Here is a 168,015-nt window from a genome sequence, read left to right as displayed (position 1 = left end):
AGACCCCCCTTCGGCCTGAACGGCCTCGTCCTCAAACGCCGGACGGGCTGAAGAACCAGCCCCTCCGGCGTTTGAGGAGCGGGGGTCCAGGGGGCGGAGCCCCCTGGCGGGGTCGAAGGGGCGGAGCCCCTTCATGCACGGGAAGGGCAGGGGCGGCGGGGGCGAAGAACACGGGGCCCGCGCCCACACCGCCCGCCCCCATAGAATCGCCGGGTGAACGACCCAGCATCCCCGGCGGACGCCCTGCGCAGCAGCCTCGCCACCCTCCTCGACGGCCTCCCGCCCCGCCAGGCCGCGCAGGCAGTGGAGCGGCTGATCGCCAGCTACCGGGGCGCCACCCCCACCGACGCCCCCATCCTCCGCGACCGCGCCGACGTGGCGGCCTACGCCGCGTACCGGATGCCCGCGACCTTCGAGGCGGTCCACTCGGCGCTGGAGGCGTTCGCACAGGCCGTACCGGACTGGACCCCCGGCAGCCACACCGACGTCGGCGGCGGAACCGGCGCCGCGACCTGGGCCGTCACCGCGACCTGGCCGGGCGAGCGCAGCGTCACCGTGCTGGACTGGGCCGAGCCCGCCCTGCAGACCGGCAGGGAGATCGCCGCCGCCAACCCGGCCTTGAAACAAGCCCGTTGGCAGCGCGCGCGCATCGGCTCGGCCCTGGCCCTCGACCCCACCGACCTCGTCACCGTCTCCTACGTCCTCAACGAGCTCACCGCCCCCGACCGCACCACCCTCGTCGACACCGTGGCGTCCGCCGCCCAGGCCGTCGTGATCGTCGAACCCGGCACCCCCGACGGCTACACCCGTGTCATCGAGGCCCGCGACCGCCTGATCGGCGCCGGGTTCCGCATCGCCGCCCCCTGCCCGCACAGCGCCGCCTGTCCGATCGTCCCCGGCACGGACTGGTGCCACTTCTCGGCAAGGGTCAGCCGCTCCTCCCTGCACCGCCAGATCAAGGGCGGCTCCCTCGCCTACGAGGACGAGAAGTTCAGCTACGTCGCCGCCACCCGCCTCCCGGTCGCCCCGGCCCCGGCTCGTATCGTCCGCAAGCCGCAGATCCGCAAGGGCCAGGTCCTCCTCGACCTGTGCGAGACCGACCCCGCTCTGCGCCGCACCACCGTCACCAAACGCCACGGCGACCTCTACAAGGCCGCCCGCGACGCGGACTGGGGCGACGAGTGGCCGCCGGCGGTCGACTAGGACGTCCGGCCGTCCTCTTCAGACTCCTGGGGCTCCTGGGACCTCTCTGGCCCCTGGGACTCCTGGGACTTCTCGGACCCCTGGGACTCCTGGGACACCTCCGTCCCGTCCTCGTGCTCGGCGTTCCTCTCCTGGAACTTGCGCAGCAACTCCCGTTTCTGCGCATCGGCGTCCACCGCGCCGATCCGACCCCCGCGGGCGCCGCCGCGCAGCGCATTGCGGTCGAGGTTCCGACGTGTGCCGCCGACTCCCAGCATGTTTCCGCCGCCTCGGGCCATGGTGGTGCTCCTCTCATCGCCTGATCACTGACCAGCAAGTTGCGAGACGCATCGTCTCGATTGACTGTCATCCCAGGGTCCGGCGAGACGCTCCGTCTTGTCAACCTGATAAATTTGAGCCATGGCAGCCCAGAAGTCCGCTCAGCCCGTACCCAACAGCACCCGCCGGAGCGAGAAGTCCCGACGGGCCATCTACGACGCAGCCCTCGCCCTCGTCGGGGAGGTCGGCTACCCCAGGACCACCATCGAGGGCATCGCCGCCCGCGCCGGCGTCGGCAAGCAGACGATCTACCGCTGGTGGTCATCGAAGGCGGACGTCCTGCTGGAGGCCTTTCTCGACCTGAGTGAACAGGCGTCCCGCGACGCGGGCCCGGAGTACGAGTTCGCCATCCCGGACACCGGCGACCTCGCCGCCGACCTCAAGGCCGTACTGCGCCTCACCGTCGACCAGCTCAAGGACCCCAGCTTCGAGATCCCGTCCCGCGCCCTGGCCGCCGAGGGCGTGGTCAACGAGGAACTGGGCCGGGTCTTCGTGGCCAAGCTCCTCGCACCCTCGCTCCAGCTGTACGTCGACCGGGTGCGCGCCGCCCAGGAGGCCGGCCAGGTCCGACCGGACGTCGACCCCCGCATCGCCCTCGAGCTCTGGGTCTCCCCGCTCGCCCAGCGCTGGCTCCAGTACACGGGCCCGATCACGTACGAGTACACGGACACCCTGGTCGACTACGCCCTCCACGGCATCGCCCCGCGCACGCGGTAAGGGCGTAATTGCCGCCGATGCAGCGCATTGCTGATGATCCAGGTGCTGTGTACGCCTCGCCCCACCTGGCCCGGTTGTCCGCTACGGCCCCCCGAAGCGCACGATGGTGGGACCATAGGGCATGCTGTTTCGCACGACAGCGAGGCGAGGGGATAGATGAGCGCGGAGTTGGGCCGGACCGGCCTGCAGGGCAAACTCTCCCAGTGGCTGCGCGGACGCCGCCCCAAGGAGGCCGCCGGCGACGGTGGCCGGGAGGCCCTGCTGCTCGCCGCCGCGGCGGCGGGACTGCCGCTCGCGCCCGCCGCGCACCCGGCCGGCTACCGATGTTCCTGTGATCGCGTCGGCTGTCCCACGCCCGCCCGGCACCCGGTGTCCTTCGCCTGGCAGACGCAGTCCACCACCGACCGCGCCCAGATCGAGCGCTGGGCCCGCCACCAGCCGCAGGCCAACTTCATCACCGCCACCGGCATGGTGCACGACGTCATGGACGTCCCGGTCGAAGCCGGGCTGGAGGCCCTGGAGCGGCTCCTCGGCGCCGGCATCGAGGTCGGTCCCGTCGCCGAGAGCGACGACGGCCGCCTGCTGTTCTTCACCCTCACCCGCGGCACCCCCGAGGACGAGGACGAGTGGTGGCCCTGCGAGCTGGACTGCCACCCCGAGACCATGGACGAGCACCCCGGACTGCGCTGGCACTGCCGCGGCTCGTACGTCCTCGTACCGCCCGCGCAGTTGCCCGGTGACCAGAGCGTGCACTGGGTGCGCGGCCTCGAGCACCCGCTGCCCGACCCGCTCAGCCTCCTGGAGATCCTCACCGACGCCTGCGCCCGCTACGTCGGCGAGGAGCCCGACCACGCCTCCGCGGCCTGGCCCCTGCGCCGCCACTGAGTCCCGGCGCCGCGCTACTCGCCCTTCGCCGAGGTCATCCCCTGGATCCGGCCGATGACCTTCACCTTTCCGGAGCCCTTCGGGTCCAGCGCCACGTCGGTGGAGACGAACTCCATCGTCAGCGACTGCTTGATCTCGCCGTTCGTCAGCGCCAGCACGCCCTTGCTCGGCGTGGGGACGGCCGCCCCCGTGTGGGCGGTCTCCTTCTCGTAGTGGCGCGTGGTGAAGAACACCAGCGCCCCGCCGTCCTTCGTGCGCAGCGCCAGCGGCTGGTAGTCGCCGCTCGTCAACGGCTCGTCGATGTACTGCCTGACCAGGCCCGGACGCTCGGCCTTCTGTGACCTCTCGGTACGCCAGGCGCTGGTGTGGCGGCCCTCGGCGAAGGTGTCCCCGCCGTCCTTGAGGTACGTCACGTAGTCCTTGCTCAAGTCCGCGGGCGCCACGGCCAGTTCGGTCGAGTTCGCGGGGACGGCCTCGGCCCAGCCGTCCTTGTCCGTCTTGAACTCCGGTACGTCACCGGGGGCCAGCAGCGTCAGATAGGCCGCCTCCCACGGATCGGCCAGGCTGTCGCGGCTGAACACGAACACCCAGCGGGCGCTGCCGCCCTTGTTGGCGGCAGCGTCGGCCACGAACCAGCGCGGCCAGCCGGCCTTCTTCGGGATCGTGAATTTGGTGTCCGACAGCTCCAGCGGCGCGTGGGCCGCGTTGCCGTCGGGACTGACCGCCTTGCCCGCCTTCAGCCGCGCCTCGTCGATGGCGCCGAAGGCACCGGTGACGTGGTCGGCGTCCAGGGAGCTGTCATAGGCCTTGTCGGCCTTGTTGTACGCGGCTGTGAACTGCTGGAGGGCCTTGGCGGCCTCCGCCTTGGTGGCCGAGGGGAGCACTTCCTTCTCCCCGTGGACCACCACGCATCCGCTTGCCGTCAACGACAAAGCGGTCAGCGATGCCGCTATCAGTGCGCTCCGGTCAAGCCTGCGGAGCCTTCGAGGGCCGCGATCCCTGCTCATCAGGTGCCTTCACCTTCCCCTTCCCGGAGGCGAACCCTACCGGGGCGAGGAACAGCGCGAGTGTCGGGATCAGGTACAGCAGCCACACCGTGACCTGGAGGACGGTCGGGTCCGGCTGGAAGTTGAAGACGCCCTTCAGCAGGGTGCCGTACCAGCTGGACGGATCGACGGTGTCGCTGATGTCGAACGCCTTGTCGCTCAGGCCGGGCACCCAGCGTGCCTCCTGGAGGTCGTGCACACCGTACGCGAGGACGCCCGCCGCCACGACGACCAGCATGCCGCCCGTCCACGTGAAGAACTTGGCGAGGTTGATGCGCACGGCGCCGCGGTAGAACAGCCAGCCCAGGAAGACCGCCGTGACGATGCCGAGGGCGGCGCCGACCAGCGGGCGCGGCGTGCCGTCGCCTGCCGCGCGCACCGACGCCCACACGAACAGGGCCGTCTCCAGGCCCTCCCGGCCGACGGCCAGGAACGCCGTCGCGACCAGCGCGCCCGTGCCCATCTGCAGGGCGGCGTCCAGTTTGCCGTGCAGCTCGGCCTTGAGATGCCGGGCGGTGCGCCGCATCCAGAAGACCATCCACGTCACCAGGCACACCGCGATGATCGACAGGGAGCCGCCGAGCGCCTCCTGTGCCTCGAACGTCAGCTCCTGCGAGCCGAATTCGAGCGCGCAGCCGAAGCCGAGCGCGAGGGCGAGGGCGACACCGATGCCGATCCAGATGGGCTTCAGCGCGTCCCGGCGGTCGGTCTTGACCAGGTACGCGATGAGGATGCAGACGACGAGGCTCGCTTCCAGCCCCTCGCGCAGGCCGATCAGGTAGTTGGAGAACACGGGCTACGCCTCCTTGGAGAACAGCGTGCTGCCCCACCAGTCGTCCTTGTCGCGGACGCCGGGCGGGACCGCGAAGAGCGCCGAACCCACGTGCTGGATGTACTCGTTGAGCGAGTCGGGGGCCAGGTTGCGCTGGATCCGGATGAACCCGGTGCGCGGGTCGCGCTGGTAGGCGAGGAAGAACAGGCCCGCGTCCAGGCGGCCGAGGCCGTCGGTGCCGTCGGTGAAGGAGTAGCCGCGGCGCAGGATCGTCGCCCCGTCGTTGGAGTCGGGGTGCGCGAGCCGGACGTGCGCGTCGGGCAGCATCGCCTTCAGGAACGGCTCGTCGCGCTCCTTCGCCTTGCCGACCGGGGCGCCCTCGCCCTTGTCCCGGCCGATGATGTCCTCCTGCTCCTGGAGTGACGTGCGGTCCCAGGTCTCGATGTGCATACGGATGCGGCGCGCGACGAGGTAGGAGCCGCCACTGAGCCACGCGGGGCCCTCGGAGGGGTCCACCCACACGAACTTCTTCAGTCGGTCCGTCTCCGTCCCCGCGATGTTGCGGGTGCCGTCCTTGAAGCCCATGAGGTTGCGCGGGGTCTGCTCCTCGGGGGTCGTGGACGAGGTCTTCCCGAAGCCCAGCTGGGACCAGCGGATGACGACCTTGCCGAAGCCGATGCGGGCCAGGTTGCGGATGGCGTGCACGGCGACCTGCGGGTCGTCGGCGCAGGCCTGGATGCACAGGTCGCCGCCGCTGCGGTTCCGGTCCAGGTTGTCGCCGGCGAACTTCGGCAGCTCGACGAGCGCTTCGGGGTGGGCGTGCGCGATGCCGAAGCTCTCGCCGTATTTCTCGAAGAGCGACGGACCGAAGCCGATCGTCAGCGTCAGCCGCGACGGCCTCAGCCCCAGCGCCTCACCGGTGTCGTCCGGCGGCGCCTCGGCGAGACCGCCGAACCCGCCCTCGCCGACCGGCAGCCCGGCACTCATCCGGCGCGCGGCTGCCGTCCAGTCCTTCAGCATCTGCACGAACTCGGCCCGGTCGTCGGTCTTCACGTCGAACGCGGCGAAGTGCAGCCGGTCCTGCACCGGCGTGGCGATACCGGCCTGGTGGTCACCGTGGAAGGCGATGGCACCGCCCGCCGCCGCGCCGACCGGCTCCACGTCGCTGCCGGTGCGCGTCATGCCCACGGCACCGCCGGCCGCGACGGCACCGAGCGCGAGCCCGGCACCGCCCCAGCCGATCAGCGCACGCCGGGAGGTAGTGCCTTCGATGGAATCCGACATGACAGGGTCCCTACTTCACGACGACGGCGGCGGCGAGCTTGGACAGCGGCTCGGCGAGCGCGTTGACGCCGTCCGACAGCTCCTTGCGGGCGTCCTTGCCGACCTTGTCGTACGAGGTGAAGTCGTACGACGACTTGTCCGCCCGGTACTTGTCGAGCAGCGTGTCCAGCGCCGTGAACTGCTTGTCGAGCTCGGTGACCAGCGCCGGGTCGTTCTCCTGCGCGACCGGCTTCAGCAGCTCGTACGCCTTCTCGGCGCCTTCGACGTTGGCCTTGAAGTCGACCAGGTCGGTGTGCGAGTAGCGCTCCTCTTCGCCGGTGACCTTGCCGGTCGCGACCTCGTCGAGGAGTTCCTTGGCGCCGTTGGCCATGGAGGTTGGGGTGATCTCGGCCTTGCCGACCCGCTTCTGCCAGTCCTTGAGGTCGGTGATCAGCTGGTCGGCGAGGGCCGTGTCCTCGGCGGTGAGCTTCTTGTCCTGCCAGAGGGACTTCTCCAGGCGGTGCCAGCCCGTCCACTTCTGGCCGTCCTCCAGGCCGTCCTCGCGGACGTCGACCTTCGGGTCGATGTCACCGAAGGACTCCGCGACCGGCTCCGTGCGCTCCCAGCCGATGCGGGAGGGGGCGTAGGCCTTCTTCGCGGCCTCGATGTCGCCGTCCTTGACCGCCTTGGCGAACGCCTCCGCCTTCGGCAGCGTCTCGTCGGCCTGCCCCTGCGCGTACTCGCGGTAGGCGGCGACGGCCTTGTCCAGCCGGGGGTCGCGCTTGGCGGCCGCGCCCTTGCCGGTGGCCTTGACGGTCTGCCGGATGCCGTCGCCCTTCATGCCGGGCTTGCAGGCGATGGTGTAGTCGCCCGCCTTCACCTCGGCGGTCACGGTCTGCTTGGTGCCGGGGCCTATGTTCTCGCGCTCGGTGACGATGCGGTCGTCGGGGAAGAGGATGTAGACCTCGGTGACCTTGGAACCCTTGTTCTCGATGGCGAGTTCGACGTGCCCGGCCGGGAACTCCTTCTTCGACACCTCGCACTTGTCGTCCGTCGCCGTCACGTTGACGACCCGGTCGTCGCCCGCCGAACTGCCTTTCTCGGTGCAGCCCGTGACGGCGGTCAGGGCCGCCACGGTGGCGGCGGCGGTGACGACGGAGAGTCTGGCGGGTCGCATGAGGGCTCCAGAGGGTGGCCGAAAAGAGTGCATGACGGGCCTCACACCAAACAGGAAGGTGAGGCTCACCTAACGCACCTAAGGATCGCTGAATTGGCCAAAAAGGCTCCCATAGGGAAGTCAAAGGAACGTCAAAGGTTGCTCGGCTTCAGCGTCGTGGGGTCACCAGGACCTCTCCCGTCCGCGGATGCGCAAGCACATCCACCGGCTGGTCGTAGACCTCCGACAGCAGCCGCTCGGAGAACACCTCGGCGGGCGGCCCGTCCGCCGCTACCCGCCCGGCGCGCAGGATCGCCACCCGGTGCGCGTAGGCCGCCGCGAGCCCCAGATCGTGCAGCACGACCACCACCGCGTCCCCGGCCCGCGCCCGCTCCCGGCACAACCGCAGCACCAGCTCCTGATGCTTGAGGTCCAGCGCCGCAGTCGGCTCGTCGAGCAGCAGCAACGGGGCACCTTGCGCCAGTACCCGAGCGAGCGCGACACGGGCCCGCTCGCCACCGCTGAGCGCGGAGAAGGGCCGTACGGCGAACTCCGTCACCTCGGTGGCGGCCATGGCCTCGGCGACGGCCGCGTCGTCGTCCGCAAGGCCCAGGGAGGCCCACGGCGCACGGCCCATCCGGACGACCTCCTCGACCGTGAAGGGGAAGGAGAGGGTCGCCGACTGGGGGAGCACGGCGCGGCGCAGGGCGAGTTCGGGCGCCGACCAGTCGCCCGCCGGGCGGCCGTGGATCCGTACGACGCCCTCGGCGGCCGGGAGATCGGCGGCCAGCGCGCTCAACAGGGTGGACTTTCCGGCGCCGTTGGGCCCGACGAGGGCGAGGACCTCGCCGGCCCGCACGGTTACGGAGACCCCGTGCAGGACGGTGCGCGCACCGAGCCGCACGTGAAGGTTCTCGGCTTCCGCGAGGGTGTCGCCGGGTCGGGCGGGGGCCGGAGGGGTTGGACGGTGGCGGAGGAGTCTCATGGAAGGGGTCCTTTGACGGAGGGCGAGTTGCTGTCGCGGGTGGGACGACGCCGCTCAGGGGCGCGGGGCTGTGTCAAGGTGCGGCTCCGCCGCGTGGGCGCGACCAGCCCCCACACACCCGCAGTCGACATACGACCCCTACGCCCACCCCCCTTGTCGCCGCCGAGTCCGACGCAGCAGCCAGAAGAAGAAGGGGCTGCCCAGCAGAGCCGTAAGCACCCCCAACGGCAACTCCGCCGGCGCCGCGACGGTCCGCGCAGCGAGATCTGCCGCGAGCAGCACCACCGCCCCACCCAGCGCACTCCCCGGAATGAGGAACCGGTGCCCCGGCCCCGCGGCCATGCGCAACAGGTGCGGCACGACCAGACCGATGAACCCGATGACCCCGGAGACACTCACCGCGGCAGCCGTGAGCAGCGCGACGACCAGGATCAAGGCAACGCGCATCCGCTCCACGTCCACCCCCAGATGCCGGGCGGGCCGGTCGCCGAGCGCGAGCAGGTCCAGGCGGCGTGCGTACAGCGGTGCCGCCACCAGCCCGACGACCGCGCAGGGCAGCACCGCCGTCACCTTGGGCCAGGTGGACTGGGCGAGGGAGCCGAGCTGCCAGAACGTGATCTGGTTCACCGCGGCGGTGTCCGCGAGGAAGATGAACAGGCCGATGAGCGCCCCGGCGAAGGCGTTGACCGCGATGCCCATGAGGATCAGCGTCACGACCTCCGTACGGCCGGCCGAGCGGGACATCGAGTACACCAGCAGCACGGTGCCGAGCCCGGCGACGAAGGCCATCGCGGGCAGGGTCCAGTTGCCGAGGAAAGTCAGCCCCAGCGAGATGGAGGCCACCGCTCCCACCGCCGCGCCCAGGGAGACACCGATGGTGCTCGGCTCGGCCAGCGGGTTGCCGAACACGCCCTGCATCAGCGCTCCGGCGCAGCCCAGCGAGGCCCCGATGAGCAGCGCGAGCACGATCCGGGGGAAGCGCACGTTCCACAGCACGGCCTCGGCGACCCGGTCCAACTCGCCACCGCCGAGCCCGGCTTTGTGCTGCAGGGAGCCGAGGACGTCCCCGACCGGGATCGGGTAGGCGCCGATCCCGGCGGCGACCGGGACGAGGACGAGGAGGGCGACGCTCATGCCGACCGTCAGCAGCCACGCGGTGGTGTGCCGGCTGCGGGCCGGCAGGGCGGGCGCGGCCCCGGGTGCGGCCTTCTCCAGTACGGTCATGCCGCGTCTCTCTTCTCGTAGAGCTGTTCCACCACCGACCTCAGCACCTGGTCGGTGCGCGGCCCGTAGCTCAGCAGAGCGCCGTCCTCGATGGAGACGACCAGCCGGTTCATTCCCGCCGGGGTCTCGGCGACGCCCGGGATCTTCACCAGCCCGTCGATGCCGCCGACGGACTCAAGTCCCTTGGACATCACGAGAATCGCGTCCGGCGCCGCCTTCACGAGGGCCTCGCTGGTGATGGCGGTGAAGTCCTTCGTCAGTCCCGACTCGGCCCCCGCGTCGAGCGCGCCGGCCGCCTCGATGAGGGACCCGGCACCGGAGCCCTTGCCGCCGATGAGGTAGACGGAGGCGGAGCCGCGCAGATAGAGGAAGGCGACCCGCGGCTTCTCGCTCTGTGAGGGAACTTCCTTGCGCACGGCGGCGATTCGGTCCTGCGACCGCTCGGCCAGCTGCTTGCCCGCCGACGGTACGCCGAGCGCGTCGGCGACGGCCCGGATACGCGGGCCGACGGCGTCCAGGCCCTGGGCCGGGGCGACCACGAGGACGGGGATGCCCGCGGCACGGATCTGGTCCATGGCCTCCTCGGGGCCGGTCGTGGTCTCGGCGAGCACCAGGTCGGGCTTGAGCGACAGCACGCTCTCCGCCGAGACGTCATGGCCCCGCGTGACCACGGGCAGTTTCGCCGCCTGTTCGAACGTGGCGGAGATGTCCCGGGCGACGACGCGGTCACCGAGTCCGAGCGTGAAGACGATCTCGCTGAGGCTGCCGGAGAGGGGGACGAGGCGCCCGGCCTTCTCGACCGTCACCTTCTTGCCGTCGGCCGCGAAGACCGTGGTGGGGAGGCTCGGGGCAGGGGTGTTCCGCAGGGGCTCGACCCGGTTGGCGGCCGTCGTGGTGGCGGCCGGCTTCTTCGCCGGCTCCGCCGCCGGTGAGCCACCGCAGGCCGTCGCCGTGGTGAGGGCGAGCACCGCCAGCAGTGCGCCCGTCAGTCGTGTGCGCAAGGGTCGCACGGTCCGTCCGTTCCTCTCGGTATGCCGTTCGGTATGCCGTTCCAGCTCGGTCACGGCCGTTTCAGCCGGGCAAAGCTTAGGTTAGCCTTACCTTTGCTCGCTACCGGTCGTCGTGTCCGTCGTCTCCGGAGGACCTCCCATGCCTGTCCGCCCACGTGTCCTGGTCATCGCGTTCTGCGCGGTCGTCCTCGGAGCCCTGCTCCCGGTGACCGCCGCGTCCGCCGCGGGCCGCAGCGTGCAGGGCGGGCGGCTCGACTGGGGCGTCAAAGCGTCGTTCCAGAGCTATGTCACCGGGCCCGTCGCGAAGGGGAGTTACTCCCTGACCGGCGGCGCGGCCACGGTGGGCAGCGGCGGCTTCCGCTTCCACTCGGCCACGGGGACGTACGACGGCGACACCGGCGCCTTCACCGCGTCCTTCTCCGGCGGCGTCCGCTTCCTCGGCCACAAGACCAACGGCGGTGCCTACCAGCTCGACCTCAGCATCAGCCGGCCCACCGTCCGTATCTCCGGTTCCAGCGGCACTCTCTTCGTGGACGTCAGCAGCAAGGCGAAGGGCACCGGGGCGGTCACGACGTCCTCGCAGGTGCCCTTCGCCTCCCTCTCCCTCGGCGGGATCGACATGAGGGGCGGCGGCAACACGGTCGCCCTCAACAACCTGCCCGCCACACTCACCGCGCAGGGCGCCAAGTCCTTCGCCGGGTACTACACCGCCGGGACCGCGCTCGACCCGGTGAGCCTGTCGGCGGACGTGCGGGCGGCGGCGGCCAAGAACCCGACGGCCTCGCCCACGCCGAGCGCCACCAAGTCCGCCTCGAAGAAGGAGACTTCGAGCGGCGAGCTCGTGGACGGCGCCGTCGACTGGGGTGTGCGCCGCACCTTCCGGGAGTACGTCACCGGGGACATCGCCAAGGGGGAGTGGACCCTGTCGTCCGGCGCCGAGGACGGCGGTGCGCTGTTCCGCTTCCCCGACGGCGAAGGGACGTTCAAGGACGGTGACCTTCGGGCGGCGTTCAAGGGCGCGGTCCGCTTCACCGGGGCGCAGGGCCTCGACCTGAAGCTGAGCGGCGTCCGCGTGACCGCCGAGGACGGCAAGGGCACGCTCCTCGCCGATGTGGCCGGCGCCGGCTTCACCGGCCACCAGGTCCCCCTGGTCACCTTCACGGCCAAGGGCCTCAAGGCGAAGGACGGTCTGGCGAAGGTCACCGAGGCCCCCGCGAAGCTCACCGCCGAGGGCGCCAAGGCCTTCGGCGGGATGTACAAGGCGGGCACCGAGATGGACCCGGTGTCCCTGGCCGTCGCCACCACCGACGAGGCCGAACTGCCCGACCTGCCCGACCTGGGCAGCACGCCCACGGCGAGCGCTCCGCCGGACAAGTCGTCTGCGTCGCCCGACCCGTCGGCCGAACCCGTCGCGAGCACCTCCGACGGCGGCGGCATCCCCACGGCGCCCATCGGCCTCGCGGCCGGGTTCCTGCTGCTCGCGGGCGCGGCCTTCGCGTTCGTCACCGTGCGCAGGCGCCGTACCCGGCCGGCCGCCGAGGCCGCCCCCACGTCCGACGAGGACTGAACGTCCCAAGAGGACTTCCCCCCAAGCCCTGACCGCCGTGCCCGCGCCGACCCCGGCCGCCACGGCGGACGCCCACCCACCGCAAGGAGACCCCGACCATGTCCGCCACCTCCCGCAGACGCCGTCCCGTCGCCCTCGCCGCCGCTGTCGCCACCGCGGCCACGCTGGGCGCCACCGCACTCGCCACCCTCGGCGCCGGCACCGCCTCGGCGGCCGAAGTCCCGCTCAGCGGCTACGAGTTGACGTGGGGCATCAAGCAGTCGTACCGCACCTACGTGACCGGCATGGCGGCCGGCAGCTTCACGGCCAAGGACGGCGCCTCGCAGGCCACCGGGAACGGCGCGTTCACCTTCACGGACGGCACCGGCACCTACGACTCCACGGCCCACACCGTCGACCTCGGCTTCAAGGGCGGCCTGCAGATCGTCTCCAAGCTGCACGGCTTCGACATCGCCCTGTCCGACGTGCGGTTCGACAGCGCGGCCGCCGAGATCACCGCCGACGTCACCAAGTCCGGTACGACCGCGCAGGACGTGCCGCTCGCCGACGTCACCGTGACCAGGGCCATGACCGACATGGCGACCAAGCTGACGAAGGAGGCCGCGGACGTCTTCGGCAGCGCGAGCTACGAGGGTGCGGCGGGGGACCCGCTCACGGTCGTACAGAAGACGCCGCCCCAGTCGCCGACGCCCACGCCGACCCCCACGGCCACCGCCACGCAGGCCCCGAGCCCGACCCCGACGCCGACCGCGACGGCCACGCAGTCCCCGACCCCGACCGCCACGGCGACCGGGTCCGCCTCGCCGTCCACGAGCGCCGACCCCTCCGAGTCCGCCTCCGAGGCCCCCGCCCAGGGCGAGATTGCGGACGGCACGCTCGACTGGGGCGTCAAGCAGTCCTTCCGTTCGTACGTCGTGGGCACCGTGGCGAAGGGTGAGATCACGACGTCGGACGGCGCCTCGCAGGCCACCGGCAACGGGGCCTTCACCTTCGTCGACGCCACGGGGGAGTACGACACCGACGCCGGCACCCTCTCCGCGAGCTTCGAGGGAGCCGTCAACTTCAAGGGCCACAAGGGCGAGGGCGACAACGGCGGCTACGGCCTCGACCTCACCCTGAACAACCTCCGCGCGAGCCTCGACGAGGGCACCGGCGAACTCACCGCCGATGTCACCAGCCTCGGCGAGAAGACCGAGGACGTGGTCCTGGCCGAGCTGAAGGCGAACGAGTCCGGCCTGACCGCGCGGGACGACGTCATCACGGTCGACGACGTCAAGGCCACCCTCACCGAGGCCGGCGCGAAGGCCTTCGGCGGCTTCTACACCGCCGGCACCGAACTCGACCCGGTCGACCTGGCGGTGGCCCTGACGGAGGACGCGGACCTGCCCGGCGGCGACGGATCGACGGGGGGCTCGGCCGGCGGTGCCACGGGCGGTTCGACCGGCGGCTCCTCCGGCACGGCGGGTTCGACCACCGGCGGCACCGGCTCGACGACGGGCGGTGTGACGGGCGGACTCGCCAACACCGGCTCGGACGTTCCGGTTGCCGCGCTGGGCACGGCCGCCGCCATGACCGCAGCCGCGGGAGCAGCCGTGGTGTTCGCGATGCGCAGGCGGCGTACCGAGGCGTAAGACTGTCCCCATGAACAGGGGGCACAGAGAACTGCTGGGGCCGGGGCGGCTGGTACTGAACGTACGAGACCGCCCCGGCCCGCCGGCGTTGCGTTTCGAGACCGCGGACCGGGGACGGCTGCTGCTGCGGCAGGGTGAACGCCCCCTGCTGCTGGGCCGGTCGGTGGGCGAGGGCTGCTGCCCCGAGCTGTATCTGCACCGCCTCGACGGCTACCGGTCACCGCTTCCGCCGCTGCGCGCATCGGCCATGCGGTCCTCCCTCAACTGGCCGCACCAGTACGCCCGTTGGCTGGAGGAAGCGGAAGGGACCCCGTTGCGGGACGGACGCTGGGAGCTGGCCCGCCGGACCGGTTTCCCGCCGGGCATCTGGACCGAGGACTTCGTACGGGACTGGCCGGGCGGCCGACTGGAGCTGTACTGCGGGGGCGGCTGGCACGGAGTCGTCCCGCTGCGCCGGCCCTCGGCGCCGGATGCCGCGCGGGTGAAGGCGTACCGCAAGCACGCCCGCGACGGCACCCTCGCGCCCGTCCTGCTGTGGTGGGTGACCTTCCTGGACGGCTGGGTGATCCTCGACGGTCACGACCGTGCGGTGGCGGCGCTGGCGGAGGACCGGACACCGGAGTGCGTGGAGCTGGGCCAGGTGCCGGACGAGGCGGACTGGCGCCGCGCCGCCGCGGAGGTGACCGAGGCCCACGAGCACCGGATGCAGGGGCTGGCGGCGCGCGCCGACGACCCGGGCGCGGAGCGCCAACGGGCCACCATGGAAAGGGCGTACGGCGACACCGTCTCCGCACTGCCCTACGGCGTGCCCCCCACCCGTTTCCTGCCCCTGCCCGGCGGAGCCGCAGCCTGGGACCGGCTCGCCGACCGGGTGATGTTTCAATTTCCCCGTGACTGACTTCGACGTCCTGCGCGTCTTCTGCGGACCCGACGGCGGATACGGCAACGAACTCGGCGTCGTCCGCGAGGGCTCCGTCATGCCCGACCGGGCCGACCGGCAGGCCTTCGCCGGCAAGCTCGGCTTCAGCGAGACGGTGTTCGTCGACGACCCCGAGCGCGGAGTCATCGACATCTACACCCCGACCCTGCGCCTGCCCTTCGCCGGTCACCCCTGCGTCGGCACTGCCTGGCTCCTCGACGTGCCCGAACTGATCACCCCCGCCGGCGTCGTCGGGGCACGGCTGGACGGCGAGTTCAGCTGGATCGAGGCACGGGCTCAGTGGGCCCCGCCGCGCACCCTGCGGCAGTACGGGACGGCGGCAGAAGTGGACGACCTCGACATCCCGCCGCCCGGTGTGTGGATCTACGCCTGGGCATGGGAGGACGAGGCGGCCGGACGGGTCCGGGCCCGCGGCTTCCCCGGCCGCGGCGACGGCATCGACGAGGACGAGGCGACCGGCGCGGCGGCCCTGCTGCTCACCGACCGCCTGGGCCGCGCCCTCAACATCACCCAGGGAGCCGGGTCCCAGATCCTCACGGCACCGCAGCCCGAGGGCTGGGTGGAAATCGGAGGGCGGGTCTTCCTGGAGCGCTGAACCCCGGGCGCTCAGGAGCCAAGGCGCGCTCAGGAGTTCAGGCGCTCAGCGGAAACTCCTCGCCCAACGCCCGGAACACGGCCGTGTTCAAGGCGAACGCCTTCTTGCACTCCGCCACGATCCGCTGCTTCTCCAGGTCGTCGGCGCGGACCTGGTCGAGGAGTTCGCGGTAACCCCGCTTGAACGCCGCCGGGTTGGTGATCTCCTCGAAGACGTAGAACCGGACCCCGTCGCCCTTGCGGGCGAAGCCCCAGGTCTTCTCCGCCTTGTCGCGGATGATCTGGCCGCCGGAGAGGTCGCCGAGGTAGCGCGTGTAGTGGTGGGCGATGTAGCCGGCAGGCCAGGCGTCGGCGCACTCCCGCACCCGGTCCGCGTAGGCCCGCGTCGCGGGCAGTGCCGACAGCCCCGTCCGCCACTGCGGACCCCGCAGGTGCGCCAGGTCCCGCTCCAGCGAGGTCAGCCGGAAGAGCTCCGGCTGGATGAAGGGGCCGGTCACCGGGTCCGACGCCAGCCGCTCGGTGCCGGTCTCCAGTGCCTCGTACACGAACCACAGCTGCTCGGTGTAGCGCGCGTACGCGTCCACGCCCAGTCGGCCGCCGAGCAGGTCGCTCATGAACGTCGAGGTCTCCGCCTCCACGTGCTGCTCGTGGGAGGCGGTGCGGATGACTGTCGAGAAGGAGTCCATGGGGATATTTTCTGAGGTTAGGCTTACCTAAGTCAATAGGTTTGCCGACGCTGTGTCGGTAAAAGGGTACCGAGAAAACCCGCCCTCCGCAGGACGAAGGACGGGTTCGGTGACCTGCTCGGTTACGGCAGCGTGAGGATCTCCGCCCCGGTCTCCGTCACCACCAGCGTGTGCTCGAACTGCGCGGTGCGCTTGCGGTCCTTCGTGACGACGGTCCAGCCGTCGTCCCACATGTCGTACTCGTGCGTCCCGATCGTCAGCATCGGCTCGATGGTGAAGGTCATTCCGGGCTGGATGACCGTCGTGGCGTGCGGGCTGTCGTAGTGCGGGATGATCAGGCCCGAGTGGAACGACGAGTTGATGCCGTGGCCGGTGAAGTCGCGGACCACGCCATAGCCGAAGCGCTTCGCGTACGACTCGATGACCCGCCCGATGATGTTGATCTGACGCCCCGGCTTGACCGCCTTGATCGCGCGGCTCAGGGACTCGCGGGTGCGCTCCACCAGCAGCCGGCTCTCCTCGTCGACGTCGCCGACCAGGTACGTGGCGTTGTTGTCGCCGTGCACCCCGCCGATGTACGCCGTCACGTCGAGGTTCACGATGTCGCCGTCGCGCAGCACCGTCGAGTCCGGGATGCCGTGGCAGATCACCTCGTTGACGCTGGTGCACAGGGACTTCGGGAAGCCGCGGTAGCCGAGCGTGGAGGGATAGGCGCCGTGGTCGCACATGTACTCGTGCGCCACCTTGTCCAGCTCGTCCGTCGTGACGCCGGGCGCGATCAGCTTCGCCGCCTCGGCCATCGCCCGAGCGGCGATACGGCCGGCGACACGCATCGCCTCGACGGTCTGCGGAGTCTGCACCTCCGGTCCCGTGTACGGCGTCGGCGCGGACTTGCCGACGTACTCGGGGCGGCGGATGTTTCCGGGCACGGAACGGGTGGGAGAGAGCTCCCCTGGTACGAGCAGCGACTGGCCAGACATGCCAGCGAGTCTAACCAGCGGACATGGGGGAACATGTCGGTGGCGAGAGGAGCCGGACATGGCCTTGTTCAAGAAGCGGACCGTCGGCAAGCCGGGCGAGTGGTACTACTGCCTCGTGCACAAGAAGGTCGAGGAGGGGCCGGAGTGCCCGGCCAAGGACCGCTTCGGGCCGTACGCCACCCCGCAGGAGGCCCAGCAGGCGATGGACCTCGCCCGTGAGCGCAACCTGGAGTGGGAGGGCGACCCGCGGTGGCACGACGCCCCGAGCCGCCCGGCGGACGACGACTGATCAGCCCTGCGCGGGCGCCGACGCGGGTTCCGCCGCCGGCGCCTGCGCGGCCGCCCGCTGCTTCCGCAGCCGCACCGCGTGCTCGCTCGTCCGCGCGTCGTACGTCATCAGCTTCGGCAGGCACAGCGCCAGCAGCCCCACTGCCCCCACGCACAGCAGCCCGCCCGACCAGATCGACGCCCGCACACCCTGCCAGGCCGCGATGCCGCCCACGTAGGTCTGGCCCAGCTGCGGGCCGACCGAGTACGACAGCAGCTCGATCCCGGCGAGCCGGCCGCGCAGCTCGTCCGGGATCGTCTGGTTCCACATCACGCCGCGGAAGATGCCGCTGACCATGTCCGCGGCGCCGCCGAGGGTCAGGAACAGCAGGACCAGCCATACGTTCCCGGCGACACCGGCCGCCGCGATCGCCGTGCCCCACAGCGCCGCCGCCAGGACGACGGCACGCCCGTGCCGGTGCACCCGCGAGGTCCAGCCGCTGGTCAGGCTCACGAGCATCGCGCCGGCCGGGACGGAGGCGTACATCAGGCCGAGCGCCCAGGGGGCGTTCAACTCGTCCGCGAGGAAGGGCAGTACGGCGAGCGGCATCGCGAAGAGCATCGCCGCGATGTCGATGACGTAGGTGCCGAGGAGTTCCTTGCGGCTCCAGGCGTAGCGGGCGCCCTCGGCGATGGCCTTGAGGGACGGCTTCGCGGCCTCGTGGGCGGCGGGGGAGGGGGCGAGCCCGAGTACGAGCAGCACGGAGACGACGAAGGTCAGCAGATCCGCCCCGTACGCCCAGCCGAGCCCCGCGTAGGCCACGACCACGCCGGCCACGGCCGGGCCCGCGACGCCGCCGACCTGCCAGCGCAGCGCGTTGAGCGAGGCGGCGGCCGGGAGGTGGTCGTGGGCCACGATCCGGGGCAGCAGGGCGTCCATGGCCGGGCGCTGGACCGACACCAGGGCCGAGGACAGGGCGGCGACGACATACAGCGGCCAGACGGCGGGGCTCGGCAGCAGCGCGTTGACCAGCAGCACCGCGCTCAGCACCGCCTGCCCGGCCTCCGTCCACACGATCAGCTTCCGCTTGTCGAGCGCGTCGGCGAGTGCACCCCCGTACAGCCCGAACACGATCAGCGGCACCAGCTGGACGGCCCCGATCGCCCCGACCGCCGCGGCGGAACCCGTCAGCTCCTTGATCTGCACGGGCAGCGCGACGAAGGTCAGGAAGCTGCCGAAGTAGGAGATCAGCCCTGCCAGCCACAGCCTCCGGAAGTCGGCGGAGGCCCGCCAAGGTGCGAGGTCGGGCAGCACGCCCCGCAGGCGGGAAGGCGGCGAGGGAGGTGTGGGGGAGCCGTCGGTCACGAGGATTCATGCTCGGGCGGTGCGGTGCCGAGGGCAAACGGTTTTGCGGGCGAGGCAGCCGTCACCAGCCGGTGGGCGGCGGTGCCGTGAGGGAGTCCGCCAGCCGGGACAGGCGGTCCCGGAGGCGCCGGCGCCCCCGCGGGGAGGGCAGCGCGTTCTCGCCGGCGGCCGCGCTCACCAGGTGCTGCACGGTGTCCAGGTCGAGCTCCGCACCGTCCGGCACGGTCAGGGTCTCGTGGGCCATCGACGTCAGTTCACCCTCGCCGGTGCCGAGCGCCAGCACCGTCGCGCCGGCCAGCCGGGCATCGTGCACCCGCTCCAGAAGCGGCGCCCCCGGCCCTTGCGGTGAGACCACCAGCAGTGTCTCGCCGCGCCGCGCCGCCGCCAACCGCCCGAGACCGACGGCCAGATGTGCTGGATCCGAGGCTCGCGCGTGATGCCGTACGAGTGTCGGGGCCAGCTCCGGCGTGCCCGACCACGCGGCCTCGTCGACCAGGTGGGCCGCCAGATGCCACGGCTCGTACCGCGGCGTGCCGACCAGCAGCAGCCCGCCCCCGTGTGCCACCGCCGACGTCCGCAGCGCACCCGCGAACCGCCGGGTGGCTCCCAACCACTCGGTTCCGGCGAGTACTTCGCGCAGCAATGCGACACGTACGGCATCCATGCGACCGCATCCTGCCGCAACCGACCACTCGTGACCCGGAGTTCACCACGAATTCGCCCGACTTGGGCAGATGGACTCGTTATCCCGCACATCCGTCCGTACACCGGCCGCGCGGCACCGGCGACCGAGCCGCGACGACCGGCCATCCGAGGAGCCCCCCATGGCAGAGACCAGCGTCCCCTTCCGCGCCGGCCGCGAGGGCTACGCGAGCTTCCGCATCCCGGCCGTCGTGGCCACCTCCACCGGCACCCTCCTCGCTTTCTGCGAGGGCCGGGTCGGCTCGCACGACGACTTCGGGAACATCGACATCGTGCTGAAGCGCTCCACCGACGGCGGGCGCACCTGGGGCCCGCTCCAGGTCGCCGCCAAGAACGGTGACGACCTCGCCGGCAACCCGGCCCCCGTCGTCCTCGACTCCGGCCGCATCCTGCTCGTCCACGTCCGCAACGCCGCCCTCGCCACGGAGAGCGCCATCCGCCGCGGTGTGGTGAGCGCCGCGGACGGGCGGCGGGTCTGGGTCCAGCACAGCGACGACGAGGGCGCCACCTGGTCCGCGCCGACGGAGATCACCAAGGGCACGAAACGGCCGGAGTGGCGCTGGTACGCCACCACCCCCGGGCACGCCGTCCAGCTGGCCGGCGGCCGGGTCGTCGTGCCCGCCAACCACTCCCTGCCGCCGGCCGGACGGGACAACGGCACGGAGGGCAAGTACAACGGCGGCCACTGCCTGCTCAGCGACGACCTCGGCGCCACCTGGCGCATCGGGTACGTCGACGGCAACACCGACGGCTACATCAACGTCAACGAGACCACGGCCGCCGAACTCCCCGACGGGCGCGTCTACTTCAACACCCGCAACGACTCCACGGCCCCCGGCACCCGCGCCGACGCGTACTCCGAGGACGGGGGAGCGACGCTGGTGAAGCCTTTCCGTCCCCAGGCCGGCCTCGCCGCCCCCGTCTGCGAGGGCAGCGTCCTGCAGCTGCGCGACCCCGACGTGCTGCTCTACTCCGGCCCCGCCGACCCCGGCTTCCGCGCCCTGATGACCGTCCGCGCCTCCGCCGACGGCGGCATCACCTGGCGGTCGGCACACACGGTGGACGGGCTGCCCGCCGCGTACTCGGACCTCGTACGGATCGACGACGAGGCGGTCGGACTCCTCTACGAGACCGGCGACTTCAGCGCGTACGAGACCATCACCTTCCGGCGGGTGCCCGTGACGGAGCTCACCTGAGCCGTGGGCCGGGCGGCGCGGACGTAAAGTCGGCGCATGACCTCTAGCGACAGTGCACAGCAGCCCGCCCAGGCGCCGGCGAAGGCCCCGGCCAAGGACCCCTGGGACCTCCCGGACGTCTCCGGGCTCGTCGTCGGCGTGCTCGGCGGTACCGGGCCGCAGGGCAAGGGCCTCGCCTACCGGCTCGCCCGGGCCGGCCAGAAGGTGATCATCGGTTCGCGGGCCGCCGAGCGTGCCGAGTCCGCCGCCGAGGAGCTCGGGCACGGCGTCGAGGGCGCCGACAACGCCGAGTGCGCGCGGCGCAGCGACATCGTGATCGTCGCCGTGCCGTGGGAGGGCCACGGCAAGACCCTCGAATCCCTGCGCGAGGAACTGGCCGGCAAGCTGGTCGTCGACTGCGTCAACCCGCTCGGCTTCGACAAGCAGGGCGCCTACGCGCTGAAGCCGCAGGAGGGCAGCGCCGCCGAGCAGGCCGCCGCCCTGCTGCCGGACTCCCGGGTGACGGCCGCCTTCCACCATCTGTCGGCGGTCCTGCTGGAGGACCCCGAGATCGACGAGATCGACACCGATGTGATGGTCCTCGGCGAGGTCCGGGCGGACGTCGAGATCGTCCAGGCGCTGGCGGGCCGCATCCCCGGCATGCGCGGCATCTTCGCCGGGCGGCTGCGCAACGCCCACCAGGTCGAGGCGCTGGTCGCGAACCTGATCTCGGTGAACCGGCGCTACAAGGCGCACGCGGGGCTCCGCGTCACGGACGTGTGACGGGATGGGGGACACTGGTCGGCGTAGCAGTGTCCCCCGAAGGAGCCGAGTGAAATGCCCCGCCTTGGTGTCTATGCCCTGATCGTCTGCGTGCTCGCCGTGGCCGCGGCCGTGGTCTCGTTCGCACAGGGCAGCTTGCTGGGGATCGTGTGGGTGCTGCTGGCGGGCCTGTCCAGCAACATGTGTTGGTACTACGTGAAGCGGGGCAGGGACGAGCGGCGGGACTCGGTCACCGGCTGAGCCACGACCGGGTCACGCACTGATCGAGCAGAGCTCGTTCGAATCCCGCCAGAAGCGGAACAGGTCGTAGCCGCAGTAGGTGTCGAAGTCGCTGATGCCGAGGCCGCGCAGGACGGCGTCGATCATGTCGAAGAACACGCCGTTGACCTCGGGCACCCACAGCAGCGCGAACACGAACAGCAGCCCGAACGGCGCGAACGGCTCCACCTGGCCCCTGACCTTCTGCGACAGCCACGGCTCGATCACGCCGTAGCCGTCCAGGCCCGGGACCGGCAGGAAGTTCAGGATCGCCGCAGTGACCTGGAGCAGGGCGAGGAAGGCGAGCGCGAACCGGAAGTCGCGGGGGACGCCGTCCAGGGCGTCGAGCCAGAACGGGGCGGTGCACACGACGGCGAACAGCACGTTGGTCAGCGGCCCGGCCGCCGAGATCAGACTGTGCCGCCAGCGCCCCTGGATCCGCCCGCGCTCGATGAAGACGGCCCCGCCGGGGAGGCCGATGCCGCCCATGATCACGAAGATGACGGGGAGCACGATGCTGAGCAGGGCGTGTGTATAGGCGAGAGGATTGAGGCTCAAGTAGCCCTTTGCTCCCACGGTGACGTCGCCCGAGTGCAGGGCGGTACGAGCGTGTGCGTACTCATGGAGACACAGGGACACCACCCAGGCCGAGGTCACGAAGAGGAACACCGCGAGTCCCGGTGACGCGGCGAACTCTGTCCACACCGCCCACCCGGTGGCTGCCGTCACGGCAGCGATTCCTAGGAAGACTGGGCTGATCCGCTGTTCGCTGGTGCGAGAGGCGGTGGTCATGGGCGGACTCCTCGTACGTGGCGGCCGAACTCGGGGACACCTCGACCGTGACGGTTGATCTGGGAGTACGGACTCCTGTGCCTGGGAGTCTCCCAGAGCCGGGAGGCGCGGGAGGGTGCGGGGCTCGGCAGCCGGCGAGGCTCGTCTAACTCAAGAACTTCGCCAGACGCTCTCGGAAGTCTTCGGGGATGTCCAGGACGTGACTGCCGCTGTCTCGGGGGTGGCATCGAACCGTGATGCCGGCATGGACCAGATCCTCGCCGATCTCGGTGACCCCCATGCTCTGCCACCGCTCTGCAAAGGTGGTACCGAGAGGTTCGAAACTCCAGTGATCCTCGTGGACGTCCTGTGACGGAAGCGAGTCGTCCCCGGCGCGGGCGCGTTCGACATACACGCGGCGAGTGACCGGCTCGTCCCCGACCGCCTGGACCAGCATGTGCAGGACAGGGTCGATGATCTCCTCGCCGGGCCGGAACACGTATCCGGGGCACGCCGGGGAGCCGACTCGCGAAAGGCAGCGAACCTTCTCGGTCACTCGGTATGTCCCGTCCCTGCGCTTCTTCCTGGATGTGTGAAGCTGAAGATTCTTGCCGCACCCGCCGCATTTGAGCACGTGGAGGAGCGGGGTCCTGGGCGTTTTCGAGCGTTGGGCGACCGGGGATGAGGAACGAGCCAGGGTGTCCTGAAGGCGATCGAAGACTTCCTGATCCAGCACCGCCTCGGCTACGCGGATGGGACGGCCCTCGTAGTCGTGCACCAGGACTCGATTCTTGTATTTCTTGCCGGGGACGTCCTCGCTGCGTGTCTTCCAGCCCAGCAGGGTGGGGGACGTGAGGATCCCCTTGAGCGTGCGGGGATACCAGAGAAAGTCCTTGCCGGACTTGTTCCGGAGATACGTGTCCGCAGGTGCAGGCAGCCCGCGGTCTTCGAAGTCCCGGCAGATGGCGTTGACCGGCTCACCGTCGATGACGCGCCGAGCGGCTTCCCGGACGATGGCAGCCGTCTTCGGGTTGATCTCCAGGTGACGGGCACCGTCCTTCGCGTACGTGCGATATCCGAAAGGGGGTGAACCGCCGCCCCATCGCGTGGATGTGAGCAGATGCGCGCGCGACGATGCAACCCGCTCAGCCGCAGTGTTGGCTTCCATCTGGGCGAATGTGGCGATCATGGTGGCTGTCTGCTGTCCCGTCGGACTCGTGAGATCGAACGGTTCCGTAGCGGAAACCAGAGCCTTGCCTCCATGATGCTCGGCCCACTCGATCATCTTGTGCAGGTCGCCGACCCGGCGAACAAACCGATCGAGTCGCCAGAAGACGATGGCGTCGAATTCAGGTGCACGGTCGTCGAGCCATCGGGACAGTTGCGGACGTTGCCACGGCGGCACGGCGGTGGCGGAGACAGAAAGGTCCTCGGCGACGCCGACGACATCCCAGCCGCGCGACACACAGAAGGATCTGCAGCCTTCGAGTTGCCGCTCCGGACTGGTGGTCGAGTCGGTCCGGACCGTGAGCCGGATGGCGATCAATGCCCTGAGAGGTCGTGCCATGGTTCCGACGGTAGCGTGTTTGTACCTAAGAAGCTGAGAGTTACGTAAACGCGCGACACTGAACCCGTGGCATGGATCTTTCCTGGGCAGGGACCGGCGCCTCCCGGCCTGCTTCACCCCGCGGCGCACGGAAGAAACCCCGTGACCATCGCCGAGAGCACCGGAGACAATGGTCCAGTGCGCTATCGCATCCTCGGCACCACGCAGGCATTCCGCCCCGACGGCACGGTCGTCCCGGTCGGCGGCGCGCGCCTGCGTGCGCTGCTGACAGTGCTCGCACTGCATCCCTCTCGCACTGTCCCCGCGGGCCTCCTGGTCGACGAGGTCTGGGTAGGCGACCCGCCCGCCGATGCCCCGGGCGCCCTGCAGGCGCTGGTTGGCCGCTTGCGCCGCGCCCTCGGCGCCGACGCCATCGCCTCGACGGAGGGCGGATACCGGCTCACCACCTTGCCCGACGACATCGACCTGCACCGGTTCGAACGCCTCGTCGGCGAGGGCACGCGCGCTTTGGCCGACGGCGACCCTGGCAAAGCGGCCGGGGTTCTCGACGACGCCATCGCCCTGTGGCGCGGTCCCGCCCTCGCCGACCTCCCCGACCGCACCGCCGAAGCGGCCCGCCAGGAGGCCCGCCGCCTCGACGCCCTGCGCGCCCGCCACACCGCCGCCCTCGCCCTCGGCCACGCTGAACATGCCCTGCCCGAGCTGACCGCCTTGTGTGACACCCACCCACTGGATGAACCCCTCCAGGCCACGCGCCTGCGCGCCTTGCGAGACGCGGGCCGCACGGCGGAGGCGCTGGCCGCGTACGAGGACGTACGACGACTGCTGGCGGACCGTCTTGGTTCCGACCCGGGGCCCGAACTGCGCGCGCTGTACGAGGAGTTGCTCGGGCCGGGGATGGACGCGCGCAGGGGAGAGGACGGTCTGCGTCCGCGTGACGGGGTCCGACCGGTTCACGGTGCGTTCCGGGTCGCCCGAGGCAGCCACGATGCCCGGCCGCACGGCGACGCCGAGGCGGGAGCCCGCCGTCAGGAGTTGGCGGGTGCGGATACTGGTGCGCCTGGCAACGGGCGGGGTGAAACCGTCGACGGGGCGAAGGGCACCGGACAGGCCGGGGGCGGGGCCGGTGGCCGGGCCGGCAACCTCCGCGTCCGGCTCACCTCCTTCGTCGGCCGGGAAGCCGACATCGAGGCCATCCGCGGGGACCTCGGCACCGCCCGGCTGGTGACGCTGCTGGGCCCCGGTGGGGCCGGGAAGACGCGGCTGTCGCAGGAGGCTGCCGATCGTGTGCGGGACGGTGCCCCGGACGGGGTGTGGCTGGCCGAGCTCGCGCCGGTCGACGCCCCCGAGGCCGTGCCGGAGGCCGTACTGACCGCCGTCGGTGCCCGCGAGACCGTGCTGTACGGCGCCGGCGCGGAGGCCATGCGGGCCGGATCCGAACGGCACGACGACCCCGTCGAGCGCCTCGCAGAGCACTGCGGCAAACGCCGGATGCTGCTGATCCTCGACAACTGCGAGCACGTCGTCGAGGCCGCCGCCCGCCTCGTCGCGGAGCTGCTGGAGCGCTGCCCGGAGCTGACGGTGCTGGCCACCAGCCGCGAACCTCTCGGCGTACCGGGGGAGCTGCTGCGGCCCGTCGAACCGCTGCCCGAGCCCGTGGCGCTGCGGCTCCTCGCCGACCGGGGCGCGGCCGCCCGGCCCGGTTTCCGTGTCGACGCCGACGACGAGACCGCGGCGGCCTGCGCCGAGATCTGCCGGCGCCTCGACGGCCTCCCGCTCGCCATCGAACTCGCCGCCGCACGGCTGCGCATGCTCACCCCACGCCAGATCGCCGACCGGCTGGACGACCGCTTCCGCCTGCTCACCTCCGGCAGCCGCACCGTCCGCCCCCGTCAGCAGACCCTGCGGGCGGTCGTCGACTGGTCCTGGGACCTGCTGGACGAGGACGAACGCGACGTGCTGCGGCGGCTGTCCGTGTTCGCGGGCGGCTGCGATCTCACCGCCGCCGAGGCCGTGTGCGGGTCCGCCGCTCTCGGCTCGCTCGCCTCGCTCGTCGACAAGTCCCTCGTGGTGGCCACCCCTTCGGCGGGCGGCGCGATGCGCTACCGGCTCCTGGAGACCGTCGCCGAGTACGCCGGCGAGCGCCTCGACGAGACCGGACGGCGTGCCGAGACCGAGCGTGCGCATCTGACGTACTACCGCGAACTCGCCCGCACCACCGACACGTTGCTGCGCGGCCCCGGCCAGCTCACCGCCGTCGCCCGGCTGGAGCGCGAGTACGAGAACCTGCGCGTCGCCCTGCGCCACGCGATCGCCGGCCGCGACGAGCAGGAGGCGCTGTGCCTGATCCTGTCGCTGGCCTGGTACTGGCAGATGCGCGAACTGCGGATCGAGGCCCGCAACTGGTCCCGCGAGGTCCAGACCCTCGGCCCCGACCCGTTCGCCGAGCCGGTCCGCCCCGCACAGCCGGTGTGGGAGCGCTGCACGGACACCCCGCCCCCGTGGACCGGGGAGGTCCTGGTGGAGGCACGGCGCGGGGCCCACCTCGTCCATCTCGCCTGCATGGACACCGAGTTGGACGCCTGGCAGACCCCCGAGGCGCAGGTGAAGCTGCGTGCCATCGCGTCGACCTATGAGCCCGGCATGCCGCAGACCTGCCGGATGCCCGGCCACCTCTGGATCTTCGCCGTCATGCTCTCCGGGGACATGGAGCGGCTGCGGACCGTCCTCGACGCCGCCGTCCGCACCTCGCGCGAGACGCCCGGGTACGACTGGGAACTCGCCGCGATCCTGCAATGGCGCGCCAATCTGTACGCCAACCGCAGCGACTGGGCGGGCGAGGGCGACGCCATCCGCGATGCCGAGGAGTCGCTGGAGATCTACGAGCGTCTCGGCGACCTGTGGGGCACCGCCGAGGCCCTCGCCGCGCGTGCCGAGGCGTGCGAACGCAAGGGCGAGTGGGACAGGGCCGCCGCCAATTACGAGGCGGCGATCGAGCTGGCCGAACGACTGGGCGCCCACGCCCAGAAGGGCGTACTCAGGGCCCGGCTCGGCAGCGTCATGATCGAGGCGGGCGACGGCGAGCGGGGTGAGCGGCTGCTGCGTACGGTCATCGGCGAGGCGACCAGCGGGAACGACCAGTCGATGCCGTTCGCCCGGCTGATCCTGGCCGGCCGGCTCGGCATGACCGGCCGGATCTCCGAGGCGCGTGAGCAACTGCGCCTGTTGCGTGAGCAGTTCAAGATCGCCCACTTCGTCGTCTTCGACGCCTTCATTCTGGGTGCGGAGGCCTGGCTGGACGCGGCCGACGGCCGCCACGCGCGGTCCCTGGACACGATCAGGCGCGCCCTGGAACGCGCCGAGGAACCACTGTCCGAGGCCATCGCCCCGCAGATGCGCTCGGCGTTCCTGACCACGGCCGCCTTCTCCCTGGCCCGCGCCGACGGCGGCTGCCGCGCCCGCGACGCCGCCCGCTGCCTCGGTGCCGCCGACGGGCTGCTGCCGGCCCGGTACCTCGCCTCGGCACATGAGCGCAAGGTGTACGAAGGGGCGACGGAGCGCACTCGCGCGGTGCTCGGCGACGCGGCTTACGAGGCGGCGTACGAGGAGGGCGGCGGCCTCTCCTTCCGGGAGGCCACCGCCCTGATCTGACATCCGTCGGTTCTCATACGGATCGTCGGCTCCGCGTACTGGACGTCAGTTCTTCGTACGGAACTTGTGGATCGCGATCGGCGCCATGATCGCCGTGAGCCCCACCGACCAGGCGACGGTCACCCACAGGTCGTGCGCGACCGGACCGCCCACCATCAGGCCGCGCGCGGCGTCCGCGAGCGAGGACAGCGGGTTGATGTCGGTGAAGGACTGCAGCCAGCCCGGCATCGACGTGGTCGGCGCGAAGATCGACGAGCCGAACTGGAGCGGCATCAGCACCAGGAAGCCCAGCCCCTGCACGGACTGCGCGCTCTTCAGGATCACGCCGAGGGTGAGGAAGACCCACATCAGCGCCGAGCCGAACAGCGCGGCCAGCGCCACGGCCCCGAGCAGTCCGCCCCAGCTGGTGATGTCGAAACCGACCAGGACGCCGACGACCAGCATGATCGTGGTGGCGATCATCATGCGCAGGAGCTCCACCGCGATCTTGGCGAAGAGCACCGAGCCACGCCCGATCGGCAGGGACCGGAAGCGGTCCATGACGCCGGTGTTGAAGTCCTGGTTGAACCCGGTACCGACCGACATGGCCATGCTCATGCCCATCATGGCCATCATGCCGGGCACGACGTACTGGACGTAGTCGTCCTGGCCGCCGCCGAGCGCCTGCCCGATCGAGCCGCCGAAGACGTACACGAAGAGCAGCGTGAAGACGATCGGCATCAGGATGGCGTCGAACATCGACTCCGGGTCCTGCCGGATCCACAGGAGATTACGGCGCACGAGCGCACCGGTGTGCCGCAGATGCGCCCGCAACGAGATGCGGGCGTCGGCGGTTGCCGCCGTGCCGGCAGGAGTGGTGGCGGTGGTCATACGGCGACCTCCTCGCGGTCGTCGGTGGGCACGGCGTCCTGCGGGGCACTGGCACGGTGGCCGGTGAGGGACAGGAACACCTCGTCCAGGCTGGGCAGTTCGGTGGAGATGGAGGCGAGGGTGATGCCCCGCGCGGTGACGGCGCCGACGATGGCGGTGAGCTGTTCGTCGCTGAGCACCGGGACGAGCAGGGTGCCGGTCTCGGTGTCCACGGTGGTGGTCGCGAGGCCGGTGATGCCGAGATCGTCGAGGTATCCGGCGAGGGGCCGCAGTTGCAGGGCGTCGGTCGGCCGGATCCGCAGGGTGCGCCCGCCCACCTTGGCCTTGAGCTCCTCGATGCCGCCGCCCGCGATGACCTTGCCCCGGTCGACGACCGTCAGCTCGGAGGCGAGCTGCTCGGCCTCCTCCATGTACTGGGTGGTCAGCAGCACGGTCACCCCGTCCCCGACCATGGTCTTGACCTCGGCCCACACCTCGTTGCGGGTCCGCGGGTCGAGCCCCGTGGTGGGTTCGTCGAGGAACAGCACCGTGGGCCGGCCGATCATGGAGGCGGCCAGGTCGAGCCGCCGCCGCATGCCGCCGGAGTAGGTCGCGGCGGGCCGCTTGGCGGCGTCGGTCAGGGAGAACCGCTCCAGCAGCTCGTCGGCACGCGTGCGTGCCTCCTTGCGGGGCAGGTCCAGGAGCCGTCCGATGAGGTACAGGTTCTCCCACCCGGGGAGCTTCTCGTCGACGGAGGCGTACTGACCGGTCAGCCCGATCACCCTCCGCAGCTGCCGGGGCTGCCGCAGGACGTCGTATCCGGCGACGGTGGCCTCTCCGGCGTCCGGCGTCAGCAGCGTGGACAGGATGCGCACGAGGGTGGTCTTGCCGGCCCCGTTCGGCCCGAGCACGCCCATCACGGTGCCCTCGCGCACGTCCAGGTCGACACCGTCCAGAGCCTTGGTCTCGCCGTAGTGCTTGACCAACCCCCGCACGGATACGGCGCTGCTCGCGCCGCCGGGGTTCTTGTCGATTCGTGTCATGGGGACGACGTTGTCAGGCCGCACCGACAAACCGCCGACAGCTCACCGACATGGCCTACGACTCACCGACAAGCGATGTCGGCATGCGATGTCGGCATGCGGTGTCGGCATGCGATGTCGGCTCGTGAGGGGTGCACGCGAGGGTGCACGCGAGCGGTGTACGACGCAGGGGGCGCCCGGTGATCACCGGGCGCCCCCTCCGTCGTAGGACTCGCGGAACTCAGTACTGGACCGTCTCCGCCTGCTGGGGAACATGCGAGGCGACCACGCGCTCCCGCCCGGCCCGCTCGGCGACCCGTCGCCGGTCCACGGCGTACGCGGCACCCGCGACCCCGAGCCCGAGGACGGCCAGTGCGGCGCCCGCCAGTGCCGGGGAGGTGACTCCGAGGCCCGCCGCGAGGGCGAGGCCGCCGATCCAGGCACCGCCCGCGTTGGCGAGGTTGAAGGCCGCCTGGTTGGCCGAGGAGGCCAGGGACGGGGCGCTGGACGCCTTCTCCATCACCATCAGCTGCAGCGGGGAGCCCGTGGCGAAGGCCGCCATGCCCAGCAGGACGACCGCCAGAGCCGCGCTCCACGCCGTCGACATCAGCAGCGGGAAGAGAGCCAGGATCAGCGCCAGCGAGAGCAGACCCCCGAACAGCGTCCGCCGCATCGCGTGGTCCGCAAGGCGCCCGCCCAGCAGGTTGCCCGCCGTCGCGCCGACGCCGAACAGGGCCAGCAGCAGCGTCACGCTGGCATCGGTGTATCCGGCGGCGTCGGTGAGCATCGGCGTGATGTAGCTGTACGCGGCGAAGAGCGCGCCGAAGCCCGCGACCGTCGTGCCGAGCGCCAGCCACACCGGCAGGGAGCGCAGGGCGGCCAGTTCGCCGCGCAGGCCCGCCTGCTCAGTGTGGTGCGCCTCGGCGCGCGGGATGAGCAGCGCGAGCGCGGCCATCGCGGCCAGGCCGATCGTGCTCACCCCGAGGAAGGTGGCCCGCCAGCCCAGGCTCTGGCCCATCAGCGTGGCCACCGGCACGCCCGCGACGTTGGCCATCGTCAGGCCGAGGAACATCAGCGACACGGAGCGGGCCTTGCGCTCCGGCGCGACCATGCTCGTCGCCACGACCGCGCCGACGCCGAAGAAGGCGCCGTGCGGCAGGCCGCTGAGGAGGCGGGCGGCCATCAGCCAGTGGTAGTCGGGAGCGAGGGCGGACAGCGCGTTGCCCGCGACGAACAGGGCCATCAGGCCGATGAGGACCGTGCGGCGGGGCATGCGTGCCGTGACCGCGGCCAGCAGCGGGGCGCCGATGACGACGCCGAGGGCGTACGCCGAGACCAGATGTCCGGCGGTGGGGATCGAGATGTCCAGGTCGTTCGCGACTTCGGGCAGCAGGCCCATCATCACGAACTCGGTCGTACCTATGCCGAAGGCGCCGACGGCCAGGGCGAGCAGGGCCAGGGGCATGAAGTGCCTTTGCCTTTCAGGGTCGAGAGCGGAGCTTCGTACTCCGTGATGTTCGTTCCGTATGTTCAAGTACGGAACAAAGTCTCTCAGGCCCGGTATTCCAGCAGATGACGATCCGGTTGCCGAGACCCGTCCAGGCGGCGCTGACCAGGGGTTTTCAGGACGCGGATGTGTCGACCTTCACACGCGCCGCCACCGGCAGATGGTCGCTCCCCGTCTCCGGCAGCGTCCAGGAGGTCATCGGCTCCAGGCCCTTCACCATGATCTGGTCGATCCGCGCCATCGGGAACGACGCCGGCCAGCTGAAGCCCATCCCGCTGCCCGAGGCGCCCTGCGTGGAGCGCATCTGGGCGGTGACGGCGTTCAGCGCACGGTCGTTCATCGTGCCGTTCAGGTCGCCGAGCAGGACGACCTGCCGGAGGGGCTCGTCGGCGATGGCCTCACCCAGCGCGTCGGCACTCTTGTCGCGCTGCCGGGCGGTGAACCCGGCCTCCACCTTCACCCGCACCGACGGCAGATGGGCGACGTACACCGCGACCTGCCCGGACGGTGTGGTCACCGCGGCCCGCATGGCACGGACCCAGCCCAGCTTGATGTCGACCGGCTCGACGCCGCTGAGCGGGTACTTGCTCCACAGTCCGACGGTGCCCTGCACCGAGTGGTACTTGTACGTCGACGCCAGCGCCTTCTCGTACGTCGGGACCGCCCCGGCCCTCAGCTCCTCCAGGGCCACCACGTCCGCGCCGGACGAGGCCACGTCCCGGGCGGTGCCGGCCGGATCGGCGTTGTCCGCGTTGACGTTGTGCGTGGCCACCGTGAGGTCGCCGCCGACGCCGGTCTTGTCGGTGAGCTGGCCGCCGAACAGGTTCAGCCAGACGACCGCCGGGACCAGTACGGCCATCAGTGCGGTCGCGGACCTGCGGACGAGGGCCAGCAGGAGCAGCACCGGGACGAACAGGCCCAGCCAGGGCAGGAACGTCTCTGTGAGGCTGCCGAGGTTGCCGATCGCGTTCGGGATCTGCGCGTGCAGCAGCATCACCAGGGCGAGGATCACCGCGAGGGCGGCCAGGACGATGCCGCGGCGCCAGACGCGCGGGTCGCCGCGCCAGCCCGCGACCAGGCCCTTCAGGCGGTTTGTCAGGCGCTGAAGCCCGGGTTCCCGGCGCTCGGGACCCGAGCCGCCGTTGTCCGTCTCCGTCACGTACGCCTGCTGCGCCATACCGTCGCCTCACTACCTGCCGTGCAACACCGTCGTCCCCCCGCGCCCAGAGAAACCCTAGGGGATGATCGGCTCCGATCCCGCCGTACTCATGACGGCCGTACGGGGGCGAGGACGTACAAGTCGCCTTCGCGAGTTCCGGATGCGCCCGGGGAAAGCGCGCTCTGTGACGAAACGCGCACATTCGATCTACGGGGTGTGTGAACTGACGGGTCGTAGACCCTCGAGCACGGCGTCGGCCATCTGCTCCGCCAGGCCTTCCGGAAGTTCGGCGTCCGGGCGCATGACGGCACGCACCAGCATCGGTCCGAAGATCATGTCGTTCATCACGTCGACGTCGATGTCCGCGCGCAGTTCACCGTTCTCCTGCCCGCGGCGCAGGATCGCGTGCTGCTTCCGGCGCCGCGGTTCGACGACGGTCGCGTGATAGGCGTCCCAGATCTTCGGGCTGCTCTTCATCTGGGCGATGACGTTGCGCAGAAGCACCGACGAACGGGTCATCAGACCGCGTTGGCGCAACTGCTCGAGCAGCGCCACGACGTCGTCGCGCACCGAGGTGCCGGGCAGTTCGGGATCCGGCGGCTCGGCGGCGCGCACGACGTCGACGAAGAGCTCCTCCTTGCCGCTCCAGCGGCGGTAGATGGTGGCCTTGCCGACCCCCGCGGTACGCGCGATGCGCTCGATGGACAGCTCCGCGAGCGGCACACCGTCCTCGAGCAGCTTGAGGATGCCCTCCATGATGGACCGCTCCACGGCCTCGCTGCGGGGGCGGCCCCGGGTGGGACCGTCCTGCCGGGGCCGGCTGTCGGCGAGGCTCACTTGGCTCGGTCCTTTCCGTGGGTTAAGGTGATTCTCCCTGGTGTACGGCGTCGCCGTGCACGACCTCGTGGGGCACGGTGCGCGCGTCGGCTCGTTCCGCGCCCCGCGCCTCCTACTCCGCGGCAGCCAACTCCCGTTCCTTGTCGCCCTCCTGAGGCGCCGCCGGCCGCCCCGGCAGGAACAGCCCGACGACCACCGCGCCGAGCACCGCCACCCCCGCGCCCCACAGCGCGGTGACGTGCATGGCGTGCAGGAAGGCGTCGTGGGCCGCGCCGACGAGGGCGTCGCCCCGCGGGCCGAGCCGGTCCGCCACGCCGAGCGTGGCCTCGATGGACTCGCCCGCCGTGTGCCGTAGGCCCTCGGGCAGCACCGTGAGCCGGTCCTCGATGTCACCTCGGTACGCGGTCGACAGGACCGAGCCCAGCACGGCGATGCCGAGCGCGCCGCCGACCTGGCGGAAGGTGTTGCTGAGCGCGGAGGCGGAGCCGGCCTTCTCGCGGGGCAGGGCCTGCATGATGACGACGCTGACGGGGGTCATGATGTGCGCCATCGCGGTGCCCATGAGGAAGAAGACCACCTCCAGGATCCAGATCGGCGTGTCCGCCTCGAACGTGGCGAACGCGGCCAGGGTGGCGGCGATCAGGAGCATGGCGCCGGTGGTGGTGGCCCGGTTGCCGAACCGGTCGACGACGAGCCGGGCCCGCGGGGCGAAGATCATCTGGGCGGCGGCGAGCGGCAGCATCAGCAGACCGGTCTCCAACGGCGAGTAGCCGCGCACGCTCTGGGTGTAGAAGACCGAGAAGAAGGTCACGCCCATGAGGGCGAAGAAGACCAGCGCGATCACGCCGATCGCGGCCGAGAAGACCTTGTTGCGGAAGTACGTGACGTCGATGGACGGATGGTCGCTGCGCTTCTCGAACACGACGAACGCGGCGAGGACGGCGAGTCCGGCGCCGATGGTCGCGAGGACCGTCGGGTCCGTGAAGTCGGCCAGCTGGCCGCCCTTGATGATGCCGTAGACGAGCAGGACGAGGCCGACGACGGAGAGCACGACGCCGACGGGGTCGATACGACCGGGTTTCGGGTCACGCGAGTCCGGGACCAGCCACAGCATCAGCGCGAGTGCGAGCAGCACGATCGGCACGTTGATGAGGAAGACGGACCCCCACCAGAAGTGGTCGAGCAGCACCCCGCCCGTGATGGGCCCGATGGCGATGGCGAGCCCGACGCCGCCCGCCCAGATGCCGATGGCCTTGGGCTGCTCCTCGCGCTCGAAGACGTTCATCAGGACGGCGAGGGTGGCCGGCATGACGAAGGCGGCACCGAGGCCCATCACCGCGCGGAAGGTGATGAGCTCGCCGGGCGAGCCGGAGAACGCGGCGAGGGCGGAGCCGATCCCGAACACGGCGAGCCCGCCGAGCAGGACCTTCTTGCGGCCGAGCCGGTCGCCGAGGATGCCCGCGCTGAACAGCAGGCCCGCGAAGACGAGGGTGTAGGCGTTGATCGCCCACTCCAGCTCGCTCTGGGTGGCGCCGAGGCCGGTCGGGGCCGGGGTCGAGATGGTCTTGATGGCGACGTTCAGGATCGAGTTGTCCAGGACGACGATCAGCAGGCTGAGCATCAGCACGGCGAGGATCGCCCAACGGCGCCGGTGCACGGCTTCCGGTATGCGGGGGGCTGTGGCGGCGGGAGAAGTCATGCTCTCGACGCTACCTCCTTTACGATACGGAACCGTCTCGTATCTTAAATTCTTACCGAGTACTTACGCGGGCGGGACACCGGGGCGGAACTCACACAGGGAGGTCTGGCCGTCCCTGGCACGAGGTGCCACCATGGAGGGGAGTCCGGGGACGCCGTAAGGGCGCCTCGAGATGACAGAAGGAGCCGTTGCAATGACGCAGCTTTCGGCTGCCCAGACGCCTCAGGCGAAGACCTCCGACGGCAGCAAGGCGCTGTACGGGGGGAAGGGCACACGCCGCATCACCGTTCGCGACATCGGCCTCGCCAAGGAGCGGGGCGAGAAGTGGCCCATGCTCACCGCCTACGACGCGATGACCGCGTCCGTCTTCGACGAGGCCGGGATCCCGGTCATCCTCGTCGGCGACTCCGCGGGCAACTGCCACCTCGGCTACGACACCACGGTGCCGGTGACGCTCGACGAGATGACCATGCTCTCGGCGGCCGTCGTACGCGGCACCTCCCGCGCCCTGATCGTCGGCGACCTCCCCTTCGGCTCGTACCAGGAGGGCCCGGTGCAGGCGCTGCGCTCGGCGACCCGGCTGGTCAAGGAGGCCGGCGTCGGGGCGGTGAAGCTGGAGGGCGGCGAGCGCTCGCACGAACAGATCCGCCTGCTGGTCGAGTCCGGCATCCCGGTCATGGCTCACATCGGACTGACGCCGCAGTCCGTCAACGCAATGGGCTACCGCGTCCAGGGCCGCGGCGAGGAGGCGGCCGCGCAACTCCTGCGCGACGCGAAGGCGGTCCAGGACGCGGGCGCGTTCGCGGTCGTCCTGGAGCTGGTGCCGGCCGAACTGGCCGCCGAGGTCACCCGCGTCCTGCACATCCCGACCGTCGGCATCGGCGCCGGTGCCGAGACCGACGCCCAGGTCCTGGTCTGGACCGACATGCTGGGCCTGACCGGCGGCCGCGTCCCCAAGTTCGTCAAGCAGTACGCCAACCTCCGCGACGTCATGGGCAACGCGGCGAAGGCGTTCGCGGACGACGTGGTCGGCGGAACGTTCCCGCTGGAGGAGCACTCGGTCCACTGAGCCCTGCCGGGCCCGGCCACCCCTGAACCACTGCGGCACCAAAGCGCCCCGCCGATCTTCCCCCGTCGGCGGGGCGCCTCTTTGTGCCCTGCTTGTGCCGCGTTGCCGCCGCTCAGCGCCGCCGGTACGACTCCACATAACCGCCCGCAGGCGTCCCGACGCCCGTCACGTCGTCGTAGCCCTTCACGGCCCGCAGGGAGCTGTCCTTGCCGAGGCTGCGCACGGACGTGGTCAGGCCGCCGGTCGCGTCGTAGCCGTTGACGTAGTCGACGCGGGCGACCGCGAGGCCGGAGCCCGTCGGGTTGTCCGTGACGTCGTGGTACGCCTTCGAGCCGTACCTGGCGTAGATCGCCGGGTTGGCGAAACCGAGCGGCCGGCCGCCGCGGGCCTCCTGCGCGAGGGCCTGGACGGCCGCGATCACCGGCGCCGCGAGCGAGGTGCCGCCGAGGCGGTACTCGTCGTAGGCCTGCGTCGTGCCGTCCGGCATGGTCTGCGTCTGGCCCACCAGGAACCCGGTGTTCGGGTCGGCGATCGCCGCGATGTCCGGCACGACCCGGTTGCCGCCGGCGCTGTTGGCCCTGGCGAGCGCGTCCGGCACGACGCCCTTCTGGTAGTACGGCTCGGCGACCGTCCGGCTCGTGCCGCCACCCGCGCCCGAGTTGAACGCGCCCGGGAAGCCGGTCCAGCTCCCGCCGTCCGCCGACAGAACCGCCTTCTCGGTGCCCCAGCCGGTCTCCCACAGGTACGTGTCGCCCTTGCCGACCGCCAGCGAGGTACCGCCGACCGCCGTCACCCACGCCGAACTCGCCGGGATGTCGACCTGCTTGGTGCCGCTGCTCGCGACCTCGTCGCCGTCGTCGCCGGAGGAGTAGTAGAAGCCGATGCCCTCGACCGCGCCGAACTGGAAGACCTGGTCGTAGGCGGCCGCGAGGTCCGGCGTCTGGGCATCCTCGGTCTCGCCCCAGGAGTTGGAGACCAGGTCGGCCAGGTGGTTGTCGACGATCTTGCTGAGCGAGTCCAGCAGGTCCTCGTCGTAGCAGGACGCGGCGCCCACGTACGTGACCTGCGCGCCGGGCGCGACCGCGTGCACGGCCTCGACGTCGAGGGTCTCCTCGCCGTACCAGCCGGCCGCCCCGCACTCCTCGGTCCGCGTGTACTCGGCAGGCAGGACCTGGCGCAGCCGGCCGCTCTTCCAGGCGGTGTCCCCGTTGTGCTTGGCGTAGGTGCCCGCGTCGTAGGCGATCGTCGGGGAGGCGTACGCGTCGGTGATGGCGATGCGCACGCCCTTGCCGGTGCGCTTGCCCGCGCCGTACGCGGCGCGCAGCTGCTTGCCGGTGTAGCCCTTGACGGCGTACGGGATCTTCGTGCCGTACGCGTCCGGCAGCGTGGTCGCCACCTTCGAGCCGTGGTACGTCGAGAACGGCCCGGCGTTGCGGAACACCGTCTCCGGCGGCGGGAGCTGATCCTGGTGGCTCGCCAGGTGCGGCGCGTTGTCCAGGCCGGTGACCGTCAGGACGGCGCCCTTCAGGCTGTCCGGCACCGACGCGGTCGCGGTGGGCGCGCGGTAGGTCTTCGCGCCCTTGGTGTAGTTGTGCAGCTGAGTGCCGAACGCCTTCTCCGCGGCGGCCACCTCACCGGTGACGGCCACGTAGTGCTGGGTGACGCCCGTGACCTTCAGACCTGCCGACGTCAACCAGCTCCTGACGGCGGCCACTTGGGCCTTCGTCGCGCCGAAGCGGGCCTGGGCCCGGCCCGCGGTGAGGTACTCGCCGTACGACGCCGAGCTCGGGTCCGACACGGCCTTCGCGTAGGCGGCGAGGCCGGCCGCGTCCCGGCCCGCGAGGTAGACGCGCACGGAGACCCGGGCGCCGTCCGCGGCCGCGCCCCGGTCCGCCCTGGCCGTGGCCCAGGTGGGCTTGGTGCCGGCGAGCGGGTCACGGGCCTGGTCCGCGGCGTGCGCCGCGGGTATGCCGAGCGCCAGCGCGCCGGTGAGGAGAGGCAGTGTCGCCGCCAAGCTCACCGAGGCGCGCAGCGCGGCACGGTTCGATCTCATGGAACCCCCTGTGCGGTTCGTGTGTGCGAGTGGATCACCCGACGGTGGCCACTTAAGCGACGAACCGTTCACGCCAGGGGAATGCCCGGCCCAAGAAGGTCCCAACTAACCTAATGACAAAGCCATTTCGGCAGCTGCGGCGGCGGCAGCTGCGGCAGCTAAGGCGGCAGCTACGGCGACGGCTGGGACGACAGCTGCGGCGACAGTCGCGAGGTCATGACCGCGGCTTCGCGCCCCGCTCCTTGAGCATGTCCGCCATCAGGTCGATCTCCGACTGCTGCCCGTTCACCATGGTCTGCGCCAGCCGCTTCTCCACGCCGACCGCGCACTTGTCGACACAGCCCTCGGCCATGTGGATGCCGCCCTTGTGATGGGCCGTCATCAACTGGAGAAAGAAGATCTCCGCCTGTTTGCCGCTGAGCCCCGCCAGCTTCTTCATCTCCGTGCTGGTCGCCATGCCCGGCATCAGCGCGCCGTCCTCACCGGCGGGCATGTCGCCCATGCCCATCCAGGTCATCGGCGCGTTCGACGACACCTTCGGCAGCTCCCACAGGTCGAGCCAGCCCAGCAGCATGCCGCGCTGGTTGGCCTGGGTCTGCGCGATGTCGTACGCGAGCCGCCGTATCTCCTCGTCCTTAGTACGGTCGCGCACGATGTACGACATCTCCACGGCCTGCTGGTGGTGCACGGCCATGTCGCGCGCGAACCCGGCGTCCGCCGAGTCGGCGCCCGGCGTCCCGCCCGAACCGCCGTCCTCGGCGACCGCGTAGGTGAGCGCGCCGACCGCGACGAGCACGGCCGCCGCGGTCCCCGCAATCCAGCCGGCGTGCTGCCTCACTCCGAGAGACCACCCGTGCACGGTGCGCCCGGCTCGGGCGTCTGCTTGCCCTGGACGTACGTCTCGAAGAACTTGGCGACGTTCGGGTCACTCGCGCTCGTCACCGTGCGCTGGTGCCCCCACGCGCTGAGCATGATCGGGTCCTGCTGCTTCTCGTCCGGGCTCATCAGCGTGTACGGCGTCTGCTTGACCTTGGTGGTCAGCGCCTCGACGTCGGCCTTGGAGGCCTTGGACGTGTACGTCACCCAGACCGCGCCGTGCTCCAGCGAGTGCACGGCGTTCTCCTTGCGGAGTTCCTTGTCGTAGACGTCACCGTTGCAGTTCATCCAGGCCCGGTGGTGGTCGCCGCCGACCGGGGGCTCCATCGGGTACCCGACACTGGTCTCGACGTGGGTGCTCGACAGCTTCGTGTTCCAGGTCCGCACGCCGTCCTTGCCGGTGACGAACTTCCCGGGGACCTTGTCGGACGGCTGCGCCTCGTCCTTGTCGGCGTCGGACTGCGACCGGACGAGGACGACACCGGCCGCCACCAGACCGACGACGACCACCACGCTGGCCGTGATCGTCAGGATGCGGTTACGGCGCTCACGGGCACGCTCGGCACGCCGCATCTCCTCTATTCGCGCCTGACGAGCCGTGTTGCTCTTGTTCTTGGCGGAGCCCATGAGGTGTGGTCCTTCTGGGGAAAGGGACGATCGGGTCCGCTGATCGTAATGGGGAAGGTGTGACATCTCGTAGAGAGGACAACGGAAAGGCCGGATCGGGATGAGCCGGCGGTCGGCCGAAGGCCGCTTCCGGATATTTTGAACCGCGGATGCGCATTATCTACGCTGACGTACATGCGGCTGCTGCGCTCCACCGACCTGGCACTCCGGCTCCTCATGCGGCTCGCCGTCATGGAGGGCGGCACGCCGACGACCCGCGAGGTCGCGGCGGACATGGAGGTGCCGTACACACACGCCGCCAAGGTCGTCGCCGAGTTGCAGCACCTGGGTCTGGTGGACGCCCGCCGGGGCCGCGGAGGCGGGCTGTCACTCAGCGACAGGGGCCGTACCTCCTCCGTCGGCGCGGTCGTGCGCGCCTTCGAGGGCGACGGCGACGTCGTCGAGTGCGAAGGCGACAGCCCCTGCCCGCTGAACTCCGGGTGCCGGCTGCGCGGTGCGCTGCGGCGGGCCCAGGAAGCCTTCTTCGCCTCACTGGACCCGCTCACGCTGGCCGACGTGACCGCGGACCCCACTGGACCGCTGCTGCTCCAGATCGGCCGGACGCCCTGAGGCCGGCCCGGCTTCAGCTCTCCCGCGCGAGCCACAGGTCCGGGCCGAACACCTCGTAGTGGATGTCGGCCGGTGCGACGCCCTTGCCGATCAGCTGCGCCCGCACGGCCCGCATGAAGGGCAGCGGACCGCACAGGTACGCGCGCGTGCCCTGCGGTACGGCGATGCCGGTGAGGTCGACCCGGCCGGTGCGGTGGGCGGCGTCGGTGTCGTCCGGGGCGTCCTCGTACCGGTCGGCGCCTTCCTCGTACCAGAAGTGGACGGACGCGTCCGGCAGCTTCCCGGCGTACGCCTCGTGGTCGGCGCGCAGGGCGTGCTCGGCGGGGGAGCGGTCGCCGTGCACGACGATCACGGGGCCCTGGTGCCCGGTGTCCGCGAGCTGCCCGAGCATGGCGACGATCGGGGTCACGCCGATACCGGCCGAGGCGAGGAGCAGCGGCACTGCCGCGTCGTTCCCGGCCAGGACGAGATCGCCGTACGGTGCCGACATGCGCAGTCGCCCGCCGACGTGCACGCACGCGTGGAGGTGGTTCGAGACCTCGCCGTCGGGGCCCGTGCCGCCGCGCACCCGCTTCACGCTGATCTGGCGCAACGGGGAGCCGGGCGCGGCCGAGAGGCTGTACTGGCGTATCTGCCGCGCCCCGTCCGGCAGCTCGACCTGGACGGAGACGTACTGCCCGGCCCGGAAGTCCGCCGCCGGGCCGCCGTCGGCGGGCCGTAGCCTGAAGGTGGCCACCTCGGCGGTCTCCTCGACGCGTCCGACGACCTCCCAGTCCCGCCATTCGCTGCCGCCGCGCTCGTCGTACAGCCGCTTCTCGATCGCGATCAGCGCGTTCGCCATGAGCCAGTACACCTCGTCCCAGGCGGCCGCGACCTCGGGCGTGACGGCCTCGCCGAGCACGTCGGCGATGGCGGCGAACAGGTGCTCGTGGACGAGCGCGTACTGCTCCGCCGTGACGCCCAGGGAGGCGTGCTTGTGGGCGATGCGGGCCAGCATCGCGTCGGGCCGCTCGTCGGGGTGGTCCACGAGGTACGTCGCGAACGCGGCGATCGACCCCGCGAGGGCCTGGCGCTGGGTGCCGGCCGCCTGGTTGCCGCGGTTGAACAGGTCGCGAAGCAGCTCGGGGCGGGCCGTGAACAGCCCGGCGTAGAAGCGCTCGCTGATCTCGCCGATGGCGCCACCGACGACGGGGAGGGTGGCACGCACGGTGGCGACGGACTGCTCGGACAGCATGGGGTCTCCTCAGGCTCGACCGGGCGGCGCAAGGGTGGCCGCCCACGCCTCATTAAAACTTGCATCCAAGATGCAAATTAAAGCGGGGTGGGTCCTGTGGGGCCCGGCATTACGTATGTCGGTCCGAGCAGGCACTATGGGCGGCAGAGCAGTTCACCCGGCATCACGGCGGGACACCTGCCGTTTGCCGGGCGTTCGATCGGAGGTCGCTGCGGCGATCAAGGTGCGCAACGCGCCTGAAACGGTGTTGTGGTGTGATGCTCAGGTGCCCGACCGCCTCCCGCCGCACCGGAGACAGGCGGCCTGACCAGCAAGGATGGGGAAGCGCAAGATGGACAAGCAGCAGGAGTTCGTGCTCCGGACGTTGGAGGAGCGCGACATCCGGTTCGTACGCCTGTGGTTCACGGACGTGCTGGGTTTCCTCAAGTCAGTGGCCGTGGCCCCCGCCGAGCTGGAGCAGGCCTTCGACGAGGGCATCGGCTTCGACGGCTCCGCCATCGAGGGCTTCGCCCGGGTGTACGAGTCCGACATGATCGCCAAGCCGGACCCGTCGACCTTCCAGATCCTGCCCTGGCGCGCCGAGGCCCCCGGCACCGCCCGCATGTTCTGCGACATCCTGATGCCGGACGGCTCCCCGTCCTTCGCGGACCCGCGCTACGTCCTCAAGCGCGCCCTGGCCCGCACCTCCGACCTGGGGTTCACCTTCTACACGCACCCCGAGATCGAGTTCTTCCTGCTGAAGCACAAGCCCCTGGACGGCTCCCGGCCCACCCCGGCCGACGAGTCCGGCTACTTCGACCACACCCCGCAGAACATCGGCATGGACTTCCGCCGCCAGGCGATCACCATGCTGGAGTCGATGGGCATCTCCGTCGAGTTCTCCCACCACGAGGGCGCCCCGGGCCAGCAGGAGATCGACCTGCGCTACGCCGACGCGCTGTCCACGGCGGACAACATCATGACGTTCCGCCTGGTCATGAAGCAGGTGGCGCTGGAGCAGGGCGTCCAGGCGACCTTCATGCCGAAGCCGTTCTCCGAGCACCCGGGCAGCGGCATGCACACGCACCTGTCCCTGTTCGAGGGCGACCGCAACGCGTTCTACGAGTCCGGCGCCGAGTACCAGCTCTCCAAGGTCGGCCGCTCCTTCATCGCGGGCCTGCTGCGGCACGCCGCGGAGATCTCCGCGGTCACCAACCAGTGGGTGAACTCCTACAAGCGCATCTGGGGCGGCTCCGAGCGCACCGCGGGCGCCGGCGGCGAGGCCCCGTCGTACATCTGCTGGGGCCACAACAACCGCTCGGCCCTGGTCCGCGTCCCGATGTACAAGCCCGGCAAGACGGGCTCGGCGCGGGTCGAGGTCCGCTCCCTCGACTCCGGCGCCAACCCGTACCTGGCATACGCCCTCCTGCTCGCCGCCGGCCTCAAGGGCATCGAGGAGGGCTACGAACTCCCGCCCGGCGCCGAGGACGACGTCTGGGCCCTGTCCAACGCCGAGCGCCGCGCGATGGGCATCGAGCCGCTGCCGCAGAACCTGGGCGAGGCCCTCTCCCTGATGGAGCGCAGCGACCTCGTCGCCGAGACGCTGGGGGAGCACGTCTTCGACTTCTTCCTGCGCAACAAGCGGCAGGAGTGGGAGGAGTACCGGTCCGAGGTGACCGCGTTCGAGCTGCGGAAGAACCTGCCGGTGTTGTAGGGGCAGGCCAGAGCTAGTTTTTCGCCGATTTGACGAGTGGGGCTGACGGTGACTGACCGTCAGCCCCACTGCATTTCGGGATCCCTGGGCCGTCTCTGGGCCGTCAGAGCAATCCGTGCCGCGCTGTACGACCGACCGTGCAGGCTCTTAGCGCTGCCTCGGAGGCTTGTCGGGAAACTGCCCGGCCGGGCCTGCCTGTCTCCGTCCCGCTCCAGCCCGGCCGGCGCCCGTGCCGCGCGCACGGCATTCAGCCACCTGATGCCAGAGAAGGGGTACGTCGTGGCTGGGGCGGTCGGCTTCACGGCTTTACGGAGCCACTCTGACGCGAGCCTCGAAGATCATGGCCCAACGTCGTGCTTTACCGGGACTATCAAGCGTTACGCCTGGCCGGCACTCACGACAGCCATGCCAGAACCGTGCCAGGTCGTGCGGGGAACCACAGGGAACTCCAGGTACTGCTTCACCGATCAGCTGAGGGACAGACCACCCTGGCCGCAGGTCAGCAAGCCTGCCCAGGCCGCGAGACAGGAGCTTCCCAAGCTGATGCTTCGGCCAACGCAGCCAGCACGGTACAGCTGAGTGTTCACGACTGGCGCAGGCCCTGCGGGGAGAGGATCCGTCGGCTTGCTCGGCACGGCCTGAAGCGTACGGAACTCGGGGCCCCGCTTGCTCCCGCTGGCCAGGTCCAAACCACTCGGGTTCTCTCCACGCGCTCGACGTCGTGTACGCCTCCGTGCGCCGGGCGGAGTGCGCCTATGCGCCCTGGACCACTTGCTCGCCGATGGGAACACACCCTCGCGGAGCACGGGAGCGACGTCGCAACCCTGACCGCCAGCCGCGGGCTCGCTCGGCACGAGCTCACAGACCAGGGGCGGGACTGGTGAACACCCCGCCATCGTGGGAGGTCAGGCCGCCCTGACCCGTCTCAGTTTCCGTCCCATTCATCGGCGTTCGGGGGCGTTCAAGCATGTTCCACAGTCAGCGCGGCTCAGGCCGCCGACCGCCTGTGAACGCAGGTGAACCGCCCTGTACGTGAACCTGGGAGACGCCAACACAGTTGGAGAGCGTGTTGCAGTGGCCCTCTCGCAAGTTGGATTCTCATATCCTCCGCAAGCGTCCTGCGCGTGGCATCGAAAAGATCCCAGTTAGCCCGCAGCCTCAGCGCACGGTGCCAGCGGTGCGCTCCCGGTGTCCCTCGTAGTCGGGGGAGCCGCAGTGGCCCGGCTCGCGTTGCGTCTCGCCGAGCCACAGGTGCGGGGCGTACTTCCGGATCGCCTCCACCAGGGGCTCCCGGTGCCTGGCGTACTCGCCTGTGGTCGCGAAGCGATAGCGCAGGCGCGGGAGGCCGGTGCGGATGGGCTCTTCGTTGCGGACCAGGCCCCACAGGACCGGGTCGTCCCGGTCGATCGGGCCGCTCGGGCACAGCTCGATCGAGGACTGCCTGACACTCCGGTCGGTCTCGCTCCAGTAAACAGCTACCGCGGCGAGGGTGTCCCAGCGGATGACGCTTTGCCCAGCGCTGTTGCGCAGCCACAGCCCTGTGTCGTCGATGCTTACGGCCTGCCGGCGGAGCGCGAGGGCCGAGCGGAAGAGCTTGAAGCCCGAGTAGCCGATGGTCGCGAAGAGCAGTGCTACGAGTCCCACCGGCTGGGGGTCGTTGCCGTTGAGCCCTGCGGTGATGACCACCGCCAGGACCACGAAGAGGACACCCATCACCATGAAGATCCCACCGAGCACGAACCCCTGTCGGGCAACTCGCTGGGCGTAGTGAATGACTGTAGCGGTGGGGGCGGGACCATACATGGGGGACGTCGACATGATCCGAGAGTCTAGGCAGGTTCCGGCAGCGCAGGCCTAACGACCGTCTCCTTCAGCTGTGTTCACGGGAGCGAGTGCCTGGGTCGGCGTCCGGAGAGGAGAGCCGCTGTGGGTGTAGGCAAGCCGACCCCGGAGGTCTCGTCGTTGCTGGCTAGCCGCTGTCGGTGTTGTGCTGTACAGCAACGGGATACAGCAACCCCAGCGACCGCGCCCGACCCGAGGTGTCCCTCGGCAGCTTTGATGCGACCGGTATGACCGCCCCCGACCGGCCCGCATAGAGCTACGGATCAGAAGGTGCCCGTGCCCCGGCCGCGCCCGATCGACCGGAACTAGCGGGGACTCACGGACAGCACCGCGAGGACGACCCCTGACCGATTTACCTGGTAGGGGCCGTTCATCTGCGGTGGGTGTGGGATTTGACCCACGGTGACATCGCTGCCACGACGGTTTTCAAGATTGCTTCAGTCGCCGAGGAACCAGAGATAGCGGTGCGGTCCGGTCAAGACGACCTGACACATTTCGCGAGCCTGTGCGACCCAGGCCCCGTCGCAGGCATCCGGAAGGCGGTCGAGTTCGGCGAGCAGCAACGGAACCTGTCGAAAGTTGAACATCGCGTCCCCGTAAGGGATCAAGGCTGAGAGCATCGGGAAGCCAGCCGGGTCAAGATTTGCGATGGCGTCCGTCCATTCCACCCCGGCCCGGGTGCGGGCCACGATGTCCCCCAGGTCGCCGCGTACCTGCATGTTGATCACTCGATGATGCTATCGGCGCATCGAGCCCGTTGCGCGCCCGTTCCGGTGGGACGGAGCCACCGCCACTAGCCTCGGGCGGCCGACCGGCGTGCCCTGCAGACCTCAGCGACCGTCGTGCCCATAGTTCGCATCTAGGAGTCATTCGACCGCATGACCTCCTGCGCCGCTTCCACAAACAGGGCTTGATGCATCGTCCAGCTGTCAGTAAGCGCTGCACTCTCCTCATGTAGGTCCGTGATCGTCCGGGCGTACTCGGGGTCCGGCTCGCCGTCGACACCGGAGTTCATTCGATGCATGGCAATGGCCGCCGTGAGGCGAATCGTGAGAGTGGACGTCACACGGTCCGCCAGCTCTGCGACGTTGGGCGGGCCAAGGATGTCGATACGGGAGCTCCAGCGCGCCATGACGCGTGCAGACTCGGCGGCGGCCGAGAGATGCTCATCGTCATCAAGCGCCGTAAGGCGAACAAGCTCACCGTAGGTGTCTTGGAAGTTCTGGTAGGCCTCTAGCCGCTGCTGTCGTAGCCAGTGGCCATGTTCGGCTGCTGCTTGGTCTTGCACCTGCTGACGAGTCGCCTGCGCAGATCTCTCCGCGCCAACCTTGGCCCCCCAGACGGCCGCAACACCGCCGACCACGGCCCCAACTAGCCCGAATCCGGCCGCGATCAATGCGGCTATACCTTGATCCATGTCCTCACCGTGCCCATAGCGACCGTGGCTGCGTTGCCAGGATGGCGCTGTAGCTTGATTCCCTGGGCCGCCTGTGGGCCGTGCGAGGGCGCTCAACAACGACCAACGCTGACAACCGACGACAGCTAAGCCGCAGGTCACAGTATTGATCGATTACACGGCCGCAGGCCAGAAGTCCAGTGCCTCACTTCTTCGGCTACTGAATGCACCTCAAGACGGCTTGACACCACCCAAGACTCCGCCGACCGCGATCCCTGTCTGTTGACCGTGTTACTCGATGCGAGCGAATTCGGCAAAAAGCCTGGCAGCGCCTACCGTACCTGGGCCCTACCTGGGGTTACCGCTCCGTCTATGTCTGAACGCAACTGCCCTCGCCATCGGTTGTGTTGCACCATGGCTGAGACGAAAAGAAGGCGCCCACCCTGCTGCACAGGCTTCCCGGCGAGGCAGCAGCGGTGGGCGGTGAACCCTTTGGAGGCTCAGTAATGAGTGTGACTCTTCCCCCTCGGGGGCTGTCAAACATCAGCCTGAAACCCTGGGTGATCACGGTGCTGGTAGTCATCGTTATCTCATGGCGTGAGGCCGCAGAGGCCATCAGCGCCTACACAGACCTCTTGGCTCTGACCACCGCAACCTATGCCGGGGTCGCTGTACAGCAGCGGAGTACAGCAACTACCCCGACCGGGATCGACCGTCGGGGATCCTCTCGCCCCCTCTGATCGACCTAGGAGACCCAGCGACTCCTCTGCCCGTAGTTCGCATCGAGGGGCTGTGGCACGGTCCGTGGGCCGTGCCACTCTCGTGCCAGAACGGACGGGACCTCACGGGGAACCTCGGTACGCCACGGCACTCAGCGCCAGACGCACCCGAGACGGCAAAGCCACTGGTCACCCGGGTGCCTGCCCAACCTCGCTCCTAAAGTGGTTGTCCAGCCCGCTCACCGCGTCCACACCCGCAGGAAATCTTCGGCCGGGATGGCCTCCAGCGGATCCTCTTCAGGATCGACCGCTTGGTCTGTGAGGAAGCCGTGCTCGTCCTCCAGGTGCTCCCAGCTGTAGCGGTGGAGTTGGCCGGCCGAAGTCTGCTCGGCTTGCTTGATGACGACCAACTCACCGCGGTCAGGTACGGCCTCGATGTACCACATGCCGCCCTCCTCGTCAGCGTGGCGGAAGTGGTGCCGTCGGGTGGCGGCTTCATCGAGTGCTCGGAAGTACGCCATGGTCTCTGCTTTGATGCGCTCCAGGTCAACCACGGGACCATCGTGTCAGCGAGCGCACGCGGTGGCCCCGTTCTGACATCCACGAGTGACATCAACGGCGCCGGACGCCAGCACTCCCGGGCGGTCTGGCACGGCCAGCGTGGCGAGGCGGCTCCCGGACAGTGCCACGAAGTGATCGAACTCCTAAAGCGGGTGTCCCAGGTTCGAATCCTGCCGGGGGCACCAGCCAAAACGGCCCGGACCGATCATGGTCCGGGCCGTTTTGACGGCATCATTTGACGGCAGTTGCCTTTCAGGCGGCCCGTCGGCGGCGCCGGAGCAGGCGGTCCATGTGGCTGATCGCTTCCCGTTGGGTGTCGTGCACGACGTGCGTGTACACGTCCATCGTGATGCTGATCTGACTGTGTCCGAGGATCTCCATGATGACGCGCGGCGCGACGCCGGCCGCCCCCAGCAGCGTGGCGCAGCCGTGCCTGGCACCGTGCAGTCGGACCACCCGCAGTCCCGCATCAGCGGCCACCCGTGTGAACCTCGGTACACGTTCCGGGGCTCCACCGGCCGACCGTTCCTTGTGGCGAAGACGTAGCCCTTCTCGGACCATGCCTCGCCGGTGCGCGCGAATGGCGCCCGTCACCGCAGGCGGTGCCAGCGAAGCGGTGCGATGCACAGCGCGGGCATCCTGGTGGGTCTGCGCTGGTTGGACGTCGACTTGGACAACCGGGTGTTGCACGTACGCCAGCAGACGCAGCGTCGACGCGGCACGCTCTACGACGACGACCCCAAGAGCCGCCGTCAGCGTGGAGGGTGGGGTGTGGTTCGGATGCTGCGAACGGCTCCGAGGCGATCGGCGATCGCCCGGTCCCGGTCGCTGGTCATGTTCTGATGGATCAGCGCGGCCCGGGAGCTGCTGCGCCCCATCTCATCATCAGCTCCCGCGTGCCAGCTCCGGCCGTGAGGCCAGCGTGTTGCCCGTGTGCCGCAGGTCGTGGAAGTGCAGCTCGGCCGTGACGCCCGTAGCCTTTCGGGCCCTGACCCAGTCGTCCCGGAAGTTGCTCCGCCGCAGTTGCCCGCCCTGCGGCCCGACGAAGACGTGCCGTCGCGGCCGGGAGCGGCGAAGTGCTCCAGGTGGTGCGTGACCGCGTCGAGCAGTTCGGCCGGGAAGGAGACAGAGCGCACCCATGCTGATAGCAACCAACGGCCGTGGCTACGAGCTGAAGCGCAACAGACACTCGCAGGCAACTCCGGCCAGGGACGTACGAGGCGAAGGGCCCGTGCCATTCGCGTGCCAGATGCTGCGGGGAACCACGGGGAACAGCGGGAACACCCCCGGGCGTGACCAGGGCTCCAACACCGCTCCGGGGCAGGCCAGCACAGCAACCGCTACCAAGGAACCCAAGCTTCCCGAGCTGAGAGCGCGAGTTCGCCCAGCCGGACCGCAGAGGAGGGCGGCGCGAGGCCGAGACCGGTCCCCCGTACCGGTCTCGGCCTCGCTGGTGTGGAGGTCGGTCAACGCCGGATCAGCAGCAGCCGCCCGCAGTGACCGGTTCCTTTGAGCCGGTGTCGGCCGAGGCGGAGGTGCAGCAGGTGCTGCCCTTGTGCAGGTGGGGGGCTCAGCAGCCGCCAGCGGATGCCGGGGCGGCGACGCCGATCTGGAGGGTGGTGGGGGTGGCGCAGCATCCGCCGCCGGACTGCTCGGCGTTCTCCGGCTCGTCGAAGAGGCCCGCGCCGCCGCACACGCCCGTTTCCGGGAGGGTGAGTTCGACGCGCTCGGCGGCCTCCTGGTCGCCTGCGATGGCGGCGGTGATGGAGCGGACCTGCTCGTAGCCGGTCATGGCGAGGAACGTCGGGGCGCGGCCGTAGGACTTCATGCCGACCAGGTAGACGCCCTGTTCCGGGTGGGAGAGCTCGTTGACGCCGTGCGGGTAGACCGTGCCGCAGGAGTGGACGTTGGGGTCGATGAGCGGCGCGAGCGCGGTCGGGGCCTGGAGGCGCTCGTCGAGGCCGAGGCGGAGTTCGGAAAGGAAGGACAGGTCGGGGCGGAAGCCGGTGAGGACGATGACCTCGTCGACCGGGTCGAGGCGGCGGCCGTCCTCCGCGACGAGGACAAGCCGGTCGCCGTCGCGTTCCACAGCCTGTGAACGGAAGCCGGTGACGGCGCTCGCGTGGCCGGCTTCGACGGCGGCCTTGGCTCGCAGGCCGAGTGCACCGCGGGCGGGGAGCTGGTCGGCCTCGCCGCCGCCGTAAGTGTTGTCGCTGATTCCGCGGCGCAGAATCCACACCGCGTGCGTGCCGTCGTTCTCCTTCGCGAGGTCGGCGAGGAGGGCGAGGGCGGTGAAGGCGGAGGCGCCGGAGCCGACGACGGCGGTGCGCTTGCCCGTGTACCGGGCGCGAATAGCCGGGTCACTCAGGTTGGGGACGCGGTAGGTGATGCGGTCGGCGGTCTTCTTCTCGCCGAGGGCAGGCAGGCCGTCGGCGCCCATCGGGCTCGGGACGGACCAGGTGCCGGAGGCGTCGATGACGGCGCGTGCGGTGATCCGCTCCTCGGCCCCGTCGGCGGACCGGATGTGCACGGTGAACGGCTGCTCGTCGCGGCCGGAGTCGACGATGCGGTCGCGGCCGGCGCGGGCGACGCCGGTCACTGTGGCGCCGTATCGGACCTTTCCGCCGAGGACGTCGGCGAGCGGCTGGAGATAGCGCTCGGCCCAGTCGCCGCCGGTCGGGTAGGTGGAGGCGTCGGGGCGGACCCAGCCAGTCGGGGCCAGGAGCTTCTCCGCGGCCGGGTCGACGAGCTCGCCCCAGGTCGAGAACAACCGAACGTGCGCCCACTCGCGCACGGCGCTGCCCGCTGTCGAGCCAGTCTCCAGGACCAGGGGTTCGATGCCGCGCTCGACGAGATGTGCAGCGGCAGCCAGGCCGACAGGGCCGGCGCCGATGACCACGACGGGCAGTTGGTCGGTGGTGAGCGCGTTCACGGGATTCCCCTTTGTTTCGACATCCGTCGATCTCCTGCGCTGCCAAGCATTACACCTGTATCGATGAGCGTCAACATAGACAATCATCGAATCTGGAGATCGACATGGAGCGGGCAGCTGTGGCGGTGCCCGGAACGCGCCACCCCTCCAGGGCCTGAGACCGTCCGACCCTCGCATCGCTAGTTCGACATGTGTCAACATAGATGTATGTCGAATACGAAGGTGCTACCGCTGCTGGAACCCGCCCCCGGCGAGGCTGCGGTGCCGTGCTGCCCACCGGTCACCGAGCGCCCTTTCACCGCGGAGGAGGCCGAGATGGCCGCGCGGATGTTCAAGGCGCTCGGCGACCCGGTGAGGCTTCGGCTGTTCTCGGCTGTGGCCTCGCACGAGGGCGGCGAGGCTTGTGTGTGCGACATCTCCGACGTCGGCGTTTCCCAGCCGACCGTCTCCCACCACCTGAAGAAGCTCAAGGAAGCCGGGCTGCTCACGTCCGAGCGGCGCGGCACCTGGGTCTACTACCGAGTCGAGCCGACAGTCCTCGCGGCGATGGGGCAACTGTTGATCAAGGCCGCGCCAGCCGCCTGAGCTGCGGTACTCAGGGGCGATGTCGCAGGCTCAGTCGTGACGGGCCAGTTTGGCCGCGGAGATGAGCAAGATCAGGGCCAGGGCGGGGATGAGGGCCAGGTCCGAGAACACGCCGAGCAGCAGCCCGCCCAGCATCGCGCCGGTGATCGAGCCTGCGGCCATGACCAAGGTGAAGCGAAGGTTGGCGCCCAGCACCGCGAAGCTGCCGTCACGGCTGTAGCGGGCGAAAGCCACCAGCATGGTCGGCAAGGACACCAGCAGTGACAGGCTGCCCGCCGTTTTGATGTCCACCGCGAACAGCAGGACGATCGTCGGGATCAGCAATTCGCCCCCGGCCACGCCCATGATCGCCGCCACCACCCCGATTCCGAAGCCGGTTACGACTCCCAGGGGCACCTGAGCCCACAGCGGCAGCGCGAGTGTCCCCAGGGTGGACAGGTGCGTGGCGAGCAGGGCGGCGGCCATGAGCACCATCAATGCCGCCAGCACGTTGTAGAGGGTGGAACTCCGCATGCGCACCGCCCACGCGGCTCCGGCCCAGGCACCCAGCAGACTCCCGGCCAGCAGGTTGATCGCCACGTGCCAGTGCGAGGCCACCTCTGACGCTGGGACAGCTATCAGGCGGGCGGGCAGGGCGACCAGAACCACGATCAGGCTCATTGCCTTGTTCAGGATGACCGCGGAAAGCGCGGCGAACCCGAACAAGCTGATCAGCAGCGGCAGGCGGAACTCCGCACCGCCCAAGCCGATCATCCCGCCCAGCACACCGATGACCGCTCCCGCGCCGAACACCAGCGGGGCCGCGTGCGTGGAAGGTAGGGGAGCGCGATGCTGGTCGGTCGCCATGCCGGTCATCCTCGCCGGTAGCGATCCCCATCTGCCATGGCGCGTCCACATCTTCAGGACAAAGCACCGGGCGCTGACTCAGAATTCGTCCGGTTCTCCTAGCCGGACGCATCACGCTCAGTCGCTGACTTGCCGGCGGGTGACAAGCCGTAGACGCATGCCTCCCCCGACCGCGCCCCATCACCACGCCCTACGTCGCACGCGTCACTCGGTGGTTGTCCGGCCGGGAAGGAAGATGAGGGCCACGAGCGCCAAGCCGACCACGGCGCCGATGAGTTGCATGCCGATGAAGCCCGCGACCGAGCCCGGGGCGATGCCGGCGAAGGTGTCGGTGAAGGCGCGGCCGATGGTCACCGCCGGGTTGGCGAAGGACGTGGACGAGGTGAACCAGTACGCGGCGCCGATGTAGGAGGCGACCGCGACAGGGGCGAAGCGGAGGCGGTCGGTGCGGGCCAGACCGAAGATCAGCAGGATCAGCCCAGCCGTCGCGACGACCTCTCCCAGGAGCAGGTGTCCGGCCGAGCGGTCATGCGTGGACCACTTCACCAGCGGTTCGCCGAACATCGCGTCGGCCAGGATCGCGCCCGCGATGGCACCGACGATCTGGGTCGGGACGTAGACAGCGGCCTCCCGCAACGTCACACCGGGGCCGCCGCGGCGAGCGGTCCACCACTCGGCGAGGGTGACCGCGGGGTTGAAGTGCGCGCCGGACACCGGGCCGAGCAGCAGGATCAGCACACCCAGGCCGAAGACCGTAGCCGTGGAGTTCGCGAGCAGTTGCAGGCCGACGTCCTTGGTCAGCTCGGTGGCCTGGATGCCGGAGCCGACCACCACCGCCACGAGTGCCGCGGTGCCGACCAGTTCGGCCGCGGCCCTGGCGAGCAGCGGCGGTGCCTGGGGCGGGGTGGCGCCCGGGGCGGGCTGCGGCTCGGCCCCGACCACGTCGGGGGCTATCGGGGATTCCTCGGCTCTGTCGTGCTCGGCAGCCTCGGTGGCGGTCAACTGGACTCCTCGGTGCAGGTCGCCGCAGGGGGCGGGGATCAGGGGCAGGACCGCTTGACGTTGTTCTCGGCGGTGGTGCGCGCGGTCTCCGCCAGGTCGGCGAACTGGCCCGCGAGGGAGGTGATGACGTCGGGCTTGAGCCGGTAGTAGGTGAACCGCCCGCACGGCTCGGTCTCCACGACCCCGGCCTCGCGCAGCACCTTCAGGTGGTTGGAGAGGTTGGTCTGTCTGGCCCCCGTCTCCTCGATCAGGTGCGTGGTGCAGAGCGTCTCCTTGGCGAGCAGGGTGACGATCCGGAGGCGGAGCGGGTCCGCGAGAACCCGCAACAGATCAGTGTCGACTGACGTCAGCATGGGCTGATAATCTCACATCACTCCGGGCTGATACCAGCCTGGGCTGATCTTTGGGACCCTTATCCCCACGCCCGTGGGGACCCATGCCCCGAAGGGGGTTCCCATGACCGCGTCCCCGCCCCCCGTCCTGCCCGACGACCGCCTTGCGTCCGGCATAGCCCGCCTCGCCCTGCACTACCGCGGACGCTTCTCCGCCGAGACGATCCAGCGCCTGGTCATCGACTCCTACGAGCGGCTGGCCGAGCACGCCCGGGTACGTACTCACCTGGTGGTGCCGGCCGAGCACCTGGCAACCGAGCGTCTGGACGCCCTCGCCCACATCGAGGGCGCACCGGGGTGCGGCCTGCCCCGGGTGCTGTTCGTATGCAGCCACAACGCCGGCCGCTCCCAGATGGCCGCCGCCCTCCTCGCCCACCGCGCGGGCGGACACGTGGTCGTCTCCTCCGCGGGCACAGACCCTGCGGCCGAGGTCGAACCGGTCGTCGCCCAGGCGCTCACCGAGGCCGGTGTGGACCTCGCGGACGCGTTCCCCAAGCCGCTGACCGACGAGGTCGTGCAGGCGGCCGACATCGTCATCACGATGGGATGCGGGGACGCCTGCCCCGTACTGCCGGGCCGTCGTTACCTGGACTGGCCGGTCACCGACCCCGAGGGCGCCCCGATCGCCGTCGTCCGCGGCATCCGCGACGAGATCGACGCCCACATCACCGAACTCCTCACCTCCCTGCCGAGCACCTGAACCCGCCCCCTGCACAACCTGCTTGATCCATTCACGAAGGAAGAACCGATGTCCTCCAGCCCGCTCGCCTCCGTGCTGTTCGTCTGCGTCCACAACGCCGGGCGCTCCCAGATGGCCGCCGGATTCCTCAGCCACCTCGCGGGCGACCGGATCGAGGTCCGCTCCGCAGGCTCCCTCCCCGGCGACCAGGTCAACCCGGCCGCCGTCGAGGCCATGAACGAGGTCGGCATCGACATCTCCGCGGCCGAGCCGAAGGTCCTCACCACCGAGGCCGTCCAGGCGTCCGACTACGTCATCACCATGGGCTGCGGCGACGCCTGCCCCATCTTCCCCGGCAAGAAGTACCTGGACTGGGCCCTGGAGGACCCGGCGGGCAAGGGCGTCGAGGCCGTCCGCCCCATCCGCGACGAGATCCACAAGCGCATCGAGGCCCTGATCGCCGAGATCGACGCCACCCGAGAGACCTGAGCCGGACTCGGCCGGACACGGCGTACGCCAGGTCATCATCTGCTCCGGCCCGCCGGACGTCCCGGCCGATGCCCGTCTCAGTTTCTGTCTCGTTCAGCCCCGTTCACGGACGTTCGGCCGGGGCCGGCAGCCCACCCCTTCTCACCGGCCAGCCGCCCATGAACGCAGGTGAACGCCCCCGTACGCGGTCGCTGAGCCCACCGACACAGTTGGCTTCGCGTAGGGCGCGGGGTCGTGTTCACACCCCGCGCCCCTGGGGGCGTTACTGCCCGCGCGCGTTCACCTGTTCCGTCAGGAGCTGGTGCAGCGGCTTCGTGGCCCTCTGGCGGTACTCCTGGATGGACCAGCCGTTGCCGTCGGGGTCCTTGAAGTACATGAAGGTGGCGCCGTCGTCGGGGGTGTACTGGACCGGCTCGGAGATCTCCAGGCCGCGTTCGACCAGTTCCGCGTGGGCGGCCTTGATATCGGCCACGCAGAGCTGAAGGCCCTGGTAGGAGCCGGGCTCGGGTACGGTCTCGCCCTTGGTCATGTCCCAGATGCTGTCGCCGAGGGCGATCGAGCAGCCGGAGCCCGGAGGCGTCAGTTGGACGATGCGCATGCCCGGCATGACCTCCTGGTCGATGTCGACATGGAAGCCGACCTTGTCCCGGTAGAAGTCGCGGGCCCGGTCGATGTCGCTGACGGGCAGCGGGATCACTTCGAGCGTGAAGTCCATGGCTGGTCGGTCCTCCTAGGTAAAGCGCCAACGAGTCTGGCTGAACGGCTCACCCTTACCGAAGCCGAAAACCGTGCTCGGCGCCACCGAGTAGACGTAGGCGTGTCCCGCGCCGTGCCGGAAGCAGCCGTCCGCGACGTCGAAGTGCCAGAAGCTGCCGTACTTCGCCTCCCACGCCGTGGCCAGCTCGCGTAGACGGGCCTCGTCGGTGATCCGTGCCGCCTCGCCCTCGACCACCAGGTCGTAGCCCTTGTCCCAGATGTTCGTGCCGGTCGTCAGCACGAGGTGCGGGTTGGCCGCCAGATTCCGCGCCTTGCGCTCCTCCGGGCCCGTGCAGAAGTGCAGGGCCCCCTGGGACCAGACCGCCGGCAGCGGGGTCACATGCGGCCGCCCGTCCGGCCGTACCGTCGAGATCCAGAACAGCTCGGCCTCGGCCAGCAGCTTCTGCGCCTCGGGCCACGGGACCGCCGTGGCCGTCTCGTCGCTGTAGCGCGCATCCAGCAGGGTCTGCGGTTGCTTGTCGGTCATCGGACGGCCTCCAGATATGTCGCCGGAATGTGTCGCCGGACGTGTCCCTCGACAAGGAAGACCCCACGGACCACCCGAACTCATCGGCGCCACTGCCGGACTCTCCGGCTAGGCTCGAGCGGGTACGACCTTGATCGGGCGCGTACGACCCGATCGGACGGGAGGGCGAGCATGACGGCGCCGGGGCGCAGGAGCAGTACCTTCACGCGGCTGCTGCGGCACGGTTTCACCGACCCGTCGGCCGCCGAGCGCCTCCTGGACAGCGACCAGCTCGCGCCGGTCAGGAACGACCCGGTGCTGCTGGAGGCTCTCGGCGCCACCGCCGACCCCGACCTCGCCCTGCACGGCCTCGTCCGACTGCTCGAGGCACAGCCCGGCCCCGCCGCCCAGCGGGAGCTGGTGGACACGTTGATAGCGGCCAAGCCCCTGCGCGACCGGCTGCTCGGCGTGCTCGGAGCCTCCGCCGCGCTGGCCGACCACCTCGCCAAGCACTCCGGCGACTGGCAGGAACTCGCCATGTACGAGCCGCGGGATCTGCACCCCGGCGTGGAGGAGTTCGAGCGCGGCCTCTCCGGGGCCACCGACCCGGTGTCCCTGCGCGTCGCCTACCGGCGCTGTCTGCTGTCCATCGCCGCCCGTGACGTGTGCGGCACCACCGACCTGGCGCAGACGGCCGCCGAGCTCGCGGACCTGGCCACCGCCACCCTGCGCGCCGCGCTCGCCATCGCCCGCGCCGCCGCACCTGAGGACGCGGAACTGTGCCGGCTCGCGGTGATCGCGATGGGCAAGTGCGGGGGCCATGAGCTGAACTACGTCTCCGACGTCGACGTCATCTTCGTCGGCGAGATCGCCGACGGCGCCGACGAGGCCGGGGCCCTGCGGTCGGCCACCAAGATCGCCTCGCACATGATGCGCATCTGCTCGGAGACCACCGTCGAGGGCTCCATCTGGCCGGTCGACGCCAATCTGCGCCCCGAGGGCAGGAACGGCCCCCTGGTGCGCACGCTCAGCAGCCACCTCGCCTACTACCAACGCTGGGCCAAGACCTGGGAGTTCCAGGCGCTGCTCAAGGCCCGCCCGGTGGCGGGCGACATCGAGCTCGGCGAGGCGTACGTCGCCGCGCTGGAGCCCCTGGTCTGGAAGGTCGCCGAGCGGGAGAACTTCGTCGTCGACGTGCAGAAGATGCGGCGCCGGGTCGTGGAGAACATCCCCGTCGCCGAGCTCGACCGGCAGCTCAAGCTGGGGCCGGGAGGGCTGAGGGACGTCGAATTCGCCGTGCAGCTGCTGCAGTTGGTGCACGGTCGGGACGACGCTTCGCTGCGCAGCGGCACCACGCTCGATGCCTTGCAGGCCCTCGCCGCGGGCGGCTACGTCGGTCGTGCCGACGCCGCACAGCTCGACGCCGCCTACCGCTTCCTGCGCTCCATGGAACACCGCATCCAGCTCTACCGGCTGCGCCGCACGCACCTCGTCCCCGAGGACGACGCCGACCTGCGGCGCATCGGCCGCTCCCTCGGCCTGCGCGCCGACCCGGTCGCCGAGCTGAACCGCGAGTGGAGACGGCACGCGAGCGTCGTACGGCGTCTGCACGAGAAGCTCTTCTACCGGCCGCTGCTCGACGCGGTCGCCCAACTCGCGCCGGGCGAGGCCCGGTTGAGCGCCGGGGCCGCGCGCGAGCGGCTGGTCGCGCTCGGGTACGCCGATCCGGCGTCCGCCCTGCGCCATCTGGAGGCGCTGGCCTCCGGCGTCACCCGCAAGGCGGCGATCCAACGCACCCTGCTGCCCGTCCTGTTGGGCTGGTTCGCCGATTCGGCCGATCCGGACGCGGGGCTGCTGAACTTCCGCAAGGTGTCGGACGCGCTCGGCAAGACCCCTTGGTATCTGCGGCTGTTGCGAGACGAAGGCGCCGCTGCCGAGAACCTCGCCCGGGTGCTGTCGGCCGGCCGGCTCGCCCCCGATCTGCTGCTGCGGGCCCCCGAGGCCGTCGCGCTGCTCGGGAACGGGGACGGCGGCAGCGGGCTGGAGCCCCGCTCGCGCGGGCATCTGGAGCAGGAGATCATCGCCGCGGTGAGGCGTGCCGACGGTGACGCCCAGGCGGTCACGGCGGCCCGTGGGGTGCGCCGGCGGGAGCTGTTCCGTACGGCCGCCGCGGACATCGTCGACTCCTACGGCACCGAGACGAAGCCGGCGGAGGCCGACCAGGGGGCCCTCGTGGACCGGGTCGGGGCGGCGGTGTCGGACCTCACCGCCGCGACCCTGGCGGGGACGCTGCGGGCGGTGGTGCGGGCCGGCTGGGGCGACACCCTTCCCACCCGGTTCGCGATCATCGGGATGGGGCGCTTCGGCGGGCAGGAGCTGGGATACGGCAGCGACGCGGACGTGCTGTTCGTGCACGAGCCGCAGGACGGCGTCGACGAGCACGAGGCCGCGGTGGCCGCGAACCGGGTCGTCGAGGAGATGCGGCGGCTGCTGCAGATCCCCAGTGCGGATCCGCCGCTGCTGATCGACGCCGATCTGCGGCCCGAGGGCAAGTCGGGGCCGCTGGTCCGGACACTGAACTCGTACGGGGCGTACTACCGCCGGTGGTCGCTGGTGTGGGAGTCGCAGGCGCTGCTGCGGGCCGAGGCGGTTGCGGGGGACGCGGACCTGGGGCGCCGGTTCATCGAGATGATCGATCCGCTGCGGTATCCCGCGGGCGGGCTCGGTGAGGACGCCGTGCGGGAGATCCGGCGGCTGAAGGCGCGCATGGAGTCCGAGCGGATGCCTCGCGGTGCCGACCCCAAGCTGCACACCAAGCTCGGGCCGGGTGGGCTCTCCGACGTCGAGTGGACGGTTCAGCTGCTGCAGATGCAGCACGGCTCGGACGTGCCGGGGCTGCGGACGACCCGGACCCGGGAGGCTCTCGCGGCCGCTCGTGCCGCCGAGCTCATCTCGGACGAGGACGCGGCGACCCTGGATGAGGCCTGGGTGCTGGCGACTCGGGTGCGCAATGCCGTGATGCTGGTGCGGGGGCGGGCCGGCGACACGTTTCCGTCGGACGCGCGGGAGCTGGCCGCTGTGGGGCGTTACCTGGGGTACGAGCTCGGTCACGTGGGGGACATGCTCGACGCCTACCGGCGTACGGCCCGGCGGGCTCGGGGTGTGGTGGACGAGCTGTTCTACGGGGGGTGACGGGTGCCTCCGGCGGTTGGGCCGGGGATGCCTGCGGCGGCCTGTGCGGGTTGTGGGGGTGTGGGCTGGTGCCTGCGGCGGCCTGTGCGGGTTGTGGGGGTGTGCGCTGGTGCCTGCGGCGGCCCGTGCCGGTGTGTGGGGGTGCGCGTAGCGCCTAACCGTGCGAGGGGGGTCGGGGCCGTGCCGGGGGGTGTCCGTCCTCGGTCGGGCGGCTCGGTTCCTCGGAAGGCTTCTCGGCGTTGACGCCCGCCGCTGCGGGCGGACACCCCCCGGCACGTCCCCTTCCCGCCGTGGGCGACCGCGGGTCCGTGCGTCGCGGTGCCACTCGCCTCGGCAGCGCGTGCGGCAGCTTTCCGTACCAGAGGCGGGCGACCGTGTAGCCGAACGCCAGGCAGATGAGGCCTCCTACCGCGTCCAGCCAGAAGTGGTTGGCCGTTGCGACGATCACCAGCAGTGTCGCTGCGGGGTAGAGGAGGCCCAGGACGCGGACCCAGGGGACTCTTGCCAGGGCGAAGATGGTCAGGCCGCTCCAGACGGACCAGCCGATGTGCATGGACGGCATGGCGGCGTACTGGTTCGACATGTTCTTCAGGTCGCCCGAGGCCATCGAACCCCAGGTGTCGTGGACCAGCACCGTGTCGATGAAGCCGGTGTTGGTCATCAACCGTGGGGGAGCGAGCGGGTACAGGTAGTAACCGACCAAGGCCACGCCTGTGGTGGCGAACAGGACCAGGCGGGTGGCCGCGTAGCGGCCGGGGTGGCTGCGGTAGAGCCAGATCAGGACGCCGAGGGTGATGATGAAGTGCAGCGTCGCGTAGTAGTAGTTCATACCGACGATGAGCCAAGTCACCGAGTTCACGGCGTGGTTGATCGACTCCTCGACGGCGAGGCCGAGTTGGTGCTCCAGCTTCCAGAGCCAGTCGGCGTTGTGCAGCGCCTCGGCCTTCTGTTCCGGGACCGCGTTGCGGATCAGTGAGTATGTCCAGTAACTCACCGCGATCAGCGCGATCTCGAACCAGAGGCGAGGACGGCGCGGAGTGCGCAGTCGGCGCAGGGGGCCCCGCCCCGTCTCGTCCGCGACGGGGGGCAGAACGGCCGCTTCCCGGCCTTCCAGTGTCGTCACGGTGGTGTCACCCATGGGCACAGAGTCTGCCAGAAAAGACTTCCCCGACCGATCATCCTCCGGTCGGGTTGAGGACGCACGTTCTACGGCGGGCGTACAGCTCCATACTCCTACCAACGCAGGGGAGGGATGGGTCTATTCTCCGCCTCGCGGACGACTTAGGGACGATTCCTGTCACCGGGTGCCGAAGCCGTCGAACCCCGCACCACCAGTTCCGGCATGAACACGAACTCGCTGTGGGGAGCGGGAGTCCCGCCGATCTCTTCGAGGAGCGTGCGTACCGCGGCCTGGCCCATCGCCGGGACCGGCTTGCGGACCGTGGTGAGGGGCGGGTCGGTGAAGGCGATCAGGGGGGAGTCGTCGAAGCCGACGACCGAGACGGCCTTGGGGACGTCGAGGCCGAGTTGCCGGGCCGCCCGTATCGCGCCCAGCGCCATCATGTCGCTGGCGCAGACGATCGCGGTGCAGTCGCGGTCGATCAGGGCCGTGGCGGCGGCCTGGCCGCCCTCCAGGGTGTAGAGGGAGTGCTGGATCAGCTCGGTCTCGATGACGTCCGTCGCCAGGTTCAGCTGGTCCTGCATCGTGCGGACGAAGCCCTCGATCTTGCGCTGCACGGGGACGAAACGCTTGGGGCCCAGGGCCAGGCCGATGCGGGTGTGGCCCAGCGAGGCGAGGTGCGTGACTGCCAGGTTCATCGCCGCGCGGTCGTCGGGCGAGATGAAAGGTGCCTGCACCTTGGGGGAGAAGCCGTCGACCAGGACGAAGGGGACACCCTGCGCGCGCAGGGTTTCGTAGCGCTGCATGTCGGCGGTGGTGTCGGCGTGGAGGCCGGAGACGTAGATGATGCCCGCCACTCCGCGGTCGACGAGCATCTCCGTCAGCTCGTCCTCCGTCGAGCCGCCCGGCGTCTGTGTGGCCAGCACCGGGGTGTAGCCCTGCCTGGTGAGGGCTTGGCCGATGACCTGGGCAAGGGCCGGGAATATCGGGTTCTCCAGCTCCGGGGTGATCAGGCCGACCAGGCCCTCGCTGCGTTGCCGCAGGCGTACGGGGCGTTCGTAGCCGAGCACGTCGAGTGCGGCCAGCACGGACTGGCGGGTGGTCGAGGCGACGCCCGGCTTCCCGTTGAGGACGCGGCTGACGGTCGCTTCGCTGACCCCCGCTTGAGCAGCGATGTCGGCAAGCCGTGTGGTCACGGCACTGGACTGTACCGGCCGTATGTCGCCTTGCACACCAATCGGACGCCGAGGGCGACCTGTTGGTCGTCGCGGCCCGGGCTGCTGCGTCATCGCGCTCCCTCGTGAAAGTGATGGCAAGAGCTTGCAGAGTCTTGCACAACCCGCCTCTGTGCCGCTCCACCGTTGAAAAGAAGCGTCTCATGGTGGTCGCCGAGCGGTCACGCCCGGATAACTTCGACGTTCCCTTGCACTTTTTTTCTGCAAGGTCTTTCGTAAGTCTTTCAGCGCTGTTACGTTCACGTCGCCCGGCCGCCGCAACGGCGCAGTCGGCAAGACAGCAGAGGCAGGCAGACGGGGCCGCCCCTGCACACGGGCTTTCACCCTCAAGGAGAACTCATGCGGCGTGGCATAGCGGCCACCGCGCTGGTGGCGTCCCTCGCCCTCGCGGCGACGGCCTGCGGCGGCGGGGACGACAGCGGCAGCGACTCGAGCGGGCCGGTCACCATCACCTGGTGGGACACCTCCAACGCCACCAACGAGGCGCCGACGTACCAGGCCTTGGTCAAGGAGTTCGAGGCCGCCAACAAGGACATCAAGGTCAAGTACGTCAACGTGCCGTTCGACCAGGCGCAGAACAAGTTCGACACCGCCGCCGGCTCCAAGGGCGCTCCGGACATCCTGCGCTCCGAGGTCGGCTGGACCCCCGCCTTCGCCAAGAAGGGCTTCTTCCTGCCGCTGGACGGCACCGAGGCCCTCGCCGACCAGGCCAAGTTCCAGCCCAGCCTGATCGAGCAGGCCAAGTACGAGGACAAGGTCTACGGCGTTCCGTTCACCACGGACACCCTCGCCTTCGTCTACAACAAGGACCTGTTCAAGAAGGCCGGCGTCGAGGCCCCCAAGACCTGGGACGACCTGAAGAAGGCCGCCGCCAAGATCAAGGACAAGACCGGCGTCGACGGCTACTGGGGCTCCACCCAGGCCTACTACGCCCAGACGTTCCTCTACGGCGAGGGCACCGACACCGTCGACGCCGACGCCAAGAAGATCACCGTCGCCGGCGCCGAGGCCAAGAAGGGCTACGGCACCTGGCTGAGCCTCTTCGACGGCAAGGGCCTGCACAAGGCCGACACCACCGCTGACGCCTACGCCCACATCCAGGAGGCGTTCGTCAACGGCAAGGTCGCCGCGATCATGCAGGGCCCGTGGGAGATCACCAACTTCTACAAGGGTTCCGCGTTCAAGGACAAGGCCAACCTCGGCATCGCCACCGTCCCGGCCGGCTCGTCCGGCAAGGCGGGCGCCCCGACCGGCGGCCACAACCTCTCCGTGTACGCAGGCTCCGACGAGGCGCACCAGAAGGCCGCGCTGAAGTTCGTGAACTTCATGACGTCGCAGAAGGCGCAGGAGACGATCGCGCTCAAGAACTCCACCCTGCCGGTCCGCGACGACGCCTACACCGCCGAGGTCAAGGCCGACCCGGGCATCGCCGGCTACCAGACCGTGCTCGCCTCCGCCCAGCCGCGCCCCGCGCTGCCCGAGTACAGCTCCCTGTGGGGCCCGCTGGACACCGAGCTGCTCAAGGTCGCCGGTGGCAAGGAGTCCCTGGACAAGGGTCTGAGCACCGCCGAGACCTCCATCGCCAAGCTGGTCCCGGACTTCAGCAAGTGACCCCGAGTGGCCGCCGGAACTCCCTGATTATGGGGGGAGAGTTCCGGCGGCCACCGGCCTGTGTGCCGTACACCCCTGATCTGCCGAACTTCGAGAAGGTTGTCGAACCATGACAGTCGCCATCGACCGCGCGACCGGCAAGCGCCGCGGTGACCGCGCGCCGCGGCCCGGACTGCGCCAGCGCCTGAAGCACGGCTACCAGAAGCACTGGTATGCCTACGCGATGATCGCCCCGGTGGTGATCGTCCTCGGCGTTCTCGTGCTGTATCCGCTGGTGTACGGCTTCTACCTCACGCTCACCGACGCCAACAGCCTCAACTCGGCGCGCACGATCGGCGTCAACGAGATCGAGGCCACCTACAAGTTCATCGGCTTCGACAACTACGCCGACATCCTGTGGGGCGAGACGGCCTACGACCGCTTCTGGTCGCACTTCATCTGGACGATCTTCTGGACGGCCGCCTGCGTCACCCTTCACTACACCATCGGCCTGGGTCTCGCGCTGCTGCTCAACCAGAAGCTGCGCGGCCGCACCCTGTACCGGCTGATCCTGATCCTGCCGTGGGCCGTGCCGACCTTCGTCACCGTCTTCGGCTGGCGGTTCATGCTCGCCGACGGCGGCATCATCAACTCGTTCCTGGAGACGCTCCACCTGCCGACGCCGCTGTGGCTGGAGGACACCTTCTGGCAGCGGTTCGCCGCGATCATGGTGAACACCTGGTGCGGCGTGCCGTTCATGATGCTCTCGCTGCTCGGCGGACTGCAGTCCATCGACTCCTCGCTCTACGAGGCCGCCGAGATGGACGGCGCGAGCAGGTGGCAGCAGTTCCGGTACGTCACCGTGCCGGGCCTGCGGTCCGTCAGCTCCACCGTCGTACTGCTCGGCATCATCTGGACCTTCAACCAGTTCGCCATCATCTTCCTGCTGTTCGGCGACACCGCCCCGGACGCGCAGATCCTCGTCACCTGGGCCTACTACCTCGGCTTCGGACAGCAGCCGCGCGACTTCGCGCAGTCGGCCGCCTACGGCATCCTGCTGCTGGCCATCCTGATCGTCTTCACCTCCTTCTACCGCCGCTGGCTGAACCGCAATGATCCGCAGCTCGCGATCTGAGGCAGGAGTCCCCATGAGCACCACGACCGTCAAGACCACTGCCGCGGCGGACCAGCCCCCCAAGTCGCCGGCCGCACCGCGCGGGGTCCGCCGGGGAGAGAACAGCCGCAGGACGTCCGTCGTCTCCCACGGCATCCTGATCGTGGCGAGCCTGATCGCGCTGTTCCCCGTCGCCTGGCTGGTCTTCCTGTCCCTGGGCCCGGACAAGGACGACTACCTCCACCCCGGTGGCATCTGGGGGAAGATGACGCTGGACAACTACACGTTCGTCCTGCAGGAGACCAAGTTCTTCGACTGGCTGACGAGCACCCTGATCGTCACGCTGGGCACCACGCTCATCGGCGTCGTCATCGCCGCGACCACCGGCTACGCGGTCTCGCGGATGCGCTTCCCGGGGTACAAGAAGTTCATGTGGGTGCTGCTCGTGACCCAGATGTTCCCGGTGGCCGTACTGATGGTGCCGATGTATCAGATCCTGTCCGGGCTCCAGCTCGTCGACAGCTACCTCGGCCTCATCCTCGTCTACTGCACGACGACCGTGCCGTACTGTGCCTGGCTGATGAAGGGCTACTTCGACACGATCCCGTTCGAGATCGACGAGGCCGGACGCGTCGACGGGCTGACCCCCTTCGGCACGTTCGCGCGGCTGATCCTTCCGCTCGCCAAGCCGGGTCTGGCGGTCGCCGCGTTCTACAGCTTCCTCACCGCCTTCGGAGAGGTCGCGTTCGCCTCGACGTTCATGCTGTCCGACACGAAGTACACCTTCGCGGTCGGGTTGCAGACCTTCGTCAGTGAGCATGACGCGCAGCGGAACCTCATGGCCGCGACGGCCGTGCTCATTGCCATACCTGTCTCGGCGTTCTTCTACTTCGTGCAGAAGAACCTGGTGACCGGCCTCACCGCGGGCGGCACGAAGGGGTGACGCGCCGCTGTGGCTGGTCGCGCAGTTCCCCGCGCCCCTGAAGGGGGCGCTGCCCCCTTCACCCCCTGGGACCCGAGGCGGTCGCGGTGGCCATCCGACCCCGCTGTCACCGCGACCGCCTCGTCATCACCGTTGTAAGTACACCTGACCCCATGACCCTGTTACGCACCAAGGACGCCATGAGCCAGCAGCACTCCGCCATCGCCCCGGCCCCGAACCCCGCCAAAGCCAAGCGCAGCGACTGGTGGCGGGACGCGGTGATCTACCAGGTCTATCCGCGCAGCTTCGCCGACAGCAATGGCGACGGCATGGGCGACCTGGAAGGCGTACGCTCCCGCCTCCCGTACCTGCGCGACCTCGGCGTGGACGCCGTGTGGCTGAGCCCCTTCTACGCCTCCCCGCAGGCCGACGCCGGCTACGACGTGGCCGACTACCGGGCCGTCGACCCGATGTTCGGCAACCTCCTCGACGCCGACGCGCTGATCCGTGACGCCCATGAGCTGGGTCTGAGGATCATCGTCGACCTCGTCCCCAACCACTCCTCCGACCAGCACGAGTGGTTCAAGCGTGCCCTCGCGGAGGGGCCGGGCTCCCCGCTGCGGGACCGCTACCACTTCCGTCCCGGCAAGGGCGCGGACGGTGCGCTCCCGCCCAACGACTGGGAGTCGATCTTCGGCGGCCCGGCCTGGACCAGGGTCACCGAGCCGGACGGCACGCCCGGCCAGTGGTACCTGCACCTCTTCGCCCCCGAGCAGCCCGACTTCAACTGGGAGCACCCGGCGGTCGGGGACGAGTTCCGCTCGATTCTGCGCTTCTGGCTCGACATGGGCGTCGACGGCTTCCGCATCGACGTGGCCCACGGCCTGGTGAAGGCGGAGGGGCTGCCCGACCTCGGATCCCACGAGCAGCTCAAGCTGCTGGGCAACGATGTCATGCCGTTCTTCGACCAGGACGGCGTACATGCCGTCTACCGCCAGTGGCGCACGATCCTCGACGAGTACGCCGGCGAGCGGATCTTCGTGGCGGAGGCCTGGACCCCGACGGTCGAGCGCACCGCCAACTACGTGCGCCCGGACGAGCTCCACCAGGCCTTCAACTTCCAGTACCTGTCGACGGAGTGGGACGCCAAGGAGCTCCGTGAGGTCGTCGACCGCACCCTGGACGCGATGCGCCCGGTGGGCGCGCCGGCGACATGGGTGCTGTCCAACCACGACGTCACCCGCCACGCCACCCGCTTCGCCAACCCGCCGGGCCTCGGCACCCAGATCCGCACCGCGGGCGACCGCGCACTGGGGCTGCGGCGGGCGCGGGCGGCCACCCTGCTGATGCTCGCGCTGCCCGGTTCGGCGTACGTCTACCAGGGCGAGGAGCTGGGCCTGCCGGACGTCGTCGACCTGCCGGACGAGGTGCGCCAGGACCCGGCGTACTTCCGCGGCGAGGGCCAGGACGGCTTCCGCGACGGCTGCCGGGTGCCGATCCCGTGGACGCGTGCGGGATCGTCGTACGGCTTCGGCACGGGTGGCAGCTGGCTGCCGCAGCCGCAGGGGTGGGGCGAACTGAGCATCGAGGCGCAGACCGGCGACCCCGACTCCACCCTGGAGCTGTACCGCTCGGCGCTGGCCGTGCGCCGCGCGCAGCCCGACCTGGGCGCGGGCGACGCGGTGGAGTGGCTGAAGGCCCCTGAGGGGGTCCTCGCCTTCCGGCGCGGGGAGTTCGTCTGCGTCGCCAACACCGGCGAGGAGTCGGTGACGACCCCGGCGTACGGGCGCGTGCTGCTCGCCAGCGGCGAGATCAGTGAGACGGACGGCGAGGCGAAGGTGCCGGGCGACACGACGGTGTGGTGGACGACGGCCTGACGCGTTGTCACAGGCGCAGGGCCCGCTGCCTTTTCAGGCAGCGGGCCCTGCTGCGCTCATGGCGGGGCCAGGGGCAGGGCTTGAACTACGAGTGAGCGTGAGGGAGTTGAGAAGGGCACGTCAAGGTTGCGGATGAAAGTACTTGCTATGACTTTCAACTCTCTTGCTGTAAACCTTTCGCGGCGGTACGTTCACGCGGGCGCCCGGCAAAGACGCCTGGCCGTCATCGCAAGGAGTTACGCCTGTGATATCGAGATGGTCGGTCACCGCGACCGCGACCGTGCTCGCCGCCACTTCGGCGGCCCTGATGGCCCCCGGGACCCCCGCGTCCGCCTCCCCGCCCGGCACCAAGGACGTCACCGCGGTGATGTTCGAGTGGAACTTCGCCTCGGTCGCCAGGGAGTGCACCAACACCCTCGGCCCCGCCGGCTACGGCTACGTCCAGGTCTCCCCGCCCGCCGAGCACATCCAGGGCTCGCAGTGGTGGACCTCGTACCAGCCCGTCAGCTACAAGATCGCCGGCCGGCTCGGGGACCGGACGGCCTTCCAGAACATGGTGAACACCTGCCACGCCGCAGGGGTGAAGGTCGTCGCCGACACCGTCATCAACCACATGTCCGCGGGCAGCGGCACCGGCACCGGCGGTTCGTCGTACACGAAGTACAACTATCCCGGCCTGTACTCCTCCTTCGACTTCGACGACTGCACCGCGCAGATCACCAACTACGCGGACCGTGCGAACGTCCAGAACTGCGAACTCGTCGGCCTCGCCGATCTCGACACCGGCGAGTCCTACGTCCGCGGTGCCATCGCCGGGTACATGAACGACCTGCTCTCCCTCGGCGTCGACGGCTTCCGCATCGACGCGGCCAAGCACATCCCGGCCGCCGACCTTGCCAACATCAAGTCGCGCCTCAGCAACCCGTCGGTCTACTGGAAGCAGGAGGTCATCTACGGCAGCGGAGAAGCCGTCCAGCCCACCGAGTACACGGGCAACGGCGACGTCCAGGAGTTCCGCTACGCCTACGACCTCAAGCGCGTCTTCAACAACGAGAACCTCGCCTACCTGAAGAACTACGGCGAGGGCTGGGGCTACCTGAGCAGCGGTGTCTCGGGTGTCTTCGTCGACAACCACGACACCGAGCGCAACGGCTCCACCCTCAACTACAAGGACGGCGCCAACTACACGCTGGCCAGTGTCTTCATGCTGGCCTACCCGTACGGCGCCCCGGACATCAACTCCGGCTACGAGTTCACCGACCACGACGCGGGCCCGCCCAACGGCGGTGCGGTCAGCGCCTGCTGGCAGAACGGCTGGAAGTGCCAGCACGCCTGGCCGGAGATCAAGTCGATGGTCGCCTTCCGCAACACCACGCGCGGTGAGTCGGTCACCAACTGGTGGGACAACGGCGGCGACGCCATCGCCTTCGGACGGGGCAGCAAGGGCTACGTCGCGATCAACCACGAGTCGAGCAGTCTGACCCGCACCTACCAGACGTCCCTCGCGGCAGGCACGTACTGCAACGTGCAGAACAACACGAGCGTGACGGTGAACTCCAGCGGGCAGTTCACGGCCACCCTCGGCTCCAACACCGCCCTGGCGATCTACGCCGGCAGGACGAGCTGCTGAGCCGTCATGCCCTTCGCGCGGCCACCCCTGTCACGCCTGTCCGCGTCGGCGCAGGGGTGGGGAGCTGCTGCTGGTTGGCAGTGCTTAAGCGCGTTGGAGCGTGCATGAGTGAGTGTTGCTGCTGCGGCGTGCGGATTCGGGGTGGAACGGGAGTTCTTGCATCGAATGCGTGACCTTGATGGGCAAGGCTCGTTGGGTGCGGTGAGGGTTCTACGGCATCGGGCGGGGGTGGGGGGAATGGGCGGGCTGCGTGAGGTGGCGGTGCCGTTTGTCGCTCTCGGCCCGTCCGGTGTATCGGTCCGTACCCGGCTGGGGGGCCTGACGCCCGAGGATGAGAAGGTTCTGCGCCTGGTGGGTGCGCACCTGGGCTCGCTGGCCTCGAAGGACCTCAAAGCGCGTTGCGCTGACGGCCTGGAGCACTCCGCCGAGACGTGGGCGGCCCGCAAGCGGGACCTGACGGGCGTCTCGTCGTCCAGGTGGGCGGGCAGCATCACCAAGGCCACGCACGATCAGTGGGCACTGGCCCGGCGTGGGCAGCTGGCGCACATCCAGTCCCTCGAAGCGGGCGTCCGGATGCTTCGGCACCGGCTTTCCCTGCCGGTCGGCGAGAAAGGAACCAAGCGTTCCCCGGGCGGCTACCGGTCGGCGCACGAATGGTTCCACAAGACACGCCGCCTGCATGTACTCGAAGACCGGCTGGAGCAGGTTCGCGCAGACCGCGAGGCCGGACGCGTCCGTGTAGCACGCGGCGGCAAACGCCTGCTGGGCACCCGCCACCACCTCGACAAGGCGCAGCTCAGCGAGGCCGAGTGGCGTGAGCGGTGGGAGGCCGGGCGCTGGTTCCTCCAGGCGGACGGGGAGTCGGGGAAAGGTTCGGCAACGAGACGATCCGCATCACGCCCGAGGGCGACGTGTCGATCAAGCTCCCGGCCCCGTTTGCCGGCCTGGCGAACGCCAGGCATGGCCGGTACGTACTCGCCGCGCAGGTGCGGTTCCCTCACCGGGGGCAGGAGTGGGCCGACCGTGTGGAGGCCAACCGGGCCGTGGCCTACCGCATCCACTACGACACAGGGCGCGGGCGCTGGTACATGGACGCCTCCTGGCAGATCCCACCCACCCAGACCATCCCACTCAAAGCCGCCCTCGCCGATGGCGTGATCGGCGTGGACACCAATGCCGACCACCTCGCCGCATGGCGCCTGGACACTCACGGCAACCCGATCGGCCGGCCGCGCCGGTTCTTCTACGACCTGTCCGGCAACGCCCAGCACCGCGACGCCCAGGTACGGCACGCTCTCACGCGGCTGCTGAACTGGGCCAAGAGCTGCGGAGTCAAGGCCATCGCGGTCGAAGACCTCGACTTCCAGGCCGAGAAAACCAGAGAGAAGCACGGGCGCAAGCGCCGATTCCGGCAGTTGATCTCCGGCATGCCGACCGCCAAGCTCCGCGCCCGGCTCACCTCCATGGCCGACGCCACCGGAATCGCGGTCATCGCCGTGGACCCGGCCTACACCAGTAAGTGGGGCGCCCAGCACTGGCAAAAGCCCATGGCCTCGAAGACCCGCAAGACCACCCGGCACGATGCCGCGAGCATCGCGATCGGACGACGCGCCCAAGGACACCCGATCCGGCGACGGACGACACCGCCCCCTGCGCACCAGAGCGATGTGCACGGGCATCGGACCGTCCAGGCCGACCGGCGTGCCCCTGGGCGTGAGGGACCCCGCCCCCACGTTCCCGGACCACGGACACGATCCGTGCCGCCGGACGCGGCGAGAACGCGGGCGACCAGGACACCCAAAACCGTTCGGGATGTCCGCAGTGAGCAGGAGTGGGCACAACACTCACCCCTGCTCACTGAATAGGAACGGTGGCCGTTGGAGTATCTCGATGTACATGATCCGGCCGTTCACGACGTCGAGAATCAGGTCGCCCGACGAGGGCAGCAGCGGCACACACCGATGGCCCGGCCCGTACGGCTGTCCGCCTGGATGATCCGACGTCCGGATGCTCTGGCAGAAGTCGTCCCCGCAGCCGCACTCGCCGACCATGCGGACGTCCCACACGCATAGGGCCAGCTCGCGTTCGCCCTCCTCCTCCAGGAGTTGGACCAGCTCGTCGACGAGCTCCGGGAAGACCTCGCGAACGAGGGGCGGTTCCTGCTCCATGCGGGGGACGGTAGAGGGGAGCTACCGCGCGGGGCGACCGATTATGCGCGATCCGGGCCGGCAGCGACCAGACCTCACCGTCCTCGGGCCGCTGACACAGACCAACTCACCCTGCTGAGCGCCCAGGTGAAAGTTCTTACCGATGCTTTCAAGCCTCTTGCTGTAAGCCTTACGGCGGCGATACGGTCGCGCGGGGTCGGACCCACTGAGCCGTAATCGCAAGGAGCCCATCTGTGATAGCGAGATGGCCGACGCCGTCGAGGCGCCGAACCACCCATGCCGGACGGGTCGCCGCGGTCACCGTGACCGCGTTGGCCGCAGCACTCGTCCAGCCCCTCGCGGCGCGGGCGGACGCCCCGCCGCCGCCCCCGTCCGACGCCAGGCTCGCGGCCGAGCCCGCCCGGCACGAGGTCACCCGCGACCAGTTCTACTTCGTCCTGCCGGACCGGTTCGCCAACGGCGACGCGAGCAACGACAAGGGCGGCCTGACCGGTTCCCGCCTCTCCACCGGCTACGACCCCGCCGACAAGGGCTTCTACCAGGGCGGCGACCTCAAGGGACTGACCAAGCGCCTCGACTACATCAAGGGCCTGGGCACCACCGCCATCTGGATGGCGCCGATCTTCAAGAACCAGCCCGTGCAGGGCACCGGCGCCAACGCCTCGGCCGCGTACCACGGCTACTGGATCACCGACTTCACCCAGGTCGACCCGCACTTCGGCACCAACAAGGACCTTGAGACCCTCATCTCCAAGGCGCACGCCAAGGGCATGAAGGTCTTCTTCGACGTCATCACCAACCACACGGCCGATGTCGTCGACTATGAGGAGAAGTCGTACGACTACCTCTCCAAGGGTGCCTTCCCGTACCTGACGAAGGACGGCAAGCCCTTCGACGACGCCGACTACGCGGACGGGACGTCCGGGTTCCCGGCGGTCAACGCCGGCTCCTTCCCGCGCACGCCGACCGTCGCCGCCGCGAAGAAGAACGTCAAGGTCCCGTCGTGGCTCAACGACCCGACGATGTACCACAACCGTGGCGACTCCACCTTCGCCGGTGAGAGCTCCACCCACGGCGACTTCGGCGGCCTCGACGACCTGTGGACAGAGCGTCCCGAGGTCGTCAGCGGCATGGAGAAGATCTACCAGCGCTGGGTCAGGGACTTCGACATCGACGGCTTCCGGATCGACACCGTGAAGCACGTCAACATGGAGTTCTGGACCCAGTGGGCCACGGCGCTGGACTCCTACGCCGCCAAGCAGGGCCGCGACGACTTCTTCATGTTCGGCGAGGTGTACTCCGCCGACACGAACGTCACCTCGCCCTACGTCACCGAAGGCCGCCTCGACTCCACACTCGACTTCCCCTTCCAGGAGGCCGCCCGGCAGTACGCCTCCCAGGGCGGCAGCGCGCAGAAGCTGGCGTCCGTCTTCGGTGACGACTACAAGTACACGACCGACAAGGCCAACGCGTACGAGCAGGTCACCTTCCTCGGCAACCACGACATGGGCCGCATCGGGTACTTCCTGAACCAGGACAACCCGAAGGCGACCGACGCCGAGCTGCTCAAGAAGGACAAGCTCGCCAACGAGCTGATGTTCCTCAGCCGCGGCAACCCGGTCGTCTACTACGGCGACGAGCAGGGCTTCACCGGCGCCGGCGGCGACAAGGACGCCCGCCAGACCCTGTTCGCCTCGAAGACCGCCGACTACCTCGACGACGACCAGCTCGGCACCGACCGCACACACGCGAGCGACGCCTACGACACGAGCGCACCGCTGTACCGGCAGATCGCCGAGCTCTCCGCGCTCCGCAAGGCCAACCCCGCCCTCGCCGACGGTATCCAGACCGAGCGGTACGCGGCCGACGGCGCCGGTATCTACGCCTTCTCGCGCACCGCCGCCAAGTCGGGCACGGAGTACGTCGTCGCGTTCAACAACGCGGGCGAGGCGAAGACGGCGACCTTCGCGACCGGTTCGGCCGGCATGACGTTCAAGGGCATCCACGGGACGCGTGACTCGCTCAGGAGTGACGCCGACAAGAAGCTCACCGTCACCGTCCCGGCCGGCTCGGCGATCGTCCTCAAGGCGACCGGCAGGCCCGCCGAGCCCGCCACCGCGCCGACCCTGACCCTCAAGGCCCCGGCCGCCGGCGCCACCGGCACGGTGGAGATCGGTGCGGACATCGAGGGCGGACAGCTGGGCCGCGTCGTGTTCGCGGCCCAGGTCGGCAACGGCAAGTGGCGGACCCTCGGCTCCGCCGACCACGCCCCGTACAAGGTCACGCAGGCCATCGGCAAGGACGTACCCGCCGGAACGGCCCTGCGCTACAAGGCTGTCGTCATTGACTCGGCCGGCCGCACCGCCAGTGCCACGGCGGCCTCCACCACCGGCACCCCGCCCGCCCCCGAGATCCCCAGCGCCGCCTCCCGCGACTACGCGGTCGTCCACTACAAGCGCGCCGACGGCGACTACGCGAACTGGGGCCTGTACGCCTGGGGCGACCTGGCCGACGGCGAGTCCACGAACTGGCCGGACAGCCACCCCTTCGTCGGCCGTGACGCGTACGGCGCCTTCGCCTACGTCAAGCTGAAGCCGGGCGCGACGAACGTCGGCTTCCTCGTCATCGACAAGGACGGCAACAAGGACGTCTCCGCCGACCGCACGATCGACCTCACCAAGACGGGCGAGATCTGGATCGAGCAGGGCAAGGAGGCCGTCCGCACCGAGAAGCCCGCGGCCGACTATCCGGCGCCGGACAAGTCCAAGGCCGTCCTGCACTACCACCGCGCCGACGGCGACTACGACGGCTGGGGCCTGCACACCTGGACGGGTGCCGCGAACCCCACCGAGTGGTCGAACCCCCTGAAGCCGGTCAAGACTGATGCCTATGGTGCGGTTTTCGAGGTACCGCTCACCGACGGTGCCACCAGCCTCAGCTACATCCTCCACAAGGGCGACGAGAAGGACCTGCCCGCCGACCAGTCGCTCGACCTCACGGCGAACGGCCATGAGGTGTGGCTGTTGAGCGGCCAGGAGAAGTACCTGCTCCCGCAGCCCACGGGCTCCGCGGCGGCGCTCGACCTGAGCACCTCCAAGGCGGTCTGGATCGACCGGAACACGGTCGCCTGGAAGGGCTCCGAGGCCGCCGCCTCCACCCAGCTGCTCTACAGCCGCGACGGCGGGATCGCGGTCAAGGACGGCACCCTGACCGGTGACGCCAAGTGGCTGCGGCTGTCCAAGAGCTCTTTCACCGACGCCCAGAAGGCGAAGTTCCCGCACCTCAAGGACTACACCGCCTGGTCCGTCGACCCGCGCGACCGCGACCGGGTCCGCGAGGCCCTCGCCGGCCAGGTCGTCGCTTCGCAGCGGGCCGCGACCGGCGCCGTGCTCGCGGCGACCGGCGTCCAGATCGCGGGCGTCCTCGACGACCTGTACTCCGGGGCGACCAAGGCCGACCTGGGGCCGGCCTTCGACAAGGGGCGTCCGACGCTGTCCGTCTGGGCGCCGACTGCACAGTCGGTCAAGCTGGAGATCGGCGACTCGACCGTCGCCATGAGGCGGAACGCCGGCACCGGCGTCTGGTCCGTCACCGGCCCGAAGTCCTGGAAGGGCAAGCCCTACCGGTACGTCGTCAAGGTCTGGGCGCCCAGCGTCCGGAAGGTCGTCACCAACAAGGTCACCGACCCCTACTCGGTCGCCCTGACCACCGACTCCGAGCGCAGCCTCGTCGTCGACCTGGACGACAAGGCCCTGGCGCCGGGCGGCTGGTCCTCCTACACCAAGCCCAAGGCCGTACCGCTGAAGGACGCGCAGATCCAGGAGCTGCACGTCCGGGACTTCTCCGTCGAGGACCGGACGGCGAAGAACCGGGGCACCTACCTCGCCTTCACGGACAAGGACAGCGACGGCTCCAAGCACCTGCGTGAGCTGGCGAAGGCGGGTACGTCGTACGTTCACCTGCTGCCGGCCTTCGACATCGCCACGATCCCCGAACGCCGCGAGGACCAGGCGACCGTCGGATGCGACCTCGCCTCCTTCCCGGCCGACTCCGACAAGCAGCAGGAGTGCGTGTCGAAGATCGCCGCGAAGGACGCCTACAACTGGGGCTACGACCCGTACCACTACACGGTCCCCGAAGGCTCGTACGCCACGGACCCGGACGGCACCGGCCGCACGGTCGAGTTCCGCAGGATGGTCAAGGCACTGAACGAGGACGGTCTGCGGGTCGTCATGGACGTCGTCTACAACCACACCGCGGCCAGCGGTCAGGCGGACACCTCCGTACTCGACCGGATCGTCCCCGGCTACTACCAGCGCCTGCTCGCCGACGGCTCGGTCGCCAACAGCACCTGCTGCGCCAACACGGCCACCGAGAACGCCATGATGGGCAAGCTGGTCGTCGACTCGATCGTCACCTGGGCCAAGGAGTACAAGGTCGACGGCTTCCGCTTCGACCTGATGGGCCACCACCCGAAGGCCAACATCCTCGCGGTCCGCAAGGCCCTCGACGAGCTGACGCCCGCCAAGGACGGCGTCGACGGCAAGAAGATCATCCTGTACGGCGAGGGCTGGAACTTCGGCGAGGTCGCCGACGACGCCCGCTTCACGCAGGCCACCCAGAAGAACATGGCCGGCACCGGCATCGCGACCTTCTCCGACCGGGCGCGGGACGCCGTACGCGGCGGCGGGCCCTTCGACGAGGACCCCGGCGTCCAGGGCTTCGCGTCCGGGCTGTTCACCGACCCCAACTCCTCCAAGAGCAACGGCACTTCCGAGGAGCAGAAGGCCCGGCTGCTGCACTACCAGGACCTGATCAAGGTCGGCCTGTCCGGCAACCTCGCCGGGTACCGGTTCACCGACACCGCCGGCAAGGAGGTCACCGGCGCCGAGGTCGACTACAACGGCCAGCCCGCCGGGTACGCGGACGTCCCCGGCGACGCCCTCGCCTACGCGGACGCGCACGACAACGAGTCGCTGTTCGACGCGCTCGCCTTCAAGCTGCCGAAGGACACGTCGGCCGCCGACCGGGCCCGTATGCAGGTCCTCGCCATGGCCTCGGCCACCCTGTCGCAGGGGCCGGCCCTCTCCCAGGCCGGCACCGACCTGCTGCGCTCCAAGTCGCTGGACCGCAACTCCTACGACAGCGGCGACTGGTTCAACGCCATCCACTGGAACTGCGCCGACGGCAACGGCTTCGGGCGTGGGCTGCCGCCGGCGGCCGACAACCAGTCCAAGTGGCCCTACGCCAAGCCCCTGCTGAGCACCGTGAAGGTGGGATGCGAGCAGATCGAGGGGGCCTCGGCGGCGTACCGGGACCTGTTGAGCATCCGTTCGACGGAGAGTGTCTTCTCCCTCGGTACGGCCGGTCAGGTGCAGTCGAAGCTGTCCTTCCCGCTGTCCGGGAGGGACGAGACGCCCGGCGTGATCACCATGCGGCTCGGTGACCTCGTCGTCGTCTTCAACGCCACGCCCCAGAAGCAGGAGCAGCGGATCGCCTCGCTGGCCGGCGAGGACCACCGACTGCATGCGGTGCAGGCCTCGGGCGCGGACCCTATCGTCAAATCCTCGTCCTACGAGCGGGAATCCGGCACGTTCGCCGTTCCGGGTCGTACTGTCGCCGTCTTCACACGGGCCCTTTGATACGGCACTAGGTTGAGTGGGGCGGACCCGGTCACGGGCCCGCCCCACTCGTGCGTATCCAAGGGCTCCCGACGATGGACGGTTTCGGCAAGCAGTCGGGCACGACCGTGATGGTCGTCGACGACGTCTCGACCAACCGCTTCGCCATGGGCGCCGTGCTGCGCCGCGCGGGCCATGACGTCGTTCCGGTCGCGAGCGCGGGGGAGGCGCTGAGCGAGCTGGACATACGGCTGCGTGCGGGAGCCCTGCCCGACCTGGCCCTCGTCGACGTGGGGCTGCCGGACATGAGCGGCTTCGAACTGTGCCGCCTGGTCAAGGCCCGGCCGTCCATGGCCGCACTGCCCGTCGTCCACTTCTCCGCCATGGCCGTGGACCCGGGGGACCGGTGCCGGGGTCTCGACGCGGGCGCCGACGCCTACCTGACCGTGCCTGCCGAGCCGAGCGAGATCGAGGCCGTCGTACGGGCCGCCGTGCGCGGGGCGCGCCGACGCGGCGCGGCCGAGGTGCTCGCGCACCGGCTGACGCTGCTGTCGGAGGCGATCGTCACCGTGCAGACCGCGCGCTGTCTGGGGGAGCTGGCCGACGCCGCCGCCGCGGGCACGGCCCGGCTCACCGGTACGCCCGCCGTCGTCTTCGTGATCGGCCCGGGCGGCGAGCCGCACTGGGGCAGTTCCCTGCGCCTGCCCCGGGGCGACGGCTTCGCCCGTCCGGCGGGCACCCCCACCGCACTGCCCGACACCGCCCCGCAGGTCGCCGCGGCGCGCCTGATCACGCGGATCGCGGAGGGCCGGAGCGGGCGGACCGGAGTGCACAGCACGACCGTGCCCGCCTCGCTGTGGCCCGCCGGCTTCTTCCGGCCCGGTGTCCGTGAGGACGCCCGCCTGGTCCTGGCGTTCACCGAGGAGGGCCGCACGTCGGTGTGCGTAGCCATGCCGGTAGCGCCGCCCGCCGTACCGCTCCCGGCCGCACCGCCGGCCCGGCGCCCGCAGACCGGGCCACCCGCCGAGCCGGCTCCGGCGTACGAGCGCCTCGCGCCCCAGGGCCCGCACGCCGGGGTGCTCGCCGAGCCGATTCCGGTGTACATCCCCTTCGCGACCCATCACCCGCGGCCCGGACCGCTCGCCGAACCGCTGCCCGCACACGACCCCCTCGCATACCGGCACCCGCTGAACGCGGTACGCGCCGCCCCGATGCCCGCCTACGACCCGATGCCTGCCTACGACCCGCTGGCGGCCCGGCGCCCGCCGCCCGCGCTGGCCCCCGCCCCCGCCCGGGCCGACGACGACCTTCTCGCCCGGCTCGCTCAGGCCACCGCGCTCGCCGCCGAGCCGCTGCTGATGTACCAGGCGGAGCGGCAGATCGCGCTCACCCTGCAGCACAGCTTCCTGCCCCAGCCGTACCGGCTGCCCGCGCTGCCCGGCGTGAAGGTCGTCGTCCGGTACGTCCCCGCGTCCCGGCAGGCGGAGATCGGCGGGGACTTCTACGCCGCCCTGCGCACCCGGGAGGGGGTGCTCACCGCGGTCGGGGACGTCGTCGGGCACTCGCTCGACGCGGCCACCGTCATGGTCGAGATCCGGCACGCACTGCGCGCCTACTGCGTCGAGGAGAGCGACCCGGGCGCGCTGGCCGAACGGCTCGACCGGATGCTCGTGCACTACCACCCCGACGTCACCGCCACCGTCTGCCTGACCCTGGTCGACCCCGGCACCGGACGCGCCCGTATCGCCAACGCGGGCCACATCCCGCCGCTCGTCGTGCGGGACGGGGGCGGCGCCGAGTACGTCCCCGTGGACGGTCCGCTGCTGGGCCTCGGCCTTCAGCGGCCGGCGCCCACGGAGCTGGTGCTGACCGACGCGGACCGTCTGCTCATGGTCACCGACGGCCTGATCGAGAGCCGCGGCATCGACCTCGACGTCTCGCTGAAGCAGCTGCGCACGGCCGCCGCCGACGCCCCGCCCGGCGTGGACGCGCTGTGCGACACCCTGCTGGACCAGTTCGGACGGGACCAGGAGGACGACATCGCGATGCTGGCGCTGCGGTTAGGGTGAGCGCTGCCCACCCAGAACAGGAGTGCTCATGCCGCAGATCACCGTCGACTACTCGGAACAGCTGGCGGACGACTTCGACCGGCCCGGCTTCGCACGGGCCCTGCATACCGCCGTGGTAGAGATCGCGGCCGCCAAGCCGCCCGCGTGCAAGACGCAGTTCCGCCGGACCGAGAACACCACGGTCGGCGACGACACCGACGGACACGGTGTCGTGCACGTCACCATGGGCCTGCTGGCCGGTCGTACGGACGAGACGAAGGCCCGGCTCACCGAGACGGTGCTGGAATTGGTGCGGCAGCACCTGAAGCCGGCCGACGGGCTCTCGCTGCACGTGTCCGCCGAGGTGCGCGACCTCGACCCCTCCTACCGCAAGTTCGAGAGCTGAGCCGCCGCCCGGGGATCCGCCCGGAAGCCGCTCAGGACGCCAGCGCGATCAGCTTGGTCACCAGGTCGCCGAACGGCCCGTCGCCCGGCTCGTCCTTGAGCATGGTGCGCAGCAGCCCGCTCATCTCCTCGTCGTACGCCGCGCTCACCGCCGCGAGCGCGGCGAAGTCGTGCACGAGCTGGACCTCCAGCTCGCCGCGCGGGATGCGGCGGCCGTCCAGCCAGATCAGCGCCGTCGACTCGGCGAGCGAGATCCAGGAACGGATGACCAGTTCCAGGCGCGCGGGCGGATCCTCCACCCGCAGATGCGAAAGGATTTGGACATACGCGGCCTGCCGCACGGAGTCGATGAGCGCGTTCGTCGCCGTCGAGCCGACGGCCGGACCGCCCCGCATCAGCGCCGAGAAACCTGGTCCGTGCTCGTCGACGAAGTCGAAGAAGCGGCGCATCACCCGCAGCAGCCGAGCCCCCAGCGGCCCGTCCGGCGGCTCGACGAAACGGCCCGCCAGTTCGTCCGAGGCACGCTTCAACGCGGCCTCGTACAGGCTGAGTTTGCCGGGGAAGTAGTGATAGACCAGCGGGCGCGAGATGCCCGCGGCCGACGCTATCTCGTCGATGGAGACGTCGTCGGGCGAGCGCTGGCTGAACAGTTCGAGGGCGACGCCGATCAACTGCTGCCGTCGCTCCTCGACTCCCATTCTTCGGCGTACCCCGGTAGTCATGCGAACACCTTACCGATCGAATCAGGCCCCGAACGGCCCGGACCGATCGCAGGCGCTCACAGATCCAGTACGAGCCGATCACCCCGCGCCCGCGACACACAGATCAGCATGGAGTCGGACCGCTCCGCGTCGGTCAGCAGCTCGTCCCGGTGGTCCACCTCACCCTCCAGCACCCGCTGTTGGCAGGTCCCGCAGAAGCCCTGTTCACAGGAGTAGGCGGTGTCGGGCAACTCCGCGCGTACGGCGGCCAGCACGGTCGAGTCGGCGGGGACGGTCAACGTCCGCCCGCTGCGCCGTAGTTCGACCTCGAAGGCGCCGCCCGCCGAGCTGCGGGGCGTGAACCGCTCCAGGTGAACGCCCGGGAACCGCTCCGCCACCGCGGCCATCAGCCCCTCCGGACCACAGCAGTAGACGGCGGCCCCGTCGGGCACGTCCGCGAGGAGCCCGCCGAGATCCGGGACCCCCTCCACGACGGTCACCCGGTCTCCGCCGCCCAGCTTCTCGACCTCCTCCAGGAACGGCATCGAGGCACGGTCGCGTCCGCAGTACAGCAGCCGCCACTCGACGCCGTCGGGCAGCGCCCGCAGCATCGGCAGGACCGGCGTGATCCCGATGCCGCCCGCGACGAACACGTACGACGAGGCCGCGACCAGCGGGAACCGGTTCCGCGGCCCCCGCACCTCCAGCTCCGTCCCCTCCCGCACCTGCTCGTGCACCTCGCGCGAGCCGCCCCGCCCTTCCGGGACCAGCCTGGTCGCCACCGTGTACGACGAGGTGTCCTCCGGGTCGCCGCACAGCGAGTACTGCCGCACGAGCCCCGACGGCAGCACCACGTCGAGATGCGCGCCGGGCTCCCAGCGGGGCAAGTCGTGGCCCTCCAGCCGTAGTTGTACGACCCCGTCGGCTACCTCTTCGTGCGAGGTCACCAGCAGGCGCAGCGCCCGCGACCGGGGCCGCCCGGAGGTCGGCACCTCCAGGGCGGGCATCGGCCACAGCGGCGAGAGGTGGATGCGGCGCCGCATCGCCCGCCGGGCGAGCAGAGCGGCACCGGCGACGACGGCGAGGGTACGGAGCTTCGGCATCAGGCGGCACCCTTCGCGGACTTCTCGGCGGTCTCGGCGGCCAGCGCGGCGGGGGAGGAGGCCAGATAGGCGACGGCCTGCTCGGTGGAGCCCTCCTGGGAGGGGTGGTAGGTCCGGCTCAGATAGCGGGGAATGGACCTGAGCATGTCGCCGGTCGAGGGCAGCGTGCCCCGCCTGCCCCGGACGTAGAAGTCCTTGAAGCTTGCGCGGCCGTTCATCAGCGTCGGGTCGTTCTCCATGAAGAAGCGCGACCCGCGCTGCCACAGGAAGACGAGAGCGGTGAACGCCGTCGCCCAGGTCCGCACCCGCCGCCGGTAGCCCCCGTCGACGTGCATGAACAGGTCGAACGCGACCGACCGGTGCTCGACCTCCTCGGCACCGTGCCAGCGCAGCAGGTCCAGCATGGTCGGGTCGGCGCCCCTGCGGTCCAGCTCCTCGGCGTTGAGCACCCAGTCGCCGAGGAAGGCGGTGTAGTGCTCGATGGCCGCGATGAGCGCCACCCGCTCCATCAGCCACCAGCGGCGCGCGCGGCCCGGCGGCAGCGTGCGGTCACCGAGCAGCTTCTCGAAGAACCAGTCGACCTGTGCGGTGTACGGCGTCGGGTCGAGCCCCTGCTCCCGCAGGTGCGGCAGCACCTCGTCATGGGCCTGCGAGTGCATGGCCTCCTGCCCGATGAACCCGATGACGTCCTCGCGGAGCTGCTCGTCCCGGATGTACGGCAGCACCTGCTTGTAGACGTGCACGAACCATCGCTCACCGGCGGGCAGGAGCAGATGCAGCACGTTGATGGTGTGCGTGGTGAACGGATCGCCGGGCACCCAGTGCAGCGGCGTGGCGTCCCAGGAGAAGGACACCTTGCGGGCCTTGAGGGGTATCCGGTCCTGCGTGTTAGACATGGCGTCAATGTACTGACGGGTAGGGCCGTGGTGAACCCTTGTGCACGGCCCTATTTACATTTCTGTCAGCAAGGCGGGTCTCGTCTCACCGGAGTCGTCTCGCCGGGGCCTCACTGAAGCCCGTTGATCGAGCGCCCGCTCGCCAGCGTGCCCTTCAACTCGGCCTGCGCGCCCTGCTTGGTCCGCACGGCCAGTTGGCTGCCCTCGGCGCTGCCGCGGACCCCGCCGCTGGCCCGGATCGACTCCGTGTCCCGGGTGCCCGCCGCCAGCAGATACCAGCTGCCCGCCTGCGCCTTCCACAACACCCCCGCCAGCACATGGGGATCGCGCTGTCCGCACGCCGGCACGTTCTGGGCCTTCGCCACCACCGCAGCCTGTGGCGTGCCCGGCGTCCGGAACTGGGCCAGCACCCGCTCCCCGCCGCCCCGCCAGGTCTCGGCACGTGTGCACACCCAGTCCGCCGTGCCGGTCCCGTCGGGAAGCGTCTGCTGCGCGAACGACCAGGCGTTGACCGTCCGCACGCCCGCGGAGCGCAGCGCGCCCAGCCAGCAGGAGTACGGCGCCCAGGTGTGCAGGGCCTGCTCGCCGGTCACGTCCTTGGTCGCCCCGGGGCGGCCGGTGGTGAGGCGGGCCGGGACCAGTTCGGAGAGGTCGGTCAGCAACCGGGTGCCGGCGCTGTCGGTCACCTGCAGGGCGTTCCACGAGGAGCACGTGCCGGTCTGTTGGGTGGTGGGGCTCGCCATCGGCGAGGTGACACCCTCGGTCACGGTGAGGTCCATCGCTCCCGCGCCCGGCTTCAGCAGGTCCCGCTCGGCGGCGCCCTTCACCCAGGGCGCCATCAGATAGCGGACGTTGCCGTCGGCCCGGCTCAGCACCACCGCGCTCGCCTCCGCCCGGGTCGCGTTGTCGACGCGGGAGAAGTCCAATGCGGCACCGGCCGCGCCGTCCGTCGGCTCGGCGTAGCGGGCGATGCGCAGACCGTCGTAGAGGATCACCACGCGCGCGGTGTCCACGGTCCCCGCGTACAGCAGCTGCGGTGCCCCGGCCGGGCCGCCCGACGGGGTGCCGGGCGTCGCCGAGACCGTGACCTTCTCGCCGGGGCGGGCCCAGACGGCGAGGGCGCGGCGCAGCAGGGCGGAGTCGCCGGTGAGGTCGCCGCGCGCGGGCCACACCGAGAAGTCGGTGCGGGCTGCCGACTGCCAGGCCAGCGGCGGGACCTTCGTCAGCTGGGCCGGGTCGAGGGCGGCCTCGGCCGCCGGGTTCTGCGCGTACGAGGGCGCGGCGGGGCCGTCGGGGCCCCAGCCCTCGCCGGGCAGGCCGAGCAGCGCCCCGCACACGAGGAGGGCGGCTCCGGCGGCCAGCGCGGCCTTCGTGTGCTGCCTGCGCCGCATCAGGTCGGTTGGCCGGGCCTGGAGGGAACAGGGGTCGAACTCGGGGGAGTCGAGCAGCGCGGCCTGCGCCGGGACGGTGCCGGCCTCCTCCAGCGCGGTGTCCACGTCCTCGACGCCGGCCGCCGTCAGGACGTCGCGCACCTCGTCGTCCGCGAGCTTCTCCAGGCCGCGCAGGACGTAGGCCGCCCGCGCCGGGCCGGACAGCGCCGACAGCTGCTGGTCCAGGGCGAGCTCGTCGGCGCCGCCCGACCGGGGGAAGAGGCGCAGGCCCCAGACCTGGGGCAGCAGGGGCGGCAGCTGGGAGCGCTTGGGCCAGGCCGGGCGCCGCAGCGGCAGGCCCGCCTCCAGTGCCGTACGAAGCACCCTGAGCCGGAGAAAGGCATACCCGGGGTCGCTGTCGCGGCCCGTCGACTGGGCCGGGATCGCGGGCGTCGCCGCCGTCCGGCCGCGGGGCAGCGCCCGCTGGGTGAGGGAGTGTGCGGTCACCACGCGCCGGTTGCGGCCGAGGCTCGGGGGCAGCACCAGGTAGGCGAGCCGGACGAGCCGCGGATAGTGCTCGACGAGCGCGGCCTCGGCCCGCTCGACGTCGACGACCGGCTCGGCCGTGGCGGGTGCGGGGCGGGGGGCGACATCCTGTGACTGCACGTTCAGCAGAACGAGCGAATCGTCGGTTGGTCACCGCCGCGCGATACCGCCCGGCGCGATGCCGTGCCGGCTCAGTCGCCGGACTCCAGCAGGGCGCGGGCGTAGTTCCCCATCGAGCGCTGGTAGCGCGGCAGATGGGGGGCGAGGGCGCCCAGTACGAGGGACAGGCCCTCGCGATCACGTCCGAGGCTCGACAGGCACAGTGCCAGCGTCGCCCGTACCGCGTCGTCCAGTTCGTCGGAGGGGGCGTCCAGCTCGGGCGTCAGCAGCTTGACGCCCTCCTCGGCCTGGCCGACGTTGCGCAGCGAGCTGGACAGCTGGATCTTCGCGCGCCGGCCCTTGTAGCCGCTCAGCCCGCCCGCGAGAGCCTCCCGGTACAGCGGCACCGCCTGGTCCGAGTGGCCCGTCGAGTCCCAGGCGCACGCCTGCTCGAAGGAGCCCAGCGGGCTGTCGTCGGGCAGTTCGGCGACGAGGGCGTCGATGACGGCGCGGAAGTCGGCCGCCTCCTCCTCGGTATAGCTGTCGAAGGTCGCCCATGCGGCGGTCACACGATCTTCCCAGTCCCGGTTCATCGCGTCACTCTCGCACGAGTGGGCGAACACCGGCAGCGGTATTTTGAGCGCTCCGCGCGCGGGAGCCGTATCCACCGTGAGGCCCCTGCAGGGAGGAAGACATGAAGGTGACCCGACCGATGCTCGTGGCGGCCGGTGCCGCGGCGGTGTTCGCGCTGGCAGGCTGCGGATCCGGCGGTGACGGCGAGGCCGCCGTGCCCAAGACGGCGACCGGCAGCCTGGAGCACCTGGCCGCCGAGGTGAAGTGCAAGCCGAACATGCAGACGGACGCGGACGAGATCCGGCAGGCCCTCTGCAAGAACACGGACGGCAAGTTCGTCCTCGCGACCTTCGCCACCGACCGCGGCCAGCGCGAGTGGCTCAACGGCGCGAAGGACTACGGCGGCTACTACCTCGTCGGCCGCAAATGGGTCGCCGTCGGCCAGGAGAAGACGGTCAACGCGCTGCAGACCACGCTCGGCGGGACCATGGAGGAAGGATCCGCCCACATGAATCCCGGTGGCAGTCACAACAGCCACAACGGCTGAGCGTTCCGGCTCGGCGTCACAGGGGGCACAACGAAAGCCGGCGGTGGGAAATCCCACCGCCGGCTTCCCTGTGGTTCAGGACTACTGGCAGTCCTGCCCGCTGTTGATGCACTGGACCATCTCGTTCATCAGATCCTCGTCGAAGAAGTTGATGAAGTCGTTGTGGTCCGTGATCGCCTTGTGCAGCTGCTCCGGGAAGGAGTCAACCGCGAACGGGTTCACCAGCTGCCCGTTGTCGATCTGCGGGGCCTGAACGTCGTAGACCAGCTTGACCTGGAGCTGGGGGATGGCCTGGAAGCCGTTCGAGCAGCTGCCGTCCGCCTCCACGAAGTCCACGTGGGTGCGGTGGTTGGCACTGTCGATGTTCTGGCCGTCCCAGCAGCTCTGGAACGCGGACGTCCGCACCACGCTGCTGCCCTCGGGGCAGATCGGGTACTTGTCCGTCACCTGCCGGTCCTCGAAGCCGGTGCAGCTCCAGGACGTGTTGGCGTTGTTCAGACCGTTGGTGAAGGCCTTGGCGTCACCGGTGATGATGCGCAGGGCCGTCGGCATCGCGACGACCTCGCTGGTCCGGTTGCCGACGAACTTCAGCTCCGCCTGGCTGGGCTCGACGATCTTGCCGACGTTGCCGTCCTGACCACCACCGGGCTGGCCCTGGTCGATGTCCTGCGTACCGTCCTGGATACGCAGCACCGGCCAGAAGTACGACGACTTGTCACCCTGGTTCTGGCAGGTGGTGTCGCCGTTGGCCAGGTCCTCGTCGCTCGCGAAAGCGTTGTTGGCCTGGTTGCCGACGTAGTCGTGCTGGTGCTGGGCACCGTTGGAGACACCGGGCGCCACGATCACGTTGTCCGAGTTGCGGTTCTCGTTCTCGTTGGTGCCGCAGTTCGTGGTGAAGCTGCCGGTCGAACCGCCGTCACCGTTCGCGGCCAGACCGTTCGGCAGGTTGCGGGAGTTCGGCTGGACGTTCTCGATGTTGATGAAGTCGTCCGCCACCGGGCCGTTGCCGGCCTGACCGCCGTTGCCGCCCTGGTCCTGCCCGTTGTCCTGGCCGCCGTCGCCCTGGTCCTGGCCGCCGTCGCCCTGGTCCTGACCGTCGTTGTTCTGGTCCTGGTCCTGGCCGTCGTTGTTCTGGTCCTGACCGTCACCGTCGTTGGTCTGGGGCTGCTCGGCCGGGACGCCCTGGCACTGGGCGAACTGATCGAGTCCTCGCGGGGACTTCCCGCCGGCGCGGTTGATGTTGATGCCGATCCGGTCGAGGGTGGCCACTCGCTTGGACTTCAGCGGGCCGAGGATGGCGTTGTTGACGTAGTTGGCGTCCCCCGCCTGGGCCTGCCGCGTCTCGGCGAGACGCGTGTAGGCATCCGTGATCTGCCTGTCGAGCAGCGCCAGCTCCTTGGCAACGCCCTTGCGCGCGCTCCGCGGCACGGTCGTCAGCTTCTGGCCGACATCCGGGCAGTTGATCGTCGCGACCTGGGCGTTCGTGGACTTCGTCTGGTTCCACCCAGAGTTGTCCTCGTGCGCCGAGGCATAGAAGTTGGCCCATACAAGCCCGCCCCCACCGAGCGCTAGGGCTGCCGATGCGGCAATGGCCTTGGTGGCCAGCGGCGTACGGCGTTTTCTTGTGTTGCGTCCCATGGAACTCCTCTGACTTCCTTTTTCGGGGGCATCGAGGGCGCCCGACAGGAGTGAAGCGGCTCCCTTTGATACGGAGGTCGTCCCAGGGGTGTTCAGCCGTCCCGGAAATTGTTGAGAGATTCGTGAGAAGGCTGTGTGCTCAATCGCCTCTGAAATACCGGGAGTTGTTGATCCCGCACGGCGGGTGAATCAGCGGGTCCGTTTTCACCGGCCGTGGTCGAGATACGCGAGAACCGCCAGCACGCGACGGTTGTCGTCGTCCGACACCTCCAGGCCCAGTTTGGCGAAGATATTGGCGGTGTGCTTGGCGATCGCCCGTTCAGTGACGACCAGCCGCTCGGCGATCGCCGCGTTCGTCCGCCCCTGAGCCATCAGCTCCAGCACCTCCGTCTCGCGGGGCGTGAGCCGCGTCAGCGGCTGGTCGTCGGCCGCGCGCCGGGACAGCAGCTGCTGGATCACCTGCGGGTCCATCGCCGTGCCGCCCGCCGCGACCCGCCGTACGGCGTCCACGAACTGGTCCGCGTCGAAGACCCGGTCCTTCAGCAGATACCCCACCCCGCCGCTGCCGTCGGCGAGCAACTCCCGCGCGTACAGCTGCTCCACGTGCTGCGAGAGAACCAGCACCGGCAGACCGGGCTTCCTCCGGCGGGCCTCCAGCGCGCACTGCAGCCCCTCGTCGGTGTGCGTCGGCGGCAGGCGTACGTCGACGACGGCGACGTCCGGTTCCAGCTCGGCCAGCGCGCGGGCCAGCTCGGGGCCCGTCTCCACGGCTGCCGCGATCTCGAAGTCGTAGGCCTGAAGAAGCCGGACCAGGCCGTCGCGCAGCAGGAACAGGTCTTCGGCTAGGACAACGCGCAAGGGATCTCCATGGTGACCATGGTGGGACCGCCCGCGGGGCTGCTGACGGCCAGGACGCCGTCGAATGTACCCAGTCGCCGCTCGATCCCGGCGAGCCCCGAACCGGCTCCGGTCACGGCGCCGCCCTTGCCGTTGTCGGTGACGGTGACGCGCAGCCTTCCCTCCGTGTGGTGCAGGTCGATCCAGATCCGGTCGGCGTCCGCGTGCTTGACGGCGTTGGTGAGCACCTCGCTGACCGCGAAGTACGCCGCCGACTCCACGGGCGCCTCGGCCCGCCCGGGCAGCTCCACGTTCACCTCGGTGGCGACCGGCAGCCGCAGCGCCAACGCCCGTACGGCGTCGCCGAGTCCGCGCTCGGCGAGCACGGGCGGGTGGATGCCCCGCACCAGGTCGCGCAGCTCGCCGAGCGCGTCGGCGGAGGACCGGCGGGCCTGCGCGACGAGCTGCTTGGCCTTCTCCGGGTCCTTGTCGACCAGCATCTCGATGGTCCCGAGATCCATGCCCATCGCCACCAGCCGCGCCTGCGCCCCGTCGTGCAGGTCCCGCTCGATACGGCGCAGCTCGGCGGCGGAGGTGTCGACGGCGTCGCGCCGGGTCTCCGTCAACACCCTTACGCGCTCGGCCAGTTCACCCTGACCGGCGCCCAGCACGGCGCGGGTCAGCCGGAAGTGGACCTGGAGCAGGCGCGAGGTGTAGAAGTGCGCGACGAAGAGCAGGCCGAGGCCGAGGGCGGCGGCGCCGAGCGCGGACGCCTGCCCGGTGACCGGTACGAAGCCGTACCAGTACCCGTCGGGCAGGACCCGCCACAGCCCCGCCGCGATCGCGAACCCCTCCAGCGGATAGAAGAGCAGCACGGCCGGCAGCAGCGCGGTGATGAACCCCGCCGTCATGTCGACCGGCAGCCACCTCAGGTCCCGCCAGGTCGCCGGGTCGCCCAGCATCCCGAAGGTGCGGGCCCACGGGTTGGCGTCCTTCGGCAGCGGCCGGTACGCCGGCGGAATCCGCACCCCGCCCCACTCGGCCGCGAGAACCCGCCGCCAGTCGGCGAACGTCCGAACCCCCGTCAGCACCCAGGGTGTCGTGACGATGCCGACGCCGATGGGGATGAGCGCCATGGACACGAGGGACAGGACGAAGCACAGAACGGCGCCCGGCAGCGAGACCAGGGCCAGCGCGAGCCCCCGCACGGCCGCGAGTCCCATGCCTCGCGCCCGTGTCCGCTGGTCGCCGCCGGTACCGCTCTTCGTGTCGTAGGTCATGCCGTAAGTCTCACGGAACCGGCGGCGCGGGTCACTGGGCCGGGGCCCCGGTCAGGGGGTGGTGCCAGATACACCCCCGCCCGCGAGGACCTTGGCCTCCACCTCCGGGTCGAGCCCCTTCGCCGTCCGGTCCGTGCGCTGGGGTGCCGTGCCGCCGATGTCCTGGAGCCAGGCCCAGGTGTCGGTGACGGTCTCCTCGACCGGCCGGCACCGCAGTCCCGTCGCGACCGCCCGGGACACGTCGGCGGCGTGCAGCGCGTCGTGCATGTCCGTGCCCGGCGGCACCCACACCGGCAACTGCGTCCACGGCTCGATGCCCGCCTCGAGGATCACCTCGGGCTCGGTCCACCGCAGCTCCGCCGCAGCGCCGACGGCAGCCGTACACGCGTCGAGGAACGTGCCCATGGTGGCGTGCCCCTGCGGGCTCATCAGGTTGTACGGCCCGCTCAGCTTCTGCTCCGCCGCCCCCAGGATCCAGTCCGCGAGATCACGGACGTCGGCATACTGGAGCGGCAGGTCCCGCGGCCCCGGCGCCAGTACGGGCCCGCCACGGGCGATCCGGGTCAGCCACCACGGCAGCCTGCCGACGTTCTCGTACGGGCCGATGAGCAGCCCCGCCCGAACGAGCACCGAACGGTCCGCCCCGAACTCCTCGACGACGGCCAGCTCCCCGCCCCGCTTGTCCCGCGGGTAGTCGGTGTGCTCGGCACCGGCCTCGGCACCCTCGACCAGCGGCGCGTCCTCGCCGTAGCCCGCGGGCGGGGCCCACTCGTACACCGAGCAGCTCGACACGTACACATACCGCCCGGCGCGGCCCCGCAGCAGCCGCGCCGTGTCCCGCACGGCACGCGGCGCGGCCGACCAGGTGTCGACGACGACGTCCCACTCGCCGTCCGCTTCGGCGAGGGTGGCAAGCCCGTCGGGCGCCGTGCGGTCACCGTGCAGCGACCGCACCCCGGCCGGCGGCTCGTGGCGCCCCCGGTGGAAGACGGTCACGTCCCAGCCGCGCCCCAGGGCCGCCTCGACGACGGCCCGCCCCGCGAACTCCGTACCACCCAGCATCAGAAGTCTCATACGGCCGACTCTGCACGGTACGGGCGCGGGACGGAACAGGACTCTGCCGTCAGCAGAAGGCCGGGGGAGGCGGCCGCGACGGCTCAGCGCCCGATCGGCGGGGCGTACTTGTACCCCACACGCCGCACCGTGCGGATGGTGTCCCGGTGTTCGGCGCCCAGCTTGCGGCGCAGCCGCGCGATGTGGACGTCGACGGTGCGGCCGTCGCCCACGTGCCCGTACCCCCACACGGTGGTGACCAGCTGGTCTCGGGTGTGCACGCGATGGGGGTTGGCCACCAGATGGGCGAGCAGCTCGAACTCCAGGTAGGTGAGGTCGAGTTCCCGTCCGTCGACCGCGGCGGTACGGCGTACGGCGTCGACACTGACGAGCGGGTCCCCGCCGGTGTCACGGGCCGGCGCGACCGGCGGCTGCTGGTCGGCCGGGACGAGCACCAGGTAGCCGATCATCGGCGGCTGCCCCGGAAGCGTGGGCAGGGAGTGCGGGGGAGCGGGCAGCCAGGTGGCGCCCGGCGGCAGCAGGTCCGCGACGTCGATCACCTCGTCCCGGTTCACGGCACGCAGATGATGCCGAGAACCGGTCGGGGAGGTGAGCGTGGCGGCAGTGGACAGAGAACGAGTGGTCGCCATGAGAGGTCAGCTCTTTCGCGCGAGAGGTCCGTTGGGAAGACGTACGTCGTTTCGCGCTGGCCGAAGGCCGGAAAACTACGGCTTTACAGGGCCCGCGCGTTCACCGCGCGGCAACACACCCGGTCGAAGTCGTGGTGCTGACGGGAGGGCCAGAAGGGCTCGAGGTCATGGCGACCTGTCGCGGAGTACTTCTGGAAGCTGGCCATGGCTCCATTGAATCAGACGCTTGCCCGGGGCGGGACCCTCGTCTCATTTCATGCGAAGGGGCGCCCACCGTCTCGGCGGGCGCCCCTTCGGGAACTGCCGGGCGCGGATCAGACGTGGCCGGCCTTCTCCAGCGCGGAGCAGCAGGTGTCCACGAGCAGACGGGTCACGACGTACGGGTCGACGTTGGCGTTGGGACGCCGGTCCTCGATGTACCCCTTGCCGTCCTTCTCGACCTGCCACGGGATACGAACCGAGGCGCCACGGTTGGAGACACCGTACGAGTACTCGTTCCACGGGGCGGTCTCGTGCAGACCGGTCAGGCGGTCGTCGATGCCGGCGCCGTAGTTCTTGACGTGGTCGAGCGGCTTGGAGCCCTCACCGAGCGACTCGCACGCGGTGACGATCGCGTCGTAGCCCTCGCGCATCGCCTTGGTGGAGAAGTTGGTGTGCGCACCGGCACCGTTCCAGTCGCCCTTCACCGGCTTCGGGTCCAGCGTCGCGGCGACACCGAAGTCCTCGGCGGTGCGGTAGAGCAGCCAGCGGGCCACCCACAGCTGGTCCGAGACCACGAGCGGGGCCAGCGGGCCGACCTGGAACTCCCACTGGCCGGGCATGACCTCGGCGTTGATGCCGGAGATGCCCAGGCCCGCGGCGAGGCAGTTCTCCAGGTGGGCCTCGACGACGTCACGGCCGAAGATCTCGTCGGCGCCGACACCGCAGTAGTAGCCGCCCTGCGGCGCCGGGAAGCCACCCTTGGGGAAGCCGAGCGGGTAGCCGTCCTGGAAGAACGTGTACTCCTGCTCGATACCGAAGATCGGCTCCTGGGCGGCGAACTTCTCCGCGACCTCGACGAGCGCGGCACGCGTGTTGCTGGCGTGCGGCGTCATGTCGATGTTCAGGACCTCGCACAGGACCAGGACGTCGTCACCGCCGCGGATCGGGTCCGGGCAGGTGAAGACCGGCTTGAGTACGCAGTCCGAGGCGTGGCCCTCGGCCTGGTTCGTGGAGGACCCGTCGAAGCCCCAGATCGGCAGCTCGGCACCCTTGGCGTCGTCCGCCAGAATCTTGGTCTTCGAACGGAGCTTGGCCGTCGGCTCGGTGCCGTCGATCCAGATGTACTCAGCCTTGAAGGTCACGGGCCACATCCTTCGGGGGTGTGTCTAGGCGCATTGCGGGCGCTGCGGCGCTGCGGCACTGGGGCGCCGCGCCACAGGAGCCTGTCAACAGGCGATTTCCCGGTCATTGCTCGAATGTGAACCCCGTGTTACCTGGTGTTGGTGTGGCCCGCTTCACGATGTGAGCGCGCGATGCGCCTGATGCGCCCGAAACCCCCGAGGCTCCCGCAGGCACACGCACGCGGGCCCTGCCGCTCGTCGCCGCGAGCGGCAGGGCCAATGAGACGTACGGGGTGACTACCGACGCCTCACCCCACCTTCTCGATCAGCGCCCGGCGAATGAGGAACTTGCCGGGCTCACGCACCTGCTCGAAGGCCGCGTTGTTGAGCAGCGCACAGCTGCCGGAGACCGAGGTGACCTCCACCGTCGTGGACTTGTTGTTGTCCAGGTTGGTGACCTTCAGCTTCGTACCGGCCGGGAACTGGTTGCTGGACGCGGCCGGTGCCCCGCCCTCGCCGGAGAGCGTGACGGTCGACCCGTTGCAGACCTGCTGCCCCGAGGCCGCGGCACCGCCGCCGTCCCCCGCGTTGCCGGCCTCCCCGGCGCCCGCGTTCCCGGCGTCACCGGCACCTGCGTCACCGGCACCCTCCGCGGGAGCGCTGGGCGCCGGCTGCGAAGCCTGGGAGTCCTGAGCCGACTCCCCAACCCCACACCCGGACGCCTCCTGCTGGACCTTGATCTGCGCGATGACCGCCTCACGGTTGGCGATCCGCGCCTCGGACTGCGCGTCCGGATTGGCCCGTTGCCCCTCGATGAACCGCTCGTTGTTGCCGAGCGCTGTGGCGAGCCCCTGGCAGACGGTCGACTCCGCGGCAGACTTGACGGTGGGCGTCTGCGAGGCGTTCGAGGTGCTCGCCATGACGAAGGCGCCGCCTCCCGCCACGGTCGCCGCACTCACCAGCAGCGCGAGCTTCTTCTTCGTATTGAGAGTTCTCCTACGCGACATGCGCGCCTCCTGAAGAGCTAGGGGAGCGTACGTCGCTATGTACGAGATGCCGAACGAAGTTACTCAGTGGTCACGGGAGTTGGCCCAAGTAACCTGCGTCACATCCCACCTGAGGGCCCGTCAACTCACCCGTCAGCCCTCCCGGGACAGGGCGTCCCGCACGGCCTCATCGGTGCGCGCGACCACGGCCGTACCGTCCTGCGCGGTGATGATCGGCCGCTGGATCAGCTTCGGATGCTCCGCCAGAGCCTTCACCCACCGCTCCCGAGAGCCGGCGTCCCGAGCCCACTCCTTGACCCCGAGCTCCTTGGCGACGGCCTCCTGGGTCCGCGTGATGTCCCACGGCTCCAGTCCCAGCCGGTCGAGCACCTCCCGGATCTCGTCCTCGCCGGGCACGTCCTCCAGATAGCGGCGGACGGTGTACTCGGCCCCCTCGGCGTCGAGCAGCGTGATGGCGCTACGGCACTTGGAACAGGCCGGATTGATCCAGATCTCCATGCCGCTCACCGTATCCCGAGTCGCTCATGTTCGAATTTCCCGGCGTCTCACGCACACCTCCCGAACCCGGCGTGACATGCCGCCAATTTCATTGCTGACCAGGGGATTTCATGGACGTCCGGCACCCCCCGATTGTCAGTGCCAGGCACTAAACTGGAGTCAGTGTTCGAGAGCGTCGCCGGGGACCCGACCGGCGCTCCATCGCGACAGGAGGATGCCTGTGCCCGCTGCCGCACTGAAGGCGAAGCCCACCCAGTCCACCGCCAAGCACCCGGTCCTGCTCGACCTGCCGTACGCGCCCGTGGAGAAGCGGCCGCTGCCGCCGGGCCGTCCGCGCGAGTGGTACGTCACCCACAACCGCCGCCTCAAGGCCCTGCGCCTGGCGATCGCCCTGCTCGACTCGGGCGTCCTCATGCCGAACCAGGCCCGCAACGAGACGATCCGATCCACCGCGCAGACGATCGGCGTCCACCCGCCGTCGGAGACGACGTGCCACATGGTGCGGGCGCTCATGAGGTACTCGAGGTAGACGGCACAGCCGGGTGCCCTCGACGTCGAGGGCACCCGGAAGACCCGGACCGAGACCCGGACCGAGACCCGGACCGAGACCCGGACCGAGACCGGACCGAGACCGGACCGAGACCCGGACCGATCCGGAGCAACTCCCTACGCGGACAACTCCCGCTCCAGCGGCGTCCGGAACCGAGGCGTCACCCGAGCCTCCCCCACCCACCCCCGCAACGCCTCCGCCTCCACGGCGACCGCGGCCTCCACCGCCCGCCGCTGCGCACCCCGCAGATCCTCCAGCAACCGCCAGACGATCTCCCCGTCCCGGCGCTGGGCCCACCCGCCCACCACCCGCCCGTTCCACCACACCGTCGGCCCCACGTTGCCGCTGCGGTCGAACAGCGACGGCCACAGCTCCGGTGCCAGATACCACTCCCGCCGCTGCCACCCCATCGCAGTGGGGTCGAGCCCCGGCAGCAACGCCGCCCACGGCTCGGTGGGCTCCGCCACCGGACCGTCGTCGCCGTCGAGGACGTACCCCGTCGCCTCGTCCAGGGCCACGGCCTGCGCCCCGATCGCCGCGAGCGCCCGGCGCACCTCGGTGACCCGCCACCCCGTCCACCACTTCAGGTCGGCCTCCGTCGCGGGCCCGCACGCCGCGAGCCAGCGCCGGACCAGCTCGGCCTGTGCCCCGGCCACGTCGAGCTCGGGATGCTCGGGCGCCACCGCCCACCGGAACTGCGAGGACGTCCAGGAGCCCAGCGGCCGCCCCCGCACGACCTTCCCCTCGACGCCCAGCACCCGCAGCAGCCGCGTCGAAACGGTGTGCACGCCCTCGTAGCTCTTCCCGGCCCCGTACAGGAACTGCTCGCGCAACCGCGGCTCCTCCTGGGCGAGTTCGGCCGCCGTCGCCTGTCCGCGCCGCGCCAGCGCGGCCATTGCCGACTCCTCGACCTCCGCGAGCCAGGCCGCGTCCGGCGCCCCCGCGGCAGCCATCTGCTTGACCAGCGTGGCCCGCTCCCGGGCGGCCACCGCGAGGCCGGTCGAGGCGTGCACGACGGCGGTCAGCGCGGTGGGGAACACGAACACGGTGTGCCGCATGCCGTGCATCCGGACCAGCGCCCGCTCCTCGTACAGCGCCCGCTCGGTCTCCGCGACGGTCTTCCCGGGCTCCGCCAGCCGCGCCCCCACGGCCAGGTACACGGTCGCCGGATCGGTGCCGTGCAGCGCGACCAGGGACTCGGCGACGTCCTCCGGCCGCCCGGCCCGAGCCGCCCCGGCCAGCCGGTGCCGCAACCCCAGCCGGGCCCGCCGCTCCGCCACCCCGATGTACCGCAGCCCGTCACCCATCCGGCCTCCACCCGTCATGCCGTCACACAGCCAGTAAAGGCATCTTCCCGGACACCACTGACAACGGCCCTCGCGCCCGCCACGGACCCGGGCCCGCCCGGCCGCCCCCGGCACACCCGGCCGCCGCAGACGCGCCCGCCCCGTCACCCGATTGCCGTACCCGGCATGCACACACCCCCGGCCCCGCCTTCACTGCGATCAGGAGGGTGCTGAACCGGGCGACCGGGTGACGAAGCGGGGGACGGACCGGGTGTCCGACCTCGCCCGAGCGGGCGGCGGCAGCGGGAGGTGCGATGGGCAGACGTGGCATACGGCGGCCGATGCACGGGACGGCCGTGGACAGAAGCGTGTCCTCGTGACGACCTCGATGACGCCCGCCGAGCGGGCCCGCCGCGGCAAGGCCGCCCGCAAGCACGTGTCCCGCTCCGCCCACGCCGCCTGGGTCCCCTCCGTCGACCGGCCCGACCCCGTGGCCGTACTCGAACGTCAGGGCCGCGACCGGCTGCCCGAGCTGCTGCCGATCAGGTACGGCCGGATGACGGCGTCCCCGTTCGCCTTCCTGCGCGGCTCCGCCGCCGTGATGGCAGCCGACCTCGCCGCCGCCCCGCACACCGGCCTCACCGTGCAGCTGTGCGGCGACGCCCACCTGCTCAACTTCGGCCTGTACGCCTCCCCGGAACGCTCCCTGCTGTTCGACCTGAACGACTTCGACGAGACGTTCTGCGGCCCGTTCGAATGGGACGTGAAGCGGCTCGCCACCTCGGTCGCCGTGGCCGCCCGAGAGATCGGCCACCCGGACGCCAAGGCCGGCCACGCGGCCATGGCGGCCGTGACCGCGTACCGCACCACCATCCGGCGGCTGGCCCAGCTGGGCGAACTCGCCGTCTGGCACACGCGCATCGACGCCCAGCAGCTCCTGCCCCTGGTCCGTTCCACCCGCGACCGCCGCCGCGTCGAGGCCAGCCTGGGCCGCGCCCGACGCCGCACCAGCATGCGGGGCTTCGACAGGCTGACCGAGATCGTCGACGGAAGCCGGCGCATCATCCACGACCCGCCGCTCCTCGAACGCGCGGGCACCTCCGACATGGCCGCCCTGCGCAAGATCTTCAGCGACTACCGCTCGACCCTCTCCGAGGAGCGCCGCCTGCTCCTCGACCGCTACCGGTTCATGGACGCGGCCCGCAAGGTCGTCGGCGTCGGCAGCGTCGGACTGCGCTGCTTCATCGTGCTGCTCGCCGGACGGGACACCGACGACCCGCTGTTCCTCCAGATCAAGGAGGCGCGGCCGTCCGTACTGGAGGAACATCTGCCGAGCGGGCCCTACGTCCACCCCGGCCATCGCGTCGTCGCGGGCCAGCGTCTGATGCAGGCGGCCGGTGACATCTTCCTCGGCTGGATGTCGGGGCCGCAGGGCCGGGCCTTCTACTGGCGCCAGCTACGCGACATGAAGGGCTCCACGGACGTCGCCGGCATGAGTCCGGACGACCTCCTCGCCTACGCCCGCCTGTGCGGCACCACCCTCGCCCGCGCCCACGCCCGCTCCGGCGACCGCATCGCCATCGCCGGCTACCTCGGCAGCGCCGGCACCTTCGACCGCGCGATCACCGACTTCGCCCTGGCCTACGCGAACCAGACCGTCAGCGACCACACGGCCCTGGGCGCGGCCGTCGGCGCCGGGGTGGTCAGGGCGGCGCCCGGGGTCTGACCGGCTCAGCCCAGGCCCGTTACCACCGCCGTCACGAACTCCCGCCGGTCCTCGGCATGTTCCTGGAACCACATCCCGAGCATGTGCTCCGAGCCCGGCACCTCGAACCGTGTGAACCGGGCGTGCGCGGACAACGCGTCCTGGACCGCCTCAGTCACCTCCGGCGGGATGATCGCGTCCCTCCCCGGCACCGCGAGCACCGCCCGGCCCTCGTACGCCCGCAGCGCATCGAGTGCGGGCGCCCCGCGCCAGCCGTCCGGCCTGCGGATGATCTCGCTGAACCGCCCGGCGCCCTCGCCGAACGGCACATCCCAGGCTTCCTCGGCGTACACGGCGGGCGCGCACAGCCCGATCGACGCCACACGCTTCCCATAGTGCGCGACGAGATCCGTCACCGTCTGTCCGCTCATGCTGAACCCCACGAGGATCAGCGGACCGTCCGCCGGGACGCGTGCGTCGATCACGGAGACCGCCTGCTCGAAGCGCCGCCGCAGGCTCAAGTCCTTTGGTTCACCGCTGCTTTCGCCGTGTCCGGAGAAGTCGAGGGCGAGCCCGCGGCAGCCGCGGGACACGAACTCGGCGAGCAGCGGGAGCAGTCGGTCCTTGCTGCCGATGCCCGCGCCGTGCAGCAGGACGGCGGTGGCCGCTTCCGGGCCGGCGGCGGGACCGCCGTACACGCCGCTGAGCAGTTCACCGTCGTGGGGGTGTGTGAAGGAGAGGAGCTCGGTCATGGGCCCCATTCACTCACAGGGGCACCGGGCCGAACTCGGGCCCCGGGAAAAGGAGATGCACGCCGAGTGACCGGCTCCCTACCCTGGACATGCGTAACGGAGCAGTTCACGCCGCTTTTCGCAGGGCGGGCGTCACCCTGCGGACTCGGGGCTACTCTCTACGCACCGACGGACGGTCGCCCATCCCCCAGCGCCCCGTCGGGCATCGGTCACCGCTCGAGATCCAGCAGATCCAGATCCAACCCACGCTCACGGAGGCCCGTGATGGGCACCATATTCATGTCCGGGACCGTCGTCCTGGTGATCTTGGGATTCGACAACCACCTCTACTGGCTGGCCGCCGTCGCGGTGCTCTTCCTCTACCTGCAGTACGGCCGCAGCTCCTCCGCGCCGAGTCGCGGAGCGGGCGGTGGCGGGGGAGGGGTCCCGTCGGGAGGCTCCATGCCCGCGGACTACCGCGCGTACCGCGACCGCCGTGACATGCAGGCCAAGTGGGAGCGCCGCTACCGCCGCGAGCGCCCGCTCGAGTCGCGCCGTCAGGAGCGCGAGAAGAGCAAGTGAGACCAACCGCGGTGGTAGCCGCGGTGGTTCTGCCCGCAGTCCGAGGTGCCCCCGGTCACAGGCCGGGGGCACCCCACAGCGGGAACCAGCGGTTCAGGTCCTGCTCGATCCGCAGGTCGTTCGCGAGCGCCGCCCGCACCCGCAGCTCCAGCGCGTTGTCGCGGCGTTCCGTCGCACCGGGCAGAGGTGCGAAGGGGTAGAAGGTGCCTCGCTTGTAGAGGTAGACGAGCGCCAGCCGCCGCCTCGGCTCACCCTCTTCCGACCCGTCACCCCTCGCGTACTCGAATCCCGCCAGCGAGCACAGCAGCTGCGGGCCGAAGCCGTTGACCTCCATCGCGCTGTTCACCGCGTGCAGGTCGTTGACCAGCTCCGGCAACTGCTCGGGACCGCGCCGGGAGACCAGCCACGAGTAGCCGTAGCCGTCCCGCGTCAGCTGCACCGGCCGGCCCTCGCGCTCGGCGTCCGCGTCGAGCAGCGCCTGTACCTCGCGGTGCGTCTGCTCGAAGACCGCGCCCTCGACGGTGGCGAAGCACACCGCCCCGCTCCCGGTCGGCCGGAACCCGGCCGCCGCCTCCAGCGTGATCGCCGCCGACGGCAGCCCGAAGAGCTGGTCGAGATCGGGCGCGACCGGTTTCGTACGGCCCAGCAGAATGTCGAGCAGCCCCATGCTCACGCTCCTCCGGGAGCCGTTGCCTCGTCCAGCTCGGCGGAGATGCGCCCCAGCTGGTCGAGCCGCTGCTCCAGGCTCGGGTGAGTGGAGAACAGGCGCGCGATGCCGGGCTCACGGCCCAGGGCCGGCGTGAAGTAGAAGGCGTTGAAGGCCTGCGCCGTCCGCAGGTCCTTGGTCGGGATGCGGGCGATGTCGCCGGAGACCTTGGTGAGCGCGGAGGCCAGCGCCGAGGGCCGCCCGGTGAGCAGCGCCGCGGCCCGGTCGGCGGCCAGCTCCCGGTACCGGGACAGGGCCCGGATCAGCAGGAAGCTGAGCGCGTACACGGCCGCCGACACGCCCATGACGACGGCGAAGATCGCGGCGGTGTTCTGATCCCGGCGCCCGTCGCTGAACAGCTGCGAGTAGAAGGCGAACCGTACGATCAGCCCCGCGATCACGCCGAGGAACGAGGCGACCGTGATCACGGCGACGTCCTTGTGCGCCACGTGCGACAGCTCGTGCGCGAGCACACCTTCCAGCTCGTCCGGCTCCAGCCGGCGCAGCAGCCCCGTGGTCACACAGACCACGGCATGATCGGCATTCCGGCCGGTGGCGAACGCGTTCGGCATGTCCATCTCCGACACGGCGACCACGGGCTTGGGCATATCGGCGATGGCGCACAGCCGGTCGACGACTCCGTGCAGCTCGGGATACTCCTCCCGCTCCACGACCCGCCCTCGCATCGCGAACAGCGCGACCCGGTCGGAGAACCAGTACTGCGCCCCCAGCAGCGCCGCCGCCACGACCACGACGAGCACCCAGGACTTCAGCAGAAAGATCAACGCGACTACGAACGCCACGTACAACAACCCGAGCAGAAACAGAGTGATCCCCATACGGGCGGTCAACCGCCGATCACTCCGGAACCGGCTCTGCATTTCGCATCACCTCGCGCACTCAGGCACTCGTCCCACTGCCCAGTGTGCACCCTGTGACTCCCATGAACGGGTCGTGATCGGCCCTCGGGAGGGCAAAGGCCCGGGAGTGCGGGGGCCGGCGGCCGATCTAGTAGCCCGCGCGGAAGTTGACGTAGCCCAGCAGCACGATCACCCCGGCGACGCAGCCCAGCACGATGGCCGTGGACACCCAGCCGGACCGGCGCTGCCGCCGTGCCACATGATCGGGCTCACCCCGGAACGGCACCGGCCCGGGCGGGTTCTCCTTCCAGCGCGCGGCGAGCATACGGGCCCGCGCCGAGGGCTCCTTGTGCTCGGCGTTGTCCGCCCACCTCAGGTCGAACTCGCGTTCTTGATCGTCGTGTTCGTGCTGCTCCGGCATCCCGTCCACCCCCGTGTCGTCCATCGGCAGAGGCAGAATAGAACATACGCCCGCGCCCCCGCTGTCAGTAGAACAGCGGGGGCGCGGGCGCTGTGCCTCGGTGCCTGAATCAGGCGTCGATCACACGTCGAAGTACATCTCGAACTCGTGCGGGTGCGGACGCAGCTGCAGCGGGGCGATCTCGTTCGCGCGCTTGTAGTCGATCCACGTCTCGATCAGGTCCGGCGTGAAGACGTCGCCCTGGAGGAGGAACTCGTGGTCGGCCTCGAGGCGGTCGAGGACGGCCGGGAGGGAGGTCGGGACCTGGGCGACGCCCGCGTGCTCCTCGGGAGCCAGCTCGTAGAGGTCCTTGTCGATCGGCTCGGCCGGCTCGATCTTGTTCTTGATGCCGTCCAGGCCCGCGAGGAGCAGGGCCGAGAAGGCCAGGTACGGGTTGCCGGAGGAGTCGGGCGCGCGGAACTCGACGCGCTTGGCCTTCGGGTTGGAGCCCGTGATCGGGATACGCATCGCGGCGGAGCGGTTGCGCTGCGAGTACACCAGGTTGATCGGCGCCTCGAAGCCCGGCACCAGACGGTGGTACGAGTTCACCGTCGGGTTGGTGAAGGCGAGCAGCGACGGGGCGTGCTTGAGGATGCCGCCGATGTAGTAGCGGGCGGTGTCCGACAGGCCCGCGTAACCGGCCTCGTCGTAGAAGAGCGGCTGGCCGCCCGTCCACAGCGACTGGTGCACGTGCATGCCCGAGCCGTTGTCACCGAAGATCGGCTTCGGCATGAAGGTCGCGGTCTTGCCGTTGCGCCAGGCGACGTTCTTCACGATGTACTTGAAGAGCTGAAGGTCGTCGGCGGCGGCGAGCAGCGTGTTGAACTTGTAGTTGATCTCGGCCTGGCCGGCGGTGCCCACCTCGTGGTGCTGGCGCTCGACCTGCAGGCCGGAGGCGGCCAGCTCCAGGGAGATCTCCGCGCGCAGGTCGGCGAAGTGGTCGACCGGCGGGGCCGGGAAGTAGCCGCCCTTGTAGCGGACCTTGTAACCGCGGTTGTCCTCCAGCGCGCCCGTGTTCCAGGCACCCGCCTCGGAGTCGATGTGGTAGTACGCCTCGTTCTCGGCGGTCTTGAAGCGCACGCTGTCGAAGACGTAGAACTCGGCCTCGGGGCCGAAGTACGCGGTGTCGGCGATACCGGTGGAGGCGAGGTAGGCCTCCGCCTTCTTCGCCACGTTCCGCGGGTCACGGGAGTACTGCTCGCCCGTGATCGGGTCGTGGATGAAGAAGTTGATGTTGACCGTCTTGTCGCGGCGGAAGGGGTCGACGCGCGCGGTGGACAGGTCGGCGCGAAGCGCCATGTCGGACTCGTGGATGGCCTGGAAGCCGCGGATCGAGGAGCCGTCGAACGCGAGCTCCTCGGCCGGGTCGAAGGCCGTGGCAGGGATCGTGAAGTGCTGCATCACGCCCGGCAGGTCGCAGAACCGGACGTCGATGAACTTCACGTCCTCGTCGGCGATGAACTTCTTGGCCTCGTCGGCGTTCTGGAACATCCAGCTCCTCCTACTCCCGACCCGTCGGTCCGGGGTGGTAGTTCGGTCGTGCGGCCAGTGCGGTGGCACACGCTGGCCTCGACCCTAGGGACGGGTGATTTCTCGGGCGTGACCCGTTTGTTTCGCCCACGTTAACCGGACATCCCCGACCTCCCCCCACCTGTCCACATCGCAAAACGGGCACAGTACCGTGGTCACGTGGACAAGAGGCAAGCAATCGGATCCTGGCTCTCGGGCCCCCGCGCGGCCGCCGAGGACGCCGGTGTCGACTTCGGATACCGGGGTCAGCAGCTCGGTCTTCCCGAGGAGGGACCGGGCTCCATCGCCCGCCCGGGACGTCGGCTCGGGGCGCTGGCCGTCGACTGGGGCATCTGCGTCTTGATCGCATACGGTCTCATTACGGACGGCTACGGTCAGGCGACGAGCAACTGGGCGCTGCTCCTGTTCTTCCTGATGAGTGTCCTGACCGTCGGCACGGTCGGCTTCACGCCGGGCAAGCGCCTCTTCGGCCTGCGCGTGGTCGTCCTGGAGACCGGCACCGTGAACCCGCTGCGCGCCCTGTTGCGCACGGCCCTGCTGTGCGTCGCAATCCCGGCGCTGATCTGGGACCGTGACGGCCGCGGCCTGCACGACCGGCTGGCTCACACGGTCGAGGTACGGATCTGATCTCCGTACGCCTCGCATAAGTCGAACGTACTCCTCGTACCGGACGCTTCGCATACGACGATGGGGGCGCCCGGAGTGTCCCGGGCGCCCCCATCGTCGTTTGAGGGACGTCAGCGAGCCTTCGGCCCGCCCTTCGGCAGCTTCATGCCCTTGGGCATCGGGCCCTTCGGCAGCGGCATGTTGCTCATTAGGTCGCCCATGGCCTTGAGCCGGTCGTTGGTGGCGGTCACCTGGGGGCCGGTCAGCACGCGCGGCAGCTTCAGCATGGTGGTCCGCAGCTTCTTCAGCGGGACCTGGCCCTCGCCCGTGCCCACGATCAGGTCGTGCACCGGCACGTCCGCGACGATGCGGTTCATCTTCCTCTTCTCGGCGGCCAGCAGGGTCTTCACCCGGTTCGGGTTGCCCTCGGCGACCAGCACGATGCCGGCCTTGCCGACGGCCCGGTGGACCACGTCCTGGCTGCGGTTCATCGCCACCGCGGGGGTCGTGTTCCAGCCCCTGCCGATGTTGTCCAGCACCGCCGCGGCGGCGCCCGGCTGGCCCTCCATCTGCCCGAAGGCCGCCCGCTCGGCCCGGCGCCCGAAGACGATCGCCGACGCGAGGAAGGCGAGCAACAGGCCCAGGATGCCGAGATAGATGGGGTGACCGATCAAGAAACCGATCGCGAGGAAGACACCGAAGGTGACGATTCCGACAGCCGCGAGTACAAGACCGATCTTCTTGTCGGCCTTGCGAGTCATCTTGTAGGTCAGAGCGATCTGCTTGAGTCGCCCGGGGTTCGCAGCGTCCGCTGCCGTGTCCTTCCTCGCCATGCCACGAAGTCTACGTGCCCCCGGGAGCGCGGACGACGGCAGTGCCGTGGCGAGCGCGGGGGGGAGCGCGCCGGGGTCAGGGACGGACGGTGGTGACCTGGTCCAGGACGCGCTGCGCCTCGACCCGGTCCTTGGCGCGACGGCGGTCCTCCAGCACGGACGTCCAGGCATTGCGACGGGCAGTGCGCTGACCGCTGCTCATCAGCAGCGACTCGACGGCACGCAGTGCAGTGGTGAACGACGGGATGGCGGTGGCGCGAACGGGCGCGGCCTGCATGGTGGAGGTCCCCCCTCGGGAATGGCGGCTTCGTGAGTAGTGCACGGGGTGTACAACCAGCGTCACTGATTGGTGTTACCAGGGCGTGACCGACCGGTCAAACACCAATGAAACCTTGATACGCGGCCGGAAACGCTTGACGCGGCCCTGATGGTGCCCCTATCTGCGGGGACGTCCAGGACCGCGTCAATCGGCCGCTGCCGAAGGGCAGTTGCTTGTGCGCAGGTTCACATGCGCCGAGTGGCACTCCGTGCCATCAGACGGCCTGCGAGGCGACGTGGGAACCACCCCGCTGCGGAGCAGCGAATTGACGCTGCTCGATGGCCATCTGGTAGAGCCGCCCGGCGCGGTAGGAGGACCGCACCAGCGGGCCGGACATCACGCCGGAGAAGCCGATCTGCTCGGCCTCGTCCTTCAGCTCCACGAACTCCTGCGGCTTGACCCAGCGCTCCACCGGGTGGTGGCGCACGGACGGGCGCAGGTACTGCGTGATGGTCACCAGCTCGCAGCCGGCGTCGTGCAGCTGCTGGAGCGCCTCGCTGATCTCCTCGCGGGTCTCGCCCATGCCGAGGATGAGGTTGGACTTGGTGACCAGGCCGTAGTCGCGGGCCTCGGTGATGACCTTCAGGGACCGCTCGTAGCGGAAGCCGGGGCGGATGCGCTTGAAGATCCGCGGCACCGTCTCGACGTTGTGCGCGAAGACCTCGGGGCGGGAGGCGAAGACCTCCTGCAGCAGCTCCGGAACGGCGTTGAAGTCGGGGGCGAGGAGCTCGACCTTGGTGCGGCCGGCCTCGCGTTCGGCGGTCTGCTGGTGGATCTGGCGCACGGTCTCGGCGTACAGCCAGGCGCCGCCGTCCGGGAGGTCGTCGCGGGCCACGCCGGTGATGGTGGCGTAGTTCAGGTCCATGGTGACCACGGACTCGCCGACGCGGCGCGGCTCGTCGCGGTCGAGCGCCTCGGGCTTGCCGGTGTCGATCTGGCAGAAGTCGCAGCGCCGGGTGCACTGGTCGCCGCCGATGAGGAAGGTCGCCTCGCGGTCCTCCCAGCACTCGTAGATGTTGGGGCAGCCGGCTTCCTGGCAGACCGTGTGCAGGCCCTCGCTCTTCACGAGGTTCTGCATCTTCGTGTACTCGGGGCCCATTTTCGCCCGGGTCTTGATCCACTCGGGCTTGCGCTCGATGGGGGTCTGGCTGTTGCGGACCTCCAGGCGCAGCATCTTGCGTCCGTCCGGTGAGACTGCGGACACGTCGGCTCCCTGTGCTTCGATTCTTCGGCGTACACCAGGGTACGCCCGTGCTAACCAAGCCCTGCTGTCAGGCCAACCTCATCGCTCCAGGGCTGATTCCCGGCCTCAGGCCGTCGCCTTCTCGATCTCCCGTGGCTTGAGGTCCGCGTTCTCCAGGACATCCAGCAGGTGCCGCTCGACGACCGGCAGCACCTCGTCGATGGTGACGTCCCGGCCGAGCTCGGCGGCCAGGGAGGCGACGCCCGCATCGCGGATTCCGCACGGGATGATCCGGTCGAACCACTTGTTGTCCGGGTTCACGTTCAGGGCGAAGCCGTGCATGGTCACGCCCTTCGCGACCCGGATCCCGATCGCGGCGATCTTGCGGTCCTCGCGCCGCTGGCCGGCGTTGGAGGGCGCGTACTCGGGGCCGTTCAGACGGGGGTCGAACTCCTCGTCCGTCAGGCGGGGGTCGAAGTCCAGCGCGAGTCCTCCGAACGACGGACGCTGTTCGACCGGGTCGCCCAGGACCCACACCCCACTGCGGCCCTCGACGCGGGTGGTCTCCAGGCCGAACTCCGTGCACGTGCGGATCAGGGCCTCCTCCAGCCGGCGTACGTGGGCCACGACGTCCACGGGGCGCGGCAGCTTCTGGATCGGGTAGCCGACGAGCTGGCCCGGGCCGTGCCAGGTGATCTTGCCGCCGCGGTCCACGTCGATGACCGGCGTGCCGTCCAGGGGCCGCTCGTTGTCCGCCGTGCGCCGGCCCGCCGTGTACACCGGTGGGTGCTCGAGCAGCAGAACCGTGTCGGGGATCTCGTCCTCGAACCGCGCCGCGTGCACCCGGCGCTGCTCGTCCCACGCCTGCTGGTACTCGACGGCGTCCGCCCCGAACCCCATGCGCACGAACCGCAACTCACTCACGGCAAGCGCCTCCCTGGTGCCTAGAAGGTCGTAAGGCACAAAGCGTGCCTACGCCACTGTACGACCGGCTCGTTCGGGTGACGTCTCGTGGTCCGCGTCAGCCCGGTAGGGCAATCCTCACACGATCGGATGAATGGGCGGCGTAATGTGCGATCGGCTGCTTACTCTCCGCTACATTCGCGCCGTTCGAGCAGGCCAAAAGGGCTGCTCACCGGCAATCCGGGCACCCGCGGCCGTACGGCCCCGCAAGGCCCGAAAGGCAGGAGACCGCACCGCAGATGACGGAACGACCCGCGCAGCGCACTCCCAACCGCCAGCTCGCCGCGCTCATCGCAGAAGCGGGATTCTCCAACGCGGGTCTCGCCCGCCGGGTGGACCAGCTCGGCCTCGAACACGGGCTTGATCTCAGATACGACAAGACCTCGGTCACCCGCTGGCTGCGCGGACAGCAGCCACGCGGTACGACGCCCGCGCTCATCGCCGAGGTGTTCACGCGCCGCCTGGGCCGCCGGCTCTCCGCCCAGGACCTCGGCCTCGACGCCTGCGCCCCCGTGTACGCGGGGCTGGAGTTCGCCGCGACACCGGAAGAGGCCGTCGACATCGTCAGCGGCCTGTGGCGCAAGGACTCCGGCAGCCACGCCGAGCTGCGCAAGATCGCGTTCACCCCGGCCGGCCTCGTCGTGCCCAGCCGGGACTGGCTGATCGGCCGCGCCGACGAGAAGGTCGCCCGCGGCGAGGCGATCGCCCGCATTCCGGTGCAGGGCCGTCCGGCGGCCGTACCCCGCCAGCGCGGGCAGGCCGAGCGCGGCCCCGGCCAGAAGGTCACCGGCGGCGACATCGCCGCACTGCGCTCGGTCGGCGAGCTGTTCCGCTCCCTCGACGACATGTACGGCGGCGGCCACGCCCGGCAGGCCCTGGTGCGCTATCTGGAGCACGAATGCGAGCCGATGCTGCGCGGCACCTACGGCGAGCAGACGGGCCGCCGCCTGTTCGCGGCCGCCGCGGACCTCACGAGGCTCGCGGGCTGGACGTCGTACGACATCGCGGCGCACGGGCTCGCCCAGCGCTACTTCGTGCAGTCGCTGCGGCTCGCGCAGGCGGCCGGTGACCGGGCGTTCGGCTCCTACGTCCTGGTCACCATGAGCCGCCAGGCCGTCTACCTCGGGCACGGCCGTGAGGCCGTCCAGCTCGCGCGCGTGGCCCAGCAGGGTGTGGGGACCAGCGCGCCGCCGGTCGTGCAGGCCCTGCTGCACGCGTGCGAGGCGCGTGGCCACGGCGTGCTGGGCGAGGTGCGCGCCTGCACCGCATCGCTGGTGCGGGCCGAACGCGCCCTCGAAGTGGCCCGCCCCGTCGACGAGGTCCCGCACTGGGCGCGCTTCTTCGACGAGGCGCAGCTCGCCGACGAGTTCGGCCACTGCCACCGGGACCTGCAGCAGTTCCGCGCGGCGGCCCAGCACGCCGAGCGCTCTCTGCAGCTGCGCGCCCCCGCCTACGCCCGCAGCCGCCTCTTCTCCCGCGTCGTCCTCGCCTCCGCCCGGCTCGGCCTCGGCGAGCTCGACCAGGCCTGCGCGTTGGGGGCGGAGGCCGCCGGCGCCGCCGCGGAGATGCGGTCGGTACGGGCGGTCGAGTATGTCCGGGACTTCGAGCGGAGATTGGAGCCGTATCGGGATGCGGCGCCGGTGCGGGGGTATCGGGACAAGGTCGCGGCGTTGGGGTGAGGGGCATCGCCGTGACGCCGGCCGCAGGTGTGCCCTCTGCGGCGGCCGCGTTGTGGCTGCTCGCGCCCGCGCGGCAGAGCCGCATGTCGGCACACCCCCGCGCCCCGGAGAACGGGCGCGGGGGTCCCTGAGACCTATGCCGCTGCCCGCAACGGTTCCGCTCGGTGCAGGGAGCCCGCCGCGCCCAGGTCCGCCAGGATCGCCGCCGCAGCCCGGTGGGCCGAGTGCAGGGCTCCCTGGACCGTGCTGGTGTCGCGGTGGTCGCCGCAGACGTACAGGCCCGCCAGGAGGCGCACCGGGCGGCGCAGGTCGTGGGGTGGACGCATCGCGGGGACGGCCTGCGGGGTGTGGTGCACGGCGAGGGTCTCCCAGCGTGCGGTGGAGGTGCCGTAGAGGCGGGACAGGTGCATCCGTACCGCCGTGTCGATGTCGGGCGGCGGCGTGCCGAGGACCGTCGACGAGACGAGCGTGCGGCCGGCCGGTGCGCGGCTGGGGTCGACCTGGCTGATCACCGCCGTGTGCGCGACCGGGCCGCCCCGGTCGGCGTCGAGCAGCAGTGAGGCGCCGGTCGGCGGCGGCTCGTCGGTCGTGTGGTGGACGACGGTCACCGGGTGGAAGTCCGGGACGCGCAGGCCCGGCAGCAGCTCGGCGGCGGTCCGCGCGTCCGTCGCGAGCAGCACGGCCCGGCAGCGGATCTCGCCGTGCTCGGCGGTCGTCACGGACGTCGTGGCGACCGACGTGACCCGTACACCGGTGTGCACGGTGCCCGGCGGCAACGCCCGTGCCAGCAGCTCCGGCAGCGCCTCGGCGCCGCCCTCGGGCACGCACATCCGTCCGCCCGCGAAGGAGCGGAGTGCCAGATCCGCGCACCGGCTGGACGTCGTCAGTTCCGGGTCGCACAGCAGCGCGGCGAGCAGCGGCCGCAGGAAGCCGTCGATCGTCCGCGCCGGAACACCCCGCTCCGCGAGCGCCTGCGCGGCGGGCGACTCGGGGCGGGACAGCAGCCGTTCGACGGGCACCGTGGCCAGCCGGGCGAGCGCGGCGCCGAGCCGGGCCTGGTCGACGGCGGTGCCCAGCGGGGCCCCCGCCCGGACCCGGGGTATGGGCGCCTGTCCCGCAACGCCCCGTACGGGCCCGGTCCTGGGGGCGCTCGCCAGAGCGCGCACTGCATGGAGTGCGCCCCTCGCGCGCCGGGCGCTGATCGGGCTCGCCACCGCGCCCGCGCGATGCCGGCGCCCGTCGCTGTGCAGCAGTACGCCCGGCGTGAAGGGGCGAAGCGCCAGCGCGTCGAGCCCGGGTGTCAGCCGTAGCTCCGGATACGCCGTCGACAGGAGCTGTCCTATCCGGTCGAGCCGGAACCCGTCGACCTTCTCGGTCGACATGCGGCCGCCCGGGTAAGGGGCGGCCTCCAGCACTGCGGTCCTCACTCCTGCGCTGGTCAGCCGATGCGCCGCGGAGAGTCCGGCGACCCCGGCTCCCACGATGACGACGTCCGCCTGGTACGCGGGCTCAAGCACGTGCCCCTCCTCGAGGTTGCGCGGCCGGTGGAGACGTGATGCCCCCAACTGGCTCCGGGGATACCCGAGTTCGGGTCGAGGTTAGGGCTGCGATCGGTCAAAAACAGTCGCGCATGGGCAGAGCACGGTCGCACAGTGGTCGCATACGGGCGGTCATTGCCGCCCGGCCGATACATGGCGGGCGCCCGGCTTGACCCTTCGATTACTTGGCGGCCGCCCGGATCGCCCCCTCGATCTCCGGGAACGCGAAGGTGAACCCGGACTCCAGCAGCCGCGTCGGCAGCACCCGCTGGCTGCCCAGCACATCCCCGGCCAACTCGCCGAGTACCGTCCGCAGCACCGGTGCGGGGACCGGGAAGGGCGTCGGCCGGTGCAGTACCCGTCCCATCGCCTCGGTGATCTCACGGTTCGTCACCGGCCGCGGCGCCGTCACGTTGAACGGGCCCGACAGATCGTCCCGGTCGATCAGATGCCGGATCGCGGCCACCTCGTCGTGCAGCGAGACGAACGACCAGTACTGCCGTCCGTCCCCCAGCCGCCCGCCGAGCCCCGCCTTGAACAGCGGGAACAGCCGTCCCCAGGCCCCGCCCTGCCGGGCCACCACCAGCCCCGTGCGCGGGAACACCGTCCGCACGCCCGCCTCCTGCGCGGGCGCCGCCGCGCCCTCCCACTCCACGGCCAGCGAAGGCAGGAAGCCCTCCCCGGGCGGGGCGCTCTCGTCGACGGCCCGCTCGCCGGTCTCGCCGTAGTAGCCGATCGCGCTGCCGTTCACGAACACCCGCGGCGGCTCGTCCAGCGAGGCCATCGCCTCCGCGAGCGCCGCCGTGCCCTGCACCCGGCCGCTCCGGAGCTTCTCCTTGAACGCCTCCGTCCAGCGCCGCGAGCCCACGTTCGCGCCGGCGAGATTGACCACCACGTCGCACCCGGCCAGCCCGGCCGCGTCCACGTACTTCCGCTCGGGATCCCATCGGACCTCGTCCGCCGAGCGCGGTGCACGGCGTACCAGCCGCACCACCTCGTGCCCGTCCGCGGCCAGCGACCGCACCAACGCGCCGCCGATCAGTCCGGAGGAACCGGCCACCGCAATTCTTGAAAGTTCCATGACCTCAATCCTGCCGTTGACCACATAAGACCCCGGTCGGGTCCCCGGGCTCCGGTCGTAGGGTGACGCTCATGCCCGAGTCGTACAAAGCCCGTATACGCGCTGCTCTGCCCGATGACGAGGAGGAGCTGTCCCTCCTCGACCGTGTCACGTGGTCGACGATGCACGCTGTCGTGCCCGAACCGCGCCCGCCCTACCCGCCGTTCTTCACCGACCGCAACGTCCCGGAGGACCATCTGGTCGCGGAGCTCGACCGCCGTATCGTCGGCTACGTCCGCCTCGGCTTCCCCACTCCGCTCGCCTGTAACACGCACGTCCGGCAGATCCAGGGCCTCGCCGTCGCGGACGAGGCCCGTGGCCTCGGCGTGGGCCGGGCGCTGATCCGGGCGGCCGTGGAGGAGGCCCGGCGCAAGGGCGCACGCCGGCTCACCCTGCGCGTCCTCGGTCACAACACGCCGGCGCGCAAGCTGTACGAGTCCGAGGGGTTCGTGGTGGAGGGGGTGCTGCCCGAGGAGTTCTTCCTGGGCGGGCAGTACGTGGACGATGTGTTCATGGGGCGCAGTCTCTGACACCGGTACGCCAGGGCCTCATGAGGTGACGAGATTCCCCGTGTCCACCGCCGCCGTCGCGCCGGCCGCGCGCTTGGCGTCGGAGGCGACCTCGGCGACCGTGAGGACGTAGCCGGTTCGGGCGTCGGAGGTGGAGCGGGCGAAGACGACGCCGAACACCTTGCCGTCGGTGGTCAGCAGCGGGCCGCCGGAGTTGCCGGGGCGGACGGTGGATCGGATCGAGTAGATCTCGCGGGTGACGGTCTCGTCGCTGTAGATGTTCTGGCCGGTCGCGCGCACCCGGTTCGCGACCGTCGCCGCCTGGAGGTTCAGGTCGCCGTCCTCCGGATAACCCGCCACTACGGCCGAGTCGCCGCGGGTGGCCTCGTCGTCGAACGGCAGGACGGGGGCGCGCAGATCCGGCACGTACAGCACGGCGACGTCCCGGTCCGGGTCGAAGAGCACCACCCGCGACTCGTACGACCGCCCGACGCCGCCGACCCGGACGCTGGGCGCGTCGATGCCGGCCACCACATGGGCGTTGGTCATCACGTGCTGCGGGGAGTAGACGAAGCCGCTGCCCTCGCGGCCCTGGGTGCCCGAGGAGCCCTCGATCTTGACCGTGCTGAGCTTTGCGGCGTTCGTGGCGGCCGCTGTGACGCTGTCTCCGGAGGGCTCGGCGACCTCGGCCGTCGACTCGTTCTCGAAGGGGTTGAAGACCTGCGGGAAGCCGGCTTCGGTGAGCGCGGAGGTGGCTCGGGAGAACCAGGCGGGGGTGGTGTCCGGCATCGTGTCCTGCACGGTCCCGAGCAGCCGGGAGTCCCGGATGGCGGAAGTCAGCAGCGGGGAGGAGGAGGCGGCGAGAACGCTTGCGGCGACCCAGGCCACGATCAGCACGGCCACCGAGTTGGCCACGGCCCCGCCGACGCCGTCCGCCACCCTGAGCGGCCCGCGGTCCAGCTCCCTGCGCAGCCGCAGCGCCAGCCGTCCCGCCAGCTCGTGCACCAGCACCGCCGGGAGCAGCACGGTGAGCACCGCGGTCACGGTCGCCCCCGTCGTACCCGGCGTGACCAGGTCCATCATCCACGGCAGGATCCATACGCCGATCACCGCGCCGCCCACGAATCCGGCCAGCGAGACGCATCCGGCCACCAGTCCGCGCCGGTATCCGGACGCCGCGTAGGCCAGGATCACCAGCAACAGCAGGATGTCGAGCAGGTCCACAGAGCCGCCTTTCTCTCGGACCCCTTAGTACGCGCGCGAGACCTCTGTTGATCAGTGCCCGCGCACGCGCCGCCGGGAACCGGCCACGCCGCGTGCACCTGGAGAAACGCCCCGGACCGGGACGTTGGTTCCACCGCGTGTCACACCACACATCGCGGGCGGACCGGATCCGTCGGACAGTAGGACCATGCCTGCCTTCCGACGGGTCACCCGAAGGGTCTTCCGAGGAACACGGGGGAGACGAGGACCACGTGCCGTACGCATACCGTGGGCTGCGCCGGGCCGGGGCTGGGACGAGGCTGCGCCGGGGGACTTGCGGGGGGCCGAGGGAGGCGCGGGCCAAGAGCCGTTACGCGGAGATCCGGAGGCTTCGCGGGTTCGGAGTGAGAGTGGCGTGCAGGGGGCTGCGCCGGCAGCGGGCGTGAAGCCTTTGCAGCCGGGTGTGCGAGCTGCGGGCGCGGGGCCTTTGGGGGAGGCAGCCGCGCGGGCAGCGGGCCTGGACGGTGTAGCGGGGGCTGCGCGGGCGTCGGGTGGCGGTGGCTTGGATGGGGTGCCCCGGGCACAGGGCGGGGGTGGCTTGCAGGGAGCTGCATGGGCAGCGGGCCTGGACGGTGCAGCGGGGGGTGCGTCGGCATCCGACGGCCAACCCTCGCCGGGCGCTTCGCGAGGAGCCGGCGCGGAGGGTTTGCAGGAGGCTGAGGGCGGGTCGGCTGCGGGGCAGGTGGAGGACACGCCGTCGGTGCGGGAGGGGGTCGTATCGGAGCGGCCGTCCGGGCGGGGGGAGCGGGGCGTGCCGGAAGAGCTCCCTGCGAGCGAGGAGCCGGGTCTGCGAGAGCCGCCTGCCGTACCGGGTCGGACTTCCGGGCGGGAGCAGCCGCCCGTGCGGGAAAACCCGTGCGGGCCGGAGTGGCTGCTGGTATCGGAACCGCCCGCATGGCGGGTTCAGCCGCCCGTGGGGGACCGGCCGCCCGTGCGGGAAAACCCGTGCGGGCCGGAGTGGCTGCCGGTATCGGAACCGCCCGCATGGCGGGTTCAGCCGCCCGTGGGGGACCGGCCGCCCGTGCGGGGAAACCCGTGCGGGCCGGAGTGGCTGCCGGTATCGGAACCGCCCGCATGGCGGGTTCAGCCACCCGTGGGGGACCGGCCGCCCCCGCGGGGACCGTCGGCCCCGCAGGGTCTGCCCGCCGGCGGAGAGCAAGCTGCCCGGCAGGGGCAGTCGAAACCGCGGCCGCAGCAGGGCGTACCGGAAGAGCGGGCCGGGCGGCCGTCGGCCGGACCGTGGGTCCAGGTGGGAGCACGGAGCCGGTGGCGGCCGCCCTCGGGTCGGCGCGTGCACCCCGTCGCGTTCGCGCTGCTGGGCTGTGTCCCCGGCCTCGCCGCCGTTCTCGCGCTGGGGTTGTGCGCGAGTGGCGTCGAGCGGATCGTCGCGGCCGGTGCGCGGCCGGTCGCGGCGCGGCCCGCCGCCTCCCATCAGGCGCCCCGGCCGGCCATCGTGCCGAGGTCGGCCTGGCTCGACGACGAGGCCCGGCGTGCCCAGCCACCTCCGCGTTACGACGACACGGTCGTCGCCGTGTTCGTCCACCACACCGACTCGCCCAACGGCTACGACTGCGCCGACGTGCCCCGCATCATCCGGTACGTGTACGCGGGCCAGACCGGCTCCCGCGACTGGGACGACATCGGCTACAACTTCCTCGTCGACCGATGCGGCACCATCTACGAGGGCCGCGAGGGCGGCATCGCCCGACCCGTGACCGGCGCCCACACCCAGGGCTTCAACCACCGCACCACCGGCATCGCCGCCATCGGCACCTTCACGGCCGGCGTACCCGTGCCGAAGGCGATGACCGAGGCGATCGCCGCGCTGGCCGCCTGGAAACTGGGGCTCTCCGACACGGACCCCCGCGCGGAGGTCCGGCTGACCTCCAGCAACAGCCAAAGCCGCTACGCCTCTGGCACCACCGCGATGTTCCCCGCCATCGCCGGTCACGACGTCGGCTACATGACCAGTTGCCCGGGCGCGGCCCTCAGCGAACGGCTCCCGGAGATCAGGGCGACGGCGGCCCGCTTGCAGGGCAGGAACTGACGCGCGCGGTGTCGCCCGCGCCGCCTCGGAGCCGCCGCGCGGCAGTACGCCCGAGGACACCACTCCCACCCGCCCTGTCAGATCGCGCCCCGGCCGCAACTGGCTGGCCCTGCCCCGGGCGGCCTCGGCGTGATCGTCCCCGGGCGGCCAGCGGCGTGATCGTCCCCGAAGGCCAGGCGTGACCCCGCCCCCAGGAGCGGCCCCCGGCGTGACCGCCCCCAGGGCCGCACCAGGCACAACCCCGGCCGCGCCCGTCACCGCCGCCCCAAATAGACCCCCAACGCCCGCTGCAACACCTTCCCCTGGCTGCCCACCGGCAGTTCCCACTCGCCGAGGTACTCCACCGCACGCCCGCCCGCGCCCGTCTTGAACAGGAGACGGCCGAGGAGACGGTCCTCCGTGAGGGAGGGGGTGATGGAGCGGAGGTCGTACGTGTCGGCGCCGGCGGCTCGGGCGTCGCCCAGCATGCGCCACAGCAGGGCGCTGCTGGGGCGCAGTTCACGCCCCCGGCGGCCGGACGCGGCGTAGGAGTGCCAGGCCCTGGAGCCGACGCTGATCATGAGGGCCGCGGAGAGCACCTCGCCGTCGTACTCGGCGAGGTAGAGCCGCAGCCGGTCCTCGTCCTCGGCGTTCAGGGCCGCCCACATGCGCCGGAAGTAGTCCAGCGGGCGGGCCTTGAAGCCGTCGCGGGCGGCCGTCACGGTGTACAGGCGGTAGAACTCGGGCAGGTCGGCCGCCGAGCCCCAGGAAACCCGGACGCCCGCCGCCTCGGCCGTGCGCAGCGACTGTTCCCAGTGCGGTGCGAGCGCGTCGCGCAGATCGTCCACCGAGCGCCCCGCCAACGGGATCTCACAGCCGTAGCGCGGCTGACCCAGCCCGAACCCGCTCCCGTCGTCCTCCTCGCACCGCCGCCACCCGAGCCGCCGCAGCCGCTCCGCGGCGTCGAGCGCGTAACCGTCGATGCCGGCCGTGGGCACATCGCGCAGATGCCCCGTCGCGGGGTCGGCGATGCCCGCCGTCACGTCGGCGGCGTCCCAGTGGCGTACGACGAGCGGCGGGCCGATCCGGACCGAGAACGCCCCGATCCGCTTCAGGTGGGCGACGAGCGGGTCCAGCCACCGCTCCAGGCGCGGCGTACGCCAGTCGATGGCGGGTCCGTCGGGGAGGTAGGCCAGGTAGCGCCGGGTCCCGGGCAGAGGCCGGTACAGGACCAGCGCCGTCGCGACCATCTCGTCGCCCTCGAACCACCCCACGCTCTCCGGCAGCCAGTCGGGCTTCACATCGCCCCACTCGGGGATCTGCAGATGGCTCGCGTCGGGATACAGCCGTAGGTGGGCCAGATGCTCCTGGCGCGGTATCTCCCGCACGTACAGGCTGGTCATGGGCAGGGTGCTCCTGTTCGGTCCGGTCACCCTAAGCCGGAGATCACGCAACCGGTCAAGGGACGGAGCGTGAACCTTCCGGAAAGGCCCGCACCGGCTCCGCTCCCGCACCGGCTCGCTCACAGGCTTCTCGCAGCCGGCTCAACGATCTCCCCGAGACAGCCTCCCTATCGTCATGCGCACGCACTGACCGGAGGTGGGGATCATGAGCAGCGACAACGGCACACGCGACCACAGAAGCAGGCGGGTCTGGACCGTGGTCTGCGCGGTCGCGACCGTCGTCCTGGGGCCGGCCGCCGTCACGGCGTCCGCGCTCGACCAGGCCAACAAGGCGCCGATGCACCACGCGGTGAAGGTCGACCAGACGCAGACGCAGGCGTACATCCCGGCGGACCCCGGCCGCAGGCGGACCGCCCCGGCCTGAGCCGCCCGGGCCCGCCACGATCCGGCCTTCCTCAGTCCTTGAAACGCTCCCACAGCTTGGGATACCGGTCCGCCAGGGCCCGTTCGTTCTCGAAGTCGACGGGCCTGCCCTCCGGTTCCGGGGGCGCGGGCGGGATGCCGAGGTCGGGGGCTACGGTCCCGGTGAGCTGTTCGTACGCCTCGTCCGCGGCGTAGCCCAGCTCCTCGGCGTCACCGTCGAACTCCTCGTCGAAGTCGTCCAGCAGGTCGGCGAGCGAGTCGGGGTCGTGCACACCGCCCTCGTACACCTCGCGGCCCTGCCCGATCAGCCAGCACCGGAAGAAGTCGAACGCGTCATCGCTGGCCCCGTCCAGCAGAACCCAGGCGGCGCCCCACAGATCCCAGGTGTACGCGCGGTTGTAGCGGGCCTCGAAGTGACGGGCGAAGTCGAGCACCGAGTCGGGGTCCTTCTGGAGCAGCCGCTCCACGAGCAGGTCGGCCTGCTCCTCGGGGTCGCCCTCGGCGGCCTCACGGGCGCCGTCCACCAGCTCCCAGAACTCCGTCTCGTCCATCACGGGTCCAGCATCGGCCCTGCGAGGGTGGGGCGCACGTGGAGTGCGACGGATTGTTATGGGGGTACGGGCCTTGGGGCACTCGGGCAGGGCGGTGCCCGGCCGGCGTCCGGCTCACGCTCCGTACAGCGCGGCCAGCCGTATCGCATCGTCCGCGAACCGCTCCCTCAGCGAATCCGGGGCCAGCACCTCGATCTCCGGCCCCAGCGACGCGAGCTGGGTGTGGGCGACCTCCTCGGACTCCACGGGGAGCGTCAGCGTCACCCAGCCGTACCCGTCCGGTGCGTCCGCCGCCCGCACCGCCTCCCGCGCGGAGTGCGGATCGACGGTGTACGGCAACCGGCGCACCCCGCCCGGCGACACCCGCACCACGACCTCGGCCCTCAGCAGAGACCGCGCGAACTGCTCGGCCCGCTCCTCCCAGAACCCCGGCAGATCGAACTCCCCGTCCCGTTCGAACCGCTCCTCACCTCGGTCCACGGCGGTGAAACGGTCGATGCGGTACACCCGGTACGAGCCGTGTCCCGCCACGCGGGCGCACAGATACCAGACCCCCGCCTTCAGCACGAGCCCGTACGGCTCCAGCTCCCGCCCGACCTCGCTCTCCCCGCGCCGGTACCGGGCCACGATCCGCCGGTCGTCCCACACCGCGTCCGCGACGGCCGGCAGCAGCTCGGGCGTCTTCGGCTCCTTGAACCAGTTCGGGGCATCCAGGTGGAACCGCTGGGCGGCGGAACGGGAGGCGTCCCGCAGCGAGGGCATCAGGGCCGCCGACACCTTCAGCGTGGCGGCGGAGGCGGCATCCTCCAGCCCCATCTCCCGCAGCGCGCCCGGAAGCCCGCTCAGGAACAGCGCCTCGGCCTCGCTCCGCCCAAGCCCCGTCAACCTGGTGCGGTACCCGCCGATGAGCCGGTACCCGCCGGCTCTCCCCCGATCCGCGTACACCGGGACCCCGGCCTCGGACAGGGCCTGCGCGTCCCGTGTGACCGTCCGCTCGGAGACCTCCAGCTCGCGCGCGAGTTCGGCCGCGGTCATGGAGGGCCGGGACTGGAGAAGCAGCACCATCTTGATGAGCCGGGCAGCACGCATACGGCCATCATGCCGGGGCCCACTGACAACGAACCCACCGACAACGAACCCACCGACAACGAACCCACGGACTGCGAACCCACGGACGGCGAAGGGGCACGGCAGCCGCCGTACCCCTACGCCGCAGATCAGGAAGGTCAGCCCTTACAGGCCGTACTTCTCGCGCGCTTCCTTCACGGCCGTCGCCTTGACCTCGCCCCGCTTCGCGAGCTGGGCCAGGGCCGCGACGACGATCGACTCGGCGTCGACGCCGAAGTGGCGGCGGGCCGCCTCGCGGGTGTCGGAGAGGCCGAAGCCGTCCGCGCCGAGGGAGGAGTAGTCCTGCTCGACCCACTGGGCGATCTGGTCGGGAACCTGGCGCATGTAGTCGGAGACCGCCAGCACCGGGCCCTCGGCACCCTGGAGCGCCTGACGGACGTACGGCATCCGCTCCTCGCCGCGCAGCAGGGCCGCGTCGGCCTCGAGGGCTTCCCGGCGCAGCTCCGTCCAGGACGTCGCCGACCAGACGTCGGCCGCCACGCCCCACTCCTCGGCGAGCAGCTGCTGCGCCTTGAGCGTCCAGTGGATCGCCGTGCCGGAGCCGAGCAGCTGGATGCGCGGGGCGTTCGCCACCGGGGACAGACCCGCCGACTCCGCCGTGTTGAAGCGGTACAGGCCCTTGACGATGCCCTCGTCGACGCCGTCCACGGCGGGCTTCGCGGGCTGCGGCAGCGGCTCGTTGTAGACGGTGAGGTAGTAGAAGACGTTCTGGTCCTCGCCCGGGGCCGCCTCGCCGTACATCCGGCGCAGACCGTCCTTGACGATCGCCGCGACCTCGTACGCGAAGGCCGGGTCGTACGTCAGCGCGGCCGGGTTCGTCGCCGCGATCACCGGCGAGTGACCGTCGGCGTGCTGGAGGCCCTCGCCCGTCAGCGTCGTACGGCCCGCGGTGGCGCCGACGAGGAAGCCGCGGCCGAGCTGGTCGCCGAGCTGCCACATCTGGTCGGCCGTACGCTGCCAGCCGAACATCGAGTAGAAGATGTAGAACGGGATCATCGTCTCGCCGTGCGTGGAGTACGCGGTGGACGCGGCGATGAAGTCGGCCATCGAACCGGCCTCGGTGATCCCCTCGTTGAGGATCTGGCCGTTCTGGGCCTCCTTGTAGTACATGAGCTGGTCGCGGTCGACCGGCTCGTACGTCTGGCCCTTGGGCGAGTAGATGCCCAGGGACGGGAAGAGGCTCTCCATACCGAAGGTGCGCGCCTCGTCGGGGACGATCGGCACCCAGCGCTTGCCCGACTCCTTGTCGCGGACCAGGTCCTTGATCAGGCGGACGAAGGCCATGGTGGTGGCCACGTTCTGGGAGCCGGAGCCCTTGTCGAAGGAGGCGAACGCCTTCTCGGCGGGGGCGGGCAGCGGCGCCACCGGGTGGACGCGGCGGGCCGGGGCCGGGCCGCCGAGGGCCGCGCGGCGCTCCTGGAGGTAGCGGACCTCGGGCGAGTCGGCGCCGGGGTGGCCGTAGGGGACCACGCCGTCGACGAACTGCGCGTCGGAGATGGGGAGTTCGAGCAGGTCACGCATCGTCTTGAACTCGTCCACCGTCAGCTTCTTCATCTGGTGGTTGGCGTTCTTCGACGCGAAGCCCTCGCCGAGGGTGTGGCCCTTGACCGTCTGGGCCAGGATGACCGTCGGCGCGCCCTTGAACTCGACGGCGGCCTTGTAGGCGGCGTACACCTTGCGCGCCTCGTGACCACCGCGGGAGAGGTGGAAGCACTCCAGGATCTTGTCGTCGCTCAGCAGCTTCGCCATCTCGGCGAGCTCCGGGTCCTTGCCGAAGAAGTCCTGGCGGATGTAGGCGGCGTCGCGGGTCTGGTACGTCTGCACCTGGGCGTCGGGTACCTCGCGCAGCCGGCGTACGAGCGCGCCGGTCGTGTCGAGCTGGAAGAGCTCGTCCCACGCCGTGCCCCAGAGCGTCTTGACGACGTTCCAGCCGGCGCCGCGGAACTGGGCCTCCAGCTCCTGCACGATCTTGAAGTTGGCGCGGACCGGGCCGTCGAGACGCTGCAGGTTGCAGTTGATGACGAAGGTCAGGTTGTCCAGGCCCTCACGGGAGGCCAGGGCGAGTGCCGCCGTCGACTCGGGCTCGTCCATCTCGCCGTCACCGAGGAACGCCCACACGTGGGACGCGGAGACGTCCTTGATGCCGCGGTTGGTGAGGTAGCGGTTGAAGCGGGCCTGGTAGATGGCCGAGAGCGGGCCGAGGCCCATGGACACCGTCGGGAACTCCCACAGCCAGGGCAGGCGGCGGGGGTGCGGGTACGACGGGAGTCCGTTGCCGCCAGCCTCCTGACGGAAGTTGTCGAGCTGCTGCTCGTTCAGGCGGCCGTCGAGGAAGGCGCGGGCGTAGATGCCGGGGGAGGCGTGGCCCTGGATGTACAGCTGGTCGCCGGAGCCGTCCGCCTCCTTGCCCTTGAAGAAGTGGTTGAAGCCGGTCTCGTAGAGCCAGGCCGCGGAGGCGAAGGTGGCGATATGGCCGCCGACGCCGTATTTGGAGCCGCGGGTCACCATGGCGGCCGCGTTCCAGCGGTTCCACGCGGTGATGCGGGCTTCCATCGCCTCGTCACCGGGCGCGGACGGCTCGGCGGCGGTCGGGATGGTGTTGACGTAGTCGGTCTCGAGGAGCTTGGGCAGCGCGATGCCGGTGCCCTCGGCCCGCTCCAGCGTGCGGCGCATCAGGTATGCGGCGCGGTGCGGACCGGCCGCCTTGGCGACCGCGTCCAGCGAGGCCTGCCATTCGGCGGTCTCCTCCGGATCACGGTCGGGGAGCTGGTCGAGCGCGCTCGGCTGGATGGCGTTGGGGTCGGTCATGTCGCCGCCTTCCTCAGTCGAAGGGGGTTCCCTCATCGGTAAGGGTTCGGGGGTGCCCTTTGTCTTTGGCAGGACAGGGCGGAGGGCTTGGGTGCAAGCCCGTCGGCGACTGTAACTCCCTGATCGATGATCGATCAAAGGGTGAGGGGCTAAAAGGGCCGGATATCGCGAAAATTGGCATCCGGTGCCGGGAGAGCAGGCACGCGGTGCCGCGTTTTCCCTGCTCACATGAGTTGTGGGCGGCTAGCTTGGGCGGGTTCGCCGCTCCGGTTCGCCGCTCCGGTTCAGCGCTCGGGCTCGCCGCTCGGGTTCGCCGCTCCGGTTCAGCGCTCGGGCTCGCCGCTCGGGTTCAGCGCGTCGCGGTCTGCGGGTGTGTCATGCCCTCGTGGTCCTGGTGATGCCGTGCCGCCTGCTCGCGGGTGATCACCTCGGTGGCTGCGCCGACGGCGACCGCGACCGGCCAGGCCATGGCCCCGGCTGCGGTCATGCCGCCGAGGATGCCGTAGAAGGCCAGCTTGCGGGGCGAGGGGAGCATCGTCATCGCGCTGGATGCGGTGGACGCGGCCGCGGACGTCGCCGTGGAGGTGGCCTTGCGGGCGCCCGAGAACATGTCACGCGAGAACATGTCGCCGGGGGTCACGTAAGGGATGGGGACCCGGGGGTGCGCGGTGTGCAGGTGCACCACCTTGCCGCCGGTGTGCTTGCCGTCGCCCTGGGGGCCGGCCTCGGGCGGGGCGGTCTGCCGTACTTGCTGCGTCTGTGTCTCTGGGGAAGTCATCACTGTCTCCCCTGCTGGGAAGCATGGGTCGGGGTGTGGGTGCTCCTCACCCGGCTTCCATCGATACGTACAGCTAAACCCGACGTAACGGGCAATTCGCTCGCGCCGGTCAAGTGACCGCTCAGGCTTGCGCGGCCGCCGGACGCGCGCTCGTCGCGAACGCCTTCCACAGCTGGATGGCCAGGCGCACCAGAACGGCCTCGAGGAGGGCGATCGCCACCTGGGTCAGGATCGTGCCGAGTATCTGCGGCATGACGGCCGCCTTTCGTGTGCGTCGTGCGGGGGTACGGCTCCTTTGTCCGGGCCGATGTCATCCGGCAGGCTGCATCCGGGTTGCCTGCGGGTGAACTTTCCCCAGCGCGTCGACGGCGCCCCGGGCCACCGCAGGCAGCAGCACCGAGCCCGCCGCCGACGCCAGCGCGATCGACCAGCCCGCCGGGCCGAGCGGGCGGCTGCCGAAGAAGTGGCTGAGCCCGGGCACGGTCACGACCACGGCCAGCACCACCAGGGACCCCACCACGGCCGCCGCCACCACCGGATCGCGGCCCGCGTCCTGGAGCGTCTGGAACAACTGCGACGTCACCAGGGCGACCAGGGCGACGGTGTCGGCGCGCGCCCGGGTGCCGGTCGCGCGGGCGGCGATCCAGGCGGCACCTGCGGCCACGGTGGTGACTGCGGCACGCAGCCGGATGTGCCGGGTCAGGGCCTTGCCGAGCGAGGCCTCCGGGCCCTCCGCGAGCAGCTGTTCGCTGTGCGCTGCGGGCGGCCGGGCGGCGATGGCCATGGCGGGCAGCATGTCGGTGAGCACGTTGACCAGGAGCAGCTGGCGGGCGTTCAGCGCACTGCGCCCGGTGAGCAGCGTGCTGGCGAGAGTGAAGGCGATCTCCCCCAGGTTGCCGCCGAGCAGGATGCCCAGCGCCCTGCGCACCGAGGCCCACATGGCCCGGCCCTCCACGAAGGCGTCGACGATCGTCTCGATCCGGTCGTCGGTGACCACCACGTCGGCGGCGGCACGGGCCGCCGGGGTGGCCCGGGAGCCGAGCGCGATGCCGACGTCGGCGATGCGGATCGCGGGCGCGTCGTTGGCGCCGTCGCCGGTGACGGCCACGACGCGGCCGGCCGAGCGCAGCGCGGTGACGATACGGACCTTGTGCGCCGGGGTGGTCCGGGCGAACACCGTGATGTCCGGCAGCGTCCTGGCGAGCGCCGCGTCGTCCAGGGCGTCCAGCTCCGCCCCGGTCATCAGGCGCGGCTCCTCCTCGGGACGCAGCTCCCGGGCGATCGCGGCGGCGGTGCTGGGGTGGTCGCCGGTCACCATGACGATGCGCACCCCGGCCCGCGACAACCGGTCCACACTCTCGGCGGCGGTGGCCCGCACCGGGTCCGCGAGGCCCAGCAGACCCAGCAGGCAGAGTCCGTCGACCAGGTCGTCGTCGAGGTCGCCCGGCCCCTCGGCGGTGTCCTGCGGCGGCCCCTCGGGCAGGACGCGCTCGGCGACCGCCAGCACCCTGAGTCCACGCCGGGCCAGCCGGTCGACCTCCGCCTCCGTCTGCGCGCGCAGCCGCTCGTCGAACGGCTCGGCATCGGCGTCGCCCCGCCGGGCCCGGTCGCAGCGGGCCAGTACGACCTCGGGCGCACCCTTGACCACGATCCGTGCCTCGCTGTCGGACCGCCCCAGCACGGCGTGATAGCCGCGCCCCGGCTCGAACGGCAGCTCCGCCAGCCGCTCCCAGGTGTCCGTACCGAGCCCGGCGGCCCGGGCCGGGGCGGCGCCGAGCAACTCGGCCCCCGTCGCGATGGCCCGGTCCGTGGGGTGGGCGAGGTCCGCGGCGGCGCCCGGCGGGCCGGCCAGCGCGGCTGTGCCGATGATCCGGTGCAGCGCCGGGGGGAGCGGGGCGGGCGCACCGGGCCGCAGGTGGTGGGGGTCCTGGCCGGGCTCCGGCCCTGGGGAGTCCTGACCGGGCTTCGGCCGGTGGAGGCCCTGACCGGGCTTCGGCCGGTGGGGGTTCTGACCGGGCTCCGGCCCCCGAGAACTCTGGTCGGGCTGCAGGTCGTGGGAGACCTGGCCGTCGGAGACCTGCTGGAGGCTGATCCGGCCCTCGGTGAGGGTGCCCGTCTTGTCGAAGCACAGCACGTCGGTGCGGCCCAGCGCCTCGATGGTGGAGGCGCTGCGGACCAGGGTGTCCCTCGTGGACAGCCTGCGGGCGGCGGCCAGCTCCGCGACCGTGGCTACGAACGGCAACCCCTCCGGTACGGCCGCCACGCACAGGCTCACCGCGGAACCCAGGGCGGAACCCAGCGGCCGTCGGCGCAGCATGTCGACGCCGAACAGGACGACGCCCGCGCCGACGGAGAGAGGCAGGAACCAGCGGCCCAGCGCCTTCAGCCGCCGCTCCACGCCGCTCTCCGGCGGCCCGCCCTCGGCGCCCGCATCGCCCGCGCTGCCCGCCTCGGTCGCCGTCCCGGTGGCGACGACGACGGCGAGGGCGTGGCCGGCCGCCACCGTGGTGCCCTCGTAAAGCATCGAGGTGCGGTCCGCGACCGCACGGGCCGCGGTCGGGGCTGCGCTCTTCACGACCGGCAGGGACTCGCCGGTGAGGCTGGACTCGTCCACCTCCAGGCCCTGCGCCTGTACGATGCGGCAGTCCGCCGGGACCGAGTCGCCGGCCCGCAGTTCGATCACGTCGCCGCGCACCAGGTGATCGCCGGCGGCCTCCGCTGCCTCCGCCCGGCCGGGCCTGCGCACCCGCACCCGTACCGAGGTGGCCTCGACGAGCCGCTCGGCCGCGGTGTCGGCCTGCTGCCGCTGTACCCCGCCGACCAGCGCGTCCACGCCGAGCACCCCGCCGATCAGCACGGCGTCCAGCACCGAGCCGAGCGCCGCCGAGATGCCGCCGCCCACCGCAAGGACCGGCGTGAGCGGGTTGGCCAGCTCCTCCGCGACCCGGCCGATCAGGGTGAGCGCACCGTCGTGCCGGTCGTGGCCCGCGAACTGCCGGCGCCGGGCGGACTCGGCGTCGTCCAGCCCCCGGGAGGAGGTGCCGAGCCGGGACATCACCTGACGGACCGCCATCGCGTGCCAGGGCGTGCCTTCGGTGGCGGCCGGGGCCGGGCGGCCGTGCAGCCGCCAACCCGCCCAGAAGCCCGTCGCGACGCCGCCGATGGTCACCGCGTCGGCCACCAGCCGGGCCCGCGCCCAGGCCCGCGGACGCGGCACGAGCAGGGCCGACGCCGCACCCGCCACCGCGCCGACCGCCTCCAGCCGGGCGCACAGCCGGCCGATCCGCCGGGCCTCCGGCAGGGCCGTGAGCAGCAGGTGCACAACATCGGGAGGGGCGGCCACGTCGGCGTCCCACGGGACGTGCCGGGGGTCCGAGATCGAGCCGATGCCCAGGTCGCCGCGGACGAGTGCGCGCCGGGTCCAGGGCGAGACCACCGCCACCGCGTGCCCGTCCGCCTGGAGGGAGCGCACCAGGGCGGCCGTACGCCGGTGTCCTGTGGGTACGGCTTCCTCCAGCCCGAACCGCCGGTGCAGTCCGGGCGGCCCGCCCACCAGCCGTACCTGGCCGCACTCCTTTGCCGCGCGCACCAAGTGATGGGCCAGCGGGTGCAGTTGGGGCACCAGGGCGGCCACGGCAACCGGCGTCCCGTCCCGCAGCACGAGCACGACCCGGGCGCCTTCCCCGGCCCAGCGCCGGGCCTGCGTGACGGTGTCCGGGGGCATGGCGCCATCGCCCGCTGAGCCGCTGGACGCGCTGTCGCCGAACGGCCTCAACTCCCAGCCGTCCCGACTCCCGGGCGACGGGACGCCGTCGAGGTGCCGGACCCGTCGCGCCGCCGCCTCCTCGGCCTCGATCAGCTCGTGGACGCGTACGTGGATCTCGTCGGCGTCAGGAGCGCGGTCAGGAGACTCGGCCGGGGCACCGTCCGAACTGCCGCCCCCCGAGAGGCCGTTCCTGGGTCCGTGCGGGGACCAGGGGATCTCCGGGCCCCGGCCTCCTCCTCCCTCTGCGTGCCCCGGCACGGCATCGCCGCCCGGACGTCCGCTGTCCGGAACGCCCGCGAGCCCACCGCCCTCCGGTGCCGGCAGCCGCAGGACGCTCTCGATCGTCCAGTCGCGGCCGGCCAGGACCCGGGCGTCGAGGACCACTGTGTCGATCCGGTCCAGTCGGCGCAGCACCTCCGGCCGCAGCACCAGCGCACCCCGGTCGGAGAGGGCCCGGCCCACCGAGGACGCGAACGCCTCGCGGCCGGACTGGGGACCGCGCGGGGTTCCCGCGATCAGCAGCGCCAGCCCGCGGTCGTGGCTGAAGGTGCCGACCGACGTCAGTCCGTACGCCGCGAGCGACACCGGAGCCGCGACGTTCGCGTACCGGTCCCCCGGGCCCGGGGGCAGCGGTGCGGGGCGCTCGTAGGCCGGCACCGCGTCGTGGCGATACGTCCCCTCGTGCGCCGCCAGCCGCGTCGCCCAGTCCGCCCACGCCCCGCGTCGGGCCTGCACCTCGGCGTACCGGGCGGCGGCCAGCGCGGCGGTCACGGTGGCGCCCAGCGGCCGGAAGGTCAGCGCCGACACGACCAGGTTCACCACGGCGAAGCCGCGCTCGGTCGCCGTCTCGCCGATCCGGCGGGCGATGCCCTCACGCAACGGCGGCGCGGACTCCGCGAACTGGATCACCGACTGCACCAGCGGGTGCAGTCCCCGCACCCGAAGCGCGTCCCCCACCGCCGCCACCCCGACGGCAAGAAGGCTCGCCCCGACCCGGACCCCCGCCCCGACCTGCGCCCGACTGTCCCCGGGATACCCCAAGGGCTCCCGCCCCCGATCGCCCCCGACGTCCCGGGGACCGCCTCGGGCCGCGGCCCCCTCGCCCCGAGCCGCCTCCCCGCCGCCCCGACCGTCCTCGGCGGGCGTGCCTTCCTCCGGGGTGCCCCGTAGCTCTGGCCCGTCGTCTTGAGCGCTCTGAGTCGCCGTCCCGCTGCCGCGACTGTCCTCGGCGGGCGTGCCTTCTTCCGGGGTGCCCCGTAGCTCTGGCCTGTCGTCTTGAGTGCTCTGAGTCGCCGTCCCGCTGCCGCGTCCGTCCTCGGTGGGCGTGTCTTCTTCCGGGGTGCCCCGTAGCTCTGGCCTGTCGTCTTGAGCGCTCTGAGTTACTGGCGCCGCCGCCTTCACGGCGTCCCTAAGGCGGGGCCCCTCGTCCCGAGTGCCCGGGGCTTTCACCCCCTCCCCGACCCCCTCCGCCCGAATCCCCTCCTCCCGGACCCCCTCAGCCGTTGCCCCCTCGTCCTCGGTCCTCGCCCCCCTCCCTCGAGCACCGCCCCCCGCCCCCTCAGGGCCGGCCCGCTCCTCCGTCAGGGCCTCGGCCGCCGTGACAACGCCAGCCACCGCCTCAAGGTCCGTCTCCGGCCCGCAGCCCACGTACACGCAGCCCAGCGCGCCGTTCACCTCGGCTCGGTTCACCCCGGGCAGGCGTCGCAGCGCTGCCTCCAGCTCGCGGGCCGCGGGGATCGTGCCGGGTTGGCCCAGGCGCCGTAGCTCGATCTGCACGCCTCCGGGGGTCGGCCAGAGGCCGGGCGTGCCGGGGCGCAGCAGCGGGCCGATCAGTGGGAGTGCCGTCGGTGCGGACGTCAGCCTCTGTGCGACGGAGAGGACCGCGGAAGCCGTGGCGGCCACGGCGGACCTGGGGAGCACGGAAGAGAGCTGTCGCCAGATCACGCGGCCTCCATCGGGCCGGCGGGGGTCAGGTGCGCCGCGTCGGGGGAGGGCGCGCTTCACCCCAGTATTGGCGCGTTCCGACAGCCGCGCTCGTCACGGCGGTACGGGACGGTCCGGCCGGACGGCAGCCCGGCCCGGTTACTCGCCTTCGTGCCGCGGTGCGCACCCGAGTACGTGGGCCTTGACCATCTCGGCGATCCGCGGATCCCGGCGCTGGAACGCGGCCACCAGCTCCTCGTGCTCCTCCGCGTACGACTGCTGCACCGTCCCGAGCCACCGGATCGACAGGGCCGTGAACACCTCGATGCCGAGGCCCTCCCAGGTGTGCAGCAGCACGGAGTTGCCCGCCGCCCGCACCAGCTCGCGGTGGAAGGCGACCGTGTGCCGCACCTGGGCCGTGCCGTCCGAGAGGCGGTCGGCCTCGTACAGGGCGGCGACATGCGGCTCCAGAGCGGAGCAGTCCTGTGCGAGGCGGTCGGCCGCGAGTTCCGCGGCGATGGCCTCCAGGCCGGCCCGGACCGGGTAGCTCTCCTCGAGGTCGGCCGCGGTCAGACTCCGCACCCGTACACCCTTGTTGGGCGCGGACTCGATCAGCCGCAGCGACTCCAGCTCACGCAGCGCCTCCCGCACCGGCGTCTGGCTGACCTCCAGCTCGGTGGCGATCCGCCGTTCCACGATCCGCTCGCCCGGCTGCCAGCGCCCGCTGATGATCCCCTCCAGGATGTGCTCGCGGATCTGTTCGCGCAGCGAGTGGATGACGGGGGCGGTCATGAGAGCTCCTTAGGGCGCGTTTGACGTTTAGACAATAAGGCCGGGACGCTCCGCCCAAGGGGCGCACGGGGGCGCTTTGGTGCAGGTGAGACGAGACTTACACGGAGACTTACACGCTCGGTCGGCTCGACACAATGGCGATGCCCTCCCCCCGGAAGTCCGGGGGGAGGGCATCGCCGTACTGGCAGGCCGCATACAGCCGGCAGAGTCCTTACAGGCCGAGCTCGACCTCGAACTCGCCCGCCTCAAGGATCGCCTTGACCGCCATCAGGTAACGGGCCGCGTCGGCACCGTCCACCAGGCGGTGGTCGTAGGACAGGGTCAGGTACGTCATGTCGCGGACGCCGATGACCGTGCCCTCCTCCGTCTCGATGACGGCCGGGCGCTTGACCGTGGCGCCGATGCCGAGGATCGCGACCTGGCCCGGCGGCACGATGATCGTGTCGAAGAGCGCACCGCGCGAACCGGTGTTGGAGATGGTGAAGGTCGCGCCGGACAGCTCGTCCGGGGTGATCTTGTTGGCGCGGACCTTGCCCGCCAGGTCGGCCGTGGCCTTGGCGATGCCGGCGATGTTGAGGTCGCCCGCGTGCTTGATGACCGGGGTCATCAGGCCCTTCTCCGAGTCCACCGCGATACCGATGTTCTCGGTGTCGAAGTAGGTGATCGTGCCCTCGGCCTCGTTGATCTTGGCGTTGACGGGCGCGTGCGCCTTCAGCGCCTGGGCCGCGGCCTTGACGAAGAACGGCATCGGGGAGAGCTTGACGCCCTCACGGGCGGCGAAAGCGTCCTTCGCCCGGGCGCGCAGCTTCATCAGGCGCGTGACGTCGACCTCGACGACCGACGACAGCTGGGCCTGCTCGTGCAGCGCCTTGACCATGTTGTCGCCGATGACCTTGCGGATGCGCGGCATCTTGACGGTCTGGCCACGCAGCGGAGAGGCCTCGAGGGACGGCGCCTTCTTGGCGGCCGGGGCGGCAGCGGCCGGAGCCGGAGCAGCGGCGGGGGCCTTCGCGGCCTCGGCGGCGGCGATGACGTCCTGCTTGCGGATACGGCCACCGACGCCGGTGCCCTTCACGGAGGCCAGGTCGACGCCGTTCTCGGCGGCGAGCTTGCGCACCAGCGGGGTGACGTAGGCGCCCTCGTCGGTCGGCTTGGCAGCGGCCGGAACGGCCGGGGCCGGGGTGACCGGGGCCGGAGCGGCCGGCGCGGGAGCCGGGGCGGCGGGCTGGGCCGGAGCCGGGGCGGCAGCGGCGGGCGCGGGAGCCGGAGCGGCGGGGGCAGCCGGAGCGGCCGGGGCCGCGGGGGCAGCCGGAGCCGCGGGCGCGGCCGGGGCAGCGGCGGCGGGGGCCGGAGCCTCCTGGGCCGGGGCGGCCGCCGGAGCGGCACCCGCGGCGCCGATGACGGCCAGCTTGGCGCCGACCTCGGCCGTCTCGTCCTCGCCGACCACGATCTCCAGCAGCGTGCCGGAGGCCGGGGCGGGGATCTCGGTGTCGACCTTGTCCGTCGACACCTCCAGCAGCGGCTCGTCGGCCTCGACGCTGTCACCGACCGACTTCAGCCAGCGGGTGACGGTGCCCTCGGTGACGGACTCGCCGAGCGCGGGAAGGACGACGTCCGTGCCCTCGGCGCTGCCGCCGCCGGCGGCGGCCTCGGCGGTGGGCGCCGGGGCCGGGGCGGCCTGCTCGGTGGACGGGGCAGCGGCCTGCGGGGCCGGCTCCGGCTCGGCGGCCGGGGCGGGCTCGGCGGCGGGGGCCGGGGCGGCAGCGGGGGCGCCCGTGCCGTCGTCGATCACGGCCAGCTCGGCACCGACCTCGACCGTCTCGTCCTCGGCGACCTTGATGGAGGCCAGGACGCCGGCGGCGGGGGAGGGGATCTCGGTGTCGACCTTGTCGGTGGAGACCTCGAGCAGCGGCTCGTCGGCCTCGACGCGCTCACCCTCGGCCTTCAGCCAGCGGGTGACGGTGCCCTCGGTGACGCTCTCGCCGAGCGCCGGAAGGGTTACGGAAACCGCCATGGTTTCGGTTGCTCCTTACGAATTGCGGAAGTCTGAGTCGTCGCTTGTCGACCGAGGGATCAGTCGTGCGCGTGCAGCGGCTTGCCGGCCAGGGCCAGGTGGGCCTCGCCGAGCGCCTCGTTCTGCGTCGGGTGGGCGTGGATGAGCTGGGCGACCTCGGCGGGCAGCGCCTCCCAGTTGTAGATCAGCTGGGCTTCGCCGACCTGCTCGCCCATGCGGTCGCCGACCATGTGGACGCCGACCACGGCGCCGTCCTTGACCTGGACGAGCTTGATCTCGCCCGCGGTGTTGAGGATCTTGCTCTTGCCGTTGCCAGCGAGGTTGTACTTCAGAGCGACGACCTTGTCCGCGCCGTAGATCTCCTTGGCCTTGGCCTCGGTGATGCCGACGGAGGCGACCTCCGGGTGGCAGTACGTCACCCGCGGGACACCGTCGTAGTCGATCGGAACGGTCTTCAGACCGGCCAGTCGCTCCGCCACCAGGATGCCCTCGGCGAAGCCGACGTGCGCGAGCTGGAGGGTCGGGACGAGGTCACCGACGGCGGAGATGGTGGGCACGTTGGTGCGCATGTACTCGTCGACGAGGACGTAGCCGCGGTCCATGGCGACGCCCTGCTCCTCGTAGCCGAGACCGGCGGAGACGGGCCCGCGGCCGACGGCCACCAGCAGCACCTCGGCCTCGAACTCCTTGCCGTCGGCGAGGGTGACCTTGACGCCGTCGGCGGTGTACTCGGCCTTCGAGAAGAAGGTGCCCAGGTTGAACTTGATGCCGCGCTTGCGGAAGGCGCGCTCAAGAAGCTTCGAACTGTTCTCGTCCTCGACCGGGACGAGGTGCTTCAGGCCCTCGATGACGGTGACGTCCGTACCGAAGGACTTCCAGGCGGAGGCGAACTCGACGCCGATGACACCGCCGCCGAGGACGATCGCCGACTTCGGGACGCGGTCCAGGACGAGGGCGTGGTCCGAGGAGATGATGCGGTTGCCGTCGATCTCCAGGCCCGGCAGCGACTTCGGCACGGAGCCGGTCGCCAGCAGCACGTGGCGGCCCTGGACGCGCCGGCCGTTCACGTCGACGGAGGTGGGGGAGGAGAGGCGTCCCTCACCCTCGATGTAGGTCACCTTGCGAGAGGCGACGAGTCCCTGCAGGCCCTTGTAAAGGCCGGAGACCACGCCGTCCTTGTACTTGTGGACACCGGCGATGTCGATGCCCTCGAAGCTGGCCTTCACGCCGAACTGCTCGCTCTCACGAGCCTGGTCGGCGATCTCGCCCGCGTGCAGCAGGGCCTTGGTGGGGATGCAACCCCGGTGCAGGCAGGTGCCGCCGACCTTGTCCTTCTCGATCAGGGCGACGTCCAGGCCCAGCTGCGCCCCGCGCAGGGCCGCGGCGTAACCGCCACTACCACCGCCGAGGATCACTAGGTCGAAAACGGTGCTGGCGTCGTTCGCCACGTCACGTCCTCCATGCATGTGCGCCTACGCCGGTCAGCGGTGACCGGTCGGCGGCTGGTGTCCGGCCGCTCTTTCTTCGGCCCTGTGGTGGGGCCCTGTCCTGCCGAGCCCCATCTTCGCACTTGTCCACACCGAACGAGACGCCGGGCCGGTGTGTGAGACGTCCCACGTTCACTTGAGCGGGCATGGAAGGGGGCACGGAAGAGGGGCTCCGCCCTACCCGCGCGCGGAGCCCCCTCACTCATGACAACGTCAGCCCAGGTCCCCGGCCGCCGTCAGCTCGGCGAGCCGGACCAGCGTCCGCACCGCGGACCCCGTACCACCCTTCGGCGTGTACCCGAAGGGCCCGCCCTCGTTGAACGCGGGACCCGCGATGTCGATGTGCGCCCAGGTGATGCCCTCGCCGACGAACTCGCGCAGGAAGAGCCCCGCGACCAGCCCGCCGCCCATGCGCTCACCCATGTTGGCGATGTCGGCGGTGGGCGAGTCCATCCCCTTGCGCAGGTGCTCCGGCAGCGGCATCGGCCAGGACGCCTCACCGACCTCCTCGGCCGCCTCCACGATCGCGGAGCGGAATGCGTCGTCGTTGCCCATGACACCGAACGTCCGGTTCCCCAGCGCCAGCACCATCGCCCCGGTCAGGGTCGCCACGTCCACGATCGCGTCGGGCTTCTCCTGCGAGGCGGCCCACAGCGCGTCGGCGAGCACCAGCCGGCCCTCGGCGTCCGTGTTGAGCACCTCGACGGTCTTGCCGCTGTACATGCGCAGCACGTCACCGGGGCGTACCGCGGACCCCGACGGCATGTTCTCGGCGAGGGCCAGCCAGCCGGTGATGTTCACCCGGAGACCGAGCCGCGCGGCGGCGACGACGGCGGCGAACACGGCGGCCGCGCCGCTCATGTCGCACTTCATCGTCTCGTTGTGCCCGGCCGGCTTCAGCGAGATGCCGCCCGAGTCGTAGGTGATGCCCTTGCCGACGAGCGCGAGGTGCTTGTCCGCCTTGGCGTGCGTGTACGACAGCTTCACCAGCCGCGGCCCGGCCGCCGATCCGGAGCCGACGCCGAGGATGCCGCCGTAGCCGCCCTTGGTCAGCGCCTTCTCGTCGAGCACCTGCACCTTGATGCCGTGCTCCTTGGCCGCCGTCGCGGCGACCGCGGCGAAGGACTCGGGGTTGAGGTCGTTGGGCGGGGTGTTGACCAGGTCGCGGGCGCGGTTGAGCTCCTCGACGACGGCGGTGGCGCGCTCGATCGCCGCCTTGTGCTCCTTGTCGCGGGACTTGCCGCCCAGCAGCGCGGCCTCGGCGAGGGGGGCCTTGCCGTTCTTCTTGTCCCGGTCGCTCTTGCCGTTGTCCTTGTACGCGTCGAAGGCGTACGCCCCGAGCAGCACGCCCTCGGCGACGGCACCGATGTCGGCGGCGTCGTTCAGCGGCAGCGCGAACGCGGCCTTCTTGGAGCCGGCGAGGGCGCGGGCGGCGACGCCGGCGGCCTTGCGCAGTGCCTCGCCGTCGTAGTCGGCGTCCTTCTCGGGCGCGGCCCCCAGACCGACGGCCACCACGAGCGGGGACTTGAAGCCGGCGGGCGCGGGGAGCTTGGTCACCTCGCCCTCGGCACCGGTGGCACCGAGGGTCTCCAGGACGCCGGCGAGCTTGCCGTCGTACGCCTTGTCCACGGCTTCGGCGCCCGGTGCGACGACCGGTCCCGCGGCCTTGGAACCAGAGCCCTTGGTGACACCGATCACGATCGCGTCGGCGCGCAGGCCGGGCGCCGCGGCGGTGCTGAGAGTGAGAGCAGTCACGGTGGTGAAATCTCGCTTCCGATGTGAAGTTGCAGTGGCCGAATGGTGTGGGTCGACCGGGCCCGACGGCCGACCCTAGTTCCGACCTACAAGTGCGGTATCGACGGGTGCGGTATCAGCGGGGCCTTCCCCGGTGCGGCGAACACTCGGGATGAGCCTACGCTCGTGTGAGCGTTCGCTCATTCCTTCGGCCGTTCACCTGTCGGTGGCGTCGCGGTCATTTCTTGATTCTCGGGACCGGTGAGCTGAGTCACACTCGTCTCGTTCCGGTGAGCTGTCAGCTTGCCGCTTTGCATGATTTCCACGGATCCCCCGCCGATTCATCGCAACCGGCCACAAGGGGATCTTCTGGGGGGAAGGAACGATCAATGGCGCAGAGTGCGCACAGATGGAGAAACACGGCCGCCGTTCTGGCGGCCGCCGGTCTGCTGTCGCTGGGTCTGGGAGTACCCGGCGCCGCGGCCGCGGGGGAGCCGCGCATCGATCTCAGGGTGCTGGTCGTGGACAACGGCGACGCCCCCGTCCAGGCCATCACCGCCCAGCTCAAGAGCACGGGCATCCCGTACACCACCGTCGACCTGACCGACGCCGACCGTCCGACCGTGACCGCCGCGTTCCTCAGCGACACGGTGAACGGCACGCCCCGCGCCAAGTACCAGGGCGTGGTCCTGCCCAACGAGGCCCCCTTCGGCGAGGGTTCCGCCGAGCAGAGCGCGCTCGAGAGCTACGAGCGGACCTACGGCATCCCGCAGGTCGACGCCTACACCTGGGCCCACCCGGGCGTCGGCCTCGACTACACCAGCGAGGGCGGCTTCGCGGGCAGCCTCGACGGACAGCAGGCCTCGGTCACGGCCCAGGGCAGGGCGGGGTACTTCGGCTACCTCGACGGCGCCTTCGCGTTCGAGGACAACGACCCGTCCGTACTGGAGAGTTACGGCTTCGTCGCCCGGCCCCGCGCGGGCTTCACCAGCTACGTCGACGTCCCCGTGCCGGGCGGCTCCGGCCGCGGCAGCCTGGTCGGCGAGTACAACAACGACGGCCGCCGTCAACTGGTGGTGACCTTCGCGTACAACCAGTACCAGCAGCAGTTCCGCGTCCTCGCCCGCGGCATCGTCGAATGGCTGACTCAAGGGGTTCACCTCGGTCAGGCCCGCAACTACTTCGCGGTGCACGTCGACGACGTCTTCGCGCCCGACGCCCGCTGGGACACCGAGCGCAACTGCACACCCGGTGACATCGACTGCGTGGGCGGTGGCGGCGAGGAGACCCCACCGATCCGCATGACGGCCGAGGACGCGGTCCGTGCCGCACAGTGGCAGCGCGAGCGCGGTTTCAAGCTGGACATGGTCTACAACGCCGGCTCCGGCGAGGAGTGGAAGAGCGAGAACGGCGGCACCGACCCCCTCGCGACCCAACTGCTCGCCGACAGGGCGCAGTACCGCTGGATCAACCACACCTACACGCACCCGTTCCTCGGCTGTGTCCAGGACACCTCGACCGTGCCGTGGAGCTGCGCCAAGAACGCGGACGGCTCGACGCGGTACATGAGCCGCGCGGACATCTCGGCGCAGATCAGGGACAACCACAACTGGGGCGTCACCAAGGGACTCCCGCTCGACCGCACGGAACTCGTGACCGGCGAGCACTCGGGCCTGAAGACCCTGCCGCAGCAGCCCGACGACAATCCCGACCTCGCCCGCGCCCTCGCCGACAACGGCGTCAAGTGGATCGCCTCGGACAACTCCCGTGAGCCCGCCCAGCGTCCGGTCGGCGCCGCGCTGACCGTGCCCAGGCACCCGATGAACGTGTACTACAACGTGGGTACCGAGGAGGAGATGGTCGACGAGTACAACTGGATCTACACCTCCACCGCGGACGGCGGCAGCGGCATCTGCGAGAACAACCCCGCCTCCACCTGCCTGGCCGACCCGCTGGACACGGCCACCGGGTACGACGAGTACATCGTCCCGCTGGAGGCCCGCACCGCTCTCGGGCACGCCATCAGCAACGACCCGCGCCCGCACTACGCCCACCAGTCCAACCTGGCCGAGGACCGGACGCTGTACCCGGTCATGGACAAGGTGCTCGCCGACTACCGGGCGCTCTTCGCCGACAACACCCCGGTGGAGAACCTCGCTCAGAGCGCCATCGGCACGGAGCTGCAGCGCCGGGCCGCCTGGCAGTCCGCTCTCGCGAAGGGCTCCGTCACGGCGTACCGCATCGGCAACACCGTCACCGTCACCGCCCCGTCCGGAACCCAGATCCCGGTGACCGCACCGCAGGGGACCGTCAAGCAACTCCTCATCGGCACCAGCGCGTTCGGGACGCCGTACGCGGGAGAGCGCTCGGCCTGGACCACGCCGGGGCTGCTGCAGAGCGCTCTCAAGCTGAAGTTGCCGTAGGGCGGCTCAGCCGGACCTGAGGCGCACCCCGGCACATCTCACGACCGACCTGCCGGGGTGCGCCTCCGAGCCGAGGCACCAACTTGTTCCACAGGGGGGAACGCGCGTGATGCGCAACGGCCGTCATGTCACCATGCTCACCGAAGGCACCTATCCGCATGTCCACGGCGGCGTCAGCACCTGGTGCGACCAACTCGTCAAGGGCATGCCGGAGGTCGACTTCCACCTCGTGTCCCTCACCGGGACCGGCCGCGAACCCGTCACCTGGGAGCTGCCGCCCAACGTCTACCGGCACACCTCCGTACCGACCTGGGGCCCGCGGCCGGGCCGCAAGCGGGCGCCGTACGGCCGGGCCCGGCGCCGCTTCACCGACTCCTACGAGCGCTTCCTGCTGTCCTTCCTCGACCCCGAGGCCGGCTGCGACTTCGGTGCGGCCCTCGACGAGCTGGCCGTACTGGCCCGCGACGGACACCTGTCGGCGGCCCTGCGCACGGAGTCCGCGCTGCGCTCGCTGATGTGGATATGGACGATGCCGCATCTGCCGACCGCGGCGGCCCGCCCCACCGTCCACGACGCCCTGACCGCGACCGACCTGCTGGAACACGCGCTGCGCCCGCTCGGGATCCGCATCCCCGAGGACTGCGTGGCCCACGCGGTGAGCAGCGGGTTCGCCACCCTCCCGGCCCTGGCCGCCCGCAGGCTGGACGGAGTGCCCTTTCTCCTCACCGAGCACGGCATCTATCTGCGCGAGCGCTACCTCGGCTACCGCAGCGAGGCCCAGCGCTGGCCCGTGAAGGCGTTCATGCTCGGCTTCTACCGCGAGCTGAACTCGCTCGGCTACCGCACCGCCGACCTGATCACCCCGTGCAACCAGTACAACCGCCGCTGGGAGGAGCGCGGCGGCGCCGCCGCCGACAAGATCCGTACCGTCTACAACGGCGTCGACCCGCACGCCTTCCCGCACGCCGGCCCCGAACCCGAGGTCCCCACCCTCACCTGGTGCGGCCGCGTCGACCCGATCAAGGACCTTCAGACCCTGCTGCGGGCCTACGCCATGGTCCGCGCCGAGCTCCCGGAGACCCGCCTGCGGCTGTTCGGCCCGGTCCCGCCCGGTGGCGAGGCCTACCGCACCAAGCTGGAGAAGCTCGCCGCCGAACTCGGCGTCACGGACGGCCTGACCTTCGAGGGCCGTATCACCGAGGTCTGGCGCGCCTACGCGGCCGGACACCTCGTGATGCTGTCGTCCATCTCCGAGGGCTTTCCGTTCTCCATCATCGAAGCCATGTCCTGCGGCCGTACGACCGTTTCGACGGACGTCGGGGGAGTGCGTGAGGCCGTCGGCGACACAGGACTCGTCGTCCCGCCCCGCGAGCCGGAGAAGATGGCGGCCGCCGCCCTCACCCTCCTCCGTGACGACGAACGACGCCTGAAACTGGGCGAGTTGTCCCGGCAGCGGGTGATCGACCGCTTCACACTGCGCCGCTCCGTGGACAACTTCCGGACGATCTACCAGGAGCTCGCGGGCAGCCCCGAGGTGTACGAGCCCACGCTGGAGACGGTCGCCGACTGGACCCTCGAACTGCGCGACCCCTGGTACGAGAAGGTCGCGACGGACGGAACCGGCTGGTGAGCGGCAGCCTCTGGATGCCGCCCGGCTCGCGCCCCGACACCCTGCCCGCCGTCCCGCGCCAGCGCGACCGGCCCAGCTGGGCGCGGCCCGACCCCATCGACGAACTCGCCGCACGCCTCGACGACTTCATAGCCGCCGCCGTCCACCCGGACGAGATCGCCGCGCTGCTGGAGTCCGACGGCCTCTCGGACGACCAGATACGCGAGCGCTACGGCGTGAAGAACTCCTTCGCGCTCGCCGAGGAGCTGTACGAGCGGGTCGAGCGCCGCTACCCGGAGCCGGACGGCCCGGTCCACGACCCCTGGCAGACCGGCCTGCTCGGCTGCCTCCTGCGCGGTGTCGTCTTCGCCCTCCCCGGCTTCGGCTACGTCCTCGGCGCCCCGCTGCTCGCGGGTCCGCAGGACGACTTCGGCCTCCCGGCGGGCACGGTTCCGCTCCTGGCCGGCGCCCTGGTCGGCTGGACGTGGAACCAGGGGCTCGCCCATCGGGCTTACTCCTGGCTCGGCTTGGGCGACCGCGGCGCAGCCCGCCGCGCCCTGCTGCTCGGCGCCCCGGCGGGCGCGTTGCTCGGCGCCCTGGCCGCGCCGGCCGTCGCGGGGGCCGCCCACCCGGGCGCCTTGGCCTTCGCGGCCGGGCAGTCCCTCTACCTGGGCGCGGCCACCGTTCTCTTGGTGATGGGCCGCGAACGCGTCCTGCTGGCCGCGTTGTTGCCGATGACGGCGGGAGCGGTCGTAGCGATGCTCCACTCGATACCGGACGCCGCGCGGCTGGCCCTCCTGCTGGGCTCGTTGACGGTGGTGGCAGCCCTCGGTCTGTATGAAGTGGCGCCGGCCGTGAGAGCCCCGAAGGGGCGCGGGGCTGCGATGGATGTGCGGCTACCGCCGCGTGGGCGCGACCGGCCACAACGTAGCCGCGGACGGCTGACGGCAATGAGCCCCCGCCTCTTCGCGTCCGTCCCGTACGCCCTCTTCGGCCTGGCCACCGGCGTCCTCGTCCTCTACACGGCCCTGGGCGACATCCTCACCGGCGAGCAGCGCAGCGCCCCCGCAGCAGTAGCCCTCACCCTCAGCATGGGCCCCGCCGAATGGCTGCTGTACCGCTTCCGCAGCGGCAGCCTGGCGGACCTGCGCTCCAGCAGCACACCGAGGGCGTTCCGGCGGGCGACGGTGCTCACGGTCGTGGAGTGCCTCTCCGTCTACCTGGTCACCCTGCTCGCGCTCAGCCTCGCCACCTCGGCCCTGTGGCCGCATTCCTCCGGCTTCGCCGGGGTCCGCCTCGCCGGGCTGCTCCTGCTGGGCGTGGTCCTATGGACGGGCCTGCTGCTCCAGTCCTTCGGTGCGGTGGTCAGCGCGGCGGCGATCTGCTGCGCTGCGGCCCTCGCCCAGACGGTCGCCGTGGTGACGCACACCGGCAGCCCGCACTGGGTCGCCCTGATCGTCCACGGGACGGCTGCGGTGGCCCAGGCCGCCCTGGTCTGCGCCCTGTTGGGGAGAGTGACCGCTCACCGATGACCGACCTGCTGATCCCCTACTACGAGCACCCGTCCGTCCGCCCCGCCGAATGGGACGCGATCATCGCCGCCGCGCCCCGCCTCCATGGGGTCGTACTGAACCCGGCCAGCGGCCCCGGAGAGGCGCCCGACCCGGCGTTCGCCGAGGTCGCGGCCCGCCTGCGGGCGGTGGACGTACGGGTGCTCGGCTACGCCGACACCGACTACGGCCGCAGGCCGCACGCCGACGTCGTACGCGACATCACCCGGTACCGCGACTGGTATCGCGCGGACGGCGTGTTCCTCGACCAAGTCGCCGCCGGAAGCGCGGAGTTCGGCCACTACCAGCGGCTCGCGACGGCAGCCTGGGGGGCCGGCTGCGGCACGCTCGCCCTGAACCACGGCACGGCACCGCACCCGTCGTACGCCAGGATCGCCGACCTCCTGGTCACCTTCGAGGGCTCCTGGGCGACGTACACCCGGCTCGGCCCGCAGGCGTGGCGGGGCGGCACCGGAGTGCGGCTGTGCCACCTGGTGTACGGCGTCCCGGCGGGCGTCGACCTGGCGGAGCAGGCGCGCGCCCACGGGGCCACCGTGCACTGTGCGGTGCCGGGCGGGGGCGATCACCCGTGGGGCACGTTGCCGCACGGGCTGTCCCTGGGCTGACGGGGGCGTCAGCCCAGGGACAGCACGACGAGCGCTGTCGTCGCCGCCGTCTCCGCGAGCCCGCCGAAGACATCACCGGTGACGCCGCCGAAGCGGCGGGTGCAGTGCCGCAGGAGGAGTTCGGCGGCGGCGAGCGCGGCCAGGACCGCGACGGCGGTGCGGGCGATGTCGTCCGCCCCGAACAGCGCTCCCGCCGCGGCGGCGACGCCGGTCACGGCCAGGGCAAGGGCCACCGCGCCCCTTACGGGAACGACGCCGGCCACCGCGGCCCCCAGCCCCTCCGGCCGGGCTGCGGGCACGCCGGTGCGGGCGGCGAGGGTGAGCGCGAGGCGGGCGGCGACGGCCGCGACGACGGTGGCGAGGGCGCCCCGGGCCCACGAGTCGTCGTACAACTGCGCCAGCACCGCCACCTGCGCCAGCAGCACGAACACGAGCGTGATGACGCCGAACGGCCCGATGTCCGACTGCTTCATGATCCGCAGCGCGTCCTCGGCGGGCTTGCCGCTGCCCAGGCCGTCGGCGGTGTCGGCGAGGCCGTCGAGATGCAGCCCCCGGGTGAGGACCGCGGGGACGGCGGCGCCGGCCACGGCGGCGAGGAGGGGACCAGCTCCGAGGAACATGAGCAGCAGTGCCACCGCGGCGGCACCGCAGCCCAGGACCACCCCGACGAGCGGGGCGCACAGCATCCCGCCACGCGCCGCCTCCCGGTCCCAGCGGCTCACCCTGACGGGGAGCGCGCTCAGCGTGCCGAAGGCGAAACGGAGGCCGTGCAGGGGTGGCGGGGTCATGGACACGTCCGCAGACTAGCCCGGACGTCGTACCCGCCAGGCGGCCCACCCCTGTCCCGGACACACTGAAACCATGGGTGACTGGTGGCAGCGCAACATCATCGAGCCGGGGAAGCTCCCCCTGCTCCTGGCTCTGACCGCCTTCGTGGTCACCTTCCTCGTCACCCGCGTCATCACCCGACTCATCCGCGCGGGCAAAGGGCCCTTCCGCAACATCGAGACCGGCGCCGTCCACATCCACCATGTCGTACCCGGCATCATCCTCACGATCATCGGCGGCTTCTGCGCGGTCGCGGGCGGCCAGCGCGGCTTCGGCTCGGCCGTGGCCGCCGTGGTCTTCGGGATCGGCGCGGGCCTGGTCATGGACGAGTTCGCGCTGATCCTGCATCTGGACGACGTCTACTGGACCGAGGACGGCCGCAAGAGCGTCGAGGTGGTCGTGCTCACCGCCGCCGTGGTCGGTCTGCTCCTCCTCGGCTTCGCGCCCTTCGGGGTCAACGACCTGAACGACGACGAGACGCAGGGCCGGGGGACGGTGATCACCACCATCGCCGGGAACTTCCTCCTCGCCCTGATCGCCCTCGCCAAGGGCAAGGCCCGCATCGCGATCTTCGGGGTGATCATCCCCTTCATCGCCCTGTTCGGCGCCATCCGCCTGGCCCGCCCCGCGTCCCCCTGGGCGAAACGCTTCTACCGACGCCGCCCGCGCGCCCGCGCCAAGGCCCAGCTGCGCGCCTACCACCACGACCGGCGCTGGGCGGGCCCCAGCCGCAAACTTCAGGACTGGATCGGCGGCGCTCCCGACGTGGAGCCGCCCCGGGCCCTGGAGCGCCGCTGACGCACCGCCGTCGGCGCGCACAGCACCAGGACCGCCGCGATGGCCGCGAGGTGCTCCTTCCCGGCGAGGTTCTCCTCCAGCACCACCTCGACCACCATCCAGCACCACCTCGACCACCATCGCCGCGATCACCACACCGGCCGTGACGTACGCGCCGTAACGCCAGCCGAGGAACAGCTGCTGCCGCGACTGCGGCCCCTACTCGGCCTCCGCCGTCTTCGCCGCCCCCGTCGTCTCCGCCGTCTCCGCCGTCTTCGCGGCGTCCGACTCCTGCGGCTTCTCGGGCTGCTCCGGCAGTTCCGCCGCCAGTGCCGCGGCGGCCTGCACCATCGGCAGGGCCAGCATGCCCCCGGCGCCCTCGCCGACCTTCACGCCCTGGTCGAGCAGGGGTTCCAGGGCCATCCGGTCCAGCGCCTTCGCCTGGCCCGGCTCCCCGCTGTCGTGCGCGGCCAGCCACCAGTCCGGCGCCCGGAAGGCGATCCGCTGCCCCACCAGGGCGCAGGCGGCTACGACCATTCCGTCCAGCACGACCGGCATCTTGCGCACCGCGCTCTGCAGCAGGAACCCGGTGATCGCCGCGAGATCGGCCCCGCCGACCGTCGCGAGCAGCTGCAACTGGTCCCCGAGCACGGGCCGGGCCCGGCGCAGCGCGTCCCGGATCGCCGCGCACTTGCGCATCCACACCAGGTCGTCGATGGCCAGCCCGCCCCGCCCCGTGACAACGGACGCGTCGGTCCCGCACAGCGCGGCGACCAGCACCCCCGCCGCCGTGGTCCCGCCGACGCTCACATCGCCGAGCACCACCAGATCCGTACCGGAGTCGGCCTCCTCGTCTGCCACCGCCACCCCGGCCCGGAACGCGGCCTCGGCCTCCTCGGCCGTCAGCGCGTCCTCGACGTCGATCCGGCCACTGCCGCGCCGCACGCGATGCCGTACGACCGCCTCCGGCAGCGACTCCGGGTCGCAGTCCAGCGCCATGTCGACGATCCGCACCGGAACCCCGGCCCGCCGCGCGAGCACCGACACCGGCCGGCCGCCCTCGAGGATCTCCCGCACCAACTCCCCGGCGCTGCCCGCCGCTCGCGCCGACACGCCGAGCTCGGCGACGCCGTGGTCGCCCGCGAACAGCACGACCCGCGGCTGTTCGATCGGCCGCACCGGCACCGCGGACTGCGCGGCCGCCAGCCACTCACCCAGTTCGTCGAGGCGGCCCAGCGCTCCGGGCGGCACGATCTGACGCTCACGGCGCGCCTCTGCGTCACGGCGCACCCCTCCGTCGGGGCGCTCGATCAGATCAGTGAAGTCGTCGAGATTAAGCGAGCTCATTCGCCGAACAGTACCGGCACCGGTCGAACAGAACGGCGCCACATGGCCCCCACGGGCCCCGCCACGTCCCCGCCCCGTCCGAGCGACGTCGTTGCACCCAAGATCGCCATCCCATACGTTCCGTTTTGCCGTGGATTGTCGGGGCATGCTCGCACCACCCGCCGTCCGCCTCCGCCGTACGCCCCCCGCGTACGCCCTCGCGCCCGGGAGCCGCCCATGACCGCGACCGCCCCCTCCGAACGACGCCGCACCGACTGCGCGTTCACCCTCGCCAGATGCCGGCAGCACACCTACGCCCCCCGCCATCTGCGGCTCACACGGCTGCCGTACCGCCACCTGAGAGCCGCGGCCCGCGCGGCGCTGGCCTTCCCCGAGCCGGAGAGCTGGCTGGACGTGGGCACGGGATACGCCCGCTTCCCGGAGGTGGCGAAGGAACTCTTCCCGTACACCGCGTTCGACGGCCTCGACCTGACCCACCGCGTGCTGGACGCCCGCGTCGCCGAGCGGGTCGAGGAAGCCCACGTCGGCCACCTCACGGACCCCCGCATCACGGCCCGGCTGCGCGCCCGCTACGACATCGTCAGCATGTTCCGCCATCTGGAACACGCCCCGGACCCCCGCAAGGAGCTGCGCGCCGCCCTCGCGGTCCTGCGCCCCGGCGGCCACCTCCTCCTCGAACTGCCCAACCCGAGAGGCGTGTTCGCCCTGCTGCTCGGCAGGTGGTGGATCCCGCACAGCCGCCCGGGCCACCTGCACCTGATGCCCCTGAAGACCCTCCACGAGGAACTCAGGGCCCTGGGCTGCACCGTCCTCTCGGCGGACCGCCGCGCCGCGCACATCCCGTACGACTTCGCGGCCTTCACCTCACTGGTGCTGACGCATCTGCTGCCCGCGCCCCTGTCCCGGGCGGGCGCACCCCTGGTCGGCGTGGCCTGGGCGCTCGACCACCTCCTGGCCCCCCTGGTGCGCCGCACCCGCCTGTCGAACACGTACCGCGTCATCGCCCGCAAGGAGCCGGCCCCGCAGCTGACCAGGCCACCGGCCGCGCAGCCGGTCGGGCAGCCGACCCCACCGCCCTCAGCCGCGTAGCACCAGCGCCTGCCCGGCCACCACCAGCAGCACCTGCTCGCACTCCCCGGCGAAGGCGGCGTTCAGCCGCCCCAACTCGTCGCGGTAGCGCCGCCCCGACGCCGTCGCCGGCACGATCCCCGACCCCACCTCGTTCGACACGGCGACCACGGTCCGCCGGGTCGCCCGCACCGCCTGCGTCAACTCCTGCACCCGCTTGCGCAGCGCCTTCTCCCCACCCTCCGCCCACACCGCGTCGTCCCACGCCCCGACGGCGTCCATGGCGTCCGTGAGCCACAGGGACAGACAGTCGACGAGCAGCGGCGGCCCGTTCTCGGCCAGCAGCGGCACGAGGTCACACGTCTCGGTCGTACGCCACGACCCCGGCCGCCGTTCCCGGTGCGTGGCGACCCGCGCCGCCCATTCGGTGTCCCCGCCCCGGGTGCCCCCGGTCGCCACGTACAGCACGTCGGCAAACGCCTCCAGCCGCCGCTCCGCCTCCACCGACTTCCCGGAGCGGGCCCCGCCCAGCACCAGGGTCCGCCGCGGCACGTCAGGCACGTCCTCGTACGCCCCCACCTCCAGCGTCGTCCCGTCCGGCACGGCGCGCGCCCCCGCCGCAGCGAGCCGCCGCCGCAGCTCGGCACCCGGCGGCGCGTCGTGATCCAGATGCACGGCGATGACATCCGTCGTCGGCCCGACGGCCCCCACCGCACGCAGCTTGGCCAGCGCGTCCGGGCGCCCCACGACATCGGCGACCACCATGTCGTACATCCCGACGGCCCCCTCCTCCAGCCCGGCCGGCGCGCCTCCCGGCGGCAGGTACAGCAGCCGCTGCCCGTCCGGCCCCGTCACCGCGTAGCCCGTGCCCGGATGGTCCATCGCCACCGCCCGCACCCGATGCCCCGTCAGCAGCGCCAACTCCCGCCCGTCCGGTACCCGGCCGGGCTGCGGCACCCCGGCGGGCACCTCGACGGCGGGCCCGTTGTGCGGGTGCGACAGCAGCACCTGCCGTACGTTCGCCAGCGAACGCCCCGCCCGTGCCGCCGCGAACGCGGCCCCGGGCGTCAGATCGAGCAGCAGCGCCCCGTCCACGAGCAAGGCGGTCGCCGCCCGCGCATCGTCCCCGAGCGCGCTCGCACAAGCCGCGCACGGACAGTCGGGGCGGGGGAGTCCCGCGGGGGCACCGGTGCCGAGGAGAGTGAGTTCCACGGAACCGATTTTCGCGTGTCGGCGCAGGTCTCGCGCATCCGGCTAGGCTCAGGTCCAGGAGCCGGACCTTGATCCGGCTCCTACTCTGCACGTGCCGACACCTTGGAGGCGTACATGGCGGCATGGACGTGGCGGTTCGAGAAGGCCGACGGGGCGGAGATCCAGCCCGCGGTGCAGCCCGAGGAGTTCACCACCCAGGGGGACGCCGAGTCGTGGATCGGGGAGCACTGGAAGGCACTGCTCGAAGGCGGTGCGGACCAGGTACGGCTGCTCGAGGACTCCACGGAGATCTACGGGCCGATGAGCCTGCACGCCGACGCGTAACGCTCACGGGGGCGAGGGCGTCGTGGCCCTCGCCCGTCTCCGTCACTGCTCACCCAGCGTCACATCCACCGTCTTCTTACTGCCGTTGCGGGTGTACGTCACCTTCGTCCGCTCGCCCGGCTTGTCGGCGGCGAGCGCCTCGGACAGCGAGGTGATGGTGGTGATGTCCGTGTCGCCCAGCCGGGTGATGATGTCCCCTGGTGCCAGACCGGCCTTGTCGGCCGCCCCACCCGTCTGCACCTTGACGACGGCCACGCCGGCGGCCTGGTAGTCGTCGTTCACGACCGTACGGGCCGTGATGCCGAGCGCCGCCCGGCCCGAGTCGGTGACCCTGCCGTCCTTGATGATCTGGTCGGCGATCGTCCGCACCGTCGACGCCGGGATGGCGAACCCGATGCCGGGCGCGGCGCTGTCCCCGAGGCCGGGGTCGGTGGCGGCGAGGGTCGGGATGCCGATGACCCGGCCGTCGAGGTTCACCAGGGCGCCGCCGCTGTTGCCGGGGTTGATGGCCGCCGACGTCTGCACCATGTTGGCGATCGTCGCGCCCGTACCGCCGTTGTCGCTGCCCTCGGTGACGGTGCGTCCGGTCGCCGAGACGATGCCCTGCGTCACGCTGGACGCCAGCCCGAGGGGCGAGCCCATCGCCAGCACGATCTGCCCGACCTCGACCTCGGCGGAGTCCCCGAGCGTCGCCGCCTTCAGCCCGTCCGGCATGTCGTCCAGCTTGATGACGGCGAGGTCCTGCTGCGGGTACGAGGACACGAGCTGCGCGGTGACCTCGTCCTCGCGGTTCGCGATCGTCACACGGAAGGTCTTCTCGTCCCCGACGACGTGTGCGTTGGTGACGATGTGGCCCTGGCCGTCGTAGACCACGCCCGATCCGAGGTCGTTCCTGGCCTGGATCTGCACGACCGACGGCAGGACGTCCCTGATCACTTTCAGATAGCCGTCCTGCAGATCCTCGGTCGCCGTGAGCGCCTTCGGAACGGCGGCCTGCGCGGCCTGCGTGGTCGACGCCTCCCGCCCGCCCGAGGACGACGAGCCGGAACAACCCGAGAACACCCCGAGACAGCAACAGAGCCCGAGAGCCGAATGAGCGAGCCGCACGGCACGGGAACGGCGAGCATCCATGCCCCGAGTCTCCCCGCAAGGCGCGCCCCCGGCCCGCGCTGCTCACCCGAACGAGCTGAGCGGAACCTGACGCACACCGACTCGGTCGGCGCCGGCACGCCCGGGGGAGGCCGGTCCGTGTGGGTGTCGCGGGCGTTGTGGGGGAGGGGAGGGGAGGCGTCGGGCTGGTCGGTCACGGGCCCGGATGGGGCGGTCTCTCCGGGACGGGCCGGGGCCGTCGAGTCCGGCGGCACGCCGCTCATCGGTGCTTTGCGGCGGGTCCCGGCGGGTGCGGGGTCCGAGGCGATGGTGGCGGGGCGATTCCGGGGGGAGGCCGGTCCGTGTGGGTGTCGTGGGCGTTGTCGGGGAGGGGTGGGGAGGTGTCGGGCTGGTCTGTCGCGGGCCCGGATGGGGCGGTCTCTCTGGGACGGGCCGGGGCCGTCGAGTCCGGCGGCGCCGCTCATCGGTGCTTTGCGGGCGGGTCTCGGCGGGTGCTGGGTCCGAGGCGATGGTGGCGGGGCGATTCCGGGGGGAGGCCGGGCCGGCTCGGTGTCGTGGGCGTTGTCGGGCGGGGGGAGGGAAGGCGTCGGATGATCTGTCACGGGCCCGATGGCGCGGGTTCCCGGGGCATGCGGGGACGTCCCCCCGTCCGCTCACCCGTGCTCAGCGGTCGGGGCTCGGCGGGCGTGACGTCCGTGGCGGTGGCGGGGTCAGCCCCGCACCCCGCACAGGTGCAGCAGGGCCGCGACGCTCCGGTAGGGGTCCGTCTTCCCGGCCCGTTCCTCGACGGTCAGGAAGGTCTCCACGTCCGGCGGGGTCGTTGCCCCGTCGGCGGCCGTGTCGGTGAACACCCGCACCCCGTACCAGGCGTGCAGCGGTGCCCCGATGCCCGCGAGCGTCGCCGTCAGATCGGCGAGCCGGTCGGCCCGTACGTCGAGTCCCAGCCGATTTCGGTAGGCGGTCGTGTCGAAGGCGGTCAGCGCGCCGGGCCAGTCCCCGCCCAGCCCGGGCCGCATGGCCAGGGCGTCGCCGTTGCGGACGAGCAGCGACAGCAGCCCGGCCGGAGCGAGCATCCGGGCCAGCCCGGCCAGCAGCGGGTCGGGGTCCTCGATGTACATCAGCACGCCATGACAGAGCACGACGTCGAAGCTGCCCGGCAGAAAGTGGACGCCGGTGTCCCGCCCGTCGCCCTGGACGATGCGGACCCGCTCCCGGATCCCCTCCGGCTCGCCGGCGAGCGCCTCACGAGCCGTGGCGATCATCTTCGGGTCCTGCTCCACGCCGGTCACCTGGTGCCCGGCCCGGGCCAGACGCAGCGCCTGCGTGCCCTGGCCCATCCCCACGTCGAGCACCCGCAGCCGCTGCCCGACGGGGAACCGCCCGGCTATCTGCTCGTCGAGCTGGCGGCCCACCAGCTCCTGTCGTACGACATCACGCAGCCCGCCCAGCTTGTCGAGCCACGCATCTGCCGCACCCCCGGAAAATGCGGTTGCGCTCAGGGCCGCTCTCCGCGCTTGACCTGAGGCTTCGGCAGCCGGAGCCGGCGCATCTGCAGGGAGCGCATCAGCGCGTAGGCGACGGCGCCGCGCTTGTTGTCGTCGGGGAAGCGCTCGGCGAGCCGCTTCTTCAGGCGGAAGCCGGTGACGACCGAGTCGAGCACGATCAGCACGATCACGATCAGCCACAGCAGCAGCGCGATGTTCTGCAGGGCCGGCACCTGGACCATGCTCAGCACCAGGATGACCACGGCCATCGGCAGGAAGAACTCCGCGATGTTGAAGCGCGAGTCGATGAAGTCACGCGCGAACTTGCGGACCGGACCCTTGTCACGGGCCGGCAGATACCGCTCGTCGCCCCCGGCCAGCGCCTGACGCTGCTTCGCCAGGGCGGCACGGCGCTCCTCGCGCTGCCGCTTGGCGGCGTCCTTGCGCGTCAACGACGTGTTGGCCACGCTCCGACGCTGCGACTGCGCGTCGCTGCGCTTGGGCGTGGGGCGGCCCTTCGGGGCCTCGGGGTGACGGGTCTCATTGGAGTCGGTCACCAGCGCCTTGTCGGCGGACTGGGCCTTCTCTTCCTTGGCACGGCTACGGAACACAAAACCCAAGGGTACGGGGTGCCAGGGGTTGGACCCCAGCCCCCTGGGGAACGATCCGGCAACACCAGTCGTCGTAGGGGGACAGAGGGGACGTTGCAGACGGTTCCTCCGGCGGCCATGAGGCAGGCACATGGGCGGCACCGGGTCGGCACCCGGGAGTCACCTACTCCTTACGCCGGAGCAGGAGCGTGAGCAGTCGTCCTTGGGGATGAGCGCATCCGTCCCCGAACAGTGCGGTAATGGATGCAGGGCCCGTACTGTGGGTTCTGTCGCAGGTGCTGGAGTGGAGTCCGTCAGAAGGGGGCGCGCGAAGCCCATGAGCGGTGTCATGAAGCGTATGGGGATGATCTTCCGCGCGAAGGCGAACAAGGCCCTTGACCGGGCCGAGGACCCGCGCGAGACCCTCGATTACTCGTACCAGAAGCAGCTGGAGCTGCTCCAGAAGGTCCGCCGCGGCGTAGCCGACGTGGCCACCTCGCGCAAGCGCCTGGAACTCCAGCTCAATCAACTCCAGCAGCAGTCGTCGAAGCTGGAGGACCAGGGCCGCAAGGCGCTCGCGCTGGGCCGTGAGGACCTGGCCCGCGAGGCGCTCTCGCGCCGCGCCGCCCTCCAGCAGCAGGTGACGGACCTGGAGACGCAGCACGCGACGCTGCAGGGCGAGGAGGAGAAGCTCACCCTCGCGGCCCAGCGCCTGCAGGCGAAGGTCGACGCCTTCCGCACCAAGAAGGAGACGATCAAGGCCACCTACACCGCCGCCCAGGCCCAGACCCGCATCGGCGAGGCCTTCTCCGGCATCTCCGAGGAGATGGGCGACGTCGGCCTGGCGATCCAGCGTGCGGAGGACAAGACGGCCCAGCTCCAGGCCCGCGCCGGAGCCATCGACGAACTCCTCGCCTCCGGCGCCCTCGACGACCAGTCCGGCATGCACAAGGACGACATCCAGGCCGAGCTGGACCGGCTCTCCGGTGGTACGGATGTAGAGCTGGAACTGCAGCGCATGAAGGCGGAGCTGGCGGGCGGTTCCTCGTCGCAGCAGGCGATCGAGGGCGGCGCCGGCCAGCCCCAGTCCCAGCAGCAGCAGGACACCCCGCGCTTCGACAAGCAGTAGTCCCCCTCAGACGGGGCGGGCCCATCGCCGAGGAGGGCGACATGATCGTACGGATCATGGGGGAGGGGCAGGTGAGTCTGGCCGACAGCCACCTCACCGAGCTGAACAAGCTGGACGACGTGCTCCTGGAGGAAATGGAGAACGGCGACGGCCCAGGTTTCCGCGCGACCCTCCACGCCCTTCTCCAGAAGGTCCGCGAACTGGGCGAGCCTGTGCCCGACGACTCCCTGGAACCGTCGGAGCTGATCCTCCCGTCGCCGGACGCGACGCTGGAGGAGGTTCGCGAACTGCTGAGCGATGACGGCTTGATCCCGGGTTGAGTCAGATCGGCCCGTCCGGCGTCTGAGGAAGAGGCCCGTTCAGGGCCGAAGCGGCGGTCTGGGGGCAGCAGCCTCCAGACCACGCGGCCTGCCACACCGGGCACACGACACGAGGAACCCCAGTTGGCCCCCGTTCCAAGCCCCGCAGGGGAACGCGCCCGGCGGCATCTCCAGGCGCACCCCATGGCGCTGGACGCGGCGTTGGCGGTCGGCGTACTGGTCTGCATGGTGTCCGGCTCGTTCGTGGACCCGCACGGGAAGAACGGCGTGACCTGGGGTCTGCGTACCCCGGACACGCTCAGCCTGGTGCTCATCGCCCTCGGCGCCGCGGCCCTGGTCTTCCGCCGCCGCGCCCCCATCACGGTCCTCGCGGTCACCGGCACCGTCTCCCTGATCGAGTCCGTAACCGGCGACCCCCGCGCCCCGGTCGCCATGTCCGCGGTGATCGCCCTCTACACCGTCGCCTCGACCACCGACCGCACCACCACCTGGCGCGTCGGCCTGCTCACCGTCACCGTCCTGACCGGTTCCGCGATGCTCGCCGGCCCCCTGCCCTGGTACGCGCAGGAGAACCTCGCCATCTTCGCCTGGACCGGCATCGGCGCCACCGCAGGCGACGCGGTCCGCAGCCGCCGCGCCGCCGTCACCGCCATCCGCGAACGTGCCGAACGCGCCGAGCGCACCCGCGAGGAGGAGGCCCGCCGCCGCGTCGCCGAGGAGCGCCTGCGCATCGCCCGGGACCTGCACGACGTCGTCGCCCACCACATCGCCCTCGTCAATGTGCAGGCCGGCGTCGCCGCCCACGTCATGGACAAGCGGCCCGACCAGGCCAAGGAAGCCCTCGCGCACGTACGCGAGGCCAGCCGCTCCGCGCTCAACGAACTGCGCGCGACCGTCGGCCTGCTGCGGCAGTCCGGCGACCCCGAGGCCCCCACCGAACCCGCCCCCGGTCTGGAGCGCCTCGACGAACTCGTGGGCACCTTCCGCAGCGCCGGCCTCCAGGTGGAGGTCGCCCGCGCCGACCAGGGCACCACGCTCCCGGCCGCCGTCGACCTGGCCGCCTACCGCGTCATCCAGGAGGCGCTGACCAACGTGCAGAAGCACGCGGGCCCGGACGCCAAGGCCGAGGTCAGCGTCGTCCGGGTGGGACCGAACGTCGAGATCACCGTTCTCGACGACGGCGCCGGCGAGGACGACACCGCCGACGGCGGCGGCCACGGCCTGCTCGGCATGCGCGAGCGCGTCACCGCCCTGCGCGGCACCCTCACCACCGGCCCCCGCTACGGAGGCGGCTTCCGCGTCCATGCGATCCTGCCGGTCAAGAGCCGTACGCGCGCCGCGGAGGACGCCGTATGACGCGATGGACGCCCTCTGACGACGCGCCGTCCCCCTCTCGCCGTACGCCCCTTCCGCCGTCCGCTTCGCTGTCGTACGCCGCACCCGCCGTCCCCCTCTCGCCGTGCGCCGCACCCGCCGTCCGCCTCGCTGTCGTACGCCGCACCCGCCCGCAACGGGCCGTACGCCTGACCGCCGTATGACACCTGAACGCCCCCACCGCCCCGCACAAGGGCCCGGAGAGGACCCCGCATGACGATCCGCGTCCTGCTCGCCGACGACCAGGCCCTGTTGCGCAGCGCCTTCCGGGTGCTGGTCGACTCCGAGCCCGACATGGAGGTCGTCGCCGAGGCGTCCGACGGGGCGGCGGCGGTGCGGCTGGCCAAGGAGGAGCGGGCGGACGTCGTCCTGATGGACATCCGGATGCCCGGCACCGACGGCCTCGCCGCCACCCGCATGATCAGCGCCGACCCGGCCCTCGCCCATGTCCGCGTCGTCATACTGACCACCTTCGAGGTCGACGACTACGTCGTGCAGTCGCTGCGCGCCGGCGCCTCCGGCTTCCTCGGCAAGGGCTCCGAACCCGACGAACTCCTCGCCGCCATCCGCGTCGCGGCCGGCGGTGAGGCCCTGCTCTCGCCGGCCGCCACCAAGGGCCTGATCGCCCGTTTCCTCGCCCAGGGCGACGGCGCCGACGACCGCGACCCGGCCCGGGCCGAGCGGCTCGACGCCCTCACCGTCCGGGAGCGCGAGGTCCTGGTCCAGGTCGCCGGTGGGCACTCCAACGACGAGATCGCCGAGCGGCTGGCGGTCAGCCCCCTGACCGTGAAGACGCACGTCAACCGGGCCATGTCCAAGCTCGGCGCCCGCGACCGGGCGCAGCTCGTGGTGATCGCGTACGAGTCCGGGCTGGTACGTCCAAGGGTGGAGTGAGCTCGACCCGGGTGTACTGCGCCCGGAGTATGCGCCGGATAAGGAACGGGACCTGCGGCCTACGAAACGGGTCTCCCCGATGGCTCAGGGTGTAGGGGCGGGCGCTCATCTGTGCCGCATATGCGTGTCCCACGCGTGTGCCGTGGACGCCCCGCTGATCCCTGCCTGACCCAAGCCTGCTCCTTGCCTGATCCAAGCCTGATCCCTGCCTGACCCAAGCCTGCTCCTTGCCGCTTCTGCCGCTCACAGAAGAGAGACCCTGAACCATGTCCTGGCTGTCGAAGTTCAGCCTTGCCCAGCGTGCCCTGATAGGCCTGATGTCGATCATCGCGATCGTCTTCGGCGCCATCGCGATACCCCAGCTCAAGCAGCAGCTGCTGCCCTCGATCGAACTGCCCATGGTGTCCGTGCTGGCGCCGTACCAGGGCGCCGCGCCGGACGTGGTCGAGAAGCAGGTCGTCGAGCCGATCGAGGACAGCCTCGAAGCCGTCGACGGCATCACCGGCGTCACCTCCACGGCCAGCGAGGGCAACGCCGTGATCATGGCGTCCTTCGACTACGGCCCCGACAACCAGCAGCTGGTGGCCGACGTCCAGCAGGCCGTCAACCGGGCCCGCACCCAGCTGCCGGACGACGTGGACCCGCAGGTCATCGCCGGTTCCACGGACGACATCCCGACCGTCGTCCTCGCCGTCACCTCCAGCCGTGACCAGCAGGCCCTGGCCGACCAGCTCGACCGGACCGTCGTGCCGGACCTGAAGGACATCGACGGCGTCGGTCAGGTCACCGTCGACGGCGTACGGGACCTTCAGGTCACCGTGACCCCCAACGACGCGAAGCTGGCGAAGGCGGGCCTGACCTCGGCGGACCTCTCCGAGGCCCTGAGGGCGGGCGGCGCCACCGTCCCGGCGGGCTCCTTCGACGAGGGCGGCGACAACCGCACCGTCCAGGTGGGCGGCGGGTTCACCTCGCTGCAGCAGATCGAGGACCTGAGGGTCACCGGCGCGGGCGCCGCGGGCGGCGGTGCGGATGCTTCAGGTAAGAAGCCGGTCCGCCTCGGTTCCGTCGCCACCGTCGAGCAGGAGCAGGCCCCGGCCGACTCCCTCACGCGCACGGACGGCAAGCCGTCCCTCGCGATCGCCGTCACCATGGACCGCGACGGCAGCGCGGTCGCGATCTCCAACGCGGTCCAGGACAAGCTCGCGGAGATGCGCAAGGACCTCGGCTCCGGCGCCACGCTGACCGTGGTCAGCGACCAGGGCCCGGCGGTCTCGAAGTCCATCGACGGCCTGACCACCGAGGGCGCGCTCGGCCTGCTCTTCGCGGTCCTCGTCATCCTGGTCTTCCTGGCGTCGATCCGTTCGACGCTGGTGACGGCGGTCTCGATCCCCCTGTCGGTGGTCCTGGCCCTGATCGTCCTGTGGACGCGCGACCTGTCGCTGAACATGCTGACGCTCGGCGCGCTCACCATCGCCATCGGCCGCGTCGTCGACGACTCGATCGTGGTCCTGGAGAACATCAAGAGGCACCTCGGCTACGGCGAGGAGCGCCAGGAGGCCATCCTCAAGGCGGTCCGCGAGGTCGCCGGCGCGGTCACCTCCTCCACCCTCACCACGGTCGCCGTGTTCCTGCCGATCGGCCTGGTCGGCGGCATGGTGGGCGAGCTGTTCGGCTCGTTCAGCCTGACCGTGACGGCCGCGTTGCTGGCATCGCTGCTGGTGTCGCTGACGGTCGTACCGGTCCTGTCGTACTGGTTCCTGCGGGCCCCGAAGGGCACCCCCGAGGACGCTGCCGAAGCCCGCCGGATCGCGGAGGAGAAGGAGGCGAAGAGCAGGCTCCAGCGCTTCTACGTCCCCGTCCTGCGCTTCGCGACCCGCCGCCGCATGACCAGCGTGCTGCTCGCGATCGTCATCCTCATCGGCACGTTCGGCATGGCCCCGCTGCTGAAGACGAACTTCTTCGACCAGGGTGAGCAGGAAGTCCTCACCGTCAAGCAGGAGTTGAAGCCGGGTACCAGCCTGGCGGCGACCGACGAGCAGGCGAAGAAGGTCGAGAAGCTGCTCGCCGACACCGAGGGCGTGAAGGACTACCAGGTCACGATCGGCTCGTCCGGCTTCATGGCGGCCTTCGGCGGCGGCACCGACACCAACCAGGCGTCCTACCAGGTGATGCTGGAGGACTCGGCGTCGTACGAGGACGTACAGGACCGCGTCGAGGCGGGCCTGAAGAACCTGGACGGCATCGGTACGACCACCATCGCGGCCGGTGACGGCTTCGGCGCCCAGGACCTGAGCGTCGTCGTGAAGGCGGCCGACGGGGAGGTGCTGCGCAAGGCGTCCGAGCAGGTCCGCGAGGCGGTGGCCGGCCTGGACGACGTCACCGACGTGACCAGCGACCTGGCGCAGAGCGTGCCGCGCATCTCGGTGAAGGCCAACGACAAGGCGGCCGCGGCCGGCTTCAACGACCAGACCCTCGGCCTGGCCGTCGCCCAGGCGGTCCGCGGCAACACGGCGGCCCAGGCGACCCTCGACGACACGGAGCGGGACGTCGTCATCAAGTTCGCGAAGCCTGCCCAGACCCTGAAGGAGCTTCGGGACCTGAGCCTCGGCCCGGTGAAGCTCGGCGACATCGCGGACGTGAAGCTGGTGGACGGCCCGGTCTCGATGACCCGCATCGACGGCCAGCGCGCGGCCACGATCTCCGCGAAGCCGACCGGCGACAACACGGGCGCGGTGAGCGCGGACCTCCAGTCCAAGATCAACTCGCTGACCCTCCCGGCGGGCGCCACGGCCTCGATCGGCGGTGTCTCCGAGGACCAGGACGAGGCGTTCGTCAACCTGGGCCTGGCGATGCTGGCGGCGATCGCGATCGTCTTCATGCTCCTGGTCGCGACCTTCCGCTCTCTCATCCAGCCCCTGATCCTGCTCGTCTCCATCCCGTTCGCGGCGACGGGCGCGATCGGCCTCCTGATCGCCACCGGCACCCCGATGGGCGTCCCCGCGATGATCGGCATGCTGATGCTGATCGGCATCGTGGTGACGAACGCGATCGTGCTGATCGACCTCATCAACCAGTACCGGAGTCAGGGCTACGGCGTCGTAGAGGCCGTGATCGAGGGCGGCCGCCACCGCCTGCGCCCCATCCTCATGACGGCCCTGGCAACGATCTTCGCCCTCCTCCCCATGGCCCTGGGCGTCACCGGCGAAGGCGGCTTCATCGCCCAGCCCCTGGCGGTGGTCGTGATCGGCGGCCTGATCACGTCGACCCTCCTGACCCTGCTCCTCGTCCCGACGCTGTACGCGATGGTGGAGCTTCGGAAGGAGCGGCGGGCGAAGAAGCGGGCGGCGAAGCGGGCGAAGAAGGCGGGCCTCCCGGGTGAGCCTTCTGAGCCGACGTCGGCTTCGGATGAGCCGGAGCCGGCGGGGGTCTGACCCTCGGCCTTCTTCAGAACAACAGCCCGTCCCAGGTGAAGACCTGGGACGGGCTGGGTCGTTACCCGGTTCAGTTCTCGAGGGCCGTGACGAAGGCGGCCCAGGAAGCAGGCGTCGATGATCGCCCAGTACAGGGGCGGCTCGGCCGAGCGGAGCCGATCCTGTCGGGACATGCGGGCGTTGACGAGTTCCTCCACCTTCTCCCGAGGGAGTTCTTCCTGAAGGCATAGCTGCGCGCCGGCGTAACCCCTGGGTCTGCAACAGCCCTGGGATGACCTGCGGTTCGTGGTTCTCGATGACCTCCGCCCGCGCCTCGAAGCCCATGAACCTCTGGTACTGCTCCGGATGTGCCTCCCGCTTGGCCAACTCGTACAGCCCGTGGAAGTGCTCGTCCGTGCCGAACGCGGCGTCGAGCCGGGCCGGCAGGTCCGGCGGCGACATCAACTCCGCCGTCTCGATGCGCGCGAGTGTGCTCTTGCTGGAGTTCACGATGCCCGCGAGCTGCGCGAGCGAGAGGCCTGCACCCTCGCGGTGACGGCGCTGCTCGGCGCCGAGGTAGTGGCGGGCAGAGAGATACGGGTCAGGGCCTGCGGCTCGAACGTCATCGGGCTCGCCTCTGCGTCGTGATCGTCCCGTCCTCAACGTCGGGCGAGGCGCTGCTGTTGAGGCCATGTGCCTTATGGTGACGATGCAATTACCCACGGTAACCATCGAAGTCGAGGCCTGCCAGAAGAACAGGCCCGGAGGGAGCGAGACATGATCAGGCGTGACGGAACGGACGCCGCCTTGCGGCTGTTGCCCTGGACCGCGGCGGACGTGCGCCCGTGCTACCTGAGTGCGGAGAGCCCGGACAGCCGACTGTCCCGCATGGCGGACGAGGTGGAGGCGGAGCTGCTCGGTTCTGCCACACGTTCTGGACGCGGCGAAGACGCTGCTCGACGAACCGGACGTGGGGAAGCGGGAGTTGCGCTTCGCGGGGGTGCGGCCGGCTGAGGCGCTCGGGGACGCGCTGCGGATTGCCGTGAGCAGGGGCGCGCCGATGGGGGAGGAGTGAGTGGCAGGGTAGCTGGCAGGCTCACCGAAACGGGATGTTGAGCCAGGGGCTGCCGGGGTCGGACATCAGGAGCCGGTGGACGGAGACCATGTCCTCGTACCAGCTGCTGAACTTCTCGTTGTCGAATTGGAGGCAGCGGCCGAGGATGAAGCCGACGGAGAAGTCCTGCCAGGAGTCGTAGCAACGCGCCGCGCTGTACCCGGCTTCGACGACGGCTGCCTCGGCCTCCGGCAGGGTGCAGTAGCGAGTGCTCAGGCCCCAGCGCGCTATGCAGGAGGCCCGGCCGAGGTCCCAGGCGTCGGCGGAGGTGACGTACTGGCCGTCGCCGAGGATGCCGTCCGCGCGCATGCGGGCCTCGTAGCGGGCAATACGGCCGATGAGACGCTGGACGCCCTTGATATACGTCTCGGTTTCAGCTTTGGGGACGGAGGCGGTCCCAGTGACGCCGTCCGGGGTGATCACGGTCTCGCCTTCCGTCCGCCGGCGCAGGACGCGGGCGGCGGCTTCGCGCCAGTAGCCGGTCTCGACGTAGCCGCCGAAGTCACGGGCGATGGCGCGGCGCAAGCCGAGGGCGAACTCCCAGACCGGGTTGGCGCCGTCGGTGGCCAGCAGGGCGCGCTGCTGCGCCTGCCACTCCTGGTGGCTGGTGATGCCCCACGATCTGCGCAGCATTTGGCGTTCGGCGGGGTACCCCTGGCCGTGGTGGGCCATGGCGTTCCAGGGAAGGCCTTGGTGGACGATTAGATGGGCGCCGCAGGCCAGCCCGTGGGCCACCGGGCCGTGAAGTGGGCCGCCCACCCGCAAGGTCCGCAGCGTCGGCTGGTCCGAGGGGCCGCCTGTCCGCTCGGTGTACTGGGCCCAGGTGGCGGAATGGGGCGGCGCGGAGGGCAGGAACGCCTCGCACGGACTGCCGGGATTGACGACGATCATCGGCGGATCGGCGGGTTGCCAGACCTCAGCGAACCAGGCGAGGACATTCCAGTCGAACACGCGATGCGGCTCGGGCGCCGGAAGCATGCCCTCGGTGTATACCGCCCAGATCCTCCCACCAGCCACCCGCGGGTCGACGTCGAACACGGGACAGATGTCACGCCGCTTGGCATCTACCTTGGCCCGGTCTATCGCGAAGTACAGCCGATTCCGCGCGAGTGTTTCGAAGTACGCCGCCCAGTCCTCGCGCGACTTGGCCTCGAACAGTGCCTGTTCCGCTTCTGTGGGAGGGGCCCAGGTGGGTGGAGGGAAGGGGACCGGGCCTGGGGGAGGGGAACCGAACGACATTTTTTACCTATCAACAGTCCTGAGAACCGGGCAGCCAAAAATCTCTGTCTCCCAGTGAGAGTTCGATAATTGCCTCATTCTGCACTTGCTCAAGATTGCGCACATAGGGCGCGACATTCGGATTGCTGGTGCAGAATGTGACATTCGCGGTCATCAGGTCGTCATAGGTTCCGCCCAAGGAGAGAGATACGTATGCTCTTACGTCCTGATCGCCGAAGGTTGTACTGGCCTCGCGAAGGGCGCTGAAGGCATAGGAGAAGCATCTCCTGAGGAGGAGAGCGGTTCGTTCGGGCTCGGTCGGAGGCAAATCGTAGTCAATCATTCCGCGGCCATTGATTGACGTCTCCTCCTGGAGTACGTCGAAGTAGGGCGAGACGGCTTCCGGGATTAGCGCTGTCAGTACGCGAGCCCCGTTAGGTGTGTACGACCATCCCTCCCTTGTGACCTCTAGGAACATGGGCGGAATGTCTTCATCTCTAAGGTTGGAGAGAGGGAACCTGGTGAGAAGCTCGGACATTTCTTCATTTATGCGCATTGTTACCCCTCGCCGAGTGCTGCGAGTCCCTTTCTGATTGCCCCGGTAGGCCGCGCGGAGGACGCGGAAGGCGCGGCCACGGGAGCGGCGCACAGGGGCGTCGGCCAGGCGATCAAAGACTTCGCCAGGGAAAAGAAGTGCAAGTCCCGCCGCACTCCCCGCGTCCACCGCGATCCCGACCGGCCGTCCGTCCGCCTTCGCCACCTCCGGGACCACCTGGTCCAACAGACGCGCCCCGTACACCGGCACCCGCTCGGGCACCGCCTCACCACGCGCCTGCGCGAAGCGCGTCAGCGCCGCGTCATCCGTGAACGCAAACAGCCAGCGGACGCCGCCCGCCGCCACCGACAGCAGCGAGTCATCCACCACGGGCACCAGCACCTCGCTGCGCCGGAACTCCCCTACGGCCGCACGCAGATCGCCCTGTCCTGTCCCCGCCAGATCCGCCAGCCGCGTCCGCAGCCCCATGACGCCAGCGCTCAACACAACCCCCCGAAAACTTCCCCGTTCATCGCACATGCGAACGATCATGCTAGTCACGTGACCGCGAGCCGCTCCAATCGCCGCCACCCCCGGCGTTTCGGCCACCCCGGCTTTGAGGCTCCAATGGGCCCTCGCCCGCCCTCCGCCGTCTCCCCCTTACGTATCCTGAGCCCTCGAACTGCCTGACGGGGGAGGGTTCCGGGCGTGCTGCTGCACAAGGACGATCCGAGATCGGTCGGCGGGTACAAGCTGGTCGACCGGCTCGGGTCCGGGGGCATGGGGGTCGTCTACCGGGGCAGGTCGCGTTCGGGCCGTGAGGTCGCCGTCAAGGTGGTGCACGCGCAGTACGCGCAGGACACGGTCTTCCGGGCCCGCTTCCGGCTGGAGATCGAGGCCGTCCGCAAGGTGAGCGGCGCTTTCACCGCACCGGTGGTGGACGCCGACCCGGAGGCGGTACGGCCCTGGATGGCCACCCAGTACGTGCCCGGGCTCTCCCTCGCCGCCCGGATCGGCGACCAGGGACCGCTGAAGGGCACCGAGTTGCGGCGGCTGACGCTCGGTCTGGTGGAGGCGCTGAAGGACATCCACCGCGCGGGGGTGGTCCACCGGGACCTCAAACCCGCCAACGTCCTGATCGCCGACGACGGCCCGCGCGTCATCGACTTCGGCATCTCACGCGCGGCCGAGGACCACAACACCCTCACCGAGACCGGCCAGATGATCGGTACCCCGCCGTTCATGTCCCCTGAGCAACTCACCGACGCCCGCTCGGTGGGGCCGGCCTCCGACGTCTTCTCCCTCGGCTCCCTGCTCGTCTTCTCGGTCACGGGCCGAAGCCCCTTCGACGCGGACAGCCCCTACCTCACGGCCTACCGGGTCGTCCACGACGCCCCCGTCCTGGACGGTGTGCCGCAGACCCTCAGCGCGATCCTGGAGCGCTGCCTCGCCAAGGAACCCGCGGACCGGCCCGAACTGGACGAACTGGCGCGGGAGTTCGTGGCCGCGCTGCCGGAGACGGGCGCGGACGACCAGCCCACCGTGACACTGCGCACCGAGGAAATGGCCATGGTCCGGACCCGGCCCGCCGCGGTCGCCGACCCGGGCGCCGCGGGTCCCGGCCGGCGCCGCAGCCGTACACGTCCGCTGTGGGCCACGGCCGGCACGGTAGGTGCCCTCGCGCTCGGCCTGACCGGATATCTCCTGATCGGGCCCGGAGCGGGGGACGACGACGCCCGGAAGGGAGCCGGCACCGCCGCGCCGGCGCCTTCCCGGTGGGCCGCCATGCCGACCGGCTGGACGCCCTGGCAGACAACGGTTGACGCCACCGCCGCGAGCGGTGTGAAGAAGGGGAACGCCATCGCCGGCATCAGCTGGGAGAGTGTCCCGGAGTGCACGGTGTACGAGGGCGCCTTCCACTGCGCGGGCGACGGGATCCAGCCCATGCGCATCGACGCGCTCACCGGACGGATCGCCTGGCGTGCCGGCACGCTGCCGACCGCCGCCGGGGAGGGGACGTACGCCTTCTCCGTCCTCGGTGTGGTGGACGGCGCGATGCTGGTCGAGCAGCGGTACGACCCCGAGGACGGGGACGACATCGCGATGACGGTCGCCGCTCTCGACCCTGGCACCGGAAAGCGGCTCTGGCATCGCACGGTGAACGGCGAAGGGATCCGCCCGCGTCTCTCCGGCGACCTCGTGATCGTCCCGGGCGACAGCGACGGTTCGGTGACCGCACGTTCCGCGCGTACCGGCGCCGAGCGCTGGACGGCAACCGTGCCGGCGGAGCAGTACTGCGAATGGGTGGGCACCGGCGAGGACCTCTACGTCCGGTGCGTCCCCGGTATGACGCCCGCCAAGGACGCCTTGCTCGTGGCGCTGGACCGGACCGACGGCTCGACGCGCCGCCTTACGATGCCCAACCACGGAACCCTCGCCGGGACGTACGACGGCCGCCTGCTCTACCTCGACGCGGCTGAGGACGAGGAGGGGAACGTGTACGACGGCGCCGAGGGGCCCTTCTCCCGGATCCGGCTGGTGGATCCGGACACCGGTGAGGACCGTACGACGGAACTGGCCGCGGAGTTCGAGGGCAACGCGACGCTGGCGGACGGCACGCTGTGGTTCGCCACGTCCTCCGGTCAGGTCACCGCCGTGTCGGTCCGGACGGGCAAGCAACTGTGGCAGACCCGGACGAGCCTGGAGCGGCCGAGCAGTCTGACCTACGACCCCCGCGCCCACGTCGTCTACCTGGCCAGCGCCAGCGGTCGGGTCGCCGCCCTCGACACGAGGAAGGGCACGCCGCTGTGGGAGACCCTGCCGCGTGCCGAGCGGGTGACGAACCAGGGCTGGGGGCGGGCACGGGTGATGCTCCATGAGGGCGCCCTGGTCGTCGCCACCCCGGACGGCGGCATCTTCACTCTCGACCCCGCCCACCCCGAACGGAAGCCCGTGTCGGGGTGAGCACCGGGGCCACGGCACGGCCTACGGCAGCGCCAGCATCCGCTCGAGCGCCAGCTTCGCGAACGCCTCGGTCTCCTTGTCGACCTCGATCCGGTTGACGAGGTTGCCCTCGGCCAGCGACTCCAGGGTCCAGACCAGGTGGGGCAGGTCGATGCGGTTCATGGTCGAGCAGAAGCAGACCGTCTTGTCGAGGAAGACGATCTCCTTGCCCTCCGGCGCGAAACGGTTCGCCAGCCGGCGGACCAGGTTCAGCTCCGTGCCGATGGCCCACTTCGAACCGGCCGGGGCGGCCTCCAGGGCCTTGATGATGTACTCCGTCGAGCCGACGTAGTCCGCGGCGGCGACGACCTCGTGCTTGCACTCCGGGTGGACGAGGACGTTGACACCCGGGATGCGCTCGCGCACGTCGTTCACCGAGTCGAGGCTGAAGCGGCCGTGCACCGAGCAGTGGCCGCGCCACAGGATCATCTTCGCGGCACGCAGCTCGTCCGCCGTCAGCCCGCCGTTCGGCTTGTGCGGGTTGTAGACGACGCAGTCCTCCAGGGACATGCCCATGTCCCGGACGGCGGTGTTGCGACCGAGGTGCTGGTCGGGCAGGAAGAGCACCTTCTCGCCCTGCTCGAACGCCCAGTCCAGCGCCCGCTTGGCGTTGGACGAGGTGCAGATCGTGCCGCCGTGCTTGCCGGTGAACGCCTTGATGTCCGCCGACGAGTTCATGTACGACACGGGCACGACCTGCTCGGCTATCCCGGCCTCGGTCAGCACGTCCCAGCACTCGGCGACCTGCTCGGCCGTCGCCATGTCGGCCATCGAGCAGCCGGCGGCGAGGTCGGGCAGGACGACCTTCTGGTCGTCGGACGTCAGGATGTCCGCCGACTCGGCCATGAAGTGCACGCCGCAGAACACGATGTACTCGGCCTCCGGGCGGGCGGCCGCGTCCTTGGCCAGCTTGAACGAGTCACCGGTCACGTCGGCGAACTGGATGACCTCGTCGCGCTGGTAGTGGTGGCCGAGCACGAAGACCTTGTTCCCGAGCTTCTCCTTGGCCGCGCGGGCGCGCTCGACCAGGTCCGGATCGGACGGCGAGGGAAGGTCGCCGGGACACTCGACGCCACGCTCGCTCCTCGGGTCGGCCTCACGGCCGAGGAGCAGCAGGGCGAGGGGCGTCGGCTGTACGTCGAGCTCCTGGGTCTGGGCGGTGGTCACGACACGCACCCTTTCTGTTCTGCGGCTCGCCGGCACCGGGAAAGTCCGGAGCCGGCGGGTCAAGCGGGACACCTTCTTCGACTTCTCGTCGAATTGACGTTATCTATCATAACCGGTTCACGTCAGTTTGACGATGGCCATCATGTCGATGTGACGTGAATCCCGGTGACGGGCCCGCGTATTCCCGAATCGGTCGTTTTCCGCTCCGGGCACCGTGTGCGAGCATGAAGAAGGACCGAAAGACAAACGCCCGGCCCGGAATGAATCCGCGGCCCCGTCGGTTGCAACCGTCGGCAAGCAGTCTCCGTACAACCCGGGAGAGATGTAGATGTCCGTATCGGACGAGACCAGCACCGTCACCGACGGCATCATCCTGTCCGACGCCGCCGCGGCGAAGGTCAAGGCCCTGCTCGACCAGGAAGGCCGTGACGACCTGGCTCTGCGTGTCGCCGTTCAGCCGGGTGGCTGCTCCGGCCTGCGCTACCAGCTCTTCTTCGACGAGCGCTCCCTCGACGGTGACGTCGTCAAGGACTTCGGCGGCGTGAAGGTCGTCACCGACCGCATGAGCGCCCCGTACCTGGGCGGCGCGTCCATCGACTTCGTGGACACCATCGAGAAGCAGGGCTTCACGATCGACAACCCGAACGCGACCGGCTCCTGCGCCTGCGGCGACTCCTTCAGCTGAACCGGCCGAAACCGGCTGAACCGGCTGATCCAGTCAGACCGGCTGATCGAGCCGGACCGGCTGACCCGGTCGAAAACGCGAGAAGGCGGCGACCCCCTCCGACGGGGCCGCCGCCTTCCCGTGTCCGTGGGCCCTCTACCGCGCCCCGGACGTCTCCGGCCGGACCGTCCCCGGCTTCTCCAGCGGAACGTCCTGCCCGTCCGTGCCCACGACCTTGCGGTCCCCGAGCGGCTCATCCAGCTGCACGGTCTTGTGGAACACCTTGGCGATCAGGATGCAGACCTTGTCCGGCTGCGACGTCTCGGTCACCCGGACCGTCACCTCGTCGCCGCTCTCGCTCGCCGTCACCTTGTAGTCGGCGCACACACCGCCCGTGAAGGCCACGGTCAGCTCCCTGCCGTCGACGGTGTAGCCGTCCACACCCACGTTCCGCGTGACCGGTGCCGACGTCGACTCGTCCTTGGGGCCGGACGGCCGCGGGCTCGGCTGAGCGGGCGGCTCCTGGGACGGCGTGGTCGACACCAGGTACTTCGGGTCGACCGCCGGATGCGTCACCGTGAAGCTGTCCTGCGCGCCCGGCGCCCGCACCTCGAACAGCCAGGACGGCACCAGCGCCTGCCGCGCGTCGACGTAGTGCGCGGCGAGCCCGAACACGGCCTTCTCGACCGTCAGGGTGTCCTTGGCCGGCGTGCCCGTGCCCGTGCCGGTACCCGTACCCGTCGAAGCCTGCGAACCGGAGGAGCCGCAGGGCGCCTCTAGACGGTCCTTCAGCGGTACGGGGCTGGCGCAGCCGCCGATGCCCATGCGTCCGTCGGTCCCCGGCGCCGCGTTCATCAGCCCGAGCGTCTTCTCGGCGTCCAGCACGGGGTACGTGTCCCCCTTCACCGGCGCCGCCAACTGACCGCTGCCGCCGACCACTTCGCCCTGTGCGTTCACGGTCACCCCGGTCGTCCAGCCGTACGTCGGCAGACCACCGACCACGGGGCTGGCGTTCACGACCCGCCGGGCGCCCATGAGCTGGCTCGCGTCGAGTTTCGCGTCATCCTGACCCACCGCCTTGAGCACCGGCGCGGCCGCCTTCTTCGCGGCGGCCTCGCTCACAGGCTCGCCCCCGGGGTCGGCCGAGTCCTTCGAGCAGGTGGTGGTGGACCGGCAGTCATCGGTGCCGGGGGCGTACTGGTAGAAGGTCCAGGTTCCCGGCGCCTGCTTGTTCACCTGCAGGCTGGGCCCCGCCCCGTCCTTCGCTCCGACCCGCCAGGTCTGCCCCTGCGCGACCGGCTTGCCGTCGATCCCGAGCGCCTCGGCCAGCCGGGCCACCTCGTCGGCGCCGACCTCGCCGCCGGCCCGGTACACGGGCGCCGAGCCGGGGCCGTCCGCCAGGTCCCCGTCGGCCTTGTAGGTGACGCCGTACGGGTTGGGCTCGCCGGGCGCGATGCCGGTCGTGCCGCCGCTCTCGGTGTAGCCGTCGAGGTGGAGCGGCGGGGGAGTGTCCTCGTCGGCCGCCCCGGACGTGGTACCGCCGCCGTCCGAACCCCCGGACGCGTTCGCGGCGAGATAGGCCCCGCCGCCCCCGACGAGCAGCACTGCGGCGGCGACGGAGGCGACGATCGCGGGGGAGCGGTGCCGACTCGAACGGCCGGCTCCGTCCTCGTCGGCGTCGGCGGCGGCGGTGGCGGCAGCGGGATGCGCTCCGGCAGAGGTGGCCGGCTCCGCCGCAACCGCGGCAGCGGACGACGCAGCCTCCGCGTCCTTGGCCCGCTCCTCGCCGGCGGCGCCCATCTCGGCCTCCGCACCGTCGCGCCCGCCATCGGTTTCGCCGACCCCGGCACCGCGCCCGGTTTCGTCCGCCTCGGCACCGCGCCCGGTTTCGTCCGCCTCGGCACCGCGTCCGGTTTCGCCGGCCCCGGTGTCGCGCCCGCTCCCGCCGTCCGCGGCGAAGCCCTCGGTCCCGCGGCCCCCGGCATCGCCCTCGCTCCCGGCCTCGGGAACGGCGGTGCCGCCCGCCACGGCGCCGGAAGCCTCGGTACCCGCGGCGCCCTGCTCCTGCCGGGTGCCCTGCTCCTCGGCGGAGCCGTCGGCGCCCGTGTCGTCGTTCTCGGGTCGCTCGGTGTTCACCGCATCGCTCCTTCGGCTGCGCACATGTCCCATGACCCTGACCCGACCCTGTCAAAAGGGACGGTCTGCCGGGTCGTATCCCGCATCCCCTTTACGGGGGACAGCGATGGGACGCAGCGGGGGAGCGCACGGTTCCCTGAAGGGCGCCGATCGAGCCGCCGGAGTTCGATGGGCCGGCGTAATCCGGACGGATGGCGTCGTTTCGATCAGTCGCCGTAGTCCGACATCGCGTCCACCAGCCGCGCCGACCTCGGCGGCACGGTCACCCCGTGGATGAGAGACGGGGAGACCGGACGGGACAGGACGCGGTCGGGAGCGGCCCAGTGGGGAGCCATCCGCGCGCAGTCACCGAGCAGCGATGCCAGGCCGGCCTCCAGGTCGGCCTGAGCGGTGGCGCGGACCTCGAATTTCGTCATAGCGGCACCGTAGGCACGAGGACACCCGCGAAGAAAGATCTACTATCGGGTAGTTTTGACTGCTTCAGAGTCCAGGTCACGAACGGTAGCGTGAACTGTCAACCCATCCTCTTCGCAGGAGACTCCACGCCGTGCGCATCGCAGTCACCGGCTCCATCGCCACCGACCACCTCATGACCTTCCCCGGCCGCTTCACCGACCAGTTCGTCGCGGACCAGTTGCACACGGTCTCGCTGTCCTTCCTGGTCGACAACCTGGACGTACGCCGGGGCGGCGTAGGCGCGAACATCGCCTTCGGCATGGGTCAGCTGGGCACGAAGCCGATCCTCGTCGGCGCCGCGGGCTCCGACTTCGACGAGTACCGGGCCTGGCTCGACCGGCACGGCGTCGACACCGGGTCGGTCCGCATCTCAGAGACCCTGCACACCGCCCGCTTCGTCTGCACCACCGACGCCGACCACAACCAGATCGGCTCCTTCTACACCGGTGCGATGAGCGAGGCCCGCCAGATCGAGCTGAAGACCGTCGCGGACCGCGTGGGCGGCCTCGACCTGGTCCTCATCGGCGCCGACGACCCCGAGGCCATGCTCCGCCACACGGAGGAGTGCCGCTCCCGCGAGATCCCCTTCGCGGCCGACTTCTCCCAGCAGATCGCCCGCATGAACGGCGACGAGATCCGCATACTGCTGGACGGTGCGACGTACCTCTTCTCGAACGAGTACGAGAAGGGCCTCATCGAGTCCAAGACCGGCTGGAGCGACGCCGAGATCCTCTCCAAGGTCGGCCACCGCGTCACCACCCTCGGCGCGCGGGGCGTGCGCATCGAGCGGGACGGCGAGGACCCGATCGAGGTCGGCTGCCCCGAGGAGGAGCGCAAGGCCGACCCCACGGGCGTCGGCGACGCCTTCCGCGCCGGGTTCCTGTCGGGACTGGCGTGGGGGGTGTCCCTGGAGCGCGCAGCGCAGGTCGGCTGCATGGTCGCGACCCTGGTCATCGAAACGGTGGGCACGCAGGAGTACCAGCTGCGGCGGGCGCACTTCATGGACCGCTTCACCAAGGCGTACGGGCATGACGCGGGTGAAGAGGTCCGCACGCACCTGGGCTGATCCCGCGACAGTTCGCCACCAGGGCGTTCAGGCCACCCGGCGGACGAGGTACGCGGTTCCTCGCTCCGCCGGCTCCTCGCCCACGTACTCCTGCCCCCGCATCTCGCACCACGCCGGGATGTCCAGGCGGGCCGCCTCGTCGTCGGCGAGGACGCGGACGGTGCCGCCGACCGGTACCTCGCCGATGACCTTGGCCAGCTCGATGACCGGGAGCGGGCAGAGCTTGCCGAGGGCGTCCACGACCAGGACGTCCTCCCGCACGACCGTGTTGGGCACCGGCGCCCCCAGCTTCTCCCGGACCCCCGCCACGGCGGCCGGCAGCACCTCCAGGAACCGCTCGACGTCCTCCTGCTGAGTCCCGAACGGCAGGGAGACCCGCACGTTCCCCTCGCTCAGCACGCCCATCGCCTTCAGCACATGGCTGGGCGTCAGCGTGCTGCTCGTGCAGGACGAACCCGAGGAGACCGAGAACCCGGCACGGTCCAGTTCGTGCAGCAGAGTCTCCCCGTCCACATAGAGACAGGAGAAGGTGACGATGCCGGGCAGCCGCCGTCCCGGATCGCCGACCACCTCCACGTCCGGCACCAGCTGCGGCACCCGTGCCCGGATCTGCTCTGTCAGCTCCCGCAGCCGTACCGCCTCTTGGGCCGCTTCCGCCTGCACGGCACGCAGCGAGGCCGCCGCGGCGACGATCGCCGGGATGTTCTCGAACCCGGGGGCCCGCCCCGACTCCCGCTCGTCCGCGGGCCCCTGCGCGGCGAACCGTACGCCCTTGCGCACGACGAGCAGCCCGACCCCCGACGGACCGCCCCACTTGTGGGCACTCCCGGTCAACACCGACCAGGCGCCCTCGACGCGCCCCCACCCCAGCGACTGCGCCGCGTCCACCAGCAACGGCACCCCGGCCTCCTGGCACAGGGCGGCGACCTCGGCCACCGGCTGCTCGGTCCCCACCTCGTGGTTGGCCGACTGCAGACACGCCAGCGCGGTGTCCGCCCGAAGGGCATCTGCGTACGCCCGTACGCCCACCGTCCCCGCACGATCCACCGCCACCCGAGTGACCGTCCCCCCGTCGCGCTCGTGCGCGTCAGCCGCATGGAGCACAGAGGAGTGTTCGACCGCGGACACGATCAGGTGGCGTCCGACGCGCCGCCGCCCCGCCAACACCCCGGCGACACCCGAGTGGACGGCTTTCGTCCCCGATGAGGTGAACACCAACTCGTCGGCCCGGCACCCCACGGCCTCAGCGGCCGCTTCCCGAGCCGCGTCCAACAGCATCCGGGCCCGCCGCCCTTCCCGGTAAAGACGGGCAGGATCGGCCCACCCCTCATCAAGGGAGGCCTGGAGGGCCTGCCGGGCAACAGGATGAAGAGGAGCACTGGAAGCAGCGTCGAAGTAAGCCACACAGCAACGCTAGAACGTCCAGGAGGACAGCGGACCTCAGGGGCGCGGGGAACTGCGCGATCAGCCACAAACAACCCGCAGCCGCCAATCAAGCGAACCCCCCACCCCAGTAGGCCCCCCTCCCCGCGAACCCCCGGAGGGCGTCGGCTAGGGTTTGGTCCGCATAAACATCCAAACCCCTGCCCGACGCAGGGCGGCGACCGACCAGCGAGAAGGCCGCAGCCGATCCGCGCGGGCGAGACTCTCGGGAAGGCGCTACGTGAGTCCCAACGGCTCCGACCGCTCGCCGCGGCGCCCGATGCGGCGGAAGCTGCTGCAGGCAATGACTGCGGGCCTGGTCCTGGCTACAGCCACCGGTTGCTCGTACAACTGGGAGGACTTCCCCCGTCTTGGTATGCCCACCCCGACCACGGAAGAGGCTCCGCGGATCCTCTCCCTGTGGCAGGGGTCGTGGGCGGCCGCGCTCGCCACAGGCGTGCTGGTCTGGGGCCTGATCCTGTGGAGCACCGTCTTCCACCGGCGCAGCCGCACCAAGGTCGAAGTTCCTCCGCAGACCCGGTACAACATGCCGATCGAGGCGCTGTACACCGTGGTCCCGCTCATCATCGTCTCGGTGCTCTTCTACTTCACGGCGCGCGACGAGACGAAGCTGCTCAGCCTCAAGGACAAGCCCGACCTCACCGTCAACGTCGTGGGCTATCAGTGGAGCTGGGCCTTCAACTACGTCCAGCCCGTCGACGGTTCCACCGGCAACGCGAAGACCGACAAGAACCTGGCCGCCATTCCGGACCGGTTCAAGGAGGACTTCCCGGCGAACGCGGGCGGTGTCTACGACGCCGGCACTCCCGGCAGCCGGAACCCCCAGACGGGCAACCCCGGCCCCACCCTGTGGCTGCCCAAGGGCAAGACGGTCCGCTTCGTCCTCACCTCGCGTGACGTCATCCACTCCTTCTGGGTGGTGCCGTTCCTGATGAAGCAGGACGTCATCCCGGGCCACACCAACGCCTTCGAGGTGACCCCCAACAAGGAGGGCACCTTCCTGGGCAAGTGCGCCGAGCTGTGCGGCGTCGACCACTCCCGGATGCTGTTCAACGTGAAGGTCGTCTCCCCCGAGCGCTACGAGCAGCACCTCAAGGACCTCGCCAAGAAGGGGCAGACCGGTTACGTTCCCGCCGGCATCGCGCAGACGAGCCACGAGAAGAACCGGGAGACGAACAACCTGTGAGCATCCTCAACGAACCCCAGGGTGCCGCGGCAGCTGAGGACTCGTACGAGAACGAGCTGCCGGTCCGGCGCAGGCAACCCGGCAACGTCGTGGTCAAGTGGCTCACCACCACCGACCACAAGACGATCGGAACGCTGTACCTCGTCACGTCGTTCGCGTTCTTCGTGATCGGTGGCGTGATGGCGCTGTTCATGCGCGCCGAGCTCGCCCGGCCGGGTCTGCAGATCATGTCGAACGA

At 70.8% G+C, this 168,015-nt stretch carries 142 protein-coding genes and 4 pseudogenes; 56 read left to right on the top strand and 90 right to left on the bottom strand.

Annotated elements, in window-relative coordinates:
- Positions 1-213 precede the first annotated feature (213 nt).
- Positions 214-1,203, top strand: coding sequence for a small ribosomal subunit Rsm22 family protein (locus ACFY5C_RS34490; protein WP_389452042.1), 990 nt, complete (start codon positions 214-216; stop codon positions 1,201-1,203).
- On the opposite strand, the gene ACFY5C_RS34485 is transcribed toward ACFY5C_RS34490, so the two are convergent.
- On the bottom strand, positions 1,200-1,481 hold the full coding sequence (locus ACFY5C_RS34485) for a DUF6243 family protein (protein ID WP_389452040.1): 282 nt from the start codon (positions 1,479-1,481) through the stop codon (positions 1,200-1,202). The genes ACFY5C_RS34490 and ACFY5C_RS34485 overlap by 4 nt on opposite strands.
- A 121-nt stretch (positions 1,482-1,602) precedes the next feature.
- Between ACFY5C_RS34485 and ACFY5C_RS34480 the strand changes: the two genes are divergently transcribed.
- Both ACFY5C_RS34480 and ACFY5C_RS34475 read left to right on the top strand, forming a co-directional pair.
- Positions 1,603-2,238, top strand: a complete 636-nt coding sequence (locus ACFY5C_RS34480) for a TetR/AcrR family transcriptional regulator (RefSeq protein ID WP_389452037.1) — start codon at positions 1,603-1,605, stop codon at positions 2,236-2,238.
- A gap of 156 nt (positions 2,239-2,394) precedes the next feature.
- Positions 2,395-3,123 (top strand): bifunctional DNA primase/polymerase, encoded by a 729-nt coding sequence (locus tag ACFY5C_RS34475; RefSeq protein WP_389452034.1) that lies wholly within the window; start codon positions 2,395-2,397, stop codon positions 3,121-3,123.
- A gap of 14 nt (positions 3,124-3,137) precedes the next feature.
- Here ACFY5C_RS34475 and ACFY5C_RS34470 read toward each other — a convergent pair whose 3' ends face one another.
- The 7 genes from ACFY5C_RS34470 to ACFY5C_RS34440 all read right to left on the bottom strand — a co-directional run bounded on the left by ACFY5C_RS34470 (position 3,138) and on the right by ACFY5C_RS34440 (position 10,570).
- Entirely contained in the window at positions 3,138-4,130 is a 993-nt protein-coding gene (locus ACFY5C_RS34470; RefSeq protein WP_389452031.1) for a hypothetical protein, read from the bottom strand.
- Entirely contained in the window at positions 4,090-4,962 is an 873-nt protein-coding gene (efeU, locus tag ACFY5C_RS34465; protein ID WP_389452028.1) for an iron uptake transporter permease EfeU, read from the bottom strand. Before efeU ends, ACFY5C_RS34470 begins: the two co-directional genes overlap by 41 nt.
- A 3-nt stretch (positions 4,963-4,965) precedes the next feature.
- Positions 4,966-6,225 carry an iron uptake transporter deferrochelatase/peroxidase subunit gene (gene efeB, locus ACFY5C_RS34460; protein WP_389452025.1) on the bottom strand — a complete coding sequence of 420 codons (1,260 nt, stop codon included), beginning with the start codon at positions 6,223-6,225 and terminating at the stop codon, positions 4,966-4,968.
- 10 nt (positions 6,226-6,235) lie between these two features.
- Entirely contained in the window at positions 6,236-7,381 is a 1,146-nt protein-coding gene (efeO, locus tag ACFY5C_RS34455; RefSeq protein ID WP_389452022.1) for an iron uptake system protein EfeO, read from the bottom strand.
- A gap of 148 nt (positions 7,382-7,529) precedes the next feature.
- The gene (locus tag ACFY5C_RS34450; protein WP_389452019.1) at positions 7,530-8,345 is read right to left on the bottom strand and encodes a heme ABC transporter ATP-binding protein; all 816 of its coding nucleotides are present in this window, start codon (positions 8,343-8,345) and stop codon (positions 7,530-7,532) included.
- A 138-nt stretch (positions 8,346-8,483) separates the two neighbouring features.
- Complete coding sequence (locus ACFY5C_RS34445) at positions 8,484-9,569, bottom strand: FecCD family ABC transporter permease (RefSeq protein WP_389452017.1); 1,086 nt, start codon at positions 9,567-9,569, stop codon at positions 8,484-8,486.
- Positions 9,566-10,570, bottom strand: a complete 1,005-nt coding sequence (locus tag ACFY5C_RS34440) for a hemin ABC transporter substrate-binding protein (protein WP_389452014.1) — start codon at positions 10,568-10,570, stop codon at positions 9,566-9,568. The genes ACFY5C_RS34445 and ACFY5C_RS34440 overlap by 4 nt, the downstream gene beginning before the upstream one ends.
- Before the next feature lie 148 nt (positions 10,571-10,718).
- On the opposite strand from ACFY5C_RS34440, the gene ACFY5C_RS34435 reads away from it, so the two are divergent.
- From ACFY5C_RS34435 to ACFY5C_RS34420, 4 genes are all read left to right on the top strand, one after another.
- Positions 10,719-12,146: an HtaA domain-containing protein gene (locus ACFY5C_RS34435; protein ID WP_389452011.1), complete on the top strand. Its 1,428-nt coding sequence runs from the start codon at positions 10,719-10,721 to the stop codon at positions 12,144-12,146.
- Between the two features lie 98 nt (positions 12,147-12,244).
- A complete protein-coding gene (locus ACFY5C_RS34430) occupies positions 12,245-13,777 on the top strand; it encodes an HtaA domain-containing protein (RefSeq protein WP_389452008.1) in 1,533 nt (510 codons plus the stop codon).
- 10 nt (positions 13,778-13,787) lie between these two features.
- The gene (locus tag ACFY5C_RS34425) at positions 13,788-14,675 is read left to right on the top strand and encodes a hypothetical protein (RefSeq protein ID WP_389452005.1); all 888 of its coding nucleotides are present in this window, start codon (positions 13,788-13,790) and stop codon (positions 14,673-14,675) included.
- Positions 14,668-15,312, top strand: a complete 645-nt coding sequence (locus ACFY5C_RS34420) for a PhzF family phenazine biosynthesis protein (RefSeq protein ID WP_389452002.1) — start codon at positions 14,668-14,670, stop codon at positions 15,310-15,312. Before ACFY5C_RS34425 ends, ACFY5C_RS34420 begins: the two co-directional genes overlap by 8 nt.
- A gap of 37 nt (positions 15,313-15,349) precedes the next feature.
- On the opposite strand, the gene ACFY5C_RS34415 is transcribed toward ACFY5C_RS34420, so the two are convergent.
- Together ACFY5C_RS34415 and map are read right to left on the bottom strand one after the other, a co-directional pair.
- Positions 15,350-15,997, bottom strand: a complete 648-nt coding sequence (locus tag ACFY5C_RS34415) for a heme oxygenase (biliverdin-producing) (protein ID WP_389451999.1) — start codon at positions 15,995-15,997, stop codon at positions 15,350-15,352.
- Between the two features lie 122 nt (positions 15,998-16,119).
- Positions 16,120-16,977, bottom strand: coding sequence for a type I methionyl aminopeptidase (gene map / locus ACFY5C_RS34410; RefSeq protein ID WP_389451996.1), 858 nt, complete (start codon positions 16,975-16,977; stop codon positions 16,120-16,122).
- A gap of 58 nt (positions 16,978-17,035) precedes the next feature.
- On the opposite strand from map, the gene ACFY5C_RS34405 reads away from it, so the two are divergent.
- A complete protein-coding gene (locus ACFY5C_RS34405) occupies positions 17,036-17,266 on the top strand; it encodes a hypothetical protein (RefSeq protein ID WP_383596141.1) in 231 nt (76 codons plus the stop codon).
- Here the strand turns inward: ACFY5C_RS34405 and ACFY5C_RS34400 are convergent, their stop codons facing one another.
- On the bottom strand, positions 17,267-18,610 hold the full coding sequence (locus ACFY5C_RS34400) for an MFS transporter (RefSeq protein WP_389451993.1): 1,344 nt from the start codon (positions 18,608-18,610) through the stop codon (positions 17,267-17,269).
- A gap of 61 nt (positions 18,611-18,671) precedes the next feature.
- On the bottom strand, positions 18,672-19,274 hold the full coding sequence (locus tag ACFY5C_RS34395; RefSeq protein ID WP_389451990.1) for a hypothetical protein: 603 nt from the start codon (positions 19,272-19,274) through the stop codon (positions 18,672-18,674).
- Between the two features lie 160 nt (positions 19,275-19,434).
- Here ACFY5C_RS34395 and ACFY5C_RS34390 point away from each other — a divergent pair, with 160 nt between their 5' ends.
- From ACFY5C_RS34390 to ACFY5C_RS34380, 3 genes are read left to right on the top strand one after another with little or no spacing between them, the layout of a single operon-like run.
- Complete coding sequence (locus ACFY5C_RS34390) at positions 19,435-20,508, top strand: exo-alpha-sialidase (protein WP_389451987.1); 1,074 nt, start codon at positions 19,435-19,437, stop codon at positions 20,506-20,508.
- 36 nt (positions 20,509-20,544) lie between these two features.
- Complete coding sequence (gene npdG, locus ACFY5C_RS34385; RefSeq protein WP_389451984.1) at positions 20,545-21,270, top strand: NADPH-dependent F420 reductase; 726 nt, start codon at positions 20,545-20,547, stop codon at positions 21,268-21,270.
- Positions 21,271-21,324: 54 nt separating this feature from the next.
- Positions 21,325-21,510 (top strand): hypothetical protein, encoded by a 186-nt coding sequence (locus ACFY5C_RS34380; protein ID WP_389451982.1) that lies wholly within the window; start codon positions 21,325-21,327, stop codon positions 21,508-21,510.
- A gap of 12 nt (positions 21,511-21,522) precedes the next feature.
- Here ACFY5C_RS34380 and ACFY5C_RS34375 read toward each other — a convergent pair whose 3' ends face one another.
- Entirely contained in the window at positions 21,523-22,320 is a 798-nt protein-coding gene (locus tag ACFY5C_RS34375; RefSeq protein ID WP_389451979.1) for a site-2 protease family protein, read from the bottom strand.
- Between the two features lie 145 nt (positions 22,321-22,465).
- Positions 22,466-23,866 carry a recombinase family protein gene (locus tag ACFY5C_RS34370; protein WP_389451976.1) on the bottom strand — a complete coding sequence of 467 codons (1,401 nt, stop codon included), beginning with the start codon at positions 23,864-23,866 and terminating at the stop codon, positions 22,466-22,468.
- Between the two features lie 177 nt (positions 23,867-24,043).
- Here ACFY5C_RS34370 and ACFY5C_RS34365 point away from each other — a divergent pair, with 177 nt between their 5' ends.
- Positions 24,044-27,517 carry a BTAD domain-containing putative transcriptional regulator gene (locus ACFY5C_RS34365; RefSeq protein WP_389451973.1) on the top strand — a complete coding sequence of 1,158 codons (3,474 nt, stop codon included), beginning with the start codon at positions 24,044-24,046 and terminating at the stop codon, positions 27,515-27,517.
- Positions 27,518-27,562: 45 nt separating this feature from the next.
- On the opposite strand, the gene ACFY5C_RS34360 is transcribed toward ACFY5C_RS34365, so the two are convergent.
- From ACFY5C_RS34360 to ACFY5C_RS34335, 6 genes are all read right to left on the bottom strand, one after another.
- Positions 27,563-28,387: an ABC transporter permease gene (locus tag ACFY5C_RS34360; RefSeq protein WP_389451970.1), complete on the bottom strand. Its 825-nt coding sequence runs from the start codon at positions 28,385-28,387 to the stop codon at positions 27,563-27,565.
- On the bottom strand, positions 28,384-29,409 hold the full coding sequence (locus tag ACFY5C_RS34355) for an ATP-binding cassette domain-containing protein (RefSeq protein ID WP_389451967.1): 1,026 nt from the start codon (positions 29,407-29,409) through the stop codon (positions 28,384-28,386). The genes ACFY5C_RS34360 and ACFY5C_RS34355 overlap by 4 nt, the downstream gene beginning before the upstream one ends.
- Positions 29,410-29,629: 220 nt before the next feature.
- The gene (locus tag ACFY5C_RS34350; RefSeq protein WP_389451964.1) at positions 29,630-30,853 is read right to left on the bottom strand and encodes an MFS transporter; all 1,224 of its coding nucleotides are present in this window, start codon (positions 30,851-30,853) and stop codon (positions 29,630-29,632) included.
- A gap of 157 nt (positions 30,854-31,010) precedes the next feature.
- The gene (locus ACFY5C_RS34345; RefSeq protein ID WP_389451962.1) at positions 31,011-32,072 is read right to left on the bottom strand and encodes an endonuclease/exonuclease/phosphatase family protein; all 1,062 of its coding nucleotides are present in this window, start codon (positions 32,070-32,072) and stop codon (positions 31,011-31,013) included.
- A 189-nt stretch (positions 32,073-32,261) separates the two neighbouring features.
- A complete protein-coding gene (locus tag ACFY5C_RS34340) occupies positions 32,262-32,891 on the bottom strand; it encodes a TetR/AcrR family transcriptional regulator (protein ID WP_389451960.1) in 630 nt (209 codons plus the stop codon).
- A gap of 112 nt (positions 32,892-33,003) precedes the next feature.
- The gene (locus ACFY5C_RS34335) at positions 33,004-34,590 is read right to left on the bottom strand and encodes an MFS transporter (protein ID WP_389451958.1); all 1,587 of its coding nucleotides are present in this window, start codon (positions 34,588-34,590) and stop codon (positions 33,004-33,006) included.
- Positions 34,591-34,783: 193 nt separating this feature from the next.
- On the opposite strand from ACFY5C_RS34335, the gene panB reads away from it, so the two are divergent.
- Positions 34,784-35,659 (top strand): 3-methyl-2-oxobutanoate hydroxymethyltransferase, encoded by an 876-nt coding sequence (panB, locus tag ACFY5C_RS34330; RefSeq protein ID WP_389451956.1) that lies wholly within the window; start codon positions 34,784-34,786, stop codon positions 35,657-35,659.
- A 112-nt stretch (positions 35,660-35,771) separates the two neighbouring features.
- Here the strand turns inward: panB and ACFY5C_RS34325 are convergent, their stop codons facing one another.
- From ACFY5C_RS34325 to ACFY5C_RS34315, 3 genes are all read right to left on the bottom strand, one after another.
- Positions 35,772-37,712: a protease pro-enzyme activation domain-containing protein gene (locus tag ACFY5C_RS34325; RefSeq protein WP_389451953.1), complete on the bottom strand. Its 1,941-nt coding sequence runs from the start codon at positions 37,710-37,712 to the stop codon at positions 35,772-35,774.
- Positions 37,713-37,926: 214 nt separating this feature from the next.
- The gene (locus ACFY5C_RS34320) at positions 37,927-38,550 is read right to left on the bottom strand and encodes a DUF305 domain-containing protein (RefSeq protein WP_389451951.1); all 624 of its coding nucleotides are present in this window, start codon (positions 38,548-38,550) and stop codon (positions 37,927-37,929) included.
- Positions 38,547-39,215 carry a DUF3105 domain-containing protein gene (locus ACFY5C_RS34315; RefSeq protein WP_389451948.1) on the bottom strand — a complete coding sequence of 223 codons (669 nt, stop codon included), beginning with the start codon at positions 39,213-39,215 and terminating at the stop codon, positions 38,547-38,549. Before ACFY5C_RS34315 ends, ACFY5C_RS34320 begins: the two co-directional genes overlap by 4 nt.
- A gap of 174 nt (positions 39,216-39,389) precedes the next feature.
- Between ACFY5C_RS34315 and ACFY5C_RS34310 the strand changes: the two genes are divergently transcribed.
- The gene (locus ACFY5C_RS34310) at positions 39,390-39,824 is read left to right on the top strand and encodes an Rrf2 family transcriptional regulator (protein ID WP_389451946.1); all 435 of its coding nucleotides are present in this window, start codon (positions 39,390-39,392) and stop codon (positions 39,822-39,824) included.
- Positions 39,825-39,837: 13 nt separating this feature from the next.
- Here the strand turns inward: ACFY5C_RS34310 and ACFY5C_RS34305 are convergent, their stop codons facing one another.
- On the bottom strand, positions 39,838-41,058 hold the full coding sequence (locus tag ACFY5C_RS34305) for a globin domain-containing protein (protein WP_389451943.1): 1,221 nt from the start codon (positions 41,056-41,058) through the stop codon (positions 39,838-39,840).
- A gap of 331 nt (positions 41,059-41,389) precedes the next feature.
- On the opposite strand from ACFY5C_RS34305, the gene ACFY5C_RS34300 reads away from it, so the two are divergent.
- Positions 41,390-42,751 carry a glutamine synthetase family protein gene (locus tag ACFY5C_RS34300; RefSeq protein ID WP_328428208.1) on the top strand — a complete coding sequence of 454 codons (1,362 nt, stop codon included), beginning with the start codon at positions 41,390-41,392 and terminating at the stop codon, positions 42,749-42,751.
- A 1,158-nt stretch (positions 42,752-43,909) separates the two neighbouring features.
- On the opposite strand, the gene ACFY5C_RS34295 is transcribed toward ACFY5C_RS34300, so the two are convergent.
- From ACFY5C_RS34295 to ACFY5C_RS34265, 7 genes and pseudogenes are all read right to left on the bottom strand, one after another.
- Positions 43,910-44,488, bottom strand: a complete 579-nt coding sequence (locus ACFY5C_RS34295) for a hypothetical protein (protein WP_389451940.1) — start codon at positions 44,486-44,488, stop codon at positions 43,910-43,912.
- Positions 44,489-45,030: 542 nt separating this feature from the next.
- Complete coding sequence (locus ACFY5C_RS34290) at positions 45,031-45,312, bottom strand: hypothetical protein (RefSeq protein ID WP_389452060.1); 282 nt, start codon at positions 45,310-45,312, stop codon at positions 45,031-45,033.
- Positions 45,313-45,452: 140 nt separating this feature from the next.
- On the bottom strand, positions 45,453-46,010 hold the full coding sequence (locus ACFY5C_RS34285; RefSeq protein ID WP_389451937.1) for a hypothetical protein: 558 nt from the start codon (positions 46,008-46,010) through the stop codon (positions 45,453-45,455).
- A 937-nt stretch (positions 46,011-46,947) separates the two neighbouring features.
- Entirely contained in the window at positions 46,948-47,262 is a 315-nt protein-coding gene (locus tag ACFY5C_RS34280) for a hypothetical protein (protein ID WP_389451934.1), read from the bottom strand.
- Between the two features lie 259 nt (positions 47,263-47,521).
- Positions 47,522-47,919 (bottom strand): annotated as a pseudogene (locus ACFY5C_RS34275) (tyrosine-type recombinase/integrase); the annotation flags it as partial.
- A gap of 235 nt (positions 47,920-48,154) precedes the next feature.
- Entirely contained in the window at positions 48,155-48,409 is a 255-nt protein-coding gene (locus ACFY5C_RS34270) for a tyrosine-type recombinase/integrase (protein ID WP_389451931.1), read from the bottom strand.
- Positions 48,410-48,839: 430 nt separating this feature from the next.
- Entirely contained in the window at positions 48,840-50,201 is a 1,362-nt protein-coding gene (locus ACFY5C_RS34265; RefSeq protein WP_389451928.1) for an NAD(P)-binding domain-containing protein, read from the bottom strand.
- Positions 50,202-50,408: 207 nt separating this feature from the next.
- Here ACFY5C_RS34265 and ACFY5C_RS34260 point away from each other — a divergent pair, with 207 nt between their 5' ends.
- Positions 50,409-50,786, top strand: a complete 378-nt coding sequence (locus ACFY5C_RS34260) for an ArsR/SmtB family transcription factor (protein ID WP_389451926.1) — start codon at positions 50,409-50,411, stop codon at positions 50,784-50,786.
- A 30-nt stretch (positions 50,787-50,816) separates the two neighbouring features.
- Here the strand turns inward: ACFY5C_RS34260 and ACFY5C_RS34255 are convergent, their stop codons facing one another.
- The 3 genes from ACFY5C_RS34255 to ACFY5C_RS34245 all read right to left on the bottom strand — a co-directional run bounded on the left by ACFY5C_RS34255 (position 50,817) and on the right by ACFY5C_RS34245 (position 52,987).
- A complete protein-coding gene (locus tag ACFY5C_RS34255) occupies positions 50,817-51,683 on the bottom strand; it encodes a TSUP family transporter (protein WP_389451923.1) in 867 nt (288 codons plus the stop codon).
- Positions 51,684-51,836: 153 nt separating this feature from the next.
- Positions 51,837-52,634, bottom strand: coding sequence for an aquaporin (locus tag ACFY5C_RS34250; protein WP_389451920.1), 798 nt, complete (start codon positions 52,632-52,634; stop codon positions 51,837-51,839).
- A 38-nt stretch (positions 52,635-52,672) separates the two neighbouring features.
- The gene (locus ACFY5C_RS34245; RefSeq protein ID WP_328424080.1) at positions 52,673-52,987 is read right to left on the bottom strand and encodes a metalloregulator ArsR/SmtB family transcription factor; all 315 of its coding nucleotides are present in this window, start codon (positions 52,985-52,987) and stop codon (positions 52,673-52,675) included.
- Between the two features lie 103 nt (positions 52,988-53,090).
- Here ACFY5C_RS34245 and ACFY5C_RS34240 point away from each other — a divergent pair, with 103 nt between their 5' ends.
- Entirely contained in the window at positions 53,091-53,726 is a 636-nt protein-coding gene (locus tag ACFY5C_RS34240) for an arsenate reductase ArsC (RefSeq protein WP_389451918.1), read from the top strand.
- Positions 53,727-53,774: 48 nt separating this feature from the next.
- On the top strand, positions 53,775-54,194 hold the full coding sequence (locus tag ACFY5C_RS34235; RefSeq protein ID WP_389451914.1) for an arsenate reductase ArsC: 420 nt from the start codon (positions 53,775-53,777) through the stop codon (positions 54,192-54,194).
- Between the two features lie 262 nt (positions 54,195-54,456).
- On the opposite strand, the gene ACFY5C_RS34230 is transcribed toward ACFY5C_RS34235, so the two are convergent.
- On the bottom strand, positions 54,457-54,909 hold the full coding sequence (locus ACFY5C_RS34230; RefSeq protein WP_389451911.1) for a VOC family protein: 453 nt from the start codon (positions 54,907-54,909) through the stop codon (positions 54,457-54,459).
- 15 nt (positions 54,910-54,924) lie between these two features.
- Positions 54,925-55,437, bottom strand: coding sequence for a pyridoxamine 5'-phosphate oxidase family protein (locus ACFY5C_RS34225; RefSeq protein ID WP_389451908.1), 513 nt, complete (start codon positions 55,435-55,437; stop codon positions 54,925-54,927).
- 171 nt (positions 55,438-55,608) lie between these two features.
- Here ACFY5C_RS34225 and ACFY5C_RS34220 point away from each other — a divergent pair, with 171 nt between their 5' ends.
- Positions 55,609-58,608 carry a bifunctional [glutamine synthetase] adenylyltransferase/[glutamine synthetase]-adenylyl-L-tyrosine phosphorylase gene (locus tag ACFY5C_RS34220; RefSeq protein WP_389451905.1) on the top strand — a complete coding sequence of 1,000 codons (3,000 nt, stop codon included), beginning with the start codon at positions 55,609-55,611 and terminating at the stop codon, positions 58,606-58,608.
- Positions 58,609-58,762: 154 nt separating this feature from the next.
- Here the strand turns inward: ACFY5C_RS34220 and ACFY5C_RS34215 are convergent, their stop codons facing one another.
- Positions 58,763-59,746: a phosphatase PAP2 family protein gene (locus ACFY5C_RS34215; RefSeq protein ID WP_389451902.1), complete on the bottom strand. Its 984-nt coding sequence runs from the start codon at positions 59,744-59,746 to the stop codon at positions 58,763-58,765.
- A gap of 143 nt (positions 59,747-59,889) precedes the next feature.
- Positions 59,890-60,924, bottom strand: coding sequence for a LacI family DNA-binding transcriptional regulator (locus ACFY5C_RS34210; protein WP_389451899.1), 1,035 nt, complete (start codon positions 60,922-60,924; stop codon positions 59,890-59,892).
- A 378-nt stretch (positions 60,925-61,302) separates the two neighbouring features.
- Between ACFY5C_RS34210 and ACFY5C_RS34205 the strand changes: the two genes are divergently transcribed.
- The 6 genes and pseudogenes from ACFY5C_RS34205 (at position 61,303) to ACFY5C_RS34180 (ending at position 69,961) form a co-directional block, all read left to right on the top strand.
- Entirely contained in the window at positions 61,303-62,574 is a 1,272-nt protein-coding gene (locus ACFY5C_RS34205) for an extracellular solute-binding protein (RefSeq protein WP_389451896.1), read from the top strand.
- Between the two features lie 109 nt (positions 62,575-62,683).
- The gene (locus ACFY5C_RS34200) at positions 62,684-63,688 is read left to right on the top strand and encodes a sugar ABC transporter permease (protein WP_362378025.1); all 1,005 of its coding nucleotides are present in this window, start codon (positions 62,684-62,686) and stop codon (positions 63,686-63,688) included.
- Positions 63,689-63,701: 13 nt separating this feature from the next.
- The gene (locus ACFY5C_RS34195; protein ID WP_389451893.1) at positions 63,702-64,610 is read left to right on the top strand and encodes a sugar ABC transporter permease; all 909 of its coding nucleotides are present in this window, start codon (positions 63,702-63,704) and stop codon (positions 64,608-64,610) included.
- Positions 64,611-64,789: 179 nt separating this feature from the next.
- Positions 64,790-66,466, top strand: coding sequence for a glycoside hydrolase family 13 protein (locus ACFY5C_RS34190; RefSeq protein WP_389452057.1), 1,677 nt, complete (start codon positions 64,790-64,792; stop codon positions 66,464-66,466).
- Between the two features lie 244 nt (positions 66,467-66,710).
- A complete protein-coding gene (locus ACFY5C_RS34185; RefSeq protein ID WP_389451890.1) occupies positions 66,711-68,096 on the top strand; it encodes an alpha-amylase family protein in 1,386 nt (461 codons plus the stop codon).
- Between the two features lie 237 nt (positions 68,097-68,333).
- Positions 68,334-69,961 (top strand): annotated as a pseudogene (locus tag ACFY5C_RS34180) (IS200/IS605 family accessory protein TnpB-related protein).
- On the opposite strand, the gene ACFY5C_RS34175 reads toward ACFY5C_RS34180, so the two are convergent.
- Positions 69,941-70,264, bottom strand: a complete 324-nt coding sequence (locus ACFY5C_RS34175; RefSeq protein ID WP_389451888.1) for a hypothetical protein — start codon at positions 70,262-70,264, stop codon at positions 69,941-69,943. The pseudogene ACFY5C_RS34180 and the gene ACFY5C_RS34175 overlap by 21 nt on opposite strands.
- 233 nt (positions 70,265-70,497) lie before the next feature.
- On the opposite strand from ACFY5C_RS34175, the gene pulA reads away from it, so the two are divergent.
- The 3 genes from pulA (at position 70,498) to ACFY5C_RS34160 (ending at position 78,339) form a co-directional block, all read left to right on the top strand.
- Positions 70,498-75,906, top strand: coding sequence for a pullulanase-type alpha-1,6-glucosidase (gene pulA / locus ACFY5C_RS34170; protein WP_389451885.1), 5,409 nt, complete (start codon positions 70,498-70,500; stop codon positions 75,904-75,906).
- Positions 75,907-75,980: 74 nt separating this feature from the next.
- Positions 75,981-77,954, top strand: coding sequence for a SpoIIE family protein phosphatase (locus ACFY5C_RS34165; protein ID WP_389451882.1), 1,974 nt, complete (start codon positions 75,981-75,983; stop codon positions 77,952-77,954).
- A 28-nt stretch (positions 77,955-77,982) separates the two neighbouring features.
- Positions 77,983-78,339 carry a 5-carboxymethyl-2-hydroxymuconate Delta-isomerase gene (locus tag ACFY5C_RS34160; protein WP_389451880.1) on the top strand — a complete coding sequence of 119 codons (357 nt, stop codon included), beginning with the start codon at positions 77,983-77,985 and terminating at the stop codon, positions 78,337-78,339.
- A gap of 31 nt (positions 78,340-78,370) precedes the next feature.
- Here ACFY5C_RS34160 and ACFY5C_RS34155 read toward each other — a convergent pair whose 3' ends face one another.
- From ACFY5C_RS34155 to ACFY5C_RS34135, 5 genes are all read right to left on the bottom strand, one after another.
- A complete protein-coding gene (locus ACFY5C_RS34155; RefSeq protein WP_389451877.1) occupies positions 78,371-79,060 on the bottom strand; it encodes a TetR/AcrR family transcriptional regulator in 690 nt (229 codons plus the stop codon).
- Between the two features lie 56 nt (positions 79,061-79,116).
- Positions 79,117-80,142: a PDR/VanB family oxidoreductase gene (locus ACFY5C_RS34150; RefSeq protein WP_389451875.1), complete on the bottom strand. Its 1,026-nt coding sequence runs from the start codon at positions 80,140-80,142 to the stop codon at positions 79,117-79,119.
- The gene (locus ACFY5C_RS34145; RefSeq protein ID WP_389451872.1) at positions 80,142-81,038 is read right to left on the bottom strand and encodes a metal-dependent hydrolase; all 897 of its coding nucleotides are present in this window, start codon (positions 81,036-81,038) and stop codon (positions 80,142-80,144) included. The genes ACFY5C_RS34150 and ACFY5C_RS34145 overlap by 1 nt, the downstream gene beginning before the upstream one ends.
- Positions 81,039-81,148: 110 nt before the next feature.
- The gene (locus tag ACFY5C_RS34140; protein ID WP_389451869.1) at positions 81,149-83,074 is read right to left on the bottom strand and encodes a hypothetical protein; all 1,926 of its coding nucleotides are present in this window, start codon (positions 83,072-83,074) and stop codon (positions 81,149-81,151) included.
- A gap of 71 nt (positions 83,075-83,145) precedes the next feature.
- Positions 83,146-83,646 (bottom strand): tetratricopeptide repeat protein, encoded by a 501-nt coding sequence (locus tag ACFY5C_RS34135; RefSeq protein WP_389451866.1) that lies wholly within the window; start codon positions 83,644-83,646, stop codon positions 83,146-83,148.
- A gap of 101 nt (positions 83,647-83,747) precedes the next feature.
- Between ACFY5C_RS34135 and ACFY5C_RS34130 the strand changes: the two genes are divergently transcribed.
- Positions 83,748-84,173, top strand: a complete 426-nt coding sequence (locus ACFY5C_RS34130) for a hypothetical protein (RefSeq protein WP_389451863.1) — start codon at positions 83,748-83,750, stop codon at positions 84,171-84,173.
- An 81-nt stretch (positions 84,174-84,254) separates the two neighbouring features.
- Here the strand turns inward: ACFY5C_RS34130 and ACFY5C_RS34125 are convergent, their stop codons facing one another.
- The 8 genes from ACFY5C_RS34125 to ACFY5C_RS34090 all read right to left on the bottom strand — a co-directional run bounded on the left by ACFY5C_RS34125 (position 84,255) and on the right by ACFY5C_RS34090 (position 92,458).
- Entirely contained in the window at positions 84,255-85,811 is a 1,557-nt protein-coding gene (locus ACFY5C_RS34125) for a DUF1996 domain-containing protein (RefSeq protein ID WP_389451860.1), read from the bottom strand.
- A 204-nt stretch (positions 85,812-86,015) separates the two neighbouring features.
- A complete protein-coding gene (locus ACFY5C_RS34120) occupies positions 86,016-86,669 on the bottom strand; it encodes a LuxR C-terminal-related transcriptional regulator (protein ID WP_389451856.1) in 654 nt (217 codons plus the stop codon).
- Positions 86,654-87,928 (bottom strand): sensor histidine kinase, encoded by a 1,275-nt coding sequence (locus tag ACFY5C_RS34115; RefSeq protein WP_389451853.1) that lies wholly within the window; start codon positions 87,926-87,928, stop codon positions 86,654-86,656. The genes ACFY5C_RS34120 and ACFY5C_RS34115 overlap by 16 nt, the downstream gene beginning before the upstream one ends.
- Before the next feature lie 51 nt (positions 87,929-87,979).
- The gene (locus tag ACFY5C_RS34110; protein ID WP_389451850.1) at positions 87,980-89,002 is read right to left on the bottom strand and encodes an NAD-dependent epimerase/dehydratase family protein; all 1,023 of its coding nucleotides are present in this window, start codon (positions 89,000-89,002) and stop codon (positions 87,980-87,982) included.
- 83 nt (positions 89,003-89,085) lie between these two features.
- Entirely contained in the window at positions 89,086-89,631 is a 546-nt protein-coding gene (locus tag ACFY5C_RS34105; protein ID WP_389451847.1) for a winged helix-turn-helix domain-containing protein, read from the bottom strand.
- 314 nt (positions 89,632-89,945) lie between these two features.
- Positions 89,946-90,974 carry a glutamine synthetase gene (gene glnII / locus ACFY5C_RS34100; RefSeq protein WP_389451844.1) on the bottom strand — a complete coding sequence of 343 codons (1,029 nt, stop codon included), beginning with the start codon at positions 90,972-90,974 and terminating at the stop codon, positions 89,946-89,948.
- Positions 90,975-91,261: 287 nt separating this feature from the next.
- Positions 91,262-91,960 (bottom strand): hypothetical protein, encoded by a 699-nt coding sequence (locus tag ACFY5C_RS34095; protein ID WP_389451841.1) that lies wholly within the window; start codon positions 91,958-91,960, stop codon positions 91,262-91,264.
- 132 nt (positions 91,961-92,092) lie between these two features.
- Positions 92,093-92,458, bottom strand: coding sequence for an arsenate reductase family protein (locus tag ACFY5C_RS34090; RefSeq protein WP_389451838.1), 366 nt, complete (start codon positions 92,456-92,458; stop codon positions 92,093-92,095).
- A 220-nt stretch (positions 92,459-92,678) separates the two neighbouring features.
- Here ACFY5C_RS34090 and ACFY5C_RS34085 point away from each other — a divergent pair, with 220 nt between their 5' ends.
- Complete coding sequence (locus ACFY5C_RS34085) at positions 92,679-92,987, top strand: hypothetical protein (RefSeq protein ID WP_389451835.1); 309 nt, start codon at positions 92,679-92,681, stop codon at positions 92,985-92,987.
- Positions 92,988-93,124: 137 nt separating this feature from the next.
- Here the strand turns inward: ACFY5C_RS34085 and ACFY5C_RS34080 are convergent, their stop codons facing one another.
- Positions 93,125-94,315: a winged helix DNA-binding domain-containing protein gene (locus tag ACFY5C_RS34080; protein ID WP_389451832.1), complete on the bottom strand. Its 1,191-nt coding sequence runs from the start codon at positions 94,313-94,315 to the stop codon at positions 93,125-93,127.
- Between the two features lie 367 nt (positions 94,316-94,682).
- Between ACFY5C_RS34080 and ACFY5C_RS34075 the strand changes: the two genes are divergently transcribed.
- Positions 94,683-96,020, top strand: coding sequence for a DUF2252 domain-containing protein (locus ACFY5C_RS34075; RefSeq protein ID WP_389452054.1), 1,338 nt, complete (start codon positions 94,683-94,685; stop codon positions 96,018-96,020).
- A gap of 5 nt (positions 96,021-96,025) precedes the next feature.
- Here ACFY5C_RS34075 and ACFY5C_RS34070 read toward each other — a convergent pair whose 3' ends face one another.
- The gene (locus ACFY5C_RS34070) at positions 96,026-96,751 is read right to left on the bottom strand and encodes an alpha/beta hydrolase (protein ID WP_389451830.1); all 726 of its coding nucleotides are present in this window, start codon (positions 96,749-96,751) and stop codon (positions 96,026-96,028) included.
- A 264-nt stretch (positions 96,752-97,015) separates the two neighbouring features.
- Here ACFY5C_RS34070 and ACFY5C_RS34065 point away from each other — a divergent pair, with 264 nt between their 5' ends.
- Complete coding sequence (locus ACFY5C_RS34065) at positions 97,016-97,312, top strand: hypothetical protein (protein ID WP_389451827.1); 297 nt, start codon at positions 97,016-97,018, stop codon at positions 97,310-97,312.
- A gap of 55 nt (positions 97,313-97,367) precedes the next feature.
- On the opposite strand, the gene ACFY5C_RS34060 is transcribed toward ACFY5C_RS34065, so the two are convergent.
- The 4 genes from ACFY5C_RS34060 to glnA all read right to left on the bottom strand — a co-directional run bounded on the left by ACFY5C_RS34060 (position 97,368) and on the right by glnA (position 100,829).
- Positions 97,368-97,979 carry a hypothetical protein gene (locus tag ACFY5C_RS34060; RefSeq protein WP_389451824.1) on the bottom strand — a complete coding sequence of 204 codons (612 nt, stop codon included), beginning with the start codon at positions 97,977-97,979 and terminating at the stop codon, positions 97,368-97,370.
- A 2-nt stretch (positions 97,980-97,981) separates the two neighbouring features.
- Positions 97,982-98,899 carry a zinc metalloprotease HtpX gene (htpX, locus tag ACFY5C_RS34055; protein WP_389451821.1) on the bottom strand — a complete coding sequence of 306 codons (918 nt, stop codon included), beginning with the start codon at positions 98,897-98,899 and terminating at the stop codon, positions 97,982-97,984.
- A 127-nt stretch (positions 98,900-99,026) separates the two neighbouring features.
- Positions 99,027-99,299 carry a hypothetical protein gene (locus ACFY5C_RS34050; protein WP_389452051.1) on the bottom strand — a complete coding sequence of 91 codons (273 nt, stop codon included), beginning with the start codon at positions 99,297-99,299 and terminating at the stop codon, positions 99,027-99,029.
- Positions 99,300-99,419: 120 nt separating this feature from the next.
- A complete protein-coding gene (glnA, locus tag ACFY5C_RS34045) occupies positions 99,420-100,829 on the bottom strand; it encodes a type I glutamate--ammonia ligase (protein WP_125528402.1) in 1,410 nt (469 codons plus the stop codon).
- Between the two features lie 198 nt (positions 100,830-101,027).
- Here glnA and ACFY5C_RS34040 point away from each other — a divergent pair, with 198 nt between their 5' ends.
- Entirely contained in the window at positions 101,028-101,495 is a 468-nt protein-coding gene (locus ACFY5C_RS34040) for an RDD family protein (RefSeq protein ID WP_389451818.1), read from the top strand.
- Positions 101,496-101,605: 110 nt separating this feature from the next.
- On the opposite strand, the gene ACFY5C_RS34035 is transcribed toward ACFY5C_RS34040, so the two are convergent.
- The 4 genes from ACFY5C_RS34035 to lipB all read right to left on the bottom strand — a co-directional run bounded on the left by ACFY5C_RS34035 (position 101,606) and on the right by lipB (position 104,733).
- Positions 101,606-102,307, bottom strand: coding sequence for a DUF4191 domain-containing protein (locus ACFY5C_RS34035; protein ID WP_389451815.1), 702 nt, complete (start codon positions 102,305-102,307; stop codon positions 101,606-101,608).
- A gap of 76 nt (positions 102,308-102,383) precedes the next feature.
- Entirely contained in the window at positions 102,384-102,584 is a 201-nt protein-coding gene (locus ACFY5C_RS34030; protein WP_328882127.1) for a hypothetical protein, read from the bottom strand.
- 256 nt (positions 102,585-102,840) lie between these two features.
- Complete coding sequence (gene lipA, locus ACFY5C_RS34025) at positions 102,841-103,830, bottom strand: lipoyl synthase (protein WP_389451812.1); 990 nt, start codon at positions 103,828-103,830, stop codon at positions 102,841-102,843.
- A 105-nt stretch (positions 103,831-103,935) separates the two neighbouring features.
- The gene (gene lipB, locus ACFY5C_RS34020; protein WP_389451809.1) at positions 103,936-104,733 is read right to left on the bottom strand and encodes a lipoyl(octanoyl) transferase LipB; all 798 of its coding nucleotides are present in this window, start codon (positions 104,731-104,733) and stop codon (positions 103,936-103,938) included.
- A gap of 278 nt (positions 104,734-105,011) precedes the next feature.
- On the opposite strand from lipB, the gene ACFY5C_RS34015 reads away from it, so the two are divergent.
- Positions 105,012-106,451: a regulator gene (locus ACFY5C_RS34015; protein WP_389451807.1), complete on the top strand. Its 1,440-nt coding sequence runs from the start codon at positions 105,012-105,014 to the stop codon at positions 106,449-106,451.
- Between the two features lie 134 nt (positions 106,452-106,585).
- Here ACFY5C_RS34015 and ACFY5C_RS34010 read toward each other — a convergent pair whose 3' ends face one another.
- Positions 106,586-107,968, bottom strand: coding sequence for an NAD(P)/FAD-dependent oxidoreductase (locus ACFY5C_RS34010; RefSeq protein ID WP_389451804.1), 1,383 nt, complete (start codon positions 107,966-107,968; stop codon positions 106,586-106,588).
- A 202-nt stretch (positions 107,969-108,170) separates the two neighbouring features.
- Positions 108,171-109,070, bottom strand: a complete 900-nt coding sequence (locus ACFY5C_RS34005) for a TIGR01777 family oxidoreductase (protein ID WP_389451801.1) — start codon at positions 109,068-109,070, stop codon at positions 108,171-108,173.
- Positions 109,071-109,141: 71 nt separating this feature from the next.
- Here ACFY5C_RS34005 and ACFY5C_RS34000 point away from each other — a divergent pair, with 71 nt between their 5' ends.
- A complete protein-coding gene (locus ACFY5C_RS34000; RefSeq protein ID WP_389451798.1) occupies positions 109,142-109,639 on the top strand; it encodes a GNAT family N-acetyltransferase in 498 nt (165 codons plus the stop codon).
- A gap of 18 nt (positions 109,640-109,657) precedes the next feature.
- On the opposite strand, the gene ACFY5C_RS33995 is transcribed toward ACFY5C_RS34000, so the two are convergent.
- Positions 109,658-110,842, bottom strand: a complete 1,185-nt coding sequence (locus ACFY5C_RS33995; RefSeq protein ID WP_389451795.1) for a MarP family serine protease — start codon at positions 110,840-110,842, stop codon at positions 109,658-109,660.
- 1,330 nt (positions 110,843-112,172) lie between these two features.
- On the opposite strand from ACFY5C_RS33995, the gene ACFY5C_RS33990 reads away from it, so the two are divergent.
- Complete coding sequence (locus ACFY5C_RS33990) at positions 112,173-112,928, top strand: peptidoglycan recognition protein (protein ID WP_389451792.1); 756 nt, start codon at positions 112,173-112,175, stop codon at positions 112,926-112,928.
- A 254-nt stretch (positions 112,929-113,182) separates the two neighbouring features.
- Here ACFY5C_RS33990 and ACFY5C_RS33985 read toward each other — a convergent pair whose 3' ends face one another.
- Complete coding sequence (locus ACFY5C_RS33985) at positions 113,183-114,310, bottom strand: lipid II:glycine glycyltransferase FemX (RefSeq protein ID WP_389451789.1); 1,128 nt, start codon at positions 114,308-114,310, stop codon at positions 113,183-113,185.
- Between the two features lie 205 nt (positions 114,311-114,515).
- Here ACFY5C_RS33985 and ACFY5C_RS33980 point away from each other — a divergent pair, with 205 nt between their 5' ends.
- Complete coding sequence (locus ACFY5C_RS33980; RefSeq protein ID WP_389451786.1) at positions 114,516-114,734, top strand: hypothetical protein; 219 nt, start codon at positions 114,516-114,518, stop codon at positions 114,732-114,734.
- 31 nt (positions 114,735-114,765) lie between these two features.
- On the opposite strand, the gene ACFY5C_RS33975 is transcribed toward ACFY5C_RS33980, so the two are convergent.
- The 10 genes from ACFY5C_RS33975 to ACFY5C_RS33930 all read right to left on the bottom strand — a co-directional run bounded on the left by ACFY5C_RS33975 (position 114,766) and on the right by ACFY5C_RS33930 (position 131,735).
- Positions 114,766-115,284 carry a DUF4240 domain-containing protein gene (locus ACFY5C_RS33975; RefSeq protein WP_389452048.1) on the bottom strand — a complete coding sequence of 173 codons (519 nt, stop codon included), beginning with the start codon at positions 115,282-115,284 and terminating at the stop codon, positions 114,766-114,768.
- Between the two features lie 114 nt (positions 115,285-115,398).
- Positions 115,399-116,373 carry a helix-turn-helix transcriptional regulator gene (locus tag ACFY5C_RS33970; protein ID WP_389451783.1) on the bottom strand — a complete coding sequence of 325 codons (975 nt, stop codon included), beginning with the start codon at positions 116,371-116,373 and terminating at the stop codon, positions 115,399-115,401.
- 144 nt (positions 116,374-116,517) lie between these two features.
- Positions 116,518-119,220: a pyruvate dehydrogenase (acetyl-transferring), homodimeric type gene (gene aceE / locus ACFY5C_RS33965; RefSeq protein WP_389451780.1), complete on the bottom strand. Its 2,703-nt coding sequence runs from the start codon at positions 119,218-119,220 to the stop codon at positions 116,518-116,520.
- 349 nt (positions 119,221-119,569) lie between these two features.
- Positions 119,570-119,998, bottom strand: a complete 429-nt coding sequence (locus ACFY5C_RS33960; protein ID WP_389451777.1) for a hypothetical protein — start codon at positions 119,996-119,998, stop codon at positions 119,570-119,572.
- Positions 119,999-120,119: 121 nt separating this feature from the next.
- On the bottom strand, positions 120,120-120,251 hold the full coding sequence (locus ACFY5C_RS33955; protein ID WP_389451774.1) for a hypothetical protein: 132 nt from the start codon (positions 120,249-120,251) through the stop codon (positions 120,120-120,122).
- A gap of 57 nt (positions 120,252-120,308) precedes the next feature.
- Positions 120,309-124,721, bottom strand: a complete 4,413-nt coding sequence (locus ACFY5C_RS33950) for an HAD-IC family P-type ATPase (RefSeq protein ID WP_389451771.1) — start codon at positions 124,719-124,721, stop codon at positions 120,309-120,311.
- A 1,125-nt stretch (positions 124,722-125,846) separates the two neighbouring features.
- Positions 125,847-126,479 (bottom strand): GntR family transcriptional regulator, encoded by a 633-nt coding sequence (locus ACFY5C_RS33945; protein WP_389451768.1) that lies wholly within the window; start codon positions 126,477-126,479, stop codon positions 125,847-125,849.
- A 211-nt stretch (positions 126,480-126,690) separates the two neighbouring features.
- Entirely contained in the window at positions 126,691-128,493 is a 1,803-nt protein-coding gene (gene sucB / locus ACFY5C_RS33940; RefSeq protein ID WP_389451765.1) for a 2-oxoglutarate dehydrogenase, E2 component, dihydrolipoamide succinyltransferase, read from the bottom strand.
- 59 nt (positions 128,494-128,552) lie between these two features.
- Entirely contained in the window at positions 128,553-129,941 is a 1,389-nt protein-coding gene (gene lpdA / locus ACFY5C_RS33935) for a dihydrolipoyl dehydrogenase (RefSeq protein WP_389451762.1), read from the bottom strand.
- Between the two features lie 252 nt (positions 129,942-130,193).
- The gene (locus ACFY5C_RS33930; RefSeq protein WP_389451759.1) at positions 130,194-131,735 is read right to left on the bottom strand and encodes a leucyl aminopeptidase; all 1,542 of its coding nucleotides are present in this window, start codon (positions 131,733-131,735) and stop codon (positions 130,194-130,196) included.
- Between the two features lie 368 nt (positions 131,736-132,103).
- Here ACFY5C_RS33930 and ACFY5C_RS33925 point away from each other — a divergent pair, with 368 nt between their 5' ends.
- The 4 genes from ACFY5C_RS33925 (at position 132,104) to ACFY5C_RS33910 (ending at position 137,922) form a co-directional block, all read left to right on the top strand.
- A complete protein-coding gene (locus ACFY5C_RS33925; protein WP_389451756.1) occupies positions 132,104-134,137 on the top strand; it encodes a hypothetical protein in 2,034 nt (677 codons plus the stop codon).
- A 109-nt stretch (positions 134,138-134,246) separates the two neighbouring features.
- Complete coding sequence (gene pelF, locus ACFY5C_RS33920) at positions 134,247-135,767, top strand: GT4 family glycosyltransferase PelF (protein WP_389451753.1); 1,521 nt, start codon at positions 134,247-134,249, stop codon at positions 135,765-135,767.
- Positions 135,764-137,278, top strand: a complete 1,515-nt coding sequence (locus ACFY5C_RS33915; RefSeq protein WP_389451751.1) for a hypothetical protein — start codon at positions 135,764-135,766, stop codon at positions 137,276-137,278. Before pelF ends, ACFY5C_RS33915 begins: the two co-directional genes overlap by 4 nt.
- Positions 137,275-137,922, top strand: coding sequence for a spherulation-specific family 4 protein (locus ACFY5C_RS33910; protein ID WP_389451749.1), 648 nt, complete (start codon positions 137,275-137,277; stop codon positions 137,920-137,922). Before ACFY5C_RS33915 ends, ACFY5C_RS33910 begins: the two co-directional genes overlap by 4 nt.
- Positions 137,923-137,930: 8 nt before the next feature.
- Here the strand turns inward: ACFY5C_RS33910 and ACFY5C_RS33905 are convergent, their stop codons facing one another.
- A complete protein-coding gene (locus ACFY5C_RS33905) occupies positions 137,931-138,710 on the bottom strand; it encodes an adenosylcobinamide-GDP ribazoletransferase (protein WP_389452045.1) in 780 nt (259 codons plus the stop codon).
- Between the two features lie 73 nt (positions 138,711-138,783).
- Between ACFY5C_RS33905 and ACFY5C_RS33900 the strand changes: the two genes are divergently transcribed.
- Positions 138,784-139,548 carry a hypothetical protein gene (locus ACFY5C_RS33900; RefSeq protein WP_389451746.1) on the top strand — a complete coding sequence of 255 codons (765 nt, stop codon included), beginning with the start codon at positions 138,784-138,786 and terminating at the stop codon, positions 139,546-139,548.
- On the opposite strand, the gene ACFY5C_RS33895 is transcribed toward ACFY5C_RS33900, so the two are convergent.
- The gene (locus ACFY5C_RS33895) at positions 139,488-139,646 is read right to left on the bottom strand and encodes a hypothetical protein (protein WP_389451744.1); all 159 of its coding nucleotides are present in this window, start codon (positions 139,644-139,646) and stop codon (positions 139,488-139,490) included. The genes ACFY5C_RS33900 and ACFY5C_RS33895 overlap by 61 nt on opposite strands.
- Before the next feature lie 100 nt (positions 139,647-139,746).
- On the bottom strand, positions 139,747-140,874 hold the full coding sequence (gene cobT, locus ACFY5C_RS33890) for a nicotinate-nucleotide--dimethylbenzimidazole phosphoribosyltransferase (protein ID WP_389451741.1): 1,128 nt from the start codon (positions 140,872-140,874) through the stop codon (positions 139,747-139,749).
- A gap of 216 nt (positions 140,875-141,090) precedes the next feature.
- Between cobT and ACFY5C_RS33885 the strand changes: the two genes are divergently transcribed.
- Positions 141,091-141,963 (top strand): class I SAM-dependent methyltransferase, encoded by an 873-nt coding sequence (locus tag ACFY5C_RS33885; RefSeq protein WP_389451738.1) that lies wholly within the window; start codon positions 141,091-141,093, stop codon positions 141,961-141,963.
- Here ACFY5C_RS33885 and ACFY5C_RS33880 read toward each other — a convergent pair.
- Positions 141,952-143,154: a bifunctional adenosylcobinamide kinase/adenosylcobinamide-phosphate guanylyltransferase gene (locus tag ACFY5C_RS33880; protein ID WP_389451735.1), complete on the bottom strand. Its 1,203-nt coding sequence runs from the start codon at positions 143,152-143,154 to the stop codon at positions 141,952-141,954. The two genes, ACFY5C_RS33885 and ACFY5C_RS33880, sit on opposite strands and share 12 nt — an antisense overlap.
- A gap of 114 nt (positions 143,155-143,268) precedes the next feature.
- Here ACFY5C_RS33880 and ACFY5C_RS33875 point away from each other — a divergent pair, with 114 nt between their 5' ends.
- Positions 143,269-143,478 (top strand): hypothetical protein, encoded by a 210-nt coding sequence (locus ACFY5C_RS33875; protein ID WP_389451733.1) that lies wholly within the window; start codon positions 143,269-143,271, stop codon positions 143,476-143,478.
- 42 nt (positions 143,479-143,520) lie between these two features.
- On the opposite strand, the gene ACFY5C_RS33870 is transcribed toward ACFY5C_RS33875, so the two are convergent.
- The 3 genes from ACFY5C_RS33870 to ACFY5C_RS33860 all read right to left on the bottom strand — a co-directional run bounded on the left by ACFY5C_RS33870 (position 143,521) and on the right by ACFY5C_RS33860 (position 146,815).
- On the bottom strand, positions 143,521-144,609 hold the full coding sequence (locus ACFY5C_RS33870; RefSeq protein WP_389451730.1) for a S1C family serine protease: 1,089 nt from the start codon (positions 144,607-144,609) through the stop codon (positions 143,521-143,523).
- A gap of 689 nt (positions 144,610-145,298) precedes the next feature.
- Positions 145,299-146,000, bottom strand: coding sequence for a class I SAM-dependent methyltransferase (locus ACFY5C_RS33865; RefSeq protein ID WP_389451727.1), 702 nt, complete (start codon positions 145,998-146,000; stop codon positions 145,299-145,301).
- 83 nt (positions 146,001-146,083) lie between these two features.
- The gene (locus tag ACFY5C_RS33860) at positions 146,084-146,815 is read right to left on the bottom strand and encodes a DUF3043 domain-containing protein (protein WP_389451724.1); all 732 of its coding nucleotides are present in this window, start codon (positions 146,813-146,815) and stop codon (positions 146,084-146,086) included.
- A gap of 196 nt (positions 146,816-147,011) precedes the next feature.
- Between ACFY5C_RS33860 and ACFY5C_RS33855 the strand changes: the two genes are divergently transcribed.
- From ACFY5C_RS33855 to ACFY5C_RS33830, 6 genes are all read left to right on the top strand, one after another.
- Positions 147,012-147,791, top strand: a complete 780-nt coding sequence (locus ACFY5C_RS33855; RefSeq protein ID WP_389451721.1) for a PspA/IM30 family protein — start codon at positions 147,012-147,014, stop codon at positions 147,789-147,791.
- A 41-nt stretch (positions 147,792-147,832) separates the two neighbouring features.
- On the top strand, positions 147,833-148,111 hold the full coding sequence (locus tag ACFY5C_RS33850; protein ID WP_389451719.1) for a hypothetical protein: 279 nt from the start codon (positions 147,833-147,835) through the stop codon (positions 148,109-148,111).
- 183 nt (positions 148,112-148,294) lie between these two features.
- Complete coding sequence (locus ACFY5C_RS33845) at positions 148,295-149,467, top strand: sensor histidine kinase (protein ID WP_389451716.1); 1,173 nt, start codon at positions 148,295-148,297, stop codon at positions 149,465-149,467.
- Positions 149,464-149,649 (top strand): hypothetical protein, encoded by a 186-nt coding sequence (locus tag ACFY5C_RS33840; RefSeq protein ID WP_389451713.1) that lies wholly within the window; start codon positions 149,464-149,466, stop codon positions 149,647-149,649. The genes ACFY5C_RS33845 and ACFY5C_RS33840 overlap by 4 nt, the downstream gene beginning before the upstream one ends.
- 49 nt (positions 149,650-149,698) lie before the next feature.
- The gene (locus ACFY5C_RS33835; protein ID WP_389451711.1) at positions 149,699-150,379 is read left to right on the top strand and encodes a response regulator; all 681 of its coding nucleotides are present in this window, start codon (positions 149,699-149,701) and stop codon (positions 150,377-150,379) included.
- 266 nt (positions 150,380-150,645) lie between these two features.
- Positions 150,646-153,810: an efflux RND transporter permease subunit gene (locus ACFY5C_RS33830; RefSeq protein ID WP_389451708.1), complete on the top strand. Its 3,165-nt coding sequence runs from the start codon at positions 150,646-150,648 to the stop codon at positions 153,808-153,810.
- Between the two features lie 137 nt (positions 153,811-153,947).
- Here the strand turns inward: ACFY5C_RS33830 and ACFY5C_RS33825 are convergent.
- Positions 153,948-154,157: pseudogene (locus ACFY5C_RS33825) on the bottom strand (hypothetical protein); the annotation flags it as partial.
- On the opposite strand from ACFY5C_RS33825, the gene ACFY5C_RS33820 reads away from it, so the two are divergent.
- Positions 154,096-154,437 carry a hypothetical protein gene (locus ACFY5C_RS33820; RefSeq protein ID WP_389451705.1) on the top strand — a complete coding sequence of 114 codons (342 nt, stop codon included), beginning with the start codon at positions 154,096-154,098 and terminating at the stop codon, positions 154,435-154,437. The pseudogene ACFY5C_RS33825 and the gene ACFY5C_RS33820 sit on opposite strands and share 62 nt — an antisense overlap.
- 448 nt (positions 154,438-154,885) lie before the next feature.
- On the opposite strand, the gene ACFY5C_RS33815 is transcribed toward ACFY5C_RS33820, so the two are convergent.
- Both ACFY5C_RS33815 and ACFY5C_RS33810 read right to left on the bottom strand, forming a co-directional pair.
- Entirely contained in the window at positions 154,886-155,881 is a 996-nt protein-coding gene (locus ACFY5C_RS33815) for a DUF1266 domain-containing protein (protein WP_389451701.1), read from the bottom strand.
- A 271-nt stretch (positions 155,882-156,152) separates the two neighbouring features.
- A complete protein-coding gene (locus ACFY5C_RS33810) occupies positions 156,153-157,208 on the bottom strand; it encodes an SseB family protein (protein ID WP_389451698.1) in 1,056 nt (351 codons plus the stop codon).
- A 156-nt stretch (positions 157,209-157,364) separates the two neighbouring features.
- Here ACFY5C_RS33810 and ACFY5C_RS33805 point away from each other — a divergent pair, with 156 nt between their 5' ends.
- Complete coding sequence (locus ACFY5C_RS33805) at positions 157,365-159,620, top strand: protein kinase (RefSeq protein WP_389451695.1); 2,256 nt, start codon at positions 157,365-157,367, stop codon at positions 159,618-159,620.
- A gap of 21 nt (positions 159,621-159,641) precedes the next feature.
- Here the strand turns inward: ACFY5C_RS33805 and nadA are convergent, their stop codons facing one another.
- Positions 159,642-160,826, bottom strand: a complete 1,185-nt coding sequence (nadA, locus tag ACFY5C_RS33800; RefSeq protein ID WP_362378115.1) for a quinolinate synthase NadA — start codon at positions 160,824-160,826, stop codon at positions 159,642-159,644.
- Between the two features lie 328 nt (positions 160,827-161,154).
- Here nadA and ACFY5C_RS33795 point away from each other — a divergent pair, with 328 nt between their 5' ends.
- Positions 161,155-161,511, top strand: coding sequence for an iron-sulfur cluster assembly accessory protein (locus ACFY5C_RS33795; protein WP_030582488.1), 357 nt, complete (start codon positions 161,155-161,157; stop codon positions 161,509-161,511).
- A gap of 135 nt (positions 161,512-161,646) precedes the next feature.
- Here ACFY5C_RS33795 and ACFY5C_RS33790 read toward each other — a convergent pair whose 3' ends face one another.
- The gene (locus ACFY5C_RS33790) at positions 161,647-163,626 is read right to left on the bottom strand and encodes a hypothetical protein (RefSeq protein ID WP_389451692.1); all 1,980 of its coding nucleotides are present in this window, start codon (positions 163,624-163,626) and stop codon (positions 161,647-161,649) included.
- 206 nt (positions 163,627-163,832) lie between these two features.
- Positions 163,833-164,042, bottom strand: coding sequence for a hypothetical protein (locus ACFY5C_RS33785; RefSeq protein WP_383596411.1), 210 nt, complete (start codon positions 164,040-164,042; stop codon positions 163,833-163,835).
- Between the two features lie 131 nt (positions 164,043-164,173).
- On the opposite strand from ACFY5C_RS33785, the gene ACFY5C_RS33780 reads away from it, so the two are divergent.
- Positions 164,174-165,148: a carbohydrate kinase family protein gene (locus tag ACFY5C_RS33780; RefSeq protein ID WP_369270532.1), complete on the top strand. Its 975-nt coding sequence runs from the start codon at positions 164,174-164,176 to the stop codon at positions 165,146-165,148.
- Positions 165,149-165,175: 27 nt separating this feature from the next.
- Here ACFY5C_RS33780 and ACFY5C_RS33775 read toward each other — a convergent pair whose 3' ends face one another.
- A complete protein-coding gene (locus tag ACFY5C_RS33775) occupies positions 165,176-166,552 on the bottom strand; it encodes a cysteine desulfurase/sulfurtransferase TusA family protein (RefSeq protein WP_389451689.1) in 1,377 nt (458 codons plus the stop codon).
- A gap of 259 nt (positions 166,553-166,811) precedes the next feature.
- On the opposite strand from ACFY5C_RS33775, the gene coxB reads away from it, so the two are divergent.
- Together coxB and ACFY5C_RS33765 are read left to right on the top strand one after the other, a co-directional pair.
- Positions 166,812-167,777 carry a cytochrome c oxidase subunit II gene (gene coxB, locus ACFY5C_RS33770; protein WP_328428288.1) on the top strand — a complete coding sequence of 322 codons (966 nt, stop codon included), beginning with the start codon at positions 166,812-166,814 and terminating at the stop codon, positions 167,775-167,777.
- Positions 167,774-168,015 (top strand): annotated as a pseudogene (locus ACFY5C_RS33765) (cytochrome ubiquinol oxidase subunit I); the annotation flags it as partial. The gene coxB and the pseudogene ACFY5C_RS33765, both read left to right, overlap by 4 nt.

Origin of the sequence: Streptomyces sp. NPDC012935, assembly GCF_042900345.1 — a bacterium.
In the GTDB taxonomy this organism is placed as follows: Bacteria; Actinomycetota; Actinomycetes; order Streptomycetales; family Streptomycetaceae; genus Streptomyces.
The sequence above is the reverse complement of the archived record's forward strand: the minus strand, read 5'-3'. Positions and strand labels throughout refer to the sequence as shown.

What these genes read in the sequence shown, in the direction of transcription:
- ACFY5C_RS34485 (WP_389452040.1), bottom strand. Translation starts at nt 1,481, where the DNA reads ATGGCCCGAGGCGGCGGAAACATGCTGGGAGTCGGCGGCACACGTCGG.
- ACFY5C_RS34480 (WP_389452037.1), top strand. Translation starts at nt 1,603, where the DNA reads ATGGCAGCCCAGAAGTCCGCTCAGCCCGTACCCAACAGCACCCGCCGG.
- ACFY5C_RS34475 (WP_389452034.1), top strand. Translation starts at nt 2,395, where the DNA reads ATGAGCGCGGAGTTGGGCCGGACCGGCCTGCAGGGCAAACTCTCCCAG.
- ACFY5C_RS34470 (WP_389452031.1), bottom strand. Translation starts at nt 4,130, where the DNA reads ATGAGCAGGGATCGCGGCCCTCGAAGGCTCCGCAGGCTTGACCGGAGC.
- efeB (WP_389452025.1), bottom strand. Translation starts at nt 6,225, where the DNA reads ATGTCGGATTCCATCGAAGGCACTACCTCCCGGCGTGCGCTGATCGGC.
- efeO (WP_389452022.1), bottom strand. Translation starts at nt 7,381, where the DNA reads ATGCGACCCGCCAGACTCTCCGTCGTCACCGCCGCCGCCACCGTGGCG.
- ACFY5C_RS34450 (WP_389452019.1), bottom strand. Translation starts at nt 8,345, where the DNA reads ATGAGACTCCTCCGCCACCGTCCAACCCCTCCGGCCCCCGCCCGACCC.
- ACFY5C_RS34445 (WP_389452017.1), bottom strand. Translation starts at nt 9,569, where the DNA reads ATGACCGTACTGGAGAAGGCCGCACCCGGGGCCGCGCCCGCCCTGCCG.
- ACFY5C_RS34435 (WP_389452011.1), top strand. Translation starts at nt 10,719, where the DNA reads ATGCCTGTCCGCCCACGTGTCCTGGTCATCGCGTTCTGCGCGGTCGTC.
- ACFY5C_RS34430 (WP_389452008.1), top strand. Translation starts at nt 12,245, where the DNA reads ATGTCCGCCACCTCCCGCAGACGCCGTCCCGTCGCCCTCGCCGCCGCT.
- ACFY5C_RS34425 (WP_389452005.1), top strand. Translation starts at nt 13,788, where the DNA reads ATGAACAGGGGGCACAGAGAACTGCTGGGGCCGGGGCGGCTGGTACTG.
- ACFY5C_RS34415 (WP_389451999.1), bottom strand. Translation starts at nt 15,997, where the DNA reads ATGGACTCCTTCTCGACAGTCATCCGCACCGCCTCCCACGAGCAGCAC.
- map (WP_389451996.1), bottom strand. Translation starts at nt 16,977, where the DNA reads ATGTCTGGCCAGTCGCTGCTCGTACCAGGGGAGCTCTCTCCCACCCGT.
- ACFY5C_RS34405 (WP_383596141.1), top strand. Translation starts at nt 17,036, where the DNA reads ATGGCCTTGTTCAAGAAGCGGACCGTCGGCAAGCCGGGCGAGTGGTAC.
- ACFY5C_RS34395 (WP_389451990.1), bottom strand. Translation starts at nt 19,274, where the DNA reads ATGGATGCCGTACGTGTCGCATTGCTGCGCGAAGTACTCGCCGGAACC.
- ACFY5C_RS34390 (WP_389451987.1), top strand. Translation starts at nt 19,435, where the DNA reads ATGGCAGAGACCAGCGTCCCCTTCCGCGCCGGCCGCGAGGGCTACGCG.
- npdG (WP_389451984.1), top strand. Translation starts at nt 20,545, where the DNA reads ATGACCTCTAGCGACAGTGCACAGCAGCCCGCCCAGGCGCCGGCGAAG.
- ACFY5C_RS34380 (WP_389451982.1), top strand. Translation starts at nt 21,325, where the DNA reads ATGCCCCGCCTTGGTGTCTATGCCCTGATCGTCTGCGTGCTCGCCGTG.
- ACFY5C_RS34375 (WP_389451979.1), bottom strand. Translation starts at nt 22,320, where the DNA reads ATGACCACCGCCTCTCGCACCAGCGAACAGCGGATCAGCCCAGTCTTC.
- ACFY5C_RS34370 (WP_389451976.1), bottom strand. Translation starts at nt 23,866, where the DNA reads ATGGCACGACCTCTCAGGGCATTGATCGCCATCCGGCTCACGGTCCGG.
- ACFY5C_RS34360 (WP_389451970.1), bottom strand. Translation starts at nt 28,387, where the DNA reads ATGACCACCGCCACCACTCCTGCCGGCACGGCGGCAACCGCCGACGCC.
- ACFY5C_RS34355 (WP_389451967.1), bottom strand. Translation starts at nt 29,409, where the DNA reads ATGACACGAATCGACAAGAACCCCGGCGGCGCGAGCAGCGCCGTATCC.
- ACFY5C_RS34350 (WP_389451964.1), bottom strand. Translation starts at nt 30,853, where the DNA reads ATGCCCCTGGCCCTGCTCGCCCTGGCCGTCGGCGCCTTCGGCATAGGT.
- ACFY5C_RS34345 (WP_389451962.1), bottom strand. Translation starts at nt 32,072, where the DNA reads ATGGCGCAGCAGGCGTACGTGACGGAGACGGACAACGGCGGCTCGGGT.
- ACFY5C_RS34335 (WP_389451958.1), bottom strand. Translation starts at nt 34,590, where the DNA reads ATGACTTCTCCCGCCGCCACAGCCCCCCGCATACCGGAAGCCGTGCAC.
- panB (WP_389451956.1), top strand. Translation starts at nt 34,784, where the DNA reads ATGACGCAGCTTTCGGCTGCCCAGACGCCTCAGGCGAAGACCTCCGAC.
- ACFY5C_RS34325 (WP_389451953.1), bottom strand. Translation starts at nt 37,712, where the DNA reads ATGAGATCGAACCGTGCCGCGCTGCGCGCCTCGGTGAGCTTGGCGGCG.
- ACFY5C_RS34315 (WP_389451948.1), bottom strand. Translation starts at nt 39,215, where the DNA reads ATGGGCTCCGCCAAGAACAAGAGCAACACGGCTCGTCAGGCGCGAATA.
- ACFY5C_RS34310 (WP_389451946.1), top strand. Translation starts at nt 39,390, where the DNA reads ATGCGGCTGCTGCGCTCCACCGACCTGGCACTCCGGCTCCTCATGCGG.
- ACFY5C_RS34305 (WP_389451943.1), bottom strand. Translation starts at nt 41,058, where the DNA reads ATGCTGTCCGAGCAGTCCGTCGCCACCGTGCGTGCCACCCTCCCCGTC.
- ACFY5C_RS34300 (WP_328428208.1), top strand. Translation starts at nt 41,390, where the DNA reads ATGGACAAGCAGCAGGAGTTCGTGCTCCGGACGTTGGAGGAGCGCGAC.
- ACFY5C_RS34290 (WP_389452060.1), bottom strand. Translation starts at nt 45,312, where the DNA reads ATGCAGGTACGCGGCGACCTGGGGGACATCGTGGCCCGCACCCGGGCC.
- ACFY5C_RS34285 (WP_389451937.1), bottom strand. Translation starts at nt 46,010, where the DNA reads ATGGATCAAGGTATAGCCGCATTGATCGCGGCCGGATTCGGGCTAGTT.
- ACFY5C_RS34270 (WP_389451931.1), bottom strand. Translation starts at nt 48,409, where the DNA reads ATGGGTGCGCTCTGTCTCCTTCCCGGCCGAACTGCTCGACGCGGTCAC.
- ACFY5C_RS34260 (WP_389451926.1), top strand. Translation starts at nt 50,409, where the DNA reads ATGTCGAATACGAAGGTGCTACCGCTGCTGGAACCCGCCCCCGGCGAG.
- ACFY5C_RS34255 (WP_389451923.1), bottom strand. Translation starts at nt 51,683, where the DNA reads ATGTGGACGCGCCATGGCAGATGGGGATCGCTACCGGCGAGGATGACC.
- ACFY5C_RS34245 (WP_328424080.1), bottom strand. Translation starts at nt 52,987, where the DNA reads ATGCTGACGTCAGTCGACACTGATCTGTTGCGGGTTCTCGCGGACCCG.
- ACFY5C_RS34240 (WP_389451918.1), top strand. Translation starts at nt 53,091, where the DNA reads ATGACCGCGTCCCCGCCCCCCGTCCTGCCCGACGACCGCCTTGCGTCC.
- ACFY5C_RS34235 (WP_389451914.1), top strand. Translation starts at nt 53,775, where the DNA reads ATGTCCTCCAGCCCGCTCGCCTCCGTGCTGTTCGTCTGCGTCCACAAC.
- ACFY5C_RS34230 (WP_389451911.1), bottom strand. Translation starts at nt 54,909, where the DNA reads ATGGACTTCACGCTCGAAGTGATCCCGCTGCCCGTCAGCGACATCGAC.
- ACFY5C_RS34225 (WP_389451908.1), bottom strand. Translation starts at nt 55,437, where the DNA reads ATGACCGACAAGCAACCGCAGACCCTGCTGGATGCGCGCTACAGCGAC.
- ACFY5C_RS34220 (WP_389451905.1), top strand. Translation starts at nt 55,609, where the DNA reads ATGACGGCGCCGGGGCGCAGGAGCAGTACCTTCACGCGGCTGCTGCGG.
- ACFY5C_RS34215 (WP_389451902.1), bottom strand. Translation starts at nt 59,746, where the DNA reads ATGGGTGACACCACCGTGACGACACTGGAAGGCCGGGAAGCGGCCGTT.
- ACFY5C_RS34205 (WP_389451896.1), top strand. Translation starts at nt 61,303, where the DNA reads ATGCGGCGTGGCATAGCGGCCACCGCGCTGGTGGCGTCCCTCGCCCTC.
- ACFY5C_RS34200 (WP_362378025.1), top strand. Translation starts at nt 62,684, where the DNA reads ATGACAGTCGCCATCGACCGCGCGACCGGCAAGCGCCGCGGTGACCGC.
- ACFY5C_RS34195 (WP_389451893.1), top strand. Translation starts at nt 63,702, where the DNA reads ATGAGCACCACGACCGTCAAGACCACTGCCGCGGCGGACCAGCCCCCC.
- ACFY5C_RS34190 (WP_389452057.1), top strand. Translation starts at nt 64,790, where the DNA reads ATGAGCCAGCAGCACTCCGCCATCGCCCCGGCCCCGAACCCCGCCAAA.
- ACFY5C_RS34175 (WP_389451888.1), bottom strand. Translation starts at nt 70,264, where the DNA reads ATGGAGCAGGAACCGCCCCTCGTTCGCGAGGTCTTCCCGGAGCTCGTC.
- ACFY5C_RS34165 (WP_389451882.1), top strand. Translation starts at nt 75,981, where the DNA reads ATGGACGGTTTCGGCAAGCAGTCGGGCACGACCGTGATGGTCGTCGAC.
- ACFY5C_RS34160 (WP_389451880.1), top strand. Translation starts at nt 77,983, where the DNA reads ATGCCGCAGATCACCGTCGACTACTCGGAACAGCTGGCGGACGACTTC.
- ACFY5C_RS34155 (WP_389451877.1), bottom strand. Translation starts at nt 79,060, where the DNA reads ATGACTACCGGGGTACGCCGAAGAATGGGAGTCGAGGAGCGACGGCAG.
- ACFY5C_RS34150 (WP_389451875.1), bottom strand. Translation starts at nt 80,142, where the DNA reads ATGCCGAAGCTCCGTACCCTCGCCGTCGTCGCCGGTGCCGCTCTGCTC.
- ACFY5C_RS34145 (WP_389451872.1), bottom strand. Translation starts at nt 81,038, where the DNA reads ATGTCTAACACGCAGGACCGGATACCCCTCAAGGCCCGCAAGGTGTCC.
- ACFY5C_RS34135 (WP_389451866.1), bottom strand. Translation starts at nt 83,646, where the DNA reads ATGAACCGGGACTGGGAAGATCGTGTGACCGCCGCATGGGCGACCTTC.
- ACFY5C_RS34130 (WP_389451863.1), top strand. Translation starts at nt 83,748, where the DNA reads ATGAAGGTGACCCGACCGATGCTCGTGGCGGCCGGTGCCGCGGCGGTG.
- ACFY5C_RS34125 (WP_389451860.1), bottom strand. Translation starts at nt 85,811, where the DNA reads ATGGGACGCAACACAAGAAAACGCCGTACGCCGCTGGCCACCAAGGCC.
- ACFY5C_RS34115 (WP_389451853.1), bottom strand. Translation starts at nt 87,928, where the DNA reads ATGACCTACGACACGAAGAGCGGTACCGGCGGCGACCAGCGGACACGG.
- ACFY5C_RS34110 (WP_389451850.1), bottom strand. Translation starts at nt 89,002, where the DNA reads ATGAGACTTCTGATGCTGGGTGGTACGGAGTTCGCGGGGCGGGCCGTC.
- ACFY5C_RS34105 (WP_389451847.1), bottom strand. Translation starts at nt 89,631, where the DNA reads ATGGCGACCACTCGTTCTCTGTCCACTGCCGCCACGCTCACCTCCCCG.
- ACFY5C_RS34095 (WP_389451841.1), bottom strand. Translation starts at nt 91,960, where the DNA reads ATGTCGCGTAGGAGAACTCTCAATACGAAGAAGAAGCTCGCGCTGCTG.
- ACFY5C_RS34090 (WP_389451838.1), bottom strand. Translation starts at nt 92,458, where the DNA reads ATGGAGATCTGGATCAATCCGGCCTGTTCCAAGTGCCGTAGCGCCATC.
- ACFY5C_RS34080 (WP_389451832.1), bottom strand. Translation starts at nt 94,315, where the DNA reads ATGGGTGACGGGCTGCGGTACATCGGGGTGGCGGAGCGGCGGGCCCGG.
- ACFY5C_RS34075 (WP_389452054.1), top strand. Translation starts at nt 94,683, where the DNA reads ATGACGCCCGCCGAGCGGGCCCGCCGCGGCAAGGCCGCCCGCAAGCAC.
- ACFY5C_RS34070 (WP_389451830.1), bottom strand. Translation starts at nt 96,751, where the DNA reads ATGACCGAGCTCCTCTCCTTCACACACCCCCACGACGGTGAACTGCTC.
- ACFY5C_RS34065 (WP_389451827.1), top strand. Translation starts at nt 97,016, where the DNA reads ATGGGCACCATATTCATGTCCGGGACCGTCGTCCTGGTGATCTTGGGA.
- ACFY5C_RS34060 (WP_389451824.1), bottom strand. Translation starts at nt 97,979, where the DNA reads ATGGGGCTGCTCGACATTCTGCTGGGCCGTACGAAACCGGTCGCGCCC.
- htpX (WP_389451821.1), bottom strand. Translation starts at nt 98,899, where the DNA reads ATGCAGAGCCGGTTCCGGAGTGATCGGCGGTTGACCGCCCGTATGGGG.
- ACFY5C_RS34050 (WP_389452051.1), bottom strand. Translation starts at nt 99,299, where the DNA reads ATGCCGGAGCAGCACGAACACGACGATCAAGAACGCGAGTTCGACCTG.
- glnA (WP_125528402.1), bottom strand. Translation starts at nt 100,829, where the DNA reads ATGTTCCAGAACGCCGACGAGGCCAAGAAGTTCATCGCCGACGAGGAC.
- ACFY5C_RS34035 (WP_389451815.1), bottom strand. Translation starts at nt 102,307, where the DNA reads ATGGCGAGGAAGGACACGGCAGCGGACGCTGCGAACCCCGGGCGACTC.
- ACFY5C_RS34030 (WP_328882127.1), bottom strand. Translation starts at nt 102,584, where the DNA reads ATGCAGGCCGCGCCCGTTCGCGCCACCGCCATCCCGTCGTTCACCACT.
- ACFY5C_RS34015 (WP_389451807.1), top strand. Translation starts at nt 105,012, where the DNA reads ATGACGGAACGACCCGCGCAGCGCACTCCCAACCGCCAGCTCGCCGCG.
- ACFY5C_RS34005 (WP_389451801.1), bottom strand. Translation starts at nt 109,070, where the DNA reads ATGGAACTTTCAAGAATTGCGGTGGCCGGTTCCTCCGGACTGATCGGC.
- ACFY5C_RS34000 (WP_389451798.1), top strand. Translation starts at nt 109,142, where the DNA reads ATGCCCGAGTCGTACAAAGCCCGTATACGCGCTGCTCTGCCCGATGAC.
- ACFY5C_RS33985 (WP_389451789.1), bottom strand. Translation starts at nt 114,310, where the DNA reads ATGACCAGCCTGTACGTGCGGGAGATACCGCGCCAGGAGCATCTGGCC.
- ACFY5C_RS33980 (WP_389451786.1), top strand. Translation starts at nt 114,516, where the DNA reads ATGAGCAGCGACAACGGCACACGCGACCACAGAAGCAGGCGGGTCTGG.
- ACFY5C_RS33975 (WP_389452048.1), bottom strand. Translation starts at nt 115,284, where the DNA reads ATGGACGAGACGGAGTTCTGGGAGCTGGTGGACGGCGCCCGTGAGGCC.
- ACFY5C_RS33970 (WP_389451783.1), bottom strand. Translation starts at nt 116,373, where the DNA reads ATGCGTGCTGCCCGGCTCATCAAGATGGTGCTGCTTCTCCAGTCCCGG.
- aceE (WP_389451780.1), bottom strand. Translation starts at nt 119,220, where the DNA reads ATGACCGACCCCAACGCCATCCAGCCGAGCGCGCTCGACCAGCTCCCC.
- ACFY5C_RS33960 (WP_389451777.1), bottom strand. Translation starts at nt 119,998, where the DNA reads ATGACTTCCCCAGAGACACAGACGCAGCAAGTACGGCAGACCGCCCCG.
- ACFY5C_RS33955 (WP_389451774.1), bottom strand. Translation starts at nt 120,251, where the DNA reads ATGCCGCAGATACTCGGCACGATCCTGACCCAGGTGGCGATCGCCCTC.
- ACFY5C_RS33945 (WP_389451768.1), bottom strand. Translation starts at nt 126,479, where the DNA reads ATGACCGCCCCCGTCATCCACTCGCTGCGCGAACAGATCCGCGAGCAC.
- sucB (WP_389451765.1), bottom strand. Translation starts at nt 128,493, where the DNA reads ATGGCGGTTTCCGTAACCCTTCCGGCGCTCGGCGAGAGCGTCACCGAG.
- ACFY5C_RS33925 (WP_389451756.1), top strand. Translation starts at nt 132,104, where the DNA reads ATGGCGCAGAGTGCGCACAGATGGAGAAACACGGCCGCCGTTCTGGCG.
- pelF (WP_389451753.1), top strand. Translation starts at nt 134,247, where the DNA reads ATGCGCAACGGCCGTCATGTCACCATGCTCACCGAAGGCACCTATCCG.
- ACFY5C_RS33910 (WP_389451749.1), top strand. Translation starts at nt 137,275, where the DNA reads ATGACCGACCTGCTGATCCCCTACTACGAGCACCCGTCCGTCCGCCCC.
- ACFY5C_RS33905 (WP_389452045.1), bottom strand. Translation starts at nt 138,710, where the DNA reads ATGACCCCGCCACCCCTGCACGGCCTCCGTTTCGCCTTCGGCACGCTG.
- ACFY5C_RS33900 (WP_389451746.1), top strand. Translation starts at nt 138,784, where the DNA reads ATGGGTGACTGGTGGCAGCGCAACATCATCGAGCCGGGGAAGCTCCCC.
- ACFY5C_RS33895 (WP_389451744.1), bottom strand. Translation starts at nt 139,646, where the DNA reads ATGGTGGTCGAGGTGGTGCTGGAGGAGAACCTCGCCGGGAAGGAGCAC.
- cobT (WP_389451741.1), bottom strand. Translation starts at nt 140,874, where the DNA reads ATGAGCTCGCTTAATCTCGACGACTTCACTGATCTGATCGAGCGCCCC.
- ACFY5C_RS33885 (WP_389451738.1), top strand. Translation starts at nt 141,091, where the DNA reads ATGACCGCGACCGCCCCCTCCGAACGACGCCGCACCGACTGCGCGTTC.
- ACFY5C_RS33875 (WP_389451733.1), top strand. Translation starts at nt 143,269, where the DNA reads ATGGCGGCATGGACGTGGCGGTTCGAGAAGGCCGACGGGGCGGAGATC.
- ACFY5C_RS33870 (WP_389451730.1), bottom strand. Translation starts at nt 144,609, where the DNA reads ATGGATGCTCGCCGTTCCCGTGCCGTGCGGCTCGCTCATTCGGCTCTC.
- ACFY5C_RS33860 (WP_389451724.1), bottom strand. Translation starts at nt 146,815, where the DNA reads ATGTGCCTGCCTCATGGCCGCCGGAGGAACCGTCTGCAACGTCCCCTC.
- ACFY5C_RS33855 (WP_389451721.1), top strand. Translation starts at nt 147,012, where the DNA reads ATGAAGCGTATGGGGATGATCTTCCGCGCGAAGGCGAACAAGGCCCTT.
- ACFY5C_RS33850 (WP_389451719.1), top strand. Translation starts at nt 147,833, where the DNA reads ATGATCGTACGGATCATGGGGGAGGGGCAGGTGAGTCTGGCCGACAGC.
- ACFY5C_RS33845 (WP_389451716.1), top strand. Translation starts at nt 148,295, where the DNA reads ATGGCGCTGGACGCGGCGTTGGCGGTCGGCGTACTGGTCTGCATGGTG.
- ACFY5C_RS33840 (WP_389451713.1), top strand. Translation starts at nt 149,464, where the DNA reads ATGACGCGATGGACGCCCTCTGACGACGCGCCGTCCCCCTCTCGCCGT.
- ACFY5C_RS33835 (WP_389451711.1), top strand. Translation starts at nt 149,699, where the DNA reads ATGACGATCCGCGTCCTGCTCGCCGACGACCAGGCCCTGTTGCGCAGC.
- ACFY5C_RS33830 (WP_389451708.1), top strand. Translation starts at nt 150,646, where the DNA reads ATGTCCTGGCTGTCGAAGTTCAGCCTTGCCCAGCGTGCCCTGATAGGC.
- ACFY5C_RS33815 (WP_389451701.1), bottom strand. Translation starts at nt 155,881, where the DNA reads ATGCTTCCGGCGCCCGAGCCGCATCGCGTGTTCGACTGGAATGTCCTC.
- ACFY5C_RS33810 (WP_389451698.1), bottom strand. Translation starts at nt 157,208, where the DNA reads ATGATCGTTCGCATGTGCGATGAACGGGGAAGTTTTCGGGGGGTTGTG.
- ACFY5C_RS33795 (WP_030582488.1), top strand. Translation starts at nt 161,155, where the DNA reads ATGTCCGTATCGGACGAGACCAGCACCGTCACCGACGGCATCATCCTG.
- ACFY5C_RS33785 (WP_383596411.1), bottom strand. Translation starts at nt 164,042, where the DNA reads ATGACGAAATTCGAGGTCCGCGCCACCGCTCAGGCCGACCTGGAGGCC.